Source organism: Isoptericola luteus, assembly GCF_020297055.1.
Lineage (GTDB): Bacteria > Actinomycetota > Actinomycetes > Actinomycetales > Cellulomonadaceae > Isoptericola > Isoptericola luteus.
Genome location: NZ_JAIXCQ010000008.1, coordinates 1 through 206,837, shown reverse-complemented (window position 1 = coordinate 206,837; position 206,837 = coordinate 1). Strand labels below are relative to the sequence as shown.

The following is a 206,837-nucleotide window of genomic DNA, read 5'->3' as shown; positions in this document are numbered from 1 at the left end:
CGGCCAGCTTGTCCAGGGCGGTGTTCGCGCCCGTGACGTAGGCGGCGTGGTGCTTGTCGTGGTGCAGCTCCATGATCTTGCCGCTGATGTGCGGCTCGAGCGCGGAGTAGTCGTACGGCAGGTCAGGCAGGGTGTAGACCGTCATCACAGGTCCTCTCGTCGGGTGTCCTGACCGTAAGACCTCAACGGTGGTCCAGGTCAAAGGACTCCGCTCCGGGCGAACACCCGAGCCGCCACCCGGGCCGCCACCCGGGCGAGCCCCCGGCTGCGTATCCTCGCCAGCAGAGGGCCGACCGGCCCGGCGGGAGGGCGGCACAGATGGGTGCGGGGCACGACCACGCGCACGGGGCCACGGACCACCGCGGCCGCCTGGCCGCCGCGTTCGGGATCACGGTGGTGGTGCTGCTCGCGCAGGCCGTGGGCGCCGTCGTCACCGGCAGCCTCGCGCTCCTGGTCGACACCGCGCACATGCTCACCGACGCCGGTGGCCTCGCCCTCGCCCTGTTCGCCGCGCACCTGTCCCTGCGGCCGCCGTCGGCGCAGCGCACCTGGGGGTTCCGCCGGGCGGAGGTGCTGGCCGCGCTCGCCCAGGCGGCGGTGCTGCTCGTCGTCGGCGTGTACGTGCTGGTCGAGGCCGTGCTGCGGCTGCTCGAGCCGCCCGAGATCCCAGCGACCGAGCTCGTCGTCTTCGGCATCGTCGGGCTGGTCGGCAACCTCACCGCGATGGCGGTGCTCGCGAGCCGCCGCGACGCCAACCTCAACCTGCGCGCCGCGTTCCTCGAGGTGGCGAACGACGCGCTCGGTTCGGTGGCGGTCATCGTCGCGGCGGTCGTCATCAGCACCACCGGCTGGCAGGGCGCCGACGCCGTCGCCGCCCTCGTCATCGGGGCACTCATCCTGCCGCGGGCCGTGCGCCTGCTGCGCGCCGCCACGTCCGTGCTGCTGGAGTCGACTCCCCCGGGCCTCGACCTCGACGAGGTCCGTGAGCACCTGCTGCGCGTGGACCACGTCCGTGGCGTGCACGACGTCCACGCCTCCCTCATCGCCACCGGGCTGCCCACCCTGTCGGCGCACGTCGTCGTCGACTCCGCCTGTTTCAACGACGGCCACGCCGGGCGCATCCTCGACGAGCTGCAGGAGTGCGTCGCCACCCACTTCGACGTCTCCGTGGAGCACTCCACGTTCCAGGTGGAGCCCGACACCCACCCGGAGCACGAGCACCCCACCCATCCCTGACCACCGACGCCGGCCCGGACTGTGAGATTGGCCGGGTGGGACGTGCGTCACACCGGCACAGGTTGACGACGACCTATGCTCCGGACGTCATCTCGTGAAAGGCGTCGGCGTGCCCCGGACCCAGCTTCCCCTCGTCGCGACCTCACGGCCGGAGACCCGCACCAAGCGGTTCCGGCCCTGGCGCGACCTACCCGTCGTCGTGTGGCTGCTGCTCGTGGTCGTGGCCACGCTGGTGCACCCCTGGCTGCCCGCACCTCGTTGGCTGATGCTGCACCTGCTGTTCCTCGGTGCGATCAGCCAGGCGATCCTCGTGTGGTCCGAGCACTTCGCCCTCGCGCTGCTGCACGCGCGCGCCACCGAGTCCGACGTCCGGCGCCAGAACGCACGGCTCATCACCCTCAACGCCGGGACGGCCCTCGTCGTCGTGGGGGTGCTCACCGCCTGGTGGCCCGTGACCGTGGCGGGCGCCGCCGGTGTCGCGACAGCCGCCGCCTGGCACGGCATCGCCCTCTACCGTCGCCTGCGCCGCGCGCTCGGCACGCGGTTCGCGACCACGGTCCACTACTACGTGGCCGCGGCCGCGATGCTCCCGCTCGGCGCGGTGCTCGGCACCCTGCTGGCGCACGGCCTCGGCTCGACGACGGCCGTGCAGGTGCGCCTCTCCCACGCCCTGCTCAACGTGCTCGGCTGGATGGGCCTGACGATCCTCGGCACGCTCGTGACCCTGTGGCCCACGCTGCTGCGCACCCGCATGGACGACGCCTCCCTGCCCGCCGCCCGGCGGGCGCTGCCGGTGCTCGTCGTGGGGCTGCTCGCCGCCGCGGCCGGCGCCGTCGTCGACGTGCTGTGGCTGACGGCGGGCGGGCTGGCCGCCTACCTCGCCGGCACCGTCGTGCTGTTCGTTCCCCTGGTGCGCACCGTTCGCAAGCGCCCGCCGCGCACGTTCGCCGCCGCCTCCGTGGGGCTGGGCATGGTGTGGTTCGTGGTGCTCCTGGCGGTGCTCCTGGTGGGCACGACGCGCGCGGCCGCCGGGGGCGGCTGGGCCGTGGCCGCCGCCACGCTCGACGGCGTCGCCCCCTACCTCGCGGCGGGCGTCGCCGCCCCGGTGCTGCTCGGTGCACTGTCGCACCTGGTGCCCGTGTCGGTGTCCCGCGGGCCGGCCGCTGCCAAGGCCGGGCACGCCGTCATGGACCGCGGCGGCTGGTTCCGCGTCGTGGCGGCGCACGGCGCCCTGGTCGTGACGGCGCTGCCCGTCGCCTCGCTCGTGCGCGTGCTGACGTCCACGCTCTACCTCGGGGCGATGGCGGCGTTCCTGCCGCTCATGGTGCTGGCGATGCGCACGGCCCGGCGGGCGGCGACCTCACCGCCGCCCGACGACGCCCCTGCCCCCCGCCGGACGCTGCAGGCCGTGACGGGCCTGGTCGCGGTGGTCGCCGTCGTCGCGCTCGGTGCCGGACTGGACCAGACGGCCGTCGGCGGAGCCCTCGCCTCCGCGGCAGGACGGACGAGCGGCGGCGCGTCGACCGCGGTGGCACCGACCGGCGAGACGCGCACCGTCGAGGTAGAGGCCCGCGACATGCGGTTCTTCCCCGCCGGCGTCACCGTGCCCGCCGGCACCCACCTGGTCCTCGAGGTGACGAACACCGACCCTGCCGAGGTGCACGACCTCGTGCTCGACGGCGGGGCGAGCTCGGGCCGTCTCGCGCCCGGCGAGTCCGCCACCGTCGACGTCGGCGTCGTCGACGGCCCGCAGGACGGCTGGTGCTCGATCGTCGGGCACCGGGCGATGGGCATGACGTTCGCGGTCGGCGTCGAGGGCGAGCCCGCCGCCGGCGACACGTCCGCCGAGACGTCGGGCGACGCAGCCGGCCACGACATGTCCGCACACGGTGGCACCGCAGACCCGAGCAGGTCCGCGGCCGACGACGTCGTGCGCGGCGCCGAGCCGCCGGCCGGGTTCGAGGCGCACGACGCCGTCCTGCCGGACCTGCCCGCCGCGCCCGCCGACGGCGAGCCCACGGTGCACCGCCGGACCCTGGAGGTCGTGGAGCAGGAGGTCGAGGTCGCCCCAGGCGTCACGCAGACCCTGTGGACGTTCGACGGCGCGGCCCCCGGCCCGACGCTGCACGGCCGGGTGGGCGACGTCTTCGAGATCACGCTCGTCAACCACGGCAGCATGGGCCACTCCGTCGACTTCCACGCGTCGTCCCTGGCGCCCGACGAGCCGATGCGGACCATCGCCCCCGGGGAGTCGCTGGTCTACCGGTTCACGGCCGAGCGGGCCGGGGTGTGGATGTACCACTGCTCGACCATGCCCATGACGGCGCACATCGCGAACGGCATGGCGGGCGCCGTCGTCATCGAGCCCGACGACCTGCCCGAGGTGGACCGCTCCTACCTGATGGTCCAGTCCGAGCTGTACCTGGGGCCGCAGGGCGGCACGGTCGACGTCGACGAGGCGCTGGCCGCCCAGGGCGAGGACCTCGTCGTCTTCAACGGGTACGCGGACCAGTACGCCGCGCAACCCCTGGCCGCGACCGTCGGCGAGCGGGTGCGCGTGTGGGTGCTCGACGCCGGGCCCAACCGGGCGTCGTCGTTCCACGTGATCGGCTCGCAGTTCGACCGCACGTGGGCCGAGGGGGCCTACCTGCTCGGTTCCGCCGACGCCCCGGCCGACGGCGCACTCGGTGGCTCGCAGGCCCTCTCCCTGGCACCGGCGCAGGGCGGGTTCGTCGAGACCGTGTTCCCCGAGGCTGGGCACTACCCGTTCGTCACGCACGTCATGGCCGACGCCGAGCGCGGCGCCCGCGGCGTCTTCGAGGCGACCGCACCGTGACGCCCCTCGGCGCTGCGCACGCGCGACCGTCTGGCGGCTCGGCCGCGCCGGTGGTGTGCTGAGCGCATGTCGGTCAGCGAGGAGGAGCACCGTCGGACGGGCCACGCCGACGAGCCACACGTCGGCAGCCTGGCGCAACGGCTCAACTGGCTGCGCGCGGGAGTGCTGGGAGCCAACGACGGCATCGTGTCGGTCGCGGCCGTCGTCGTGGGCGTGGCCGCCGCCACCCCGTCGCGCAGCGCGGTGCTCACCGCCGGGCTCGCCGCGCTGCTGGGTGGCGCGATCTCGATGGCGCTCGGCGAGTACGTGTCCGTCTCCAGCCAGTCGGACAGCGAGAAGGCGCTCATCGCCAAGGAGAAGCACGAGCTCGCGACCATGCCCGACGAGGAGTTCGACGAGCTCGTCGGCCTGTACCGCGAGCGCGGGCTGAGCGAGGCCACGGCCCGGCAGGTCGCCACCGAGCTCACCCGCCACGACGCGCTCGGCGCCCACCTGTCCGCGGAGCTCAACATCGACCCGGACGACGTCGTCAGCCCGTGGCACGCCGCGTGGGCGTCCCTCCTCGCGTTCCTGTGCGGCGGCATCCTGCCGATGGCCGCCGTGCTGCTCGTCCCGGAACCGTGGAAGATCGCGGCCACGTTCGGCGTCGTGCTCCTCGCCCTCGGCGTGGCCGGATCGATCGCGGCCTGGATCGGGGGGTCGTCGCGCGCCCGGTCGATGGCGCGCGTCGTCGTCGGCGGCGCGCTGGCGCTCGGCGCGACCTTCGGCCTCGGCTCGCTGCTGGGCACCACCGGCGTCGTCTAGGCACGCACCTCGGCGCCGGGCACACTGTGCGCATGGAGCTCGAGGTGCGCGGCGAGGTGTTCCAGTGGCGCGGGCCGGCCCCGTACTACTACGTGGCCGTGCCCGACGCCGAGGCGGAGCAGATCGCGGCCGTCGCGTCGCTGGTCTCCTACGGCTGGGGCGTCATTCCCGTGCACGGCAGGATCGGGGCGACGTCGTTCACCACGTCCCTCTTCCCCAAGGACGGCGGCTACCTCGTGCCGCTCAAGGACGCCGTGCGCCGCCCCGAGGGCGTGCAGGACGGCGACGACGTCGTCATCCTTCTCACGCTCGACGGCGTCTAGCGTGCCGGCACGGTGGCGCACCCGTCACCGGGGTCGCAGGTCCAGCCGGCGCAGCAGCTGGGCGTTGAGCGCCACCACCACGGTGGACGCCGACATGAGCAGCGCCCCGACCGACATCGGCAGCACGAACCCGACCGGCGCGAGCACGCCCGCCGCCAGCGGCACGGACAGCAGGTTGTAGCCCGCCGCCCACCACAGGTTCTGCGTCATCTTGCGGTAGCCGGCGCGCGACAGGTCGATCACCGACAGCACCGAACGCGGGTCGTCGCTGGCGAGGACGACGCCCGCCGACGCGATGGCGACGTCGGTGCCCGCACCGATCGCGATGCCGACGTCGGCCTGCGCGAGGGCCGGCGCGTCGTTGACACCGTCGCCGACCATCGCGACCTTGCGCCCCTCGGCCTGGAGCTCCGCCACGCGCGCGGCCTTGTCCTCGGGCCGGACGCCCGCGAAGTACCGGTCGACGCCGAGCTCGCCCGCCACGGAGCGGGCCACGGACTCCGCGTCGCCGGTGATCATCACGACCTGGACGCCGCGCCGGTGCAGCTCCGTGACTGCCGCCGCGGACTCCGGCCGCACCTCGTCCGCCAGCCTCAGCTCGCCGACGACGACGCCGTCGCGCAGCACGTGCAGCACCGTCGTGCCGTCCTCGTCCCCCGCCCCGGCGCGTCGGGCCACGGCGGGCTCGGCAGGCTCGGCAGGCCCGGCAGGCCCGGTGGACGCGTCGAGGAGCCGCGGCCCGCCGACGCGGACCTCGTGCCCGTCGACCGTCGCGGTGACGCCGACGGCCGGGGACGACGAGAACCCGGACGCAGGCGGCACGCGCAGGCCACGCTCGGCGGCGGCGCGGACGATCGCCCGCGCGAGCGGGTGCTCGCTGTCCGCCTCGGCGGCCGCCGCGAGCGCCAGCACGCCGTCGCCGTCCAGCGCGCCCGGCTCGGACCCCGCCGCGACGACACCGGTCACGACCGGCTCGCCCTTGGTGAGGGTGCCGGTCTTGTCGAACAGGACGGTGTCGACCGTGCGCATGCTCTCCAGGGCCAGGCGGTCCTTGATCAGGACGCCGCCGCGGGCGGCCCGCTCGGTCGCGATGGACACGACCAGCGGGATCGCCAGGCCCAGCGCGTGCGGGCAGGCGATGACGAGCACGGTGACGGTCCGCACCACGGCGTCGTCCGGCATCCCGAGCGCTGACCAGACGACCGCGGTGACCACGGCCGCCCCGAGCGCGAACCAGAACAGCCAGCCCGCCGCGCGGTCCGCGAGACGCTGCGCGCGGGACGACGACGCCTGCGCGTCGGCGACGAGGCGCCGGATGCCCGCGAGCGCCGTGTCGTCACCGGTCGCGGTGACCTCGACCCGCAGGGCGGAGTCCGTCGCGACCGTGCCGGCGGTGACCGCGTCGCCGACACCCCGCGACACGGTGCGCGACTCGCCGGTGACCATCGACTCGTCCAGCTCCGCGCGGCCGTCCACGACCTGGCCGTCGGCCGGCACGCTCGCGCCGGGGCGGACCAGGACGACGTCGCCCACCACCAGGTCCGACGGTGCGACGGGCACGACCCGGTCGCCGTCGACCCGCTCCGCCTCGTCGGGCAGCAGCGCCGCCAGGGAGTCCAGCGCCGACGTCGTCTGCGCGAGCGAGCGCATCTCCACCCAGTGGCCGAGCAGCATGATCACGACCAGCAGCGCGAGCTCCCACCAGAAGTCGAGCTGCGGGTCGAGCAGGCCCAGGCTCGCGCCCATGGACGCGGCGAACGCGACCGTGATCGCCAGGCCGATGAGCAGCATCATCCCGGGCGCGCGGGCGCGCAGCTCGTCCACCGCGCCGGTGAGGAACGGGCGACCGCCCCAGACGAAGATCACCGTGCCGAGCAGCGGGGAGACCCACGGCACCCACGCTGCGTCCGGCAGGTCGTAGCCGAGCACCATCGCGAACCCGTCGGACAGCGCCACCGTCGGCAGGGCGAGCGCGAGCATGACCCAGAACAGCCGGCGGAACTGTGCGACGTGCCCGGCGTGTCCGCCGTGGCCCGCGTGACTCCCGTGAGCTCCATGGCCCGCGTGGTCCCCGTGGTGCCCGTGCTCGTCGTGGACCGTGCGGGTGTCGTGGTTCCCGTGCTCGTGGTGCTCGTGGTGCTCTGTCGCCGTCATCGCCGCTCCTCGCCTACCAGTCTCCGGGGTACACACGTCCGCCAACCGCATACCCCACCAGGGTATTCCACCCGGGCCGCGGACGCACCCTTGCAGCCGCCCGGCCCGGATAGCCTGGGCGCGTGCCACGCCCCTCCCACCCCACCGTCGCCATGGCCGGCATGGCCGGCATGGCCTGCGTGGTCGCAGCGGGCGGCATGGTGGGCGTGCTCGGCCGGGCCGGGATCGAGCACGCCCTCCCCTCGCCCCCGGGCGGATGGCCGTGGACCACGTTCTGGATCAACCTCGCCGGGTCGTTGGCGCTCGGCGCGCTGCTGGAGACGCTGGCCCGCTGGGGCCCGGACCGCGGCTGGCGGCGCGTCGTGCGCCTCGGCTGCGGCACCGGCGTGCTCGGTGGCTTCACCACGTACAGCACGTTCGCCGTCCAGGCGGTGCGCCTGGCCGACGGCGGCGCGGCCGGCGCAGCGCTCACGTACACGCTGGTCAGCGTCGCAACCGGCGTGGCAGCCGCCGCCGCCGGGATCGTCCTGGCCTCCCGAGCCCACCGCCGCTGGTCGGCGCGCCGGGACGGGGCGGCGACGTGACCGTCCTCCTGCTCTCGCTGGCGGGCGGCCTCGGGGCGGCGTCCCGCTTCCTCGTCGACTCCGCCGTCACGCACCGCCAGCGGCTCTCGACACCGATGGGCACGTTCGTCGTGAACGCCTCGGCCTGCCTCCTGCTCGGCCTGCTGACCGGGTGGACCGTGACCCGCTCCGGGTACGACGGCGTGGTCACGGTGGTCGGCGTCGGGTTCCTGGGCGGCTACTCCACCTTCAGCACCGCGAGCGTCGAGGCGGCACGCCTGCTGCTCGCCGGACGCGGCGTGGCGGCGGTCCTGCACCCGCTCGCGATGCTGGTCGTGTGCCTGGCCGCGGCGGCGGCAGGCCTCGCCCTCACCGGCTGACCACCGGGTGGAAGGCGCTTGCTCGACGCGGTCCGACGACGGAGACTCGGGCTGCACGACCGCGGCGGTCCGCAGCGTGCCAGCGACACGATGAACCAGCGACACGACAGCCAGCGACACGACAGCCAGCGACACGACAGCCAGCGACACGACAAGGACGTCCCATGCCCGAGCGCCCCCACCACCTCGCCCTCGACGCCGTCGTCGACCTCGACGTCCCGGGCCCCACGATCAGCCGCCACCTGTACGGCCAGTTCGCGGAGCACCTGGGCCGCTGCATCTACGAGGGCTTCTGGGTGGGCGAGGACTCCGACATCCCGAACACCGCCGGCATCCGGGCCGACGTCGTCGAGGCGCTGCGCGAGCTGAGCGTGCCGAACCTGCGCTGGCCCGGCGGCTGCTTCGCCGACGAGTACCACTGGCAGGACGGTGTCGGACCGCGGGACCACCGTCCGCGTATGGTCAACACGCACTGGGGCGACGTCGTCGAGGACAACTCGTTCGGCACCCACGAGTTCATGGCGCTGTGCGAGCTGCTCGGCACGGAGCCGTACGTCTCCGCGAACGTCGGGTCGGGCACGGTGCAGGAGACGAGCGACTGGGTCGAGTACCTGACCCGCGGAGACGACGCCCCCATGGCGCGCCTGCGCCGCCGCAACGGCCGCGACGAGCCGTGGAAGGTCACGTTCTTCGGCATCGGCAACGAGCCGTGGGGCTGCGGCGGCAACCTGCGCGCCGACCAGTTCGCCTCCCTCGCCCGCGCCCACGCCACCTACGCGCGCAACCACGGGGACAACCGGCTGGTGCGCGTCGCCGCGGGCGCGTCCGACGACGACTACTCCTGGACCGAGACGCTGATGCAGCAGGTCGCGACGCTCGGCGACGCGGAGCCGCGCGACCTGTTCCAGGCCGTCTCGTTCCACTTCTACACGTTCGCCGGCACGTGGGGGGCCAAGGGTTCGGCCACCGAGTTCGGCCGTGACGAGTACTGGGCCACGATGCGCAAGGCGCTCGACGTGCGCCGCCTCATCGCCGGGCACGCAGCGGTCATGGACGCCTACGACCCGCAGGCGAGGATCGCGCTCGCGCTCGACGAGTGGGGCACCTGGTGGGACGTGGAGCGCGGCACGAACCCGGGCTTCCTGTACCAGCAGAACGCGATGCGCGACGCCCTCGTCGCGGCCGTGCACTTCGACGCCTTCCACGACAACGCCCGCCGCCTGCGGCTCGCGAACATCGCCCAGACGGTGAACGTGCTGCAGTCCATGCTGCTCACCGACGGCGCCCGGCTGATCAGGACGCCGACGTTCCACGCCTTCGCGATGAGCACCGGGCACCAGGACGCCACGGCCCTGCCGGTCCGCGAGCGCAGTCCGCGCGCCCACCACGTCGTGGGGGGCACCCCTGTCGCGACCGTCTCGGCGTCGGCCTCCACGAAGGACGGCGCGGTGCTGGTGTCGCTGACGAACCTCGACCCCGACGCCGCGGCCACCGTGCGCCTCGACCTGCGCGGCGCCGTCGTCGCGGACCCCGTCGGCACCGTCCTCGCCGCCGACGACCCGGCCGCGCACAACACCGTCGACGCGCCGGACACCGTCGCGCCGCGCCCGCTCGACGGGGTGCGCCTCGACGACGGCGTGCTGGTCGCCGAGCTCCCGGCGGCGGCGTTCGCGACGGTGCGCCTCACCCTGACCTGAGCGGCCCGGGAACAATCCCGTGCGGCGCGGCGTTGGGTGCGAGGCTCCCGTACACCGTACGAATCGAGGTTTCGTGCCCCAGCCCGTCGTCCCGGTCCCCACTGCGAACACCACCAATCCGACCGCGACCACTTCGACCACCACCACCCCGACCGCAGCCACTGACGCGGCCCGCGACGCCGTCGAGGAGGAGCAGGCGACGCTCGACGCCGCGTGGCGTCGGCGCGCGGAGCTGCTCGACACGCTCGAGGCCACGCTCGCAGACGCCCGGCCGGCCGACGCCACCGCCCACGCCCGGGCCGCGCGCCTGCGCGGACGACGCGCGGAGCTCCTGCACGCCGACCAGGGACTGGTCTTCGGGCGCGTCGACGGCGACGACGGCAGCGTCCGGCACCTCGGCCGCGCCGGCCTGCCCGGTGCCACCGAGGACGACGAGCCCTTGGTGGTGGACTGGCGCGCCCCGGTCGCCCGCCCCTTCTACACGGCGACGCCGGTGGACCCGCAAGGGCTGCGCCGTCGGCGGCACGTGCGCACCCGCGGCCGCGAGGTGGTGGGCGTCGACGACGAGCCCCTGGACGCCGGGCTGGACGACTCGTCCCTCGTGGGGGAGGGCGCGCTGCTCGCCGCGCTCGACGAGCGCCGCACCGGACGGATGGGCACCGCCGTCGCGACCCTGCAGCGGGAGCAGGACGACGTGGTGCGCGCGGACGCCCGCACGCCGCTCGTCGTGCAGGGCGGGCCCGGCACCGGCAAGACGGTCGTGGCGCTGCACCGGGTCGCCTACCTGCTGTTCGCCCACCCGCACCTGGCGGAGCGCGGCGTGCTGGTGCTGGGCCCGTCCCGGCGGTTCCTCGACTACATCGCCCAGGTGCTGCCCGCGCTCGGCGAGACCGCCGTGGTCTCCGCAACCTGCGACACGCTCGTCCCCGGCGTCCGGCCCACGCGCGGCGAGGAGCGCGACGTCGCCGAGATCAAGGGGCGCTCGCTCTGGCTGCCCGTGCTGCGGCGCTTCGTGGCGTCGCTCGAGCCGGCCGGCAGCCCGCTCGACCTGGTGCTCGACGGCGAGGAGTACGAGCTCGGGCCCGCCCAGGTCGCCGCCGCCCGGCGCGCCGCCGAGGGCGCCGGCGCGTACCACCGCGCCCGGGAGCGCGTCGTGGAGCGGGTGCACGACCTTCTCACCGACGCGGTCGCCGACCGCCAGGCCGAGCTGCTCGCCAGGGCGGAGGACGGGTTCGAGGACGTGCTCGGGCGCCTCGACGCCACGCTCGCCGCCGCGGACGACCGCGCCCTCCCGACCGGAGCCACCGGGTCCGACGTCGACGGCGTGCTCTCGGAGGCCGACCTCGAGGCGCTGCGCGCGCGCATCGCCGCCGACCCCGGCGTCGCCGCGGCGGTCGACGCGTGGTGGCCCCGCCGCGACGCCGCCACGGAGCTCGCCCGCCTGCTGCGCGACGGCGGCCTGCTGCGCACCCACGCGCCCGAGCTCACCGGGGAGGAGATCGCGCGTGTCGTCGCCGAACCGGTCCTCGACGGCTGGTCGAGCAGCGACGTGCCGCTGCTCGACGCCCTCGCCGACCTGCTCGGAGCACCCGGCGCGAGGCACGCCGCCCACGCCGACGCGCACGCCGACGCGAACGACGACGCGAACGACCACGCGCACGGTGCGGAGCTGGCCGAGCGCGCAGCCCGCACGCGGGACTGGGCGTACGGGCATGTCGTGGTGGACGAGGCGCAGGAGCTCTCGGGCATGCAGTGGCACATGGTGGTGCGCCGCTGCCCCACCCGGTCGGTGACGGCCGTGGGCGACATCGACCAGGCGTCGTCGGCGCACCGGCAGACCGACTGGGGCGAGGCGGTGAGCGACGCGCTCGGCGACCGTTGGCGCCGCCGCGACCTGACCCTGTGCTACCGCACGCCGCGCGAGGTCATGGAGCTGACCGGCCCGGTGCTGCGGCGTGCGGGGAGCCGCAACGACCCCCCGCGGGCGGTCCGGTCCGCGGCTGTCGCGCCGTGGCGACGCAGCACCGACGAGGCCGGCTGCCCGGCCCTGGTGGCGGCCGCGGTCGCCGAGCTGGTCGAGCGGTACGACGGCGGCACGGTGGGCGTCGTGGCGCCCGTCGCCCGCGTCGCCACCCTGCGCGAGGCACTTCCCACCGGCGTGCCGGCGATGTCCGCGACGGAGGCGAAGGGGCTGGAGTGGGACGCGGCCGTCGTCGTCGACCCCGACGGCATCGCCGCGGAGCCGCGCGGCTGGAACGGGCTGTACGTGGCGCTCACCCGTTGCACGCAGGAGCTGGGCCAGGTCGTCGTCGCCTGACCTCCGCCGAGGTCGTGCGACAGCCGCACGACCTCGGCGGGGCCCCCGGCGGTCAGGACTCCGTGGGGCCGAGGTCGGGGGCGGGGACGCACCGGGCGCGCGGTGCCGCGGCGCCGGTCAGCTCGAGGACCACCAGCTCGTTGCGCTCGGCGCGCACCAGCGGCCCCGGCACGTAGAGGGTGCCGGTGGGCCCCTCGGCCGAGTAGCGGCCAAGCAGCTCGCCGTTGACCCAGACCAGGCCGCGGGTCCAGCCGTCCAGACGCAGGAAGTGGTCGGCGCCGGCGACGGAGTCGAACGTGCCGCGGTGGAACGACGGGCCCGCGACGGGCGCCTCCGGGTCCGCGGCGGTCCACGCCACGTCCCCGAGCAGGCGCGGCGCGGCGGTGAGGTGCAGGGGCGCCGCCTCCCAGTCCGTGAGCAGGCGGGTGGCCGTGCGCACCGGCCCCACGAGCCCCTTCGGCTCGCCGATCCGCGGTCCGTAGTTGACCCTGCCGCGGTCCTCGACGAGGAACGTCAGCGTGCCGGCCCGGCGCGGGAGCGGGAGCACGTTCACGTGGGTCGTCCGGTCGAGCACGCCCACCGGGTCGCCGTCGAGCGCCACGTACGCCCGGTCGCGCACCTCGTCGACGACCAGCACACCGTCGTCGGCCCGCACGGTCGTGGAGCACAGGGCGAACCCCGACCACTGCCGCAGGGCGTCCATCGTGGGCGCGCCGTCCGACGACGCGACGACGTCGGGGGCGAGCAGGTGCACCACGTCGGCCAGGGCGGCGCGCCGGCCGAGCTCCACGTCCACCACCGGGGCGGGCGCGGGGTCGCCGGGCAGCTCGTCGGGCACGGGCGCGTGCTTGGCGATCACCGCCCGCAGGGCGTGGAACTTCGCCGTCGGCGCGCCGTGCTCGGAGAGCGGGGCGTCGTAGTCGTACGACGTGGTGATGGGCAGGTAGGTGCCCTTGTCGTTCGCTCCACTGGTCAGCCCGAGGTTGGTGCCGCCGTGGAACATGTAGAGGTTGACCGACGCCCCCGCGGCGAGGAGGTCGTCGAGGTCCTGCGCCGTCGTCTCCGGGGCGGTGACGTGGTGGACCTGACCCCACGAGTCGAACCAGCCGTCCCAGAACTCCATGCACATCAGCGGGCCGGTGGGCTGGTGACGTCGCAGCGTGGTCAGCCGCTCCGGCGAGCGCGACCCGAAGTTCGCCGTCTTGTGGAGCTCGGGCAGCCCGCCGCGCGACAGGTGCTCGTCGTCCGCCTGGTCGCTCGTGAACAGCGGGACGTCGATGCCCTGCTCGCGCGTGCGGCGCACCAGCTCGCGCAGGTACGCGACGCGCTCGTCGTCGGGCACGCCGGGGTATGCGCCGTACTCGTTCTCGACCTGCACCATGAGCACGGGGCCGCCGCGCGTCACCTGCCGTGCGGCGACCACGGGCAGCAGCCGCGCGTAGTACGTGCCGATCGCGTCGAGGAACGCCGGGTCGTGCCGCCGCACCCCGGTCGCGCCCCCCGCGGACCCGCCGGCCGGGCCGGCAGTCCCACCGGCCGGGTCGGCAGCGAAGAGCCACGCGGGCAGTCCCCCGCCGTCCCACTCCGCGCAGATGTACGGGCCGGGGCGCACGATGGCGTGCAGACCCTCGGCGGCCACCAGGTCGAGGAAGCGTCCCAGGTCACGACGCCCACCGAGGTCGAACTGGTCCGGCTCGGGCGCGTGGAAGTTCCACGCGACATAGGTCTCGATCGTGTTGAGCCCCATGAGCCGCGCGGCCCGGATCCGCTCGGCCCACTGGTCGGGGTGCACCCGGAAGTAGTGCAGGGCACCGCTGATCACCTGGAAGGGGCGGCCGTCGAGCAGGAAGTCGCGCTCGCCGATCTCGAACGTGGGCATGAGGGGCCTTTCAGGCAGGTCGGACGACGGCGCGGCAGGCGGGCCGAGCACGCGCATGGGCGACGGCGGGTCACGGGCGGCGGCGGCGAGGGCGAGTGAGCGGCGGGGCACCGCACCCGCCCCGCCGCCGTCAGGCACGGGCCGTCAGGGGTTGACGGTGAAGCCCTGGTCGTTGCCGAAGGTGGCCGACTGCTCCTGCCAGGCGGCGAGGCCCTCGGTCAGCGTGGTGTCGCCCACGTACGCCTGGCCCACGGTGTCGTTGAAGATCGAGTTCGCGTAGACCTGGAACGGCAGGTACTGCCAGCCCTCGACGACGTTCGCCGCGGAGTCGGCGAGCACCTCGTTGACCTTCTGCCCGCCGAAGTAGTCGAACTCCTGCTCGCGGAACGCGGGGTCCTCGAGCTCGGCCGTGGTCGCGGGGAAGGCGCCCTCGTCGACGCGGGTCGCGACGCCGTCGCCGGCCGTCGCGTACTCCAGGAACGCCCACGCCAGGTCCGCGTTCTCGCTGGCCGCGGGGACGGCGAGCGAGCTGCCCCCGTTCTCGGCGGTCGCCTGCTGACCGGCCTCCCACTGCGGCATCGGGGCCACGGCCCAGTCCCCCGCGGCGTCCGGCACGGACGACTCCAGGTTGCCGCGCATCCACGCACCGATGACGAGCGAGGCGATCGACCCGTCGGACAGGCCCTGGTACCACTCGTCGCTCCACGACACGACGGGGGCCACGAGGTCGTCGTCGATCATGGTCTGCCAGGTGTCGGCGAACTGTGCCGACCCGGCGTCGGCGAGGTCGATCGTCACGTCCGTGCCGTCGACCCGGTACGGCTGGCCGCCTGCCTGCCAGATCATGCTCGTGGTGAAGCCGGCGTCACCGACGTCGTTGGTGAGGTAAGCCTTGGGGTCGGCCTCGTGCAGCGTCCGGGCCGCCTCGACGTACTCGTCCCACGTGCTGGGCACCTCGATGCCGTGCTCGTCGAAGACCCGCTTGTTGTAGAAGAGCGCCATCGGGCCGGAGTCGGTGGGCAGCGCCCAGACGCCCCCGCCCTGCGTGACGGCGCCCCACGGCCCCGGGGTGAAGGTGCCGTCGAGCTGGTCGGCGCCGTAGGGGGTGAGGTCCGTGAGCGCGTCGGAGAGCGCGAACTGCGGCAGCGCGTAGAACTCGACCTGCGCGACGTCGGGGACGCCGTCGCCGGCGGCGATCGCGTTCTGCAGGGCGGTGTACTGGTCGTTGCCGGTGCCGACGTTCTCCAGGGTGACGGTGACGTTCGGGTGCTCGGCCTCGAAGTCCCGCGCGACGGACTCGAGCGTCGGGTCCCACGCCCAGACGGTGAGCTCGCCGCCCTTCTCGAGGGCGGACGCGGCGTCGGCGCTCGCCTCGCCGGATCCGGCGGGTTCGTCGCCGGCGCCGGAGCAGGCGGCGAGCGGGACGGCGAGCGCGCCGGCGGCGAGCAGGGCGGTGAGCGCGCGGCGGCGGGGGACGGTGGTGTGTGCCATGGGGGTCCTCACTTCATCGACAAGGGACGGGACGGCGGTCGGGTGGTGCGGTCGGCGGGTCATTCCTTGACGCTCCCGGCGGCGAGGCCGGACTGCCAGTAGCGCTGCAGCAGCAGGAACGCGGCCACGAGCGGCAGGATCGTCAGCAGCGAGCCGGTGATGACCAGGTTGAAGATCGCCTCGCCGCCGGCGGTGGCGGCCTGCGCGTTCCACGCGTTGAGGCCGAGGGTCAGCGGGTACCAGTCGGAGTCCCGCAGCATGATCAGCGGCAGGAAGTAGTTGTTCCAGGTGGCGACCATCGTGAACAGCAGGACGGTGACGGTGCCGGGCGCGAGCAGCGGGAGGCTCACGCGGAAGAACGTGCGGAGCTCCCCGGCGCCGTCGATCCGTGCCGCCTCGAGCAGCTCGCGGGGCACGGCCTCGGTGGCGAACGTCCACATGAGGTAGAGCCCGAACGGCGAGATCAGGGACGGGATGATCACGGCCCACGGCGTGTTGGTCAGGCCCAGCTCGCTGAACATCAGGAACGTCGGGACCGCGAGCGCCGTGCCGGGCACCGCGACCGCCCCGATGACGACGGCGAACACGCCGCGCTTGCCGGGGAAGTCGAACTTGGCGAGCGCGTACCCGCCGAGGACGGCGAGGAACGTGGCCCCGCCCGCGCCGACCACGACGTACAGGACGGTGTTGGCGAACCAGCGCACGAACACGCCGTCGTCGTAGGTCAGCGTCGCGACGACGTTGTCCCACAGCGCGATGCTGTCGCCGAACCAGAGCCCGAACGAGGAGAACAGGTCCGCCTGGGTCTTCGTGGCGTTGACGAGCAGCCACGCGAGCGGCACCAGCGAGTACACCAGCACGACGGCGGTGAGCACGGTGAGCAGGGAGCTGCGGCGCGGGCGGGCCACGGACGGGCGGCGAGGGGTGCGCAGGCGTGGTGCCCGGTGAGGGTCCCGGTGCGTCGTGGCGAGCGTGGTCGTCGTCATCGTCACGGCTCCTTGCGCATGCCGCGCAGCTGCACCGCATAGGCGATCACCATGGTGATCACGCCCATGATGATGGCGACCGTCGCGGAGTAGTTGTACTGCTGACCGGAGAACGACAGCGAGTAGGCATATAGGTTGGGCGTGTACGACGTCGTGATCGCGTTCGGGGCCAGCGCCTGCAGGATGCTGGGCTCGTTGAAGAGCTGGAAGCTGCCGATGATCGAGAAGATCGTGGCGATGACGAGCGCGCCGCGGATCGCGGGCAGCTTGATGGCCCCGATCACCCGCCACTGGCCGGCGCCGTCGATCTCCGCGGCCTCGTACAGGGCGTGCGGCACGACGCGCAGCGCCGAGTAGAAGATCAGCATGTTGTAGCCGACGAACTCCCAGGTGACGATGTTGCCGATCGACGCCAGCACGAGGTCGGGCGACAGGGGGTTCGGAAGGGTGATGCCGAGGGCCTCGTTGATGTTGCCCACCAGGCCGAACCGCGTGCCGTACATGAAGCCCCACATGAGCGAGGCGACGACCGCCGGCACCGCGTAGGGCATGAAGATCGAGATGCGGAAAAAGCTCTTGCCGTAGAGCCGACCGCTGTCGATGGCGAGCGCCACGAGGAGCGCGATGCCGAGCATGATCGGCACCTGGACCACCAGGAACAGCGCGACCCGGCCGAGCCCTTCCCAGAACTGCGGGTCCTGCATCGCCCGGGCGTAGTTCTCGAGGCCGACGAACGTCGTCCCGCCCACCATCTGCGTGCGGAACACGGAGAGGTAGAGCGCGTAGACGATCGGGGCCAGGAACACGAGCGCGAACACGAGCATGAAGGGGCCGACGAACATCCACCCGGTCCATCGCCGCCGGCTGCGGCGTGGGACGGCAGGGGCGGCGCTCGCCGGGTGCAGCGCTGACGTCGTCGTCATGGATCTTCCTTGGATCTCCGGGATGTTGACGTCAACATCGACGACCGCACGGTCAGGATGTTGACGTCAACATGGACTAGGGTGATGGTGCACCGCGACCGCCACGGCGTCAACCCAGGCCGCTCGGCGACGTCAGGCTCACGAGGAGGACAGGGTGACAGCACCGGCACCGGGGCGGCGCGTGTCGATGGCCGACGTCGCCCGGCTCGCCGGCGTGTCGACCCAGACGGTGTCCCGGGTCTCGAACGGCCAGCCCAACGTCGTGGACTCCACGCGCCGCCAGGTGCTCGACGCGATGCGCACGCTCGGCTACCGACCCAACAGCGCCGCCCGCGCCCTGCGCTCGGGACGGTTCCGCACCATCGGCGTCATCCTGTTCACGCTCTCCACCACCGGGAACATGCGCACGCTGGACGCCATCGCCACGTCCGCGGCCGCGGAGGGCTACGCGATCACGGTGATCCCCGTCGAGGCCCCCACGCAGGACGGCGTCAACGGCGCGTTCACGCGCCTGGGCGAGCTCGCCGTCGACGCCGTCATCCTGCTGATGGAGGTGCACCTGCTCGACGCGGCCAGCGTCTCCCTGCCGACCGGCGTGCCCGTCGTCGTCGCCGACTCCGACGCCGGCGACCGCTACTCCGTGGTCGACACCGACCAGGCCGCAGGGTCCCGCGCGGCCGTGCAGCACCTGCTCGGCCTCGGCCACGACACCGTGGTGCACCTGGCCGGGCCGTCCGGGTCGTTCGCGAGCCAGCGGCGCGAGCAGGCCTGGCGGCAGGCGCTGCTCGACGCCGGGCGGCCGCTCCCGGCCGTCCACCGCGGCGACTGGTCGGCGACGTCGGGGTACGAGGCGGGGCGCGCGGTCGCGCGCACGGACGCCACGGCCGTCTTCGCCGCCAACGACCAGATGGCCCTCGGCCTGCTGCGGGCGCTGGCCGAGGCCGGGCGGCGGGTGCCCCACGACGTCAGCGTCATCGGCTTCGACGACGTCCCGGACGCCGTCGCGTACCTGCCTCCCCTGACGACCGTGCACCAGGACTTCGCGGAGGTCGGACGGCGCTGCGTCGCGGGCGTGCTGCGGCAGATGGCGGAGCACTCCGCCGAGCACGGCACCACCCTCGTCCCGACGCGGCTCGTCGAGCGGGCGAGCACCGCGCCGCCGCCGGCTGCGGCTGCGGCTGCGGCGAGCGCTCAGAGCCAGCCCACGCGCCGGAACACCCGGTAGAGCACCACGCACCCCACCACCATGAGCGCGAGCGAGAACGGGTAGCCGAGCACCCAGTGCAGCTCGGGCAGGTGCCGGAAGTTCATGCCGTAGACGCCCGCAATCACCGTCGGGTACACGAGGATCGCCGCCCACGCGGAGATCTTGCGCATGTCCTCGTTCTGCCGCACGGACACCTGCGCGAGGTGCACCTGCAGCATGTCGGAGAGCAGGTCGTCGTGGGCGTCGAGGTGCCGGTCGACCCGCTCCACCGCGGCGACCAGGCGCTCGAGCGTGCGGCGCTCCACCAGGGGGTGCTCCTCGTCGGCCTCGGACAGCTCGGGCAGCTCCGCCGACACGGGCACCAGGGCGCGCCGCGCCTCGGCGATCTCGCGCTTGAGATCGTAGACCTGCTGCACCGGCGCGGTGGTCCCGGTGTCGAAGACGAGACGCTCGGCGTCGGCGACGGCGTCCCCGAGCGCCACCTCCACCTTCGCCGCGACACCCACGAGGGACAGCACGACGGCGAGCACCACCCGGTGCGGCGCGGTGCCGTGATGCCCACCAGGACCGCCGAGGCGCTCGAGAGCGTGCTCCTGCACCCTCGCGTCGCCCTCCTCGAAGGTCAGCACCCGGTCCGGGCCCACCAGGCAGCCCAGCTCGCCCGTGTGCACCTGCCGGTCGTCCTCCGTGAACCACGCCGTCGGGGTGAGGAGCAGCACCCAGTCGTCGTCGATCCATCGCACCGCCGCGACCGGCCGGTGCGCCGGCCCGCGGAGATCGTGGACGACGACGGCGATGCGGTCCCGCAGCGCCGGGGCCAGGTCCTGTGCGGCGCGGGCGAACGCCACCCGGTCCTCGACGAGCGTCCAGCGGGTGCGATGCTCGGCGTCGGGCTGCGCGACCACCCCGCCGCGCGCCCCCACGAACCCCACCGTCGGCGCCGCCGGAACCTCGTCGTCCGTCACCCCTGCATTCTGGGGTGCCGGTGCCCGGCGGCGCAGCGCGAGCCGTCCGGGCGTCCGCCGCGCCTCGCCGCTCCCCGTCGCGTGACCGTCGCGTCCCCGCCGTGCCCCCGTCGTGACCCCAAGGGCGGCGAGGTCAGCGGGACGTGGAAGCGATCGGGGAGAGTCCGGCGTCGACCGGGTCGGCCCGGTCCGCGGCACGACGGGCCACGGCGGCCGCGCCGACACCTGCCGCGACGAAGATCGCCCCGAGCACCAGCCAGCCCGGCGCGCCGTACCGGATCGGCAGCGCGGTGACGACCACCGGGGCCACCATGCCCGAGAGCGCGTAGCCCGTCTGCGACAGGCCCTGGTACTCGCCCGCCCGCCGCGGGTCGGCGAGCTCGAACGCCATCCCCCACCCGCCGGCCTCGGAGAGCACCTCGCCGAGGGAGTGCGTGGCGGCGGCCAGCACCAGCAGCACCGTCGCGACCACCAGGCTGCCGTGGCCCGCGGCCGCGTACACCACGCACGCCACGGCGAGCAGCACCGCGCCGCGTCGCACCGCCCGGCCGGCCCCGCGCACGTCGTGGGTCCCGCGCGACGCGCGCACCTGCAGCAGCGCCACCAGCACGGTGTTGACCACCAGCAGCGCGGAGACGACGGCGGTGGGCGCGTCGGTCGTCGCCACCCACAGGGGCACGCCCACCGTCATCACCCCGAACTGCATGGCGACCACGGCGTTGAGCGCCACGCTGGCGAGGTACGTGCGGTCACGCCAGGGCGACGGCGCCGCGGTGCCGGCCGGGACACCGACCGGCGCACCGGCCGAGCCCGCGGCGGGCGCCGCGCCCCCGTCCGCGGCGCCCTGAGCGGCGAGCGCGCCCGCGCGCAGCCGTTCGGCCAGCCCGGGCACGGTGCGCGGGAGGGCGACCAGCGGCACGACGGCGACCAGCAGCAGCACCGCCGTACCCACCATCGCGGTGCGGTAAGCGACGGCGGTGTCGAGCAGCAGGGCGACCGCCGCGGCCAGCGTGCCCAGCCCGATGAACACGTTCGTCACGACGCGCAGCCGGGCGCGCACCTCGACCCGCTCGGCCCCGGTGAACCACCGTGCGAGCAACGTCTGCCGCGCGGTGCCCTGCACGCCGCGCCCGGCGCTGACCAGGACGGCGACCACGGTGAAGCTCACGACGTCGGCGACGAACGCGTAGGCGGCGAGCGCCGACGCCTGGACCACCAGGCCCCAGACCTGCACGCGATGCGCGCCCCACCGGTCCGACCAGCGGCCGGCGAGGAACGACCCCAGCACCCCCGCGCCGCCCGCGACGCCCAGTCCGAGCCCGACGGCACCGGCGGACAGGCCGACGACACGCGTGAAGTAGAGGACGGACACGGAGTAGAAGACTCCGGTCGACATGGCGAAGGCCATGGTCGAGACGGTGAGGGCGCGGGCCACCCGGTCACGGGGGAAGAGCGTCTGGATCACGGGAACCAGTAGGCGACAGACCTGGCGAAGCGCGGAACGATCAAGGAATACGCTTCATCCGTGGGATGGATGCGCTACGAGCTCGCGGGCATGGACCTGGCCGACGTCCGGTTCGCCGTCTCGCCGTTGAACGAGCTCGTCCTGTCGCTGCGCACCTGGCGCGAACCGGGCCGGTACCCGCTGCACCTGCCGTGGCTGCGCCGCACGCAGGAGGCCCGGTCCCGTCTCGACGGCGAGATGCTGCTGGCCCTGACCAACGAGACGCTGTGGACGCCGGACCATCTCACCCCGCGCCCTCGCGGCCCGCTCACGCGGATCGACGACGAGCTGGCCGTCGTGGCCCGGACCGGGGCAGACGTCGTCGGCCGCGAGCTCGCCGCGCTCCACCCCGCAGGCCCGCCGCCGGCGCTGCGCGGGCCGACGTCCCAGGTGCGGCAACGCGTCCTGGACGCCCTGGCCGCTTACTGGGACGCCTGCTTCGCCCCCTACTGGCCGCGGATGCGCGCCGTGCTCCAGGCCGACGTCGTGCACCGCGGCACCGTGATCTCCGCTCGTGGGGCGGGCGCGATGTTCGCCGACCTCGCCGAGCGCGTGTCGTTCGCGGACGGCGTCGTGAGCGTGCAGCTCGCGACCCAGCCCCGGGACCAGCTGCGGGCCACCACCGGGGAGGGCCTCACGCTGGTGCCGACGCTGTTCACCCGCGGGGCGTCCTGCCCCATCTCCCCCGCCGAGCCGCCGACCATCATGTACGGCGCACGGGGCACCGGGACGCTGTGGCAGGCGGAGCGGCCGGTCGCGGGCGCCGCGCTCGTCGCCGTCGTCGGGCGCGTGCGGGCCGGGCTGCTGACGACGCTCGAGCACCCGGCGTCGTCCACGGAGCTCGCGCGTCGCCTCGACGTCACAACCAGTGCCGTCAACCAGCACCTGCGCGCGCTGCACGACGCCGGCCTGCTCACGTCCGCGCGGTCCGGCCGGTCCGTGCTGTACCTGCGCTCCGAGGTGGGCGACGCCCTGGTCGGCACCCCGGCACGATGACGCACCAGCGCGACGACCGACGGGAGCGGCCTGTGGAAAGCTGCCCGCCGTGATCTCGACCCTGCTCGTCGCCCACCCCTGGCTCACGCCGGCCGCGTTCGCTCTGCTCGTCCTGGTGGGCCCACGGCTCGGGCGGTGGCTGGCCGGGCGCCCCCGGGTCGCGTGGGCCCTGTGCGGCGTCTCGCTGCTGCCCGTCCTCGCACTGACGCTCGTCCCCGTCGACCGCGAGCTCTTCGAACGGTGCGCGGTCCAGTGGGCGTTCCCGACGTTCGGGCGGGTCGAGATGTTCGCCAACGTCGTGCTGTTCGTGCCCCCGGTCCTGCTCGCCGCGGTCGCGCTGCGCCGGCCCTGGGCGGCCTTCCTCGCCGGGTCCGCGGCATCCGCCCTCGTCGAGCTGGTGCAGGCGCTCGTGCCTGCCATCGGCAGGTCGTGCGACACCGGCGACTGGCTCTCCAACACCACCGGGGCCCTCGTGGGCGCCGCGCTCGCCTGGGTGGCGCTGCGCCTGGCCGTCAGGACTCGCGACGGTGCAGGACCTGCGCCGCAGCCTGGTCACGCGGCATCAGCAGGATCTGGTCGACGTTGACGTGCGACGGGCGGGTGGCCACCCACGCCACGGTCTCGGCGACGTCCTCGGCCGTAAGCGCCTCGACCCCCGCGTAGACGGCGTCGGCCTTGGCCTGGTCGCCCTTGAACCGCACGAGCGAGAAGTCGGTCTCCACCATGCCGGGGTCGATCTCGCTGACGCGCACCGGCTGGCCGAGCAGCTCCAGGCGCAGCACGCGGGTGAGCGCCGCCTCGGCGTGCTTGGCCGCGTTGTACCCGGCACCGCCCTTGTAGGGCTCACGGCCCGCGATGGAGCCGATCGTGATGACCTGCCCGTCGCCGGACGCCAGGAGGGCCGGCAGCAGCGCCTTGGTGACACGCACCGTGCCGAGCACGTTGATGTCGTACATGCGCTGCCAGTCGGCGAGGTCGGCCTGCGCCACGGGGTCCGCGCCGAGCGCGCCGCCCGCGTTGTTGACGAGCAGGTCGCAGCGCCCGAGCCGCTCGTCGACGGCCTTCGCGAACGCCTCGACCGACGCGTCCTGCGTGACGTCGAGCGGGATCGCCGTGCCACCCGTCTCGGCCGCGACCTGCTCCAGCCGGTCCAGGCGGCGGGCGCCGAGGACGACGTGGAACCCGGCGGCCGCGAGCGCCCGCGCGCTGGCCGCGCCGATCCCGCTGCTGGCTCCGGTGACGACCGCGACGGGCTGGGTGTGCGACATGCTGCCTCCTCAGGCTCCCCGCGCTCTCGCGGGTCGGTATGACGTGGGGGCGGGCCGGGGCCCGCGTGCCGACCCTAGTGCGGTCCACGACGCGCGCGGGGGTCAGGGGGCGCGCTCCGCGTGATGCCGGCGGTCGCGAGCAGGTCCTCGTGCAGCTCCATCCACACCCCGTGCACGGAGGCGGCGCCGACGCCCGCCACCCGCGCGCCGTCGCCGGCCCGCGCGGCGGCCAGCGCGTCGTCCAGCCGGGCGTCGTAACCGTCGAACCTGCGCAGCTCGGCCGCGAGCGCGGCGAGCAGCGGGTGGGCCGCGTGGACGACGGCGGCGAGCTCGTCGAGCACGTGGGCGTCCCACGCGGCGTCGGCGTGGTCGTTGACGTCGAGCCGGCCGGCGTCGGCGGGCCGCAGCTGCCAGTCCGTGCACGCCCGCAGCAGCCGGGCGTTGAGCGGCGCGAAGGCGTGGAGCACGTCGCCCACGACGGCGGCCGCGCGCCCGTCGGGGTCGCCGGCCAGCTCCGCGGCGAGCAGGCGCTCGTCCTCCGCGCGACCGCGCTCGGTGAGCGACCACCCGCCCGTGCCGCCGAACGCCGCCCACCTCACCTGGCCGAGGGCCTCCAGGTCGAGCAGCAGCTCCTGGACGACCTCGACGTCGAGCCCGTACCGCGCGGCGACGGCGTCCGGGTCCGCGGTGCCCCGCACTCGCACGGCGTGCAGCACGAGCAGCCCGGGCTCGGAAAGGCGGCTCACGCGCCGTCCCGTGGGGACGCCGAGCCCGACCGAGCGACGAGGCGGTCCAGGCGCTGCTGCACCGCCTGCGGCGAGCCGAGCCCGAGCGCGCCCGCCATCCGCCCCCAGGTGTGGCCCGCGGAGCGGGCGGAGAACAGCGCGGCGGTCTCGAGCTGTCCGGCCTCCGCGCGCGCGGCGGGCACCAGCGTGAGGGCGGCGAGCGCCCCCGCGGCGTCCTGGTCGGCGGTGAGGTCGCCGCGCGCCGAGCGCCACAGGTAGTACCGCACGAGGTCGGTGGCCGACGGCGGCACCGACGCGGGCTGCCACGGCCGCGGCGTCAGCTCGTCGGCGCCGAGTGCCAGCAGCGTGCGGCGGGCCTGGGTCTCGGCGTCGGCGGCGGCCTGGTCGTCCGGCTGTGCGTCGAACGGTGCGTCGAACGGCGCTGCGGCCTCGGGCTTGCGGTCCATCCCGCGACCGTGCACCATCAACACACCGTTGTCAACGTTCCATTGATGTCGGAACCTTCGTCCGTGGGCGTCACTCACGGACGCACCTTGGACGACGCGCAGGGACGGAGGTGGTGCGAGTGCTCCCGGTGGTTCCCCTGCACGCCACGACGGCGGCACACGGCGGCAAGGCGGCGACGCTGGGCCGCCTGCACCGGCTCGGGCTCCCCGTGCCGGACGGCTTCGTCGTGCCCGCCGAGGTCGCCGTCGAGCACCTGCCCGCGGCGGTCGGCACCGGGCTCGGTGAGCTGACGGGCACCGAGAGGGCCGACGCCGCGGTGGCCGTGCGCTCGTCCGCATCCGACGAGGACGGCGCGCGCACCTCCGCCGCGGGCCAGTACGAGACCACGCTCGGCGTCGTGGGGGTGGACGACGTCGTCGCGGCGGTCGTCGCCTGCCGCGCGTCGTCACACGGCGTGCGGGCCACCGCGTACCACGCCGCCATGTCGTACGACGCCGGCCGGCCCGCTGACGGCGCTCAGACCGGGGTGGAGGTCGCCGTCGTCGTGCAGCGCCTGGTCGACGCCCGCGTGGCCGGCGTGCTGTTCACCGCGGGCTTCGACGGCGGGCGCACGGTGATCGAGGCGTCGTGGGGTCTGGGCGAGAGTGTGGTGCAGGGGGCGGTCGACCCCGACCGGTGGACCGTCGTGGCGGGGCGCGTCGTCGACCACCGCACGGGGTCCAAGCGCACCCGCGTCGACCGTCCGCCCGCCGGGGCGGGCACCGTCGTCCGCGACGTCCGGCCCGCCGACAGGGACCGGCCCTGCCTGGAGGACGCCACCGTGCTCGCCGTCGCGGCGCTCGGCGAGCGGGTGGCGGACCTGCTCGGCGGCCCGCAGGACGTGGAGTGGGCGGTGGACGACGACGGCACCCTCTGGCTGCTCCAGGCCCGTCCCGTCACGGCCACCCTCCCCCCTGACCGCTGTGAGCGGGCGATGCGCCCTGTCCCGGGCGCCATACCGGGCCCATCGCCCGCTCACAGCGAGAGCCGGGACCGCCCGGGAGCGGTGCTGACGGGCGTGGCGGGCAGCAGCGGCTGGGCGACCGGCCCGGCCCGGGTGGTGCGCGGGCCCGACGACTTCGCCGCCGTCCGCCCCGGCGACGTGCTGGTGTGCCGCGAGACGGACCCCGCGTGGACGCCGCTGTTCGGCGTCGCCGCCGCCGTGGTCACCGAGACGGGCGGGCTGCTCTCCCACGCCGCCATCGTCGCGCGCGAGCTGCGGCTGCCCGCCGTGCTCGGCGTCCCGGGGGCGGTCCGTGCCCTCCACGGCGCGGGGACGGTCGACGTCGACGGCGACGCGGGCACCGTGACCCTCGAACCACCGGGCGCTAAGCCCTTCTGACCTGCGCGGACACGCCTTGGCGCTGCGGCAGCACCGTGGAACGATCCGGACATGACGACCACCGTCCCCGCACCGAGCCGACCCTCTGCTCGTGGCGGGGACCGGGCCGGCGGGGGCCGGCCGGCGGCGTGGGGCAGACGCGTCCTCGCCACTCTCCTCGACTCCGCCGTCGTGTCGTCCGCCACCTTCCTCGCCGTGGGCGGGGGCCCCGGCCTGGTCGTCGCTCCCGGCCTGCCGTTCGACGTCGGGGACGGCCGGGAGGCCGGGTGGGCGGGGGCTACGCTGCTGCTCCTGCTGGCCATCCAGGCGTACACGGGGATGACGCCGGGCAAGCGGGTCGTGGGCATCTCGGTCGTCGACGACGAGTCCGGACGCCCGGTCGGGCTGTGGCGCACGCTGGTGCGCTGGGTCGCGCACCTGCTCGACGCGCTCCTGCTGATCGGCTACCTGCGCCCGCTGTGGCACCGCGAGCGGCGCACGTTCGCCGACTCGATGCTCCACACCGTCGTGCGGTCCACGACGACGCCCAGGCCGCACTCCTGGGTGACGAACCTGCGCCGGTCTCGCGACGCGCGGGCGCCCCGGCTGCGCTGGCCGCGGTGGGTCGCTCGCTACGCCGCGATCTCGCTGTGCACGGTGGCCGTCGCCATGAGCCTCACGCAGGGTCAGGGCCGGGCGACCTGGGGCCCGGTGAAGTCCGTCCTGTGCACCGTCGAGCAGGACGGCGGTGCCGGCGAGCTCCGCGCCGAGCTCGTCGTCCGGCGGACGGACGCCTGGTACTCCCGGCTCGGCGTCCGCCGCGGCGGCGAGACGACGTGGGACGTCGGCGTCCGGTGGTCGCACTCCGACGAGGACCTGTCGCCCGGCGGCACCTGGTCCAGCTCGTCGTCCGTGCGGTTCACGGACCTGGAGAACGTGGGACCGGACGCGGAGAGCGGGTTCGCCGACGTCCGGGACGGCGGCGAGCCGCTGTTCACGACGCCCCCGGTCGGCACGCTCCTCGCCGAGGAGTCGGCCACCACCGACGACGACGTCACGAGCCGGATGCTCACGACGTCGCTCCGGGACGCAGGTGGCGACGACGCCCCGGCCCTCGCCACCTGCGCGGGCCCGGTGCCCGACCCGCGCGCGCCCTCGTCCGGCGCCCGCTGGCCCTTCTAGCGCCCCCCGGACCCGCTGTGAGCGGGCGTTTGGCCCCCTTGCCGATGCTCGACAGGGCCAAACGCCCGCTCACAACACCCGGGGCCGGGGCGGGTGCGGCTACTTGATCGCGCCCATCGACAGGCCGCGCACCAGCTGCTTCTGCGCGATCCAGCCCGCCAGGATCACCGGGAGCGACGCGAGCAGGGCCGCCGCGCACAGCCGCGCGAGGAACAGGCCCTCGCTCGTCATCGTCGAGACGATGAAGATCGGCACCGTCGCGGCCTGCGAGGCCGTCAGGTTGAGCGCGAAGAAGAACTCGTTCCACGCGAAGATCACGCAGATGAGAGCGGTGGCGGCGATGCCGGGCGCGACCATCGGGATCAGCACGGAACGCAGCGTCTTGAGCAGCCCCGCGCCGTCGACGGCCGCGGCCTCCAGCACCTCGGCCGGGATCTCCTGGAAGAACGACCGCATCATCCACACCGCGATGGGCAGGTTCATCGCCGTGTACAGCACGACGAGCGTCCAGATGTTGTCGAGCACCTTGAGCTGCCCGGCGATGACGTAGATCGGCACGATGACGGCCACGACGGGCAGCATCTTGGTGGAGATGAAGAAGAACAGCACGTCGCTGACCTTCTCCACCGGCCGGATCGACAGGGCGTACGCGGCGGGGATGCCGAGCAGCAGCACGAGGACCGTCGAGACGCCGGTGGCGATCGCGGAGTTCGCGACGTACGTCCCGGACTCGCCGACGACGGCGCGGAACTGGTCGAGCGTCGGGGTGAAGAACCAGGTGGGCGGGCTCGACGACGCCTCGTTCTCCTGCTTGAAGGCCGTCATCGCCATCCAGAGGACGGGGAAGAAGAACCCGAGCGACAGGATCCAGGTGAGCGTGGTCAGCAGGCCCCCGGTGACGCGCCCGCGCGCGGCGGGACGACGCGGTGCCCGAGCGCTCGAGCCGGCGGGCGTGCCCGTGGGAGGTGTGGTGGTTGCGGTGGCAGTGCTCATGACCTGCTCACTCCTTGACGTCGAAGCTGCGGAAGATGAGTCGCAGCGCGGCGGAGGCGACGATGATCGTGGCGATGACGACGACGACGCCCATCGCGGCGGCCTGCCCGACGTCGAAGCCGAGGAAGGCGCGCTGGTAGATGTAGAACGGCAGGTTCGCGCTCGCCGTCCCGGGACCGCCTGCGGTCATGAGGTAGATCTGGTCGAACGTGTTGACCACGTAGATGATCCCCAGCAGGACCCCCAGCTCGATGTACCGGCGCAGCTGCGGCAGCGTGATCGACCCGAAGGTGCGCCACCACCCGGCGCCGTCCATCGCGGCGGCCTCGAGCACATCCTTCGGCTGCGCCTGGAGCCCGGCCAGGACCAGCAGCATCATGAACGGCGTCCACTGCCACACGAGGGCCATGAGGATGGCGACGATCGGGTACGTCGACGTCCAGTCGACGGGGTCGATGCCGACCAGCCCGAGCGTCCAGTTGAACAACCCGTACGTGGGGTTCAGCATCGCCATCGACCACAGCACGGACGTGGCCACGGGCATGATGAGGAACGGCGTGATGAGGAGCGTCCGGGCCACCCCGCGGCCGCGGAACGGGCGGTCCAGCAGGATCGCCAGCACGATCCCCAGCAGCATCGCCACGAGCACGCAGCCCAGGGTGATGACCACGGAGTTCACAGCCGTCTGGCGGAACACGGAGTCGCGGGCGATGTCGCCGTAGTTCGCGAGCCCGACGAACACGTCGGACTCGGGGCGCAGCAGGTTCCGCGAGCGCAGCGAGTACCAGATCGTCACGAGGAACGGGATCTGCGTGACGACGATCGTGAAGACGAGCGCGGGCAGCAGCGGTGCCCGACGGCGCCAGCGCTCGGCGGGCGGGTAGTCGTGCTTGTCGGCGCGGCGGGCCGCGCGCTGCGCCTCGGCACGACGGGCGCTGCCGGCGTGCGCGGTGACGGCGGTCATCGCTCGGCTCCCTCTCGGTAGGTTTCGGCCACGGTCTCGGCGTACTGCTGGGACTGCTCGAGCGCCTCGTCCACCGTCTTCTGCCCGGCGACGGCGGCGGAGATCTGCTGGCCGACGCGGGTGCCGAGGTCCTGGAACTCGGGGATGCCCACGAACTGGATGCCCGGGTAGGGCACGGGCGCCACCATCGTGGCCTCCTGGGTGGCCTCGCTCATCGCGGTGAGGGTCGCGTCGGCGTACGCCTCGGAGACCTCGGCGTACTCGGGGATCTCGTAGGTGGACAGCCGGCTGCCGGGTGGCACCCGCTCCCAGGAGAGCTTCTCGCCCACGAGCTCGATGTAGTCCTTGTCGGTCATCCAGGAGACGAAGTCCCAGGCGGCGTCCTTGTGCTCGCTCGTCGACGGGATCGCCAGCGACCACGAGTACAGCCAGCCGGCGGCGTCCGTCTTCTCGACGGGCGCGGGGACGTAGCCCGTCTTGCCCGCGACGGTGGACGACGCCGGGTCCTCGATGGACGAGACCATCGACGTCGCGTCGTACCACATGGCCGCGTTGCCCTGCGCGAACCGGGTGAGGCAGTCGCCGAAGCCCGACGTCGCGGCGCCCGGTTGCCCGTACTGCTGCACGGTGTCGACGTACGTCTGCACCGCCTCCTTGACCTCGGGCGAGTCGAGCCGGGCGTTCCAGTCCTCGTCGAACCACTGCCCGCCGAACGTGTTCATCACGGTGGTGAGCGGGGCCATGACCTCGCCCCAGCCCGCCAGGCCGCGCAGGCAGATGCCCGAGAAGTCCTGCTCGGGGTCGTGCAGCTCGGCCGCGAGCTCCCGCACGTCGTCCCAGGTCGGCCGGTCGGGCATCTGGAGCCCGGCCTCGGCGAACAGGTCCTCGCGGTAGGCCAGGAACGACGACTCGCCGTAGAACGGCACGGAGTAGAGGTCGCCGTCGACCGAGAGCGCCTCGCGCACGCTGGGCACGAAGTCCTCGGGGTCGTACCCCGGCGTCGCCTCCGCGTACGGCTGCAGGTTCTCGATCCAGCCGTTCTCGGCCCACATCGGCGTCTCGTAGTTGGAGATCATCACGACGTCGAACTCGCCGCCGCCCGTGGCGACCGACGCGGTGATCTTCGCGCGGGCCTCGTTCTCGGGCAGGGACACGAACCGCACGTCGATGCCGGGGTGGGCGGCGCGGAACTCGTCCTGGAGGGAGATCGCGTCCTGCATCTGCGGGTTGGACACGATGGCGACGACGATCTGCTCGCCGTCTCCCCCGCCGACGGCGCCCGCTCCGGCGCAGGCGGTGACGCCCAGGCTCAGGAGCGCGGCCCCGGCCGCGGCGGCGAGCGAGCGGTGTGGTGTGCGGGGTCGGCGGGCGGGGCGGGCTGGTGCGCCGGGTGGTCGGAACATCGCTGTCCTCACGTGTGCTGGTGCGTCGAGCGTGCCGGGCCGCGCACAAATGAGAGGCGGCGCTGCGCTCATCTGTCACGACAGTAGTTCGATATGCTCACCTGAGCAAGACCATCCGCTCACGTGCCGCGGTATCGACGCTCGCCTCTGCCGCAGAATCGAGGAACCGTGTCCGATCCCGAGCACGCGCGGCTCCTCGTCGACGTGAGCCGCGACTACTACCTCGACGGATCGTCGAAGGTGGACATCGCGCAGCGCTACGGCGTGTCCCGGTTCCAGGTCGCCCGGTTGCTCGCGGAGGCCCGGGACTCCGGGATCGTGCGCATCGAGATCACCCCGCCCGCCCACCTGGACGGCGAACGGTCCCGGCGTCTCGCCGACGCCCTCGGCGCGGAGCAGGTGGTCGTCGTGCCGTCCGGCTCGGACGCGGAGGGCACCCGCACCTCCGTCGCGCACGCCCTCGCCCGCGTGCTCGCCGAGCGGGCGCCCGCCGGCACCACGATCGGCATCTCCTGGTCGCGCACGGTCGAGGCGGCCGTGCACCACCTCGGCACGCTGCCCCCGTGCGACGTCGTCCAGCTCGTCGGGGCGCTGCCCGTCAGCGGCGCCGGCGACTCGCTCGGGCTGACCCAGACCTTCCGCTCGATGTCGGGCGTGCGCACGTGGCCCGTATGGTCGCCGCTGCTCGTCGGTGACCCGTCCACCGCCGCCGGCATGCGCCGTCAGACCGAGATCGCCGCCGCCCTCGACCGTGCGGACAGCCTCGACCTGGCCGTCGTCGCCGTCGGCGCCTGGACCGACACCGGCTCCACCGTCTACCCGCAGGTCACCGGTGACGAGCGTCGCGCCGCGGCCGCCGGCGGGGCGATCGCCGAGTGCTCGGGGCGGCTGTTCGACGCCGCGGGGCGGCGCGTCGTCACGCCGCTCGACGCCCGCGTCGTCGGCGTGACCCTCGACCAGCTCGTGCGCACCCCCGAGGTCGTGGCCGTGGGCTACGGCGCCCAGGCCGGAGCCGGGCTGCGCGCCGCCGTGCTGGGCGGCGTCGCCACCGTCCTCGTGTGCGACGAGGCCGCCGCGCTCGAGATGGAGCACCTGCTCGAGGCGCCCTCGGCCTGAGCCTCGACGTGCGGAACACCGCGACCCGGCCGAACCTGGGGGTCACCAGGGAGGTACGCATGACCGAGACCGGCGAGCATCGCACCGAACCCGCCCCCGACGACCCGCGCAAGCCAGACTCCCCGCCCGACCTGCGCAAGCCGTCGTGGAAGCTGGCGTTCAAGGGGGCCGTCCGCGAGTTCATGGACGACCAGTGCACCGACCTGGCCGCCGCACTGACCTACTACGCCGTCCTGGCCGCGGCACCCGCCACGCTGGCGCTGGTGTCCCTGCTCGGCTTCGTCGGCGACCCCAAGGCGGCGATCGACTCGATCCTGACGACGCTCAGCGACTTCCTGCCGGAAGAGACGCTGGCGATCATCCAGCCCCTCGTCGAGCAGCTGGTGGGCTCGACGGGCGCCGGGCTCGCCCTCGTCGTCGGCCTCGTCATCGCCCTGTGGTCGGCCTCCGGCTACGTGAACGCGTTCGGGCGGGCCATGAACCGGGTGTACGAGGTCGAGGAGGGGCGCCCCATCTGGAAGCTGCGCCCGATCATGCTCCTCGTCACGCTCGTCGTCGTCCTCCTCGCGGCCCTCGTCGTCGCGAGCCTGGTGCTGTCCGGACCCGTGGCGCGCGCGGTCGGCTCGGCAGTGGGGCTGGGCGACGTCGCGATCACCGTGTGGAACATCGCGAAGTGGCCGTTCGCGCTGCTGCTCGTCGTCATCGTCGTCGCCCTGCTCTACCACCTGACGCCGAACGTGCGGCAGCCCAAGTTCCGCTGGATCAGCATCGGCGCCCTCGTGGCGATCGTCGTCTGGGCGATCGCGTCGGCCGCCTTCGGCTTCTACGTGGCGAACTTCGGCAACTACGGGTCCTACGGGCTCCTCGGCACCGTGATCGTGTTCCTGCTGTGGCTGTGGATCACCAACCTCGCGCTCCTGTTCGGAGCCGAGCTCGACGCCGAGCTGGAGCGCAGCCGCGAGCTGCAGGGCGGTATCGCCGCCGAGGAGTCCATCCAGCTCCCGCCACGCGACACGCGCGCCAGCGACAAGAAGGAAGCTAAGCGGCGCGACGCTATCGCTGAAGCGCGCGCGGTCCGCGAGTCCGCCGCCCGCGACGACGGTCCGCCGCGGTCATGAGGCCGCCCGCCGCGACCGCGACGCCCGTCATGACCAGCGCGATCACCGTGTAGAGCGTGATCCATGCCGGCGTGTAGCGCGTGACCTCGGGCCCCGTCCCGAAGAACGAGGCGAGAAGGCCGCAGACGAAGCTCACCGGGATCGTCGCCGCAATCGGTATGAGGAGCGTCCACCGGCCGACACGTGCCGACTCTGCTGGCTCGAGTCCGATGAGTACCAGGCGCCGGGTGTCACGGTGCACCTCGCGCGCGTGCTCGATCAGCTCGCGGAGGACGGCGGCGCCCAGGGTGAGGACCGATATCGCCCACACTGCGGCGATCCATCCCGCGATCACTCCCCAGGACATGCGGGTGCTCATAAGGTCGGCCGGGTTGAACCCGGGCAGTGGTGCGCCGGCGTGATGCACGCTCGCCGCGGACACGGAGTGGTCCGCCAACAGCAGGGCAGCACTGATCACCTGCGAGTCGCCGGATCCGCTCCCGCCCACGAGCCCAGAGGTCTCGACGATCTCAAGGTCGAGAGCCTCGCGGAACGTGTCGCGCACCTGGCTCGTCGGCGCCCCAGAGGAGTCGCACGGCGCGCCGCCCAGGAATCCGGCCAACGGCTCGAGCGTGGCGCAGTCGTCGAGCCCGACGGCTGGAACACGGTAGTCGTCAGCGGACGCCTCGTGACCCACGGGCAGGACGAGCACCGCGTCGTCGATGTCAGCCATCCGTTGCGTGAGCGTCATGAGATCGCCGTCACGGCCGTCCAACCAATCCACGGAGTAAGCAGCCGCCGCACCCGACGACGAGCTCGACCCCGAGGTCATCCCGCCCATCGGCCCCAGATACATGGACACGCTCGTCGCCCCGAGGAAGACGGAAAGGCCGAGAAGGGCCGCGACCCGGGCGGCCCGCTGAGGGTCGTGGACGATTCTCGCCGACGCCATCCACACGGCCGGGTCAGGCCTTCTCCCCCAGACCCGAGCCGCCTGCTGGGCGAACCAAGCCGCGGAGACCGGCAAGCCCAACGCGACGAACAGCACACCCACGACGAACAGGGCGGTGCCGTCGATCTTCAGCAGTGCCGTGCTCGCGACGGCCAAGGTGCCCAGGAGCACCGGCACGGCCCGCCAGCCGCTCACCCGACGCATCGGCCGCAGCCGTAGGGACGGCTCGAGCCTGCCCGCAGCACAGGCGAACGCGGCGGTCGCGACGACCAGGGCCGAGCCGTCGAGCAGGGCGAAGGGCTGCGCCTGCAGCGCCCCAGGCAGAAAATTTGTCCCCGTCAACGGAACGGTGGTGAACGTCGGCCCGATCAGCACGTGGACGAACGCTCCTGCCAGGGCGCCGACGCCTGCGAGGACGGCGCCCTCGAGCGCGAGAATCCCCCGCACCAAGGTGCGTGAGACCCCGAGAAGCAGGAGGAACTCCGAGCGCTCCGTCCGCACCTCGGACCTGGCCCTTGTGGACAGCACGAGCATCAGCAGCGCGGGGATGACGAAGAACGTGAGCACCAGCGTGGATGCCTCGGTGAGACGGAGCATCGGATAGTCGGCGAGGACGTCTTCATGATCCTCCATCGCCGCGACCTCGGTCGACGAGGGGAAGCGCACGACCGCGATCCCCTCACCCTCGAGGCTCCGACCCTCTTCGGGACGCACCCAGACGACAAGCTCGTCCTGAGTCCCGACACCCTCGGGTCCGATCGTCCCGTCGACACCCGTGCCGGCTCCGGACGACACGAGGCCGAGATCGGCGGCGTCGTAACCGAGCTGGACGAGGCCCGGGGACAGGACCGCTTCGCCTGGTTCCGGAAGTCGCGCAAGGCCCGGCGGCACGACATCGGGATCATCCTCGTGCCCCGGCAACGGCTCGATCCACCGGAGGAACACTTCCTGATCTTCGATGACGAACCCTCGCGGCGTCAGCGTCAGCAGGCTCTCGCCGATGTCGTCCGTCGGCGAGATCGGCATCCGCGCAGAGAGCTTCGCCTCGACCTCTGCGGACGCCGCCACGACCACAACACCGAGGACGAGGACGAACGCAGCGAGCGCCGCTGACCCGATGATGCTCACCTGACGCCACCGCTGACGAGCATCACGGCTCAGAGCGAGCCTCAGGGCGAGCCTGACGGCCGTGATCACGAGGGAGTCATGAGGCTGCCGTGCCGGAGCATCTGGACGCGGTCACATCGGGCCGCGACCGCGCGGTCGTGGGTCGCGACGACGACTGACACGCCTCGAGTCCTGGCCGTCCCGACGAGCAGGTCGGTCGTGGCGATGACTGATGCCTCGTCAAGGGCGGCCGTCGGCTCGTCCGCCACGAGGAGCCTGACGTCGTCCTGCGCCAACGCACGGGCCAGCGCGACCCGCTGTGCCTCTCCACCGGAGAGGTGGCCCGGTCTCTTGGTCATCGCGTCCGAAAGCCCGACCTCCTCGAGCACCGCCTGCCCGCGCGCTAGCGCCCGCCGGCGCGGCACTCCGTTGAACAGGAGGGCGACGGCGACGTTCTCGACCACGGAGAGCTCAGGCAGCAGCTGAGGGTTCTGCGCGACGATTCCGATGGAACGTCGTCGCAGTCGACTGACCTCGGAAGGAGACCGACCGCCGAGGTCGACCCCGAGCACGGTCACCCTGCCCGACGTCGGAAGCCGGGTGCCGAGCACACAGTCGAGCAGCGTCGTCTTGCCACTGCCAGACGGACCCATCAATGCGAGGATCTCGCCCTCCGCCAGACACAGGTCCGTCGCTGGGAGCGCCACCGCGTGGCCGACGACGACTTCGACTTCGTCGAGGACGACCGCCGGCGTCCCGGAAAGCATCAGCTCGGGTACCGCCAGGCCCCGTGCCGGTCGGGGAGCAACTGGATATCGACGGATCCCCGGTGCTTGACCACCTTGTGGTTCGTGTAACCACCGACCGTGGCCGTCGAGCCGTATCCACCGTGGTTGTTCCTCCGCGCCTCGGCCTCGGTCCTGCCGACCGCTAGATCCCGGAGGGTGTAGGTGGAGTAGACCGCGTGGTTGTCGGCAGCCGTGTCCTTGACCTTGACTCCCGCCTTGAAGAACTGCGTCGCGGTGTTGCCCTGATCAAAATTCCACGAGTCGACACCCGTCGCTGTCGAGTGCAGCGTGGCCTGGATCCCGTGCGCTGCGGTCGGTGTTGCGAGCAGAGCCGCCAGCACGATCGAACCCACCATTGTGCGAGCCTTCACGACACCTCCACGTCGAGGGCGTGGCCACAAGGGCTGGCCACAAGGGCGTGGCCACAGGGTGCTCCTCCTCGCAGGAACCTAGGGCGACTCACCGCTAATGTCAACGCCGTTCGGTTGCGGGTCTCGACTTGAGGTCAAGTCGCTGTTGTGCCTGGTCATAGGGGTGCGGCCCTTGTAGAAGTGGTCTTGTCCGCCAAGACGTGCCCACCTCCACAAAGGCTGCTGTGTCCGATTCTGTCATCCGTCATGCTCCGGGCGTGTCGGCTCCTGGGCACCTGGGCGAGCTGACTCGCCTCGTGCCGTTCGAGATGGTCGACGCGGTCCTGGCCGCGGCCGTCGGCGTGCAGCGGCGGGTGCGGTTGCTGCCGTCACGGGTGGTGGTCTACCTGCTGCTCGCCGGGGGCCTGTTCGAGCATCTGGGATGGGGGCAGGTCTGGGCGAGGCTGACCGCCTCTTTGCCCGGTGAGCAGCCCGCGCCCGCGCCCGCGTCGGTGACCGAGGCGATGCGGCGGGTCGGTCCCGGATCGCTCAAGGCGCTGTTCGACCTGCTCAAGGGTGGTGCCGCGACCACCGCTAGGCAGGCGGCGCGGTTCGCCGAGAGGCTGGTCGTCGCGATCGACGGCACCCAGATCGCCGTGGCGCACAGCCCGGCGAACCTGGCGGTGTTCCCCAAGCCGTCGCCCGGGCCGAACGGCGCTGCGGGGTATCCGATGCTGCGCCTGGTCGCGGTCGTGGCCTGCGGCACCCGGTCGGTGATCGAGGCGGTGTTCGGCACCGACAAGGTCGGGGAACTGACCTATGCCGCCCAGCTGGCCGCCACCGGTGGTCTACGGGCCGGGATGCTGCTGCTCGCCGACCGGAACTTCGCGACCTACCGGTTCCTGGCCCAGGTCTCCCAGACCGGCGCGGACCTGCTGATCCGCGCCAAGACGGGCACGAACGCGATGAAACTGCCCGTCGGGGAACGGCTGGCCGACGGATCGTTCCTGACCAGGGCCGGGGACGTGTCCGTGCGGGTCATCGACGCGCAGATCATCTCCAGGGCCCCGGACGGCACCACCCAGTCCGGGACCTACCGGCTACTGGCCACGCTCACCGACCCCCGCGAGGCACCCGCGATCACACTGGTGCGGCTCTACCACCAGCGGTGGGAGATCGAGACGTCCTACCTCGAGCCGAAGTCCACGATCCTGGGCGGGCGGGTCCTACGCGCTCGTCACCCCGCCGCCGTCGTCCAGGAGACCTGGGCACTACTGGCCACCTACCAGATCCTGCGGACCGCCATGGCCGACGCCGTTCTGGCCCGGCCCGACATCGACCCGGACCGGGCCTCGTTCACATCGCGCCGAAAACCGCCCGCGACCAGGTCATCCGCGCCACCGGGATCATCAACGACACCACGATCGACCTCGTGGGCCGTATCGGCACCGCCGTCCTGGAGGCCCTGATGCCCGCACGCCGCCCACGAATCCGCGCCCGCATCATCAAACGCGCGATCTCCATGTACCGCGCCAAGGAACGCAACGCCGACCGCCGCACCCGCCCCGTCACGATCCAGACCACCGTCTTGACGCACGCACCCGACGGCTCACCGAATGGCGTTGCCGCTAATGTCCGGCACATGCGCTCTTGTCCTCAGGCGCCGGCCAGTTTCACCACCGTCGCCCGGGCACCGAGCGCGTGCAGCGAGTCGAGTGCCGCGGTGTACGCCTCGACGAAGCGCGGCTGGGAGGCCAGGTCCCCGAAGAGCTCCTCGTCGCGCACGAAGGCCAGCGGGTCCTCGCGGTTCCTCGCCGCGGCGGCCTTGAGCCGGTCTGCGTACCGGTCCACGATCTCGATGGGCTCGCCCTGCTCGTCGACGCCCTCGTCGTAGCGCGCCCAGGAGGCGACGACGGCGGCCGACCGGTGGATCTCGCCCCCGGACGCGAGGTTCGCCCGGATCACGGGGACCAGCCACTTGGGGATGCGGTCGGACGACTCGGCGCACAGCCGTGCGAGGGTGTCGCGCACGTGGGGGTTGGCGAACCGCTCGATGAGCGTGTCCTGGTACGCGGCGAGGTCGATGCCGGGCACGGGCAGCATCGTCGGCTCGCCCTCGCGAGCCATGTAGTCGCGCAGGAACTGCACGAACGCCGGGTCCGAGCAGACCTCGTGCGCGTACCGGTACCCGGCGAGGTAGCCGAGGTAGCACAGCGCCTGGTGGCTGGAGTTGAGGAGCCGGAGCTTCATGAGCTCGTACGGCTCGACGTCGTCCACGAGCTGCGCTCCGACGTCCTCGTAAGGCGGGCGACCGTCCGCGAACCGGTCCTCGATCACCCACTGCGTGAACGGCTCCGCCACCACGGGCCAGGCGTCGTCGATGCCGAACCGGTCCGCGACCATGGCCCGGTCGTCGTCCGTGGTCACGGGCGTGATGCGGTCGACCATCGAGTTCGGGAAGGGCACGTTCGCCTCGATCCAGCCGGCGAGCTCGGCGTCCTTGAGGCGCGCGAACGCGGTGAACATCCGGTGCGCGACGTCGCCGTTGCCCTGGATGTTGTCGCAGCTGGCCACGGTGAACGGCGTGACGCCGCGGTCCCGACGACGGCGCAGCGCCTCCGTGACCAGCCCGAACGTGGTCGCAGGAACGGCGCCCGGCGCGAGGTCGGCCACGACCGCCGGGTCCTGGGCGTCGAACTCCCCCGTCACCGGGTGGACGTTGTAGCCGCCCTCGGTGACGGTCAGGGAGACGATCCTGATCTGGGGCGAGGCCATCTTCTCGATGACCGCCTCCGGATCGTCCGGCGCGAGCAGGAAGTCCACGATCGACCCGATGACGCGGCCCTCGAGCGTGCCGTCCGGGTGCTTGAGCACCAGCGTGTACAGCCCGTCCTGGCTCATCAGGGCGTCGCGCATCCGGGCGTCGTGGGGCAGGACGCCGACGCCGCAGATCGCCCAGTCGAGCGCCTTGCCCTCGGTCATCAGCCGGTCGAGGTACATCGCCTGGTGCGCGCGGTGGAACCCCCCGACACCGAGGTGGACGATGCCGGCGCGCAGCGCCGACCGGTCGTACGTCGGTACGGCGACCGGGAGGTCCCCGCCGGTCAGGTCTCCCACGGTCTCGTCGCGCAGTGCGGTCATGGTGCGTCCTCGCTCCTTCGTCTGGCCCGACGGCCAACGTAGCAAACGAGCGCGGTGCACGACACATATGAGCACGCTCGTTTGTCGGGAGGAAGTTGGCTATGGTGGCCAGTTCCTCGACACAGCTGGAGGCGAGTGGAGGTGAACTCACGTGACCAAGAGCTCGAAGAAGCAGCCTGCGCTCACCCTGAAGGAGAAGCGCGCGCAGAAGCGCGAGAGGGGCGCCGAGACCCTCGTCAAGGCGCGTAAGCGCTGACCCTGCACACGGATGCACACGCATGCACACGGAGCGGTCGGGGCGTCGAAGGACGCTCTGACCGCTCCGTGCTTCCACCGTCACCCGTGGGTCGTCCACCCACCGGATCGTCGGCCGGAGGGCGTCGGGCGGGGCGCGGCGCGGTCAGCCACGGTCGTAGGTGAGCACGGCATTGCCGCCCTCGAACGTCACGACGTCGGTCAGGTCGTACCTCGTCGGCCGGAACCTGACGGACCCGAACGCACTGCGGCCCGCTCCTGCCACCACCGGGTAGAGCTTGACGACGAGCCGGTCGATCTCGTCGAGGAGCGCACCCGCGAGGATCCCGCCGCCCGCGAGATAGATGTCGAGCGGGGAGTCCTCGGCCTTGAGCGCGCGGACGAGCCCGACCGGGTCGTCCCGCACGATCGTCACGTCCGCGTCGAGCTCCGGCTGTGACGTCGACACGACGTACTGGCGCAGGTGCTTGTACGGGCTGGTGATCCCGAGATCGAGAGCCGGCTGGTAGGTCCGCCGGCCCATGACGACCGTGTCGAACGTTCGTTGGGGCTCGTCGTCGACACCGAGCTGACTGCGGACATGGGTGGGCAGGACGTCCGGGAGGGTCTCGATCATCCGCGCGCTGTACGCGTCGCTGGAGGGGTAGAAGTCGACCTCGTCGTCCGGCCCCGAGAGGAAGCCGTCGATAGACAGGGCCACGAAATAGGTGAGTCGTCTCATGGCTCCAGCCTCGGATTCCGCCGATGCACGATCAATGACGCATCCTGGGGCGATCGTTCACGGGGCGTGAACGATCGAGGACGACGGAGAGGGTGACCGCGTGGACCTGAGGGACATCGAGATCTTCCTGACGCTCGCCGACGAGCTGCACTTCGGGCGCACCGCCGAGCGGCTCCACGTGTCCCCTGCGCGCGTGAGCCAGGCGATCAGCCGTCAGGAGCGCCGCATGGGGACAACGCTGTTCGAGCGCACGAGCCGGCGCGTCGAGCTCACCGCCGTCGGCGCCCGCCTGCGCGACGACCTGCGCCAGGGCTACGAGCTGATCCAGTCCGGCATCGCGGCGGCCAGCCGGTCCGACGAACGCCCCGAGGGCACGCTGCGCCTCGCGGCGATGGGGGTGATCGGGCACGAGCTCCGGCCCGTGATCGACGCGTTCACGGAGCGACACCCGGGATGCGCAGTCGAGCGGCGCGAGTTCCACTTCTCCGACCCCTTCGGCGCGCTGCGCGACGACGAGTCGGACGTCCAGGTGACGTGGTCACCCGTGCGCGAGCCCGACATCGTCGTGGGGCCGCGGGTGCTCACCGAGGGCCGGGTCCTCGCCGTGCCGGCGGAGCACGCGCTCGCCGGCGAGAAGGCGGTGTCGATCGAGGTCCTCGGGGACCACACGGTCCTCGATCTCGGGCCCGCGGTCCCGGGGTACTGGGAGGAGGCGATGGCACCTCGCCGGACGCCGTCCGGCCGCCCCGTCCTGCGTGGCCCGGTGGCGCGCACGTTCCACGAGGTGCTGACCGTCGTCGCGTCGGGCGAGGCCGTCACGCCGCTCAACGCGCACGTGTCGCGCTACTACACACATCCCGGCGTGGTCTACGTTCCGATCCTCGACGTCCCCGACACGGAGTGGGTGCTCGTCTGGCTGCGGGAGCGGGAGACCCCCGAGATCCGCGCGTTCGTCGACGCCGCCCGCGAGCTCGGTTCGCGAGCGATCTGACGACCGGCGACGGATGATCACAGGTAGCGGCGGACAGGATCGTCCGGCCGCGTGAGGAGGTCCGCCATGGCCCGCTCGGTGCCGCAGCCCGCGGTCGACCGCATGGTCCACTTCGGCGGCCGCCCCGTGGTCGTCGGGATCGTGCCGGGCCAACCCGACCTCGTGGTCCTCACCGCGCTGTCCCTCGCCCGGGCGATCCGTGCGCCCGCACTGCACCTCGCCTACGTCGACGCCGCCGTGGTCGGCACCCGTGCCCACGGCGCGACGGCGCGTCTGCGCGGGCTCTTCGAGGGGTCCGTCGCGGCCCACCTGTCGCACCATCAGCACCGTCCGGTCCTGACCGTCACGCTCAGCGTCGTCGACTGGAACGAGCTCCCCGCCCCGTGGGGACACTGAGCACCGGATCTCCGCCGGAGGCCCCTGCGAGTGGCGTCCACCGGCTCCTTGCGCACCGCTCGACATGTCGGGAATCCTGGGGCCCGTCCGAGCGTTATGTCCATGCGTTATGTCAGCGACACCGAGGACCCGAGGAGCAAGGAGCAACGTGCGACGCATTCCCCGCAAGGTCGAGGTCGAGCACGAGCCCGGCAAGATCACGCGGTATGTCCGGCACGACAACGGTGACGGCTACGTCTCCCCGCAGGCGAAGGTGCATCCCGACGCGACGGTCGAGCGCGGGGCGTACGTCGAGGCGGGCGCGCGCGTGGCCGACCACGCGCGCGTCGGCCGGTTCAGCTGGGTGGACACCGACGCCGTCGTCGGCCCGAACGCCCGGGTGGCCAGCAACGTGCACGTCGGCGTCCGCGGGATCGTCGGCGACGGCGCCCTGGTCGGCGACGGCGCCCGCCTGGGCGTCGACGTCACGGTGGAGCCTGGCGCCGTCGTCCTGCCCGACGAGCTCGTCCCGGCCGGCACCGTCGTGCGCTCGGAGCGCCGGCGCGGAGACTACGGCACCGCCGCCTGAGCCTTCCGAGCCGAGCGCGACGCCCTGCTCGTTCCGCAGGTCGGCACTGTTCGAGCCTTCCCGTCGGGAGGATCGCTATCAGGCGAGTTAACCTACGCCACATGTAGCATGCGCCCCATGAATGATACGACGCGTGCCGAGTACGTTCAACGGCCGGTGGTGGCCAGGGCGTTGCAGATGCACCTGGACGCCGTCGTGCAGCAGCGGTCCGGACGAATCGTCGCCATCCGCGGCCGACGACAAGTGGGAAAGTCGACCGTGGTGGAACGGTTCGTCGCGTCCACCAGCGTCCCCTCGGTGTTCGTCCCCGGCGTCTACGGGTCCCCTCTGCAGCGCCAGCTCGACGACGCCACCAGGGCGATCGTCGACTCTCAGCGCCCTCTGCCGGACGCCGAGCTGCTGACCGAGACTCCCGCGGTGACCTGGCGGGACTGGTTCGCTCGCCTCGCCGTGGCAGCCCGTTCGGGGCCCGTGATCGCCGTCCTGGACGAGTTCCCCTGGATGGTGCACGGGGACCCGACCCTTGAGGGCGAGCTCCAGGCGCAGTGGGACCGGCTGCTGGAACGCCTCCCCGTGCTGATGATCCTCATCGGCTCGGACGTCGCGATGATGGAACGCCTGGCAACGCACGGCCGCCCGCTCTTCGGACGGCTGCGTCCGTGCGTCGTGCCGCCGCTCGACCCTGCCGAGATGGCGGGAGCGCTTCCCGGCCGCGCCGCGTTCGAGGTCTTCGACGCCTACCTGGTCACGGGCGGGTACCCGCGGCTCGTCACCGACCTGGCGCGGCACGGTGCCGGCACCGAGGACTACGTCCGCGCATCCCTGAGCGACCGGTACAGCCCGCTCGTCACGACTGCCCGGATCACCCTGGACGCCGAGTTCCCCGATGCGCCCGCGGCGTACCGCGTCCTGGCGGCCATCGGCGCCGACGACACGGCGAGCCCCGGTTTCAACGACGTGACCTCCGCGATCAAGGACGCGTCGGAGCGAAAGGCGCTTGAGACCGCGGCGACGCGCGCGCTGAAGACGCTCACCGAGACGAAGTCGCTCGTCGAGCGGGAGACTCCCGCCTGGGCGGCCGCCTCGGGCAGGCTGCGCCGTTACCGCGTCACGGACCCCTACCTGCGCTTCTGGTTCCGCTACGTGGAACGGCGGGTCGAGCAGATCGCGCGCGGTCGTGACGACCTCGCGGTGGCCGCGTTCGAGCGTGACTGGTCGAGCTGGCGCGGTCGCAGCGTCGAGCCCGTGGTCCGCGAGGCGCTGGCCCGGCTCGCGCGCACCGACACCCGTCTCTCGGGCGTCGAGGCCGTGCACCCCTGGTGGACACGTGACGGCCAGGTGGAGGTGGACGTCGTCGCGACGACCCCCGAGCGTTCGGCCCTGCTCGGCTCCATCAAGTGGCGCCCGACGGGCGGCCTGACGGATCGCGACGTCGACGCGCTCCGCCGAGCTCGCGACCGGGTCCCCCGCAGCGACGCGGCCCTGCTCGCCGCGATCAGCCCGTCCGGGCGTCTTCCAGCGGGCGCCGACGTGGCCTTCGGCGCCGAGGAACTGCTCGGCGCCTGGGCCTCGTCTTCCGGTTGAGCACCCACGTCGACGAGGCGCGGGTCAGGAGGCGCGACGGCGCACGGTCAGCAGAACCACTCCCGCGGCCGTCACCAGCACCGCGAGACCGATGAGCCATCTGACGTCGCCACCGGTGCGGGGAAGCCAGGCCGGCGACGCAGCGTCGGTGCCGGGGTCGGGCCCCGGTGCCGGCGCCGGCGGCGGCGGCGACGGGCCGAAGGTGTTGGTCACAGCAACCGACGCCGGGTCGGCTGCCACCGTCACCGCTCCGGGCTCGCCGTCGTCGACGCCCGACACCTCCACCACGGCCGCGCCACCGTCGTCCGTCTCGGTCAGCACGCAGTCGGCGCCGACGGGAAGCCCGTCGTAGGTGACGGTGTCCCCGGCGGCGATCTCCCGCGCCGCCCCGCCCGGGACGTCGATGCCCGCACCCTGGAAGGTGCACTCGAGCGCGACCTCGAACGGCCCGACGTCGTACGGCGCGCCCTCGAACTCCACCACCTTGTCCACCACGATCGCCCCCGTGTCGTAGGTGTTCGTCACCAGCACCTCGACAGGCTCCTCGAACGTCGCCTCCCCGTCGACCACGACCGGGTCCGGGCTGATGGCCATCGACGTCGCCCCGCCGTCGTCCGTCTCCGTCACCGTGCACGTGTCGCCGTCCTGGAGCCCGAAGTAGAGCGCCGGGAAGCCGGGTCCGAACCGGCGGTCGGGCCCGCCGGGGACGACCTCGACCACATCACCCTGGCTGTCGGTGCACTCCAGGGTGACCGCGTACGGGAGCTCCTCGAACGGGATCGAGCCGAAGTCGAAGTCGGCAAGCTCCTCGAGCGTCGTCGGCAGGTCGGGCACGTCGGGCATCGCCGGGGCGAAGGCCACGCCGTCGCCGTCCACCACCTTGCGCACCACCAGCGGGCTCGTCTCGAACGTGTTCGTCATGTCGACGGTCACGGTCGTCGGGTCGCCGTCGGTCGCGTCCGGCACGACGACGTCCACCGTCGTGCCGTCCAGCGGCTCGCCGTCATCCACCGTGATGGTGGTGGACCACGCACCGAAGGTGTCCGTCTCGGTGACGGTGCACTCGGCACCGACCGGCAGACCGTCGTAGACGGCGGGATCACCCTGGGTGAACTCCCGGGTGGCACCGCCGGGCACCGTGAGCTCGACTCCGTCGTAGGTGCAGGCCAGCTCCACCTCGAACGGTCCCGGACCGTACAGCGCCCCGAGGCCGGCGAGCTCCTTGACCACCTCGACGGTGCCGACGTCGAACGTGTTCGTGACGACGACCTCCGCGGTCTCGTCGGCGCCGACGGTCACCGTGTCCGGGACGACGACCGCCCCGGTGGCGCCGGCGTCGTCGACCTCGGCGACCTCGCACACCGCGCCCGCGGGCAGGTTGGCGATCTCCGCGTCGAGCGGCCCGGCACCACCCAGCACCACGGTGCCGTCGTAGACCGGGCGCGGTGCGAGCGGCCCGTCGCCGTCGTCGTCGTAGGTGCACGTGACGGTGATCCTGAACGGACCCGTTCCGTACGCCTGCGCACCCTCGCCGTCGACCACCTTCTGCAGGTCGATCGCACCGACGTCGTACGTGTTGGTCACGCCGACCTGCGTCCCGATGGTCACGACGCCGTCCGGGACGATCGTCACGTCGACGGACGTGCCGCCGGTGGTGACGGGGTCCTCGCCAGGCTGCGCGACGGTCATCGACGTCGCGGCGGCACCGGCGGTGACCGTCTCGGTCACCGTGCACGCGGAGTTCACCGGCAGTCCGGTGAGCGCCACGGGTGCGCCGTCCCCGGAGAGCTCGACGACCATCGGGCTGCCGGGCACGTACCCGTCCGCGACGACCTCCTCGTCGAGGAACGTGCACTCCACCGCGGCCTCGAACGGCCCGTACGACACGGGGTCGCCGTCCTGGTCGACGGCGTCGCTCTCGACGGCCTTCGACAGCTCGAGGCTCGCGAGGTCGTACGAGTTGGTGATGGTGATCCCCGCGGCCGCGGTCTCCTGGATCGTCACCGACGCGGGGTCGACGGTGAAGTCCGTCTGCCCGGCGCCGTCGTCCTCCGTGAGCGTGCACTCGGCGCCGTACGGCAGGTTGGGCACGGTCACCGAGACACCCGGTGTCACCGTCACGGTGATCGGGTCCAGCTCGGTCTCGACCCACGTCCCCACCGCCGACGTGCATTGCACGATCACGTCGAAGGTGCCCGGCGCGTACCCCGCGCCGTCACCCGTGACGGCCTTGTTCACCTCGAGGGAGCCCGTCGCCGTGGCGACGCCGACCTTGACGCCCTCGGCCGGCACCTGGTTGAACCGGTCGCCCGACTGCGCGATGACGATGCCGCCCGCCGCGGCGGAGTTCCAGGCGATCGACTCGTCCCCCGCCTCGGGAGCCTCGGACGGGGTCGTGGTGGTGCCGTCGAGGGCGACGAAGTCGCCCGGCTCGAAGAGGCTGGCCTCGTCGAAGGTCACGACCGCCTTGAACGCGGTGACCTGGGAGTAGACGTCCTCGCTCACGTCCGCCGTGAGCTCCGCCCAGCCCGTCGCGGGATCGGTCGGGCACGTCGGGTCGAGCGGCGTGTCGATGTCGTCCTCGCAGAGGACGTCCGAGGTGGTGTAGTAGAACGTCGCCTCCGCCCCCTCCGGCGCCTCGGCCAGCACCGGCGGCGGATCGTTGGTGAGAACCGGCGTCCACTGGGAACCGCGCGGGGGGTCGGTGATGGTCCCGGTGTCACCGGGCGTCGGGAGCCGGTCGTAGAGCACGAGCGTGTCCATCGGCAGGTTGCCGACGTTGTCCACCCGGATGCGCCAGGTCTCGTTCTGGCCGGGCGGGACGACGGGAGTGCAGGGGTAGGCGTAGAAACCGTCCGCGTCCGCCTCGCACTCCTCGGGGGTCACGTCTCCCGACTGGCCGGGGTCGACGATGATCCCCAGCGGGTACTCGTCGCTCGTCGCCCGGACGAGCTTGCGCTGCTGGAGCGTGGCCGCGGCGGTCGGCGTGACGTCGGCGCTCGCCAGGCACTGCCCGGTCTCGGCGTCGAGGGTGCCGTCGATCGGCTCCCCCGCCGCGTTCTCGTTCTGGCAGACGTCCCAGGGACGGTCGCCGGTGACGCCGGCCGTGTTCTCCACGAGGGTCTGCGGCTCGATCCCGACCCGGAACTGCACCATGACCGTGATGGTGTACGTCTGGCCGACCTCGAGCACCGTCCCCTCCGGGAACGTGAACTCCAGGGCCTCCAGGTCGCCCTCGACGTCGGCGGTCACCTGGTCGCCGGTCCCCGCCTCCGTCGTGGGCAACGGGTCGCCGTTGGCCGGGTCGGGCGCCGCGCCCTCGAGCGCATAGGTGATCTGCGGGTCCACGTCTTCGGCGAGCCGCAGCTGAGGACCCTCGGCATCGACGGGCATCTGGGCGTCGACGACGTCGAGGTCGTAGACCGGCCGGTTCCCGGAGTTGGTGACGCTGAGGGTCATGGGGAACACGTCAGCCGGAGCCTCGATGCCGCCGCTGATCACGCCGTCGAAGGCCTTGACGATCTCGACGCCGTTCGTCGTGTGCTGGTAGGTGATGGTCGACGTCGCCTCGGCGTCGCCGCTCACGGGGACCAGCGGGCCTGTCGGGTCGTCCGGGTCGGGCACGAGGTCGGCACCTGTCACCGTCGAGGTGACGTCGTTGGTCGCGATCCCGGGCGCGTCCTCGCCGGGGGCCGGGTCGTTCTGCGCCAGGTCGCTCGGCACCGGGGTACCAGGGTCGGACCGGAGGGTGTCGCGCACCTGGACCTCGAGGTCCACCGCCTGCACCGGGTTGGCCGGGTTCTCCCAGATGGCGCCGTCAGCACGGGTGAAGGTGAGGCGCAGGCCGGTGACTGTCGCCGGGTCGACGCCCGCGGGCAGCGCAAAGGCGCCGGACGGCGTGCCGTTGGTCCAGGTGCAGTCGGCGAACGTGTCGCTCGTCTCGTCGTACGTCCCGCTGACGCAGGCGTCGACCTGGACCTGGTCGATGGGCGCGGTCAGGGTGGAGCCGCCGAAGCCGACCAGGTCGTACTGGTTCCAGAAGCTGCCGTCGACGTCGGTGAGCGTCATCTCGACGGCGCGCGACGGGCCCGTGGGCTGCCCGGTGATCGTCAGGACCGACGTCGGGTTGGGCTCGGCGTCCGACCCCGGTTCGACGATCGTGGTCGGGTCGAACGACTTGGTCTGCACCATCGAGATCGCGGCGTCCTGCAGCTCCATGTCCGCGGTGTCCCAGGCCTGGGGCTGCTGATCGGCCGTGCCGCCCGGCTCGATCAGCTCCGTCCCGGCGCTGTTCGGCACCGGGGAGTAGCCGTCCACGGTGATCCGTTCGCCCGTGTAGCGGTCGAGCTCGCGCAGCTGGAGCGTCAGGTCCAGCACGCCTTGCGCCTCCGAGACGATGCGGCCGTCGAACTCGACGGCCACGCCGACGACGTCGGCGAGGTCCGCGGCCGTCAGCGCCTCCGCCTCGGCCTCCGTGTAGTCGGCCGTCCCCCCGCCCACCGACGTCAGCGTGACCGTCGTGGTGCCGGTCCCCTCCGGTGCGGTGACCGCGAGGGCGATCAGGGTGAACGCGTCGAACGGCTGCGTGCCTGGAGCGGTCTCCGGGTCGACGACCAGCTCGTCGTTCGCCGTGCTCGGTTCCGCGATCCGCAGGGTGTCGACCCGTTGGACGGAGTCGTTGGTCGACGTGATGACGGCATGCGTCGACGGGTAGGCCTCGTCCGGGGTGCCGTCCGGCGGCACGGAGAGCGGGCCACCGGTCCAGTCCTTGGTGATCGAGACGTTCACCGGCTGGTCGAGGACGAGGACGTCGTCGAGGTCCGAGTCGGTGTAGTCCGTGCCGTCGAACGTGGCGGTGCCGCTCGCGGTGTCGCGGACCGTGCCAGGATCGTCCGGCAGGTTGTAGATGGTGCCCTCGGTGGAGCCGAGCACCGGCTCCCCGTCGCTGCGCCGTACGTCCCGGAGCTGGAAGGTCAGGTCCAGGTGGCGCCCGTCCGCCTGGGTGGAGCGGGCCACGCCCTCGCCGGGGTGCGGCACCGTGGGATCGTCGTCCGCCGACCGGGTCGGCGACTCGACGTACGTGATCCGCACCGAGACGGTCGAGGCCTGCTCCGCGCCGGTGAGCGGCACGGCCGGCATCCCGCCGTCACAGGGTGTCGCCGTCGTGCACGTGGAGTTCGCCGCCTGGGTCCACGTGGACCCGTCGTACAGCTCCACGCCCACGATCGCGTCGTACTCGATGAGCGGGTCGACCCCGGCGTCGATCTCCCCGATGCTCACGAGGTCGAAGGCGTCGTAGAACGACTGGTCGACGGCCGTTCCCTCGGGGTCGGCGATGTCACTCACCACCATCGGGTCGACGCCGGAGAACCCGTTGGTGGACCAGGTGATCTCGGCGGTCACCTGGTCCTGGGTCCGCGCCCGCACAGTAGGCGGGTCCTCTCCCAGGAAGTTCTTGCTGATGAAGTCCAGCTCGCCCGGGTCCGTGGGCACCGGGAACGGGTCCACCGTGTCGCAGCCCACCGCCGGCTCCGTCGGCGGCACCGCGCCCGACGATGCGCTCGAGGCGCCGCAGTTCTCGATCGGGGCGTCCCGGTCGGTCGGGCCGGTGTAGGAGGCGGTGAAGTTCGGCTGGAAGCTCGTTCCCGGGGGGAACCCGTCCCCGGTGGAGTCGTAGACGAACTGGACACCCTGTGCGTCGTCCGGCAGGTCGCAGCTCGCCGTCGTCGGCCCGACGAAGGTGCATCCGGGGGCGGGCTCCCAGGAGTCGCCGTCCCAGTAGTTGACCGTCAACGTCGACTCCGTCGGCACGTCCGTGGACCGCACGCTCGTCGGCACGAAGTTCTGGGACCACTCGTCGGGGCTCGTCGGGTCGGTCGGGTCCTGGACGATCACCTGGTCCGCGTTCGTCGTCGACCCGTCCTCGCCGAACGGCAGGAGCTGCGACGGGAGCTGGACGACGACAGTCTGGCCCGGCAGGGCGGGGAACGTCGACGGGGAGATCTGCTTTGTCGTCTCCGTCGCGAGCCGGTCTGTGAGCGTCTCCACGGTCGCCGCGTCGGTGTCCTCGGCGTTGGGGATGATCGCGGTGATCTCGTTGGGATGGAGGACGTCGTCCTCCGCCTGGTCCGGGTCGGTGTCCGCGGTGAACGGGAGCGAGGCGGTCGCGCCGGTGACGATCTCGCCCGTGAACTCGACCTCGAACCCGACGACGGTGCATCCCGCCGGCGGGTCGGGCAGCGTGTCCGGAGCCGTCGCGTCCACGACCTCGGTGCCGCCCTCGGCGCAGGAGTACGTCACGGTCGCGGCGTCCGCGCCCGTGGGCCACTGCACCGTGCCGTCGCCGACGCCGTCCCCGTCGTCGTCCGTGCCCCACCCGGTGAACGTCAGCGGGTCGTCGCCCTCGAAGGGGCTGTCGGTGCCCGGCGACGGCTCGGTGATCGTCATCGACGTGATCGGGTCCCCGTCGTTCGTGGCGCCGATCGTGACCGTCGTCGGGTCGCCGGCGCTCACCACTTCCGGGTCGAAGGACTTGGCCGCCGTCACCGCGTTGTTCGGCGGCGTGATGACGTACGTGTCGCTCGCCGTCGTCGGCTCGGACGCGCCGCCCTCGGCGTCGGTGACGTTCGAGGACACGGTGTTCGCCACCGTCGTCGAGGCGGTGAGCCCGGTGACGGCCTCGGTCTGCTCGACCACCACGGGCACGGACGCGGCGGCACCCTGCTCGATCTCGCCGGTGAACTCGACGGTGAAGCCCTCGACCACGCACCCGGCGGGCGGGCCGGGGAGCGTGTCGACGTCGGTCGTGGTCTCCGCCGGCGTCGACCCGTCCGCGCAGGCGAACGTCACCTCCGCGGAGGTCGCGCCGGCGGGCCACGAGACGTCGCCGAACCCGGTGAAGCCGAGGTACGTGAAGGGGTTCGGGACCGTCCCCGGCGCCGGCTCCTGGAGGACCAGCGTGTCCACCGGGTCGTTGGAGCCGTTGCTGCCCCCGAGGGTCATGGTCGCCGTCGTGCCGGGGCTCGCGATCGCCCCCTCGGGGTCGATCGACTTGCTGGTCTCCGAGTCGAGAACCAGCGGCACCGTCAGCGGGACGTCGGCCTCCACCGGGAGTTCGGGAGCGTTGTCCGACACGATCGTCGCGCTGTTCGTGACGTCGGTGCCGTCGAAGCTGCGTGGTGTGTCGGGCGGCACCGTCGCGATGACGCTGATCTGCACCTGGTCGCCCGTGGGGATCTCGCCGGGGTTGGTGTAGACGGCGGTGTTCGTGCCGGGGTCCGCCACCACCTCGCCGTCCCCGCTGATGACGTCCGCGCTGACGATCTCGAGCGGCGCGGGCAGCGGGTCCGTCATGGTCGTGTCGGCGCACGGGTCGTCGTTGGGGTCCGAGCACGAGAACGTCAGGACAAACGTGACGTTCTCGCCCGGCTCGTACGGGCCCGGCCCGCTGGTGACGGTCTTGCTGCCGCCCCATTCCGCCGCGGACGCCGTGGTCGCGGGCACCAGCAGCATCGGCAGCGCGATCGCGGCGGCCCCGAGCGCCGACCATCCCCTGCTGAAGCGGCGCCTGCCGCGACGCCTCCTGCGGCGCCGCGCCGACCGGCGCGCCGTCCCGTGACCCTCCACCATCGGTGCCCTCCCGCACTCCGGTGACTGGCTCCGTCCCGCGCCTTCGCGGACGACCGCCACCTACGACGGTGTCAGACGTAGCGCGATCGCGCGCGGCGAACGGACGCCCCGGGCACGGGGCTCGGCGCCGAGGTCAGCAGGGAACGTCGAGCAGGTCCGCCGGCACGCCCCACTCGTCCGCGAGCGCCACCAGCCCCGCCTCGGTGACGGCCAGGCCCCGCGTGCTCCCACGCCGCGCGACCCAGCCGGCGGCGAGGAACCGCCCGGCGACGGCGGCACCCAGCGCTCCGGCGAGGTGCTCACGCCGCTCGGTCCAGTCCGGGCAGGCGCGGGTGAGCGGGCGACGACCGCTCCCGGCCGCGTCGACGTCGACCCCCCTGTCCACGAGGCCAGTCCTCCCGGCGGAGGTGACGACGAGCCCGTCGCCCAGCCAGCCACGGCCGACCATGGCGTCGGTGACCGCCACGCCGAGCCGCCCTGCCAGGTGGTCGTAGCAGAGCCGGGCGCGGGCGAGCCGCGCCTGCTCCCGCGACTGCCGCAGGCTGACGACGGGCGCGGGCGGGCACAGCTCCCCCAGCGTCTCCAGCGCGTCGGCGACGCGGGCGTCCGCGAGCCGGAAGAACCGCTGCCGCCCGCGCGGCTCCGCCACCACGAAGCCGGCGTCCACCAGGGCGGCGAGGTGCTCGCTGGCCGTCGACGGCCGCACGCCCGCGGCGCGCGCGAGCTCGCCCGCGGGCCTGCTGCTGCCGTCGATCAGCAGGTTCAGCACGGTGGACCGCACCGGCGCCGCCAGGGCGCGTCCGACCGCCGTGAAGTCCCTGCCGCTCACGTCCTTGCCCGCCCGGTGGCCCACCCTCACGCTCATCGGGCCACGGTACGGCGACGACGTTTCGGCCGCCGCCGAAGCGTTTCCGCCGTACGGTGCCGACATGACCACCACGATGCAGGACCTCGAGATCGTCCTTGCCCACCACCCCGGCACGCTGGCCGCGCTGGGCCGAGCTCTCGGCGAGGCGGGGGTGAGCCTCGAAGGCGGGGGCGTGTTCGCGACCGGCTCGACCGCCGTCGCGCACTACCTCGTCCTCGACGGCCCGGCTGCCCGCGACGCCGTCGAGCACGCCGGCCTGGGGCCCGCCTGCCTGCACGACGTCGTGATGTTGCGTCTGGACCAGGAGACGCCGGGCCAGCTCGGCACCGTGGCCGCGCTGCTCGCCGACGCCGGCGTGAACGTCGAGGCGCAGTACAGCGACCACGCCGGCAACCTCGTCCTCGTCGTCGACCCGGCCCACCACGCCGCGTGCGCCGAGGTCGCCCGCGCGTGGGGTGAGCGCCAGGTCGCGGCTCGGCCCTGATCCGTGCGGAGCCGGCCAGGCAGGCATCAGTGGAATGGAAGTTATATAACTCGTTCCGCCTCTTGCTCCAAGTTATATAACTCCCCATACTGAGCGGCATGGACGCTCAGCAGGCGGCACACCTCATCGCTCAGGGCGAGACTCTCGAGGTCGAGTTCAAGAGCGAGCAGCGGCACGCCTACGCGGATCGGGAACTCACCGAAGCGGTGGCTTGCCTGGCCAACGGCACCGGTGGGGTGCTGTTCCTCGGGGTCGAGGACGACGGGACCGTCACAGGTGCTCGACCGCGGCACGGAGGTCGGACGGACCCGTTCCGAGTGCAAGCCGCGATCGCCAACGCGACGATTCCACCACTCTCCACCCGTGTGTCCCTGCTCTCGATCGCATCCCAGGACGTCACCGCGATCGAGGTGGATGAAGCGACGACGCCCATCGGCACCACGACTGGCCGTTACACACGGCGCGCGCTCCGCAACGACGGGATGCCTGAGTGCACGCCATACCCCCTGCACGAGATGTTGAGCAGGACCACGAGCACAGGCGAGTCCGACTACGCGACGCTTCGCGTACACGGTGCGACCTGGGCCGACCTGGACCCGGCCGAGTTCGACCGGTTCCGACGCCTCGCAGCCAGCCAGCCAGGCGACGGCACGCTCGCCGTGCTCTCGGACGTCGAGATCGCGCGGTCGCTCGGCGTCACTGAGCCCGGAACGGCCGGGCCGACACCGCTCATGGGCGCGCTGCTCCTCTTCGGCACGGCCGACGCGCTCGCGCGTTTCGCGCCGACCCACGAGACGTTCTTCCAGGTCATGCACGGCTCGGACGTCAAGGTCAATGAACAGGTCGTCGGAGGACTGCTCAAGTCTGCGGAAGAGCTGTTCAACCGCTTCTCGCCCTACAACACGGAGGAGGAGGTCGACGCCGGACTGGTACGCATCGCGCTCCCCCGCGTGCCGGAACTCGCCCTGCGGGAGGCGATCGCCAACGCGCTGGTGCACCGCGACTACACGATGACAGGTGCGGTGCGGCTCCAGGTCGGAGACGACGCGGTCGTGATCTCGAGCCCTGGTTCGTTCCCCCGCGGCATCACGCTGGACAACATCCTCGACCACAGCCGACCGCGAAGCCGAACCCTGGCCGACGCGTTCAAGCGAGTCGGGATCGTCGAGCGCACAGGCCGTGGCATCCCTCGGATGTTCGAGAGCACGTTGCGCATCGGCCGCGACGCGCCCGACTACTCTCGCAGCACGTCGGACGCCGTCGTGGCGTCGTTCGCGACGTCCGACGCCGACGCTGCCTTGGCCAGGTTCGTCTTCGAGAAGGAGTCGGTGCAGGGCGGCCCGATGCCGCTCTCCGTCCTCCAGGTACTGCACGAACTGCGGCGCGAAGGCGATCTCAGCGTGGCCGAGGCGGCTCGGCTCCTGCAGAGGACCGAGGGCGAGGCTCGCGCCTCGTTGACGAAGATGGTCGAGGCAGGTCTTGTCGAACCACGAGGATCCGGACGAGGACGCCGGTATCACCTCTCGGCGGCCACCTACCGCGCGCTGCACTCCGATCCGGGCTACGTCCGTGTCCGCGGACTCGACCGCATCCAGCAGCGCCCGATGGTGCTCACCTACGTGCGAGCGCACGGCAGCATCACACGGGCCACGGCGGCGGAGCTATGCGCGATCGCTCCACCAGCCGCTACGACGCTGCTACGGTCGATGGTCGACGACGGCGACCTCGAGCTGCGGGGCGAGCGACGAGGAGCGCACTACGTGCTCGCCGATCCCCCGCCTACCGAGGCTTGAACGCTCGCCGTGCGCGGCGTCGTCGAGCGGGGCCCGTTCGAGGCCGTCGAAGGCGTCTACCAGGTGAGGCATCGGCCTGCCCTCCGTGACCTTCATCGAGGGCGGACGTCGAGATGTCACGCCGTGAGCCCGGACCTCCTGGCACCACCGAGGAGAGGGCGGGCCGGAAGCAGCCGGTCGAGGCCGACCACCACGAGCCCGAGCACGTAGAAGGCTCCGCCGTAGACGGCCAGGTTGATCCCCAGCCCGCCCCAGCCGAGCGCGTCCAGGTCGACGAAGCCGTACGGGTACTCGCTGCCCGGGCTGAGCTGCCCGCGCACCAGGACGAAGCCGAAGTAGAGCACCGGGAACGCCATCCACACCGCGGCGTCGCGCAGGCGCATGCGGCGGTGCTCGTCGAGCAGCAGGAAGTCTGCGGCGACGGCGATCGGCACCAGCTCGTGCTCGATCTGCCCGTCGGTCAGGCCGAGGAACACCGCGGGCGCGTCCGGGTCCTCGGGCGCGAGGACGAGCCAGGCCACCAGCCCCGTGATCGACGCCGCCAGCGTCACCACGCCCTTGGCCCACACCGGTGGCTGGGTGCGGCGGAGCAGCGAGGCGACGCCCGCCCACCCGAACACCGCCACGACGAGGAAACCCGTGAGGTTGGTGAAGTAGACGAGGCCCTCCACGTCGCCGTCGCGCCAGATGACGCGGTTGCCCACGAGCGCGAGGACCACGAGGAAGAGCCGAAACAGACCCACGATGACGTGCATGGGCGTCAGTGAACCAGCATTTTCACAGGACGAGGATCGCGACCAGGCCGGCGATAGCGAGCAGCGCCGTGCCCCCGCACATGACCACGATCCGCCGACCGTGCCGCAGCCGCGGCTCGGCCGCGCCGAGATGCTGTTGCGTGTGCCGGGCGTGCCGCCCGGCGAACCACCACAGCGGGGGTGTCAGGGCGAGCGCGGCCGCGAGGACGAGCACCGAGGCCCCCTCCACGGCCGGGAGGGTCTGCCACGCCACCCCGCAGGCCGCGGTGAACGAGAGCAGCGTGCGCCGCCAGGCGAGTGCCGTGCGCTCGGCCTGCAGCCCGCGGTCCCGCTCGGGGCCGACGAGCGACGGGGCGTGCTCTGGTGCCATGCAGCACGCCTCAGTACAGCAGCAGCGCGAGCAGCACGAGGACGCCGACCAGGCTCACGGTCAGGACGAGGACGAGACCCGTGAGCCCGCCGGGCAGCGGCGCGTGCTCACGCATGGCGCGCTCCGTCCGCGCCCACTCGACGGCCGCGACGACGGGCACGACCACCCCGGCGACGAGCAGCACGACCGACGCCACCAGGCGCAGCGTCGGCTCCATGGGCAGGTCGAGGGCCTCCAGCGCCGTGCCGCCCGCGATGAGCCCGAGCGAGGTGCGGATCCACGCGAGGACGGTCCGCTCGTTGGCGAGGGAGAAGCGTGCGTCCGGCTCGGTGCCCTTCTCGTAGACCCAGCGGGGAAAGCGTTCGCGGCTCACGGGGCCCGAGCCTAGTCAGCGCCGGGCCACAGGGCGCGGGCGCGTCGGTGGCGGTGGCTAGCGTCGACGTCATGGCCCTCACCGATCGCGCTGCCTTCCTCGCCCTGCACCGCCCCGGCGACCCGTTGCTGCTGCCCAACGCCTGGGACGCCGGGTCCGCGCGGATCCTCGCCGCGCTCGGGTTCGCGGCCCTCGCCACCACGAGCAGCGGGTTCGCGGCGACGCTCGGGCGCGCCGACGGCGCAGTGACGCGCGACGAGGCGCTCGCCCACGCGGCTGTGCTCGCGGCCGCCGTCGACGTCCCGGTGAGCGCCGATCTGGAGAACGGCTTCGGGGACTCCCCCGACGACGTCGCGCGGACCGTGGCGGACGCCCGCGGCACCGGGGTCGCCGGGTGCTCGATCGAGGACCACACCGGCCGCGACGACGACCCGATCTACGACCGGACGCTCGCCGTCGAACGGATCGCGGCGGCGGCGGAGGCCTCCGGCGACGTCGTGCTCACGGCCCGCGCCGAGAACCACCTGCACGGCCGCGACGACCTCGCCGACACGATCGCCCGGCTCCAGGCCTACCAGGAGGCGGGCGCCGACGTGCTGTACGCGCCGGGGCTGCGCGACGCCGGGCAGGTCGCCACGCTGTGCCGCGAGGTGGACCGGCCGGTCAACGTGCTCCTCGTGCCCGGCGGCCCCGACCCGGCGGCGCTCGCCGAGGCGGGCGTCGCACGGATCTCCGTCGGCGGCGCGTTCGCGTGGAACGCCCTGTCTGGACTGATCGACGCGGCGCGCGAGCTGCAGGCCGGGAGCACGGCGTTCCTCGACCGCACCGCCCCGGCCCGCGAGCTCATGCCGCGCGCGTTCCAGCGCTGACGCGCGGCGCCCGCCACAGCAGCACGACGGCGATGCCGCCGGCCACGCACGGGGCCAGACCGGCCCAGCCCAGGGCGGGCGCCAACCCTGCCTCACCCGAGGTGTCCGGGGTGAGCAGCGCGGTCAGCGCGACGACGACGGCGAGCGCGAAGGCACCCACCGCGGCGCCTCGTGACCACCGCCGGCGCGCCCGGACGGCACGCATCGTCCAGAACCAGGCGGCGACGCCGAGCACGCCGACACCCGCCAGCAGGTACTGGTACGTGGTGACGGCGGCGTCGACCTGTGCCTGGCCGTAGGACGGGTAGCCCGTGCGCACGTGGTCGGCGAGCAGCCGGGTGCCTCCGTCGAGGAACGGCACGAGCGTCATGAGCACGGTGAGCGCGAGGCCCACGGACATCGCCACGAGGGCGCGGCGCTCCTGCGGGGTGCTCGTCATGGGAAGCCTCCCTGTCGGTGGACGAACTGGCGAAACCTACGCTGTAGGTCTTCGTGGCACGGTATGTTCTACGACGTAGGTTTGGCAAGCGAGCTCAAGGGGGCAGCGGCGGATGGCCGGACGCGCACGAGGTACCTCAGCAGGTCTCGACCGCGCAAGGATCGCGGCCGCCGCGGTCGCCCTGATCGACCGGGACGGGCTGGAACGGTTCGGCGTACGCCCGCTCGCCGGTGCGCTCGGCGTCGACCCGATGTCGATCTACCACCACGTCAAGGGCAAGGCGGCGCTGCTGGACGCCGCCTCGGAGGCCGTGCTCGGCGAGGTCGCCGAGCTCGCGGTCACCACAACCACCACGGCGCAGCACGACCCGAGCGGATGGCAGGAGCTCGCCCGCAACATCGCGCACGCGTACCGCGACATGGCCTACCGGCATCCCCGCGTGTTCCCGCTGCTGGTCACGCGCGCGCAGACGTCGCCTGTCGCGGTCTCCGCGCTCGAGTCCCTGGTGGCCGCGATGCGGCGCGACGGCCTGCCGGACCGCGTGGTGGCCGACGCACCGATGGTGCTGTTCGGCTTCCTCAACGGCCACCTGCTGGCCCGCACGGCCGAGGGGCAGACCGCCGTGCCCGCGTTCGACCCGCAGACCCATCCGGCGATGGCCGCCCTCGCGCCGGGCTGGTCCGACTTCGGCTCGGACGCCGAGCTCGACCGGATGCTCGACATCGTGCTCGCGGGGCTCGCGGGCTCGTAGGGCCCGCAGGGCCCGCAGGGCCGGCCCGGCAGGCGGCTACGGCACGAGACGCTGGGTGATCACCGACTCGTCCGGCCCGTGCTGCACGCGCGCGAGCGCGCCGTTGACCAGCGCGAGGTACGGCGGGACGTGCCCGCACTCGACGTCGCCGAGCACCGGGATCCCCAGGTCGCCGAGGGCGTCGCGGACGGCGTCGTGCTGGGTGAAGCCCCCGACGGCGGGAGCGTGCGTGCGGCTCACGAGGACGGCGTTCGCGGCGTCGAACCAGCCGGCGTACCGCATCGCCCACAGCGCGCGGCCGATGTCGGTGGCGCCCCACTCGCACACGTCGAGGTAGACGACCAGGCCCTCCGGTGCGTGCTCGGCGGCGAACGCCGGCACGTCGCCGTAGGGCGTGCCCGCGAGGACGCCGACGGTCTCCACGCAGCCGCCGATCAGGCGGCCGCCGACGTCGACGGCCGCGTCGTCACCCTCGGCCGCAGCCCCGGCGTCGAGCCGCACCCACGCGCCGGCCGCGTCCAGCGTCCAGGTCGAGACCTCCGGGTGCTTCTCGTAGTCGTCCCACCCGGACGAGCGGTACCGGCGCGGCGAGCGCTGCACCAGCACGTCACCGGGCCCGGCGGCGGCGACGTCCCACCAGCCCAGCAGGCCGTCGGGCACGTCGTACGGGGTGTCCATGAGGTTCTGACCGTGCAGCGTCGCGACGCCGGTGCGCAGGGTGAGCGGCAGCATCACGGAGGAGATGTCGGAGAAGCCGACGAGCCACGTCGGGTCGGCCGCGAGCGCTTCCCAGTCGAGGCGGCCGAGCAGGTCGACGGCGAGCTCGCCGCCCCACGGCGGCACGACGGCGCGCACCACGGGGTCCGTGAGCATCGCGGTGAGCTCGGCGGCGCGGTCCGCGGCCGGGGCGCTGACGACGCCCGACCCCGTGGGCGTCGCGCCGACCCGCACGTCGTAGCCCCGTGCGCGCACGACGTCGGCGGCGTGGTGCAGACGAGCGTGCAGCGGGGGCTCGACGCCGGCCGACGGCGCGGTGACACCGATCGTGTCGCCGGGACGCAGGGGGCGCGGGTAGCGGATCGTCATCCCCGGACTCTCCCCGGTGGACCAGTCCCGGGGCAACCGGATTGCCGCCCGGCGGTCAGTCCAGCGGGTCCCGGACGATCGGGCACGTCATGCAGTGCCCGCCACCGCGACCGCGGCCGAGCTCGGCGCCGACGATCGTGATCACCTCGACCCCGGCCTGCCGCAGCGCGGCGTTGGTCAGGGTGTTGCGGTCGTAGGTGAAGACGACGCCGGGCTCCAGCGCCACGGCGTTGTTGCCCGAGTCCCACTGCTGGCGCTCGGAGGCGTACACGTCCCCGGCGGTCTCGACGACGCGCAGCCGGGGCAGCCCCATCGCCTCGGCGACGACGTCGACGAACGGGGTGTCCCCCTCGTCGGTCACCTCGATGCCGGGTGCCGCGTCGGACGGCCGCAGCGAGACCGCCCGGATGCCGTCCACGAAGGCGGGGTGCACGGTGACGAGGTCGCGGTCGGCGAAGGTGAACACGGTGTCGAGGTGCATCGCGGCACGCAGCTGGGGCATGGCGGCGACGACGACCCGCTCCGCGGCGCCGGCGTCGAACAGCGACTTGGCCAGGCTGGTGATGCCCTGACGCGACGTCCGCTCGCTCATGCCGATCAGGACGACGCCGTTCCCGACGGGCATGACGTCGCCGCCCTCGACGGTGGCGCGAGCCCAGTCCTGCTCGGCGTCACCCCACCACACGCGCGACGGCGCGTAGTCCGGGTGGAAGCCGTAGATCGTCTGCATCAGCATCGTCTCGTCGTGCCGGGCCGGCCAGAACAGCGGGTTGAGCGTCACGCCGCCGTAGATCCAGCAGGTCGTGTCGCGGGTGTACAGCGTGTTGGGCAGCGGCGGGAGCAGGTAGTCGCCGGCGCCAAGCGACTCGCGGGCCAGGGACAGGTAGCCGGTGCGGAAGTCGGCGGGCAGGTCCGCCGTCGAGAGACCGCCGATGAGCAGGCGCGACAGCTCGCGCGACGGCAGCGAATCCAAGTAGGCGCGGGCGCCCTCGACGAGCCCGAGACCGACCCGGTTGGGCACCACCCTGCGGTCCAGCAGCCAGGCGCGCGCCTCGGCGATGTCCATCGTCTGTGCGAGCAGGTCGTGGAGCTCGACGACCTCGACCCCACGGTTCGTCAGCTTGTTGACGAAGTCGAGGTGGTCGCGCTGTGCCGCCTCCACCCACATGACGTCGTCGAACAGCAGGTCGTCGGAGTTGCTGGGCGTGAGCCGCTCGTGCGCGAGCCCGGGCGAGCAGACGAGCACCTTGCGCAGCCGCCCGACCTCCGAGTGGACGCCGTGCGGGGGGACGGGGGGCGTGGACGATACGGAGGTCATCGGGGTCCTTTCGGTGGAACGGTACGACGGTGCCTAGATCGAGATCCAGCCGGCGGCGAGCCCGGTCGCGGCGAGCGCCGCGAGGGCGAGGACCACCACGAACCCGACCAGCTCGGCGGGTGCGAAGACCCGGCGCCCCTGCTCGCGGCGGGTCATGACGAACAGGATCGTCACCGGGGCGTAGAAGAGGAACGAGACCACCACCAGGCTGAAACCCGCCGCGAAGACCAGGAACGCCGTGTAGACGGTGGCAAGAGCGGTGATGACCAGGTCGGCGCGCAGGGTCGAGGGCCGTGCGCCGTCGTAGGTCTCGCGGGTCGTGCGGAGCTTGACGGCGTAGAGCGCGGCGAGCAGGAACGGGATCAGCGTCATGACGGCGGTCATGTCGAGCGCGAAGTCGAACGCGTCCTCGGAGAAATAGGTGACGATCAGCACCACCTGCGACAGCGACGTGCTGAGCAGCAGGGCGTTCACGGGCACGTCGCGCTGGGTGCGGGCGAGGAACCGGGGCATGTCGCGGTCCTTGGCGCTGACCAGCAGCACCTCGGCCGCCATCAGCGTCCACGCCAGGTAGGCACCCAGCACGGAGACGATCAGCCCGATGCCGACGAAGACGCTGCCCCAGTCGCCGACCGCCGCCTCGAGCACCCCCGCCATCGAGGGCTGGCGCAGCTCGGCGATCTCGGCCATCGGCAGGATGCCGTAGGACACGATCGACACCGAGGCGAAGATCGCGAGCACGCTCAGGAAGCCCAGGATCGTGGCGCGCCCGACGTCCTCGCGGCGCTTGGCGTGCCGGGAGTAGACGCTCGCGCCCTCGACGCCGAGGAACACGAAGACGGTGATGAGCATCGTGCCCCGCACCTGGTCGAACAGGGAGCCGGCGTAGTCCGCCCCGCCGAAGTTCTCGGCGAAGACCCCCGGGTCGAACAGGAACAGCGCGAGCAGGACGAAGACGATGATGGGGATGACCTTGGCGACCGTGACGATCCGGTTGATCGCCGTCGCCTCCTTGATGCCGCGGCGCACGAGCAGGAAGAACAACCACAGCCCGGCGGTGGAGCACACGATCGCCAGCACGGTGTCCCCCGCACCGAGCGCCGGGATCCACTGGCCCAGTGTCGAGGTGATGAGCACCCAGTAGGTGACGTTGCCGACGCAGGCGCTGGCCCAGTACCCGGCGGCGGAGAAGAAGCCCGTGAACTCCCCGAAGCCTGCCTTGGCGTAGGCGTAGACCCCGGCGTCGAGCTCGGGCTTGCGCACGGCGAGACGCTGGAAGACGAACGCGAGCATCAGCATGCCCGTCCCGGCCACGGCCCAGGCGATGAGGGCGCCCAGGACGCCCGTCTCCTGCGCGAACCTGCTCGGCAGGGAGAAGACGCCAGCGCCCACCATGGACCCGACGACCATGGCGGTGAGTGTGAGGAGCGAGACCTTGGTCGCACCCTTGGCGGGTGTGACGGTGTCCTCGTGTGCCATGTTCGATGCCCCCGGAGTGCGGTCGGCTGAGACGATCATCGGCAGTGCTGCGCTCGATGCTCCCACCATCAGGGCAGGTCCGCACGGCGATCCGTGTCAGCGCCGCCGGGCACCCAGCCGCTTGACGACCTCGACGAGCAGGAACACCACGACGGACAGGCCGAGGGTCTTGCCCCACTCCTCGAGGCCGATCGGGGCGGACCCGAACCAGCCGTGCATGAACGGCGCATACACGAACACGGCCTGCAGCGCCACGAGCGACGCCGCCGAGATCCAGATGACGCGGTTCCCGCGCAGCACGTCGAGGGTCAGGCTCGACCGGTCCAGGAACCGGCAGTTGAAGAGGTAGGCGAGCTGCCCCAGGGCCAGCATCGTCACGGCGGTCGTCTGCGCCTCGGCGTGGGTCGCGCCCTGCGCCCGCTCCGCGTAGAAGACGACCATGGTGGCGCCGCCGATCAGCAGCGACACGACGAGGATCCGCCGCAGGAAGACGCCGTCGATGATCTGGGCCGCGGGGTCGCGCGGCCGCCGGTGCATGACGTCGGGCTCCGCCTGCTCGTACGCGAGGCCGAGGGACAGCGTGACCGCGGTGATCATGTTGATCCACAGCACCTGCACCGGCGAGAGCGGCAGGACGAGGCCGAACAGCACCGCGAGGAGGATGACCAGCGACTGCGCGCCGTTCGTCGGCAGCAGGAACAGCACGGACTTGCGGATGTTGTCGTAGATCCGCCGCCCCTCCTCGACCGCCCGCTCGATGGTGGCGAAATTGTCGTCGGCGAGCACCACCTCGGCGGCCTCCTTGGTCGCCTCCGTGCCCTTGATCCCCATCGCGACGCCGACGTCGGCCTGCGTGAGGGCGGGGGCGTCGTTGACGCCGTCACCGGTCATGGCCACGACCTCGCCGTGCGCCTGCAGCGCCGAGACGATGCGGATCTTGTGCTCGGGGCTGGTGCGGGCGTACACGTCCACGTCCCGGACGACGGCGCGCAGCTCCTCGGCGCTCATCGCCTCGAGCTCGGGGCCCGTGAGGACGGCGGGCCCGTCCCCGGACCGGCCGTCGACGATCCCCATCTCGCGGCCGATCGCCAGCGCCGTCCCGGCGTGGTCGCCCGTGATCATCTTGACGCGGATGCCCGCCGTGCGGCACTGCGCGATCGCGCCGACCGCCTCCGGGCGCGGCGGGTCGACGATGCCGACCAGCCCGCACAGCTCCAGGTCCTCGTCGACGTCGGACAGCTCGAGCGCCGTCGTGCCCGCGCCCGCCGTGGCGCGGGCGGCGGCCAGCACCCGCAGGCCCTGGCCGCCGAGGGCGTCGATCTGCTCGGTCCAGAAGCCGCGGTCCAGGGGCTCCGGGGCCCCGTCGGCGCCGGTCTGCGTGGCGCAGCGGACGAGCACCCGGTCGGGCGCCCCCTTGACGTGCACGTGCAGGCCGCCCGCCGGGTCCCGGTCGAGCGTGGCCATGAGCTTGTGCTCCGACTCGAACGGCACGACGGCGACGCGCGCCCAGTCGTGCGTCTCGACGCCGGCCTTCATGCCCATCGAGCGCAACGCACCCTCCGTGGGCTCCCCCACCAGGCGCCACCCGTCGTCGTCGGCGGCGTCCTGGGCGGGCACGATCCGCGCGTCGTTGCAGAACGTCATCGTCGTCGCGACGCCCGCGAGGTCGGGGCGCTCCGAGAGCGTCACCTCGGCGCCGTCGTCGGGCCCGTCCTTCACGGCGACGGTCCCGTGCGGTGCGTACCCGGCGCCCGACAGGGCGAACGCCCCGGCCGCGGTGCGCACCACTCGGGCGGTCATCTCGTTCTTGGTGAGGGTGCCGGTCTTGTCCGAGCAGATGGTCGTGACCGACCCGAGCGTCTCGACGGCGGGCAGCTTGCGCGTGATGGCGCGGCGCCGCGCCATCTGCTGCACCCCGAGCGCGAGGGTGATGGTCACGAGGGCGGGCAGACCCTCCGGCACGGCCGCGACCGCGAACCCGATGGACGCCGACACCAGGTCGGGCACGCTGAAGTCGTGCACGACGCGGCCGATGACGACCATGACGACCGCCATGCCCAGGATGAGCACGGCGAGGATCTTGCCGAAGTGGTCGAGCTGGCGCGTCAGGGGCGTCTGGAGGCTCTCGACCTCGGAGATCATCGTCTGGATGCGGCCGATCTCCGTGGCCTGCCCTGTCGCAGTGACGACCCCGACGCCCTGGCCCGCGGCGACGAGCGTGCCCGAGAAGAGCATGCTCGTGCGGTCCCCCACGCCGGCGTCGGCGGCGACCGCTGCCGCCCGCTTCGAGGCCGCGACCGACTCCCCCGTCAGCGCCGACTCCTCGACGCGCAGGTTCGTGGCCTCCAGGAGCCGGACGTCGGCCGGGACCTTGTCGCCCGACCGCACGCGCACGACGTCGCCGGGCACGAGGTCGTCCGCCTCGACACGCTCCCAGGCGCCGTCGCGCCGCACCTCGGCGTGCAGCGACAGCATCTGCCGGATGCCGTCGAGCGCGCTCTCGGCGCGACCCTCCTGGATGAAGCCGATCGCGGCGTTGATGATCGCGACGGCGAGGATGACGGTGAAGTCGACCCAGTCGCCGAGGATCGCCTTGAGCACCGCGGCGACGAGAAGGATGTAGATGAGCACGTCGTCGAAGTGCACCGCGACCCGCTTCCACAGCGGGTCGCGCTCCGGCGGTGGCAGCCGGTTCGGGCCGACGCGGGCGAGCCGGGCGGCCGCGTCCTCGCGGTCGAGGCCGGTCGGGGTGGTGCCGAGCTCGGCGAGGACGTCCTGGGGCGCGCGAGACCAGGGCGCCGTGGGCGCCTCGCCGAGCTGGTCGGTCACGGAGTCTTGCGCCCCATCGTCCCGGCGACGATCGCCACGCCCACGGCGGCGAGGCCGATCTGGAACGCGAGCTCGATCCAGTCGATCCCACCGGTGTCCTTGACCCCGACGAGGTCCGCGAGCCAGGTCCCGAGGAGGGCCGCGACGATGCCGACGAGGATCGTCACGAGGATCGAGATGTTCTGCTTGCCTCGCACCAGGAGCCGGCCCAACGCTCCGATGATCGCGCCGATGATGATCGCCGTGATGATTCCACCTGCAGTCATGATCGCTCCATCCTTCGCCGTGGCTGGTCAGACCCCTTGAATGTAGGACCGCGAGCCCCTGGGCGCACGACAGACGCGGGGCCTGGGTCCGTGAGACCGCCCACCATCGTCACGGCGGGTCGTTGACAAAGCGGAACCGCACGCGCACGTCCTCACGGTCGAGCACGAACGTCGACCCCCGGTCCGACCATCGCTGCGGCACCAGGTACAGCACGCCCTCCCCCTCGACGAGGAGCCGCAGCCCGCGGTACCGGTAGCGCTCCACGCCGGAGGCGTCGGCCGGGAGCACCGACTCCTCGACGGCCGGGTCGCCGCCGTGCAGCCGCTGCGTCGTGTCGACGACGACGGCGGGCAGCACGGTGAGGTTGCTCGCCAGGCCCTTCGCGCGGGTGGTGCCCGACCACTCGGCGACCGTCGCCGTGGCCCAGAACAGCGCGGCGACCACGGTCAGCACCAGCAGCACCACCGCCGTCCGGCCGGGATCGGGGCCGGTGCCCGCCGCCCGCCCGGGGCGCGGGTGCCGGCGCGCCCACGCCAGGCCGTACGCGAGCAGCGCGGCGCCCGCCCCGAGGACGACGGGCGTGACCAGCGGGAACAGGGCCCAGCCCGTGAGCGCGGGGTACGCGAGCAGCAGCGTCACCCCCAGCAGGAGCAGCGCCGTCCCCGCGGCGACCAGGCCGCGCGCCCAGCGCCGCGCGGTCGCCCCGGCCGCCGTCGCGAGCCGGCGCCGCAGCGCGGCGTCCACCAGCACCAGCCCGACCCCCACCAGCAGGACCAGGAGCATCGGCACGAGCAACGGCTGCGGGCTGCGCATGACGAACTCCTGGGTGCTGAACCCGAGCAGGTCCACGTCGATGCCGAAGTACAGGTACTGGGACCGCGAGGACACGTAGCCGAAGTAGAACAGCACCGCTGTCACCAGCGTGGCCGGCGCGACGACCGACCCGACGAGCGTCCACAGGCGACCCAGTGCGCCCGCGCGCTCGGCCTCGTCGGGCCGGACCGTGCCGGACGGCGTCGTCACGCGCCGTCCTCCTCGGCGGGCGGCGCAGGGCTCGGCATGACCCAGCGCGTCCCCGTGGTCACCCGGGCGCGGTAGTCCTCGCACAGCTCCTCGCTGTCGCACGAGATCCGCACGTTCAGGGCGGTGCTGACGCTCTCCGTCCCGGGGGTCGGGGGAACGACGGCGATCGCGCAGGCGGGCGTTGCGTGGGTCAGCGTCGCGCCGACGCACGAGGCCGCGCCCCCGCAGGTGACCTCGACCGCGCGTCCGGGGTCGGACTCGACCTCGTAGACCTCGACCCACACGCCGGGGTCCGGGGTGGCCGCGGGCTGGACGACCGCGCACCACGCCTCGTCGACGGCGACGACGGACGACGGGTCGCCGCCCGCGTCCAGCTCGGCCAGCGGCGGCAGTGCCGGGCGGCCGTCGGCGCGGGGCGCGGCGGGTTCTTCGCCGTCGTCGGCCTCGGGCTCCGGCGCGGCGTCCGGGTCGACGGCGATCCCGTCCGACGTGCCCGGTGAGGGCTCTGCCGCCGCCGTGCCCGGGTCGGCGTCGTCGGGCGCGGCCGGCGGGCCGAGGGAGCACGCCGCGACGCTCGCCGCCACCATCGCTCCCAGCAGGAGCCTTCTGCCCTGACTCATCCCGCCACCCCGGGCGCACCCGAGCGGCCGCATCGCGGTCGTCCCACGTCCCGGCGCGCCCGTCGCGCGCCGGCTCTACCGAAGGGGAACGCGCGTGCCGGCGGCTGATACCTCAGCGCGGACGCGAGAGCAGCACCGCCTGCTGCCGAGGGATCAGCGCGGCTTGCTCGACGAGAGGTACGACACCGAGACGTAGCCGGTCTTCGAGCCGACCTTCACCTTCTGCCAGCCCTTGGACACCGACCCGACGTGCTTCACCGCCGTGCCCTTCTTCAGTCTCGCGAGCACCTTGGAGGACGTCGTCGCCTTCGCCCGCAGGTTCAGCGAGGTGACGCGCACGTACGACGTCTTGGCCTTCGTGGACTTGGGCGGCTTCGACGCCGACGTCGCGGCCGGCTTGCTCGACGAGAGGTACGACACCGAGACGTAGCCGGTCTTCGAGCCGACCTTCACCTTCTGCCAGCCCTTCGACACCGACCCGACGTGCTTCACCGCCGTGCCCTTCTTCAGGCTCGCGAGCACCTTGGAGGACGTGGACGCCTTCGCCCGCAGGTTCAGCGAGGACACCCGCACGTACGACGTCTTCGCCTTCGGTGCCGCGGGGGCCTTCGCCGCCGACGTCGTGGCGGGCTTGCTCGACGAGAGGTACGACGCCGAGACGTAGCCCGTCCTGGAGCCGGCCTTGACCTTCTGCCAGCCCTTCGACGCCGACCCCACGCGCGTCACCGCCGTGCCCTTCTTCAGCGTCGTCAGCACGCTCGACGACGTCGACGCCTTCGAGCGCAGGTTGAGCGCCGAGACCCGCACGTACGCCTTCGACGTCGTGGCGGTCTTCTTCGAGACGGTGGCCGCCGAGGACACCGCCGGCTTGCGCGGGGTGACGTACGAGGCGCTCACCCACCCGGTCCTGGAGCCGTACTTCACCTTGCGCCAGGTCCCCGAGGCGTCGCCCGGCTTCGCGGTGAGCTTGCCGGCCTTCGGGACGACGGCGCGCACGGACGTGCCGGTCGACGGGCCGGACCGCAGGTTGACCTTGCTCGCCGCGTAGTAGGTGCACGACGACGGCACCTTGCGGGCCGCGGCCCACGTTGCGGAGCGGACCAGGTCGACGCCCTGCCCCTTGAGGTAGGCGATCGGGTCGGTGTTGGTGGCGCCGGAGCCGTAGGTGCCCTTGAAGATCTCCAGGTGCAGGTGCGGCCCGGTCGACGTGCCGGTCGAGCCGACGTCGGCGATCCGCTGCCCGGCCTTGACCTTCTGCCCGACGCGCACGTAGCGGTCGCCGTCGATGACGTGCCCGTAGAGCGACGACATCGTGCGCCCGCCGATCGAGTGCTTGATGACGACCCACTGGCCGAACCCCGAGATCGACCCCGCCCGCAGCACCGTCCCGGAGGCGATGGCGTTGATGCGGCGGCCGGACGCGGCCCCCATGTCCTGCCCCTTGTGCCACGCCGAGGCCCGGGCGACCGGCATGCACCGCGGCCCGTAGTACGACGAGATCGAGTACGTCTTCGCGGCCAGCGGCGCGACCACGCCCGACGCCGCGCCCGCCGGCGGGGCCACGAGGACCGACCCCACCCCGAGCCCCAGCGAGAGCGCCCCTGCGACCAGCAGCGCTCCGACGCGCTGCTTCACCCGTGCTGTTGTCAACCTGTGCCCCCCGGCGACGATCCGATCTCGAACGACGTGTCCGCTTGACACTGTCGGACAAGAGATAGGTCATGTGGCCGGGTTTCGCGCGGCAAGCATCCGGGTTGTCCGCGGAGGGGGTGGTACGGCCGGGGCCGCCGGAGGGGATCCGCTACCTCGTCGCGAGGAACAGCACGAGCACGCCGGCGAGCACGATGCTCGCCGCTGCCCCGAGGTGCACCGCCCGGCGCCGCCGCACGACGGCCACGAACTCACGCAGGTAGGCGCTGGGGAAGTAGTACCCGGCCGTGGGGGCGCCGACGGCGTGCACCTCGAGCCCGAGATCCATCGCCTCGAGCGCCGCGCGGGGCGCGTGGTAGTCGTTCGTCGCCAGGAGGTACGGCTCGGCGACGCCCGCGGCGCGCAGCAGCGCCACGCTGTTCGCGAGGTTCTCCCGGGTCGTGCGCGCGCGGTCCTCGACGAGGATGCGCTCGGCCGGCACGCCCTGGTCGGACAGCCACTCGGCCATGGCCACCCCCTCGGGCCGGTCCTCGTCGGCTCCCTGCCCGCCCGACGGCACGACGGGGACCGGGCCGTCCGCTCCGCCGAGCCGCGTGGCCGCCTCGAGGGCCGTCGTCAGCCGGGCCGCGAGCAAGGGTGGCACGCGGCCGCCCACCACCCGGGAACCCAGCACGACAACCGCGTGCGCGGGCACCCGGGCGGCGTACCGGCGGTACAGCAGCGTCTGGGCGACGAAGCCCAGGAACGAGAACCCGAGCCAGGCGGTCGCCAGCAGCACCACGGTCGTGAGCGCCAGGGCCCACGGCGCCCCGAGGGCCGCCGGCACCAGCGCGACCACCGGCGCCGCGAGCATCGCGAGCCCGGCCAGGAGGGACAGCATGTTCGGGAGGCTGCGGCGCTCGCGCCGCACCATGGTGACCCCGTTGAGCACGAGGAACACCGGCAGCGCCAGCAGCCCGAGGGCCAGGACGGCGAGCAGCGCCAGGGTGACCCACGACAGGGCCTCCGCGCCCCCGGGGACCAGGGAGACCAGCGCGCTCACGAGGCCGGCGCCCGTGTAGACGACGGCCATCAGCAGGAACCCGTTGCGCAGGCGCCGCCGGTCCTGGCGCAACGACCAGGCGAGCCAGCACCCCCAGAAACCTGTCGCCGTGGCGGCCGACACCACCGTGCCGAGACCTGCGCTGAGCTCGGGAATCACTCGGCCCTCCCGGGTGTTGGACGACGCGCTGGTGGACGGACTGCCAGGCAGGATAGGCAGACATCCGGCGCGTCCGTGCGAACGCCACCCGGGGATCCGTCACCGGATCACGCCGAGGCTCACGCGCGAACTGACCGCAGGCGGACGGAGACGTGTGATGGCAGGCCTGGCGCTGCGTGAGCGCCTCCGCACCGAGTCCGGCGCTGCCCTGCTGCTGGTCGCCGTCACCCTCCTGGCGCTCGTGTGGGCGAACTCGCCGCTGTCCCCCTGGTACACAGACCTGTGGGCGACGCCGGTCCGGATCGACGTCGGCGACCTGAGGTTCGACATGGACCTGCACCACTGGGTCAACGACGGCCTCATGGTGCTGTTCTTCTTCGTCGTGGGGCTCGAGGTGCGTCAAGACCTCTCCGTCGGGTCGCTGCGTCAGCGCAGCCACCGCCTGGTGCCGCTCGTGGCCGGGACGCTCGGCGTCCTCGGGCCCGCGCTGGTGTACCTCGCCGTCGCAGGTCGTGCCGCACCCCAGGGCTGGGGGGTCGTCGTCGGCACGGACACCGCGTTCCTGCTCGGCGTCCTCGCCCTCGTGGGCCCGGCGATGTCGAGCCAGCTCCGCGTCTTCCTGCTGACCCTGACCGTGGTGGACGACTTCCTCGCCGTCCTGATCATCGGCGTCTTCTACACCGATGACGTACGGGTCGGCCCGCTGGTGGTGGCCGCCGCCAGCCTCGCCGCGCTGTGGCTGCTGGGGCGGATGCGCCAGTGGCGCAGCTCGCCGTACGTGCTGGTCGTGGTGGTGCTCTGGGGCGCGACCGTGCAGGCCGGGGTGCACCCCTCGATCTCCGGCATGCTGGCGGGGCTGCTCGTGCCCGCCGCCGTCACGCAGCGCGCCGACGTGCTGCAGGCGAAGCACCTGTTCCGCGCCTACTGGCAGTCGCCCGGCGCGGCCGTCGCCCGCACCGTGCAGGTGGGCCTGGCACGGTCCATCTCCGTGAACCACCGCCTGCACGAGGTGCTGCGCGGGCCCGTCTCGCTCGTCGTCGTGCCCGTCTTCGCCCTCGCCAACGCCGGCATCGACCTGCGCGGCGGCGCACTCGGCCACGCGCTCACGTCGACCATCACCTGGGGCGTGGTGGCCGGGCTCGTGGTGGGCAAGCTCGTGGGCGTCACGCTCGGCACGTGGGCGGCGCTGCGCCTGCGGCTCGGCACGCTGCCCGACGGCGTAGGGCCGGGCAGCGTGGTGGGCGGGGCCGCGCTCTCCGGCATCGGGTTCACCGTCGCCCTGCTCGTGGTGAACCTCGCGTTCCCCGACCGCGTCGACGCGCAGGCCGCGACGGTGGGCGTGCTGCTCGCCATGGTGATCTCCTCGCTGCTGGGGCGGCTGGTCTTCACCGTGGCCCGGGTGCGATGGGGCGAGACGAGCGCCGACCTGCCCGTCACGCTCGAGCCGCCCGTCGAGCCCGAGCGGGACCACGTGCTCGGGTCCGACGACGCCGCCCACACCGTCGTCGAGTATCTCGACTTCCAGTGCCCGTTCTGCGCCCGCGCCACGGGCATGGGCCACGAGGTGCGGGAGCACTTCGGCGACCGGGTCCGCTACGTCGTGCGGCACCTGCCCCTCGACGACGCCCACCCGCAGGCCTACCTCGCGGCCGTGGCGGCCGAGGCCGCGGCGCGACAGGGCCGGTTCTGGGAGATGCACGACGAGCTGTTCGCGCACCAGTCCCGCCTCGAGCCCGACGACCTGCGGGAGCACGCCGCACGGATCGACCTCGACCTCGACCGGTTCGACGCCGACCTGGGCGACGACGCCGTGCACGCGCGCGTGCAGGCCGACCTGGCGAGCGCCCGGGCGAGCGGCGCGCGCGGCACGCCCACCTTCTTCCTCGACGGCGTCCGTCACCGCGGCCCGCACGACGCACGCACGCTCATCGCGGCGCTCGAGGCGAACGAGGTGGCCGCGGCGCAGGACCCGGCCCGGCGCCGCCGCTCCTGAGCCGTCGGCGCGGCCCCGCTCGAGACCACGGCCCGCGGGTCACCTGCCGAGGCGGTCACGAAAAGCGTGGCCCCGGCGGGACCGCCGTGGTCCGATGGCGCCATGACCTCTCGCATCTCGCACACGACGTTCGACGCCCGCGACGCCTACGCGCAGTCCGTCTTCTGGGCCGACGTGCTCGGCTACACGGACGTGCCCGGCGACCCCAACCTGCCAGGTCATGTCGAGTGCATGATCGTGCCCCGCACGGACGTGGACGCACGGCCCGAGAGCCGGGGGCGCGTCCTGTTCATCGAGGTGCCCGAGGCCAAGGAGATCAAGAACCGCGTCCACCTCGACCTGCGGCCCACGGACCGCACCCGCGACGAGGAGGTCGAGCGTCTGCTCGCCCTCGGCGCCACCCAGGTGGCGGACCGGCGCAGGCCTGACGGTGGCTGGGTCGTGCTCGCCGACCCCGAGGGCAACGAGTTCTGCATCCTGCGCAGCGACGCCGAGGTGGAGTCGAGCGGCGCGAGCTGAGTCTCAGAGCCGGCGGACCGGGATCCGGGTCTCCCTGGCGCCGCTGCCGTCGGCCGCACGCTCGACCCGGAACGCGGGCCGGTCCGGCCGTTCGGCGACCGCCTCGACGAGCTCGCCGTCGCGGAAGTGCAGTGCGGCGAACTCGTCGACGGCGTACCCGTCGTGCAGGGCTCCGTCGCCCACCCAGCCGAGGTACTTCTCGCGGCGGTCGGGCTCGCCGAGGTAGTGCGGGCAGGCGCTGCCGGCGAGGATCCCGAGGCCGTCGTCGAGCGCGGCGAGCGGACCGAACGAGTCCGTGGACGAGCTCTCGAACCAGCAGTTCATGCCCGCGCTGATCCCTGCCAGGACGGTGCCGCGCGCCGCCGCCTCGGCGAGCAGCTCGGGCACGCCGTGCAGCCGCCAGACGGCGAGCAGGTTCGCCGTCGATCCTCCGCCGACGTAGACCACGTCCTGCTCGAGCAGCATCTTCGGGTCCCGGTATCCCCAGGGGTCCCGGCAGAACAGCGACAGCACCGACGTGCGCGCGCGGCCCGCGAACGCGGACTCGAACCGCTCGACGTAGGAGTCCGCGTCGCCGCTGGCCGTGGGCACGAAGCACACCCTCGGAGTGGCGGCGCCCGTGAGGTCGAGCAGGTGGTCGTCGATGGCCGACGAGCCGTCGTCCGACATGGAGAAGCCGCCACCGCCGAGAGTCAGCACCGTTCCGATCACGGTGAGACCCTACGACTGACGACGACCGACGAACAGGGAGTTTCGACGTGGCACAGCACCCCACGAACGCCGACGGACTGACGCTGCCCGCGGTGGGGCTCGGCACCTACCGGCTGCGCGGCCGGGACGGCACGCGGGCCGTCGCCCAGGCCCTGGACCTCGGGTACCGGCTGCTCGACTCCGCCGTCAGCTACCAGAACGAGGGCACCGTGGGGGCCGGTGTGCGCGCGAGCGCCGTCCCGCGCGAGGACGTCGTCGTGACGTCCAAGCTTCCCGGCCGGTACTACGCGCGCGCCGACGCCCTGGCGACCGTCGAGGAGAGCGTCGCCCGCACCGGGCTCGACCACCTCGACCTGTACCTGCTGCACTGGCCCAACCCGGCGCGCGACCAGTACGTCGAGGCGTGGACGGCGCTGATCGAGGCGCGCGAGCGCGGGCTCGTGCGGGCGATCGGCGTGTCCAACTTCCTGCCCGAGCACCTCGACCGGCTCGCGGCGGAGACCGGTGTCGTCCCGGCCGTCAACCAGATCGAGATGCACCCGTACTTCCCGCAGCCGGAGCAGCGTGCCTACGACGCCGCCCACGGCATCGTGACCCAGGCGTGGAGCCCGCTCGGGCGCGCGAACGAGATGCTCGAGGACCCGGTCCTGGCGGGCATCGCCCGCGACCACGACGCGACCGTCCCCGAGATCATCCTCGCGTGGCACACCCGCCTCGGCGTCGTCCCGCTGCCCAAGGCCTCGTCCGCCGACCGGCAGCGCCAGAACCTCGAGGCGGGCCGCGTCGCGCTCACCGAAACCGACCTGGACACGATCGCGGGCCTGGCCCGGCCCGACGGGCGCATCGCCGACCAGGACCCGGCCCGCTACGAGGAGCTCTGACCTACGACTCCGCCGCCTGGCCGAGCTGGGCGCGGGCGAGCGTGACGACGCGACCCAGGTTGAGCGTCCATCCGACGCCGAACACGTGGGGACTGACGATGTGCTCGCCCTCCGGGTCCCACATCCGCTCGCGGATCCGGTCGACGGTCGGCACACGGAAGTCGTAGGGGACGAAGCCCGCGACCGTGCCGTTCCAGGTCCGGTCGTCCTCGTCCTTCTGCAGCTCCTTGGCCACGGCGGCGACGACCAGGCCGATCGTCACCAGGCGGACCACGGACTTCAGGCCGCTCTTCTTCTTCGTGCGCTGACCCATCTCGGCTCCCATCGTCGACGACGTCCTGGTCCATCGTGCGGGAACGACCCCGGTCGCGTCGAGCGGGCCGACGAGCCCCGGGTCGTGTCGAGCGGGCCGACGGCGCGCGGGGCGGCAGGCCGCCCTGGCAGGATGGCGGTCTCCCCCACCGACGAGGACGGTTCATGGCCTACTTCCGCCGCACCGGCGCGACGACGTTCCAGCCGACACCCCTGGTGGGAGGTGCCTGGAAGACCGACGAGCAGCACGTGGCCCCCACCCTGGGCCTGCTCGCCCACCTGGTCGAGGCGGACCGGCAGGCCCGGGGGCGCGACGATCTCGCTCCCCTCCGGCTCTCCTACGACATCTGGGGCCCGTACCGCCTCGAGGAGATGGAGACGGCGGTCCGTGTGGTCCGGCCGGGGCGCGGCGTGGAGCTGGTGGAGGCCGAGGTGAGCTGCTCCGGCCGCAAGGTCGTGACGCTGCGCGCCTGGCTCGGGCAGGTCGGGGACACCACCGCGCTGGCCGGCGGCGGGCCCGCGCCGCTGCCCGGACCGGACGAGACGCCGGCGTGGGACCCCACCACGGACTGGCCCGGCGGGCTCGTCGCGTCGATCGAGGTGCGCCGCACCCTGGAGGCTCCCGGCCGGGGCGTGGTCTGGGTGCGCACCGCCCACCCGCTCGTCGAGGACGAGGAGGTGGGTGCCCTCGCCCGGTTCGCCGGGCTGCTCGACGTCGCCAACGGCATGTCCGTCCGCTCGGACCCGCGGGACGTCGCGTTCCCGAACCTCGACCTCACCGCGCACCTGCACCGGCTGCCCGCCGGGGAGTGGCTCGGACTGGACACCACCGTGACCTTCGGGTCTGCCGGGGCGGGTCTGACGAGCGCCGTCCTGCACGACGTCGACGGGGCGTTCGGCACGAACGCCCAGTCGCTGGTCGTCCGGCCGCTGCGCTGACGGCGTGGTCCCGCGGCACGGGGCTCGTCCATCGCACCGTGCACGTCTATACCTGACGTATATACGTAGGAGGCGTCATGCGCACCACCGTGTTCCGCAACGCTGCTGCGGGGCAGGGCCGACGTCGCACGACCACGGTCCCAAGCGGCCGAGGGGCGCGTCGCCGTGTCGTCGATCAGCGAGATGGAGCTCGAGTACGGCATCGAACGGTCGAACGACCCGGCTCGGAGCCGCAGGGCCGTGGGCGAGCTGCTGTCACTGGTCGAGGCCCTTCCGTTCAACACCGCCGCAGCGATGCACGCGGGCCGGATCCGCGCGATCCTCGCCGGTCGGGGAGAACCGATCGGCCCGTTCGACACCCTGTTGGCAGGCCATGCCCGGTCGCTCGGCCTCGTCGTCGCGACCAACAACGTCCGCGAGTTCACCGGCGTCCCCGGGCTCGAGGTCGAGGACTGGCTGGCGACACCGGGCGACGCGCTCGGCGCGACGCCGGGGTCATGAGCCCTCGCACGTCCCGGATACGGTAGAAAAGGGACAATCCGGTTGCTCGGACACATCAGTCCGGTTGATCGAGCCCGCCCGATCCGAGTGAGGTCCCATGCCCGCAGTGCAGTCCGTCCTGATCGTCGGCGGTGGTAGCGCCGGCTGCGCCACCGCGACCCAGCTGGCCCGCGCAGGGGTCCGGGTGGAGATCGCCGAGGCGCGGTCCGCCGTCCCCGTCGAGGGGTCCGGCATCACGCTGCAGGGCAACGCGTTGCGAGTCCTGCGCGACGTCGGCGTCTGGGACCGGTTGCAGGCCCACGGGTACGCCTTCGACTCGGTCGGGATGCGCGCCCCCGACCCGGCAGGGACGCTCGTCGCCGAGATCCCCGACGTCCGCACCGGAGGGGACGACCTGCCCGCGACCCTCGGCATCCCCCGCCCCACGCTCGCCCGCATCCTGCTGGAGCACGCCGCCGAGGCGGGCGCCGACGTGCGGTTCGGCACCTTCCCCACACGGCTGCGCCAGGACGACGACGGCGTCGACGTGACGTTCGGCGACGGCAGCGAGCGCCGGTACGACCTCGTCGTCGGTGCCGACGGTGTCGGATCCTGGACCCGGCGCGCGCTCCGCATCGACAGCGAACCGCGCGGCACCGGCATGGGCATCTGGCGGGTGGACGTCGCGCGTCCCGCCGACGTGTTCCGCACCGACCTCACGCACGGCGGGCGGTGCTACATCGCCGGCTACTGCCCCACCGGCCCCGACACCATGTACGCCTACCTCGTCGAGGACGTCCAGGACCGGCGGCACCTGAGCCCCGCCGAGCAGATCGCCGTCGTGCGGGACCTGGCGAGCAGCTACCACGGGCCGTGGGACGACGTCCGTGCGCAGCTCACCGACACCACCGGTGTGAACTACTCGCTGTTCGAGTGGCACGTGGTCGACGGGCCGTGGCACCGCGGTCGCGTCGTCCTCGCCGGCGACGCCGCCCACTCCTGCCCGCCCACCCTCGCCCAGGGCGCCGCCCAGGCGCTGGAGGACGCCGCGGTGCTGAGCGAGCTCCTCGTCGGTGCGGACCGGTTCGACGCCGACCTCCTCGCCCGCTACACCGCGCGGCGGCTGCCCCGCGCGCGCCAGGTCGTGGAGGCGTCCGTGCAGATCGTGCAGTGGATGCTCGACGGCGTCCGGCCGCCCGTCGCCGACGTGCCCGCGCTCATGCACCGCATCCAGACCATGGTCCGCGAGCCCGCCTGAGCCGTCAGAGACGGTCGGCGACGTACTCGTGCCATGCCAGGCCGGACTCCTCGACGTCGTGGAGGGTTAGGACGTCCAGACGAAGGATGCGAGAGGTGGCACCCGTGCCGGCGACGTCGGAGCCGCCCGGCACCACCGCGGCGACGACCACCGGCTCCAGGAGCTCCGTGACGACGCCGTCCGCCGCGGTCGTGCCCGCCGGGACCCCGGTGACGTGGACGCAGGTCCGTACCAGCATCTCGCCGTTCTCGATGTCGAACCACGCCTCGTCGGGCAGGTCGCCGAGGCCGTCGTCGCGGCACGGCGCGACGTCGACCGACGCGAACTCGCCGCCGGCGACGGTCTCAGAGATCAGGGCCTCGAGCTGCCGCGCGGCGTCGTCGGTGAGCACTTCCGAGTAGTCGCCGGTGGTGTAGTCGACGACGATCGCGGCCGGCGACGTGCCGCGGTGGTCCAGCCGACGGGTCTGCCCGGAGCTGCGGAGCGTGGTCGGGGCGCTCGCGGCGTACGCGGTCGCAAGGAGCTCGGCGGCGTAGTCCGGTGCCGACGCGACCCATCCGGGCTGGTCGGCGTCGACCGGGTTGAAGCGGTCGCGCGGGCCTACCGGGGCGCCGGGAGCCGCACACGCCGCCAGCGTCAGGACGACGGCCGCGACCGCCGGGCCGAGCCCCCGGCGGGGGTCGTCGTTCATCGGTCGCTCCCTCGCGTCTCCACGGCCCCAAGGTAGCGGGGCGCGAACGCGAACGGACGAGATTCGTCCGAGATCACCTGTAGGGATCACCCCCCTGCCGGCGACATGAGAGGTGTCGGCACTGTGCCGTCGACGGTGAGGAGGCACGTATGGACCGGGCGCGGCCCACCTACCGCGGGCACGTCGTGCTGCTCGTGGTGCTCGTCGTACTGGGGTGCGGCGTGGGGTGGGGCGTCGGGATCGCGGTGCTCTCCTTGATGGGCCGGCCGGTCGCCGACGGCATCGGGCGCTGGAGCCTGGTGCTGATCGGCGCGGTCGTGCTCGTCGGCCTCCTGCTCGGAGTGGTCTCGCTGCTCCGAGGGCCGCGGGTGATCGTGGTGCGGGACCCGGCGGCGGGCGAGTGGTCGCTCCGCAGCCGGCCCGTGCCGTTCCGGTTCGCCGACTCGTCGATGCTGGACCCGGGGTCGCCGGGGTTCGTCCTCGCCCGGCAGGTAGCCCGCGCGGCCGCCGGAGCGCCGGGGGACGCCGCCTGTACCGTGCGCGCCGTCCACCTGCTGCGACGCGTCGTCGAGCTCTCGCGGCGCTCGCACGCCTCGTCACCCGTGGTGGGCGACGTCGAGTGGGCGCGCCTGCGCATCGACGTCGTGAACTTCGTCCACCTCGCCGGCGGCGGGCACCAGTCGCCCGGGCTCCGCGACGCCGCCTGAGGCGACGCGCCGGCGACGGCCGTCAGTCCCCCGGCCACTCCCCCGTCCAGCGCTCGAACGCCCGGGCGCCACCGCGGTCGACGAGCGCCTTCACGGCGGCGAAGATCGCGCCCTGTAACAGCGACGCGAGCACGATCTCCCGCAGCGGGTACTCCGACTGCAGCGGCGTGGGCGGGTCGTCCGGGTGGCCCGGAGCCACGCGCTTGTACACCTGCTTGAACACCTGCCCGGCGACGAGGCCGCCCACGAGCGATCCCACGATGCCGACCGGCCGGTACAGGATCTTGGCCGACGTGCTGCCCTTGGCCTCGGCGCGTCCCCCGCTGCTCTGCTGCTTGCCCATACGCCGACCGTAGGTCGACCTGGGCGAGCCCGCAGATCAGCGCACGGTGAAGTAGTTGGTGTTCTTCGAATCGGAACGCCCCGTCGTCGTCGAGCCCTTGTAGAAGACCTCGAAGTAGTGCTGTCCTCGCTCGACACAGGGCATCGTGATCGTCTTCTTGCCCTTGTCGCTCCGGCGGAGCGTCACCGTCCTGACCACGGACGCCGCGGCCCTCGCATCCGGGGATGGAACGACCACCAAGGTCACCACCACGAGAAGGAACGCCATGACCGCGGCGACGAGCCGGGTCGTCCCACTCCCTCGCCGTCGATCGGAACCGTTGCTGCGTGCACGCTGGACCCGCTGTTCATCTCGCATCCCGTCACTGTCCTTGGTGACCGAAATCGTAGTGTTGGACGATTCGTCCCGCCGAGAGCGTTCGCCGGCTCCGGTCGCACCGTCATCCGCCTTCCCGTGCGCACATCAGAATGTGGGCATGGCACATCCTCGATCCCGGTCCGACTTCTTCCGTGCCTGGGTCAGCAGCCTCGTCGCCGCCGTCGTCGCGGTCGGCGGCGTCACGTTCGTCGGCAGCGCCACCTCCGTACCGATCGCCACCACCGCGGACACCGTCATCACGACGTTCGTCTTCCTCTTCCCGGTCTACGCGGTCGTCTACGTGGGCTGGGGCGCGCGGACCTACTCCCGGCTGGAGCCGGCCCGACTGCGCGAGGTCGCGTCCGCCGAGCTGCGGGACCAGAGCCGACGACTCCACCGCGCGCTCGGCCTGACCGGAACCGCGAACACGACCATCAGCGCGGCGGTCATCGCCGTGGTCGCCACGGTGGGCATCGCTCAGAGCCCTCAGTTCCGGGGCGAGACCATCTACCTGGTCGCGGGGCTGCTGACCGTCGCCAGCGCGTGGATCCTCATGGTCTTCTCGTACGCACAGGCCTACCTGCGTCTCGATGCACAGGCGGGCTCGAGCGCGCCCGTGCGATTCCCGTCCCCGACGAACCTCGCTTCGACGACTACCTCACGCTCGCCGTCCTCGTGTCGACCATGGCCGCGACCGTCTCCGCGGAGATCACCACCCGGCCGGGTTGGCGCCTGGTGCGTGCCAACGTCCTCGTGGCGTTCGCCTTCAACACCGTGATCATCGCGATGACGGTGTCCCTGCTGTTCGGCAGCCTCACCTCGTGAGCGGGCCCGGCCTGCCGCCCCGCCGGGAGGTTGTGGGCACCACCGAGGGGACGCCGACCGACGCCTTCGCGACGGCGGCCGGGACCGAGCTCGCGAACGAGACCCGTCGACGATTCTGGGGGCGTCGCGCCAAGAAGGCGTAGGCGCGCCCCGGGAGGTCACCGCTGGAGCCGTGGGTCGTGCGACGCGTCGGGGTACATGGCCGGGCAGCCGTGGTCGGCCGCGTCGGGGCGCAGCTCGTAGTGCCACGGCTCGTTGCCGTAGATCTGGCACAGACCGTACGCGGCGCCGCGCTCCGCCAGCCAGGCGGTCGCGTCCCAGAGCCCGACGTCGATCGCGTCCCCGTGCACGTGCGGGGACGTCTCCGCGGTGGCCACCCAGCGGGCCGCCTCCTCGACCGAGCCGTACTCGGCGATGGCGTCCCGGAACAGCTCGTCCTGGTACTCGGGTGAGCGCCAGCCACTGTTGACCCAGAACGTCACGCCGTCGGCCTCGGCGGCCGACGCGGCCCGGCGGACGGCGCCGAGCAGCTGCGGGTCGAGGCGGGCCACGGCCGGCGCCTCGCCGTCGAAGACCGTCACGTCGCCGTGGACCTCGCCGTCGGAGCCGAGCTGCCGGACGGGCAGGACGCCGGCGGCCATGGCCGCCACGACGGACGCGCCGACGACAGACGCGGCGAGGACGGCGCCGGCAAGGGCGGCGGAGCGGCGCCGTCGGGGGCTCCGGGAATGCCTGGGGGGCATGCCTCCAGCCCACTCGACGGCCTGTTGCCCGCTCGTATCCCGTTTCCCATATCCCCGCGATATGTGGCGGCTCGTAGCATCGGCAGGGTGCGCGTGCTGATCGTCGAGGACGAGCCCTACCTGGCCGAGGCCGTCCGCACGGGCCTGCGCCTCGAGGCGATCACGGCCGACGTCGCCGGCGACGGCGACACCGCCCTGGAGCTGCTGAGCGTCAACACGTACGACCTCGCCGTTCTGGACCGCGACATCCCCGGGCCTTCCGGCGACGAGATCGCCGCGAGCATCGTCGCGTCCGGGAGCGGCATGCCGATCCTCATGCTCACCGCGGCCGACCGGCTCGACGACAAGGCGTCCGGGTTCGAGCTGGGGGCCGACGACTACCTCACCAAGCCGTTCGAGCTGCGCGAGCTGGTGCTCCGGCTGCGCGCCCTCGACCGCCGGCGCGCGCACCACCGGCCGCCGGTGCGTGAGCTCGCCGGGCTCCGGCTGGACCCGTTCCGCCGAGAGGTCTACCGCGACGGCCGCTACGTGGCGCTCACCCGCAAGCAGTTCGCCGTGCTCGAGGTGCTCCTGACCGCCGACGGTGGTGTGGTGAGCGCCGAGGAGCTGCTGGAGCGCGCGTGGGACGAGAACGCCGACCCCTTCACCAACGCGGTGCGCATCACGGTCTCGGCGCTGCGCAAGCGGCTCGGCGAGCCCTGGGTGATCGCCACGGTGCCCGGCGTCGGCTATCGGATCGACACCGGCACCCCGGAGGACGGCGAGGGCGAGGGCGACCATGGCTAGGCCTCGTGGACTGAGCGTCCGTCTCCGGCTCACCCTCAGCTACGCCGGGCTCGTCATGGTCGCCGGCGCCCTGCTGCTCGCGGTGGTGTGGCTGTTCCTGCTGCGGTACGTGCCCGACGGGCCCATCCGGAACAGGGGCCCGTTCGTGCCGAACCGCTCCGACCTGGAGAGCGCCTTCGTCCCGCGGGCGGCGTGGGCGCTGGCCTTCCTGCTGGTGCTGGGCCTGCTGGGCGGGTGGCTCCTCGCGGGCCGCATGCTCGCCCCGCTGACCCGCATCACCGACGCGGCACGCCAGGCCGGGGCCGGCTCGCTCTCTCACCGCATCCACCTGCCGGGCCGCGACGACGAGTTCCGGGAGCTCGCCGACGCCTTCGACGTCATGCTCGCCCGGCTCGAGGCGCAGGTCGCCGAGCAGCAGCGGTTCGCGGCCAACGCCTCCCACGAGCTACGCACCCCGCTCGCGATCACCCAGACGATCCTCGACGTCGCCGCCAAGGACCCGGACTGCGACACCGGCGAGCTGCTCGAACGCCTCCGCGCCGTCAACACCCGCGCGATCGACCTCACGGAGGCCCTGCTCCTGCTCAGCCGCGCCGACCAGGGGTCGTTCGTCCGCGAGCGCGTCGACCTGTCCCTCGCGGCGGAGGAGGCCGCCGAGACGCTCCTTCCCCTCGCCGAGCGGCGCGACATCGTCGTCCGGGTCGACGGCGAGAGCGCGCCCGTCGTCGGGTCGCGGGCGCTCCTGCTGCAGCTCACCACGAACCTCGTGCACAACGCGATCGTCCACAACCTGCCCGGCGGCGGCACCGTGCGGGTCAGCACGACGACCGAGCCCGGGGGGCAGACGCTGCTCACCGTCGAGAACACCGGCGAGCGCCTCGAGCCCGGGCTCGTCGCGACGCTGACCGAACCGTTCCAGCGCGGCACCTCGCGGGTCCGGCGCGATCACGCGGGCACCGGCCTCGGACTGGCGATCGTCCAGAGCATCACCCGGGCGCACGCCGGGGAGCTCACGCTCTCCGGCCGGGTGGACGGCGGGCTCCGGGTGGTGGTGCGGCTGCCCGCTGCGCCACCGCCGCTCGGCGGCTGAGGATCAGTCGGTGCCGAACTCCATGGCGGCGCGGTCGAGCGCGTCGTCCTGCTCGTCGACGTCAGCGACGTCCGGGTTCGCGGAGATCGCCGCCGCACCGCCTGGGGCCAGCTCGCCCACGAGCTCGTGGGCACCAGCCCCGAGCAGGCCCTGCGCCGCGTACTGCTCGAGCTTGGCGCGCGAGTCCGCGATGTCGAGGTTGCGCATGGTGAGCTGCCCGATGCGGTCCACGGGGCCGAACGCCGCGTCCTCGGTCCGCTCCATCGACAGCTTCTCCGGATGGTACGAGAACGCCGGGCCGGAGGTGTTGACGATCGACCAGTCGTCGCCGCGGCGCAGCCGGACGGTGACCTCGCCGGTGATCGCCGAGGCGATCCAGCGCTGCATCGACTCGCGGATCATGAGGGACTGCGGGTCCAGCCAGCGGCCCTCGTAGAGCAGGCGGCCGAGCCGGCGTCCCTCGTTGTGGTAGTTCGCGAGCGTGTCCTCGTTGTGGATGGCGTTGACGAGGCGCTCGTAGGTGATGTGCAGCAGCGCGAGCGCGGGTGCCTCGTAGATCCCGCGGGACTTCGCCTCGATGATCCGGTTCTCGATCTGGTCGCTCATGCCGAGGCCGTGGCGGCCCCCGACGGCGTTGGCCTCGTTCACGAGGGCCACCGGGTCGGTGAACTCCTGGCCGTTGATGGCCACGGGGCGCCCACGCTCCCAGCGGACCGTGACGTCCTCGGTCTCGATCGCCACCGACGGGTCCCAGAAGCGCACGCCCATGATCGGGTCGACGACCTCCATCGACTCGTCGAGGAACTCGAGCGTCTTGGCCTCGTGCGTCGCGCCCCAGATGTTCGCGTCGGTCGAGTAGGCCTTCTCCGCGGACGCGCGGTAGGGCAGGTCGCGCGCGGTGAGCCACTCGGACATCTCGTGGCGGCCACCGAGCTCGGCCACGAAGTCGGCGTCGAGCCACGGCTTGTAGATCCGCAGGTGCGGGTTCGCCATGAGGCCGTAGCGGTAGAACCGCTCGATGTCGTTGCCCTTGAACGTCGAGCCGTCGCCCCAGATGGAGACTCCGTCGGCCTGCATGGCGCGCACGAGCAGCGTGCCGGTGACGACGCGACCCAGCGGCGTGGTGTTGAAGTACGTCTTGCCGCCGCTGCGGATGTGGAAAGCGCCGCACGCGATGGCCGACAAGCCCTCCTCGACGAGCGCCGTCCGGCAGTCCACCAGGCGCGACACCTCGGCACCGTACTGACCGGCGCGTCCCGGGACGGACTCGATGTCGGGCTCGTCGTACTGGCCCAGGTCGGCGGTGTAGGTGCAGGGCACCGCGCCCTTCTCGCGCATCCACGCGACCGCCACCGAGGTGTCGAGGCCGCCGGAGAAGGCGATACCGACACGTTCACCGACAGGGAGCGACGTCAAGACTTTGGACATGGCTGCAAGTATATGCATAGCCATGCATACATATCCAACCGGGTGGATGGTGAGGCCCGATCGCCTTCGGCGGCGGCGCTCGCCCGCGCGGCCCGGCCGCCCGTGCACGCTAGGTTCGAGGTCATGACCGCACCCCGTTCCTGGCAGTCCGAGACGGCCCGCCTCGGCAACGCCGAGACCACCGATCCGACCGCGTGGTTCGAACGCCTCTGGGCGTCCGCGAAGGTCGGCGACATCACGACCCCCTGGGACCGGCACGAGCCGCACCCGGTCCTCGCGTCGTGGCTCGAGGCACGCGATGCGCGCGGCCCGGCGGCGGGTGGCACCGCCGTCGCCGTCGGGTGCGGGCTCGGCGCGGACGCCGAGCACCTGTCCAGGCTCGGCTACGAGACGACGGCGTTCGACATCTCCCCCACCGCCGTCGCGGCCGCACGCGACCGGAACCCCGGGTCGTCCGTGAACTACGCCGTCGGGAACCTGCTCGACCTGGCCGCCGAGTGGACCGGGGCGTTCGACCTGGTCGTCGAGATCTTCACCGTCCAGGCCGTGCGCCGGAGCGTCCGGGACGGGTTGACGGCGGGCGTCCGGTCGCTGGTGGCGCCGGGCGGGACGCTCCTGGCGGTCCAGGCCGTCGCCGAGCGGGCCGGCGACGACGGGCCGCCGTGGCCGCTGACTCGTACGGAGATCGAGGCGTTCGGTCAGGACGGCCTGTCGGCGACGTCGATCGAGGTGCTGCGCGACGTCCCCGCGCCCGGCGGACTCGGCGTCTGGCGCGCGGAGTTCCGCCGGGCCTGAGCGCCCTACTCGGGTCGGGTCCGCAGGTGCCGCTCGAAGAACCGGGCGGCATCGTCGCCCGCGAACTGCGGCACGCCGGTGTGGCCTCCCAGGTTGGCCTGCAGGGTCTTCTCCCGGGAGCCGAGGGCGTCGAACAGCTCCAGCGCGGCGTTCCGGTCGTTCCACTCGTCGTCCCACTGCAGCAGCACGTGCACCGGGATCGTGACCTGTCGCGCCTCGTCGAGGATGGTGCGCGGGACGAAGCTCCCGGCGTAGAGGCCCGCGGCGACGATGCGTGGCTCGACCGCCGCCAGCCGTACGCCGACCGAGATCACCCCGCCCGAGTACCCGACGGGGCCGTCGATCCCCGGCAGCGAGACGAGCTCGTCGAGGAGGGCCTGCCACTCCGGGACCGCCAGGTCGACGAGCGGGAGCACGAGCCGGTCCACGATCTCGTCGACCGGCTCGCGGGCGGCGAGCGCACCGCGGAGGTCGGTGCGGGCCCGCTCGAGCTCGGGCAGCCGGGGCCGTTCACCGGCCCCCGGGAGCTCGATCGTTGCGGCGGCGAACCCGTCCGCCACGGCCCGCCGGGCGCGTGCCAACAGCCGCGGGTACATCGGGGAGAGTCCCCCGGGGTGACCGACGAGGACCAGGGGCGTCGGCGAGGATGCGGCGACGGGCGTCCACAGGATGCCCGGGACCCCGTCGGCCGTGAACCGGCGCTCGAGGACGACGTCGTCGAGGCGTTGGTCAGAGGTGAAGTGCATGGTCGTGCCTTTCAGGAGTGCGCTGAGGTGGCACTCCCGGACGACCTATCGCCCGACCATGACCCCGGAGGGGAGCACCCACGTCGATACTGCGTTCACGGGTACCACCTCCTCCAGGTCTCGCACGGCCTCCCGGAAAACGTAGCAGGAGGGGCTCGCGCGCTGCCCGGGATTTCTCGGGCCTCCCTCCGGATCGCTGCGTGGCGGGCTGTCTGCGGCGGTGCTCAGGTGGCCGGCCCGCGGGCGGCGGTCTCCAGGTGTGCCCGCGCGGCGGCGAGCCACCCGGTCGTGTCGTGCGCGGGGTCGGCCGGGACCATCGCGAGCGAGTACCAGCCGACGAGGGCGTCCCACCATCGTGCTTCCGCGGCGTCGAGACGTCGTACCGACTCGTACCCGGCCAAGAACTCCGTGCGCACCTGTGCGGACACCGGCCCCCAGTCGTGGAAGAGCGTCCCCAGCAGGACGGCGGACCGCGCCAGCTCCGTGACGGGGTGGTCGAACGTCGCCTCGTCGAAGTCGATGACGGCCAGCACATCGGTGCCGGAACAGAGGACGTTCGCCGCCCGGAAGTCGCCGTGCAGCAGCTGGGTCGGCATCGGCGCGGTCGGCGCGTCGCTCACCAGACCGCGCACGGTGGCCAGGAGGGGTGCGGGGACGTGCGGCGGTTCGGAGTCGAGCCACCTCGTGACCCGTTCCCGCAGCGAGCCGCCCGTCGGCGACACCCGACGCAGGCGGTCGAGCGCCGGGTACCGGGCGAGGTCGTCGTGCAGCCGAGCCAGGACTGCGCCTGCCGCCGCGACCTGCCCGGGGTGCGCGACGTCGAGCGGATCTCCCTCGATGACGCGCTGAAGCACGAGCAACGCTCCGCTGCCCTCGAGGGACGAGCTGCCGTCGAGGGTCGGGACCAGAGCCGACACCGGCGACCCACGACCGGCGAGCCACTGCGTGAGGTCGGCAAGCTCGGACAGGCGAGCGAAGCGCCCCCGCGCCACCGACCACTTCGCCACGAGCTCGCCGTCGGACGTCGTGAGCCACGCAAGAGCGTTGTGGTCGCTCATCACGATGCGCCGACAGGCCGAGACGTCGATCCCCCAGTGCTCGCTCACCACTGTGGACAGCCAGTCCTGGGCCGTGCCGCCGTCGGCAAACCCGAAGCGACGTGCGAGGGCCTCGGCGGAGTCGCAGCTCTCCCAGAGCATCTCCACCGTGGGCGACCCGGTCCTCGGCATGGCGCACATCTCACCACGACCACGGAGCATGCGTCGGCATCGACACCACCGGGCCGCGTGGGCGACGCCGGTTGCGGATACCCAGGAGATTTCACGCCGTCAGCAGATTCAGTCCCTTGACCACGCCCGGATCCGTAGTGTCACGGATGTGAAGAGCTCAGATGCCCCCGTAGAGCTGATCTTCGTTCATGGCGCCCTGGTGCGAGACGGGGACTGGTGGTGGCGGCGAGCCGCGGACCTGCTCCGGGAACGTACGGGAATCCGCAGCCGAGCCCTCGCGCTGCCGTCCTGCGGCGAGGGCACGCCCGAGCAGGTTGCGGGCGGGCTCGTCGCCGACGCGGCAGCACTTCGTCGTGAGCTCGACGACGTGAACTCCGCGATCGTCGTCGGTCACTCCTACGGAGGAACCGTCATCGCGGAAGCGGGCCCACACCCCGCCGTCGCGCACCTGCTCTACGTGTCGTCGTACCTGCCCGAGATCGGGCAGGCGCAGGCCGCCATCATGAGCGATGAGCCCGACCCGGTCTCGATCGGCGACAACGGGGACGGCACGCTGGGCGTCGCCGGCTACGACGCGGCCTCGTTCGGAGCCCGATTCCTCCAGGACGCGGACGAGACGACGCAACGCCAGGGATGGGAGCGGGTGGCCCCGCAGGCGGCGGCCGCGTTCATGACGCCGACCAGTGCCGCTGGCTGGCGCGGGGTCGATTCCACGTACATCGTCTGCGCGGACGACCGCAGCACCTCTGTCGAGCTGCAGCGCGCCCACGCGGCGCGGGCCACGCGCTCCGTCGAGCTGCGCACCGGGCACCACCCGTTCGTCTCCCGCCCCGACCTGGTGGTCGATCAGGTCCAGGCCTTGCTGTAGCAGGAGCGGCCCGGCGCCTTCGCAGGGTGCGCGTCAGCTCCACGCGGGAGATCTCGAAGCACAGGCACACCACCTTGGGGCGCCCGATGCCCACCACGGTATGGTCCCGAGTCATGAGCAACGACAGCTGGAACCGCATCTTCCGCTTGGTGCACGACGGCGATTCCGGCCCGTGGCTGTGCCCGGTGTGCGACTTCGACGATCCGACGGTTGAACTGGGTCAGCGTTTCATGGGTGCCGGCGTGGTCAGGTCGACCGTGTACTGCAACGCCTGCACGGCGCACGCGCAGGTGCCCGACAGGCACGGCGTCGACCGCGTGAAGTAGTCAGCGGCGGATGCTGACCACATTCGTGTTCAGCTTGATGTTCATGGTGCACTTCTTGACCATCTGATCCCAGACGTCCTCCCAGCCCTTCTGCCAGGCAGTGACGCCGCTCGACGCGCCGAAGGGCCACGCCATGTCCGGCATCACCCACACGAGACCGTAGTACGCGGGAATCTTGTCGAGATCGCCATACCCCTGCACCTGGTACGCGTACATCAGATAGCCCTTCAACGCGCCCATCATGTTGTCGTCGAGAAACTGCGCGAAGGTCTTCGAAAAGACGCCGTACGGGTCGCCCACCGGCCTGGAGATCGGCATGGCGCCGTCGACGGTGCCGAAGATCTCGGTGCGTAGCCGGACGTAGTTCGCGGCGGCGAGGAAGAGGTCAGCGTAGGCCAGATCCTGGTCCACCTTGCTGCACGGCCACCCGTACCCCAGGTACTGGCAGGCGATCATGAGTCCGTAGTAGTTGAAATCCATGACGGTCTCGTTCGGCGGGCTGCCGACGACGATGCCTCGTTGAGAGCCGTGCGCGACGGCCACGCGCGCATTGCCGACGATGTACTTGGAGAGCGACTGCACCATGTCGTCGTACGCCGGCGACAGGTAGCACGTGCCGAGCTCGGCGATCGAGATACCGATCTGATCCGGCACCTGCAACGAATGCGTCTTTCCGGCGAAGCGATTCGTGCTCTCCAGCAACGTGACGTCGGTGTAGCCCAGGTCGATGAAGCGCTGCGCGAAGAGCAGCCCGCTCACTCCCGCACCGATGACCACGATGGCGGCGTCCTTGGGCGTCGACAGCAGCGCCGGCTTCACGTCGAGCAGGATGTTCAGGTACGACCAGCAGTGCAGGACGGACTCGAAGCACGTCGACGCGTGGACGTACACCGTGTCGTGCGCGCCCTGGATGTCGAGCCACTTCCACGGAGCTCCGCCATCGAGTGCGCCGGACGGGAACTGGTTGAAGTACGGCGTCAGCAACGGGTTCACGGCCGGGCGGATCGCACCGTTCTGGTTCTCCTTGACCTCCACGATCTCGTACCGGCCGGGCTGGAACGGCCACCATGAAGGGGGGTTGTCCAGGAACGCCTTGCGCTGGGCGGCGAGGGTGCCGGGATCAGAGGCACCATCGATCCCGACCATCTGATACGTCGTGACGACGTTGGTCGTGGCGTCGTTCGCGGCGGTAATGCCCCACTGCTTCGCTGTCTCGTTGCGATACCCCTGCACGAGACCCGACTGAGACTCGACGATGTCAGGCGCGAGGATGACGACACGATCCTGGGCCTTGCGCGGATAGACGCGCAGGCATGTCGTGTAGAAGGTGAAGTTTCGGAGCGAGCTCAGCAGTGCTCGCTCTTGGGGTGTGAATTCCATGACCGGCCCGAGCGCGCGCGGATCACACGCGATCACGAGAAGTGCCGGATTGACGACAACACGGTTTCCGCCGGTCTGATATACCACTTCCATGGCTGAGACCTCCGCGCCCACCGTAGCACCGGGTCGAATCCTTGACGCGGGAATGCGCGGGTGAAGTCATGACGGGCGATACGGCCCTTCGAGATGTCGTCATTGTCTTTGAGCAATCCGAAGCGCGCACCATCGCTACCCGCGCGCTCGGCGGTTCTCGCGGACGACCTCGAGCGGCCCCTCCTCAGGGCTCGGCGGCTCGAAGCGAGCGAAGTACTCGGCCGCAGTCGTCTCGGTCAAGGGCCAATCGTCAGCACCCTTGCCTTGGCGGTCGCCGATCCGGCTCAGGATCGTCGCGAGATCTGTCGCGACGTAGACGGTCTCGGGCACGACGCCATGCGGTGCCAGCAGCGCACGATATTCGTCACGCTGGCGTCGGAACCAGAACCCGAAGTCGAGCACCACGTCCGATCCCGCGGTGAGGTGACGCAGCAGTCGCGCCTTGAGCTCGGCCGCGACCTCCGCGACGACGGCGGCATCCGGCATCGTCGTGATGCCCCGGTCCCAGAATTCCACCTCGAACGACAGCCGGATCCATCCTGCTCTCTCGAGCCGCTTGGCGTACGTGGTCTTGCCGGCACCGCCAGGACCGCACATCATCACGACCCGGGGCCGCCGAGTCTGGTCCGCCGACACCTGCCCGACGCTACACAGTTCACCGGCTTCCCAACCACCCCGTGCTGGGGGGCACTTCGCGAACAGCTCGTCGGGGCGTGGCCCGCTGTCGACCACCGTGCTCTCACCGGCCGACAAAGACCTCGGCCCGGCGACCGCTCCCGTGCGAGCATCGAGCGATGAGCGCGGGGGACGAGACAGGTGGCGACTTCACCGGCGGGAACGTCAACGAGGTGGCGCGGGTCGGGGACACCGTCCGCCGCACCTCCGGGCCGTGGACGCCGACCATTCACGCGCTGCTCGCCTGGGTCCGCGCCCAAGGAGTCCAGCGACTCCCGACGCCGCTGGGAGTGGACGATCGCGGACGAGAGGTGCTCAGTTACCTGGCCGGCGAGACAGCGGGGTGGCCGGTGCCCGCCTGGGTATGGGAACCCGGGACCGCCAAGGACGCCGGAGCTCTGCTGCGCTCCTGGCACGACGCGACCCGGACCTTCTCTCTCACCAGTGCGGTGTGGCGGATGCCGGCCCACGAGCCGGCCGAGGTGATCTGCCTCAACGACGTCGCGCCCTACAACATGGTCCACGACGGCGAGCAGCTGGTCGGCTTCATCGACGTGGACATGGCCTCCCCCGGGCCGCGGGCGTGGGACCTCGCCTACCTCGCCTACCGGATCTGCGGCTGGTGCCAGGACATGCCGGCACCCCCCGCGGGATCGTCACGGGACGCACGGCTGGCCCACCTGCTGGACAGCTACGGCCGCGACGCCGCACCCTCCGTCCCCGACCTGATGCGCACGATGCGCCACAGGCTTCACGACCTCGCCGACTGGACCGAGGAGCACGCCCGCACCACCGGGGCCCACCACCTGCTCGATCATGCGGCCATGTACCGGCGCGACGCGGCACGCCTGACGTAGCGGAACCAGGTCGATGTCGCGGCAACCGACAGGAACCTTGCTGCCGTTGGCCGACCGCGCTCAGTCGGGGCGTCGGAGGTGCGCGGGCCTTTCGGTCTGAGCGAGGGCTTCCAGCCGGCCGACGGTGGTCGAGGGCTTCGGGAGCGCGAGAGTCAGCACCCCCCCCCCGCGGTGCGGCGATCCCTGGGTCCTGCTCGGTGAACGAGGCGACCCCGCAGCCCGGGTCCGCACAGACCCAGCGACGCTTGCGCCACCGCAGCCGCACCGGGTGCCCGAACGCCGGGACGTCAATCATCTCGGCCATCCGGCGGCCCTTCGAAGCCGCCACGACCCCGCAGGACGGGCAACCCATCAGCCCGGGCGCCGACTCCACCGCCACGACGAGCCCTTCGTCATCACGGTCGATGTCGATCACATGCAGCGACACACTGCTAGACCTGCATGTCGACAAACCGCGAGTAGTGTCCCTGGAACGCAACGACGATGGTGTCCGTCGGTCCATTACGGTGCTTGGCAACGATCAGGTCCGCCTCACCAGCGCGCGGCGATTCCTTCTCATATGCGTCTTCACGATGGAGAAGGATCACCATGTCGGCATCCTGCTCGATGCTGTTGTGGACGGCAATACCATTGGCAATGAAGTTGTGGGTGTCGAGCACCGTGGCATCGAAGACCTGCTTCTCCCCCACCAACTCAATGGCTACGACCTCGTCCCACAGCAGGTCATTAACCGCCATGATCTCGAGTTCTTTACTCTCGAGAACTTGAGCGATCTTTCCCAGCCTCTGCCGTGATGGGTTGCGCTTCCACATCGCACTACCGGAGAACTCCGTGCCGATCTCCTGAGCAAACTGGCGGTGAGTCATCCCCCGTTCGGCAAGCAGATCACGCACGTCGTCCCATACCTGGCGGGGCACGGTGTCGATGTTCGTGTTCGCCTTGGTGTCACGGATGACCTCGAGAAGCCGAGCGGCACTCTCACCACGGATTCCGTGCACGCCAACCTCTTGCAGGAAGCGCCGCTGGTCATCTACCCCGGAGATGTCCAGCGTGTATCCCTGACGGTACGCGCTCTTGAGCGTCGCTCGGTGCACCCGCGTCGAGATTCCGAAACGAAGCAACAACCGCGACAGCCCATCGACGAGCTCACGCGACGTCGAAGCGTAATAGATCCGCCCGCTGCGCCCATTCTTGTCGACGGTGACCGAGCCATCGGTCGCCCATAGGTGCTTGATGAAGAGCGCAATCTGCTGCTTGGGAAGGTTAAAGACGCTCGTCGGGATGAATTTCTCGTGACTCCTGGCCCCGAAAAGACCCATCCCGTCCAGCCACTCGGCGATCGGGTTGCGCTTGCCGTGCGCCAGGCGGAACGGAGCGGGCAGGCGCAGCGTCGTGACTCGCGCGGCAGCATGCTCGTCACGAATCGGCGTGATCCCGAAGGCCTCCGCGGCAGTCGCGACAGCCGTCAGATTGTGCTCGTCGACAGACGCGTACCTTATCGGCTGCCGCTTCACGAATGATCCGTCACCGAGGAGGTGTGCCAGCATCACGACCTTGCGGTCGTCCCACTCGGCGTGCTTCTCCGGCCCCGGCACGTGTCGCGGCACGCCGATGCGCGAACCGACCTCCAGCTCACCCAGCGGCGTCCAGCCCTCGTAGGTGAGGAACGGGTGGTTCGCCGTCGCCTCGATCTCCTTGCCCGACGAGAGCCTGAGCCGGTAGACCGGCTTCACCCCGGTGGGGAACACGTGCGTCAGGTGCCGGCGCACGTACTGCAGCCGCTCGTTCAGCGCCCAGACCGGGACGTCCTTGGCGTTGAGCGCGAACAGTTCGCCCATCGTCGTCTCGGCGCCGGTGTCGGCACGCAGGATCTTCGTGTCCTCGGTGAGGCACCCGGACTCTCGAAGGTCCGACATCGCAGGCTTCTTGTCCTGCCGCTGCTCGGGACCACGGTTCAGCTGCGAGAGCGCGATGACCGGAACCTGAAGCTCTTTCGCGAGGAGCTTCAGCGCACGCGAGAACTCGGAGACTTCCTGCTGGCGCGACTCGACGCGCTTGCCGGACGACATCAGCTGCAGGTAGTCGATGACCACGAGCTTGAGGTCGTGCCGCTGCTTGAGCCGCCGGCACTTGGCGCGGATCTCCATGAGCGACATGTTCGGCGAGTCGTCGATGAACAGCGGCGCCTCGGAGATCTTTCCCATCACCTTGGCGAGCTTCTGCCAGTCGTCCTCGCCCATGGAGCCGTTGCGCAGCTTCTGCAGGTGCACGCGCGCCTCGGCCGAGAGCAGTCGCATGGTGATCTCGTTGCGGCTCATCTCGAGCGAGAACACGACCGACGTCTGACCGTTCTTGATCGACGCCGCACGAGCGATGTCGATGGCCAACGTGGAGTTGTGCGTCGGCACCATCCCGCGGCTCGCCAGGTAGAGGTGCGAGGGGTGCGCGATCTCCACGCACCGCACCGGAACACTGTCGATCCGACGAACGTCCACGATGAACCGAGAGGTCAGCTTCGCAGTTGGCTTCCTGCGACGCTCCTTGTGAACCAGGCGCTTCCGCTCGAGCGCGAAGACGTCATCCTCGGTCGTGAACGTGATCGTGTAGGCAACCGACGACGCCGACGTCCGGCCGTCAACCTGCTTCTCCCACCATCCCGAGCGGTACCCGAGGCTGTGCACCAGCTCACGGAAGTCCTCGGCGAGGCGACGGTTGGTCACGCTGAACTGCAGGCTCCCGGTCCGATTGACCGTGCCGTCCGTATCCATGAGTCCCCACAGCAGCTCCCGCCGCTGCGCCTCACTCGCGCGAAGGTATTCGGCCGGAATGTGCTTGTCACCGTGCACACCGAGAGTTCTCAGGACCCCAGCGACCGAGCCGTGCGAGCGGTGACACTCCAGGCACCTGCGGTGGCCACTGCTCGGACGTCCGCAATCAGGACACGTCGGCGCCGCGCTCGGCGCGGAAACCGTCGTGGCCTTGCCACCGCACGAACGCCCGCAGGTCTTGACCTGCGACATCTTCGGCACAAGATCCGCGCCACACACGACACAGCGTCGTGCAGCTATCGGCTCGCCCTCGGGAAGCTGCAACTGGTAGAGCCTGGCCGGCCCGTCGGACGAGCCGTGTGCCGTGACTCGGTACCCGAGCCCTTCAAGACGCATACCGATCTCAGGATCGGCCGAGGTGAATCTCGCCGAGATCGAGTGTCCATCTCCGAGCCAGACTCCCAGCGCGTAGGGGTGGAGTGGCAGGACAGCGTCCGGCAGGTCCAGGGCTGGTGCCGTCACGACGGAGTGGTTGGCACGCTGGTCGGCAGTCTCGCAACGCAAAGTGCGAGCGATGTCCACAGTGGTGCTGATCGATGACTCAGGCGTCGAGCCGAACTGGACCTTGCGCCGCTGGGCCCTGGTGCTCGTCGACCACTCGTGCATGGCGTCCGCGACGATGGTGGTGCCGTCGTCGAACACCACCTCGTAGCAGGGGCGCCCGGTCATGACCTCGGTCGCGCGGACCACGCGGGTGGGCGTCCCGTCGGCAGCGATCAGCTCGTCACCCACGGCGACGTCGCCCATGGTGGTCCAGCCGGTCGGGGTGGGCAGCGGCGTGTCGAGCGCCAGGGCCTTGCCCATGGCCGGTCGGGCGGCGATGACGATCATCTGACCGGGGTGCAGGCCGTTGGTCAGGCGGTCGAGGTCGGCGAACCCTGTGGGCACGCCCGTCATGCCCTCGCCACGGTGGCCGGCGGCCTCGATCTCGTCCATGGTGCCGCCGATGATCTCGGACAGCGGCAGGTAGTCCTCGGTGGTGCGGCGCTCGGTGACGGCGTAGATCTCCGCCTGCGCGTTGTTGACGACGGTGTCCACCTCGCCGCCGTCGGTGGCGTACCCGAGCTGGACGATCTTGGTGCCCGCCTCCACCAGGCGGCGCAGCACGGACCGCTCGCGCACGATGCGCGCGTAGTACCCGGCGTTGGCGGCCGTGGGCACGCCCGCCATGAGGTCGTGGATGTAGGGGGCGCCGCCGATGCGCACGAGCTCGCCGCGCTTGGTCAGCTCGGCGACAACGGTGATCGCGTCCGCGGGCTCGCCCCGCCCGTACAGGTCGATGATGGCGTCGTAGATCGCCTCGTGCGCGGGGCGGTAGAAGTCGTTGCCGCGGATCTGCTCCACGACGTCCGCGATGGCGTCCTTCGACAGCAGCATGCCGCCGAGCACGCTCATCTCGGCGGCGAGGTCCTGCGGAGGGGTGCGATCGAACCCGGCGCCCGACGATGAACCGGAGTACCCGGCCTCGAGCTCGTCGATCGACATGCCCACCTCGCTCCCCCGGCGATGCCGGCACTGCGGCCCGCCGACCGGACCGTCCCTGCTGTCAGGTCCTCGTTCTACTCTGAGGCACCGACACCGCGCCCGACGCTAGGCTCGCCCGACGCCATGCGCAACGGGCCCTGTGGACGGTCGTGTGGACGGACCTGTGGACCGACCCCCGCCGCCTGTGCACAGGCAGTGGACAGGCATGTGCACAACTGGGGATATCTGCTGTGTACAACTCTCCGCAGGCCGCTGACCTGCTGGAACACTACGCTCAGGCTGTGGAGGAAGGAAAGTTGGGTGAGGTGCGACGCATTCCCGCGGAGCGACGCCGCATCGACCGCGACATCCTCGCGCTCGCGCTCCCCGCCCTCGGCGCGCTCGTCGCGGAGCCGCTCTTCGTCCTGGTCGACAGCGCCGTCGTCGGCCACCTCGGCACCGCCCAGCTTGCCGGCCTCTCCCTCGCCTCGACCCTGCTGCTGACCCTGGTGGGCCTCTGCGTCTTCCTCGCCTATGCCACGACGGCGGCGGTCGCCCGCCTCGTCGGCGCCGGGCGCACCCGCGACGCCCTCCAGTCCGGCGTCGACGGCATGTGGCTCGCCCTCGGCCTCGGCGTCGTGCTCGCCGGGATCCTCGCCGCGAGCGCCCCCTGGGCGGTCGGCGCCATGGGCGCCACGCACGACGTCGCCGACCATGCCGTCACCTATCTCCGCTGGTCCGTGGTGGGCCTGCCGGGCATGCTCGTCGTCCTCGCGTCCACGGGCGTGCTGCGCGGCCTGCAGGACACCCGCACGCCGCTGTGGGTGGCCTCCACCGGCGCGGTCGTCAACGCGGTCCTGTCCGTCGCGCTGGTCTACGGCGCCGGGCTCGGCATCGCGGGCTCCGCCATCGGGACGGCGGCCACCCAGCTCGGCATGGCCGCGTGGCTCACCGTCGTCGTCGTGCGGGGCGCCCGCCGCCACCACGCCTCCCTGCGGCCGCACCGTGCCGGCATCTGGGCGAACGCCGTCGCGGGCGCACCCCTGTTCGTGCGCACGGTGTCGCTGCGCCTCGCGATCCTGGTTACGGTCGCCGTCGCCACGAGGCTCGGTGCCACGAGCCTGGCCGGCCACCAGATCGTCAACAGCCTCTGGGGTCTGGCCGCGTTCGCCCTGGACGCCCTCGCGATCGCCGGCCAGGCGCTCGTGGGCCACGGCCTCGGCGCGGGAGACACGGCGCGGGTGCGCGCCGTCCTGCGTCGCTCGTTGCAGTGGGGCGTGGGGGCGGGCGTCGTCGTCGGGGTCGTGTTCGCTGTGGGCGGCTGGTGGATCGCCCCGCTCTTCACTCCCGACCCGGACGTGCGCGCGGCCGCGGCCTGGGGCCTCGCCGTCTGCGGCGTCCTCATGCCGATGGCGGGCTGGGTGTTCGTGCTGGACGGCGTCCTCATCGGCGCCGGCGACGGCCGCTACCTCGCGTGGGCGGGCATGCTCACCCTGGTGGTCTACGCCCCGTGCGCGGTCGCGGTCGGCGCGTGGGCGCCCGAGGGCGCCGTCGGCCTCGCCTGGCTGTGGGGTGCGTTCGCCGGGGTGTTCATGCTGGCGCGCGCCCTGACGACGGGACTGCGCGCCCGCGGCGACCGCTGGATGGTGACGGGGGCGTGACCCGCCCGGCCGGGCAGGTCACCAGCGTGTGAACGCGGCACCTCACGCGGGCACGAGCAGCCGGTACCCGACTCCGCGCACCGACGACAACCGCAGCTCCGGCACGGAGTGGAGCCGCTTGCGCAGCCGCTTGACCGCCGAGACCACCGGGTCGGGGTCGCCCAGGTAGACGGTGCGCCAGACGGTGCGCGTCAGGTCGGCGAACGACCACACCCGGTCCGTGTCCGACGCGAGCGCCGCCAGCAGGTCGAACTCGCGCATCGACAGGTGGATCCGGTCGCCCCGGGCGGTGACCTCCCGCGCCGCCAGGTCCACCTGCAGCGGCCCCCGCACGATCCGCACCGCCTGCTCGTCGTCGGTGACCAGCTCGTCGAGCCCGCCGTCCAGGACCGCCGGCGGCACCACGGCGCCCGCGGGCCCGCCGGCCGGCGGACCCAGGAGCATCCTCGCCCCGTCGACGTCCGCCGTCGCGATCACCGGCGCTCGGCCACGCAGCAGCCGGGCGACCTCCCCCACCCGTTGCAGGGGAATTCCGACGCACAGCACGTACCCGCCCAGGTGCTCGGCGGAAGGACTCTGGGGCATCGCTGACCTCCGTACCTTCCCGCAACGTTTACTCAGGTATCTATCAGATGAATCGTTCCTCGGCGCGGCGAACGGACCGGCGCACGACCGCCCGGCGACCGGTTGTTGACCCCGAACTGACCGGCGGGCGCCCTTGTTCCGCCTTGACCGTCACGGTGGGCTGGCACCGGGGGACCCGACCGGGTTCCCCGCGTCGACGTCACCGCCGACCGGCGGTGACGCTGCCCACGGGAGGTACCGTGCACGCTCCGCACCTCAGGAGAAGGCGATGGGTCGCGACCAGTGCGACACTCGCCCTTCTTGCCGCACCCGCAGCAGTCATGATCCCGGCCGCAGCAGCGACCGACCTGTCCACCGCTCCGTCACCCGGCTCCGAGCTGCTTCCGGCCGAGCCCGTCCCCGCGCCGGGGGACAAGATCAGCGACGATGCTGAGAAGTCCCTCACCGGAGGCCCCGACAACTTCTGGCTGGAGCTGACCGACACCGCGGACCTGTCCGCGGCGAAGGACATCGCCGACTGGGACGAGCGCGGCCAGTACGTCTACGACGCGCTCACCCGCGTCGCCGACAAGTCCCAGGCCGGGCTCGTCGAACGGCTCGAGGCCGCCGGCGTCGAGTACGAGCAGTTCTGGATCACCAACCGGATCCTCGTCACCGACGGCACCCTCGGGCTCGCGAACGAGCTCGCGGGCTCGCCCGAGGTGGCCGCCATCAGCGCGCCGGTCGTCGTCGAGCTCCCCGAGCCCGTCAAGCGCGTCAAGGCCGCCGACAAGGGCACCCAGGCCGTCGAGTGGGGCATTGAAGCCGTCAACGCCGACGACGTCTGGGCCCAGGGCATCACCGGCCAGGGCATCACGGTGTCCAACATCGACAGCGGCGTCCAGGTCGACCACCCGGCACTCGCCGCGCAGTACCGCGGCATGCAGGACGACGGCACGGTGACCAACGACTACGCCTGGTTCGACTCCTCGAACGCGTGCAGCGGCGCACCGTGCGACGGCAACGGCCACGGCACGCACACGATGGGCACCATGGTCGGCGACGACGGCGCCGGCAACCAGATCGGCGTCGCACCCGACGCGGAGTGGATCGCGGCCAACGGCTGCGCCACCTGCTCCGACGCGGACCTCATCGAGTCCGGTCAGTGGATCCTCGCACCGACCAAGGCCGACGGCTCCGACCCCGACCCGGCCCAGCGGCCCCACGTCGTCAACAACTCCTGGGGCTTCGACGCCCCCGGGGTCATCGACGACTTCATGGCCGAGGAGATCGCCGCGTGGGAGGCCGCCGGCATCTTCGGCAGCTGGTCCGCGGGCAACGAGGGACCCGCCTGCTCGACGACGTCGTCCCCGGGCGCGAACACCGCGACCTACGCGGTCGGCGCGTTCAACTCCGCGGGCGACATCGCGTCCTTCTCGTCCCGCGGGCCGGGCGAGGACGGCACCGTCCAGCCGAACATCGCCGCACCGGGCCAGAGCGTGCGCTCGTCGGTACCCGGCAGCAGCTACGCCACCTACTCGGGCACGTCGATGGCGGCCCCGCACCTCGCGGGCGCGGTCGCGCTGCTGTGGAGCGCGGCACCGACCCTCGTCGGCCAGATCGAGGAGACCGAGGCCCTCCTGGACGCCTCGGCCGTCGACGTCGACGACACCACCTGCGGTGGCACCGCCGACGACAACAACACCTGGGGCGAGGGCAAGCTCGACGTCGCCGCCCTGATCGCCGCCGCACCCGTCGGCGACACGGGGACCGTCGCGGGCGCCGTCACCGACGCCGACGGCGCCCCCGTCGCCGGCGCCACCGTGACGTTCGACGGTGCGGACGACCGCACCGCCACCACCGACGAGACCGGCGCCTACGAGGCCGTCGTCCCCGTCGGCGACTACGCGGTCTCCGCGTCGGCCTTCGGGTTCCTCGCCTCGCCCGCGGTCGACGTCACCGTCACGCAGGACGAGACGGTCACGGTGCCGATCGTCCTGACCGCTGCACCGACCCACACCGTCAGCGGCACCGTCACCGACGCGGGCAGCGGCGACCCCGCCGCGGGCGCCACCGTCACGCTGTCGGCACCGCTCGACGACGTCACGACCGACGCCGACGGCGACTACGCCTTCGCCGACGTCCCCGAGGGCACCTACACGCTGACGGTCTCGGCCGGCACCTGCGCCGAGCCCTTCAACACCGAGGTCACGGTGGACGGCGACGAGGACGTCGACGCGGCGCTCAAGCGGTTCACCGACGAGTTCGGGTACTACTGCACCGTCGGCACGGCCGGCGCGGCCACGGGCGACACCCTGCTCGACCTCACCGGCGACGACGTCGCCACCCAGGTCGCCCTGCCGTTCTCCTTCCCGTTCTACGGCGAGGAGTACGACGCGGCCTACGTGTCGTCCAACGGGTTCCTCAACTTCCTGGGGTCTGTGACCGCGTTCAGCAACGTGTCCATCCCGAACGCCGCCACGCCGAACGCCGGCGTGTTCCCGTTCTGGGACGACCTGCGGATCGACGAGGAGGCGGCCGTGTACACGGGCGCGACCACCGTCGACGGCACGGACGGGTTCGTCGTCGAGTGGCGGAACGTGCGCAAGTACACGCCCGCCACCGACCGGCTGAACTTCTCGGTCACGCTGCTCGAGGACGGTCGGGTCCTGCTCGGCTACGGGGACCTCACCGACACGGCGACCGCCACCGGAAGCTCGGCGACCGTCGGGATCGAGGACGCCGCGGGCTCCGTCGCGTCCCAGTTCTCGTACAACACCGCGACCCTGTCCGACGGGCTGTCGATCACGTACGACCTGGCGGACATGGGCGTGCTGAACGGCACCGTCCGGGACGCCAACACCAACGAGCCCCTCGAGGGCGCCACCGTAACGATCACGTCGAAGGACGACGGGGACGTCAAGGTCGCGACCACGGGCGCCGACGGCGCCTACGCGGCGATGCTCCCGCTCGAGCGGTACGGCATCGTCATCGAGGCGCCGGGCTACGTGAGCGCCACGCGCAACGCGGCGTTCAGCGAGGACGGCCAGGTCCTGACCCGCAACGCCAGGCTCGCCGCCGGGCAGGTCGAGGTGAGCAAGGAGTCCATCACGGCGGCACCCGCCATGGGGGCCACCGCGAACCGGTACTTCCGCGTGACGAACACCGGCACCGCGCCGGTGAACGTCGACCTCGGCGTCGGCGACGGGGGGTTCTCGGTGCTCGGCGCCAAGACGACCGGCGGGGCGATCTCGCACGTCGTCGGCGACGCCACGGTGCCGGACAGCGGCGGCCCGTCTCTCGGGACGACCGGTGCGGGACTCGGCACGGCCGACGGGGACAAGAAGGCTCCCGAAGGCCTGGCCACCTCGGGCGCGAAGGCGGGCACCGTCACGCCCGACCTCTCGGCCGTCCCGCTGGCGGACAAGACCATCACGCACTCCGCGTCGCAGAACATCGTGGCGAACAACTCGGTGGCCTGCACCAACCAGGTGGTCACCCAGGACAACGCCTACCTGCGGACGTTCACGCTGAGCGACTTCGACATCTCGGGGAGCTTCGACGTCACGAACGTGTCCTTCGGTGTCGAGGCGGCCAGGGTGGCGCAGCCGCTCACGGTGAACCTCTACACGCTCGACGGCGACGACCTCACCTACGCCAACCTGACGCTGATCGGCAGCGCCGAGGCGACGGTGGGCACCGACGCGGGCGGCACGGTCGTGTCCGTCCCGGTCACGGGCGAGGTGCCCTCGGGCGGCACGCTCGTGGTCGAGGTGGACGTCCCCGCCGGCGGCTGGTTCTTCCCCGGGTCCAACCCGGACGGCCAGACGGCGCCCTCGTACCTCCGGTCCGAGGCGTGCAGCATCCCGGAGCCGACCGACACCGCCGAGATCGGCTACCCCGACATGCACCTGGTGATGAACGTGTCGGGTGAGACCGCGGGCGGCGGAGGGATCTCGTGGCTGGACGTCCAGCCGCCGAGCTTCACGCTGGCTCCCGGGGCGTCCGTGCAGGCTGCCGCGACGTTCACCGCGAACGTCGCCCAGCCGGGCGCCTACACGGCGACGGTCACCGTGGGCAACGACAGCCCGTACGCCGCTCCCTCGGTCGCCGCGACGATGAACGTCAAGGCACCCCGCGGATGGGGCAAGATCGCCGGCACCGTGACCGGTGAAGGGTCCGCTCTCGACGGCGCGGTCGTCCACCTCGACGGCCTCGCGTCCGACATGACCCTCGTCACCGGTGCCGACGGCACCTACGGCTACTGGATGCCGCGGGCCAACGGCCCGCTGCAGATGATCGTGGCGGCGAACGGGTTCATCCCCACCACCCGGCAGGCGTCGATCGTCGCCGGGCAGACCTCGGTGTACGACTTCGACCTGAAGCCGCTGCCGTGATCTGACGGGAACGACGAAGGCCCCGGCCTCCTCGCGGAGGTCGGGGCCTTCGTGCGTGGTCTCGACGAGCTCGACCACCGGTGACCGATGTCAGCCGGCGACGACCTTGACGTCGATCTTCGCCGACACCTCAGGGTGCAGGCGGATCGACACGGTGTACTCGCCGGTCGACTTGATCGGCTGCCCGATCTCGATCTTGCGCTTGTCGAGCTTCGGGCCGTCCGCGGCCTCGACCGCAGCGACGATGTCACCGGTGGTGACGGCGCCGAACAGGCGGCCGGACTCGCCGGCGTGGGCCGAGACGACGACCTGCTTGGCCGAGACCTTGTCGGCCAGAGCCTTCGCCTCGTCGAGCGAGGCGACCTCGCGGGACTTGCGAGCCTTGCGGATCGCAGAGACCTGCGACTCCGCACCCTTGGTCCACGGGGTGGCCAGGCGGCGCGGGATGAGGAAGTTCCGGGCGTACCCGTCCTTCACGTCGACGACGTCCCCGGGCTCACCGAGGCCGGTGACCTCGTGGGTCAGGATCAGCTTTGCCATGATCTGTGATCCTTTCCGGTCAGCGGGCCGACGACGAGTACGGCAGCAGGGCCATCTCGCGCGCGTTCTTGACGGCACGGGCGATCTGGCGCTGCTCCTGGACGGAGACGCCGGTCACGCGACGCGCACGGATCTTGCCGCGGTCGGAGATGAACTTGCGCAGCAGCGCCGTGTCCTTGTAGTCGACGGTCTCGATCTTGGCCGTCTTGAGCGGGTTCGCCTTCTTCTTGGGCTTGCGCACCACAGGCTTGGCCATGGTGTTGCTCCTTCTCAGGTGCGGTCCCGGGCGCGTGCACGACCCACCGCGAGGGGGGTCACGCCGTCACCGGGACGAGATGATCTGGGGAATGGGTGCCGATCAGAACGGGGGCTCGTCCGAGAACCCGCCACCCGACGACGCGGGGCCAGCCGTGGCCCACGGGTCGTTGCTCTGACCGCCACCGGAAGAACCGAAGCCTCCTGCGTTGCCGCCACCGGAGTTGCCGCCGAAGCCGCCACCGGAGTTGCCGCCACCGCCGAAGCCGCCACCGCCACCGGACCGCTGGGCACGGGTGACCTTCGCCGAGGCACTCCTCAGCGACGGACCGACCTCGTCCACCTGCAGCTCCACGACGGTGCGCTTCTCCCCCTCGCGAGTCTCGTACGAGCGCTGCGTCAGGCGTCCCTGCGCGATGACGCGCATGCCCTTCGTCAGCGACTCGGCCACGTTCTCGGCCGCGTCCCGCCAGATCGAGCAGCGCAGGAACAGCGTGTCGCCGTCCTTCCACTCGTTGGTCTGGCGGTCGAACAGGCGCGGCGTGGACGCGATCGTGAAGTTCGCGACCGCAGCACCGGACGGCGTGAACCGCAGCTCCGGGTCTGCCGTCAGGTTTCCGATCACCGTGATGACGGTGTCACCAGCCATTGCCTAGCTCCTTCGTTCGATCCGCGTGAGTTCGTGTGCGACTGCTGGGGGGATCCCATCACGGGGCACCGACAGGCGCCCAGCGGGGAGAGAAGTCGGTTCGGGAGACTCAGCGCGCGTCGGCGCGGAGGATCTTGGTGCGCAGGACGGCCTCGTTGAGGCCGAGCTGGCGGTCCAGCTCCTTCGCGGTGTCCGGCGTGGACGTGAAGTCCACGACGGCGTAGATGCCCTCGGCCCGCTTGTTGATCTCGTAGGCCATCCGGCGGCGTCCCCAGATGTCGACCTTGTCGACGGAGCCACCCTCGGTCGAGATGACCGACAGGTACTTCTCCAGCGACGGGGCCACGGTGCGCTCCTCGACCTCCGGGTCCAGGATCACCATCAGCTCGTACTGACGCATGTGTTCAACCCACCTCCTCTGGTCTTGACGGTCACGGTCGTTCCGTGACAGGAGGGTCTTGCGTGCGTCGGCTGCGCCACGACCCTCGGAACGGTCCGAGGCTCGAGAGCACAGCCAGTCCACCAGGGTACCCGGGTCCGGGCCCCTGGAGGAAATCGGGTGGGTCAGTCCCCGCCGAGTATCCCGCCGCCGTTCCCGCCGCCATTGCCGTTGCCGTCGCCGGGCGGCTCGGTACTCGGCTCCTCGGTCTCCGGCGGCTCCGTCTCCTCCGGGCCCTTGGAGACGACGATCGTCACCGTGGACCCGACCTCGACGCTGCTCCCGACACCCGGGTTCGTCGCGATGACGTTCCCCACCGGCTCGTCGCTGAACTCCTCGACGACGTTCGCCCGGAGCGTGTCGCCCTGGAGGATCTGCTCGGCGGTGGTCCGCGGCATGCCTCGGACCTCCGGCACGACCACCTGCTCGGGCTGCTCCGGCTGCCCCGTCGAGACCACCAGCGTGATGGTCGACTCCGGTGGCACCATCTCGCCGGCCGCCATGGACATCTCCACGACCCTGCCCTTGGGCTCGTCGCCGTTCTGCGGTCGGGTGCGGACCTGCAGACCCAGCGCCTGGAGCTCCTGGGTGGCGCGGGCGACGTCCATGCCCACCACGTTCGGCAGCTCGACCGCCTCCGGCGTCTCCGGCGTCGGGGACGGCGTGAACGTCGGCTCCGGGGCCACGTACTCGGGGAACTCCTCGATGTCGACGCCGTCCAGGGCGACCTTCATGAAGTCCGTCCACGCCCGTGCCGGCCACGAACCACCGGTGATCTCGCGGTAGCCACCGAACGTGTCGATCTGGTCCTGCCCGCCCATCTTCCCAGCCTCGAGGTCGAGGGTCTCGTACTGCCGCAGGCCCACGACGGTGGCGAGCTGCGGCACGAAGCCCGCGAACCAGGCCGACCGGTTGTCGTTGGAGGTGCCGGTCTTGCCGGCCACGGGGCGGGGCGCGAGCTCCTGGGCCGTGCGTCCCGAACCCTCTTCGACGACCTGGGTCATCGCGTACGTCGCGGCCGTGATCGCCTCGGCGTCGAACACCTTCTCCTGGGCCGTCGGGCCCTCGTACACCACGGTGCCGTCCAGGTTCTCGACCTTCTGCACGATGTGGGTCGTGGTGCGGTATCCGCCGGAGGCCATCGTTGCGTAGGCACCGGCCAGGTCGATCGGGTACACCGACGCCGTCCCGAGCACGTTGGACAGCCCGTTGGGGATGTCGGAGCTCTCACGGATGCCCGCGCGGTGCGCCACGTCCGTCGTCTTCTCGGGGCCGATCTTCTGGTTGAGCTCGACGTAGGCGGTGTTCACCGAGTGAGCGGTCGCCGTGACGAGGTCGATGCTGCTGCCGAGGTCCTCGCCGCCGAAGTTGGGCACCGACCAGTCCTCGCCGTTGTTCGCCTTCGGAAAGACCTTGGGCGAGTTGCCGTCGAAGCGCTCATCGAGCGTGACGCCCTCCTCGAGCGCCCCGATGAGCGTGAACGGCTTGAAGGTGGACCCAGCCTGCACCACGTCCTGCGTGGCGGTGTTCAGCGATTGCTTGACGTAGTCCGGTCCGCCGTACATCGCCTTGACGGCGCCGGTCTCCGGGTCGATCGACACCAGCGACATCCGCACCTTCTTGTCGGCGTCGTCGGGCAGGGACTTCGCGATGTCCACCGCGGCGCGCTGCAGCTTCGGCTCGATCGTCGTCGTGATGCGCAGCCCGCGGGTCTCGAGCTCCTCCGCCGAGTACTTCCCGTCCGGGTTGGACTCGGTCCGGGTGAGCTCCTTCTTCACCGCGGCGAGCAGGTAGCCCTTCTGCCCGCCCTGGCTGTTGGTGGCTTCCTTCTTCTCCTTGAACTCGGGGAAGGCCGCCTCCTTGTGCTCGGCGGCGGTGATGTACCCCTGCTCGTACATGTGGTCGATGCTGCGCTTCCAGCGCCGCTCCGCCTGCTCGAGGTTGACCGAGGGGTCCCAGTTCGTGGGGGACGGGATGATGCCGGACAGCATGGCTGCCTCCGACGGCGTGAGGTCCTTGGCGTCCTTGCCGAAGTACTCCTGCGACGCGGTCTGGATCCCGTACATGCCGCGGCCCCAGTAGATGGTGTTGAGGTAGCCCTCGAGCACCTCTTCCTTGGGGACGGTCTGCGCGATCTTCATCGCGATGATCGCCTCGCGGGCCTTGCCCGCGTACGACTTGGTGGTGTCGAGGCGGGTGCGCTCCACGTACTGCTGCGTGAGCGTCGAGGCACCCTGCGTGGAGTCGCTCGTGAGGTTGTGCAGCACGGCGCGTCCCATGCCGAAGAAGTCCACGCCGCTGTTCGTCCAGAAGGTGTCGTCCTCGGAGGCGACGACGGCGTTGCCCACGTACTCGGGGAGATTCTCGATGTCGATCTTCTCCCGCTTCTGCTCGGCGAACGTGCCCATGACCTTGCCGTTCGCCCAGTAGACGGTCGTCGCCTCCTGGTTGATGCTGTCCATGTTGTCGGGGATCGTCGTCGTGCTCCACGCCGCCACGAACAGGCCTGCCGCCAGGGACACGCCAGTGAGGCCGGTGCCCACGACGATGCGCCAGGAGGGCAGCCAGCGCTGCACCGGGCCCTTGTTCGGGCGCGGGTAGTTCCAGAAGCGACGTCTCCTCGCCACCGTCCAGCCTTTCGTCGTGGGTAACCGTGCGCACGACGGCGCGCACCGACCTGCGATCTCAGGGAACCCTAGGCGATGCACCCGCGCCGACGTCACCCTGAGGGGTGTCAGCACAGCGGTTTACGCCGAGCATCCGCAGCCCCCTGGCCCAGGCTTTGCGGAACCTTCACAACTCGCCTCATCAGGCGGGTCCGCTGCTCCCGTTGCGCGGACATGACGTCGCGTCCTATTCTCCCGATGTATCGACTCGATAGGTCGAGTCGTCAGGACGAGGGAGGAACGCCGTGCGCAGCAGGTCTGCCGTGCTCGAGACCGCCATCCTCGGCCTGCTCAATTCCGCCCCCCTGCACGGGTACGAGCTGCGCAAGCGGCTCAACCTGCTGCTCGGCTCGTTCCGCGCGTTCTCCTACGGCACGCTCTACCCGGCGCTGAAGTCGCTGGTGGCGCGTGGCCTCATCGAGGCCACCGACCCCGAGCCGGCACCGGCCGGGAGGGCTGCGGCACGTCCGGCGCGCGCGAACGCCCGGGCGAGCTCGAAGGCGCCCCTGACCGGGCGGCGCGGGCGGATCGTCTACCGCCTCACGGCCGAGGGCAAGGAGTACCTCCAGACCGTCCTCGCCTCATCGGGGCCGGCCGCCTGGGAGGACGAGAACTTCGACGTCCGGTTCGCGCTCTTCGCGCAGACCGACGCCGAGACCCGAATCCGCATCCTCGAGGGCCGGCGCACCCGGCTCACCGAGAGGTTGGAGGCGGTCCGGGAGTCCGCCGCGCGCACCCGCGAGCGGCTCGACGAGTACACGCTCGAGCTGCAGCGTCACGGGCTCGAACAGGTCGAGCGCGAGGTGCGCTGGCTCGACGGACTCATCACCACGGAACGCGACCGGGCTCTCGGCCGCGACCGCGACCATGACGCCGGGGCGCCCAAGCCCCCGGCCCCAAGTAGCAAGGAGCGAGGATGACCTCCGTCCGCGTTGCCATCGTCGGTGTCGGAAACTGTGCATCTTCCCTGGTCCAGGGTGTGCACTTCTACCGTGACGCCGACCCGTCCGACACCGTCCCCGGCCTCATGCACGTGCAGCTCGGTGACTACCACGTCCGTGACCTGGAGTTCGTGGCGGCGTTCGACGTCGACGCGAAGAAGGTCGGCTTCGACCTGGCCGAGGCCATCCACGCCTCCGAGAACAACACCATCAAGTTCGCGGACGTGCCGCCCACCGGCGTCACCGTCCAGCGCGGCCACACGCTCGACGGCCTCGGCGACTACTACTCCGCGACGATCGACGAGTCCGACGCGGCCCCGGTCGACGTCGTGCAGGCCCTGAAGGACGCGAAGGTCGACGTCCTCGTCTCCTACCTGCCGGTGGGCTCCGAGGCGGCCGACAAGTTCTACGCACAGTGCGCCATCGACGCCAAGGTCGCGTTCGTCAACGCCCTGCCGGTCTTCATCGCCTCCGACCCCGAGTGGGCCAAGAAGTTCGAGGACGCAGGCGTCCCGATCGTCGGCGACGACATCAAGTCGCAGGTGGGTGCCACCATCACGCACCGCGTGCTGGCCAAGCTGTTCGAGGACCGCGGCGTCATCCTCGACCGGACGTACCAGCTCAACGTCGGCGGCAACATGGACTTCAAGAACATGCTGCAGCGCGACCGCCTGGAGTCGAAGAAGGTCTCCAAGACCCAGGCCGTCACCTCCAACCTCACCGGCCCCCTGGGCGGCAAGAAGGAGGACCGCAACGTCCACATCGGCCCGTCGGACTACGTCGCGTGGCTCGACGACCGCAAGTGGGCGTACGTGCGCCTCGAGGGCCGCGCCTTCGGCGAGGTGCCCCTGAACATGGAGTACAAGCTCGAGGTGTGGGACTCCCCGAACTCCGCGGGCATCATCATCGACGCCGTCCGGGCGGCGAAGATCGCGCTGGACCGCGGCGTCGGCGGCCCCATCCTGTCCGCGTCGACGTACTTCATGAAGTCGCCGCCGGAGCAGATGGAGGACACCCACGGGCGTGCGCAGCTGGAGGCCTTCATCCGCGGGGACATCGAGCGCTGATCTCCAGCGAAGTGCAAGACCAGCGCGACCATCAGATCGAGCGCTGATCTGGAGCGCAGCGCAGGGTGCGGGCTCACCCCGCCGAGATCGAGGGGACCCTCTCTATCTCGGCGGGGTCCCCTCTCTATCTCGGCGGGGGTGCTCGCCGTCGGGCGGACGGGGCGTGGGAGGGTTGAGGCTGTGGAGAAAGGTGCACGGGTGAGCGTGATCTCGGAGCTGCGGGCGCTGCTGCGCCTGGACGGCTTTCGCAAGCTGTTCGCCGTGCGCCTCGTCTCGCAGGCCGGGGACGGCATGTTCCAGGTCGGGCTGGCGTCGCTGCTGTTCTTCTCCCCCGAGTCGCAGGGCACGGCGGCGGCGATCGCCGGTGCGTTCGCGGTGATGCTGGCGCCGTTCACGATCGTCGGGCCGTTCGCGGGCGTGTTTCTCGACCGCTGGCAGCGCCGGCAGGTCCTGGCCTGGGGCAACGCGGTGCGGGTCGTGATCACGGTCGGGATGGCGGTGCTCATGCTGTCCGGCGGTGTGTCCGGCTGGATCTACGCCTTCGGCCTGGCCGCGCTGTCGGTCAACCGGTTCCTCCTCGCGGGGCTCTCGGCCGGTCTGCCGCGCGTGGTCGACGGCCCGCTGCTGCTCACGGCCAACTCCCTCACGCCCACCCTGGGTGCGGGCGCGGCGTTCGTCGGCGGCGGGATCGGCGTCGTCCTCGGTCTCATGTTCGAGCCGGGCCGCGTCAAGGATTCCTCGGCCCTCGTGTGCGCGGCGGTCGTGTTCGGCATCGCGTCGCTGCTCGCGCTGCGGCTGGGACGCACCCAGCTCGGGCCGGAGCGGCCGGCGGAGGCCGCGATCCGCGGCGAGATCGTCAAGGTCGCCCGCGGCCTGGCGGACGGCGCCCGCTACCTCGTCACGCGGCGCACCCCGGGCCAGGCCCTCCTCGTGATGGCGGCGCACCGCTTCCTGTACGGCGTGGTGTTCATCGCCTCCATCCTCATCGCGCGCAACCTGCTCTCCCCCGGCGACCAGGACGCCGGCATGGGCACGTTCGCCGTCGTCATCGGGCTCACGGGCCTGGGCGGTGCGGGCGCGATGGTGCTGACGCCCACCCTGTCGCGGCTGACCGGCCCGCAGGGGTGGATCGCGATCATGCTGCTGCTCGCCGCGGCCAGCCAGCTCCTGCTGACGACGACGCCGTCCCGGGCCGTCGTCTACACCGGCGCGGCGCTGCTCGGGCTGGCCGCACAGGGCACCAAGATCGCGGTCGACACGATCGTGCAGCGCGACACGCAGGACGCGTACCGCGGGCGGGCGTTCGCCTTCTACGACGTGCTCTACAACGCGGCGTTCGTGGGCGCGGCGGCGCTGGCCGCCTTCACGCTCCCGGACACCGGCTGGTCGCGCGGCGTGTTCGTGGGCCTCGCCGTCGCGTACGTGCTGGTCGCGCTGCTCCTGTGGCTCCGCGGCGCACGCGAGGCGGCTCCGGCCGCGCCACGCGCCGACGCCGGCGCGCCCGACGAGGTCGCCACCACGGCCTGACCCGGCGGAACGCGGCCCGGCGCCGTCCGGTCCGTCCGGCACCGATGAGTCGCGCCCGGAAAAGGGGTCGTCAATCTCGCGGGAATAACGCAGGCTGGTCGATGGTCGTACACAGTACGGTCATGCCTCCCCGGCGACCGCGCGGGGGCGTCCGTCCCCGGTCCGGAACCACACCGCGCGCCGTCCCGCACGTGGAACGACCCTGCCCTGAACACGCCCGCACGCCGGGCATCGACGTGAAGCGGAGACCCCCGTGCCAGCTCCCCGGACCACCAAGACGACGCCCGCGCCCACGGCGCCGGCAAGGGCCCCTGAAGCGCCGCCGCCCGCCGCCGCCGCCCGCCTGTCCCGCCAGAACGTCAAGGTCATCGGGCTCCTGCTGGCCTCCAGCTTCGTCGTCATCCTCAACGAGACCACCATGGGCGTCGCCCTGCCCGCGATCATGGCCGAGATGGATGTCACGGAGGCCACCGGCCAGTGGCTCACCACGGCGTTCATGCTCACGATGGCGGTCGTCATCCCCGCGACCGGCTGGATCGTGCAGCGGCTGGGCACGCGTGGCGCGTTCATCCTCGCCATGGCGGCGTTCAGCACCGGCACGCTGCTCGCGGCGATCGCCCCGGCCTTCGGCATCCTCGTCGTCGCGCGCGTCGTCCAGGCGACGGGCACCGCGATCATGATGCCGCTGCTCATGACGACCGTGATGATGCTGGTCCCGCCGGCGCACCGCGGCCGGGTGATGGGCAACGTGTCGATGGTCATCTCCGTGGCGCCCGCGCTCGGCCCCACCATGTCGGGCCTGGTCGTGACGTCCCTCGGCTGGCGCGCCGTGTTCTGGGTGGTGCTCCCGATCGCGCTGGTGTCCCTCACCGTCGGCGCGGTCCTCGTGCGCGACGTCGCCGACCGCGCTCGTCAGCGACTCGACCCCCTCTCGCTGCTGCTCGCCGTCGGCGGGTTCGGCGGCCTGGTCTACGGGCTGTCCAGCTTCGGCGAGGCCGCGCAGCACGCCGTGGCGGTGCCGCCGAGCGCCCTGGTCGGTGCGGGTGCCGCGTTCCTCGCGGTGTTCGTCTGGCGCCAGATCGTGCTCCAGCGCACCGACGCCGCGCTGCTGGACCTGCGCGTCTTCCGGGCGCCCGGCTTCGGCCTGGGTCTCGGGCTGATGGCGCTGAGCTTCGGGTCGATGCTCGGCACGTTCATGCTGCTGCCGATCGTGACCCAGAAGGCCATGGGCATCTCGGCCGTGACGACCGGGCTCGTCATGCTGCCCGGCGGCATCGCGATGGGTCTGCTGGGGCCCGTGGTGGGCAACCTCTACGACCGGCACGGCCCTCGCGTGCTGGTGCTGCCCGGCCTCGGCGCCGTGACGGCGGGGATGCTCGTCTTCGCGAGCCTGTCGTCCACCTCGCCCGTCTGGCTGGTGCTGGCGGGGCACCTCGTCATCAGCCTCGGCCTGGCGCTCGTCTTCACGCCGTCGTTCACGTTCACGCTCGCCGGCCTGCGGCCGTCCCTGTACTCCCACGGTTCCGCCGTGATGGGCACGGTCCAGCAGCTCGCGGGGGCGGCCGGCACCGCCCTGTTCATCACGCTCCTGACCGTGCGGTCCGTCTCGATGGTCGACGACGGCGCCACCGCCGCCGCCGCGATGTCCGGTGGCGCGCGGGTGGCGTTCCTGGCCGGAGCCGCGCTGTCTCTCGTCACGCTCGTGCTCGCGACGCGGCTGCGTCGTCCCGCGCCCGTGCCGGGTGCGGAGGCGCACGTCGGCGCCCACTGAGCCACCCGCACGGGTCCGTCGAGAACGACCTGGGGGCCGCCGTCCGATCGGACTGCGGCCCCCGGGTCGTTCCTCGGCGGTGCGGGGTGTCTCGACGGTGGGTGACGGCGCTCAGGTCGTGGTCGACGTCCCGACGCCCTGGGCCGAGGCCGGCCGGCGAGCGGCCGCCGGCCGGAACGCGGGCGCGAGCGCGGCGACCGCGAGCGCCAGGACCGCGGGGACGGCGAACGCCCAGCGCAGCCCCGCCAGCTCGGCGACGCCGCCGATGAGCCCGGCGCCGAGCACGAATCCGACGTAGTTGAACAGGTTCACGCGCGCGACGGCTCCGCCGGTGCCGTCCGGGTCGAGGTGCCCGGCCACGGAGAAGGCCAGCGGCACGACGACGCTCAGCCCCAGCCCTGTCGCGGCGAACCCCACGACGGCGGCCCACGGTGCGGGGGCGAGCGTGACGAGCGCCAGGCCGGCCGCCCCGAACAGGCCGCCCGCGACGACGAGCCGCACGGGCCCGAACCGGTTGACCTGCCCGTCTGCGGCGAGCCTGCCCACCATCTGGCTCCCGAGGTAGGCGGCCAGCCCCAGCGGCGCGACGTTCGACGCGCCGTCCAGCACGTCCTCGACGTACTTGGTGGACCAGTTCGACGCCGCCGAGTCCGCCAGGAAGACGATCGTCACCGCGACGCCCACGAGCACCAGGGGGCGCCAGGGCACGTTGGCCGCGGCCTCGCCGCCCACGGCTGCGGGCGTCGTCCGGCCCGACTCGTCCGCGCGCGTCAGCAGCAGGGGGGCGGCGGCGAGGTCGACGACGATCCCCACCCCGGCCACCAGCCCCAGCCCGGCAACGAGGGACCATCCGAGCGAGTGGGCGAGCACGGCCGCCAGCGCACCCAGGATGCCGCCCACGCTCCACGCGCCGTGGAAGGAGTTGAGCAGGCTCCGGCCGTAGCGGCGCTCCACCGCCACGCCCTGCAGGTTCATCGCCGCGTCGACGATGCCGAGCAGCAGCCCCACCACGGTGACGACGCCGAAGAGGACGCCCACGGACGGCGCCAGGCCGGTCCCCACGATCGCGACCGCGACGAGCGGGCCACCGAGCCGCAGCAGCGCCGCGCTGCCGACGCGCGGCGCCAGGGCCCCGGCCAGCACGCTGCCCACGCCCGCCACCACGGGGACGAGCAGCAGCACCAGCGTGAGCGTGCCGTCGGAGACGCCGAGCGCGTCCTGGAGGGTAGGCACCTGCGCGAGCAGGCCCGCGAAGCACATGCCCTGGACCAGGTAGAAGGCGCTCGCGCCCAGCCTGGCCCTGCGGTCGGTTCCCATGCGGCCTCCGAGTCGGGTCCGCGCCGGTGCGGACCCTCGGCGCACACCCTACTCAGGGGGACGTCAGGACTGCCGCGACTCCCACCAGGTGCGCAGCTCCGCGGTGGCGCGCTCGGTGCCGAGCGGCCCGTGCTCCATCCGCAGCGCCAGCAGGTGCTTGTACGCGGCGCCGACGTCGCGGCTCGGCCCGATGTCGAGGATCGCCATGATCTGGGTGCCGTCGAGGTCCGGTCGGATGGCGTCGATCTCCTCCTGCTCGCGCAGGTGGTCGATGCGCTCCTCCAGCGCCGTGTACGCGTCGGCCAGCCGCTGCGCGCGCCGCTTGTTGCGGGTCGTCGAGTCGGCGCGCGTCAGGCGGTGCAGGCGCTCCAGGAGCGGCCCCGCGTCGGTGACGTACCGCCGGACGGCGGAGTCGGTCCAGGCTCCGTCGCCGTAGCCGTGGAACCGCAGGTGCAGCTCGACGAGGCGCGCGACGTCCTTGACGACCTGCTTCTCGAACTTGAGCGCGCGCAGCCGCTTGGCCACCAGCTTGGCGCCCACCACCTCGTGGTGGTGGAAGCTCACACCGCCGCCGTCCTCGAACCGCCGCGTCGCGGGCTTGCCGACGTCGTGCAGCAGGGAGGCGAGCCGCAGCACCAGGTCCGGGGCGGGCACGGGCCCGTCGGGTCCGGTCTCCTGCGCGATGGCCTGCTCCAGCACGATCAGGGAGTGCTGGTAGACGTCCTTGTGCCGGTGGTGCTCGTCGATCTCGAGCCGCAGCGCCGGCAGCTCGGGCAGCACCTGGTCGGCCAGGCCCGTGTCGACGAGCACCTCGAGCCCGGGCCGGGGCCGGGGCGCGAGCAGCAGCTTGGTGATCTCGGCCTGCACGCGCTCCGCCGAGACGATGTCGATGCGGCCCGCCATCTCGACGATCGCCGCCCGGGTCGCCGGCTCGATCCCGAAGCCGAGCTGGGCGGCGAACCGGGCCGCCCGCAGCATCCGCAGCGGGTCGTCGTCGAACGACCGCTCGGGGGCGATCGGCGTACGCAGGACGCCGCGCGCCAGGTCGGTGAGACCGTCGAACGGGTCGACGAAGGTGAGGTCCGGCAGGCGCACCGCCATGGCGTTCACGGTGAAGTCACGACGGGACAGGTCGCCGTCCAGGGTGTCCCCGAACGCGACCACGGGCTTGCGTGACGCCGGGTCGTACTCGTCCGTGCGGTACGTCGTGACCTCGACGACGACGTCCTGTCCGTCGACACCCCCCGCGCGGCGGCCCTTCGCGAACCGGCGTGCGCCGATCGTGCCGAACTCCTTGCCGATGTCCCAGTGCGCGTCGCCCCATCGCGCCAGCAGGGCCTGTGTCTCGTCGGGGGTGGCCGAGGTCGCGAAGTCGAGGTCGCTGCTCGGTCGGCCCAGGAACGCGTCGCGGACCGGTCCGCCGACGAGGGCCAGCTCGTGCCCGGCGTCGCGGAACACCTCGCCCAGCTCGACCGCCGCGGGGGCCATCTCGGTCAGCGTGGTGAGGGCGCGGCGCAGCAGCGCTGCGGGGGTGGAGGATTCAGGGGTCGGCACGACGTCCCATCCTCCCAGATCCCGCGGGCTGGTGCCCACGGGCCGTCGGTGCGGTCCAGGGCCCCGCACCCGTTCCACCCCACGTGGCGCCGCACGGAGGCGGTGCTGTACTCGGTAGGGTGGGCATATGTCCTCCCCGGCACCGGTTCCCGGCCCCCGCAGCGGGCGCTCGACCGTGCCGGCGGTACCCGTTCCGCCGGGCGGCCACCCGCTGCGCGTGGACCCTGCCCTCCTCACGGGGCACGCGGGCGTCGGCGTCCCAGGCGTCGTGGGGTCCGCGGCCACCGGGTCGACGGCGCACCTGCCCGTCGTGGAAGAGACGTCCGCGGGAGGTCTCGTCGTCGAACGAACCCCGGGCGGTCACCAGGCCGCCGTCATCGTGCGGCGCAACCGCGCGGGCCGGCTCGAGTGGTGCCTGCCCAAGGGGCACCTCGAGGGGGACGAGACGCCCGAGCAGGCCGCGGTCCGCGAGATCCGCGAGGAGACCGGGATCCTCGGCACCGTCCGCACGGAGCTCGGCATCATCGACTACTGGTTCTCCGGTGAGGACCGCCGGGTGCACAAGGTCGTGCACCACTTCCTGCTGCGTGCGGAGGGCGGGATCATCACCGCGGAGGGCGACCCCGACCAAGAGGCGGAGGACGCCCTCTGGGTGCCCGTCGCCGACCTGGGTCACCGCCTGTCGTACCCGAACGAGCAGCGCCTCGCCGGCGTCGCGCAGCAGGTCCTGGCGCGCACCCCCGGCGTGGTCGAGTGAGGCCTACCGCGTGACCGTCTCCCGGACCGCGGGCGCCCTCGCCGGCCTCGCGACCCTCATCACCGTCCTGCTCGTGACCCTCCTGGCGTCCGGGGTCACGCTCCTGCCCTCCGCCGGCACCGCCGTCGGCGAGGGCGGACGCGCCGAGGCCGTGGTCGCCGAGACCGGCACCACCGGGCTCGACGCGCCAGCCACCGCCACCGCCCTCGCCGCCCCGGCGGGAGCCGAGGGCACGGCGGGCGGCGTCGCCGCCGTCCGCGACGGCGAGGTCACGATCGACCTCGTCGGGGACCTGCCCGACGTCGCGCAGCCGGGCGACACGGTCACGCTCACCCTGCGGGTCACCAACGGTCGCGACACGGCGCTCGACGGCGCGCAGATCGACCTCGGCGCCTCCTGGCAGGTCGTGTCCTCGCGGGCCGCGCTCGCGGCCTGGGCCCTGGACGACACCACGACCACCGCCCTCCGGCAGAAGTCGGAGCCGCTCGGCCGGGTCGAGCCGGGTGCGTCGACGCAGACCGACCTCGCGCTCCCGGTCGACATCCTCGGCCTCGGGGCGGACGCGCCGTGGGGACCGCGGGCGATCTCCCTCGCGGTCGTCTCGGGCGGCGAGCCCCTCGACGTGCTGCACACGTTCCTCCTGTTCGCCCCGGACGGGCAGGAGCCCTCCCCCGTCTCGCTGAGCGTCGTCGCGCCCGTGACCGGCCCCGCCATCGACCCGAGGGATCCCGCGGGCTACGACGCCGAGCTGGCCGGTCTCACCGCGCCGGACGGTCGCCTCACGGCTCTCGCCGCCGCCGGCACGCCCGCGTCGGCCGCGCCGGGCGTCGCGCTCGCCGTCGACCCGGCGCTCGTCGCGGCCGCCCAGGAGTCCGACGAGCCCACGACGGTCGCCTGGGCCGAACAGCTGACCGACGGCACGGTCCAGGAGGTCGTGACCCTGTCCGCCTTCGACCCGGACGTCGCGGCACTCGCGCACTCCGGCCTGTCGCCCTCGGAGGCCGCGACCGGCCTGCGCGCCCGCGCCTGGCTGCCGAGCGACTGGCAGGCCCCGGCGGCGTGGGGTCCGGAGCTCGTCTGGCCTGCGGGCCGTCCTGACGTCACCACCATGGCCACCGCCCGTCAGGCGAACGCGGACCACGTCCTCGTGTCCCAGGGCCTCGCCCCCCGCGGCGACCAGGTCGCGTCCGCACGGACCGCCGTCGGCACCAGCACCGGGAAGGTCTCCGCCCTGGTCGCCGACGAGCACCTCTCCGTCGTCCTGGCCCGGATCACGGGGCAGGACGACGCGCCGACCCCCGCGGAGGCGGCCCAGCAGCTCCGGGCGGACACCGCGCTGCTCGCGGCCGGGCAGCGGGAGCAGGCGCGGTCGGAGGGCGTCGCAACGGCGCCGAGCCTGCTCGCGGCCCTCCCCCGCGGCTGGTCGCCGGACGCCGAGGCCCTCCACCAGGTGCTCGGCGCCCTGGACGCCGCCGAGTGGGCCGACGTCGTCACCCTGGGCCAGACGATCGCCACCCCGGCCTCCGACACCCCCCGCCACGGCCTCCCGCGCTCCGACGCCGACCCCGCCGAGCTGGCACCCGAGACCGTCGTCGACCTCGCCGAGACCCACCGCGCGGTGGCCGAGTTCGCCTCCGTCGCGGACGACCCCGACGAGCTCTCGGCCGGCGTCGACCGCATGCTCGTGTTCCCCCTCGCCCACGCCTTCCGCGACGACACCGAGACCCGGGCGGCCGCCGTCTCGACCGCCCTCGAACGCGCGGGCGAGCTCCGGCAGGGCATCTCGGTGGCCGACCGCTCCGCCATCAACCTCGTGGCCGACACGGGAGCGCTGCCCGTCCTCGTGCGCAACGACCTCCCCGCGGACGCGACGGTGACGGTCGTGCTCCGCCCCGACGACCCCCGGCTGAAGGTCGAGTCCCGGCCCACCGTCGTGGTGCCTGCCGGGTCGTCCACGCAGGTACCCGTCGAGGTCCGCGCGATCGGCTCCGGCGACGTCGACATCGCCGTCGAGGTGCTGGCCCCGAGCGGTGCCGTCGTCGCCGAACCCACCACGTTCTCCGTCACCGTGCGCGCCGGGTGGGAGACCGTCGGCACCGGCGTGGTCGCCGCGGCCGTCGGCCTCCTCTTCGTCGCGGGGATCTGGCGTACCGTGCGACGCGGGCGGTCGACGCGCCGCACCACGGGCGACGATGTCTCCGCGGTCGCGGACCCCCCGTCCGCGGACGCCCCGTCCGCTCCCACGCCGGCCGTCCCCCCGTCGGACCAGCAGCACGCACCCTCGGAGATCGACCGCACATGACCGCCGACCGTCCTGCCGAGCACGACGCCAAGCGCCCGCCCCGGCACGCCCGTGGCGGGAACGCGCACGCGTCGGGCGGTGCCTCAGGCCGCGCCCACCGCCCCGAGGCCGGCGAGAACGCCCCCGAACAGCCCGCCGGAGCCGTTCCCGAGGTGGTCCCCGAGAGCGACGCCGTGGCGGCACCCGGCACCGACGGCGTGCGCCGGGCGAGCCTGGGCAAGAACTCCATCGCGATGACGGTCGGTACCGTCGCGTCGCGCGCGTCGGGGCTGGTCCGCGGCATGCTCCTGGTGGCCTGCGTCGGCGCGACCGGAACCGTCGCGGACGCGTTCGACGTCGCGAACAAGCTGCCCAACATGCTGTTCGCGCTCATCTCCGCGGGCGTGCTCCAGGCGGTGCTGATCCCGCAGATCCTCCGGGCCATGAACGCGCCCAACGCACGCGAGCGGCTCGACAAGCTCATCACCATCTCGGGCCTGGGCCTCCTGCTGCTCACCGCCGTCCTCGTCGTCGCCGCACCGCTCATCGTGTGGCTGTACACCCTCAAGGTCGACGACCCGGACGCCCGTCAGCTCGCCGTGGTCTTCGCGTACTGGTGCATCCCCCAGGTCTTCTTCTACGGCCTGTACATGCTGCTCGGGCAGGTGCTCAACGCGCGCGGGCGGTTCGCCGCCTACGGCATGGCGCCGGTGGCCAACAACGTGGTGTCGCTGCTGGGCTTCGGCGCGTTCATCCTCGTCTGGGGCACCGCGCAGGCCGGCGGCATCTCCGACCTGTCCACGTGGACGACGTCGCAGACCGTGGTGCTCGGTGCCACAGCCACGCTCGGTATCGCGGCGCAAGCGCTGGTGCTGGTCGTCGCGCTGCGGCGCTCCGGGTTCCGGTGGCGGTTCCGCGTCGGGTTCCGCGGTATCGGCCTGCGCTCGGCCGGCGTGGTCGTGGGCTGGACCATCGGCGCGGTGGCTCTGGAACAGCTCGGCGTGCTCTACCTGTCGAACGTGCTCATCGCCGCCGGGACCACCGCCGGGCCCGACGAGGTCATCGCGGGCAACGCGGCCTACACGAACGCGATGACGATCTACCTGCTGCCGCACTCGCTCGTGATCGTCTCCATCGTCACCGTGATGTTCCCGCGCATGACGGCGGCCGTGCAGGCCGGGGACCTCCCCGCCGTGCGGGCCGACATGTCGCTCGGGCTGCGCTCCGCCGGGGTGTTCTCCGTGTTCTCCGCGGCCGCGCTCCTCGTGCTCGCCGTCCCGCTCACGTCGACCGTGCTCCCGTCGCTCGTCGCCGAGGAGGTCACCGCCGTCGCGCGGATCATCCAGGCCATGGCACCGGGTCTCGTCGCCCTGGGCGCCACCGTGCTCGTGCGCCGGATGTACTTCGCGTTCGAGGACGGGCGCAGCCTCTTCGTCATCCAGATCATCGCGACCGTCTCCATGGTGCTCGCGCTCTGGGGGGCCGTGTCCGTGCTCCCGTCCGCGTGGTGGGCGGTGTCCGCCGGCGGCGCCTACGCCCTGTCCACGTGGATCTCGCTCCTCCTGCGCGTCCGCGGCATGCACCGCAAGCTCGACGGGATGGACGGCCCCCGCGTGATGCGGCTGTACGTCCGGGCGGCCGTCGGCGCCGTCGTCGCGAGCGGGATGGGCTGGCTCACGGTCCGCCTCCTGGGCGGCTACGAGATCACGTCCTGGGGCAGGTCGGCACTGGTGACCGTCGTGGCGGGCGTCGTCATGCTGCTCGCGTACGTCCTGTCGCTCAAGGTCCTGCGGGTGCGCGAGCTCGACGACGCCCTCGCTCCCGTGCTCCGGCGGCTGGGTCGGTGACCCGATGCCGACACCCTCGAACAACCTGCACAAAACCCCTCTGACGTGCGGGGCCATTCCCTGTGGCCCTCGCCCGTACCATGGTCCGATGGACCGGAGGAAGTCACCCTCCACCCGCACCCCCACCGAGGAGCACAGGTGAGCACCGCCCTTCCCGGCACCGTCATGGTCGATCGCTACCGGCTGTCGCAGCCCGCTGCGTCCGACCTCGCCGCAGCCGACGCCTGGGAGGCGCACGACCAGATCCTGGACCGTCCGGTCCGGGTGACGTTCGTGGACGGACAGCACGCGACCGCGGCGCTCGACGCCGCCCGTCGCGCCGCGCTCGTCACCGACCCCCGCCTGAGCCGCGTGCTCGACGTCGGCTCCACCGACCTCGGCTCCGGGTCCCGCCACTACATCATCAGCGAGCCCTACCGCGGCTCGTCGCTCACCGAGATCATCTCCGGTGGACTGGTCGACGCCCAGCAGGCTCGCGCCGTCGTCGGCGAGGCAGCTGCTGCGCTCGAGGCCGCCGCGCAGCGCGGGGTCCACCACCGTGCGCTGCGGCCCGACGCGGTCCGGGTCGACGGCCATCGCGTGTCGGTCACCGGTCTCGGGATCGACGCGGCGCTCGCCGGGATGGACACCGGTGACAGCGGGAACACCCAGGCTGCGGGCGACGCCGCCGCTGCCTCGGACGCTCGCAACCTCGTCGCGCTCGTCTACTACGCCCTCACCGCGCGCTGGGCCGGCGACAGCCTCGAGGACTCCTGGATCTCCCCCGACGCCGTGCGTCCGTTGCCCGCGCAGACCGACGCCACCGGGGTGGTGCCCGTCTCGACCCTCGTGCCGCACGTCGACGAGAGCCTCGACGCGCTCGTCCGCCGGACGTTCGGCGCCGGCGCCGGCGCCGCGCCGGCGACCCCTGGTGACGTGGCCGCCGCGCTCGCCCCGTGGGGCGAGGTGTCGGTCGTCGACTCGTTGCCGCAGTTCGTCCAGCCCGCGGCCGGCCCGCCCTCGCGCTCCTCGGTGCTCGGCGCCGGCGCGCCGGGCGTGGCGCGCCCCGGCACGCCGCCCCCCGCGCAGCCCGTCCGGCGGCCGTCGACGGGGCGCATCGCCCGCGTGGCGACCGCTGGTGCCGCAGGCGCTGTCGCAGGCGGCGCCATGGGCGCGACCCAGGCGTACGCCGCCGCCCGGCCGATGGACCCGCAGGCCACGACGGCGCTGCCGCCGCAGGCCGGCCAGTACCCGCAGCCCACCTACGGGCAGCAGGCGTACGGCTACCCCGCGCAAGGGCAGCCGGCCGCCGGGTCCCCGGCCGGCGGCGGCTACCCGCCAGCCGGTGCCCCCGTCGCGGGATACGCCGCACAGCAGTCGACCGCGCACGCCCCGGTCCCGCCGCCTCCGCCCGGTGGCGGGGAGCCGAACACCAGCACCGGCAGCTTCGCGTCCAGCCCGGCGCCGCGACGTCGCGGGGTCAACCCGACACCGATCGTCATGGCGCTCGTCATCGTCCTCGTGATCGCCGGTGCCATCTGGGCGATCAGCCTCGCGGGCAAGCCGTTCGCCCCGCCGCTGGCCGAAGCCTCGTCGTCACCGTCGGCGCCGGCGGACGGCGGTGACGAGGGCACCGAGACCGAGTCCGAGGAGCCGACGCCGGACGAGCCCGAGGTCCGGCCCGTCATCGCGTCGGGTGACCAGCTCGACCCGGAGGGCGACGGCCAGCACCCTGAGGCCGTCGACCTCGCGTTCGACTCCGATCCGTCCACCTTCTGGTTCACGCAGTGGTTCGCCGACCCCAAGTTCGCCGGCCTCCGTTCCGGCATCGGCTACGTGATCAAGCTCGAGGAGCCTGCGCCGGTCACGTCGATCGCGCTCAACACGAACTCCGAGGGCGGGCACGTCGAGGTCCGTGCCACCACTGCCGACGCACCGACCGACGGCCCCGTGCTCGCCGAGGGCGCGTTCGCGAGCGACACCCAGCTGACGCTGAGCGAGGACACCGTCTCCGACTCGTTCGTCCTGTGGATCACCGAGCTCCCGATGACGAGCGGCAAGTACTACCTGGAGCTGAACGAGATCGTCATCTCCTGACAGTCGCGTGGCGGCGGGTCGGACGCGCCGCACCCGCGACGGTGAGGGAACATCGACACCACGGGTGGTGTTGACGCCGCTGGCGACCTTCACCACCCCGGACATCGCCCACCCGCACCACCCGCAGCCCACCCCGCAGGAGAGAACGTGACCGACCAGTCGACCGCACCCGCCGGTGAGTCCACCGTGCACGACATCGTCATCGTCGGCTCCGGCCCGGCCGGATACACCGCGGCGGTCTACGCCGCGCGTGCCGGCCTGGCACCCGTCGTGGTCGCAGGCTCGGTGACGGCCGGCGGTGCGCTGATGAACACCACCGAGGTGGAGAACTTCCCCGGGTTCCCGACCGGTGTCCAGGGCCCGGACCTCATGGAGTCCATGCGCGAGCAGGCGGAGAAGTTCGGTGCCCGCGTGCTGTGGGACGACGCCGAGACCCTCGAGCTCACCGGCGACATCAAGACGGTCGTGACCGGTGGCGGGGAGACTTTCCGCGCCCGCGCAGTGATCCTGGCGACCGGGTCCGCCTACCGGGAGCTCGGCCTGGCCGACGAGAAGCGCCTGTCGGGACGCGGCGTGTCCTGGTGTGCGACCTGCGACGGGTTCTTCTTCCGCGACCAGCACATCGCAGTCGTCGGTGGCGGGGACTCCGCGATGGAGGAGGCCACCTTCCTGACGCGGTTCGCGTCCAAGGTCACCGTGGTGCACCGCCGTGACGGGCTGCGTGCCTCCAAGATCATGGCGGACCGCGCCCAGAGCGACCCGAAGATCGAGTTCGCCTGGAACAGCGAGGTCGCGGCGATCAGCGGCCAGGACAAGGTCGCCGGCATCACCCTGCGCGACACCGTCACCGGTGCCGAGCGCGAGCTCGACGTCACCGGCCTGTTCGTCGCCATCGGGCACGACCCGCGCAGCGAGCTGCTCGCCGGCCAGATCGACCTCGACGACGAGGGCTACGTGCGCGTCGAAGGGCGCTCCACCCGCACCAACCAGCCCGGCGTCTTCGCCTGCGGGGACCTCGTCGACCACACCTACCGTCAGGCCATCACCGCCGCCGGGTCCGGCTGCTCCGCCGCGCTGGACGCCCAGGCATACCTCGCGGAGATCGCGGACGTCGACGCCGACCCGGAGGCCCTGCCCGCCGCGCTCGACGCCGTCGCCGGCTGAGCCTCACCACCCCTACCGCAAGACAGAAGGAGTCAGCATGCCGACCGTTGCCGTCACCGACGACACCTTCAAGGACGAGGTCCTGGGATCCGACATCCCCGTGCTCGTCGACTTCTGGGCGACCTGGTGCGGCCCGTGCCGCATGGTCGCCCCGATCCTCGAGGAGCTCGCCGAGGAGTACGACGGAAAGATCAAGATCGCCAAGCTCGACACCGACGCCAACCAGGCCACCACCATGGCCTACGGCGTCGTGTCCATCCCGACCCTGAACGTCTATTCCGGCGGCGAGCTGGTCAAGTCGATCATCGGCGCCCGTCCCAAGCGGGCCATCCAGGAAGAGATCGATGCAGTCCTCGTGAGCTGACCCCAGCATTCACCGTCGCGGCCGCCGTGTTTCACGTGAAACACGGCGGCCGTCGTCGTCCCTGGCCGGGGCGCGTGCTCAGGTGCCCGCTACTCGGCCGAGCCGCACTCGCCGAGCAGTCGATGGCGTTTCTCCCGCGTGCCGTTCACCAGCACCGGGGCGGCCGCCCGGTACGGCCCAGCTCCGCATCGGACCGGAGCCGGAGGCGCGGCTGGCACAACGGGCACGACGGGCACGACGGGCACGACGGGCACGACGGGCACGACGGGCACAACGGAGCGCCGGCCCGGCAGAGTCCGGTACGAGCTCACGGGCGGAACGCGCATGCGGCCCTCAACGGCGCATGTGGCCCTCCGGCACCGTCAGTGCGGGCCGCTCTCGGCGGGGGACCCACGTCCCGGACAGCTCACCCAACCTGCTGGAGCGGTCCGCGAACGCGACACGCGAACGTCGCCGCACGTGCCTGCCCTGACCTGGGCGCCGACCGTGCGACCTCAGCCGTGAACTGCCCTCGTCGGCGCATTCGCAGATCCCTCCGATGCCGACGGCGCACCCTGCGCGGCGTTCCCCAACGAGCATGCGCGTGCCGGCGCCTCTCGCCGTCCCGTTGGTTGGTACGCCGTCCCGTCAGTCGACGAGCCGCTCGAGGGGCACGCTTCCCCCACAGGTCGGCGTCGCGGGCGAAGCCACGGTGAGCGACCACACGAGTGCATTAGCAAGCGGCTCACCTACGTTCGACTGTCGCGGATTCTGGAACGGCACGAGGCGAGCACGGACCCTCGGACCGAGCCGTCGGACGCGCTCGTCCCCAGCGGTGCCCACGTCTGCGTCGTGCATCAGGCCGAAGATCTCGCGCGCCAGGTCCAGGTGCCCGACCCGCGAGCTAGCCAGCACGGACCCCGTCGCTGCGCCGAGCAGACGACGTACTCGGCCCCGCGAAGCGTTCTGACCGGATCGCGGTCTCCCGCGACCAAGGACACTCGCCCTCGCGCGCCGCATGGGTCGTCGGCCCCGGCCGCCGGTATATGCCGCTCTGTCCGACATGGGAAGTCCTCCGTGCCCCGAGCGCTCCGACTGAAATGAACGATCAGACTGAAATGCGCGCCGCCATGCGCGCTACCGCCCCCACCACAGCGCGCGAGATGGCTCGGCCTCCACGGCGACCAGCCGCGGCGCGACCGCCACGACACCCTCGGTCCAAGCGTGATCGCCGCTGGCACTCGCTGTCGGCCGTCAGACATGCCGACGGGCAATCCAGGTCTTGCGCCTCAGACCGAGTTCGGACCTCCCAAGACGCAGGCGTCTCCCCTGACCACTCCCCCACGGCTGTACCGAATGCGCTCCCGACTGGGAGTTCAGCCGCTTCCGACGCCCACGACGGGGACGGTCGTCGTTTCACGTGAAACACGTCATCATGCTCCCGCGCTGAACGACGGCGCGGGCGCACCGGCCCGTGCGAAACGAGTGTCGTGGCTTCCTCGCACCGCGGACGTCCCTGGCTACGGCTCCGGCTCCCGCTCCCGCCCCCGCTGCCGCTCCCGCTGCCGGCCTACTTTCGCTCTCGTGCCCACGCCAACGCTGATCAGGTGATGTCGTCCGCCGCGCCCATCGCGGATCGCGACGTTCCACGTGAAACAGCGAAGGGCCGTACTCTTTCCCCTTCACAGGCCAAAACGACTGACGACGTCAGGAGCTCAGCGCTTGCCGCTACCGACCGCATGAGGAATCGGCCTGGGTACCGGATCTTGTGCGTAGGTCCCAGAGACCAGACCGGCCCTCCCGCCGGTGGCGCCGGCTCGGGGACGGCGAAGCGACGACATAGGTCGCCGCTGTTTCACGTGAAACAGCGGCGACCAAGATGCTCGTGCTCGGTCCGACGGAAGGTCTCGGCGTGCGCCGTGAGCGTCGGTCAGGACCGCAGCAGGCCCGGATCCTCCGGAGCCATCACTCCCAGGATGCGGTTGAGGTCCTCCACCGACGCGAACTCCACAGTCACCCGGCCCTTCGTCTTGCCGAGGTCTACCTTCACGCGCGTCTCGAAGCGGTCAGAGAGCCGCGTCGCGAGCTCGGTCATGGCCTCGCTCCGCTGCCCCGCCCGGGGTGCTCGGCGCGTCGCTCGCTCCGCGTCGCCGCTGGTCAAAAGGGTGACGATCTCCTCCGTCGCACGCACCGACAACCCCTCGGACACGATGCGCTGAGCAAGGCGTTCGATCTCCGCGCCGTCGGTGAGGCCGAGAAGGGCGCGAGCATGGCCGGCAGAAAGGACCCCCGCGGCCACCCGTCGCTGGACCAAGGGCGGCAGCTTGAGCAGGCGCAGAGTGTTCGAGATCTGCGGGCGCGACCGCGCGATCCGGGTCGCCAGCTCCTCGTGCGTGCACCCGAAGTCGTCGAGCAGCTGACGGTACGCCGCAGCCTCCTCAAGAGGGTTGAGCGCGGCACGGTGCAGGTTCTCCAGCAGCGCGTCTCGGAGCATGTCCGAGTCCTCGGTCTCGCGGACGATCGCGGGAATGGTCTCCATCCCCGCTGCCTGCGACGCGCGCCACCGGCGCTCACCCATGATCAGCTCGAACTGACCCTCTGTCTCCGGGTCCGGCCGAACGACGATCGGCTGGAGCACGCCGATCTGCGAGATCGAGTCGACAAGCTCGTCGAGCTCACCGTCGTCGAACACTGCCCGTGGCTGCCAGGTGTTCGGCCGAATGGCACCGACCGCGATCTCGGCGAACCGCGCACCCGGAACCGGGACAAGGTCCGTTTCACGTGAAACGCCGCGGCGGCTCTCGCCGACAGACGCACTCGAATCGCCCTCGTCCAGCTCTGTCGCTCCTGCGGTCCCCGGCCCATCCGCCGGGGCCTCCTCCACAGGCTCTGAAGGGACGGACACCGCAGCGTCTCCGTCGTCCGTCTCCGTGGCAGTGATCCGAGTGATCAAGCCCAACGACGTCGTCGTCTCGTCCTCGATCTCACCCGCGCTCTCGGTCAGGCGCGCGCCACCAGCCTGAGTGATGTCGTCAAGGAGGCTCGTCGCTGCCTGACCTCGCCCGCTCTCGCCACCGGCCAGCATCCCGAGTCGTCCACCGGCGATCGCGTTGTCCCAGGACGCCGACCGACGCCCCGGACGCCCGGGGGAGTCCAGGGTCTCCGACTGCTCCGGAGCGAGAGCCTCCGATCCCGCCTTCGTCGACGTGCTCCCCTCTGCGGCGGCGGCGGAGGCCTTCGCGTCGTTCGAGGCGAAGAACACGTCGACCGGCCGTTCGGTCTCAGGACCTGACGGGATCAGGGCGCCCAAGCCACGGCCCAGGCCCCGCTTCTTCTGACTCATCCTCGTGCCTCCTGAACCGTGGGGCGCACCCGCCCCGTCGTCATGTCCATGCCTCTGCCGTACGCCGACGTACCCATGATCCGCGAGAATCCGCGCGGCGCACGTCGGAAACGGACTGCGTCACTGCAGGTGAGAGCGTCGCGGAGCCCGCTCCGAGAGTTCGCGCGCCGCTTCGAGATACGCCAGGGCACCAGTCGACCCCGGGTCGTACGTCATCACGGTCTGGGCGTGACTCGGCGCCTCGGAGACCCGCACCGATCGCGGGACTGTCGTATGCAGGGTCTGCGCCGGGAAGTGCTCACGCACCTCCGCAGCCACCTGCTGCGCGAGGTTCGTGCGCCCGTCGTACATCGTGAGAAGGATCGTCGAGACCGTCAGCTCGGGATTGAGGTGCGCCTTGATGAGCTCGATCGTCTTCAGAAGCTGGCTCAGCCCTTCGAGCGCGTAGTACTCGCACTGGATGGGGATCAGCACCTCACGGCCCACCACGAACGCATTCACGGTGAGCAGCCCGAGGCTCGGCGGGCAGTCGACGAAGACGTAGTCGATCTGCTCCTCTCCGTTCGCTGCCCGCTGTTCGAGGTAGTAGTCCAGCGCACGGCGGAGTCGTGTTTCACGTGAAACAAGGGAGACCAGCTCGATCTCGGCACCCGACAGGTCGATGGTCGCCGGGACGCCGTAGAGCCCCGGGACGTCCGGGCACTCTTGGATCGAGTCCGCCAGGGCGTCTCCGTCGACCAAGACCTCATAGATCGAGGGGGTCCCCGCGCGGTGTTCGATCCCCAGCGCGGTCGATGCATTGCCCTGAGGATCGTTGTCGATCACGAGCACCTTGAGGCCCGCCTGCGCCAGGCCGGCCGCCAGGTTCACCGTCGTGGTCGTCTTGCCGACGCCACCCTTCTGGTTTGCCACTGTGATGATGCGGGTCCGCTCCGGCTTCGGGAAGCGCCGACCGTGCAGCTCGATCCTTCGACGAGAGTCGATCGCGAGCTGCGCAGCAAGTGGTGTCGACTCGTCAGCGTCGGGGACCGACGCCACGAGAGCCGCGCGATGGGTGTCGACATGTGCGGGAATCCCGCCAGAAGCCCAGTCGAGGTTCGGTCCCGTTTCACGTGAAACATCCGCGTTGCTCATCGGCGACTCGTCATCGCGAGGCACTCCGTCGACGTGCTCCGTACTGGTGCTCACGCGCCACTCCTCCGGTTCGTCACCCACTCCGCCGGAAGCAGCGCGCTCGGTCGTTGCGCGTCGGCCGCCTCGGCTCCGCGCTCACTCTACGGCGTCAGGGCCGCGGGGCGCTCCTGAAACTCCGGGCCGTCGATCGACTCGCGCGGATGCCCGCCAGACCTCCGCGGACCGCCCGTTCACCTGTGTGAGGCGGAACGGTATCGGCCCTGATCAGGCGCCCTTGCGCACCTTCAGGATCGTCGTCGGCTCGACTCCCTCGACCGTCGTGCCCTCGAGGATCTCCGGCTCACCACACCTGAACGAACGGAGCACCTTCCGTGCCGGGTCGATCTCCTGCGCAACGTTGCGTCCCTTCAGCACCACCATCTCGCCGCCGCGCCGGACGAGCGGCAGGCTCATCCGAGCAAGCTTGGACAGCGCGGCCACCGCGCGCGAGGTCACCGCGTCGACCTCGAATGCGTCGTGGTACTCCTCTGCCCGCCCACGCTTGACCTGTACGTTCGTCAGACCGAGATCTTCGCTCACCTCCGTGAGCCAGGCCGTCCGGCGCTCCATCGGCTCGATGAGGACGACCTCAACGTCGGGTCGCATGACAGCGATCACGATGCCCGGCAACCCCGCTCCCGAGCCCACGTCCGCCACGCTGCCTGCCTGGGCGAGGTGCGGGACGACCGCCGCCGAGTTCAGGATGTGCCGCTCCCACAGGCGCGGAACCTCGCGGGGACCGATCAGCCCGCGGAGCTCCCCCTCGGCGCGAAGCTTGTCCGCGAACGCAGCGACCTGGTCGTAGCGCGTACCGAAGTACTCCCGGACGGGCGCGCTCGTGCCCAGCGCACGGTCGCCCGATTCCTCCGCCTGTGCCTGCGTGCCGTTTTCCGTCATGACCGATCTCCTCGCGCCGTACTCATGAAATGCCGGGTGGCCGCCGGCCCGCGGGCCCTGGGCAACACGTGCCTGGGTCAAACGCAAGGGCCCGTCGTTTCACGTGAAACGACGGGCCCTCCACGCGCTGTTCAGTCGTCCGAGGCCGCCGGCTGGACCACGACGTACCGCTCGGGCTCCACGCCGCGCGAGTCGCTGAGCAGGCCAGACGCCGCCACGACGTCGTGCACGACCTTGCGCTCGAACGCGTTGAGCGGGGACATCTCGATCTCCTCGCCAGACTCCTTCACCTGTGCGACGGTCTCCTCCGCCAGCACGGTGAGCTCCTGCCGACGCGCGGCACGGAAGCCGCCGACGTCCAGCATCAGGCGGCTGCGCTCCCCTGTCTTCGCCTGCACGGCGAGCCGGGTCAGCTCCTGCAGCGCCTCGAGAACCTCGCCGTCACGCCCGACGAGGGCCGACAACGATCCCTCCTCGTCCGCCACCACCTCGACGGCGGCGCGGTCGTGGCGGATGTCCAGGTCGATGTCGCCGTCCAGGTCGGCGATGTCCAGAAGCTCCTCCAGGTAGTCGGCCGCGATCTCCCCCTCCTCCTCGAGGCGGCTGGTGCGGTCAGGGCCCTGGTCCACGGTGTCGGTGCTCATGTCGATCCTGATCCTCTCGATGCCCGGCTCAGCCGCGCTTCTGGCGGTTCTTGCGCTTGGGCTGCTGACGCTGCCCGCGGGGCTGCTCCGGCTCCGGCTCGGGCTCGGCCTCGATGGCCCCCTTCGCGGCGGCCTTGCGGGCCTGCCTCTCCTTGAGCAGGCGCTCGGCCTCGGAACCCGGCGCGGGCATCCGCTTGATCGTGTAGAACTGCTGGCCCATCGACCAGAGGTTGGAGATCACCCAGTAGATCAGCACACCCACGGGGAAGTTGATGCCCGAGATCAGGAAGATGACCGGCAGGATGTACAGCATCATCTTCTGCGTGCTGGCCATCGGGCCCTCGAGGGCCGCCTTCGGCATGTTCTTCATGGTCAGCTGACGCTGCGTGAAGAACATCGTGGCGCTCATGATCACGATGAGCACGATGACGACGATCCGTGACGCCGTGTCGTCCGTCGTCCGGAAGATGTCCGAGAGCTGTGCGCCGAAGAGGCTCGACGACTCGATGTCGCCCGCGATGCGGCTGTCGATCGGGCCGATCGCGTCCTTGTTCCCGTTGGCGATGCTCTGCAGGTTGTTGAGCACCCGGAACAGGGCGAAGAAGATCGGGGACTGCAGCAGCAGCGGCAGGCACGACGCCATGGGGTTGGTGCCGTGCTTGCGGTAGAGCTCCATCGTCTCGCGGCCCATGGCCTCGCGAGAGGCGGGGTCGGTCTTGCCCTTGTACTTCTTCTGGACGGCCTGCAGCTCCGGCTGCATCATCTGCATGCCGCGCGACGCCTTGATCTGCTTGAAGAACAGCGGGATCAGCGCGACGCGGATCACGATCGTCAGGGCGACGATCGACAGCACCCACGCGAGGCCTACCCCGTCCTGCATCCCCAGGGTCGTGAACAGGGCGTGAGCCCCGTACATGATCCAGGCCACGACCCATTCGATGGGGTAAAGGATGGTATCGATCATCCCGAAATGTCTCCTTGGTCGGAAAGTCTGCGATCCCGGAGGCGCGGCCGGGGAGGGTCAGGGGCGTTCAGGCGCCGCGGTGCCCGTGATCGCGCACGTCGTCGTGCGTGTGTCGCGAGCGAGCCGGCGGAACGTCGTCCACGCCGCCGAGGCTCCAGGGGTTGCACCGCAGGATGCGCCAGAGCGCGAGCCCGGTCCCCCGCAGCGTCCCGTGCGTGCGCACGGCGATGATCGCGTACTGGGAGCAGGACGGGTAGTACTTGCACGTGGGCCCGGTCAGCGGGGAGACCACCGCCTGGTAGACGCGGATCATCCCGATCAGAACGGTCGTCGGGAGGTTCCGCAAGGCCTCACGGCCGAGAGTCGCAGCACTCATCGGGCGCCCTTGGCGGCCTCAGAGGCGCGGATGACCGCGCGGTCGAAACATCGTCCGAGGTCGCGGTCGAGCTCGGCGTAGCTGGCGTCCGCCGAGGCGGGCAGAGCCCGCACCACGGCAAGCGCGCCGGCGGGAAGCCCGTCGAGGTGCGCGCGCGACGCATGGCGCAACCTGCGCTTCACCTGGTTCCGGTGCACGGCGTTCCCCACAGCCTTGGATACGACAAGACCGACCTGTGGGGCCCGCTCACTCTCAGGGTCGAGAGCGAGATGGACCACCACGGTCGATCGTCCTGCACGCGTGCCGCGGCGCACCGCCCGTTCGAAGTCGACGGAACGGCGCAGTCGGTGCGCCGCGGGCAGCACGGCTCAGGCAGAGAGCTCGGCGCGGCCCTTGCGACGGCGGTTCGCCAGGATGGCGCGACCGGCGCGGGTGCGCATGCGCAGCCGGAAACCGTGGGTCTTCGCACGACGACGGGTGTTCGGCTGGAAAGTCCGCTTGCTCACGAGTTACTCCAAGAAACGTCGGGGAGGCACACCGTCAGTTCCTCGACGATGCTGGTCATCACAGGTCGACATGCGTACGGACGCCGGCGCCGACCGGGCCGGCCCGAGGTACCCGCAAGCGGGCGCGCAAAAAGACCTGGAACGGCTGTCTGACGTTACGCTGCCCAGCCCTCGCGGGTCAAACCGGCGAGGGCCGCGCTCGGCATTCCCTCCCTGCCGGTGCCTCGCTACGATGACGAGACCTGAAACCGGACTGGCACCGGCCTGGCACGACGACGCGCAGCGCGGCGCGGAAGGTCGCCGCCCGGCTCCCTCGTCCACAGCGTTGTCCACAGCATCCACAGGATGTGGACAACTATGTGGATGGTGGCCCGGCGTGACAGACTCACGGCACTTCCCACCCATCGAGAACGACGAAGGACGACACCCGTGGCCCAGCCGGACGAGAACATCACCGACGTCTGGGCACACACCCTGGCCACGCTCGAGGCCCGTCCCGACATGACGGCGCGCCAGCTCGCCTTCATCAAGCTCGCGAAGCCGATGGCGATCCTCGACGACACCGTCTTCATCGCAGTGCCGCACGAGCAGACCCGGACGTACCTCGAGACGAGCGTGCGCGACCAGCTCGTGTCCGCGATGGCCTCGACGCTGGGCCGCGACATCCGCTTCGGGATTACCGTCGACCCCGAGCTCAGCAGCGACACGCTGACCGGTCCTTCGCAGGACTACAGCGCACCCGCGCCCGCCGACGCCCCCGGGGTCGTCACCGACGAGGCCGACGCTCCTGTGCTCCCGCCCACCCCCAAGCCGTCCGCGGAGCCCACCCGGCTGAACCCGAAGTACATCTTCGAGACGTTCGTCATCGGCTCCTCCAACCGCTTCGCCCACGCGGCGGCCGTCGCCGTCGCCGAGGCCCCGGCCAAGGCCTACAACCCCTTGTTCATCTACGGGGACTCCGGCCTGGGCAAGACGCACCTGCTGCATGCCATCGGGCACTACGCCCACAACCTCTACCCCCATGTGCGGGTGCGGTACGTGAACTCCGAGGAGTTCACCAACGACTTCATCAACAGCATCGGCGAGGGGCGTGCGGGGGCGTTCCAGCGCCGGTACCGCGACGTCGACGTGCTCCTCATCGACGACATCCAGTTCCTGCAGGGCAAGGAGCAGACGATGGAGGAGTTCTTCCACACCTTCAACGCGCTGCACAACGCGAACAAGCAGGTCGTGATCACCTCCGACGTTCCGCCCAAGCAGCTCAACGGCTTCGAGGACCGGCTCCGCTCACGGTTCGAGTGGGGCCTCATCACCGACGTCCAGCCGCCGGACCTCGAGACCCGGATCGCCATCCTCCGCAAGAAGGCGGCGAGCGAGCGCCTCGACGTGCCGGCGGAGGTGCTCAGCTACATCGGCTCGCGGATCTCGACGAACATCCGTGAGCTCGAGGGCGCGCTGATCCGGGTCACGGCGTTCGCGAACCTCAACCGGCAGCAGGTCGACCTCGCGCTGGCGGAGATCGTGCTGAAGGATCTCATCACCGACGACGACTCCACCGAGATCACGCCCTCGATGGTGATCGCCCAGACCGCCGCGTACTTCGGCCTGACGATCGACGACCTGTGCGGGTCGTCCCGATCCCGTGTGCTAGTCACCGCACGCCAGATCGCCATGTACCTGTGCCGGGAGCTCACGGACCTCTCGCTGCCCAAGATCGGCCAGCAGTTCGGCGGCCGGGACCACACCACCGTCATGCACGCGAACCGCAAGATCGCCGGCCAGATGGCGGAGCGTCGTTCCACCTACAACCAGGTGACCGAGCTGACCAGCCGCATCAAGCAGCAGCACCGCGGCTGAACTGCCCCGAGCCCACTCCGCCGATGCCCCTCTCCCGACACCTGGGACGCGGGGCATCGGCGTGTCCGGCCCTGTCCCGGACCACCGGTGGACACTCGCGAGGCCGCTCCGAACGCCTCGTCCACATCCTCGCCCACAGGATGTGGGGCTCTGTGGCGCGCCGCCGACCGCTTCATCCCCAGGGTTGTGGAGGACATATGTGGACAAGTCGCCGGATCGTTCGGCCGGCCCGATTCACACCTGTGGATAACTTTGTGGACGAGTGTGGACCGAGGCCTCGAACCGGTGGACGACGACCCCCAGATCGGTGGACACCTGTGGGTACAGCTTTCGTCACCCACAGGCGCCCACAGTTCTCCACAACATCACCCCCACTGTGTCCACAGCCGAGAACGCCATCTGACCTGCGAAGACACACGATCTCCCCAGATTCCACAGCCCCTATGACGATGACGAATCCTTGATCTAGGGGGAATTCACCGCGCCTTCATCTGCCCGGGCCGGCCGCCCTGTCCACGCCCGCACCGGCTGGGGAGAGCACGTGCCGAAGAAGCCCCGACTCGCGTAGGGTTTGGCTCGGACGACGACCCGCCACCCGCTGCACCGCTCCTGGTCATCCCGGGCAGGTGGGATCCCCGCCGTCCGCATCGACGACTGCTCGAGGAGTGGGATGAAGTTCCGGGTTGAGCGCGACGTCCTGGCCGAGGCCGTGACCTGGACGGCACGCACGCTTCCCACGCGGCCGCCTGCACCGGTGCTCGCGGGCGTGCGCATCGAGGTCGACAGCGCGGGCACCATCGGCCTGTCGAGCTTCGACTACGAGGTCTCGGCCCGCTCGGAGATCCCGGCCGAGGTCTCGGAGCCCGGAACGGTGCTCGTCTCCGGCCGCCTCCTCGCAGAGATCTCCCGCGCACTCCCCCACAAGCCTGTGGACGTCACGCTCGAGGGCACCAAGGTCGTGCTGACCTGCGGCGCCTCGCGGTTCACGCTCCTCACGATGCCGGTCGAGGACTACCCGGCCCTCCCCTCGATGCCCGAGCTCAGCGGCACGGTGTCGGGCGACGCCCTGACCCACGCCGTCGCCCAGGTGAGCGTCGCGGCGAGCCGCGACGACACGCTGCCCCTGCTCACGGGCGTGCGCATGGAGATCGAGGAGGAGCGCATCACCCTCCTCGCCACGGACCGCTACCGTCTGGCGCTGCGGGAGCTGACCTGGACGCCGGCCACGCCGGGCTACTCCGCCGTGGCGCTCGTGCGCGCCCGCACCCTCACCGACGTCGCCAAGTCGCTCGGCAGCGGCGGGGGGACGGTCGACATCGGCCTGTCCACAGGCCAGGGCGTGGACCTCATCGGGTTCGAGGCCGCCGGCCGGCGGACCACCTCCCAGCTCGTCGACGGGGACTACCCCCCGGTGCGTCGGCTGTTCCCCGACGCGACGCCCATCCACGCCGTCGTCGCGACCGGGCCGCTCATCGACGCCGCCAAGCGCGTCTCCCTCGTAGCCGAGCGCAACACCCCGATCCGCCTGTCGTTCACCGAAGGCCAGGTCGTGCTCGACGCCGGCCAGGGCGACGACGCGCAGGCGTCCGAGGCGCTCGAGGCGGTGCTGGTCGGTGAGGACATCCAGGTGGCGTTCAACCCGCAGTTCCTGCTCGACGGGCTCGGCGCCCTGGGCACGGACTTCGTCCGCCTGTCGTTCACGCACCCCAACAAGCCGGTGGAGTTCACCGGGCAGGGCTCGCTCGACGGCGAGGACTCGTCCGAGTACCGCTACCTGCTCGTGCCCATCCGCTTCGCGGGCTGACCGCCCGCCGCGCCACGTCGGGGCGGCCGCCGTACGCTCGGCGTGTCGTCCGCCAGCCGTCCCCATCCGCCTCGGGAGGATCCACCCATGGTCAGTCACATCGGTCTCGTCGGCCTGGGCAAGATGGGCCACAACATGCGCGAGCGGCTGCGCAACGGTGGCATCGAGGTCACGGGGTACGACCCTCGACCGGAGGTGACCGACGTCCCGGACCTGGCAGGGCTGGTCGCGGCGCTCCCCGAGGGCCGGCGCGTGGTGTGGGTCATGGTCCCGGCCGGCGCGCCCACGCGCGGTGTCGTGGACGAGCTGGGCACCCTGCTCTCCGAGGGCGACATCGTCATCGAGGGCGGCAACTCGCACTACCCGGAGGACCAGGCGCGGGCGGCCGAGCTGGCCGAGCGTGGCGTCGGCTACGTCGACGTGGGCGTCTCCGGTGGCGTGTGGGGCCTGGAGAACGGTTACGGCCTCATGGTGGGCGGCGAACGGGACCTGGTCGAGCACCTGATGCCCGTGTTCGACGCGCTGCGGCCCGAGGGCCCGCGCGAGGAGGGCTTCGTGCACGCCGGTGAGGTCGGGGCAGGACACTTCGCGAAGATGGTCCACAACGGCATCGAGTACGGCCTCATGCAGGCGTACGCGGAGGGCTACGAGCTCCTCGCCGCCAAGGACATCGTCACCGACGTGCACGGGACGATGAAGGCGTGGACGCGAGGCACCGTGGTCCGTTCGTGGCTGCTCGACCTCATGGTGAAGGCGCTCGAGGAGGACCCGAGCCTCACCGCGATCGACGACTGGGTCGACGACTCCGGCGAGGGCCGGTGGACGGTCGACGAGGCGATCGACAACGCGGTGCCGCTGCCGGTCATCTCGGCCGCGCTGTTCGCGCGGTTCTCGTCGCGCCAGACCGAGTCCCCCGCGATGAAGGCCGTCGCGGCGCTCCGCCAGCAGTTCGGTGGGCACGCGGTGCGTCCGGCAGGCCCTGCGTCGCCGGGCGCCGGCCCTCTCGAGCCTCCGGCCTGACGGCCCCGCAGGGGGACCATGTACGTCTCGCACCTCTCCCTCCTCGACTTCCGCTCCTACGCCGCGGCCGACGTCGAGCTCGAGCCCGGTCCCACCGCGTTCGTGGGGCGCAACGGCCAGGGCAAGACCAACCTGGTCGAGGCCATCGGGTACGTGGCCACCCTCGGCAGCCACCGTGTCGCGAACGACACCCCGCTCATCCGCGCCGGGGCCGAACGAGCCGTCGTGCGCACCCGCATCGTGCGGGGTGACCGCGCGTCCACCGTCGAGCTGGAGATCACGGCCGGCAAGGCGAACCGCGCACGCGTCAACCGCGGGCAGGCGGGCCGCGCGCGGGACGTGCTGGGGATCCTGCGCACGGTCCTCTTCGCGCCGGAGGACCTGGCGCTCGTCAAGGGCGACCCGGACGGGCGTCGCCGCTTCCTCGACCAGCTCGTGGTCCAGCTGCGGCCCCGCGCCGCCGGCCTCCTGAGCGACTACGAGCGAGTGGTGCGCCAGCGGTCCGCGCTGTTGAAGTCCCTGCGCGGTGTCCAGCGCGGCGGGCGGACGCCGGATCTGTCGACCCTCGAGGTGTGGGACGCCAAGGCGGCACAGCTCGGGGCGCAGATCCTTGCCATGCGGCTGGCCCTCACCGCCGCGCTCCAGCCGGAGGTGGAGGCCGCGTACGCGCAGGTGAGCGACGCGGACGGGCGGGCCGAGCTCACCTACCGCTCGAGCGTGCCCGAGGCCGACGGCGGGGCGCCGTCAGGGCTGACCGGGGCGGGAGCCATGACGCCGACGGCCGCGGAGCTGGAGCCGGCGATGCTCGAGGCGATCTCCCGGGTGCGCGGGCAGGAGGTGGAACGCGGCGTGAGCCTCGTGGGCCCGCACCGCGACGACCTGGTCCTGACGCTGGGGGACCTGCCGGCCAAGGGGTACGCGAGCCACGGCGAGTCGTGGTCGATCGCGCTCGCGCTGCGGCTCGCGTCCTACCGGCTGCTGGGTGGCGGCGCCGACCAGGCCTCCCCCGCTGTGGACGGCCTGGGCACGGGCGGCCTGGGCACGGACGGCGAGACCGCGGGCGCCCCACCCGCCGAGGCCACCGTCGTCGTGCCCGAGGGCGCGTTCTGGGACCCCGACCTGGGGACGGACGCCGACCCCGTCCTCATCCTCGACGACGTCTTCGCCGAGCTCGACGTGCGTCGGCGGTCCCGGCTCGCCGACCTCGTCGCTCCGGCCCGGCAGGTGCTGGTCACGGCCGCCGTCCCGGGCGACGTCCCCGAGAGCCTGCTGGGCGCCCGGTTCGAGGTCACGCCCGGGCAGGTGCGGCGTGCCTGACGACGACCTCGGTGTCGAGGGGCCCGAGCGCCGCGGCCCCGGTAGCACGCCGGACGACGGGCACGACGACGGCACCGACGGCACCGACGGCACCGGCGTCCCCGGAGGGGCGAGGAGGGCCGCGGGCGACCTGCGACCTGTCGGCGACCGCACCGATCTCACGCCCGCCGTCGAGGTGGCGCGCGAGGCGTTGAACCGCGCGAAGGCAGCGGCGCGCGCGAAAGGGTTGCGGCCCGGGTCCCCGGCGCGCCGCTCGCCGCTGGTGGAGCCGCGCTACTCCGGCAAGGGACCCGGCGCACGGGACCCGCAGCTCCTGTCCGACGTCATCGGCCGGTTGCTGCGGGACAAGGGCTGGACGTCCGATGTCTCCGTCGGGGGCGTGATCGGGCGCTGGCGCGAGGTCGTGGGCGACCAGGTCGCGGACCACTGCGAGCCCGAGACGTTCGAGGACAAGGTGCTCGTGGTGCGTGCCGACTCGACGGCGTGGGCGACGCAGGTACGCCTGCTGGTCCCCACGTTGCTCCGGCGCCTGTCGGAGGAGGTCGGGGAGGGCGTCGTCGAGCAGGTCACCGTGCTCGGCCCTGCCGGACCAGGGTTCCGCAAGGGCCGGCGGAGCGTGCGCGGCCCCGGGCCGCGCGACACCTACGGCTGACCGGTTCGGACCGCCGCAGCTGCCGCGACGGCGGCGCGAGGCGGCGCGAGGCGGCGCGACGGCCCGCGCCGCGGGCGCTGGGACGACGAAGGGCCCGACCGGAGATCCGGTCGGGCCCTTCGGTGCTTACCGCGGGCTCAGGGTGAGCTCGCGGTCAGCGTCCTCTGCTCAGTCCTGCTGCAGACGGCGTCGCACGAGGAACAGCGTCACGCCACCGGCCACGAGGAGGGCCGCGAAGCCGGCCACCCAGCCGACGGTGGCACCGGTCATGGCGAGCTCGCCCTCACCCTCGGCCTCGACGGCCGGGGCGTCGTCCAGCTCGACGTCGACGACGGCCCCGTCGGGGCCGCCCATCCCCTGCGGGTTGGCGCACTCGGACGACGCCGGCGGGTAGTCCACGACGGCCGCGAACGAGGGGTTGACCTCGAACAGGACCTGGACTCCGTCACGGGTCCACGCGAAGTTGCCCTCGGTCTCGACGTACGAGCCGTCCTCCTGGAGCTCCCAGCCCGGCCACTGCAGCGGCTCGGTGTCCGAGGCGCCCGGCCACAGCAGGCTGCCCTCGAGCGGGAGTCCGGTGGTGACGTGGTTCTCGCCGTCCGGGTTGAGGAACGTGATCGTCAGCGGGGTCTCGTCGTCGATCTCGACGCCCTCGGGCAGGCTCATCGAGTAGCCGAGGTACGGGGAGGCGCCCTCACAGACGGCGGCCACGTCACCGGGGACGAGCGCGCACTCCTCGGCGGACGGGAGGAGGTTCTCCAGCGGGAAGATCACGTCACCGTCGTCGGTGCGGGTGTACCCGCCGAGGTCCTCGCCGAACGCGTACCCGTCGGCCGGGACCGCGAGAACACCCTGCTCGGTGCTGAGGTAGTTGATCCCGGTGGTCACGGGGAGCTCGATGTCGGAGGACGTCGAGCCGCAGACGGTGACCGCGGCGGGCGGGACGGGCGCGACGACCTCGTCGGGCGTGTCGACCGGCGGCTCCGGGGTCTCCGGGACGTTGGGCGTGCCGTCGCAGTTCTCACCGGTGGGCAGACTGATGCCGAGCTCGGCCAGCTCCTGGTGGGTCCAGTCCATGAGGTGGGCGTCGTGCAGCGTCCCGTCGGGGAACTGGATGTTCTTCGGCACCTCGTACTCGTCCGGGCCGCCGCGCAGCAGGTCCTGCTGGATGCCCCAGTCGGTGCAGAGGTCGATCTCGTCGAGGATCGACGTCTCGGGGAGCTCGGTGTACCAGTAGGTGCCGTCGCGCTTCGAGTCCTTGGTCCACTCGACCGTCGTGGTCCCGACGAGCGTCTGGAGGCCGGAGTTCTCCCACGCTGCGGGACGGTCCTTGTGGATCTTCGGGTACAGGTAGATGGCGACCTGTGCCTCGGACTTCTTCGGCTGCTCCGGCGTGGTGGGCAGGCACGGCTCGGTCGTTCCCGAGTCCTGCCAGTCGTAGCTCGAGCTGTCGTGGGCGTCGACGTCGATCGACCAGGTGTGCGACGTGGAACCGTCGAGCGGGAACGACTTGCTCCAGTTGCGGTCGAACTGCTCCGTGGCGACGGCCGATCCGTCGACCGTCACCGTGACCGTGGCGCCGCGGTAGGCACCGAGGTTCACGGAGAGGGTGGTGCAGGTAGCTGATGCGTCAGGGGTGTGCGCGGAGGCCGGTGCCGCGGTGGCGACGAGCATTCCTCCGAGGGCGAGCGCGGTCGTGGCGACGCCCGCCAGGATCCTCTTCACGTGGGATTGGTCCCTTCGTTGGGTCCGGGCACGTCACGTGCCCGACATGCGAAACAGGGAGACAGGGTGTATTAGAGCACTTGAAGGAGGAAAAAGGGAGATAGAGGGTGAAAATCGGTGAGAATACGCTGTTCGGACCCGAAGTTTCACCCGCTCCGGGCACCTGTGGACAACGGTGTGGAGAAGTGATGGCGAGGTCACACCTCCACGGGTGCTTCCTGGTGGCCGGCAAGGGCGTCAATCCGCCAGTTCGTCGCCCTCGGCAGGTAGACTGGGAAGGTCATTCCGGGTCGTGTACCGACCATCCGTGAGGCGCCGTGCACCAGGTGCGGCGAGTAGGCGCGGGCGAGGCGTCCGTCGTCCTGTCCGCCGGCCCCGCGGCAGGTCGGGTGCACACCCGGAACCTGTGAGCCGCACCAGCGCCACGCCATGCGTGGGGCCGGAGTCCTGCGCGACGATCGAGGAGAAGCCCAGCCCGTGGCAGACCGTATCGACACCACCCGTCCCAGCACTGCTGCCTCCGATGGCGTCGTCGGGCCGGGGGGCGGTTACGACGCCGGGAACATCACCGTCCTGGAGGGCCTGGAGGCCGTCCGCAAGCGTCCGGGCATGTACATCGGCTCGACCGGTGAGCGCGGTCTGCACCACCTCGTGTATGAGATTGTGGACAACTCTGTGGACGAGGCCCTCGCGGGCCACGCGGACACGATCGAGGTGACCCTGCTCGCCGACGGCGGTGTCCGGGTCCAGGACAACGGCCGCGGGATCCCGGTCGCGATGCACCCCACCGAGGGCAAGCCGACGCTCGAGGTCGTGATGACGATCCTGCACGCCGGCGGCAAGTTCGGCGGCGGGGGCTACGCGGTGTCGGGCGGCCTGCACGGCGTGGGCATGTCCGTGGTCAACGCGCTGTCCACGCGCTTCCTCTCCGAGGTCCGGCGCGACGGGTTCCACTGGAGCCAGGAGTACCGCGACGGCGGTGAGCCCGTCGCCCCGGTGCAGAAGCTCAGGCCGCTCGGCCCGGACGAGATCACCGGGACCACGCAGACGTTCTGGGCGGACGACTCGATCTTCGAGACGACCGACTACGACTACGAGACGCTGCGCTCGCGCTTCCAGCAGTACGCGTTCCTCAACAAGGGCCTGACGATCATGCTCACCGACGAGCGCGCCGGGCACACCGTCATCGACGACGAGGTCACGGGCAGCACAGACGCCCCCGCCGAGGGCGACGCCGCGGCCACGTCGCCGGAGGACGAGGCGCCCGCCGCACGCTCGGTGACGTACCGGTACGAGAAGGGCCTGACCGACTACGTCGCCCACATCAACGCCGCGAAGAAGTCGGAGCTGGTGCACCCGGAGATCATCGACGTCGAGGCGGAGGACACCGAGCGGCTGATCTCGGTGGAGATCGCGATGCAGTGGACCACGGCGTACAGCGAGTCGGTGCACACGTTCGCGAACACCATCTCCACCACCGAGGGCGGCACCCACGAGGAGGGCTTCCGCGCGGCGCTGACGACCCTCATCAACAGCTACGCGCGCGACAAGGCCATCATCAAGGAGAAGGACGAGAACCTCACGGGTGACGACATCCGCGAGGGCCTCACCGCCGTCATCTCCGTGAAGCTCGGCGAGCCGCAGTTCGAGGGCCAGACCAAGACGAAGCTCGGCAACACGATGGCCAAGACGTTCGTCCAGCGGGTCGTGCGCGAGAAGCTCACCGACTGGTTCGACGCGCACCCCTCGGAGGCGCGCGACATCATCCGCAAGGCGATCCAGGCGTCGCAAGCGCGGATCGCGGCGCGCAAGGCGCGCGAGGCCACCCGCCGCAAGGGGGTCCTGAGCTCGGGCGGGATGCCCGGCAAGCTCAAGGACTGCCAGTCGAACCGGCCCGAGGACTGCGAGATCTACATCGTGGAGGGCGACTCCGCCGGCGGCTCCGCCGTCCGCGGGCGCAACCCGCACAACCAGGCGATCCTTCCGCTGCGCGGCAAGATCCTCAACGTGGAGCGCGCGCGGCTCGACCGTGCGCTCTCCAACACCGAGGTCCAGGCGCTCATCACGGCGTTCGGCACGGGCATCGGCGAGGACTTCGACATCGCCAAGCTGCGGTACCACAAGATCGTGCTCATGGCCGATGCCGACGTCGACGGCCAGCACATCTGCACCCTGCTGCTCACGCTGCTGTTCCGCTACATGCGCCCGCTCATCGAGCACGGTCACGTGTACCTGGCGCAGCCGCCGCTGTACCGGCTCAAGTGGTCGAACTCCCCGCACGACTACGTGTACTCCGACCGGGAGCGCGACGCGTTCCTCAAGGAGGGCATCGCGGCGGGGAAGCGGATCCCGAAGGACAACGGCATCCAGCGGTACAAGGGCCTCGGCGAGATGGACTACACCGAGCTGTGGGACACCACGATGGACCCCGAGAACCGCACGCTGCTGCAGGTCACCATGGACGACGCGGCCGCCGCGGACGAGATCTTCTCCGTGCTCATGGGCGAGGACGTCGAGTCCCGCCGCAGCTTCATCCAGCGCAACGCCAAGGACGTCCGCTTCCTCGACATCTAGCGGGGTACGTCGGTGTACAGACCACCTGTGCGCCGTTGTACCGGTAGTTCGAGGACGACAGGACCCGCGCCCCGGCGGCGCAGGAAGAGAAAGAGGTAGATGGTGACCGACGAGACTCCCGGCCCAGACATGACGGACGGCGCACCCGGCGAGGAGATCCCCGCGCAGGCGGACGGTGCCGTCGCGGTGCACCACGGGCGCATCGAGCAGGTCGACCTGCAGCTGGAGATGCAGCGCAGCTACCTCGACTACGCGATGAGCGTCATCGTCGGCCGCGCGCTGCCGGACGTGCGGGACGGGCTCAAGCCGGTGCACCGGCGCGTGCTGTACGCGATGTACGACGGCGGCTACCGCCCCGACCGGGCGTACTCCAAGTGCTCCCGCGTGGTCGGCGACGTCATGGGCAAGTTCCACCCGCACGGTGACACGGCGATCTACGACACGCTCGTGCGCCTGGTCCAGGACTGGGTGCTGCGCTACCCGCTGGTCGCGGGGCAGGGCAACTTCGGCTCCCCCGGCGACGACCCTGCCGCGGCGCCGCGGTACACCGAGTGCCGGATGGCGCCGCTGGCGCTCGAGATGGTCCGGGACATCGAGAAGAACACGGTCGACTTCCAGGACAACTACGACGGCCGCACCCAGGAGCCCGTCGTCCTGCCGGCCCGGTTCCCCAACCTGCTGGTGAACGGGTCGGCCGGCATCGCCGTCGGCATGGCCACGAACATCCCGCCGCACAACCTGCGCGAGGTCGCGGAGGGCGTGCGCTGGCACCTCGCCCACCCGGAGGCCACCAGGGAGGAGCTCCTGGCCGCGCTCATGCAGCGCATCAAGGGGCCGGACTTCCCCACCGGCGCGCAGATCCTCGGCACCAAGGGCATCGAGGAGGCGTACCGCACGGGGCGCGGCTCCATCACGATGCGGGCCGTCGTGAACGTCGAGGAGATCCAGAACCGCATCTGCCTGGTCATCACCGAGCTGCCCTACCAGGTCAACCCGGACAGCCTGGCCAGCAAGATCGCCGACCTGGTCAACGACGGCAAGATCGCCGGCATCGCCGACATCCGCGACGAGACCTCGGGCCGCACGGGCCAGCGCCTCGTCATCGTGCTCAAGCGCGACGCCGTCGCCAAGGTCGTCCTCAACAACCTGTACAAGCACACGCAGCTCCAGCACTCGTTCGGCGCGAACATGCTGGCCCTGGTCGACGAGGTGCCGCGCACGCTCAGCCTCGACGCCTTCATCCGGCACTGGACGACGCACCAGATCGACGTCGTCCGACGCCGCACGGAGTACCTGCTCTCCGAGGCCGAGCGCGAGATCCACATCCTGCGCGGGTACCTCAAGGCGCTGGACGCGCTCGACGAGGTCATCGCGCTGATCCGCCGCTCCCCCGACGCCGAGCAGGCCCGCACCGGGCTGATGGAGCTCCTCGACGTCGACGAGCAGCAGGCCAACGCGATCCTCGCGCTCCAGCTGCGCCGTCTGGCCGCCCTCGAGCGGCAGAAGATCATCGACCAGCACGCCGAGCTCGAGCGCCAGATCAAGGACTACGAGGACATCCTGGCCAAGCCGGAGCGGCAGCGCACGATCGTCGGCGACGAGATGGACACCGTCGTCGACCGCTTCGGCGACGAGCGCCGCACGACGGTGCTCCCGTACGACGGCGACATGTCGATCGAGGACCTCATCCCCGAGGAAGAGGTCGTCGTCACGATCACCCGCGGCGGGTACGCGAAGCGCACCCGCTCGGACAGCTACCGTGCCCAGCGGCGCGGCGGCAAGGGCGTCCGCGGGGCGGCGCTGCGCGAGGACGACATCGTCGAGCACTTCTTCGTCACGACGACGCACCACTGGCTGCTGTTCTTCACGAACCTCGGCCGCGTCTACCGTGCCAAGGGGTACGAGCTGCCCGAGGGCGGGCGCGACGCCAAGGGCCAGCACGTGGCGAACATGCTCGCGTTCCAGCCGGGCGAGCGCATCGCTCAGGTGCTCGACCTGCCCGACTACGAGGCGGCCGACTACCTCGTCCTCGCCACCCGCCGCGGCGTCGTGAAGAAGACGCGCCTCGGGGAGTACAACTCGCCGCGCTCGGGCGGCCTCATCGCCATCAACCTGCGCGAGGACGAGGACGGGACGCCCGACGAGCTCGTGGCGGCTCGCCTGGTCAACGCCGACGACCACCTCATCCTCGTGTCCCGCAAGGGGCAGTCGATCCGGTTCCCCGCCGACGACGACACCCTGCGCCCGCTCGGTCGTGCGACGTCCGGCGTCACCGGCATGAAGTTCCGCGACGACGACGAGCTGCTCAACGCGGACGTCGTGACGCCCGGCACCGAGCTGTTCGTGGTCACCGAGGGCGGCTTCGCCAAGCGCACGCGGATCACCGAGTACCGGGTGCAGGGCAGGGCCGGGTTCGGCATCAAGGTGGCGAACCTTGTGGAGGCTCGTGGAGACCTCGTGGGGGCCCTGGTCACGGAGTCTGATGACGAGGTGCTCGTGATCATGGAGCGTGGCAAGATCGTGCGGTCCGCTGTGGCAGGGGTGAACCTCACCGGCCGCACCACGCAGGGCGTCACCTTCGCCAAGCCCGACAAGGGGGACCGCATCATCGCCGTGGCCCGCAACGTCGAGCGACGCGCCGACGAGGAGTCGGAGAACGAGGAGTCGGTTAGCGTGGACGGACAGGCCGCCGACGAGCAGAAGAGCAGCGGGGACGAGGACTGATGACGGAGAACACCGCGTCGGGCGGGTCGACGAGCGCCACGTCGGTGCCGGCGGCGCACCACGGCTCCGAGATCGACGAGCAGACGCACCGCAAGAGCCCGGTGCCGATGAGCGCGCCGATGAAGGTGAGCGCGCCGGCCAAGGTCGACCCGCCGCCCCCGCCGCCCGGCAGCACGACGGGCTCGTCGCCGGTGAAGGAGGGGGCCGTCAAGGCGGCCGCCGCCGCGCTGGCCGCTGCGCGTTCCGCGGCCAAGAAGGTGCAGTCGGCCATCCCGGACGGGTCGTCACGCGCCGCGGGCACCACGGACCAGCCCGCCCCCGCCGCGAAGGCGAAGCCCACGACCGGCACCAAGCGCCCGCAGGCCTCGGCCGAGCCGAGGCCCCAGATGCACTACTCCGCGGGTGGCGTCGGCGGCACGACAGCGCCGCTCGGCACCGCGGAGGTCTCGGCCGCCGCGGCGCGCGAGGCCGGGCCGCGACGGGTGCGGCTCTCCGTCTCCCGCGTGGACCCGTGGTCCGTCATGAAGCTCGCGTTCCTGCTCTCGGTCGCGATCGGCCTCATCACGGTCGTCGCGACGATGGTCGTCTGGTACGTGCTGAACGACATGGGCACGTTCGCCACGATCCAGGACTTCCTGCAGCAGACCATCGGCAACGGCACGCTGAACATCGTCCAGTTCATCGCGTTCGACCGGATCGTGTCGGTCGCTGTCCTCATCGCCATCGTGGACATCGTCCTGCTCACCGCGATCGCCACGATCATGGCCATCCTGTACAACGTCACGGCGGCGCTCGTGGGCGGTGTGCACCTCACGCTCACCGACGAGTGAGCGGGACCGACGTCACACCCGCGGACGCCCGCCCCGGTTTGGGAGCGGGCGTCCGCGTACGGTAATGTTCCGTGCTGCACGCGTTCCCCGGAGCACGTGCATGGGGCTATAGCTCAGACGGTTAGAGCGCTTCCCTGATAAGGAAGAGGTCGGAGGTTCAAGTCCTCCTAGCCCCACTCCAGGTCGCACCGGCCCGGGCCACGACAGGCACGGCCCGAAGGGCCGTGACGAGGAGGTTCTCGTGAAGAAGCTGTTCGTCCTCCTGCTCGCGCTCGGCGCGGGCTACCTCGTCTGGCGCCGGCTCAACGAGGATGCCGCCGACCGTGACCTGTGGTCCGAGGTCACCGACACGATCGACTGACACCTCGCTCGCCGGGGGCCATGGCGCAATTGGTAGCGCACCTGCTTTGCAAGCAGGGGGTTAGGGGTTCGAGTCCCCTTGGCTCCACCAGAACGGACGAAGGCCCTGCCGCACCTCGGGTGCGGCAGGGCCTTCGTCGTCCCGCCCGGTGCGGAGGCGTGGTCAGCTCTTCGTGCCCCCGCCGGACGTGTCGTCCTTCGGAGCCCCGGGCTTGGGCGCGGTGCTCTTCGGCGTCACCGGCTTGGGCGCGGCGTCCTTCCCGGCGGTGTCGGCCGAGCTGGCCCCGCTCGAGGTGGCCCCGCTCGGGGTGGTCCCGGTCGAGGTGGTCGGCGTCGGGGTGGGCGCGCCGTCCTCCTTGCGGGCGGTGCCGGCGCGGCCGCGGGACGTGGCCTTCTTCGCGGCGTCCGTGGCCTTGTCCACGGCGCCGGTCGCCCGGTCCTTGGCCTTGTCCACGGCCTCGGTGACCTTCTCGGTCACGTCCTCCGCGGCCTCGCGGCCCTTGTCCGCCACCTCGCGCCCGCGGGCGACGGCGTGGCCCGCGGCCTCGCCCACGGCCTCTGCGGCGTCAGCGGCCGCGTGCCGCGCGTCGCGTGCCGCGCCGTCGTAGTCGGGCTTGGCAGCCTGCTCCCACGGCTCGGCCCAGGGGTCGTTCTGCGGCTGGGCGCGGCGCCAGAACGTGTAGCCGGCCGCGGCGGCACCGAGCAGCGCGAGGAACCAGAAGAGTCCCTTGCCCTTGCCCGAGCCCTTCTCGGCCTCCTTGGCGGCCTTCGCGGCCGCCTTGTCGGCGGCCTTGGCCGCCTCGTGCGCCCGCTTCGCGGCCCGCTTGCCGGCCTTCTTGCCCGCGTCCTGCGCGGCGTCGGCCGCTGCGACCGCAGCCGCCCCCGCGACGGCGCCCGCCCGCGCGGCGGCGTCGTTGAACGCCGACACGACGCGAGGCAGGTAGTCGTCCACGATCTTGTCATGCGCGGTGTCGACCATCGGACCGGCCGCCTCGGCCGCCTTCTCGACGCGCGGCGCCGCGGCCCGCACGCTGTCCTGCCATGCCTTCTCGGCACGCGGCGTGAGCCACTCGAGGAACGATTCCATGCGCGGTTCCGCCCATTCCTTGGCCTGACCGGCCTTGTCCTTCGCGCCGCCGGCAGCTCGTGCGCCGACGTCGACCAGGACGGCCGCGGCCTCTGTCGCGGAGTCCCTGATCTTCTCGGTGTCGACCTTCTCGGTCACCGAGGCGAGCTTCGAGTTGAGGTCCTTGCTGATGTCCTTGGCACTGTCGCCGACGCTCTTTCGCACCATGGGCCCACTCTGCCACCAGGTCGCACGGCCTGCAGGGGCACGCTGCGGCGGGTCCGTGGAGGAGGTGCGCAGACGCGGCCGAGGGGTGATCGGTGAGAGGATGACGTCATGTTCGCAACCCTCCACACCACGGCCGGTGACATCCGGATCGAGCTGCTGCCGAACCACGCGCCCAAGACCGTCGACAACTTCGTCGGTCTCGCGAAGGGCACCAAGACGTGGACGGACCCGAGCACGGGCGCCGAGCGGAACGACCCCCTGTACGACGGCGTGATCTTCCACCGTGTCATCGACAACTTCATGATCCAGGGCGGGGACCCGCTGGGCACCGGGACGGGCGGCCCCGGGTTCACCTTCGACGACGAGATCCACCCGGAGCTCGCCTTCACGGAGAAGTACATCCTCGCGATGGCGAACGCGGGCAAGCGCCGCAACCCCGTGACGGGCGCGGTCGAGGGCACCAACGGCTCGCAGTTCTTCATCACCACGGCCGCGACCCCGTGGCTCACCGGCAAGCACTCGATCTTCGGCAAGGTCGCGGACGACGAGTCCCGCGCCGTCGTCGACGCGATCGGCAACACGCCGACGCGCCCCGGTGACCGCCCGAAGACGGACATCGTCATCAACAGCGTCACCATCGAGGACTGACACCCCGTTCACGCTGTGGGGGGCGTCGGGCCTGCTTCCGGGATCGGAAGCGGGCCCGACGCCCGCTCACCACGGGATCGACCCGGAGGGCCGAGCCATCTCGACACCGCCACCCGCCGCGCAGCCCGGCCGGGCCGGGGCGCCGCCGGTCTGCCCGCGGCACCCCGACCGGGTCTCCTACGTGCGCTGCCAGCGCTGCGGCCGGCCGACGTGCCCCGAGTGCCAGCGGCCCGCGGCCGTGGGGATCCAGTGCGTGGACTGCGTGGCGCAGGCCGCGCGCCAGATGCCGGCCACGCGGACGATCTTCGGCGGGACCGTCCGGGGCGGTCGCCCGGTCGTCACCCTGACGATCATCGGGATCTGCGTCGTGAGCTGGGTGCTGCAGCTCGTGACCGCCGGCCTGTGGACATCCCAGTGGGCCTACAGCCCGTACGCGGGGTCGGTGGAGCCGTGGCGGTTCCTCACCGCGGCGTTCCTGCACTCGACCAGCATCATGCACATCCTGTTCAACATGTATGCGCTCTGGCTCCTCGGGCCGTTCCTCGAGCAGGCCTTCGGGAGGGCGCGCTTCGTGGCGCTCTACGTCCTGGCCGCCGTCGGCGGCTCGGTGGGCGTGCTGCTGCTGACCCCGCCGACCTACGAGGGCTGGACCACGGAGGTGGTCGGGGCCTCGGGCGCCGTCTTCGGCCTGTTCGGCGCGATCATCCCGGTGCTGCGGCGCACGGGGCGCAGTGCGACGCAGATCGTCGTGCTCATCGCCATCAACATGGCGATCCCGTTCTTCGTCCCCGGGATCGCCTGGGAGGCGCACGTGGGCGGGCTCGTCGTCGGGCTCGCCATCGGCGCCGCCTACGCCTGGGCGCCCCGCGAACGCCAGCGGCTCGTGGGGTGGGCGGTGCCCGCTCTGGTCGGCGTCGTCCTCGTCGCCGCCACGGTCTGGAAGTACACGTCCATCGGCCTGCTCTGACCGTCGTCCACAGGGTTGCTCACAGCTGTGGAACTACACCCGTGGAACTCTCGACGGTAGACCGGGGCGCGTCAGCGCCAGCGTGTGGTGAGACCGAACCCGGCGATGATGAGCACGAAGCCGACCGCCAGGTTCCATCCGCCGAGCGCCGGGATGGGTAGGCCCATGCCGGGTGCGGTGAGGTAGTACGTGACGATCCACGCGAGACCGGCCAGCATGAGGCCGAGCATGGTGGGCACGAGCCAGCGCGGGTTGCCCTGCGGCTTGGCCGAGGCCGTCTCCGCCGGACCGGCGGGAACGACCTTCTTCTTGCGGGACTTCGACTCGGGCACGGGAAGGCTCCTGTCCGGGCGTGCGGGGCGACGGTCGGAGGGCGGTCGCCCGCCGACGTCTACGGTTCCGTCGACTAGCGTAGTCGTCGACAGGACCCTGCGGGACCGGTGGTCCGGTCCGGAACAACCGGCGAGCGTGGCAGAAAGGGGCCCACATGAACCGACGACTGCGGTCGACCCTGTCGGTCACGTGCGTCCTGGCCTCTGCCGGGCTGCTCTTCAGCACGAGCGCGCGGCTTGCCGACGCCGGTGACAGCCGCGCCCCGCAGGACCTCGCGGAGGTCGTGAGTTCCGAGTCCGAGCGGGTCAGCGAGCTCGCGGACCGGATGAACTCTCTCGAGGCCGAGATCGAGGACCTCGGCGAGCAGGCGAACGCCGACCTGCCCGAGCGGGCCGCGAACCTCGTCGCACGCGAGTCGGTGGTCTCCGGGGCGCTGCCCGTCGACGGCCCCGGCCTGACGGTCTCGCTCGACGACGCCCCGGCGTCGAGCCGGTCCATCTCCGGCGTGCGCGTCGACGACCTCGTCGTCCACCAGCAGGACATCCAGCACGTCATCAACGCCCTGTGGGCCGGCGGCGCCGAGGCGATGACGCTCCAGGGCGAACGGGTCACCTCCACCTCGGCGTTCCGGTGCTCCGGCAACATCCTGCTGCTGCACGGCAAGGTCTTCTCCCCGCCGTACGTCATCGAGGCCGTCGGCGACCCGGACCAGCTCCAGGCCGCCCTCGACGCCTCCCCCGGTGTGGACATCTACCGGCAGTACGTGGACTGGGTCGCCCTCGGCTGGTCGGTCGCGTCGTCGACTGACCTCGAGCTCCCGGCGTACACCGGGAGCTCCGAGCTGCAGTACGCGACGGCCCCCGACGACACGGACGTGTTCTCGTGAGCGACGGCCGGCGCGCCCCCGCCCACGCGCGCGGCCCGAGCCCGCGCGCCAGCTCAGCCCTGCACGGGCGCCCGGCGCCGCGGCGCGGCGCGGTGAGCACCGTCGTCGGCGTGATCGGCGAGCTGTTCATCACGGCGGGCGTGGTGCTGGGCCTGTTCGTCGTCTGGCAGCTGTGGTGGACGGACGTCCAGGCCGACCGCGTGCACCAGCAGGTCCTGGCCGAGCTCGAGTGGCCCGAGCCTCCCGTGATCGTGGAGGACGACGCCGGTCCTGCCGTCGCGTCCGAGCACCGCGAGGACCCGCCGGTGATGGACGAGCCGGAGACCGGTGAGGTCTTCGCCAAGCTCTACGTGCCGCGGTTCGGCGAGGACTATGTCGAGCCCATCGCCCAGGGGGTGGACAAGGCGAGCATCCTCGACCGCCTCGGCATCGGGCACTACCCCGAGACCGCCATGCCCGGGGACGTGGGCAACTTCGCCTCCGCGGGGCACCGCACCACGTACGGCAAGCCGTACCACCAGGTCGCGGACCTCACCGAGGGGGACCCGCTCGTGGTCCGGACCGCAGACACCTGGTACGTCTACCGGGTCACGAGCCACCAGATCGTCAACCCGTCCCAGATCGAGGTGATCTCCCCGGTGCCCGGCCTCATGCCCGGCGAGGAGATCCCGGAGCTCACCCAGCGGTTCATGACCATGACCGCGTGCCACCCGATGTACTCGGCGGCCCAGCGCTACATCGTGCACGGCGAGCTCGACTACTGGGCGCCCGTGGAGGAGGGCACGCCGGCCGAGCTGCTCGACGCCGGGATCGAGCCGTCCGGCACGGCCGCGGCCACCACGCCCCTCCAGGAGGTGTCCTAGGTGTACGGAGCACTCTGGCGTGTACTCCCCGGTCCCGTGTGGCTGCGGGTGGTCATCCTGCTCGTGCTGGTGGTCGCGCTCGTGGCGGCCTGCTTCGAGTGGGTGTTCCCGTGGGCCTCCGAGTACGTCCCCATGAACGACAACACCGTCGAGGCGAGCACATCATGACCGAAGCCCCCGTCACCGGACCGCGGATCCTCGTGGTCGACAACTACGACTCGTTCGTCTACACGATCGTCGGCTACCTCGACCAGCTCGGGGCACGCACGGTCGTCGTGCGCAACGACGCCGTGCCCGAGCCCGACGCGGACGGCGTCTTCCACGACGAGGACGGGACGGCGTTCGACGGCGTGCTCGTCTCGCCCGGTCCGGGTACGCCCAAGGAGGCCGGCGCGTCGGAGGACGTCATCCGCGCCTGCGCGCGGTCGCGCACGCCGATGCTCGGGGTCTGCCTGGGGCACCAGGCGCTCGCCGAGGTCTACGGGGCCACCGTCGCGCACGCGCCCGAGCTCATGCACGGCAAGACGAGCCTCGTGGAGCACGACGGCGACGGGGTGCTCGACGGTCTTGCCACGCCGTTCACCGCGACCCGCTACCACTCGCTCGCCGTGCTCCCGGAGACGGTGCCGGCCGAGCTCGAGGTCACCGGCACCACGGCGTCGGGAGTCGTCATGGGCGTGCAGCACCGGGAGCTGCCGCTCCACGGGGTGCAGTTCCACCCGGAGTCGGTGCTCACCGAGGGCGGCCACCGGCTGCTCGCCAACTGGCTCGCCGTGTGCGGGGACGATGGCGCGGTGGAGCGGTCGCGCGGCATGGCCCCCCTCGTCCACCAGAGCTGACCGCTCGCCGCCCGGCCACGACGCAGCACGGAACGACGCAGCACGGAACGACGCAGCACGGAACGACGCGGCGCCCGGACCTCAGGATCCGGGCGCCGCGTCGTTCCGGTCGTTCGTGCTAGCCCTGGTCCTCCGTGCCGGAACCGAGCAGACCGCCGTCGTCGCCGCCGTCGTCCGGGGGGCCGGACGGGTCGGTCCCGCCGCCGTCGTCACCGCAGTTCTCGCCCGGGCCGGTCGAGACGACGTAACTCACCCGGCTGCTCAGCTCGAGCTCCGTGCCGGGTTCCGGGTCCTGGCTGATGACGATGTTGGGGCAGACGGTGTCGGACGGTGCCGTCGACGGGAAGGGGCTCAGGGCGCTCCCCCCGATGGACTCGACGGCCTCCTCGTTCGTCATCCCGACCACGTTGGGGACCTGGCTGGTCTCCGGGGCGGCCTCCTTGGCGATGATGAGCCGGACGCTGGAGTTCTGCGGTACCGACCCGGCGCTGGGCTCCTGCCGGATGACGGTGCCCGGCTCCTCGTCGCTCTCCTCGGTGCTGGTCTGTGCGTCGAGGTCGAGCTCGTCGAGCGCCGCCGTGGCGCTGGACTCCGACTTGCCGACGAGGTTCGGCAGGGTGACCTGACCGGTCGACACGAAGAGGTCGATCGAGTCGCCCGCGGTGACTGCCTTGCCCTCCTCGGGCTCCGTCCGGATGACGTCGTCCTCCTCGACGGACCTGCTGTCCTCACGCTCCACGTCGCCGACGACGAGGTTGGCCTCCTCGATCGCCTCCCGGGCGTCGTCCTCGGAGAGTCCGGCGACCTCGGGGACGGCGACGGTGTTGGGGCCCGCGGAGAAGGTCACGGTGACGGTGGAGCCCTTCTCGGCGGTCGCGCCGCCCTCGGGGCTCTGGCCGAGGAAGGTGTCCTCCTTCTCGGTGGAGTCCGTGTCGCGGGCCTCGTCGTAGACGAGTCCGGCCCCCTCGATCCGCTCCTTGGCCTCCGCCGGCGTGATCGTCTGCTCGAGCACCGGGACGGCGACGGTCTCGGGCGTGTCGTCACCGCCGTTGATGACGAGAATCGTGATGAGCGTGGCGATGGCGATCACGCCGATCGCGATCAGCGCCCACATGAGCCCCTTGCGGCTCTTCTCCTCCTCCGGCTCGCCAGGGGCGCCGTCCGGCGTCACCCCGAGCGCGCCCGTGGATCCCCACGGGGAGGCGGGGTCCATGACCTGGGTGCCCGCCCCCTGCTGGCCCATGAGCTGGGTGGTCGCGGCGCCGGCCGCGGCAGCGCCGATGAGCGGCGCCGTCACCGCCCCGCCCCGCACCGCGGACTCGAGGTCGGCGCGGAACTCCGCCGCGGTGGAGTAGCGCGCCTCACGGTCCTTCGTCAGCGCTTTGAGGGTGACGCGGTCGAGCACCTCCGGCACGTCGGAGGCGATCTCGCTCGGCCGCTGCGGGGCCTGCCCCACGTGCTGGTACGCCACGGCGACGGGCGAGTCGCCGATGAACGGCGGTCGGCCGGTGAGCAGCTCGAAGAGCACGCAGCCGGTGGAGTACAGGTCGCTGCGGGTGTCGACCTGCTCGCCGCGAGCCTGCTCCGGCGAGAGGTACTGCGCGGTGCCGATGACGGCGTGCGTCTGCGTCATGGTCGCGGCCGAGTCGGCCATGGCACGCGCGATGCCGAAGTCCATCACCTTGACCGCGCCGGTGGGCGTGATCATGACGTTCGCGGGCTTGATGTCGCGGTGGACGATGCCGGCATGGTGCGAGTACTCGAGCGCGCTGAGGATGCCCGCCGTGATCTCCACGGCCTCCTCGATCGGCACGGCCGCGCCGTCCTGCAGGATGTCGCGGACGGTGTGGCCCTCGACGTACTCCATGACGATGAACGGCACGTGCACGGACGCGCCCTGCGTGTCCGTGTGCGTGTCCTCGCCGGTGTCGTAGACCGCGACGATGGCCGGGTGGTTGAGCGCGGCCGCGGACTGCGCCTCGCGCCGGAAGCGGGCGAGGAACGACGGGTCCCGCGCGAGGTCGGACCGCAGGACCTTGATCGCGACGGTGCGACCGAGGCGGGTGTCGTGCCCGATGTGCACCTCGGCCATGCCACCGCGGCCGATGAGCTCACCGACCTCGTACCGGCCCGCGAGTACCCGGGGCGTGTTGTCCACCACTCAGATGTCCTTCTCGGTCATGGTCGCGCGCGGGGCGCGCGACGGCTCTCGGAGCATCATCCCAGAGTCGGGACCGACGCTCGCGTGCACGGTCGTGTGGTCACGGCCGGACATCGTCGTACCGGCCGCCGTCGAACCGGTCGTGAGGGAGCCGGCCGGGTGCGGGCCGGTGTCGTGCGGGCCCGACGGCGGGCCTGCCTCCGCAGCATAGGGGGTATGCAGGCGTCGGCGGGCCGAGGCCAGGGGCAGCGCGAGGATCACGGCCGCGGCCGAGCCGTCCCCGGACGTGAGGCTCTGCACCAGGGTGGCGAGGAGCAGCACCGCGAGCAGGCCGATGAGGGCGAGCAGTGGCCAGGACATGCGGCCCAGCGGCCCGAACCGCTGGCCGGTCGTGGTGGACGTGCGCTTGGGCGGGGCGGCGGCCGACGGCGCGCTCCGGGGAGTCTGGGGCCGGCGCTGATCGTGGGCCCCGGCGCGCACGTCGCGACGCAGCGGGTACGCCCGTGCGCGCGGCTCCGGGGCGGCGTCCACGGCGTCATCGAGGTCCGGGTCCGTCGTCGAGGGCGCGTCCGACGGCGCCTTGGACGGGGCGCCCGAGCGCGCGGCGGGGGCGAAGGGCGCCCCGCGGGGACGCTCCACGGCGGGTGTGGGCGACACGGGGGTGGGCGGCCCCGCCTGCCCGCCGGACGGGGCCGCGTGCGCCGGGACCGGCCGCGGGGCGCGGGCGCCCGGGCTGCGGGTGGACGCGGCACGCCGTGCCGCGCGGGACCTGGCGCCGAGCGGGTCCTGCGCGATGTCCCGGGCGAGCTCCTCGAGCTCGTCGGCGAGCTTCGCGGCGGACGTGGGACGGCGGGACGGGTCCTTCTCCAGCATGCGCTCGATGACGGACGACAGACCCGGGTGCACGTGCGTCGGCAGGGGCGGGACCTGCGCGTTGACGTGCGCGACGGCGATGTCCACGGGCGTGGAGCCGGTGAACGGCCGCTTCCCGGCCGTCGCCTCGTACGCGACGATCCCGAGGGCGTACAGGTCGGAGGCGGCGGTGGCCGCCTGGCCCACCGCCTGCTCCGGCGAGAGGTATTGGGCCGTGCCCATCACCATGCCAGTCGCGGTCATCGGTGCCTGGTTCGCGGCGAGGGAGACACCGAAGTCCGTGATCTTCACGTTCCCGCCGTGCTCCAGCAGGATGTTGCCCGGCTTGACGTCGCGGTGCACCACCTTCGCCAGGTGCGCGTGGTGCAGGCCGCGGGCCGTGGCCGCGAGGATCGGCAGCAGCTTGCGCGGGGAGACCACCGGCTCGCGCTCGAGCAGGTCCGCGAGCGGCTCGCCGAGCACAAGCTCCATGACGAGGAACCCGGCGCCGTCCTGCTCGCCGTAGTCGTACATCTGCGCGATGTTCGGGTGGCTGAGCGCCGCGCTGTTGCGGGCCTCGGTGCGCAGCCGGCGCAGGAAGTCCTCGTTGCCCGTGTACTCCTCGCGCAGCACCTTCACGGCGACCTCGCGACCGAGGTAGCCGTCGTCGGCGACCCACACCTCGCCCATGCCGCCGACGGCGATCCGGCGCGTGAGCCGGTACCGGTCGCCGAGCGCGAGCCCCACCGTCGGCCTCATCCGTTCAGCACCGCATCCATGACGGCCTTGGCGATGGGGGCCGCGACGGACCCGCCGGTGGCCTGCCCGCCGAGGTCGCCGCCACTCTCCACGACGACGGCGACGGCGACCTTCGGGTCGTCCGCGGGGGCGAAGGAGGTGAACCAGACGTGCGGGTCGGTCTTGGACGTGTCGGCACCGTGCTGTGCCGTGCCGGTCTTGCCCGCCACCGAGACGCCGGACATCTGCGCCGTCGTCCCGGAGCCGTCCTCGACGACGCTGACCATCATGTCGGTGAGCTGCTCGGCCGTCTTCTCCGAGACCGCCTGGCCGAGGCTCGTCGGAGACGTCTCCTCGACGACCTCGAGCTGCGCGTCACGGATCTTGTCCACGCTGTACGGCTCCATGAGCTCGCCGCCGTTGGCGATGGCGGCGGAGACCATCGCCATCTGCAGCGGGGTCGCCTTGACGCTTCCCTGCCCGATGCCGCTGAGCTCGAGCGCCGCGGTGTCGGGCGGCGTGGGGTAGCCGCTGGCCGCTGCCGGGAACGGGACGTAGAACGGCTCGTTGAACCCGAACTTCTCCGCCTGCTCCTGCATCGCCTCGTCGCCGAGGTCGCCGGCGAGGCCGAGGAACGTCGTGTTGCAGGAGATCCGCACGGCGTCCGCGAGCGACATCTCGCCCGAGCCTGAGCACGAGGTACCGGCGTAGTTGCCCACCTTGGTCGACGTCCCCGTGAGGGTGTACGTCGACGGGGCGTCGACGACGGTGCTCGGCGTGAAGTCGCCGCTCTCGAGCGCGGCGGCGGTGGTGACCAGCTTGAACGTGGATCCGGGCGGGTACGACTCCGCGGTCGCGCGGCTGATCAGCGGCCTGCTGTCGTCGTTCAGGAGCTCGGTGTACCGGTCGCTCGCAGCCTTCGTGTCGTGCGTCGCGAGCTCGTTGGGGTCGAACGACGGCTTGGACACCATCGCGAGGATGGCGCCCGTCGACGGGTCGAGCGCGACGACGGCACCGCGCTGGTCGCCGAGCGCGTCCCAGGCGGCCTTCTGCGCCGCGGGGTCGATCGTGAGCTCCACGGAGGAACCCTGCGGGGTGGCGCCCGTGAGCAGGTTCTGCAGACGGTCCACCCAGAGCGCGTCCGCCTGCCCGTTGAGGAAGTCGTTCTTCGCGTCCTCGATACCGGTGGTGCCGTTGACCAGGGAGAAGAACCCGGTCAGCGGCGAGTAGAGCTTGCCGTCCGTGTACTCGCGCTGGTAGCCGAACTCGTCGTCCACAGGGGTGGAGAGCGCGATGGCGTCCCCGCCCACGACGATGGGCCCGCGGTCCGTGCCGAACTGCGCGTGGAGCTTGCGGATGTTGCGGTTGTCGTCGTTGAGCTCGTCGGCCTGGAAGAACTGGATCCACGTGGTCGAGACCATCAGAGCCAGGAACATGACCATGACGACGCTCGCGAGCCGGCGCGTGGTGGTGTTCACGAGCGCTCACCCGGCCGGGTGTCGGGCTGCGCCGGCGTGATCATCTCGGTGGGGTGCGACGACGGCGCCGCTCCGGTCACCTCGCCGGCCGAGCGGCGGACGGGGGTGCCGGCGACCGGCGTGCCGGTGCCGGGCGTGCCCCCGGCGGCGCCGACGACGATCGGGTCGTGCATGGCACCGCCGGCGGCGACCGTGCCGCGCACGGGCAGCGACGACGGACGGCGGGCGATGTCTGAGACGCGCAGGAGCAGGGCGATCACGATCCAGTTCGCGAGCAGCGACGAGCCACCCTGCGCCATGAACGGCAGGGTCAGGCCCGTCAGGGGGATGATGCGGGTGATGCCACCGACGACGGTGAAGATCTGCAGCGCCATCACGAAGGCGAGACCGCCGGCCAGCAGCTTGCCGAACCCGTCGCGGACCGCGATCGCGGTCCGCAGGCCGCGGTGCACGATGAGCAGGTAGGCCAGCAGGATCGCGAGCAGGCCCGTGAGGCCGAGCTCCTCGCCCAGCGACGAGTAGATGAAGTCGGAGTACGCGAAGGGCACGCGGTACGGCTCGCCCTCGCCCCAGCCGGTGCCGAACATGCCGCCGGCGGCGAGGGCGAACGTGCCCTGCACGATCTGGAAGGACCCGCCCGGCGCGTTGTACAGGGCCGCGTCGAAGGGGTGCAGCCAGACCTCCATGCGCGCCGCGACGTGCGTGAAGATGCTCGACGCCGCGATGGCGCCGGCCCCGAACAGCAGCAGACCGATGAGCACCCAGCTGAACCGTTCGGTGGCGAGGTACAGCATGGCGACGAAGAGCCCGAAGAACAGCAGCGAGGTGCCCAGGTCGTGCTCGAAGATCAGCACCCCGAGCGACGCCGCCCACACGATGAGGATCGGTCCCAGGTCGCGGATGCGCGGTAGCTGCAGCCCCATGACCTTGGGCCCGGCGAGCGCGAGAGTGTCCCGGTTGGCCACGAGGTACCCGGCGAAGAAGACGGCGAACGCGATCTTGGCGAACTCCGCCGGCTGCATGGACATGCCGCCGAGGTGGACCCAGATGCGCGCCCCGTTGATCTCCTGCCCGATGACGGGGAACAGCGGCAGCACCACGAGCACGAGCCCCACCAGCATGGCCGTGTAGGTGAACCGGCGGATCCACCGGTGGTCGCGCAGGAACCAGATGAGCACGGCGGCGACCGCCGCGCCGAGCGCCGTGTACATCAGGCCGGACCAGGCGTTCGCACCCCGCATGTTCGACGCGCCGGACATCTCGAGGCGCAGGATCATCGCCAGCCCGATGCCGTTCAGGAACACGACCGAGGGCAGGATCACCTGGTCGGCCCAGGGTGCGCGCAGGCGCAGCACCACGTGCATGCCCAGGCCTGCGGCGGCGAGCAGGAAGCTCTTCAGCCAGAAGTCCTCCGGCAGCTCGCCCGTGAGGGCGTTGCCCACCGTGGCGAACGCGGTGATCCCCGCCGCGAGAGCCAGGACCAGCAGGAACAGCTCCGCCACCCGGGCGGGACGACGCTCCGTCGGTGCGACCGTCCGGGCGGCCTGCGAATCCTCGACCGTGCTCACTCGCTCGATCCCTCGTTGTTGCGGCCCTTGCCGGTCGGTCCGGGCGACGTCTCGTCCGCCGCGGGCTGCTCGTCCGCCGTCTTCGGGGACGACTTCGGCGACGGGCTGGTGGCGGGCGTGGGGCTCACGCTGGGCGTGACCTCGGGTTCCGGCTGCGCCTCGGCGATGAGCCGCTCGGCGCGCTCGCGGGCGTCGGCCTCCGAGGAGGCGCGGATCGAGCCGTCGAGCTGGTTGGCCCAGTAGTCCGGCAGCTCGTCGACCGGCGTCCCCGTCAGCTCGATCGCGGTGGACAGGGTGAGGGGGCCGGCGCTGGCCGGGATGCCCTGGAAGACGGCGACCTCGCCGTCCGCGACACCCACGTAGTACTGCTGCTGCGTCCACCCGTACGCCGCCCAGACGCCGTATGCGGCGCCGCCGAGCAGCGCGAGGACGACGAGCGTGGTGAGCCACGGGCGTCCGCGGCGCCGCGGGCGGACGTCGTCGTCCTCCGCGTCCTCGTCGTCGAGGTCGTCGTCGTCCGGGTCCATGGCCGTCGCGGCCGGGTCGGCGTCGTCCGGGTGCGGGTCGGCCAGCGGGGGCAGCTCGCCCGTCGCCGCGGCGCCCACGACCTGGACCTCGGAGTCGGCCGCCGGGACGGCCTCCTCGCCGGAGTCCACCACGTCGGCGACGACGACGGTGATGTTGTCGGTGCTGCTCGCCGTCATGGCGAGCGTGATGAGCAGGTCGGCGGCCTCGTCGGCCGTCTCCGAGTCGGCGAGCACCTCGGTGAGCTGCTCCGGGGTGACGAAGCCGGACAGGCCGTCGGAGCACAGGAGCCAGCGGTCGCCCGCCCGGGCCTCGCGCACGGACATGTCGGGGGTGAGGTCGACGTCGAAGTCGCCCAGCACCCGCATGACCACGTTGCGCTGCGGGTGGTGCTCCGCCTCGTCGGGCGAGATGCGACCCGTGTCGACCAGGTGCTGCACGAACGTGTGGTCGACGGTGACCTGCGAGAGCCGGCCGTCGCGCAGCAGGTAGGCGCGCGAGTCGCCGAGGTGCGCCATCGCGAGCGTGGAACCGGTGTGCAGCAACGCCGTGACGGTGGTGCCCATGCCGACGAGGTCCGGGTCGGCCTCGCTCGCGCGCACGAGGTCCTGGCGCGCCCGCTCGACGGTGTGCTCGAGGTCGGCCAGTGCCTGCTCGGGGCCGTGCTCCGAGCGGTCCAGGGGGGCGAGTGCGTTGATGGCGAGCCGCGAGGCGACGTCGCCGCCCGCGTGCCCGCCCATGCCGTCCGCGACCACCAGCAGGTGCGGGCCGGCGTACGCGGAGTCCTGGTTGCTGGACCGCACGAGCCCGACGTCGGACCGGGCGGCGTAGCGCAGGGTGAGTGTCACGGGGCGCTCATCCCTGGAGCTCGACGACGGACCGGCCGATCTGGACGCCGACCCCCGGGGCGAGCGGGATGGGGCCGGTGACCGGGGTGTCCCCGATGAACGTGCCGTTCGTGGAGCCCAGGTCCTCGACGAACCACTGGTCCCCCTGCGGGAAGATGCGCGCGTGCCGCGACGACGAGTAGTCGTCGTCGAGCACCAGCGTGCAGCCCGGGGCGCGACCGATGAGGATCGACGCCGTCGACAGCGGCAGCGTCGTGCCGAGCAGCGGCCCGGCCGTCACGACGAGTCGCGTGGGGGCGCCCCGCTTCGGCTTGGCGGGGGCGGCGGGGCTCGCCGCCGCACCCGGGGTGGGAGCCGCCTCCCGGCGCCGGTCCGACCGCGTGCCGCGCGGTGCGCCGCGTGGCGCCAGGTCACGACGCAGCACCGCGATGGCGGTGAGCACGAACACCCACAGCAGCACGAGATAGCCCAGCCGCAGCAGGGTGAACGTCAGCTCGCTCATCCTCGGGAGATCACCAGTCCTCGTTCGGCTGGCCGGCACCGCTGCCGGTCCAGAACATGATGCGGGTGCGACCGATGGTCAGGGTGTTGCCGTCCAGGAGGGTCGCGGCGGGGACCTGGTGGCCCTCGACGAACAGACCGTTCGTGGACCCCATGTCGGTGGCCACCACGCCGTCGGGCGTCACGCGGATCTCCAGGTGACGACGGGAGACACCCGGGTCGTCGACGACGATGTCCGCCTCCGCGTCGCGGCCGATGACCGTGACGGGGCCGGTGAGCAGGTAGCGCTGCCCGTCGATATCGATCAGCGGGTGCCGGGTGGAAGGAGCGGCCGACGTGGCAGGCGCGACGTTGCCGCGCACCGTGGCGGAGCGGAGCTGGAAGCGTCCGCCCGCGAGGTCCTCGTGCTCCTCGAACGAGACGCTCACCGGCCCCACGAACGCGTAGTGCTGCGAGACCGCGTACTCGGTGAGGTTGGTGGCGAGCTCGTCGGCCAGCGTCTCCGCACCCCAGGCGTCGATCTGCTCGAAGTCTGCCGGTGACAGCTCGATGGTGAACTCGTTGGGCACGACCGTTCGGTCGCGCCCCACGACCGCCGCACGGTCGTCGATCTCGCGGCGCAGCCGGCTCGCCAGCTCCACCGCCTTGATCTCGCTGTTGCGACCGATCTTCGCGAACGCGTTGTTCATCATGCGCTCGACGCTGCTCTCGAAGCGCTCCAAGGCACCCATGCCACCTCCTCCCGCCGCCCGAACATCCGCGGGCAGACTATCTAGATCGTAGGCAGCAGCGCAGCAGGACCTCCCAGTGCGGTGTGGATTTCCTGCGAACGGTCGGCGCAGACCCCGTCCCGGACGGTCACGACGGGGTCACGGAGCGCCTCCCGACGGGACGCCGTGTGACGTGCGCCCCTGTGCCCCCAGGGATTGGGGAGCGCCCCCGTCGCCGTGTTAATGTTCTGCAGCACGCGCGAGTGGCGGAATAGGCAGACGCGCACGGTTCAGGTCCGTGTGCCCGAAAGGGCGTGGGGGTTCAACTCCCCCCTCGCGCACGTGGGGGCCGTTTCCTTGGAACGGCTCAGGTGTGAACGAATCTCCCGTCCGGAGTGATCCGGGCGGGAGATTTGTCGTTTCTGGGTGGTTCGTGGCTGGCCGCGAGGCGCTCGTGGCACGTCGCTAGTGCTGGTTCTGGCTGCCAAGGGCGGGCGTCGGCGTCAACTGGGCAGTTCGGGACGTGCGGGGTCCCGATGGTCTTTCGTGGTGGTGACGGCGGGTGCGCCGTGGGCTGTGGTGCTCGGTGCGGTCAGGGTCCGCGGGTGCGGTAGATCGGATCGGGGGTGATCGCCTCAGGTTCTTCGCCGAGCTCGACCTGCCAGGGGTCGGGGCGATCTCGCTCGAGGTACCACTGGTGGAGGCGCTTGGCGTTGTAGCCCCAGCATCGCCAGGGCCAGAAGGAAGGCCGTGCCGAAGAAGCCGCGGACGCGTAGGTAGCCGCGGTTGATGTTGCTGGCGTTGTAGCGCACGTTGCCGAAGAGGCCCTCGACGAGAGTGCGGCGGTCGTAGGAGCGCCCCCACTCGCTGGTCTGCCACAGGTGGCGCTGGCGGTCGCGCTCGAGATCGGTGTTAGCGATGGTGACCGTCAGGCCGCAGCCGCAGAGCACCTCCGGGGTGCAAGTGGTGGGATCTATCCACGTGGTTCCCGATCGAGCGCCTCGGGGCGTGAGGCGCTTCCCGCATCGGACCGCTAGGGGTGTGCCTAGAAGGTCATTCGGGATGTGCCTGGCATCGGCACTATCGCAGCGAATTGACTGGTCAGCGGGTTCCCGGAACCACCCACGTGGAGGTAGTTCCCGAATCAGGGAGCCACCCGTTCCCGAAACCCCCGACCGGTTCATCTGGTCGGGGTTTCGTCGTTCCCGGCGGCGTGGTCGGTGGCGTTCAGTCCTCCTCGACCGCGACCAGGTCGACCAGGTCTGTGAGCTCGCTGGGGTCGCGAGCCTGGTCGAACCGGCGCAGTGCCGGGATGTAGAGCGACTTGTCCAGGTCCCAGTCGAGCACGACCGCTGGCTCGTCGTCGGGCGTCGCCGCGAGGAGGACGAGGTCGGCCAGGAGGCGGGTGGACCTGCCGTTGCCGTCGACGAACGGGTGGATCCGCACGGCCTCAGCGTGTGTTGCCATCGCCAGCTGTTTGGCGGTCCAATCCGAGGTGTGCTCCCAGCGGTACAGCAGGTTCTCGAGCGTGGACCGCAGTTCGACGGCGATCATCACGGGGTCGATGCCGATGCTGAGCTCGCGTTGACGGTACAGGCCCGCCCAGGTCCAGACGTTCTCGTAAAGGCGAGCATGCAGGTCTCGAAGCGCTCGGTCGGTGAGCAGGTCGGCCAGAAGCAGCTCACCCGCCGCGGCGCGTAGCGGCGCGTAGCGTGAAGGCACTGCGCACGGCGTCCTCGTAAGCCTGCTCCAGCTCGTAGACCGAGGCCTTGGTCAGCGGGTCGCCGATCGCTTCGGCGACATCCGGCAGGAGGGCGTCCAGCTCCTCGAAGTCGAGCGGCGTGCTGCCGTAGTCCGGGTCGAGGCCGGTCACTTCGTGCGTGCGGGGCGCGCGGCGACGTAGCGGTCCGTGACCGTGGAGCGCTTCGTGGACTTGACGACGCGACCTTCGAGCGCCGCCGACGCTCTCGTCGAGCGGACGGCTGCCCGTGCGGCGCCGCTCGCACTGATCTTCTTGGCCACCTGGCCCACCTCCATCACGGTCATCTCCAAGATAGCGCCGATCCCAGTGCCTTTGACCCCGACACCTCCTTGGCATGGACGTCGCGTCGTACGAGGAGGTCAAATCGCTGAGCATCCTGCGGGAGCCCGACGGCGACGTCTCTGACTGGGCTCCAGAGGAGAGGCTCTGGAACGTCGATTCTGGCTCGAAGATCTTCGCCGTGAGGCCCGGTGTCGGCGGGCCGGTCACATGCGAGGTTTGGCAGGGCCTGCCGGGTCTCGTCCTGCCACACCTCGTCTTCGAGGCGCCGCTGCACATCGAGGATCCGGCGGGTGTGATCGACAGTCGGCTCGGCTGGTTGCATGGTGACAGGCTTCTGGCGGTGTTCGCCGATGAGGCCGAGTTCGCAGCCCGCGTCCAGATCGTCGTTACCCCGGGTCAGATGGCCGATGCCGGAGGTGTGCCTGGGAGGGCCTCGGAGGTGTGCCTGGCGTGCAGTTCTTGGTGGTTGACGTGCTGGTCAGGGACTTTCGGGAACCACCCACGTGGGGAGGGTTTCGGCTTCAGAGCCGGAACCCTTCAGAAAGTCCCGGTCAGGTCCTCCTGGCCGGGACTTTCTGCGTTTCCGGGCGGCGCGATGCCGGTGGTGTGAGTTGTCGCCGGGTGTCTGGTGTCGCTGGGGCGGGCCTCGGCGATCTTCGTTGGTTCTGAGGTCTGCGGCTGGTCACGACGTGGAGCGGACTTCCCGTTCCCTCAGCCGCCCTCAGTCCGAGTCAGCTCCTCCCGGTGGGCCGGGAACCGGCCCTCAGCGCAGCCTGCGGAAGAAGCCGCGGATGTCGTCGACCAGCAGGTCGGGCGCGTCGTGCGCCGCGAAGTGGGAACCGGTGTCGTAGACGTTCCACGACACGATGTTCTTGTGGTCCCGCTCGGCGAACGCGCGGATCGAGTGGAAGTCCCAGGCGAAGTTGGCCAGCCCCAGCGGCACGGTGGTCGGCTCGGTCGGCTTGTCCGTGGCGTGGAAGTCCTCGTAGTAGAGACGCGCGGACGACGCCGCCGTGTTGGTGAGCCAGTAGATCATCGTGTTGGTGAGCACATAGTCGGGGTCGAGGTTCGGGCCGAGCAGCTGCGCGTTCCAGCCGAGCTGTCCCACCGGCGAGTCCGCGAGCGCGTGCGAGAGCGTCTGCGGGGCGGTCGACTGCAGCTTGTCGTACGCACCGCCGTTCTCCAGCCACCACGCCAGGAACTCGACATTCTTCCGGTCTTCCGGCGACAGGTTCTCCAGCTCGGCGGGATCGCCGGAGGGGAACGAGAAGACCTGGGTCACGTGCACCCCGAGGACGTGCTCGGGGTCGCAGCGCCGACCTCGGGCGAGATGAGGGAGCCACCGTCGTTGCCGTGAGCGCCGTACTGCTCGTACCCGAGGCGGTGCATCAGCTCGGCCCACGCCTTCGCGATCCGGTACCGGCTCCAGCCCCGGTCGGTGGTGTGGCCCGAGAATCCGAAGCCGGGCACCGACGGGATCACCAGGTGGAAGGCGTCGGCCGGGTCGCCGCCGTGGGCTCGCGGGTCGCTCAGGCGGTCGATCACGTCCAGGTACTCGACGACCGTCGTCGGCCAGCCGTGCGTCAGCAGCAGGGGAGTCGCATCCGCCTCGGGAGAGCGGACGTGCATGAAGTGCACGTTCTGCCCGTCGATGGTCGTGGTGAACTGCGGGTATCGGTTGAGCCGCGCCTCCCAGCGGCGCCAGTCGTACTCCTCGCGCCAGCGCCGGACCAGACCCTGCAGGTACTCGAGCGACACGCCGTAGTCGGCGCCGCCGTCGGGCAGCTCGTTGGTCCAGCGCACGCGGGAGAGGCGCTGGTCGAGGTCATCGAGGTCGGCCTGGGGGATGTCGATGCGGTACTCGTTGATGTCCATGGATCCCACTCTGGCGGCCCATCAGGAGGACTTGCTTCCTCATAGAATGCGAATCTTGGGCCATGCTGGAAACCTCTGCGCGGCTCCTGCGCCTGCTCTCGCTCCTCCAGCTCCCGCGCGACTGGGCCGGTCCCGAGCTGGCCCAGCGGCTCGGGGTGAGCGGGCGGACCGTGCGCGCCGACGTCCAGCGTCTGCGGGACCTCGGCTATCCGGTCGTGGCCACACGCGGGAACGTGGGCGGCTACCGCCTCGGCGCGGGTGCGAACCTGCCGCCGCTGCTGCTCGACGACGACGAGGCGGTAGCGGTCACCGTCGGACTCCGCACGGCCACGGGTGGCGCCATCGCGGGGATCGAGGAGGCGTCGCTCCGGGCGCTGGCCAAGCTTGAGAAGGTGCTGCCATCCCGGCTGCGCCGCCGGGTCAGCACGCTGCAGACCTATACGGTGCCTGTGCCCCGCGACGACACGGGACCGACCGTCGACACGGAGGTCCTGATGGCGATTGCCGCCGTCTGCCGCGACCGCGAGCGGCTCCGGTTCGACTACGCGGACAACTCCGGCGCGGCCACCGTCCGCGCCGTCGAGCCGTACCGGCTGGTGAACTGGGGCCGCCGCTGGTACCTCTTCGCGTGGGACCTGGACCGGGACGACTGGCGGACCTTCCGTGTCGACCGGATGCGGCCGCGCATCCCTACCGGTCCGCGGTTCGCCCCGCGGGAGCTGCCCGACGACGTCGCGGCGTACGTGTCGAGCCGGGTCTCCGCCGCCGCCTGGCGATACCGGACGCGAGTCACCGTGCACGCCCCTGCCGAGGTGGTGGGGATGCGGATCAGCCCGGCGGCCGGCGTCGTCGAACGCATCGACGAGCAGACGTGCGTGCTGGACACCGGAGCCGACACCGTGGAGACGCTCGGCGTGTACCTGGGACTGCTCGACGCGGACTTCGACATCACCGGACCGCCGGAGCTCGTCGCATACCTCCGCCGTCTGACCGCGCGCTACGCGCGCTCGACCCCACCCACCCCCGACCGGTAAGTGCTGGACATTTGCCCTCACGCTTCGCGTACGCCGTTCTCGTGCGCCCGCTCCGGCTCGTCGACCGAGGCTACGGTCATCGGGTCGCCGACTACCTCGGCGACCTGGGGCAGGAGGCATCCATCTCCTAGAAGTCGAGCGGAGTGTGCCTAGACGGCCGATCTGGGTGTGCCTGGCACCGGTGCCCTAGCCGCGGACGTGCTGGTCAGCGAGTTTCCGGAACCACGCACGATGCGATCCGGCCGCGTGCGGCGGCGCGAGCCCTGTTTCCTGGCGTCGAACCTGGTGAAGCCGCGTCCTGGAGGCCGCGGAGTCGTTCGCGGGCGCGACGGTGCGCGGCGCGGGCGGGCTGCGTGATGCTGGTGGTCTTGGTTGTCGCCGGGTGTCTGGTGCCGCAGCGGTGGTCCTCGGCGGTGTCGGCGTGCTGACCGGGTGGCCCGGCCCAGGGGTCGGGTGTCGGGTGGTTCGCCGAGCTGCTCGGCCCAGGGCTCGTGGCACTGCTCGGACCCTAGACGTACCTGTCGATGACGTTGCTCACCTGCTGTCCAGGACGGCGTCGTACGGAGCCCACGGGGGCTCGCGGAGGGCCGGGCAGTGCTCGGGGGTCGGGTCGTTCGCGATGGCGATCAGGTGGTCGAGCGCGTCGCGCGCGGCGGCGAGGTCGGACATGGTCGCGGTGATGCGGTCACGCTCGGCGGCGAGCAGCTCGAAGACCTCGGGAGACGCCTGCCCGGAGTCGACGCAGGGCAGCACCTGCAGGATCGTCCGGCTGGGCAGGCCCGCGGTGAAGAACTGCTGGATCAGCCGAACCCGTTCGACGGCCGACGCGGGGTAGCTGCGCTGGCCGCTCGGGGTGCGTTCCGACGCGAGCAGTCCCTGCTCCTCGTAGTACCGCAGAGCCCTGGTGCTGACTCCCGCGCGGCGTGCGATCTCACCGATCCGCATGTGCGTGCTCCTGGTGTGTCGCAATGCCGGGGCATCACGACTTGACCTTGACGTCAACGTGAGGTTTTAGCGTACCCGTTGCCGGGCCGGAGGCGGCCCGTGCCATCCGCAACGACCGACGCAGCACCCAAGGAGCACCATGAACGTCACCGACCAGATCGCCCTCGTCACAGGAGCCAACCGTGGGATCGGCCACCAGTTCGTGCTCGAGCTGCTCGAGCGCGGTGCCGCCAAGGTGTACGCGACGGCACGGCGTCCTGAGAGCCTCGACTTCGACGACCCCCGGGTGGTGCCGCTGCGGCTGGACCTGCTGGACCACGACTCCGTCGTCGCGGCCGCCGCCGCCGCGCCCGACGTGACCCTCCTCGTCAACAACGCCGGCATCGCCACCGGCGCCGCCCTCGTCACGGGCGACCTCGCCGAGGTGCGCCGCGAGATGGACACCCACTTCTGGGGCACGCTCGACGTCATCCGTGAGCTCGCCCCCGTCCTCGCGGCGAACGGCGGGGGCGCGATCGTGAACGTCCTGTCGGCGCTGTCGTGGTTCGTCGCCCCCGGTACGGGTTCGTACGCGGTGGCGAAGGCCGCCGAGTGGAACATGACCAACGGCGTGCGCCTCGAGCTCGAGGCGCAGGGCACCCACGTGCAGGGCGTCCTCCTCGGCGCCGCCGACACGGACATCTCCGCGGGCTACGACGGGCCCAAGATCGATCCCCGCGACGTGCCGCGCCGCTCGCTCGACGGGCTGTCCCGCGGCTCGATCGAGGTCGTCGTCGACGACTGGACCGCCATGGTGAAGGCGTCGCTCGCCGGGGAGCCCGCGGAGTTCTACGCGAAGATCACCGGGCTCCTGGCCGGGACCCGCGCGGCCTGACGGCGACGGCCCCGGCTCGTTATGCCTGGGCCGTCGCGCCCAGGCGCAACGGACTGGTCGAGCGCACCGTGCACCCGGTCGTGCCGCCGCGGGCCGAGTACACGCTGACCGAACCCGGGCGAGGGCTGCGCGCCACGGTGGACCTGATGTGCGAGTGGACCCGGCACCACATCGAGCACATCGAGTCCGCGCGCCGCCCGTTCGACGCCTGAGCACACGAGCGAGCATGTCTCCTGGCGAACTCGCTGGTGGGCGAGACGGCCGCGGGCGACGATGGTCGCACCATGGACGCCGTCGTCGAGACCGTCGAGATCGCCTGCGACGAGTCGGGCTTCTCCGGGAGGAACCTCCTGGACCCGCGCTCGCCGGTGATCGTGCACGCGAGCGTCGACCTCGCGGAGCCGGAGGCGCAGGACGTGCTCGGCACGCTCCGGTCGCGCTTCGGCCACCGCCGGGCGGCGGAGCACAAGGCGTCGGCGCTGCTGCGCGGCGAGGGGGACGCCGTCGCGTGGTTCCTGGCCGCGCTGGAGGGGCGATCGCACGTGCACGTCGTGGACAAGCGGGCGTTCGTGGCCACGCGGGTGCTGGAGCTGTTCGTCGGCGAGCCGTCGTACAGGGACGGGACGCGGCTGGGTGACGACCACGCCGGCGCCGTCGCGGCGCTGCGGCAGCGGGCCGACGTGCTGGCGGCGTTCGTCGCGATGACCCACCTCAAGCACCGGCGGGCGGTCGACCCGGAGGCCGTCGAGCGGTTCCTCGCCGCCGTGCCCGACGACGTCCCGGGGCTGCGGGCCCTGACGAGGGCGCGCGTCGAAGGCGTCCTGCGGCGCCTGGTCGACGGGGACCCGTCGATCCCGCCGCCGCTCGAGCCTCTGGTGCCCGCCGTCGCGGAGACCGCGCTGGCGTGGAGCGCGGGACGACGGTCCGTCGCCGTCGTGCACGACGAGCAGAGCGCCCTCACGCCGCAGCGCATGGCCCGGTTGGCGGCGGAGCTCGCCCGCGCCGTCTCCCCCGCCCCGCCGCCGTTGGTCGACGTCCGCCAGGTCGACTCGCGGCAGGACGCGAGGGTCCAGGTGGCGGACCTCCTCGCGGGGGCCGCCCGCCGGGACGCGGAGGCGCCCGTCGCGCCCGCCGTGCCCGTCAAGCCCGTCGTGCCCGTCAAGCCCGTCGTGCCCGTCAAGCCGGCCGCGCCCGCCACGCCTGCTGCGCTCGCTGCGCCACGGCGAGGCGCGGCGGAGGCCGGGTCGCTGTCGTAGCGGCGCGCCCGCCGCCGGGCAGGAACGTCGTGTGATCCGGGCACATGTCCGCGCGGCAAACAGGGGGTTGCGCACCGGAAAGCGGTCTCCTAGAGTCGAGAAACCGGTTGCTGTGATCAACCTGTGACCCGTCGCCGGGTCGACGTCGTCCCGACGGGAGGAGCGGACCGGCTCCTCAGCACCGGTGCAATGCCCCGATTCGATGACGAAGGTGAGGCAATGATGAGACGAACAGTCACCAAGAGACTGCTCGCGGCCGGTACGACCACGGCACTGGCGGCCGCGATCGGCGTGACCGCCCTGACGCTCCCGACGGCCCAGGCCGTGACGGGCAGCCCGACCGGCTACGCGACCCAGAACGGCGGGACCACCGGCGGTGCCGGCGGCGCGACGGTCCAGGCGAGCACCGGGACGCAGATCCACGCGGCCCTGTGCAACCGGGCCAGCAGCGACACCCCGATCACGATCGAGGTCTCCGGCACCATCAACCACGGCAACACGAGCAAGGTCTCGGGCGACAGCTGCAACACGGCTGACGACAAGATCGAGCTCAAGGAGGTCAGCAACGTCACGATCGTGGGCGTCGGCAGCGGCGCCACGTTCGACCAGCTCGGCATCCACCTGCGCAGCGCCAGCAACATCATCATCCAGAACGTGACGGTCAAGAACGTCAAGAAGTCGGGCTCGCCGACCTCCAACGGTGGCGACGCCATCGGCATGGAGAGCGGGGTCAGCAACGTCTGGGTGGACCACGTGACGCTCGAGGCCTCGGGCGGCGAGTCGGAGGGCTACGACGGCCTCTTCGACATGAAGGGCGGCACGAACTACGTGACGCTCTCCTACAGCATCTTGCGCAACTCCGGCCGCGGCGGCCTCGTCGGCTCGGGTGACAGCGACCTCGACAACGGGCCGGTCACGTACCACCACAACCTCTACGAGAACCTCGACTCGCGCGTCCCCCTGCTGCGCGGCGCGACGGCGCACATCTACAACAACCACTACGTCGGCATCGTGAAGTCGGGCATCAACGCGCGCGCCGGCGGCGAGGCCAAGGTCGACAACAACTACTTCGAGAACTCCCGGGACGTCCTCGGCACCTTCTACACGGACCTGCCCGGCTACTGGCAGGTCAGCGGGAACGTGTTCGACGACGTGACCTGGTCCGAGCCCGGCGAGGACAACGACCCGGCCGGCCCGAACCCGACGTCGACGACGTCGATCAACGTGCCCTACGGCTACTCGCTCGACGACGCGAGCTGCGTGCCCGACGTCGTCGCCCAGACCGCCGGCGCGAACACGGGCCTGCAGGTCTCGGACGGTTCGTGCGAGGCGCAGACGCCGGACCCGACCGAGGAGCCGACGCCGGACCCCACGGACGAGCCCACCCCCGACCCCACGGACGAGCCGACCGAGGAGCCCCAGCCCAGCGCCGAGACGATCTACGTGGCGCCGGGCGGCAGCGACGGCGCCTCCGGCACAGAGTCCGACCCGACGACGCTCACCGCCGCCATCTCGCGGGTGACCCCGGGCGGGGAGATCTTCCTGCGCGGCGGTCAGTACGACATCGCCGACACGGTGACGATCCAGCCGGGCAACGACGGGCTCTCCGGGAACCGGACCCTGCTCTCCGCCTACCCGGGTGAGACGCCGGTGCTCGACTTCTCCGCCCAGGCGGAGGACTCCTCGAACCGCGGCCTCGCCATCGGCGGCGACTACTGGCACGTCTACGGCATCGTCGTGCAGCACGCCGGCGACAACGGCATCCTGCTGGGCGGCAACAACAACGTCATCGAGCGCACCGTCACGCGCTACAACCACGACACGGGCCTGCAGCTCTCCCGGCTCGTGGCCGGTGCGCCGTCGAGCGAGTGGCCCTCGAACAACCTCATCCTGTCCGCGGAGTCGCACGACAACGCCGACTCCGACGGGGAGGACGCGGACGGCTTCGCCGCCAAGCTCACCTCGGGCCCCGGCAACGTGTTCCGGTACGCCGTGTCCCACCACAACATCGACGACGGCTGGGACCTGTACACCAAGGACGACACCGGCCCCATCGGCGCCGTGACGATCGAGAGCTCGCTCGCCTACGGCAACGGCACGCTCAGCGACGGCTCGCAGGCCGGGGCGGGCGACCGCAACGGCTACAAGCTGGGCGGCGAGGACATCGAGGTCGACCACGTGGTGCGCAACAGCATCGCGTTCGACAACGGCAAGCACGGGTTCACGTACAACAGCAACCCGGGCTCGATGACGATCTCGGGCAACGTGAGCATCGGCAACGAGGAGCGCAACTTCAACTTCGACGCCGGCAGCTCCGTGTTCACCGGGAACACGTCGTGCGACAGCGGCTCCAACGACCGCATCGTCGGCAACGACGCCGGTGACAACCAGTTCTGGTCGGGCTCGAACGGCTCGCGCTGTGCGGACCTCGACGGCGACCTCGACTGGTCGTTCGCCTCCGACGGCGCGCTCCGCGTGAGCTTCGGCGGCACCCCCGTCGACCCGACGGACCCGACCGACCCGACCGACCCGACGGACCCTCCCACCGACCCGACCGACCCCCCCACGGACCCGACGGACCCCCCGACGGGCACCAACCTCAGCATCGGGGCGGGCTCGGACGGCTCGAGCAAGGCGAGCGGCACCAGCTACGGCAACGTCCGTGACGGTGACACCGGCACCTTCTGGGCACCGTCGGGTTCCACGGGCACCATCTCCATCAAGTGGGACTCGGCCACGACGGTCTCCACGATCCGCATCGTCGAGCCGTCCGACACGGCCGGCAACATCGGCTCGTGGCAGGTCGTCGACAACGACGAGGGCACGGTCCTGGCGAGCGGCAGCGGGGCGGGCGTCATCTCGTTCTCCTCGACGTCGCTGCGCAAGCTCAACTTCGTGATCACCAGCTCCTCCGGGACGCCGAAGGTCGCGGAGTTCGAGACCTACGCCGGCTGAGCCTCGGCTCCCCGGCAGCGACGGGCGGGTTGCCGGTGGTCCCTCACGACCACCGGCGGCCCGCTCGTCGTCCCCGCCCCGCGTGTCAGAGTGGGCCCATGACGACTCCTGACGAGCCGATCGACCACGTCGTCCTCGTGGACGACGCCGGGAACCGCCTGCGCACCTGGCCGCGGTCGAGCGTGCACACCACCGAGACGCCGCTGCACCTGGCGTTCTCCTGCTACGTGCTCGACGACGACGGGCGGCTGCTCATGACGCGCCGCGCGCTGTCGAAGCGCACCTGGCCGGGGGTGTGGACGAACTCGTTCTGCGGGCACGTGCGCTGGGAGGAGACCTCGCTGGACGCCCTCCACCGGCACGCGGGGCACGAGCTCGCCCTGCGGGTGCGCGACGTCGAGGTGGTCCTTCCCGGCTTCCGGTACCGCGCGGTCGACGCGTCCGGCGTCGTCGAGCACGAGATCTGCCCCGTGTCCGTGGCGCGGGCCGCGGGCCCGGTCACGCCGAACCCCGACGAGGTCGCCGAGCTGGCGTGGGCGCGCCCCGAGGACGTCGTCACGGCCGCCGAGGCCACCCCGTGGGCGTTCAGCCCGTGGATGGTGGCGCAGCTGCGGGCGCTGCGGGCCGCCGGCCGGGAGCTCAGCCCGGCGTCGTGACTCTGTCACCCCGGCCGGGACGGACCCCTCGCGAGGCGAGGAGCACCAGGACCGGACCCCGGGACCTCGCCCCGCGTACCCGGCGGTGAACGCCGGCGGAATCCTGGGCGAACATCGGCCCTCTTCACCCCCTGCGGTGCCTCGGGTCGACACATACTGCGGCTGTGCACGACGAGATCGCCTCCATGGCCAGGAACATCGGACCGCGCGGCGGAGCCCGGCTCGCCGAGGTGGTGGCGGAGCTGGCGAACCCCGTGATGGTCGTGAGCTCGGCGCTGCCCGTGGGCGAGCTCGAGGTGATGTTCCGCCATCCCGACGTCGGCTGCGTCGCCGTCCAGGACGACGCCGACGCCGCCCGCATGGGGATCATCACCCGGGCGGGCCTCGCGACCGTGCTCACCGGCCGCCTCGGCTACGGCCGCGCGGTGCTGGAGCGGCGTCCGACGTCGACGGTCGCGCACTGGGACCCGCTGGTCGTCGCGCCGACGACGCCGGTCTCCGAGGTCGCGACGCGCGCGATGTCCCGCGGCGGGGAGCACCGGTACGACGACGTGCTCGTCGCCGGACCGTCGTGGGCGGCGGCCGGCACCTCCGACGTCATGCGGGCGCTCGTGGCGGCGCTCGCGGACCGGACCACCCACGACCCGCTGACCCGGCTCCCCACGCGGGCCGCGACATGGCACTCCCTGACCCACCGCTGCGGCATGGTCCGCGGCGGCGGCACGCGCGTCGTGCTGGTGCTGCTCGACGTGCGCGGGATGGCGGGAGTCAACGCCCGCCTCGGGCACGCGCGGGGCGACGTCCTGCTGACGGAGCTCGCGGCCAGGCTCGTCGGCGCCCTGCCCCGGGGCTGCGAGGCCGGCCGGGTCGACGGCGACCGGTTCGCCGTCCTGGCGACGCTTCCCGCGATGGACGACATCCGGGCCGCGGCGTCCGCGGAGGCCGTGCGCCAGCACCTGCTCACCCACCTGGCCGAGCCGTCCGGCGGCTTCAACGGCGGGTCGTGGCCAGGGCTGCACTCGGCCGCGGCGTGGTCGGTGCCCGGTGCCGCCGACGCGGAGGAGCTCATCGGCATCGCCGAGGCACGCCTGGCCATGGAGGCCCGTGGCGCCGAGCTCGGGGGCGCGGGCGGCGTCGGTCCGGGCACGAAAGAGCCCGCGGGCTGGAGGACCGAACCTCCCACCGCGCTGGACGAGACGCGGCACCCGCGGGCTCCGGTGGTCGCGAGGAACTCGCTACCCGCCCGACGTTCTAGCGCGCGCGACTAGCGCGCGACCACCTCATGGGTCCGAAGAGTCTTCACGTCTTCGATCACCTCCCTTCTCATGTGCCCACGACGCTACGCCCGGGCCGCCGGGGGTGCCAACGGTTTTTCAGCGCCGCAGGTGCGCCCACTCCGCGGGGTAGTCGTCCAGCCACTGCGCCAGCGACCGCGCCGGTCGCCCCACCAGCCGCCCGACGTCCGCCGAGACGTGCGCCAGCTGCCCCGCCGCGATCGCGGTGTACGACGTGACCCACCCCGCGAGCTCGAACGGCTCGGCCCCCGACGTGGCCCGGGAGGCGTACGCCTCCTCCTCCGTCTCGGCGTGGTAGGTGATGCGGCGCCCGGTGGCGGTCGTGAGCGTCTGGGCCACCTCCGCGAGGGTCAGGGCCTGCGGCCCCGAGACCTCGTACGTGGCGGCGTCGTGCCGCTGCGGCCGCTCGTCCAGGATGACGGCGGTCGCGACGTCCGCCACGTCGTCGTGGGACACCGACGCCACCCGTCCCGTCCCGGCGGGACCGCGGATGACGCCGTCGTCCCCCACGAACGTGGTCAGGGCGTGGTGGTAGAGGTTGTCGCGCAGCACCGTCCAGCGCAGGCCGGAGCGCTCCCCTGCCCGCGCGAGGTGCTGCTCCGTGTGCCAGTGGTCGCGTGCGAACGTGAAGACGGCGTCGGGCGCCGCCCCCGTGAACGACGTGTACACGAGCCGCTCGACACCGGCCGCGACGGCGGCGTCGATGGTCGCGGCGTGCAGGTCGACGCGGTCGACGGACTCCCTGGCGCTCACGAGGAACACGGTGCGGACGCCGTCGAAGGCGGCACGCATGCCGGCCGTGTCGTCATAGCCGTCCGCGATCACGACCTCGCACTCCGGCAGCCGGCGACCGTCCGCGAGCCGCGGCTCGTGGCGCGGGTCGCGGACGACGAGCCGCTGCCGCGCGCCCTCCGCGGCCAGCCGGAACGCGAGCCGCGACCCCAGCCGCCCGCTCGCTCCCGTGACCGCGACCAACCCGTCCGCCGACCACCTCACCATGACCCACCGTAGGCACGACAGCGCCGGTTGAGCCCGTCGAGACCTGCACGGCCGACGCCGACCGCGGCCAGGGCGAGAATGGAGGCGTGACGAACCCCTACCGCGTGATGACCGTGTGCACCGGAAACATCTGCCGCTCCCCCATGGCCGAGATCGTGCTGCGCGACCGCCTCGAGGCCGCCGGCCTGGGCGGCGACGTCGTCGTCGACTCCACGGGGGTGAGCGACGAGGAGCAGGGCAACGGGATCGACGCCCGGGCCCGCCGCGTGCTCGTCGAGCACGGATACGCCGCGGGAGACGGCCACCGCGCCCGCCAGGTGACCCGGGACGGCCTCGCGGAGGCCGACCTCGTGCTCGTCATGACCGCGCAGCACGCCCGCCGGCTGCGCCGGCTCGCGGCAGGGTCAGACGGCGCCGCCGCGGCCGGACGGCCCGAGATCCGCCTGTTCCGGTCCTTCGACCCGGCCGCGCCGCTGGTCGCGCGCGACACCGACGAGCACCTGCTCGACGTCGACGACCCCTGGTACGGCGACCAGGACGGCTTCACCACGACGCTCGACGAGATCGAGGCCGCGGCCCACGGCGTCGTCGAGCACGTGCGCACCCGCCTGGCCGCGCGAGCGGGGGACCCGGCGTGAGCGCCGACGGGTACGTCGTGCGGCGCATGCGCGCCGACGAGTGGCGCCAGGCCAAGGAGCTGCGGCTCGCGGCCCTGCTCGACCCGGCCGCGCCCGTCGCGTTCCTCGAGACGCACGACGACGCGGCAGCCCGCCCGGACCTGTTCTGGCAGGACCGCGCCCTCGGCAACGCCACGAGCGACGCCGTGTGCGGCGTCGTCGCCCTCGACCCGGACGGCCGCTGGGTGGGCACCGCGACGGGGCTCGTCGAGGAGCCGGGCACCACCGACTTCGCGGGCCTGCCGGTCGAGCGGCGCCAGGTGCACCTCGTCGGGGTGTTCGTGCGCCCCGAGCACCGCGGGACCGGGCTGCTGGCCAGGATGTTCGACGAGGTCCAGGACTGGGCGCGCGGGCTCGGGGTCTCCACCGCGCGGCTGTGCGTGCACGTCCGGAACCCGCGCGCGCAGGCCGCCTACCGCAGGTACGGCTTCACGCCGTCGGGCGAACGGTTCGTGCTCGACGCGGGCGAGGAGCTGGAGATGGTCAGGCCGCTCTGAGGCGGCGTGCGGCGCTTTCCGCGCCGGCGGAAGAACGGCCGGGACCGGGCGCGCGTACGGAGGTACCGGAGCACCCGGTGCCAGAGGGTCGGCTCGGGCGCTGCCGGCGCGGCGGGGCGCGGCGGCACGTACGCGTCCAGCCAGCGGGTGGTCTCCCGCCACACCACGTCGCGCACCTCGGGGGCGGACAGCGTCACGTCGTGCAGGGCGCCCTCGACGCGCACGATGGTGACGTGGTTCCCCAGGTCGGCGCTGCGCCGTGCCACCCCGACCACGTCGATCACGGTGTCGGTGCGCGTCATGTCGTCGTTCCACCGCACGGGCGGCGTGAACCGGGTGGAGAGCAGCACCAGCACGGGAACCTCCAGGCCGAGGCCGCGCGCCACCCGCTCGTGTCCGCGGAAGATCGCGGACAACCACGCGGGTGTCGCACGCCAGCCCGCGTCGGGACGCCACGCCGGGTCGATGTCCCACGCGCCGTCGTACCGCGACGACACCGACCGCACGTAGAAGCCCTGGTCCAGGTTGATCAGGCGGCTCAGCGGCGCCAGCGCCGCCTGCACGCGCACGCCCGGCTCGAGCATCCGCCGTCCGACGTGGCGGGTCTGGAACTCCAGCCACGGGCTGTTGAGCACGAGCCCGTGGGCACGGCCCGGGCGGGCGGCGGCCCACAGGCTCAGCACCAGCCCGCCCGTGGAGTGGCCCATGAGCACGAGCCGGCGGGTGGTGCGCGAGTCGGGCGCGTGGCCGATGACGGCCAGCGCCGCCTCGATGTCCTCGTCGTAGGTGCGCAGCCGGGTGACGAACCCGGGCGTCTGCCAGCCGCGGATGCTGCGGCCGTACTTGCGCAGGTCGAGCGCCACGAACCGGGCGCCGCGTCGCTCCCAGTAGTCCGCGAGCTGGGTCTGGAAGAAGTAGTCCGTCCAGCCGTGCACGTACAGCACGTCGATGCCGGCGTCCGGCACCCGAAGCGGCTCGCCCACCGCGTGGGCGCGGCGCACCAGCGTCGCCACGACCGGGCCCTCGAAGTCCGGCTCCAGCACGAGCGTGTGCCGCTCGAACCCGGGCAGGACGTCGGGCAGCCAGCCGACACGCTCGGCCGGCGCGTCCGGCGCATCACCCGGGACGGGGTCCGGGACGGGGCCGATGGTGGGCTCGCTCACGCACCGAACGTACGAAACCTCCCGTGCGGGCGCGACTCCGGTGCCGGCGGGCGCGGCCCGTCGCGGTACGGGTGGACGGCGCGCGCTCAGCGTGCCGTGCCGTCGGCGGTCCGGCGCACCGACCGGCCGGGCAGCGCGGCGGTGCGCACGCCACCGTCGACGACGGCGATGCCGGCCACGAGCACCAGGTCGATCCCGGCCGCCTGCTGCCGCGGGTCGTCGAACGTGGCCGTGTCCTGCACGGTGTCGGGGTCCAGCAGCACCAGGTCGGCCACGTACCCCGGGCGGACCAGTCCGCGGTCGGCCAGGCGCAGCCGGCGGGCGGGACGTCCGGTGAGATGGTGCACGCAGTCGGCGAGGCCGAGCACCCCCTCCTCGCGCACGTACCGCGCCAGGTAGCGCGGGAACGTGCCCCAGGACCGGGGGTGCGGGCGACCGCCGACGAGGATGCCGTCCGACCCGCCGCAGTGCGTGCGGTGCATCATGATCGCGCGGACGTTCTCCTCATGGCCCACGTGCTGCAGCACCGTGGTGCCGAGGCGGTCCGCCACGAGCAGGTCGACGAACACGTCGCCCGGCGGGCGGCCCTCGTCCCGGGCGATCTGCGCGATCGTGCGCCCGACCCGGTCGCCCAGGCCCGGATGCTGGACGCCGCTGACCTCCAGGGTGTCCCACTCGGCGACGCACCCGTGGCAGCCGTCCGTGCCGACGTGCTCCACCTCGTGCAGGATGCGCTCCCGCTGCGCCGGGTCGGCCAGGCGCGCGAGCAGGGCGTCCGGACCGCCGGAGAACGCCCAGCTCGGCAGGACCGCGCTCAGCGTCGTGGAGCCGGGCAGGTAGGGGTAGGAGTCCAGGGTCACGTCGACGCCGTCGTCCAGCGCGTCGTCGAGCAGGGCGAGCAGGTCGCCCGCGCGGCCCGCGTTCGGGGCGAAGTTCATCGTGGCGTGCGTCAGGTGCAGGGCGCAGCCCGTGCGGCGTGCCAGGTCGATCATCTCCGCGTACGCCGCCAGCGCGCCCCGCCCGTACGAGCGGTGGTGCGGGCTGTAGTACCCGCCGTGCGCGGCGACCACGCGCAGCAGGGCGGCGAGCTCGTCGTCGTCGGCGTACATACCGGGCGGGTAGGTGAGGCCACTGCTCATCCCGAGGGCGCCGTCGCGCAGCCCCTGGGCGAGCAGGTCCGCCATGCGGGCCTGCTCCGCGGCGGTCGCCGGGCGGTCGTCGGGCCCGACGACGAGGTGGCGCAGCGTCCCCTGCGGCACCAGGTAGGCGGCGTGGCAGGCGATCCCGCGGTCCAGGCGGTCGAGGTAGCCGGCGACGTCGTCCCAGTCGTAGTCGAAGCCCGGCGGGTCGTCGTTCCAGCCGGCGATCTGGGCCCGCAGCGCCGTGCGGGTGCGGTCGTCGACCGGGGCGAAGGAGAGCCCGTCCTGGCCCAGCACCTCGAGCGTGACGCCCTGGCCGACTTTCGCCGTGTGGTCCGGGTTCGCGAGGATCTGCACGTCGGAGTGCGCGTGCATGTCGATGAAGCCGGGGGTCAGGACCCGGCCCCCGGCGTCCACCGTCCGCCGGGCGGCGCCGCTCGTGCCCGCCGCCCGGGCGTCGCGGCGACCAGGGTCGACGGCGGTGACGCGGCCGTCGCTGACCGTGACGTCCGCGAGCACGCCCGGCGCGCCGGTGCCGTCGACCACCAGCGCGTCGCGGATCAGCCAGTCGGTGCCCATCGCCTGTCGGTCCATCGCCTGTCGGTGCCCGTCGCCTAGAAGAACGTGCGCACGAGGTCGACGACGACGGGGTCCGCGGCGTCCGCGTCGTCGATCACCGGCACCATCGTCCACTTGTCCATCGCCGTGCACGGGTGGGACAGGCCCAGTCGCAGCACGTCGCCGATCCGCAGGTCGGCGGCCGCGGTGTCCGGGCGGGTCCCGGTGGCGGGATCGTCGGAAGTCGCTGGGCCGAGGTGGGGCGCTGGGCCGAGGTGGGCCGCTGGACCGAGGTCGGAGCCCGCGGGGGCGAGACGGACGAAACCGTGCTGGTCGTTCAGGGCGGTGACGGTGGCGCCGGTGACGGTCGCGAGCGGCTCCCCCGAGGTTCGCGGCCGGCGGCGCTGCACCTCGGGCAGGCCTTCGTCGAACGGCAGGTCGCGCTTGCCGCCGTCGACCAGCGCGAGCCCGGCCTCCGGGCGCGAGCTCACCCGGACCCAGCCGTGCATCGCGGGGCGGAGCGCGGGGCCGTCGGTGCGCGGCTCGTCGCCGAGCGGGGAGACGTGCCGGTAGAAGCCGTCGTCGTGCACCTGGTACGCCCCGCTGCGCAGGACGACGCGCACGTCCGGGCCGGTCAGCGGGCCCAGCACCTCCGCGACGACGTCGAAGTACGCGCTGCCGCCGGCGGAGACGATGGGGACCGCGACGTCGTACAGACCATCGTCAGTGATATGTACATGGAGGTCGACCAGGTCGCGCAGCCAGGCGCGCACCACGCCGCGGCTGCGCTCGTCCGAGTCGTGCGCCAGGGCGCCCTCGTAGCCCGCGACGCCCGCCAGCCGCAGGTGCGGCGACGCGGAGACGGCGCGTGCGACGTCGAGCGCCGTGGCACCGGTACGCGCGCCGGTGCGGCCGCCCGCTCCCCCGCGCTCGACCAGCACGTCCAGCGGCGGGCGGGGCCCGACGTCGTCACGGTGCGCGGCCAGCACGTCGTCCATGAGACGCACGGTGTCCGTGGAGTCGGCCCAGACGAGCACGCGCAGGTCGTCGTGGGCGGCGAGCTCGTCCGCGACCCAGCGCAGCGCGTGCGGGGAGACGAGGGAGTTGGCCACCATCACCCGCGTGACCCCGAACGCGCGCGCCACCCCGAGCTGGGACGCGTTCGCCACGGTGATCGCCCACGCGCCGGCGTCGATCTGCTCGGTCCACAGCTGCGGCGCCATCGTCGTCTTGCCGTGCGGGGCGAGGTCGAGCCCGCGTGCCGCGCACCAGTCGGCCATGACCCGCACGTTGTGGGTGAGCGCGGGCCGGGACAGCGTGAGCACCGGGGTCCCCAGCTCCGCCAGGCGCGGGCGGCGCTCGCGCACCTCGGTCACGGTGAGACCGTGCAGGGCGGGCGGCACGGCCTTGTGCTGCCAGCCGGTGCGCTCCTCGGCGAGCGCGGCCACCAGGGTGCGGTCGATGCCGCACCGGGCGTCGTGGTCCATCGTCAGTGATCCCCTCGTGCGCTCGGGCCTGTCGTGCGTTCGGGCATGCTGGGACGGTACGTCAGTACACCGAACGAACTCCAGGAGGACTGTCGAATGACCAGGACCGCCGTGCGCACCGACTCCGCGCCCGCCCCGGCGCACACCTTCTCCCAGGGGGTGCGCGTGGGCAACCTGCTGCAGGTCTCCGGCCAGGGGCCCGTGGACCCGGCGACGAACGAGTACCTATACCCCGGCGACGTCGCCGCGCAGACGACCCGCACCCTGGAGAACGTCGCGGCGATCGTCAGCGCCGGCGGGGGCAGCCTCGCCGACGTCGTGATGCTGCGCGTCTACCTCACGACCCGCGCCAACTTCGCCGCCATGAACGACGCCTACGGGGCGTTCCTGGCCGAGCGGCTCGGTCCGGACGCCGTCCTTCCCGCGCGCACCACGGTCATGGTCGAGCTGCCGCGCGAGGAGATGCTGGTCGAGATCGACGCGCTCGCCGTCCTCGAGTGACCGTGTGAGCGGGGGGGGGGGGGCGGGGGGGGCGCGGGGGGCAGGCCCAAACCCCCCCCCCCACCGGCGGGCGGGGGGGGGGGGGTGGGGCCCGGGGCCCCGCCGCCCCCCCCCCCCCCCCCCCCCGCTCACAACAGGTCGCCGGGGGCGGGGCGGGACGGTCAGCGGATGCCGCGGGCGCGACGGCGCTCGCGCCAGCGTCGTACCTCGCGCTCGACCTCGCGGGTGGGCGTCACGACCGGCGGGCCGCCCAGGAGCTGGCGGCGGGCGTCGACCACCCTGGCGTTGAACTCCTCGACGACCGCGCGGACGCGCTCCTCCTCGTGCTCGCGGTCGAGCGTCTCGTCGAGCTCCGCGTCGTCCTGGCGCAGCTGCGCGGACGGCAGCACACCGGTGATCTTCTCGCGCTCCACCAGGTTCTTCAGCCACCAGTCCGGGTCGTGCGTGCCGCCCAGCCCGGGGATCGGCTTGCCCGCCAGCGGCAGGTCGTCGAACTCGCCGCGGCGGATCGCCTGGTCGACGACGGTGTCCACCCACAGCGCGCGGTCGTCCATGCGTCGGTGCGGCTGCCGCGCGCCGGCCGCGCCCGACCCGGCATCCTCGCCCGTGACGGCTCCGTCCGCGTCGTCCGCGGCGTTCTCACGGTCGACCCGGTACTGTGCGGCGCGGCGGGCGGGGTCGTTCTCGGCACGACGGCGGCGTGGCCACATGGGCGTCTCCCTCGACTCGGCTCCCGACCACCCTATGACGCGAGCCCGTGTGAGCGGGCGTCTGGCCCTGTCGCGCGACCGCACCAGGGCCGATCGCCCGCTCACAGCAACCGGTCGAGGGGCGCAGCCCGGGTGGTGCCCCGGCATGATGGGCGGATGAAGGTCTCGCGCCGCAGCCACGTGCCCCCGTTCGCCGTCATGCAGGTGCTCGCGGCGGCGAACGCCCGGAGGGCCGCCGGCAACGACGTCCTCAACCTGTGCGCGGGCGAGCCGTCCACCGGGGCGTCCGACGTCGTGCGGGAGCGTGCCGCGGAGCTGCTGCGGCACGCGGACCTCGGGTACACCGAGGCGATGGGGGTGCCGGCCCTGCGCGCGGAGATCGCCGCGCACTACCGGCGCTGGTACGACGTCGAGGTGGACCCTGCCCGGGTCGCCGTGACGACGGGATCCAGCGGCGGGTTCCTCCTGGCCTTCCTCGCGGCGTTCGACGTGGGTGACCGGGTCGCGCTGGCCCGGCCGGGATACCCGGCGTACAAGAACATCCTGTCGTCGTTGGGGTGCGAGGTGGTCGAGCTCGACTGCGGCCCCGCCACGCGCTATCAGCCCACGGTCTCCCAGCTCATGGAGGCGTACTACGGCGGCGGGCTCGACGGCGTCGTCGTCGCTTCGCCGGCGAACCCCACGGGCACGATGATCACGCCCGCCGAGCTGGACGCGATCGCCGCCTGGTGCGCGGACCACGACGTGCGACTGATCAGCGACGAGATCTACCACGGCATCAGCTTCGGAGACGACGTACAACAAGCGACGGCTGCCATGTACACGGACCGGGGCGCCGTCGTCGTGAACTCGTTCTCGAAGTACTGGGCGATGACGGGGTGGCGGCTGGGGTGGCTGGTGCTGCCCGACGAGCTGGTGGGGCCGGTCGACGCACTCGCCGGCAATGTCGCCCTCTCGCCGCCCGCCCTGGCCCAGCACGCCGGGATCGCGGCCTTCTCCTCCGCCGGGTACGCGGCCGCGGCCGAGAACGTCGCCCGGTACGCGGCGTCCCGGGCGGCGCTGCTCGACCGCGTCGACGAGCTCGGGTGGCGCCCCGTCGCGCCCGCCGACGGCGCGTTCTACCTGTACGGGAACGTCGCACGCTTCCGGGACGCGGTCGGCGGGGACTCGATCACCTACTGCTCGCGGCTGCTCGCCGAGGCGGACGTCGCCATCACCCCGGGCACCGACTTCGACGGCGTGGCGGGCGGGGACTGGGTGCGGCTGTCGTTCGCGGCCGCCCCCGACGTCGTCGCTCGCGCCGTCGACCGGATCGTGGCCTGGCACGCGACCCTCTGACGACCGCGACGAGCTGTCAGGCCCAGGTGCACGGCAACGTGCACGTCGTCCTGACAACTCGCAGGCGGGTGGGGCACGGCACGCCCGGGCGGAAGCGGCGCGAGGTGGGCAGGATGGGGCGAGGAACACCGGCACACCGGGAGGAACCGCATGATCCGGCTCGTCACGTCGAACGTGCAGCACGCCGCCGTCGGGGGTGAGCACGTGGACCTGGAGCGGCTCGCCCACGCGCTGGCAGGGCTGGACGGCGACGTGGTCGCGCTGCAGGAGGTGGACCGCGGGCAGGACCGGTCCGGTGGTGCGGACCAGGCGCGCGTCCTGGCCGGGGCGCTGGGCATGACGGAGCACCGGTTCGTGCCCACGCTGCGCGGGCAGACGGACGACTGGCTCCGGCGACGGCGCGCGCGCGGGGACGAGCCCGCGGCGACGCCCGGCTACGGGATCGCGCTGATGACGAGGCTCCCGGTACGGCGGTGGCACCAGGTCCGCCTGCCGGCCTTCGCGCTGCCCGGAGCGCCGCCGCCGGGGGTGGACGAGCCGCGGGCGGCGCTCGCGGCCGTCGTCGAGACGCCGGACGGGCCGTTGACGGTCGTGACGACGCACCTGACGAAGCTGCGCGCGCTGAAGTGGTACCAGCTCGCGGCGCTGCGGCGCCGCCTGCGCGGGGCCCCGCGGCCCCTCGTGGTGCTCGGCGACCTCAACCAGCGCGACGACGTCCCGGCGCACCGCACCGGGTGGACGGAGCTCGTCCGGGTGCCGACCTACCCGGCGGAGCGACCGAGGCTGCGCCTCGACCACGTGCTCACCGACGGGCCGGTGGAAGCCGTGGGGACGGCACGGGCGGTCGACCTCGGGGTCAGCGACCACCGCGCCGTCGTCGTGGACGTCGGCCTGACGGCGGGCACGCCCCGCGCGGGGGCACCCTCGGCGAGGGCAGGACGATGAACGTCCCGATCGACACGCCAGGAGCGGTGGCCGGCGGCGGTGGCCGGACTCCGGGCCGACCGGAGACGCCCGAGCAGCGGTCGGACCGCAACTGGGTCGAGCTCCTCCAGGAGCTGCGGGTCATGCAGACCGGCGTCCAGATCCTCACCGGGTTCCTGCTGATCCTGCCGTTCCAGTCGCGGTTCGGTGACCTCGACGCGTACCAGCGCACCGTCTACCTGGTGCTGGTCCTGGTGTGCGTCGTGACGACGGGGCTGCTCGTCGCGCCGGTCGCGCTGCACCGGGCACTGTTCCGGCACCACCTGAAGGAGTCCGTCGTGACCGGCGGTGACCGGTTGACGCGTGCGGCCCTGGTGCTTCTCGCGGTCGCGCTGGCCGGGACGGCGCTGTTGATCTTCGACGTCGTGGTGGGCCGTACGGCCGGGATCGTGGTCGGTGCGGTCGCGGCCGTGTTCCTGCTGGGGCTGTGGGCCGTGATCCCGGCGATCGTGCGCCTGCGGTCCTGACCACGCGGGCCGGCCGCGCGCTCAGGCGGCGAGGCCGACGCGTTCCACGGTCTCGGGCTCGCCGCCGAACGGGGCGTCGGTGACGATCGGGGCTCCGGTGAGGACCGGGGCTCCGGTGAGGATCGGGGTGTCGGTGACGATCAGGTCCGCCGCGAGCGGCGAGGCCTGCGCCACGGCGGGCTCCGCGCCACCGGCGACCGGGTCCTGCGAGCCGTCGACGACGGCTGCGACGACGCCCGGGCTCGCGCTCCGGGCGAGCGCGGCCTTCTCGGCGCGCCGGGCGCGGGCGATCGTGCGCATGGCGAACGCGCCGATGATGACGGCGGCGATGTTGGCGAGCGCGGACGGCCAGATGCCGTTCGCGACCGCGATGAGCAGCATCACGAACGCGCCGGCGAAGTTGGACAGCTGGAACGCGAGCGAGTCGGCGGTCCAACGGCCCTTGCTCACCATGCCGTAGGCGAGGACGACGGCGATGGCGCCGACCCAGCCGAGGGCAGTAATCACGGTCAGAAGGGAGATCGTCATGACGGGCACCTCCGGGGGGTCGGCGTGGCACAGCGGTGCCACGGGAAGGGGGACGACGGGGCACCGTAGGTGCCACGCTCGATGTGGGGAGACGCCGGTCCCGAGAGCCGGGGAGCCGGTCGGGCCGGCTGGCGTCGTGATCATTCTGAGACATGATCTGGCTTCAGCGCAATCAAATCTTTCTCGGAACGCCATGTAGCATTGCTACATGGCTGCCGACCCACGAAGACTTGCCTTCCTCCTTGCCGTCCACAGGGCTGGAGGGGTCCTTGCGGCAGCAGATCTCCTGCATGTCACCCCGTCCGCGGTGTCCCAGCAGATCGCCAGGCTCGAGGCGGAGGAGGGCATCTCCGTCCTCGACCGCGGCCCTCGTGGCGTAAGTCTCACCCCAGCCGGTCGGGTGCTCGCCGAGGCGGCCGAGCGGATCGAGGCAGAGCTCATCGAGGCGCGGCAGGCGATCGCGGCGCTCGGCGAAGAGGTCTCGGGCAAGGTCGTGCTCGGCGGGTTCCAGTCCGCGATCCGCGCCGTCGTGGCGCCCATGCTGGTGGGGCTGGCCGAGCAGTTCCCCGGCGTCGTGGTCGACGTGCGCGAGCACGAGCCCGCGGACTCGATGCGGATGCTGCGGGCCGGCGACCTCGACGTGATCCTGCTGGAGCAGGACGCCGACGTGGACGCCCCTCCGCCGCGCGGGTCCCACGACGTTCCCCTGCTCGACGAACCGTGGCTCGTCGTCGTCCCCGCCGCGATGCCGACCCCGGAGCGCCTGGACGACCTGCGCGACCTGCAGTGGATCGGCGCGGAGCCGGGGACGGCGTCGGACCGCGCCCTGCGCCGTCTCGCCCGGTCCATCGGCGTCCCCATGGCCACGCGGCACGCGTTCTTCGACTTCGACACGGCGCTCGCGCTCGTGGTGGCGAACCAGGGGGTCGCGATGCTGCCCGCGCTCGCGCTGCAGCGCGGCGACGTCCCGGAAGGGGTCGAGGCGGTGAGCCTCGCCGGGCTCGGCACGCGGCGCATCGTCGCCCGGCACCGTGCGACGCGGCACGAGCCCGGGCCGGCCGTGCGGGCCGTCGTCGACGCGATGGTGGCCGTCACCCGGGACCTCGAGCTGGTGTGACGCCCGGCCGGCGGCGCGACCCGCGCGACCCGCGGGGCGCTCGCCGCGCGACGCGCGACCAGGGCTCCTAGCATCGGCAGCAGGGCGGCGCGGCAGCCGCCACGAGGAGGCCTGGATGCCCGACGACGCGACCGCGACCCCCCTGTCCCAGCGCACCGTCGGCAGTGCACGGCGGCTGTGGGGGCTGGTCTACGTCCGGGCGGTGGCCTATCTGGCTGCGGGCGTCGTCCTGTTCATCAATCCTGACGAGGGGCTGGTGTGGCTCCGCTGGCTCATCGGGCTCGTGATCTTCGCCCAGGGCGTGCTGCTGATCGTCGAGGGCCGCCCGACCAGGGCCGACACCACCGCGGCCGCCACCGGCGACGAGGTGAGCTGGCGGTTCGTCGTGGGCATCGTGAGCGTGGCGGCGGCCCTGGTCATCGTGCTGTGGCCCTCGATGAGCGCCCGGGTGCTCTATCTCGTGGTCGGGATCTGGGCGTGCGCGGCGGGGGTCAGCGGCGTGATCGGCGCGCTGAGGGCCCGGGCGCTGCGCGCGCTCGCCTGGGACTGGCAGCTGGTCAACGCGGTGCTGTGGCTCGTGCTCGGCGTGGTCATCCTGACCCGGCCCACCGACGACACCCCCACGATCGCGCTGCTCCTGGCGCTCTACCTGCTGCTGGCCGGGGCGGTGATCCTCGTCGGGGGGTTCGCCGGCTCGACACGCGTGCGGGACGAGCGGACGGGCCGCACGGGCCGCACGGCGACGGCCGCGTCCCCGCGGTCGCAGCCCGCGCCGTCGCGGGGCACTGCGTCCGGGGTCTCGACGACGAGACCTGCTGCCGAGCGCCCGTCGACGGAACCGCCGTCGGGCGAGCCGCCGTCACCCACGCGCGGGGACGACACGCGGCCCGGGTAGGATCGACGTCACAACGCAACATGCCGCTCGAGCCGCGTCGGGAGAGCCCGCGCCGGGAGCACGGACCGCACGGTCCCACGCCCGGCCGGCGCCGAAGGAGCAATCCCTCCCCGGGAATCTCTCAGGCCCCCGTACCGTCGCGGTGAGGCAACTCTGGAAAACGGTCCGCCATCGCCGTCCTGCCCCTGGCCGGGCGACGACGACGGACCTACCGACGGTGCAAGTCGGCGCGCCCCGTCGTCGGCCCTGGTCTGCTGTGACGCAGGCGGGCCGGTGTGAGGCGGACCGGCAAAACTCTCAGGTCGACGTGCGCGACCGGGCCCGGCCCGGCGCGCGGTTCCGATGACAGAGCGGGGAGGGACGGCTTGTCCCTGCCCGCCATCCGGCCCGACCCTCGGAGCGACCGACGTGACCACCTCTCCCCAGGGCTCCCCCGCCCCTGCGCCCGGCTTCGACCCGGACGTGTTCGCCGACCGGCACCTCGGCCCGCGCGGCCGCGAGGTGCGGGTGATGCTCGACCAGCTCGGGTACGACACCCTCGACGCCCTGGTGGACGCCGCCGTCCCGAAGACGATCCGCACGGACCGTCCGCTCGCGCTGCCCGCCGCGCGGTCCGAGGCCGAGGTGCTCGCCCACCTGCGTGACCTGGCCGGACGCAACGAGGTCAAGCGCCAGATGATCGGCCAGGGGTACTACGGCACCGCCACTCCCCCGGTGATCCGCCGCAACGTGCTCGAGTCCCCCGCCTGGTACACGGCGTACACCCCGTACCAGCCGGAGATCTCGCAGGGCCGCCTGGAGGCGCTGCTCAACTTCCAGCAGGTCGTCGAAGACCTCACCGGCCTCGAGGTGGCGGGTGCGTCGCTGCTCGACGAGGCGACCGCCGTCGCGGAGGCCGTCGCGCTCATGTGGCGGGCGTCGCGGGCGAGGTCCGGATACGTCGTCCTGGACGCCGACCTGTTCCCGCAGAGCCTCACCGTGACGCGTGGGCGCGCCGAGGCGATCGGCCTGCCGGTCGTCGTGGCGTCCCTGGAGGGCGGTCTGGCGGCGGGCCTGGACGCGGTCCTCGCCGGTGGCGGGACGCTGCCCGACGGCGACCTGGTGGGCGTCGTCGTGCAGCAGACGGGCGCGTCGGGACGGGTGCTGGACGCGCGCGGGGTCGTCGCGGAGGCCAAGGAACGGAAGGCCCTGGTGACGATGGCGACCGACCTGCTGGCGCTCACCCTGCTCGTCTCCCCCGGCGAGCTCGGCGCGGACATCTCGGTCGGATCGGCCCAGCGCCTGGGCGTCCCGATGTTCTACGGCGGCCCGCACGCGGCGTACATGGCGGTGCGCAAGGGTCTGGAGCGGCAGCTGCCTGGCCGGCTCGTGGGCGTGTCCACCGACGCCGACGGCGCTCCCGGCTACCGCCTCGCCCTGGCCACGCGCGAGCAGCACATCCGCCGCGAGAAGGCCACGAGCAACATCTGCACCGCGCAGGCGCTGCTCGCCATCGTGGCGTCGATGTATGCCGTGTACCACGGCCCGCAGGGCCTGCGGGCGATCGCCGAGCGCACGCACGCCCGTGCGGTCGCCCTCGCCGACGGGCTGCGCGCCGCGGGGACCGAGGTGGAGCACGACGTCTTCTTCGACACGGTCCGCGCCGTCGTCCCGGGCCGGGCCGACCGCGTCGTGACGGCCGCCGCTGACGCCGGCTACAACCTGTACAAGGCTGATGCCGATCATGTACAGATCGCCTGCGACGAGACCACCACGGCCGACGACGTCGCCGCCGTCCTCGCCGCCATCACCACCGCTCCCGGTGCTGAGGCGGCGAGCGGAGCCGACCGGAGCAGCGGAGCGGCGGGGGAGGGAAGCCCGCGCGCGGATGTAGACCTTCCCGAAGTGGAGGGCGCCCTGGCGCCCGTGAACGCATCCGCGCGCGGGCTTCCCTCCCCCGCCGCGGCCCTCCCCGACGAACTCCGGCGGACCACGCCGTACCTGCAGCACCCCACCTTCCACGCGCACCGCAGCGAGACCGCGATGCTGCGCTACCTGCGCGGCCTCAGCGACAAGGACCTGGCGCTGGACCGCACGATGATCCCGCTGGGCTCGTGCACGATGAAGCTCAACGCGACGGCGGAGATGGAGGCCATCAGCTACCCGGGCTTCGCGGACATCCACCCGTACGTGCCCGCTGACCAGGCCCGGGGCTACGCCGAGCTGATCGACGCGCTGGAGTCGCAGCTCGCCGAGATCACGGGCTACGCCGCGGTGTCGGTGCAGCCGAACGCGGGGTCGCAGGGCGAGTTCGCGGGCCTGCTGGCGATCAAGGGCTACCACCGCTCGCGGGGTGAGGAGCACCGCGACCTCGTGCTGATCCCGGCGTCCGCGCACGGCACGAACGCGGCGTCGGCGGCCCTCGCGGGGCTGCGCGTGGCGGTGGTCGCGACGGCTGAGGACGGTGAGATCCTGCTCGACGACCTGCGGGCCAAGCTCGAGGCGCACGGCGAGCAGGTGGCCGGGATCATGATCACCTACCCTTCGACGCACGGCGTCTACGAGGAGCACGTCCGCGAGGTCTGCGATCTTGTCCACAACGCCGGTGGCCAGGTGTACATCGACGGCGCGAACCTCAACGCGCTCGTCGGGCTGGCCCGGCCGGGAGAGTTCGGCGGCGACGTCTCGCACCTCAACCTGCACAAGACCTTCTGCATCCCGCACGGCGGTGGCGGTCCGGGCGTCGGGCCGGTCGCCGTCGCGGAGCACCTGGTGCCGTTCCTGCCGGGTGCGCCCGTGGGCGCGGACGCCGAGCACGCGGGCGTCCCCGTGAGCGCGGCCCCGCACGGCTCCGCCGGGATCCTCCCGATCTCCTACGCCTACCTCGCGCTCATGGGCCCCGACGGACTGACCGAGGCGTCGAAGACGGCGGTGCTGACGGCCAACTACGTCGCCGCCCGCCTGCACGAGCACTTCCCGGTGCTGTACACGGGGCCCGGCGGCCTGGTCGCGCACGAGTGCATCCTCGACCTGCGCGACCTCACCGCGGCCACCGGCGTCACGGCCGAGGACGTCGCCAAGCGCCTCATCGACTACGGCTTCCACGCGCCCACGCTGTCGTTCCCGGTGGCGGGCACCCTCATGGTCGAGCCGACGGAGAGCGAGGACCTCGCGGAGCTCGACCGGTTCGTCGACGCGATGATCGCCATCCGTGGCGAGATCGACCGCGTCGCGGCGGGGGAGTGGGCCGTGGCGGACTCCGTGCTGCGCCAGGCCCCCCACACGGCGGCGAGCGTCACCGCCGACGCGTGGGACAAGCCGTACTCGCGCGAGCTGGCCGCGTTCCCCGTGCCCAGCCTGCGCGCCACGAAGTACTGGCCGCCGGTGCGCCGCATCGACGGAGCCAAGGGCGACCGCAACCTCGTCTGCTCGTGCCCGCCGCCCGAGGCGTTCGCCGCCGTCTGACCCCACCACCCTGCTGTGAGCGGGGGGGGGGGGGGGGGGCGGGCGCGCGGGCCCGGGCCGGCCCCCCGGCCCCCCCCCCCACAGCGAGCCCCCCCCCCCCCCCCGCCCCGGGGGCGCCCCCCCCCCCCGGCGCCCCCCCCCCCCCCCCCCCCCCCCCCCCCCCCCGCTCACACCATCGAAAGGACGCCTCGTGACCGAGGATCGCAAGACACCGCTGCACGACGAGCACGTCGCGCTGGGCGCGACGCTCACCGGGTTCGGCGGCTGGCTGATGCCCCTGCGCTACACCTCCGACCTGGCCGAGCACCGCGCCGTGCGGTCGGCGGCCGGCCTGTTCGACCTGTCCCACATGGGCGAGATCCACCTGACCGGGCCGCAGGCCGGGGCCGCGCTCGACCGCGCGCTCGTCGGCAGGGCGAGCGCGATCGGGGTGGGCCGCGCACGCTACTCGATGATCTGCGCGCCCGACGGCGCCGTCCTGGACGACCTCATCGTCTATCGCCTCGCCGACGAGCACTTCCTCGTGGTCGCGAACGCGGGCAACGCCGTGCGGGTGTCGGCCGCGCTGATCGAGCGGGCCGAGGGCTTCGACGCCGTCGTGGACGACCGGTCGGACGCGACGGCACTCATCGCCGTCCAGGGCCCGCGCGCGGAGGACGTCCTGGCCTCGCTCACTGCGCCCGACGACGTCGGGACGGTCCGAGCGATGAAGTACTACGCGTGGGCGTCGGCCACCGTCACCGGCATCGAGGCGCTCGTCGCCCGCACCGGGTACACGGGCGAGGACGGCTTCGAGCTGTTCGTCCCGGCGGAGCGTGCGGTCGAGCTGTGGCGCGCCCTGCTCGCGGCGGGTCAGGACGACGGTCTGGTGCCCGCCGGCCTGTCCGCGCGCGACTCCCTGCGCCTCGAGGCGGGGATGCCGCTGTACGGGCACGAGCTCGACGAGACGACGACGCCGTTCGAGGCCGGGCTGGGCCGGGTGGTCAAGCTCGACAAGACCGCGGACGACGGCGCCCCGCTGCCGTTCGTGGGGCGCGAGGCGCTCGAGGCGCGCGCGCACAGCGCCCCGGCGCGCGTGCTCGTCGGGCTGCGCGGCGAGGGCCGCCGCCCGGCGCGTGCCGGGCACGACGTCGTCCGGCGCGGCCTGGAGGGCGGCGTCGGCGCTGTCGTCGGCGCCGTCACGTCGGGTCTGCCGTCGCCGACGCTCGGGTACCCGGTCGCGATGGCGTACGTGACCCCGGAGGTGTCCGCGCCGGGCACCGAGCTCGCCGTGGACGTGCGCGGCCGGGCCGAGCCGTTCGTCGTCGTCGACCTCCCCTTCTACCAGCGCGCGTAGCACAATCGCCCCAGCGACCCCTGTCCCGGAACGAATCAAGGAGCACCCCGATGGCCGACTTCCCCGCCGCCCTGCACTACTCCGCCGAGCACGAGTGGGTGGACGACGCGTCGCCCGCCACGGTCGGCGTGACCTCCGTCGCCGCCGACGCTCTCGGCGACGTCGTCTACCTCGAGCTCCCGGAGGTGGGCGCGACGATCGAGGCCGGCTCCGTCGTCGGCGAGATCGAGTCCACGAAGTCGGTGTCCGAGCTCTACTCCCCGGTGAGCGGCACGGTGGTCGAGGTGAACGACGCGGCGGTCGAGGACCCGGCGCTGGTGAACTCGGACCCGTTCGGTGCCGGCTGGCTGTTCAAGGTCGACGTGACGTCCCGCGGGGCGCTGCTGTCGGCCGAGGAGTACGCCGCCGAGGCAGGCTGACGACGGATCCGAAGGTCGTGACCATATTGTGACCTTCTTGCCCGGGTGACCGTTGTGTCGCCCGGGCAACTTTTTGACCTGGGGCGGGAGTGATTTGAGCGCTTTCCCCAGTGCTCAATCGTTCACAGGACTCTGAGGTTTCCTGGAGGAAATGTTCGACAGTGGCGTCATGAATCGAGGTTTCGGCACTCCACATCCATGACGGCTTCCCCAGGTCGACCGAAGGTCGGCAGCCGTCACCGGAGGAACCGACGATGAGCACCATCGAACTTGAACCCATGACCGCGACGTTCCCGAGCCTGTCGCTCACGCGCCGGGAGCGGGTGATCCTGTCCAACCTGTCCGAGGACGTCACCCTCGAGCAGATCGCGACGAAGCTGTTCGTCACGCGCAACACCGTGAAGTCCCAGGTGCGCAGCGTGTACCGCAAGCTGGGCGTGTCCAGCCGCGCCGAGGCCGTCGCGTGGGCACAGCGGGCGGGAATGCGGGCCAGCTGATCGCGCACGGGAGAGCCCTGTGGTGGTGTCGGGGGGGCGCTACCGCAGGGCTCTGGCGTGTCCGGATGAAAGAATCGCGGCATGAGCTCCCGCCGCCTGGTCGTGGCCGCCGCGCTGGTCGATGACCTCGAGCGCCCGACGCGCCTGCTCGCCGCGCGCCGCAGCCGCCCGGTGCGGATCGCCGGTCGGTGGGAGTTCCCGGGCGGCAAGGTCGACCCGGGCGAGTCGGCCACCGAGGCCTTGCACCGCGAGCTGCACGAGGAGCTCGGCGTGCGCGTCTACCTCGGCGACGAGCTCGTCGGGCCGGACGACGGCTCGTGGATCATCACCGACCGGCACGTCATGCGGCTGTGGCGCGCGGTCGTCGTCCACGGGGACCCACAGCCGCTCGTGGAGCACGACGAGCTCCGCTGGCTCGGCGCCGACACGCTGCACGACGTCGACTGGCTCGACGGCGACGTCCGGATCGTGCGGGCGCTGGCGGCGTCGTTCAGCGCGAGCTGAGGTCCGCCTGCTCGGCGAGCTCCGTGACCCAGCGGTCCACCTCGCGCCGGCTCCGCAGCCGCACGACCCGCACGTGGGGCGCCTGCGCGGCGAGGTACTCGTCCAGGCCGCGGTTCTTGTACCTGGTCTTCCATGCCCACCGCAGGATGTGGTCGTCGGCGGTGAGCACCGTCCACAGCGGCGGCTCGATGTTCCCGTTCCACAGCTCGACGCGCCGCCACCGGCGGTACAGCGTGCGGCACAGCACCTGCCACAGCACCACCGGTACCGGCAGGTCGAGCCACACCAGCACCTCCGCGCGCTCGAGGAGGAGCGGGCGCACCACCGCGTACTGCCACTCGCTCACCCAGGCCTCCTGCGCGGCGACCGCCCGCACGTCCTCCTCGAACTCCGGCCGCGGCGTCCAGCCCGGCCCGTGGAACAGCGAGTCCAGCTCGGTGTACGGCAGACCGAGGACGGCGGAGACCCGCCCCGCGAGCGTCGTCTTGCCCGCACCGGAGGTTCCTGCGACGAGGATGCGTTGGGGGAGCGGCGGCACCGGCCGATCCTAGGCGGCCGAGCCCGGTGGGGCGGCTCGCGCCCGGCGCGCGGTGTTGGTGGACTGAGCCGCATGACCGTGACGTCCGGCTTCGAGCTGCGCACCGACCTGCTGACCCGGGTGTCGCACGCCCACGACGCGTCCCACTACCTGCTCCGGCCGGACGTCGTGGTGCGCGCGCACGACGTCGCGGGGGTCGTCGCGGCGATGCGCGAGGCCCGGCGCCGCGGCCTGCCGGTGACGTTCCGCTCCGGCGGCACGAGCCTGTCGGGGCAGGCGTCGGGTGCGGGGATGCTCCTGGACACGCGCACGCGCTTCACGCGCGTCGACGTGCTCGACGGCGGTGCGCGCGTGCGCTGCGAACCGGGCGCCACGCTCCGGCTCGTCAACGCGCACCTGCTGCGCCACGGCCGCCGCCTGGGGCCGGACCCGGCGAGCGAGATCGCCTGCACGGTCGGGGGAGTGGTGGCGAACAACTCGAGCGGGATGTCCGCCGGCACCACGCGCACGGCCTACCGCACGGTGGAGTCGATGACGGTCGTGCTGCCGAGCGGCACCGTCGTCGACACCGGGGCGCCTGACGCCGACGCGCGGCTGGCCGCCGTCGAGCCCGCGCTGCACCGCGGACTGGCCGCCCTGCGCGACCGGGTGCGGGGTGACGTCACGATGCGCGCCGAGGTCGAGCGGCAGTTCGCGATGAAGAACACCATGGGCTACTCCCTCAACGCCCTGCTCGACCACGACGCGCCCGTGAAGATCCTCGAGCACCTCCTGGTGGGTTCGGAGGGCACCCTGGGCTGGGTCGCCGACGTGACCTTCCGGACCGTCCCGCTGCTGGCGCACGCCGGGACGACGCTGCTGGTCTTCGACGCGCTGGAGCGCGCCACCGACGCCCTGGTGCCCCTGGCCGGCACGGGCGCGGAGGCGGTCGAGCTCATGGACGCCGCGTCCCTGCGCGTCGCGGCGGCCGACCCGAAGGCGGACCCGTCGATGCGGGCCCTCGCGCGGGGCGCCGGGATCGAGGGCCAGACGGCGCTGCTGGTGGAGTACCGCGCTGCCACCGCCGAGGAGCTCTGCCCCCGGCTCGACGCCGCCCGCGCCGTCGTCGACGGGCTGCGGCTCGAGCTGCCGGCCGCCCTCACCACCGACCCCGCGACGCGCGAACGTCTGTGGCGCGTGCGCAAGGGCCTGTACACGGCGGTGGCCGGCACACGGCCGGCGGGCGCGACGGCCCTGCTGGAGGACGTCGTCGTGCCCGTCGCCGACCTCACCGCGACCGTGCGCGACCTGGGCGCCCTGTTCGCCCGGCACGGCTACGACGGCGGGCGGGGCACCGAGGCCGTGACGTTCGGCCACGCCAAGGACGGCAACCTGCACTTCATGATCACGCCCCGCCTGGGCGAGGCTGCGGAGCTGGACCGGTACGCGGCGTTCAGCGACGACCTCGTCGACCTCGTCCTGGGCCGCGGAGGCTCGCTCAAGGCCGAGCACGGCACCGGCCGCATCATGGCACCGTTCGTGCGCCGCCAGTTCGGGGACGACCTGTACACCGTCCTGCGCGAGATCAAGCGGCTGTGCGACCCCGACGGCCTGCTCAGCCCGGGGGTGGTCCTCACGGACGACCCGCGCGCGCACCTGCGCGACCTCAAGGTCGAGGCCTCCGCGGGAGGCGCCGACGCACCGCTCGTGGACCGGTGCGTCGAGTGCGGGTACTGCGAGCCGGGCTGCCCGTCGCGCACGGTGACGACGACGCCGCGCCAGCGGATCGTGCTGCTCAAGGAGCTGGCGGTGGCCGCGCCGGCCGAGCGCGCGGAGCTCGAGCGCGCCTACCGGTACTGGGGCGAGCAGACGTGCGCCGCCGACTCGATGTGCGTCGAGGCCTGCCCCGTGGGCATCGACACCGGGGTCGCGATGAAGGGCCACCGGGCCCGGGCGAACCCGCCGGCCGTCCAGCGCGGGGGAGCGGCCCTCGCCGGGGCGTGGGAGCCCGCGGTGGCCGCCCTGCGCGGGGTGCTCGGCGTCGCGCAGGCCGTGCCCGCCCCCCTCGTGCGCGTCGCGTCCGAGGTGGCGCGCGGGGTGGTGGGCACCGACGTCGTCCCGCGGGCCGACGACGACCTGCCCGGCCCAGGCCCGCGCCGTCGCCAGGAAGGGACGGCGGGGGAGCCGCGGGCGGTGCTGTTCGCCTCCTGCACGGGCGAGCTGTTCGCGCCGTCGGACGGCGCGCCCGGGGCGGAGGCCGCGCTGCGTGCCCTGTGCGAGCGGGCGGGCATCGGGCTGGTCGTGCCGCCCGGGATCGGCGGGCTGTGCTGCGGCACGCCGTGGGCGAGCAAGGGGCTGCCCGACGGCGCGGCCCGGATGGCGCGCAGGGTCGCGGACGCCCTGTGGACGGCGACGCGCGGCGGCGAGCTGCCGGTCGTGGGCGACGCGTCGAGCTGCACGCACGGCCTCGCCGCGGCCGCGGAGCACCTGGGGGCCGCGGACCGGGAGCGGTTCGCGCGCCTGCGGATCGTCGACGCCGTGACCTTCGTGCGCACCGACGTGCTGCCGGCGCTCGCGGACCGGGGGGTCGGCGTCGCGCGGACCGGGAGCGTCGTCGTGCACCCGACGTGCGCCACCGTGCACCTGGGCGCGGTCGACGACCTGCGCGCGGTGGCCGCCGCCGTCGCGGACGACGTCGAGGTGCCGCTCGCGTGGGGCTGTTGCGGGTTCGCCGGGGACCGCGGGATGCTGCACCCCGAGCTCACGGCCGCCGCGACCGACGCGGAGGCTGCGGAGGTCGCGGCCGGCGAGCGCCGTCGCCCGGGCGGCCGGTTCGACGCCTACGTCTCCAGCAACCGCACGTGCGAGATGGGCATGACCCGTGCAACCAGCAGAGACTATGTGCACGTGCTGGAGCTGCTGGAGGCCGCGACGCGGCCCGGCCCGGCCGGACCGACCCAGGAAGGGATGTGACGGCGCTCGTGCTCGCCGAGATCTCGCTGCTCGAGCTGCCCGATCTCCCCGAGCTCCCTGAGCTGTCGGTGGCCGGGGTGAGCGAGGCGACCCGGTGGCTCGACCTCACCGGCGTGCTGGGCTGCGCGATCCTGGGCGGCGCCGTCGCCCGGAAGATGAACCTGGACCTGGTGGGCTACCTCATCGTCGGGATCATCTCCGGCCTGGGCGGCGGCATCCTGCGCGACGTCCTGCTGCAGAACGGCCCGCCCGTCGCGTTCACCGACTACGCCTACCTGCCGACGGCGGCCGCCGGCTCGCTGCTCGCGTTCCTCGTGAACTTCTCCGAGGAGGCGTGGAACCGGATCTTCGTGGTCATGGACGCGGCGGTCATCGGGCTCTGGTCGGTCACCGGCGTGCAGAAGACGTTCGAGGCGGGGCTGGGCTGGCTGCCGGCGATCATCCTGGGCACCGTCACCGCGGTGGGCGGCGGCACGACGCGCGACATCATCCTGCGGCGCATCCCCGCCATCTTCGGCGGGAACGGCCTGTACGCGTCCGTGGCGGCGGCGTCGTCGACCGTCATGGTCGTCTGCGCGGTGCTGGGGCGGCCGGTCGCGGGCATCGTCGGCGGGATCCTGCTGTCCCTGGCGCTGCGGCTGCTCGCCGTCCGGTACGGGTGGGGGTTGCCGAACGGGCTGGGCTGGCAGCCGCACTCGCGCCTGGCGAGCGTCTGGCGCGACAAGCGCCCCAAGCTGCGCTCTGCGAGCGAGGAGGCGGGCGGGCGTCGCCGCGGGCCGCGGCTGCGCGCGTCGCACCGGATCCGCACCCGGCCCCGCAAGAACGCCGGCGACACCACGGGGAGCGCGCCGTGAGCCGCCTCGCTGCCAGGGCGCCGAAGGGAGCGCCGCGGGTGCCGGGGGCGCCGCCGGCGGTGACGCAGGGCGGTGCTACGGCCGCACCGGCCGTACGACCAGCGCCGCGCCACCACCGCGCCGGCGCGGCTCGGAGACGGCGGTGAGCAGTCCGTCGTCGCCGATCTGGACGGCGGTGGCGGCGCCGATCTCGGCGGCGCTGGTGAACGCGTCGCCCGCGGGCACGAGCCGGTGTCCCAGCGCTTCCAGACCCGGCCCGTAGGCCGCGATGAACTCCGGCTCGGCGGTGACGGACGCGGTGTTGCGCTGCGCGGCGCGGGGTGCGGCGAGGGCGTCCGCGATCTGCATGCCGCGGTCCAGGTGGTTCGTCAGGGTCTGCAGCACGGTGGTGATGATCGTGGATCCACCGGGGGAGCCGAGTGCGAGCACGGGCTCGCCGCCGCGCAGCACGATGGTGGGCGACATCGAGGACCGCGGCCGCTTTCCGGGGGCGATGCGGTTCGGGTCGTCGGCACGCCAGACGGTCGAGAAGTCCGTGAGCTCGTTGTTGAGCAGGAATCCACGGTCCGGCACGACCATGCCCGACCCGCCCGTCTGCTCGATCGTCAGCGTGTACTCGACGACGTTGCCGCGCTTGTCCACGACGGTGAGGTTCGTCGTCGAGACGTTCTCGGTGTCCGCGTCGACCGGCGCGATCGTCTCGCCGCACTGCCCGGAGCTCGCGTTCACGTCGCCGGGCGGCACGGGCTTGGCGGCGGCCGCCGCCGGGTCCACGAGGCATGCGCGCTCGGCGGCGAAGCCGTCGGACAGCAGCGTGTCGAGCGGCACGTCGACGAACGCCGGGTCGCCCAGGTACGCGCCGCGGTCGGCGAACGCGAGGGCGCTCGCCTCCAGGTAGTGGTGCAGGTAGTCGGTGTCGGACATGCCGGCGAGGTCGAACGTCTCCAGGATGTTCAGCGCCTCGCCGACGGTCGACCCGCCGCTCGACGACGGCGCCATGCCGTACACGTCGAAGTCGCGGTAGTCGGAGTGCGTCGCGTCCTGGAGGATCGTCTCGTAGCCGGCCAGGTCCTCGAGCTCCAGGTAGCCCGCGGGGACGGGCAGGTCGGTGTCCGGGTCGGTCACTGGGTCCTGCACGACGTCGACCATCTCGCGGGCCAGGCGTCCGCCGTAGAAGGCGTCCGTGCCGTGCCGCCCGAGCATCGTGTAGGTGCGCGCCAGGTCGGGGTTGCGGAACCGGGTGCCGACCCGCGGCGCCTCGCCGCGGGGCAGGAACAGCTCGGCCGTGTCGGGAAAGGCCGCGAACCGTTCGGCGTTGTCCGCCGTCTGGTCGTGGAAGGTCTGGTCGACGACGAACCCGCGCCGGGCGAGCCTCGTCGCGGGCGCGAGCGCCTTGCGCAACGAGTAGGTGCCCCACTCGTCGAGGGCCGTCTCCCACGTCGCGGGCGTGCCCGGCGTCCCGACGGCGACGCCGCTCGTCACGAGCTCGGGCGTGAACGGGTACGGCTCCCCCGTGGCGGGGTCGATGAACGCGTCGCGCGGCATCGCGGCGGGCGCCGTCTCGCGCCCGTCGACGGTGTGGACCTCACCGCTGCGCGCGTCGTAGTACACGAAGTACCCGCCGCCGCCCAGCCCGGCGCTGTACGGCTCGGTGACGCCGAGCGCGGCGGCTGCCGCCACCGCGGCGTCCACGGCGTTGCCGCCGCGCCGCAGCACGTCCAGGCCGATCCGGCTCGCGTCCGGGTCGACGGTGCTGATCGCCCCGCCGTAGCCGACGGCGGTCGGGACCTTGTCGGCCCACGGCGGCCGGGGGTGGGCGCTCGCGCTGGTGGCGGCCGTGCCCGCGACGGCACCGGTGGCCGTCAGGGCGAGGGCGGCCAGGACGGCGGCGGAGCGGCGCGCACGGGAACGGCGGTGGTCCATGGCTCTCTCCTGGTGGGGGGTGGAGGTGGCGCAGGCGCGGTGCCTCAGCCACCACACTGGCGGACATCGCCGCGGGTCGCGCGTCGAAACGGCGCGGTGCGGAGCGCCTGTCGTCACCGCCGGGCGCGCAGGGGCAAGAAGTTCCCCTAGAGGTTGCATTCATGAAAGTTCCTGGCAACCTTGGCGCGGGAGGGTGTGACCGAAGCGCACCACCCGGCCGATCGAGCGGACGACCCCGACGAGCCGAGCACCTCCGCCGGCCCGGCGGGCCACGAGCACCGCCGGGCCGGTGGGGCCCACCGCGCGGAGGCCGTTGGCGACGCCCGCCGTCCGCGGCCTATCCTCGGACCATGAGCGACTTCCAGGTCAACCCGCGCACCAAGTCCGAGCCCTCGGGCATCGTCTTCGGTCGTTTCCTCTTGGCGTTCGTCCTTTTCGTCGCGGGCCTGGTCCTCATCGGGTCCGGCAGCTCCGGCGGCAACGAGACCCTCGACCCGTACCTCTTCGTCGGCGGCCTCGTCGCGATCGGCCTCGCCTTCGGCCTGCCGATGATCGGCGCCCACGAGCGCGGCTGAGGCTCGCGCCGAGGTCTTCTCGAGCAGATCGCGTCTCGGCAGGTCATTGCACGTTCTTGACGCTATGTTGGGCGCGGCGGCGGCATCGTTGACGATGTCGTGAGGCAACTACGCCCCGCCCTGTGCGAGATCGAGGTGACCTGTGGGTGCGTTCACGTTCCTGCTCGGCGGTGCCGCCGCGGCCCTGAGCTTCGCCCTGCTCCGCGCCGGCGGGGGCTGGACGACGGCTGGCCGCGCCGCCGTCCTGTTCCTCGCCGGGTACGGCGTGTTCCGGGGCGACACCATCGGACCCTGGTACTTCCCCGTCCTCGTCGGCGCGATGGTCGCGTTCGTGCTCGACGCCGGCTATGACCTCTGGCGTGACGCGCGCCGCAGGACGTCGTCCGCCTGAGCGCCTCTGCCGCCCCGCGCGCCCGCCCGTCCGTCCGCCCTCCTGCCCGCCCGTCGAACAAGTGGTTGCTCGGGGACTGCCGAGGTCCGTCCCGGAGCAACCACCCGTCCGGCACCGAGGGAGCGCATGTCCGGCGTCAGGTGGTGCTGCGCACCTCGTCGAGGAACCGGCGTGAACGCCGGCGCAGGCTCGCGACGCGACGCTCGACGATCAGGGCGCGCACGCCGTCGTCGTCGGAGCCCGCCTCGGCCAGCGTCGGACGACGGCGCACGTTGCGCGAGCACCGGAAGTCGCTGCAGACCAGCGTCCCGAGGGTGTCGCCCTTGCGGCCCGCGGCGCCGCCGCGCCGTGCGACGTAGAGCTGGACGTCGCGCGTCTCGACGACGTCCTCGCACCAGGCGCACATGACGGCGCGGCGCGGGCCGGTGCGCTCGGCGGCGCGCAGCAGCATGCCGACCGGGACGTCGTCGACCCACATGACGACGTACGCGGACAGAGGCTGCTTGCGGTCGCGCCAGCCCAGGTAGTCGAGCCGGTCCCAGCCCAGGGTGTCCAGGTCGGGGAGGATCATCCGCTGCCGCTCGCTGCGGGTGGCGTTGACGAGGCTGTCGCGGATCTGCTTGTCGGTCAGGGGGGACATGGGTGTCCTTCGGTCGCGAGGGGTGCTGTGGGCATGACGAAGCCCCGCACCGTGCGACCTGCCGACGGAACCTGGCTGTGAGGTCGGTCCGCGTCAGAGCGCGACGGCGCCGGGGCGCGCGGGATTGCCCGAGCAGGCCTGGTGGCCCACCCCGCTCCCTGCGGCGATGCCGTGCATCCGTCGCTCCTCGATCCTGGCGAAAGTGGGTGGTCCGCTCGCGCCCGAGGCGCGACCGGCCCGTCCAGGGTGGCACGGGCCGGTCGCTTCGAGCAACGAGAATTCCGTCACCCCGGGCGAAGGTCAGAGGGTCGCGCGGACCTCCCGGGCGGCGGCGACGAGGTGCGTCAGCGCCGGCTCGATCTCGGCGTACCGACGCGTCTTGAGACCGCAGTCGGGGTTCACCCACACCAGCGCCGGGTCGATCGACTTCACCGCGAGCTGCAACAGCTCGGTGACCTCCGCCGCCGACGGCACGCGGGGCGAGTGGATGTCGTACACCCCCGGCCCGATGCCGCGCGAGTAGCCGGCGTCGCGCAGCTCGGGCACGACCTCCATCCGCGACCGGGCGGCCTCGACCGAGGTGACGTCGGCGTCGAGGCCGTCGATCGCGCCGATGACCTCGCCGAACTCGGAGTAGCACAGGTGCGTGTGGACCTGCGTGGCGGCGTCGACGCCCGACGTCGCGAGCCGGAACGACCCGACGGACCAGCGCAGGTACTCGTCCTGGTCCGCGCGTCGCAGGGGCAGCAGCTCGCGCAGGGCGGGCTCGTCCACCTGCACCACGGCGATGCCCGCGGCCTCGAGGTCGGCGATCTCGTCGCGCAGGGCGAGGCCGACCTGGTTGGCGGTGTCGCCGAGGGGCTGGTCGTCGCGCACGAACGACCACGCCAGGATGGTCACCGGGCCGGTGAGCATCCCCTTGACCGGCTTGTCCGTGCGCGACGCCGTGTACGCGGACCACTCGACGGTGATGGGCGCCGGGCGCTGCACGTCGCCCCACAGGATCGGCGGGCGCACGCAGCGCGACCCGTACGACTGCACCCAGCCGTTCGCGGTGACGGCGAAGCCGTCGAGGTGCTCGGCGAAGTACTGCACCATGTCGTTGCGCTCGGGCTCGCCGTGCACGAGGACGTCGAGGCCGAGGGCGGTCTGCAGCTCGACCACGCGGTCGATCTCCGCGCGCATCGCGGCCGTGTAGTCGGCATCGGCCAGCTCCCCCCGGGTCCACGCCGCGCGGGCCCGGCGGATCTCGGGGGTCTGGGGGAACGACCCGATGGTCGTCGTGGGCAGCGGGGGCAGACCGAGCCGTGCGGCCTGGGCGGCAGCGCGCTCGGCGTACGGTCCGCGGGCGAAGTCGGCGTCCGTCAGCGCCGCCGCGCGCTCCCGCACCGCGGGCACGACGACGCCCGCCGCCGTCACGCGCGACGCCACGGCCTGCGACGACGCCGTGAGCTCGGCCGCGACGGCGTCCCGCCCCTGCGTGACCGCACGGGCGAGCACCGTCACCTCGCCCACCTTCTGGTCGGCGAACGCCAGCCACTCGCGCAGGCGGGGGTCGAGGGTAGTGCCGCCGGTCCGCCCGGGGGCGGCGTCGGCGAACACCTCGTCGTCGACGTCGTGGGGCACGTGCAGCAGCGACGTCGACGTGCCGACGGCGACGGCGCCCGCGCCGAGCGGGCGCAGCGCGTCGACGACGTCGAGCCTGGCGGTGAGGTCGGAGCGCCAGACGTTGTGCCCGTCGACGACCCCCGCGACCAGGGTCTTGGTCGCCAGGCCCGGCACGGGACCGGTCGCCGGGACCGAGCCCTTGACCAGGTCGACGGCGATCGCCTCGACGTCGGTGGCGGCGAGCAGGGCGAGGCCGTCGGGTTCGAGCCCGCCGAACGGCGCCGCGACGAGGATCGCCGGGCGCTCGCCCGCCTCGTCGTCGGTGGCCGCTGCGAGACCGCTGGCCAGCGTGCGGTACGCGGCGTTGACCGCGGCGTGCAGGCGGTCGGCGGGCACGTCGAGCGAGTCGGTGACCAGCGCGGGCTCGTCGAGCTGCACCCACGGCGCGCCCACGGCCGCCAGCGCGCGCAGCAGGTCGGCGTACGCGGCGACGACGTCGTCGAGGCGGTCGAGCGGGTGGAAGCCCTCGCCCGCGTCGTCGGCGGCCTTCGACAGCGCGAGGAACGTGACGGGGCCTACGAGCACGGGCCGCGTGGTCACGCCCGCCTCCTTGGCCTCCGCGTACTCGCGCACCACGCGGTGGTCGGCGAACGAGATCGGCGTGGACTCGCTGATCTCCGGGACGAGGTAGTGGTAGTTGGTGTCGAACCACTTGGTCATCTCGAGCGGCGCGTCCTCGCCGCGCCCACGGGCCACGGTGAAGTAGCCCTCGGGCTCGAGCGAGCCGTCGTCCGGGTCGATCAGGTCGCGGAACCGTGCCGGTACGGCGCCCAGCGTGGCGACGACGTCGAGCACCTGGTCGTAGTACGAGAACGAGCCGGGCACGGAGCCGTCGTCGGGGTCCAGGCCGAGCGCGACGAGGCGGCGGACGGTGTCACGGCGCAGGGTGCCGGCCGCGATCTCGAGGTCGACGGCGTCGGTGCGGCCGGCCCAGAAGGACTCGACGGCCTTCTTCAGCTCGCGGCGGCGCCCGATGCGCGGGTAGCCGAGGATCGTGCCGCCGGGGAATGCCGGGCGGGCGGTGGTGGTGGGGTCGGTGGTCATGAGCACTCCTGGGTGGGCGGTGTCGTCGTCCGGGTACGCCGAGCACGGGATCGCGATCGCCATGAACACCTCAGAGCGAACGGGAGCCCGTGTCCGGCAGTCGGGTCAGACGACGGGGGCCTTTGTCGGGATGCCCGGTACCAGCGGCCTTCTGGCCAGGTCGACGTCGTCCAGCGGGCTGCCGGACGGCACGTGACCGCCGAGGTGAACACCCTCGAGCAGGTCCAGAGCGGGTCGGTACTTGTTGAACGTGTACACGTGGATGCCGGGGGCACCGGCATCGAGCACGCGTTGGGCGAGCTCGATGCCGCGCGCGGTCCCGTAGGCGTGCTGTGCCTCCGGGTCCCCGGCGGCGTCGAGGGCGTCCAGCAGGTGCTGGGGCGCCCGGACGCCGGTGAGCTCCTCGACGCGACGAAGCCGGCGAGGCTCGGTCGTGGGCAGCTGCCCCGCGAGGATCGGGATCGTCACGCCGGCCGCGCGGGCCTCGGCGACGAAGTCGGTGTACGAGTCGGCCTCGTAGAAGAGCTGTGTGATGGCGAACCCGGCCCCGGCCTGCTGCTTCTCCAGCAGGCGCCGGACCTCCTGGCCGCGGGTGGTCCCCGCCTGGACGTTGCCGTCGACGAACGTCGCGACGGCGATCGTCATCGGGCGGGCCGCGCCGCGCAGGGCGGCGCCGGGGTCGGCGGCGCACCGCCGTGCCTCGACCTCGCGGAGCAGCTGCACCAGCTCGATGGAGCTGTGCACGCCGTCGCCGGGCGGGCGCCAGTCCGGCTGGTCCTTCGGCGGGTCGCCGCGCAGCGCGAGGAAGGCGCGCGTGCCCGCGTCGAGGAAGTCGTCGATGACGGCGCTCACGTCCTCGCGCGACGCCCCCACGCAGGTCAGGTGGGCGACGGGGAGCACCGGGGTGCCTTCCAGCAGCCGCGCGACGACCTGCCGGGCCGTGGCGCGGTCGCTGCCGCCGGCCCCGTACGTCACGGAGACGAAGTCGGGGTGGGTGGCGACGAGCCGACGCGCCGTCTCCCAGAACTTGGGGGCGGCGTCGGGGTGGCGCGGCGGCATGAGCTCGAACGAGACCGTCGGGCGTGCCGGCAGCACCGGGGTGGGCGAAAGGGATGCCTCTGCGACCATGCGTCACTCCATCGATCCTGGCGTGAGCACCTTCGTCCTCGGGAGGCTTCCGTCGGAGAACGGGTTGCTGCGGCGTCGTCGAGCCAGGACTCTCGGCCGCTCTGGATGGCTTGGACCCCGATCGTAAGCAATGTCCGTGATACGGGCCAATATTGTTCCGCCCGCTGAGACAGTGAGGTCTGAACGCGCCTTCGGGCGTCTGAACACTGTGCACCGCGGCGCTCGTCGTCGCACCCGGCGGTGCGGATCAGGGCACCAGCACGACCTTGCCGCCCGGGTGCCCGGCCTCGACGAGCTCGTGGGCGCGCGACGCCTCGGTCAGGGGCAGCACCGCGGCGACGGACGTCGAGAGCCGGCCCTGGGCGAGCGCGTCGACCGCCTCGGCGAGGTCGCCGGCGTCGCGCTCGGACCGGTAGCTGGCTGCGACGCCGAGCTCGCCGGCGGCGTCGTCCGCGATGGTGACGATCCGGTCGGTACCGCCGCGCAGCTCGATCGAGTCGGGCAGCACGCCCGCCCCGGTTGCGTCGAGGACGGCGTCCACGCCGTCGGGGGCGAGGGCCCGCACGCGCGCGACGAGGCCGGCGCCGTAGGGCGTCGGGGTCGCGCCGAGGGCGGCGACCCGGTCCTGGTTCCGTGCCGACGCCGTCCCGACGACGCGCGCGCCGCGCCGCACGGCGAGCTGGGTCGCCAGCGCGCCCACGGATCCCGACGCCCCGTGCACGAGGAGCGTCTCGCCAGGCCGCACGGCCAGGAGCCGCAGCACCCGGGTGGCCGTCTCCGCCGCGACGGGGAGCGTCACGGCATCAGTCGCGGCCAGGCCCTCCGGGAGCACGGCCCAGACCGACACGAGCGCGTGCTCGGCGTACCCACCGGTGGCCGCGAAGCCCACCACGCGGTCGCCCGGGCCGACGCCGGTCACACCCTCGCCCAGCGCGTCGACGACGCCCGCCACCTCCAGCCCCGGCACGACGGCGGACGACGGCGCGGGGGCGTCGGAGCCGGACCCGCCGCGGACCTTCGTGTCCCAGACGTTGACCGCCGCAGCCTCCACCCGGACGCGAACCTGGCCCGGGCGCGGCTCGGGCACCGGCACGTCGGCCGGGTGCAGCACCTGCGGGCCGCCGAACGTCTCGAACACCATCGCCAGCATGTCGGCCCCCTTGTCTTCGTGCTTGTCTTCGCGTGCGAGCTCTCAGCGAAGCGCCGCGAGCACGGAACCGAACCCGGCTCGGGACGTCACGACGCGGACTCCGCCAAGGTGCTGAACCCTGCCACCGGGGAGTCGACGGTCCAGCGTCCGCCGCGGTCTGCCGCGGACGCTGACAGGGGGTGGCCCAGGACCAGCAGGTCCGGTACGGCCGGGACAGCAGCACCCGGACCCGCGAAAAAGGCGTCCCAATCGACGTCTGCGGTCTTCCCTCGGCGGTCGACGACCAGACCTCTGACGCTCATGGCGGAAGGGGACTCGAGCACCTCCTGTGCCGCCCTGATCACGGCGTCGACGTCGTCGGGCTCCAAGCCGTCCAGGTAGCAGGTCACGCTCGTGAACCCCTCTCCGGCGTTCTCGCCGGCACAGTGCCGTCGCGTGGTGACGATCATGTCGTCCGATCCGGAGAACCACGACTGGAAGGTCACGGTGACGACCTCGGAGAGAAGCCGCAGGAACTCATCGCGGTCGACGAGATGACGGTCCCCTTCCAGGTCGAGAACTGCCACCCGACCGTCGGTGCCGGACGCAGTCAGGCGGGCACCCGTCCCCATGACCCAGTCGGTGATCCGCGTGCCGTCCGCGGTGGACACGTAGAGCGTGAGGAAGCCATCTGACATGCGCTACTCCTTGGGGAAGGTGAAGACGTTGTCGACGCCGAGCTTTCGACCGGCCTGGTCGATGGCGCTCGTGGGAGTGCCGTCCTCGAGGTAGTACATGGCGCGCACGCCGTCCCGGTCGGCTGCGGCCTTGCTGACGTTCAGAGCGTGGCCGAACTTGGCCGGGTCCTTTGCCTTGGCGGGCCCGCCGACGAAGATGTACTCCCCGTTTGGCCCGATGACGTCGATCCCGGTCGACCCCACACCGTCGACCTTGAGCTTGATGTCCTGACCGTCAGGGCCCTTGGCCACCTTGCCACCGACGATCTTGGCGACCCGCTCCTCGCGCGCAAGGCCCACCGAGTTGGCCGCCTTGCCGTGTCCGCCGGCGTTGTGGACCAGGACGGCGGTGTCGCCGGCCAGGACGTAGTAGTCGTGGTGGGTGGCGACGTGGATGTTGTAGACCGTGACGGGGTCGTTCGGGTCGCGGTGCTCGACCTCGATCCGGTCGAG

General features: G+C 72.3%; 183 protein-coding genes, 3 tRNA genes, 2 pseudogenes and 2 riboswitches. Of the genes and pseudogenes, 95 read left to right on the top strand and 93 right to left on the bottom strand.

The annotated features are described in order from the left end of the window. Nucleotides 1-145, bottom strand: a pseudogene (locus LEP48_RS12920) (superoxide dismutase); the annotation flags it as partial. Nucleotides 146-318: 173 nt separating this feature from the next. Here LEP48_RS12920 and LEP48_RS12915 point away from each other — a divergent pair. From LEP48_RS12915 to LEP48_RS12900, 4 genes are all read left to right on the top strand, one after another. Then, nucleotides 319-1,236: a cation diffusion facilitator family transporter gene (locus LEP48_RS12915; protein ID WP_225566004.1), complete on the top strand. Its 918-nt coding sequence runs from the start codon at nucleotides 319-321 to the stop codon at nucleotides 1,234-1,236. Between the two features lie 109 nt (nucleotides 1,237-1,345). Beyond that, nucleotides 1,346-4,072 carry a multicopper oxidase domain-containing protein gene (locus LEP48_RS12910; RefSeq protein WP_225566003.1) on the top strand — a complete coding sequence of 909 codons (2,727 nt, stop codon included), beginning with the start codon at nucleotides 1,346-1,348 and terminating at the stop codon, nucleotides 4,070-4,072. A 66-nt stretch (nucleotides 4,073-4,138) separates the two neighbouring features. Further along, entirely contained in the window at nucleotides 4,139-4,876 is a 738-nt protein-coding gene (locus tag LEP48_RS12905) for a VIT1/CCC1 transporter family protein (protein ID WP_225566002.1), read from the top strand. 32 nt (nucleotides 4,877-4,908) lie between these two features. Continuing rightward, nucleotides 4,909-5,199, top strand: a complete 291-nt coding sequence (locus LEP48_RS12900) for a DUF1905 domain-containing protein (protein WP_225566001.1) — start codon at nucleotides 4,909-4,911, stop codon at nucleotides 5,197-5,199. 24 nt (nucleotides 5,200-5,223) lie between these two features. On the opposite strand, the gene LEP48_RS12895 is transcribed toward LEP48_RS12900, so the two are convergent. Further along, entirely contained in the window at nucleotides 5,224-7,353 is a 2,130-nt protein-coding gene (locus tag LEP48_RS12895; protein ID WP_225566000.1) for a heavy metal translocating P-type ATPase, read from the bottom strand. 122 nt (nucleotides 7,354-7,475) lie between these two features. Between LEP48_RS12895 and LEP48_RS12890 the strand changes: the two genes are divergently transcribed. From LEP48_RS12890 to LEP48_RS12875, 4 genes are all read left to right on the top strand, one after another. Then, nucleotides 7,476-7,937, top strand: a complete 462-nt coding sequence (locus LEP48_RS12890) for a FluC/FEX family fluoride channel (protein ID WP_225565999.1) — start codon at nucleotides 7,476-7,478, stop codon at nucleotides 7,935-7,937. Next, complete coding sequence (locus LEP48_RS12885; protein ID WP_225565998.1) at nucleotides 7,934-8,296, top strand: CrcB family protein; 363 nt, start codon at nucleotides 7,934-7,936, stop codon at nucleotides 8,294-8,296. The genes LEP48_RS12890 and LEP48_RS12885 overlap by 4 nt, the downstream gene beginning before the upstream one ends. A gap of 164 nt (nucleotides 8,297-8,460) precedes the next feature. Then, entirely contained in the window at nucleotides 8,461-9,993 is a 1,533-nt protein-coding gene (locus tag LEP48_RS12880) for an alpha-N-arabinofuranosidase (RefSeq protein WP_225565997.1), read from the top strand. Nucleotides 9,994-10,066: 73 nt separating this feature from the next. After that, complete coding sequence (locus LEP48_RS12875; protein ID WP_225565996.1) at nucleotides 10,067-12,310, top strand: HelD family protein; 2,244 nt, start codon at nucleotides 10,067-10,069, stop codon at nucleotides 12,308-12,310. A gap of 52 nt (nucleotides 12,311-12,362) precedes the next feature. Here LEP48_RS12875 and LEP48_RS12870 read toward each other — a convergent pair whose 3' ends face one another. The 4 genes from LEP48_RS12870 to LEP48_RS12855 form a co-directional block, all read right to left on the bottom strand. Beyond that, nucleotides 12,363-14,189, bottom strand: a complete 1,827-nt coding sequence (locus tag LEP48_RS12870; RefSeq protein WP_225565995.1) for a glycoside hydrolase family 35 protein — start codon at nucleotides 14,187-14,189, stop codon at nucleotides 12,363-12,365. Nucleotides 14,190-14,333: 144 nt separating this feature from the next. Beyond that, nucleotides 14,334-15,680, bottom strand: coding sequence for an ABC transporter substrate-binding protein (locus LEP48_RS12865; RefSeq protein WP_225565994.1), 1,347 nt, complete (start codon nucleotides 15,678-15,680; stop codon nucleotides 14,334-14,336). A gap of 59 nt (nucleotides 15,681-15,739) precedes the next feature. Next, entirely contained in the window at nucleotides 15,740-16,666 is a 927-nt protein-coding gene (locus tag LEP48_RS12860) for a carbohydrate ABC transporter permease (RefSeq protein WP_225565993.1), read from the bottom strand. Nucleotides 16,667-16,668: 2 nt separating this feature from the next. Continuing rightward, nucleotides 16,669-17,589, bottom strand: a complete 921-nt coding sequence (locus LEP48_RS12855; protein ID WP_225565992.1) for a carbohydrate ABC transporter permease — start codon at nucleotides 17,587-17,589, stop codon at nucleotides 16,669-16,671. Between the two features lie 154 nt (nucleotides 17,590-17,743). Between LEP48_RS12855 and LEP48_RS12850 the strand changes: the two genes are divergently transcribed. Then, nucleotides 17,744-18,814, top strand: a complete 1,071-nt coding sequence (locus LEP48_RS12850) for a LacI family DNA-binding transcriptional regulator (protein ID WP_308010027.1) — start codon at nucleotides 17,744-17,746, stop codon at nucleotides 18,812-18,814. On the opposite strand, the gene LEP48_RS12845 is transcribed toward LEP48_RS12850, so the two are convergent. Beyond that, on the bottom strand, nucleotides 18,781-19,761 hold the full coding sequence (locus LEP48_RS12845; protein WP_308010026.1) for a CorA family divalent cation transporter: 981 nt from the start codon (nucleotides 19,759-19,761) through the stop codon (nucleotides 18,781-18,783). The two genes, LEP48_RS12850 and LEP48_RS12845, sit on opposite strands and share 34 nt — an antisense overlap. 133 nt (nucleotides 19,762-19,894) lie before the next feature. Continuing rightward, nucleotides 19,895-21,226: an MFS transporter gene (locus tag LEP48_RS12840; protein ID WP_225565991.1), complete on the bottom strand. Its 1,332-nt coding sequence runs from the start codon at nucleotides 21,224-21,226 to the stop codon at nucleotides 19,895-19,897. 69 nt (nucleotides 21,227-21,295) lie between these two features. Between LEP48_RS12840 and LEP48_RS12835 the strand changes: the two genes are divergently transcribed. Together LEP48_RS12835 and LEP48_RS18840 are read left to right on the top strand one after the other, a co-directional pair. Next, nucleotides 21,296-22,261, top strand: coding sequence for an ArsR/SmtB family transcription factor (locus LEP48_RS12835; RefSeq protein ID WP_225566011.1), 966 nt, complete (start codon nucleotides 21,296-21,298; stop codon nucleotides 22,259-22,261). Nucleotides 22,262-22,310: 49 nt separating this feature from the next. Next, nucleotides 22,311-22,847, top strand: coding sequence for a VanZ family protein (locus LEP48_RS18840; RefSeq protein ID WP_225565990.1), 537 nt, complete (start codon nucleotides 22,311-22,313; stop codon nucleotides 22,845-22,847). Here LEP48_RS18840 and LEP48_RS12825 read toward each other — a convergent pair. The 3 genes from LEP48_RS12825 to LEP48_RS12815 all read right to left on the bottom strand — a co-directional run bounded on the left by LEP48_RS12825 (nucleotide 22,774) and on the right by LEP48_RS12815 (nucleotide 24,721). Then, nucleotides 22,774-23,529 (bottom strand): SDR family NAD(P)-dependent oxidoreductase, encoded by a 756-nt coding sequence (locus LEP48_RS12825; protein ID WP_225565989.1) that lies wholly within the window; start codon nucleotides 23,527-23,529, stop codon nucleotides 22,774-22,776. The two genes, LEP48_RS18840 and LEP48_RS12825, sit on opposite strands and share 74 nt — an antisense overlap. A 74-nt stretch (nucleotides 23,530-23,603) precedes the next feature. After that, nucleotides 23,604-24,275: a transcriptional regulator gene (locus LEP48_RS12820; protein WP_225565988.1), complete on the bottom strand. Its 672-nt coding sequence runs from the start codon at nucleotides 24,273-24,275 to the stop codon at nucleotides 23,604-23,606. After that, nucleotides 24,272-24,721 (bottom strand): DNA-binding protein, encoded by a 450-nt coding sequence (locus tag LEP48_RS12815; protein WP_225565987.1) that lies wholly within the window; start codon nucleotides 24,719-24,721, stop codon nucleotides 24,272-24,274. The genes LEP48_RS12820 and LEP48_RS12815 overlap by 4 nt, the downstream gene beginning before the upstream one ends. A 113-nt stretch (nucleotides 24,722-24,834) precedes the next feature. Here LEP48_RS12815 and LEP48_RS12810 point away from each other — a divergent pair, with 113 nt between their 5' ends. Beyond that, complete coding sequence (locus tag LEP48_RS12810) at nucleotides 24,835-26,103, top strand: PEP/pyruvate-binding domain-containing protein (protein ID WP_225565986.1); 1,269 nt, start codon at nucleotides 24,835-24,837, stop codon at nucleotides 26,101-26,103. 51 nt (nucleotides 26,104-26,154) lie between these two features. Further along, complete coding sequence (locus tag LEP48_RS12805; RefSeq protein WP_225565985.1) at nucleotides 26,155-27,264, top strand: RDD family protein; 1,110 nt, start codon at nucleotides 26,155-26,157, stop codon at nucleotides 27,262-27,264. A gap of 99 nt (nucleotides 27,265-27,363) precedes the next feature. On the opposite strand, the gene LEP48_RS12800 is transcribed toward LEP48_RS12805, so the two are convergent. The 3 genes from LEP48_RS12800 to LEP48_RS12790 are packed head-to-tail and all read right to left on the bottom strand — an operon-like array spanning nucleotide 27,364 to nucleotide 30,624. Continuing rightward, nucleotides 27,364-28,257 carry a carbohydrate ABC transporter permease gene (locus LEP48_RS12800; RefSeq protein ID WP_225565984.1) on the bottom strand — a complete coding sequence of 298 codons (894 nt, stop codon included), beginning with the start codon at nucleotides 28,255-28,257 and terminating at the stop codon, nucleotides 27,364-27,366. A gap of 7 nt (nucleotides 28,258-28,264) precedes the next feature. Further along, on the bottom strand, nucleotides 28,265-29,221 hold the full coding sequence (locus LEP48_RS12795; protein WP_225565983.1) for a carbohydrate ABC transporter permease: 957 nt from the start codon (nucleotides 29,219-29,221) through the stop codon (nucleotides 28,265-28,267). Further along, complete coding sequence (locus LEP48_RS12790) at nucleotides 29,218-30,624, bottom strand: ABC transporter substrate-binding protein (RefSeq protein WP_225565982.1); 1,407 nt, start codon at nucleotides 30,622-30,624, stop codon at nucleotides 29,218-29,220. The genes LEP48_RS12795 and LEP48_RS12790 overlap by 4 nt, the downstream gene beginning before the upstream one ends. Nucleotides 30,625-30,792: 168 nt before the next feature. Here LEP48_RS12790 and LEP48_RS12785 point away from each other — a divergent pair, with 168 nt between their 5' ends. Both LEP48_RS12785 and LEP48_RS12780 read left to right on the top strand, forming a co-directional pair. Beyond that, nucleotides 30,793-31,740: a sugar-binding transcriptional regulator gene (locus LEP48_RS12785; protein ID WP_225565981.1), complete on the top strand. Its 948-nt coding sequence runs from the start codon at nucleotides 30,793-30,795 to the stop codon at nucleotides 31,738-31,740. A 59-nt stretch (nucleotides 31,741-31,799) separates the two neighbouring features. Then, the gene (locus LEP48_RS12780) at nucleotides 31,800-32,858 is read left to right on the top strand and encodes a YihY/virulence factor BrkB family protein (protein WP_225565980.1); all 1,059 of its coding nucleotides are present in this window, start codon (nucleotides 31,800-31,802) and stop codon (nucleotides 32,856-32,858) included. Here the strand turns inward: LEP48_RS12780 and LEP48_RS12775 are convergent. Continuing rightward, nucleotides 32,794-34,422: an ABC transporter permease family protein gene (locus LEP48_RS12775; RefSeq protein ID WP_225565979.1), complete on the bottom strand. Its 1,629-nt coding sequence runs from the start codon at nucleotides 34,420-34,422 to the stop codon at nucleotides 32,794-32,796. The genes LEP48_RS12780 and LEP48_RS12775 overlap by 65 nt on opposite strands. On the opposite strand from LEP48_RS12775, the gene LEP48_RS12770 reads away from it, so the two are divergent. Then, a complete protein-coding gene (locus tag LEP48_RS12770) occupies nucleotides 34,411-34,902 on the top strand; it encodes a hypothetical protein (RefSeq protein WP_225565978.1) in 492 nt (163 codons plus the stop codon). The two genes, LEP48_RS12775 and LEP48_RS12770, sit on opposite strands and share 12 nt — an antisense overlap. A gap of 80 nt (nucleotides 34,903-34,982) precedes the next feature. Here the strand turns inward: LEP48_RS12770 and LEP48_RS12765 are convergent, their stop codons facing one another. Both LEP48_RS12765 and LEP48_RS12760 read right to left on the bottom strand, forming a co-directional pair. After that, nucleotides 34,983-35,603 (bottom strand): ABC transporter ATP-binding protein, encoded by a 621-nt coding sequence (locus LEP48_RS12765; protein ID WP_225566010.1) that lies wholly within the window; start codon nucleotides 35,601-35,603, stop codon nucleotides 34,983-34,985. A gap of 59 nt (nucleotides 35,604-35,662) precedes the next feature. Beyond that, nucleotides 35,663-36,055 carry a hypothetical protein gene (locus LEP48_RS12760; protein ID WP_225565977.1) on the bottom strand — a complete coding sequence of 131 codons (393 nt, stop codon included), beginning with the start codon at nucleotides 36,053-36,055 and terminating at the stop codon, nucleotides 35,663-35,665. 257 nt (nucleotides 36,056-36,312) lie between these two features. On the opposite strand from LEP48_RS12760, the gene LEP48_RS12755 reads away from it, so the two are divergent. Further along, complete coding sequence (locus LEP48_RS12755; protein WP_225565976.1) at nucleotides 36,313-37,503, top strand: IS4 family transposase; 1,191 nt, start codon at nucleotides 36,313-36,315, stop codon at nucleotides 37,501-37,503. Nucleotides 37,504-37,690: 187 nt separating this feature from the next. Here the strand turns inward: LEP48_RS12755 and LEP48_RS12750 are convergent, their stop codons facing one another. Beyond that, nucleotides 37,691-39,175, bottom strand: coding sequence for a mannitol dehydrogenase family protein (locus LEP48_RS12750; RefSeq protein ID WP_225565975.1), 1,485 nt, complete (start codon nucleotides 39,173-39,175; stop codon nucleotides 37,691-37,693). Nucleotides 39,176-39,575: 400 nt separating this feature from the next. Next, on the bottom strand, nucleotides 39,576-40,151 hold the full coding sequence (locus LEP48_RS12745) for a dihydrofolate reductase family protein (RefSeq protein ID WP_225565974.1): 576 nt from the start codon (nucleotides 40,149-40,151) through the stop codon (nucleotides 39,576-39,578). Between the two features lie 100 nt (nucleotides 40,152-40,251). On the opposite strand from LEP48_RS12745, the gene LEP48_RS12740 reads away from it, so the two are divergent. From LEP48_RS12740 to LEP48_RS12725, 4 genes are all read left to right on the top strand, one after another. After that, entirely contained in the window at nucleotides 40,252-41,142 is an 891-nt protein-coding gene (locus tag LEP48_RS12740; RefSeq protein WP_225565973.1) for a LysR family transcriptional regulator, read from the top strand. A gap of 66 nt (nucleotides 41,143-41,208) precedes the next feature. Further along, entirely contained in the window at nucleotides 41,209-41,538 is a 330-nt protein-coding gene (locus LEP48_RS12735) for an adenine nucleotide alpha hydrolase family protein (protein WP_225565972.1), read from the top strand. Nucleotides 41,539-41,686: 148 nt separating this feature from the next. Further along, complete coding sequence (locus tag LEP48_RS12730) at nucleotides 41,687-42,106, top strand: transferase (RefSeq protein ID WP_225565971.1); 420 nt, start codon at nucleotides 41,687-41,689, stop codon at nucleotides 42,104-42,106. Nucleotides 42,107-42,223: 117 nt separating this feature from the next. Next, nucleotides 42,224-43,690 (top strand): ATP-binding protein, encoded by a 1,467-nt coding sequence (locus LEP48_RS12725; RefSeq protein ID WP_225565970.1) that lies wholly within the window; start codon nucleotides 42,224-42,226, stop codon nucleotides 43,688-43,690. A gap of 24 nt (nucleotides 43,691-43,714) precedes the next feature. Here the strand turns inward: LEP48_RS12725 and LEP48_RS12720 are convergent, their stop codons facing one another. Both LEP48_RS12720 and LEP48_RS12715 read right to left on the bottom strand, forming a co-directional pair. Further along, a complete protein-coding gene (locus tag LEP48_RS12720; RefSeq protein ID WP_225565969.1) occupies nucleotides 43,715-51,319 on the bottom strand; it encodes a DUF5979 domain-containing protein in 7,605 nt (2,534 codons plus the stop codon). Between the two features lie 133 nt (nucleotides 51,320-51,452). After that, nucleotides 51,453-52,184 (bottom strand): ArsR/SmtB family transcription factor, encoded by a 732-nt coding sequence (locus LEP48_RS12715; RefSeq protein ID WP_225565968.1) that lies wholly within the window; start codon nucleotides 52,182-52,184, stop codon nucleotides 51,453-51,455. Between the two features lie 64 nt (nucleotides 52,185-52,248). Here LEP48_RS12715 and LEP48_RS12710 point away from each other — a divergent pair, with 64 nt between their 5' ends. Both LEP48_RS12710 and LEP48_RS12705 read left to right on the top strand, forming a co-directional pair. Then, entirely contained in the window at nucleotides 52,249-52,671 is a 423-nt protein-coding gene (locus tag LEP48_RS12710) for a hypothetical protein (RefSeq protein WP_225565967.1), read from the top strand. Between the two features lie 98 nt (nucleotides 52,672-52,769). Further along, nucleotides 52,770-54,464 (top strand): ATP-binding protein, encoded by a 1,695-nt coding sequence (locus LEP48_RS12705; protein WP_225565966.1) that lies wholly within the window; start codon nucleotides 52,770-52,772, stop codon nucleotides 54,462-54,464. A gap of 116 nt (nucleotides 54,465-54,580) precedes the next feature. Here LEP48_RS12705 and LEP48_RS12700 read toward each other — a convergent pair whose 3' ends face one another. Genes LEP48_RS12700 through LEP48_RS12690 form a run of 3 tightly spaced genes read right to left on the bottom strand, consistent with a single transcriptional unit; the run spans nucleotide 54,581 to nucleotide 55,962 of the window. Then, complete coding sequence (locus LEP48_RS12700; protein ID WP_225565965.1) at nucleotides 54,581-55,219, bottom strand: Pr6Pr family membrane protein; 639 nt, start codon at nucleotides 55,217-55,219, stop codon at nucleotides 54,581-54,583. A gap of 22 nt (nucleotides 55,220-55,241) precedes the next feature. Then, nucleotides 55,242-55,589, bottom strand: coding sequence for a YidH family protein (locus LEP48_RS12695; protein ID WP_225565964.1), 348 nt, complete (start codon nucleotides 55,587-55,589; stop codon nucleotides 55,242-55,244). A 10-nt stretch (nucleotides 55,590-55,599) separates the two neighbouring features. Then, entirely contained in the window at nucleotides 55,600-55,962 is a 363-nt protein-coding gene (locus tag LEP48_RS12690; protein ID WP_225565963.1) for a YidH family protein, read from the bottom strand. 71 nt (nucleotides 55,963-56,033) lie between these two features. On the opposite strand from LEP48_RS12690, the gene LEP48_RS12685 reads away from it, so the two are divergent. Further along, nucleotides 56,034-56,831: an isocitrate lyase/PEP mutase family protein gene (locus LEP48_RS12685; RefSeq protein ID WP_225565962.1), complete on the top strand. Its 798-nt coding sequence runs from the start codon at nucleotides 56,034-56,036 to the stop codon at nucleotides 56,829-56,831. Here the strand turns inward: LEP48_RS12685 and LEP48_RS12680 are convergent. Then, nucleotides 56,806-57,270 (bottom strand): hypothetical protein, encoded by a 465-nt coding sequence (locus LEP48_RS12680; RefSeq protein WP_225565961.1) that lies wholly within the window; start codon nucleotides 57,268-57,270, stop codon nucleotides 56,806-56,808. The two genes, LEP48_RS12685 and LEP48_RS12680, sit on opposite strands and share 26 nt — an antisense overlap. 112 nt (nucleotides 57,271-57,382) lie before the next feature. Here LEP48_RS12680 and LEP48_RS12675 point away from each other — a divergent pair, with 112 nt between their 5' ends. After that, a complete protein-coding gene (locus LEP48_RS12675; RefSeq protein ID WP_225565960.1) occupies nucleotides 57,383-58,021 on the top strand; it encodes a TetR/AcrR family transcriptional regulator in 639 nt (212 codons plus the stop codon). 36 nt (nucleotides 58,022-58,057) lie between these two features. Here the strand turns inward: LEP48_RS12675 and LEP48_RS12670 are convergent, their stop codons facing one another. From LEP48_RS12670 to LEP48_RS12630, 9 genes are all read right to left on the bottom strand, one after another. Next, a complete protein-coding gene (locus tag LEP48_RS12670) occupies nucleotides 58,058-59,107 on the bottom strand; it encodes a S66 family peptidase (protein WP_225565959.1) in 1,050 nt (349 codons plus the stop codon). 55 nt (nucleotides 59,108-59,162) lie between these two features. Beyond that, nucleotides 59,163-60,425 carry an arginine deiminase gene (locus tag LEP48_RS12665; RefSeq protein WP_225565958.1) on the bottom strand — a complete coding sequence of 421 codons (1,263 nt, stop codon included), beginning with the start codon at nucleotides 60,423-60,425 and terminating at the stop codon, nucleotides 59,163-59,165. A gap of 33 nt (nucleotides 60,426-60,458) precedes the next feature. Further along, the gene (locus tag LEP48_RS12660; protein WP_225565957.1) at nucleotides 60,459-61,904 is read right to left on the bottom strand and encodes a basic amino acid/polyamine antiporter; all 1,446 of its coding nucleotides are present in this window, start codon (nucleotides 61,902-61,904) and stop codon (nucleotides 60,459-60,461) included. Nucleotides 61,905-62,000: 96 nt separating this feature from the next. Then, nucleotides 62,001-64,733, bottom strand: a complete 2,733-nt coding sequence (locus LEP48_RS12655) for an HAD-IC family P-type ATPase (RefSeq protein ID WP_225565956.1) — start codon at nucleotides 64,731-64,733, stop codon at nucleotides 62,001-62,003. Beyond that, nucleotides 64,730-64,999, bottom strand: coding sequence for a GlsB/YeaQ/YmgE family stress response membrane protein (locus LEP48_RS12650; protein ID WP_225565955.1), 270 nt, complete (start codon nucleotides 64,997-64,999; stop codon nucleotides 64,730-64,732). The genes LEP48_RS12655 and LEP48_RS12650 overlap by 4 nt, the downstream gene beginning before the upstream one ends. 109 nt (nucleotides 65,000-65,108) lie before the next feature. Continuing rightward, nucleotides 65,109-66,023 carry a hypothetical protein gene (locus LEP48_RS12645; protein ID WP_225565954.1) on the bottom strand — a complete coding sequence of 305 codons (915 nt, stop codon included), beginning with the start codon at nucleotides 66,021-66,023 and terminating at the stop codon, nucleotides 65,109-65,111. Beyond that, on the bottom strand, nucleotides 66,020-66,643 hold the full coding sequence (locus LEP48_RS12640) for a hypothetical protein (RefSeq protein ID WP_225565953.1): 624 nt from the start codon (nucleotides 66,641-66,643) through the stop codon (nucleotides 66,020-66,022). The genes LEP48_RS12645 and LEP48_RS12640 overlap by 4 nt, the downstream gene beginning before the upstream one ends. Nucleotides 66,644-66,796: 153 nt before the next feature. After that, complete coding sequence (locus LEP48_RS12635; protein ID WP_225565952.1) at nucleotides 66,797-68,278, bottom strand: SH3 domain-containing protein; 1,482 nt, start codon at nucleotides 68,276-68,278, stop codon at nucleotides 66,797-66,799. 166 nt (nucleotides 68,279-68,444) lie between these two features. Next, complete coding sequence (locus LEP48_RS12630) at nucleotides 68,445-69,494, bottom strand: YdcF family protein (protein WP_225565951.1); 1,050 nt, start codon at nucleotides 69,492-69,494, stop codon at nucleotides 68,445-68,447. Between the two features lie 157 nt (nucleotides 69,495-69,651). On the opposite strand from LEP48_RS12630, the gene nhaA reads away from it, so the two are divergent. Next, complete coding sequence (nhaA, locus tag LEP48_RS12625; RefSeq protein WP_225565950.1) at nucleotides 69,652-71,487, top strand: Na+/H+ antiporter NhaA; 1,836 nt, start codon at nucleotides 69,652-69,654, stop codon at nucleotides 71,485-71,487. 102 nt (nucleotides 71,488-71,589) lie between these two features. Continuing rightward, nucleotides 71,590-72,006 (top strand): VOC family protein, encoded by a 417-nt coding sequence (locus tag LEP48_RS12620; RefSeq protein ID WP_225565949.1) that lies wholly within the window; start codon nucleotides 71,590-71,592, stop codon nucleotides 72,004-72,006. Nucleotides 72,007-72,009: 3 nt separating this feature from the next. Here LEP48_RS12620 and LEP48_RS12615 read toward each other — a convergent pair whose 3' ends face one another. Continuing rightward, nucleotides 72,010-72,717 carry a Type 1 glutamine amidotransferase-like domain-containing protein gene (locus LEP48_RS12615; RefSeq protein ID WP_225565948.1) on the bottom strand — a complete coding sequence of 236 codons (708 nt, stop codon included), beginning with the start codon at nucleotides 72,715-72,717 and terminating at the stop codon, nucleotides 72,010-72,012. A gap of 47 nt (nucleotides 72,718-72,764) precedes the next feature. Between LEP48_RS12615 and LEP48_RS12610 the strand changes: the two genes are divergently transcribed. Next, the gene (locus LEP48_RS12610) at nucleotides 72,765-73,598 is read left to right on the top strand and encodes an aldo/keto reductase (protein ID WP_225565947.1); all 834 of its coding nucleotides are present in this window, start codon (nucleotides 72,765-72,767) and stop codon (nucleotides 73,596-73,598) included. A gap of 1 nt (nucleotide 73,599) precedes the next feature. On the opposite strand, the gene LEP48_RS12605 is transcribed toward LEP48_RS12610, so the two are convergent. Further along, nucleotides 73,600-73,911: a DUF5808 domain-containing protein gene (locus LEP48_RS12605; RefSeq protein ID WP_225565946.1), complete on the bottom strand. Its 312-nt coding sequence runs from the start codon at nucleotides 73,909-73,911 to the stop codon at nucleotides 73,600-73,602. A gap of 164 nt (nucleotides 73,912-74,075) precedes the next feature. On the opposite strand from LEP48_RS12605, the gene LEP48_RS12600 reads away from it, so the two are divergent. The 3 genes from LEP48_RS12600 (at nucleotide 74,076) to LEP48_RS12590 (ending at nucleotide 76,587) form a co-directional block, all read left to right on the top strand. Next, the gene (locus LEP48_RS12600; RefSeq protein ID WP_225565945.1) at nucleotides 74,076-74,849 is read left to right on the top strand and encodes a thioesterase family protein; all 774 of its coding nucleotides are present in this window, start codon (nucleotides 74,076-74,078) and stop codon (nucleotides 74,847-74,849) included. A gap of 102 nt (nucleotides 74,850-74,951) precedes the next feature. Then, complete coding sequence (locus LEP48_RS12595; RefSeq protein WP_308010028.1) at nucleotides 74,952-75,350, top strand: PIN domain-containing protein; 399 nt, start codon at nucleotides 74,952-74,954, stop codon at nucleotides 75,348-75,350. A gap of 97 nt (nucleotides 75,351-75,447) precedes the next feature. Further along, complete coding sequence (locus LEP48_RS12590) at nucleotides 75,448-76,587, top strand: FAD-dependent monooxygenase (protein WP_225565944.1); 1,140 nt, start codon at nucleotides 75,448-75,450, stop codon at nucleotides 76,585-76,587. Nucleotides 76,588-76,591: 4 nt separating this feature from the next. Here the strand turns inward: LEP48_RS12590 and LEP48_RS12585 are convergent, their stop codons facing one another. Further along, a complete protein-coding gene (locus LEP48_RS12585) occupies nucleotides 76,592-77,278 on the bottom strand; it encodes a hypothetical protein (RefSeq protein WP_225565943.1) in 687 nt (228 codons plus the stop codon). A 149-nt stretch (nucleotides 77,279-77,427) separates the two neighbouring features. Between LEP48_RS12585 and LEP48_RS12580 the strand changes: the two genes are divergently transcribed. Continuing rightward, the gene (locus LEP48_RS12580) at nucleotides 77,428-77,985 is read left to right on the top strand and encodes a hypothetical protein (RefSeq protein ID WP_225565942.1); all 558 of its coding nucleotides are present in this window, start codon (nucleotides 77,428-77,430) and stop codon (nucleotides 77,983-77,985) included. 22 nt (nucleotides 77,986-78,007) lie between these two features. Here LEP48_RS12580 and LEP48_RS12575 read toward each other — a convergent pair whose 3' ends face one another. Together LEP48_RS12575 and LEP48_RS12570 are read right to left on the bottom strand one after the other, a co-directional pair. Beyond that, a complete protein-coding gene (locus LEP48_RS12575) occupies nucleotides 78,008-78,328 on the bottom strand; it encodes a DUF4235 domain-containing protein (RefSeq protein ID WP_225565941.1) in 321 nt (106 codons plus the stop codon). Between the two features lie 36 nt (nucleotides 78,329-78,364). Beyond that, nucleotides 78,365-78,514, bottom strand: coding sequence for a hypothetical protein (locus LEP48_RS12570; protein ID WP_225565940.1), 150 nt, complete (start codon nucleotides 78,512-78,514; stop codon nucleotides 78,365-78,367). Nucleotides 78,515-78,803: 289 nt separating this feature from the next. On the opposite strand from LEP48_RS12570, the gene LEP48_RS12565 reads away from it, so the two are divergent. After that, on the top strand, nucleotides 78,804-79,463 hold the full coding sequence (locus tag LEP48_RS12565) for a DUF1345 domain-containing protein (RefSeq protein ID WP_225565939.1): 660 nt from the start codon (nucleotides 78,804-78,806) through the stop codon (nucleotides 79,461-79,463). A gap of 43 nt (nucleotides 79,464-79,506) precedes the next feature. Beyond that, the gene (locus tag LEP48_RS12560) at nucleotides 79,507-79,653 is read left to right on the top strand and encodes a hypothetical protein (RefSeq protein WP_225565938.1); all 147 of its coding nucleotides are present in this window, start codon (nucleotides 79,507-79,509) and stop codon (nucleotides 79,651-79,653) included. A gap of 15 nt (nucleotides 79,654-79,668) precedes the next feature. Here the strand turns inward: LEP48_RS12560 and LEP48_RS12555 are convergent, their stop codons facing one another. Continuing rightward, a complete protein-coding gene (locus tag LEP48_RS12555; protein WP_225565937.1) occupies nucleotides 79,669-80,253 on the bottom strand; it encodes a M15 family metallopeptidase in 585 nt (194 codons plus the stop codon). A gap of 87 nt (nucleotides 80,254-80,340) precedes the next feature. Here LEP48_RS12555 and LEP48_RS12550 point away from each other — a divergent pair, with 87 nt between their 5' ends. Together LEP48_RS12550 and LEP48_RS12545 are read left to right on the top strand one after the other, a co-directional pair. Next, the gene (locus LEP48_RS12550; RefSeq protein ID WP_225565936.1) at nucleotides 80,341-81,039 is read left to right on the top strand and encodes a response regulator transcription factor; all 699 of its coding nucleotides are present in this window, start codon (nucleotides 80,341-80,343) and stop codon (nucleotides 81,037-81,039) included. Then, nucleotides 81,032-82,129 (top strand): sensor histidine kinase, encoded by a 1,098-nt coding sequence (locus LEP48_RS12545; protein WP_225565935.1) that lies wholly within the window; start codon nucleotides 81,032-81,034, stop codon nucleotides 82,127-82,129. The genes LEP48_RS12550 and LEP48_RS12545 overlap by 8 nt, the downstream gene beginning before the upstream one ends. Nucleotides 82,130-82,132: 3 nt before the next feature. On the opposite strand, the gene argG is transcribed toward LEP48_RS12545, so the two are convergent. Next, nucleotides 82,133-83,557: an argininosuccinate synthase gene (gene argG / locus LEP48_RS12540; RefSeq protein WP_225565934.1), complete on the bottom strand. Its 1,425-nt coding sequence runs from the start codon at nucleotides 83,555-83,557 to the stop codon at nucleotides 82,133-82,135. Between the two features lie 123 nt (nucleotides 83,558-83,680). Between argG and LEP48_RS12535 the strand changes: the two genes are divergently transcribed. Then, nucleotides 83,681-84,352 carry a class I SAM-dependent methyltransferase gene (locus LEP48_RS12535; protein WP_225565933.1) on the top strand — a complete coding sequence of 224 codons (672 nt, stop codon included), beginning with the start codon at nucleotides 83,681-83,683 and terminating at the stop codon, nucleotides 84,350-84,352. Between the two features lie 5 nt (nucleotides 84,353-84,357). Here LEP48_RS12535 and LEP48_RS12530 read toward each other — a convergent pair whose 3' ends face one another. Together LEP48_RS12530 and LEP48_RS12525 are read right to left on the bottom strand one after the other, a co-directional pair. Further along, nucleotides 84,358-85,098, bottom strand: a complete 741-nt coding sequence (locus LEP48_RS12530; protein WP_225565932.1) for a dienelactone hydrolase family protein — start codon at nucleotides 85,096-85,098, stop codon at nucleotides 84,358-84,360. A gap of 224 nt (nucleotides 85,099-85,322) precedes the next feature. Next, a complete protein-coding gene (locus LEP48_RS12525; protein WP_225565931.1) occupies nucleotides 85,323-86,327 on the bottom strand; it encodes a phosphotransferase enzyme family protein in 1,005 nt (334 codons plus the stop codon). Here LEP48_RS12525 and LEP48_RS12520 point away from each other — a divergent pair. Then, nucleotides 86,305-87,195, top strand: coding sequence for an alpha/beta hydrolase (locus LEP48_RS12520; protein WP_225565930.1), 891 nt, complete (start codon nucleotides 86,305-86,307; stop codon nucleotides 87,193-87,195). The two genes, LEP48_RS12525 and LEP48_RS12520, sit on opposite strands and share 23 nt — an antisense overlap. A gap of 113 nt (nucleotides 87,196-87,308) precedes the next feature. Next, entirely contained in the window at nucleotides 87,309-87,521 is a 213-nt protein-coding gene (locus tag LEP48_RS12515) for a hypothetical protein (protein WP_225565929.1), read from the top strand. On the opposite strand, the gene LEP48_RS12510 is transcribed toward LEP48_RS12515, so the two are convergent. Continuing rightward, nucleotides 87,522-88,994 carry an NAD(P)-binding protein gene (locus LEP48_RS12510; protein WP_225565928.1) on the bottom strand — a complete coding sequence of 491 codons (1,473 nt, stop codon included), beginning with the start codon at nucleotides 88,992-88,994 and terminating at the stop codon, nucleotides 87,522-87,524. A 135-nt stretch (nucleotides 88,995-89,129) separates the two neighbouring features. Next, nucleotides 89,130-89,726, bottom strand: a complete 597-nt coding sequence (locus tag LEP48_RS12505; protein ID WP_225565927.1) for a P-loop nucleotide/nucleoside kinase family protein — start codon at nucleotides 89,724-89,726, stop codon at nucleotides 89,130-89,132. Nucleotides 89,727-89,788: 62 nt separating this feature from the next. Here LEP48_RS12505 and LEP48_RS12500 point away from each other — a divergent pair, with 62 nt between their 5' ends. Next, the gene (locus tag LEP48_RS12500; RefSeq protein WP_225565926.1) at nucleotides 89,789-90,526 is read left to right on the top strand and encodes a phosphotransferase; all 738 of its coding nucleotides are present in this window, start codon (nucleotides 89,789-89,791) and stop codon (nucleotides 90,524-90,526) included. A gap of 235 nt (nucleotides 90,527-90,761) precedes the next feature. Here LEP48_RS12500 and LEP48_RS12495 read toward each other — a convergent pair. Continuing rightward, nucleotides 90,762-90,878: pseudogene (locus LEP48_RS12495) on the bottom strand (transposase family protein); the annotation flags it as partial. Between the two features lie 79 nt (nucleotides 90,879-90,957). Continuing rightward, nucleotides 90,958-94,839, bottom strand: a complete 3,882-nt coding sequence (locus LEP48_RS12490) for a replicative DNA helicase (RefSeq protein ID WP_225565925.1) — start codon at nucleotides 94,837-94,839, stop codon at nucleotides 90,958-90,960. Between the two features lie 296 nt (nucleotides 94,840-95,135). Here LEP48_RS12490 and LEP48_RS12485 point away from each other — a divergent pair, with 296 nt between their 5' ends. Continuing rightward, on the top strand, nucleotides 95,136-96,479 hold the full coding sequence (locus LEP48_RS12485) for an MATE family efflux transporter (RefSeq protein ID WP_225565924.1): 1,344 nt from the start codon (nucleotides 95,136-95,138) through the stop codon (nucleotides 96,477-96,479). 42 nt (nucleotides 96,480-96,521) lie between these two features. Here the strand turns inward: LEP48_RS12485 and LEP48_RS12480 are convergent, their stop codons facing one another. After that, nucleotides 96,522-97,064, bottom strand: coding sequence for a winged helix-turn-helix domain-containing protein (locus LEP48_RS12480; protein WP_225565923.1), 543 nt, complete (start codon nucleotides 97,062-97,064; stop codon nucleotides 96,522-96,524). A 320-nt stretch (nucleotides 97,065-97,384) separates the two neighbouring features. Between LEP48_RS12480 and LEP48_RS12475 the strand changes: the two genes are divergently transcribed. Next, nucleotides 97,385-101,440 (top strand): carboxypeptidase regulatory-like domain-containing protein, encoded by a 4,056-nt coding sequence (locus tag LEP48_RS12475; protein WP_225565922.1) that lies wholly within the window; start codon nucleotides 97,385-97,387, stop codon nucleotides 101,438-101,440. Nucleotides 101,441-101,530: 90 nt separating this feature from the next. On the opposite strand, the gene rplI is transcribed toward LEP48_RS12475, so the two are convergent. From rplI to LEP48_RS12450, 5 genes are all read right to left on the bottom strand, one after another. Beyond that, nucleotides 101,531-101,980 carry a 50S ribosomal protein L9 gene (gene rplI, locus LEP48_RS12470; protein ID WP_225565921.1) on the bottom strand — a complete coding sequence of 150 codons (450 nt, stop codon included), beginning with the start codon at nucleotides 101,978-101,980 and terminating at the stop codon, nucleotides 101,531-101,533. Between the two features lie 19 nt (nucleotides 101,981-101,999). Continuing rightward, nucleotides 102,000-102,236: a 30S ribosomal protein S18 gene (gene rpsR / locus LEP48_RS12465; RefSeq protein WP_013840065.1), complete on the bottom strand. Its 237-nt coding sequence runs from the start codon at nucleotides 102,234-102,236 to the stop codon at nucleotides 102,000-102,002. A gap of 102 nt (nucleotides 102,237-102,338) precedes the next feature. After that, nucleotides 102,339-102,884, bottom strand: coding sequence for a single-stranded DNA-binding protein (locus LEP48_RS12460; protein ID WP_225565920.1), 546 nt, complete (start codon nucleotides 102,882-102,884; stop codon nucleotides 102,339-102,341). Nucleotides 102,885-102,993: 109 nt separating this feature from the next. After that, nucleotides 102,994-103,284 carry a 30S ribosomal protein S6 gene (gene rpsF / locus LEP48_RS12455; protein ID WP_225565919.1) on the bottom strand — a complete coding sequence of 97 codons (291 nt, stop codon included), beginning with the start codon at nucleotides 103,282-103,284 and terminating at the stop codon, nucleotides 102,994-102,996. 164 nt (nucleotides 103,285-103,448) lie between these two features. Next, complete coding sequence (locus LEP48_RS12450) at nucleotides 103,449-105,950, bottom strand: transglycosylase domain-containing protein (protein ID WP_225565918.1); 2,502 nt, start codon at nucleotides 105,948-105,950, stop codon at nucleotides 103,449-103,451. A gap of 284 nt (nucleotides 105,951-106,234) precedes the next feature. On the opposite strand from LEP48_RS12450, the gene LEP48_RS12445 reads away from it, so the two are divergent. The 4 genes from LEP48_RS12445 (at nucleotide 106,235) to LEP48_RS12430 (ending at nucleotide 111,295) form a co-directional block, all read left to right on the top strand. Then, nucleotides 106,235-106,909, top strand: a complete 675-nt coding sequence (locus LEP48_RS12445; protein WP_225565917.1) for a PadR family transcriptional regulator — start codon at nucleotides 106,235-106,237, stop codon at nucleotides 106,907-106,909. Further along, complete coding sequence (locus LEP48_RS12440; protein WP_225565916.1) at nucleotides 106,906-107,997, top strand: inositol-3-phosphate synthase; 1,092 nt, start codon at nucleotides 106,906-106,908, stop codon at nucleotides 107,995-107,997. The genes LEP48_RS12445 and LEP48_RS12440 overlap by 4 nt, the downstream gene beginning before the upstream one ends. A 198-nt stretch (nucleotides 107,998-108,195) precedes the next feature. Continuing rightward, nucleotides 108,196-109,524 carry an MFS transporter gene (locus tag LEP48_RS12435; RefSeq protein WP_225565915.1) on the top strand — a complete coding sequence of 443 codons (1,329 nt, stop codon included), beginning with the start codon at nucleotides 108,196-108,198 and terminating at the stop codon, nucleotides 109,522-109,524. A gap of 253 nt (nucleotides 109,525-109,777) precedes the next feature. Continuing rightward, entirely contained in the window at nucleotides 109,778-111,295 is a 1,518-nt protein-coding gene (locus LEP48_RS12430; protein WP_225565914.1) for an MDR family MFS transporter, read from the top strand. A 111-nt stretch (nucleotides 111,296-111,406) separates the two neighbouring features. Here LEP48_RS12430 and LEP48_RS12425 read toward each other — a convergent pair whose 3' ends face one another. Both LEP48_RS12425 and LEP48_RS12420 read right to left on the bottom strand, forming a co-directional pair. Beyond that, nucleotides 111,407-112,612 (bottom strand): MFS transporter, encoded by a 1,206-nt coding sequence (locus LEP48_RS12425; RefSeq protein WP_225565913.1) that lies wholly within the window; start codon nucleotides 112,610-112,612, stop codon nucleotides 111,407-111,409. 63 nt (nucleotides 112,613-112,675) lie between these two features. Next, nucleotides 112,676-114,166: a CCA tRNA nucleotidyltransferase gene (locus tag LEP48_RS12420; protein WP_225565912.1), complete on the bottom strand. Its 1,491-nt coding sequence runs from the start codon at nucleotides 114,164-114,166 to the stop codon at nucleotides 112,676-112,678. 127 nt (nucleotides 114,167-114,293) lie between these two features. Between LEP48_RS12420 and LEP48_RS12415 the strand changes: the two genes are divergently transcribed. From LEP48_RS12415 to trxA, 6 genes are all read left to right on the top strand, one after another. Further along, complete coding sequence (locus LEP48_RS12415) at nucleotides 114,294-114,923, top strand: NUDIX hydrolase (protein WP_225565911.1); 630 nt, start codon at nucleotides 114,294-114,296, stop codon at nucleotides 114,921-114,923. 10 nt (nucleotides 114,924-114,933) lie between these two features. Then, nucleotides 114,934-117,225: a DUF6049 family protein gene (locus tag LEP48_RS12410; protein WP_225565910.1), complete on the top strand. Its 2,292-nt coding sequence runs from the start codon at nucleotides 114,934-114,936 to the stop codon at nucleotides 117,223-117,225. Next, on the top strand, nucleotides 117,222-119,051 hold the full coding sequence (gene murJ, locus LEP48_RS12405) for a murein biosynthesis integral membrane protein MurJ (protein WP_225565909.1): 1,830 nt from the start codon (nucleotides 117,222-117,224) through the stop codon (nucleotides 119,049-119,051). The genes LEP48_RS12410 and murJ overlap by 4 nt, the downstream gene beginning before the upstream one ends. A 138-nt stretch (nucleotides 119,052-119,189) precedes the next feature. Then, a complete protein-coding gene (locus tag LEP48_RS12400; RefSeq protein ID WP_225565908.1) occupies nucleotides 119,190-121,127 on the top strand; it encodes a protein kinase family protein in 1,938 nt (645 codons plus the stop codon). 147 nt (nucleotides 121,128-121,274) lie between these two features. Next, nucleotides 121,275-122,291, top strand: coding sequence for a thioredoxin-disulfide reductase (gene trxB / locus LEP48_RS12395; protein WP_225565907.1), 1,017 nt, complete (start codon nucleotides 121,275-121,277; stop codon nucleotides 122,289-122,291). 37 nt (nucleotides 122,292-122,328) lie between these two features. Then, entirely contained in the window at nucleotides 122,329-122,655 is a 327-nt protein-coding gene (gene trxA / locus LEP48_RS12390; RefSeq protein WP_225565906.1) for a thioredoxin, read from the top strand. Between the two features lie 1,909 nt (nucleotides 122,656-124,564). On the opposite strand, the gene LEP48_RS12385 is transcribed toward trxA, so the two are convergent. The 8 genes from LEP48_RS12385 to rpmH all read right to left on the bottom strand — a co-directional run bounded on the left by LEP48_RS12385 (nucleotide 124,565) and on the right by rpmH (nucleotide 130,537). After that, nucleotides 124,565-125,977, bottom strand: coding sequence for a ParB/RepB/Spo0J family partition protein (locus LEP48_RS12385; RefSeq protein ID WP_225565905.1), 1,413 nt, complete (start codon nucleotides 125,975-125,977; stop codon nucleotides 124,565-124,567). A gap of 120 nt (nucleotides 125,978-126,097) precedes the next feature. Beyond that, nucleotides 126,098-127,165 carry a ParA family protein gene (locus LEP48_RS12380; protein WP_225565904.1) on the bottom strand — a complete coding sequence of 356 codons (1,068 nt, stop codon included), beginning with the start codon at nucleotides 127,163-127,165 and terminating at the stop codon, nucleotides 126,098-126,100. A gap of 210 nt (nucleotides 127,166-127,375) precedes the next feature. Next, on the bottom strand, nucleotides 127,376-128,047 hold the full coding sequence (gene rsmG / locus LEP48_RS12375) for a 16S rRNA (guanine(527)-N(7))-methyltransferase RsmG (protein ID WP_225565903.1): 672 nt from the start codon (nucleotides 128,045-128,047) through the stop codon (nucleotides 127,376-127,378). Nucleotides 128,048-128,178: 131 nt separating this feature from the next. Further along, on the bottom strand, nucleotides 128,179-128,691 hold the full coding sequence (locus tag LEP48_RS12370) for a Jag family protein (RefSeq protein ID WP_225565902.1): 513 nt from the start codon (nucleotides 128,689-128,691) through the stop codon (nucleotides 128,179-128,181). A 28-nt stretch (nucleotides 128,692-128,719) separates the two neighbouring features. Then, complete coding sequence (yidC, locus tag LEP48_RS12365; RefSeq protein WP_225565901.1) at nucleotides 128,720-129,655, bottom strand: membrane protein insertase YidC; 936 nt, start codon at nucleotides 129,653-129,655, stop codon at nucleotides 128,720-128,722. Between the two features lie 67 nt (nucleotides 129,656-129,722). After that, entirely contained in the window at nucleotides 129,723-130,031 is a 309-nt protein-coding gene (yidD, locus tag LEP48_RS12360) for a membrane protein insertion efficiency factor YidD (protein ID WP_225565900.1), read from the bottom strand. Next, nucleotides 130,028-130,396 carry a ribonuclease P protein component gene (gene rnpA, locus LEP48_RS12355; RefSeq protein WP_225565899.1) on the bottom strand — a complete coding sequence of 123 codons (369 nt, stop codon included), beginning with the start codon at nucleotides 130,394-130,396 and terminating at the stop codon, nucleotides 130,028-130,030. The genes yidD and rnpA overlap by 4 nt, the downstream gene beginning before the upstream one ends. Nucleotides 130,397-130,399: 3 nt before the next feature. Next, nucleotides 130,400-130,537, bottom strand: coding sequence for a 50S ribosomal protein L34 (gene rpmH / locus LEP48_RS12350; protein WP_153942278.1), 138 nt, complete (start codon nucleotides 130,535-130,537; stop codon nucleotides 130,400-130,402). Between the two features lie 429 nt (nucleotides 130,538-130,966). On the opposite strand from rpmH, the gene dnaA reads away from it, so the two are divergent. The 5 genes from dnaA to LEP48_RS12325 all read left to right on the top strand — a co-directional run bounded on the left by dnaA (nucleotide 130,967) and on the right by LEP48_RS12325 (nucleotide 137,187). Further along, complete coding sequence (dnaA, locus tag LEP48_RS12345; protein ID WP_308010025.1) at nucleotides 130,967-132,394, top strand: chromosomal replication initiator protein DnaA; 1,428 nt, start codon at nucleotides 130,967-130,969, stop codon at nucleotides 132,392-132,394. Nucleotides 132,395-133,064: 670 nt separating this feature from the next. Further along, a complete protein-coding gene (dnaN, locus tag LEP48_RS12340; RefSeq protein ID WP_225565898.1) occupies nucleotides 133,065-134,198 on the top strand; it encodes a DNA polymerase III subunit beta in 1,134 nt (377 codons plus the stop codon). 87 nt (nucleotides 134,199-134,285) lie between these two features. Further along, nucleotides 134,286-135,218 (top strand): phosphogluconate dehydrogenase (NAD(+)-dependent, decarboxylating), encoded by a 933-nt coding sequence (gene gnd, locus LEP48_RS12335; protein WP_225565897.1) that lies wholly within the window; start codon nucleotides 134,286-134,288, stop codon nucleotides 135,216-135,218. 18 nt (nucleotides 135,219-135,236) lie between these two features. Further along, nucleotides 135,237-136,535, top strand: coding sequence for a DNA replication/repair protein RecF (gene recF, locus LEP48_RS12330; RefSeq protein WP_225565896.1), 1,299 nt, complete (start codon nucleotides 135,237-135,239; stop codon nucleotides 136,533-136,535). Continuing rightward, nucleotides 136,528-137,187, top strand: coding sequence for a DciA family protein (locus LEP48_RS12325; RefSeq protein ID WP_225565895.1), 660 nt, complete (start codon nucleotides 136,528-136,530; stop codon nucleotides 137,185-137,187). The genes recF and LEP48_RS12325 overlap by 8 nt, the downstream gene beginning before the upstream one ends. A 168-nt stretch (nucleotides 137,188-137,355) precedes the next feature. Here LEP48_RS12325 and LEP48_RS12320 read toward each other — a convergent pair whose 3' ends face one another. Next, a complete protein-coding gene (locus LEP48_RS12320) occupies nucleotides 137,356-138,912 on the bottom strand; it encodes a hypothetical protein (RefSeq protein WP_225565894.1) in 1,557 nt (518 codons plus the stop codon). A 477-nt stretch (nucleotides 138,913-139,389) separates the two neighbouring features. On the opposite strand from LEP48_RS12320, the gene gyrB reads away from it, so the two are divergent. The 6 genes from gyrB (at nucleotide 139,390) to LEP48_RS12290 (ending at nucleotide 145,491) form a co-directional block, all read left to right on the top strand. Continuing rightward, nucleotides 139,390-141,486 carry a DNA topoisomerase (ATP-hydrolyzing) subunit B gene (gyrB, locus tag LEP48_RS12315; protein ID WP_422723838.1) on the top strand — a complete coding sequence of 699 codons (2,097 nt, stop codon included), beginning with the start codon at nucleotides 139,390-139,392 and terminating at the stop codon, nucleotides 141,484-141,486. A 129-nt stretch (nucleotides 141,487-141,615) separates the two neighbouring features. Further along, nucleotides 141,616-144,210 carry a DNA gyrase subunit A gene (gyrA, locus tag LEP48_RS12310; RefSeq protein ID WP_422723839.1) on the top strand — a complete coding sequence of 865 codons (2,595 nt, stop codon included), beginning with the start codon at nucleotides 141,616-141,618 and terminating at the stop codon, nucleotides 144,208-144,210. Beyond that, a complete protein-coding gene (locus tag LEP48_RS12305; RefSeq protein ID WP_225565892.1) occupies nucleotides 144,210-145,040 on the top strand; it encodes a DUF3566 domain-containing protein in 831 nt (276 codons plus the stop codon). Before gyrA ends, LEP48_RS12305 begins: the two co-directional genes overlap by 1 nt. Nucleotides 145,041-145,142: 102 nt before the next feature. Beyond that, nucleotides 145,143-145,216, top strand: a tRNA-Ile gene (locus LEP48_RS12300). Nucleotides 145,217-145,281: 65 nt separating this feature from the next. Further along, on the top strand, nucleotides 145,282-145,401 hold the full coding sequence (locus tag LEP48_RS12295) for a DLW-39 family protein (protein ID WP_225565891.1): 120 nt from the start codon (nucleotides 145,282-145,284) through the stop codon (nucleotides 145,399-145,401). A 14-nt stretch (nucleotides 145,402-145,415) separates the two neighbouring features. Further along, nucleotides 145,416-145,491, top strand: a tRNA-Ala gene (locus LEP48_RS12290). 72 nt (nucleotides 145,492-145,563) lie between these two features. On the opposite strand, the gene LEP48_RS12285 is transcribed toward LEP48_RS12290, so the two are convergent. Then, nucleotides 145,564-146,694 carry a hypothetical protein gene (locus LEP48_RS12285; protein WP_225565890.1) on the bottom strand — a complete coding sequence of 377 codons (1,131 nt, stop codon included), beginning with the start codon at nucleotides 146,692-146,694 and terminating at the stop codon, nucleotides 145,564-145,566. 108 nt (nucleotides 146,695-146,802) lie between these two features. On the opposite strand from LEP48_RS12285, the gene LEP48_RS12280 reads away from it, so the two are divergent. Together LEP48_RS12280 and LEP48_RS12275 are read left to right on the top strand one after the other, a co-directional pair. Continuing rightward, on the top strand, nucleotides 146,803-147,342 hold the full coding sequence (locus LEP48_RS12280; protein ID WP_225565889.1) for a peptidylprolyl isomerase: 540 nt from the start codon (nucleotides 146,803-146,805) through the stop codon (nucleotides 147,340-147,342). 283 nt (nucleotides 147,343-147,625) lie between these two features. Beyond that, complete coding sequence (locus LEP48_RS12275; RefSeq protein ID WP_225565888.1) at nucleotides 147,626-148,309, top strand: rhomboid family intramembrane serine protease; 684 nt, start codon at nucleotides 147,626-147,628, stop codon at nucleotides 148,307-148,309. Nucleotides 148,310-148,380: 71 nt separating this feature from the next. On the opposite strand, the gene LEP48_RS12270 is transcribed toward LEP48_RS12275, so the two are convergent. Next, the gene (locus tag LEP48_RS12270; RefSeq protein ID WP_225565887.1) at nucleotides 148,381-148,641 is read right to left on the bottom strand and encodes a cell division protein CrgA; all 261 of its coding nucleotides are present in this window, start codon (nucleotides 148,639-148,641) and stop codon (nucleotides 148,381-148,383) included. A gap of 155 nt (nucleotides 148,642-148,796) precedes the next feature. On the opposite strand from LEP48_RS12270, the gene LEP48_RS12265 reads away from it, so the two are divergent. The 4 genes from LEP48_RS12265 to LEP48_RS12250 are packed head-to-tail and all read left to right on the top strand — an operon-like array spanning nucleotide 148,797 to nucleotide 151,230. Then, on the top strand, nucleotides 148,797-149,528 hold the full coding sequence (locus tag LEP48_RS12265; protein WP_225565886.1) for a DUF881 domain-containing protein: 732 nt from the start codon (nucleotides 148,797-148,799) through the stop codon (nucleotides 149,526-149,528). Beyond that, nucleotides 149,525-150,391, top strand: a complete 867-nt coding sequence (locus LEP48_RS12260; RefSeq protein ID WP_225565885.1) for a class E sortase — start codon at nucleotides 149,525-149,527, stop codon at nucleotides 150,389-150,391. Before LEP48_RS12265 ends, LEP48_RS12260 begins: the two co-directional genes overlap by 4 nt. Beyond that, nucleotides 150,392-150,559: a hypothetical protein gene (locus LEP48_RS12255; protein WP_225565884.1), complete on the top strand. Its 168-nt coding sequence runs from the start codon at nucleotides 150,392-150,394 to the stop codon at nucleotides 150,557-150,559. Next, nucleotides 150,556-151,230, top strand: a complete 675-nt coding sequence (locus LEP48_RS12250; RefSeq protein ID WP_225565883.1) for an aminodeoxychorismate/anthranilate synthase component II — start codon at nucleotides 150,556-150,558, stop codon at nucleotides 151,228-151,230. The genes LEP48_RS12255 and LEP48_RS12250 overlap by 4 nt, the downstream gene beginning before the upstream one ends. 118 nt (nucleotides 151,231-151,348) lie before the next feature. On the opposite strand, the gene pknB is transcribed toward LEP48_RS12250, so the two are convergent. The 7 genes from pknB to LEP48_RS12215 are packed head-to-tail and all read right to left on the bottom strand — an operon-like array spanning nucleotide 151,349 to nucleotide 160,632. After that, on the bottom strand, nucleotides 151,349-153,391 hold the full coding sequence (gene pknB / locus LEP48_RS12245; RefSeq protein ID WP_225565882.1) for a Stk1 family PASTA domain-containing Ser/Thr kinase: 2,043 nt from the start codon (nucleotides 153,389-153,391) through the stop codon (nucleotides 151,349-151,351). Then, entirely contained in the window at nucleotides 153,392-155,002 is a 1,611-nt protein-coding gene (locus LEP48_RS12240) for a serine/threonine-protein kinase (protein ID WP_225565881.1), read from the bottom strand. Continuing rightward, nucleotides 154,999-156,459: a peptidoglycan D,D-transpeptidase FtsI family protein gene (locus LEP48_RS12235; protein ID WP_225565880.1), complete on the bottom strand. Its 1,461-nt coding sequence runs from the start codon at nucleotides 156,457-156,459 to the stop codon at nucleotides 154,999-155,001. The genes LEP48_RS12240 and LEP48_RS12235 overlap by 4 nt, the downstream gene beginning before the upstream one ends. Continuing rightward, on the bottom strand, nucleotides 156,456-158,027 hold the full coding sequence (locus LEP48_RS12230; RefSeq protein WP_225565879.1) for an FtsW/RodA/SpoVE family cell cycle protein: 1,572 nt from the start codon (nucleotides 158,025-158,027) through the stop codon (nucleotides 156,456-156,458). The genes LEP48_RS12235 and LEP48_RS12230 overlap by 4 nt, the downstream gene beginning before the upstream one ends. Then, nucleotides 158,024-159,400 carry a PP2C family protein-serine/threonine phosphatase gene (locus LEP48_RS12225; protein ID WP_225565878.1) on the bottom strand — a complete coding sequence of 459 codons (1,377 nt, stop codon included), beginning with the start codon at nucleotides 159,398-159,400 and terminating at the stop codon, nucleotides 158,024-158,026. Before LEP48_RS12225 ends, LEP48_RS12230 begins: the two co-directional genes overlap by 4 nt. Nucleotides 159,401-159,407: 7 nt before the next feature. After that, on the bottom strand, nucleotides 159,408-159,902 hold the full coding sequence (locus LEP48_RS12220; RefSeq protein WP_225565877.1) for an FHA domain-containing protein FhaB/FipA: 495 nt from the start codon (nucleotides 159,900-159,902) through the stop codon (nucleotides 159,408-159,410). Between the two features lie 10 nt (nucleotides 159,903-159,912). Then, entirely contained in the window at nucleotides 159,913-160,632 is a 720-nt protein-coding gene (locus LEP48_RS12215) for an FhaA domain-containing protein (RefSeq protein WP_225565876.1), read from the bottom strand. Nucleotides 160,633-160,868: 236 nt separating this feature from the next. Here LEP48_RS12215 and LEP48_RS12210 point away from each other — a divergent pair. Then, nucleotides 160,869-160,952, top strand: a tRNA-Leu gene (locus LEP48_RS12210). A gap of 886 nt (nucleotides 160,953-161,838) precedes the next feature. Here LEP48_RS12210 and LEP48_RS12205 read toward each other — a convergent pair. Genes LEP48_RS12205 through LEP48_RS12195 form a run of 3 tightly spaced genes read right to left on the bottom strand, consistent with a single transcriptional unit; the run spans nucleotide 161,839 to nucleotide 162,657 of the window. After that, on the bottom strand, nucleotides 161,839-162,333 hold the full coding sequence (locus LEP48_RS12205) for a Fic family protein (RefSeq protein ID WP_225565875.1): 495 nt from the start codon (nucleotides 162,331-162,333) through the stop codon (nucleotides 161,839-161,841). Then, nucleotides 162,293-162,484: a hypothetical protein gene (locus LEP48_RS12200; protein ID WP_225565874.1), complete on the bottom strand. Its 192-nt coding sequence runs from the start codon at nucleotides 162,482-162,484 to the stop codon at nucleotides 162,293-162,295. The genes LEP48_RS12205 and LEP48_RS12200 overlap by 41 nt, the downstream gene beginning before the upstream one ends. Further along, a complete protein-coding gene (locus LEP48_RS12195; protein ID WP_225565873.1) occupies nucleotides 162,481-162,657 on the bottom strand; it encodes a hypothetical protein in 177 nt (58 codons plus the stop codon). The genes LEP48_RS12200 and LEP48_RS12195 overlap by 4 nt, the downstream gene beginning before the upstream one ends. A gap of 50 nt (nucleotides 162,658-162,707) precedes the next feature. Between LEP48_RS12195 and LEP48_RS12190 the strand changes: the two genes are divergently transcribed. Next, entirely contained in the window at nucleotides 162,708-163,265 is a 558-nt protein-coding gene (locus LEP48_RS12190) for a hypothetical protein (protein WP_225565872.1), read from the top strand. 153 nt (nucleotides 163,266-163,418) lie between these two features. Here the strand turns inward: LEP48_RS12190 and LEP48_RS12185 are convergent, their stop codons facing one another. Together LEP48_RS12185 and LEP48_RS12180 are read right to left on the bottom strand one after the other, a co-directional pair. Beyond that, nucleotides 163,419-163,937 (bottom strand): hypothetical protein, encoded by a 519-nt coding sequence (locus LEP48_RS12185; protein ID WP_225565871.1) that lies wholly within the window; start codon nucleotides 163,935-163,937, stop codon nucleotides 163,419-163,421. Continuing rightward, entirely contained in the window at nucleotides 163,934-164,530 is a 597-nt protein-coding gene (locus tag LEP48_RS12180) for an epoxide hydrolase family protein (protein ID WP_225565870.1), read from the bottom strand. The genes LEP48_RS12185 and LEP48_RS12180 overlap by 4 nt, the downstream gene beginning before the upstream one ends. 62 nt (nucleotides 164,531-164,592) lie before the next feature. Between LEP48_RS12180 and LEP48_RS12175 the strand changes: the two genes are divergently transcribed. After that, nucleotides 164,593-165,564: a helix-turn-helix transcriptional regulator gene (locus LEP48_RS12175; RefSeq protein WP_225565869.1), complete on the top strand. Its 972-nt coding sequence runs from the start codon at nucleotides 164,593-164,595 to the stop codon at nucleotides 165,562-165,564. Between the two features lie 534 nt (nucleotides 165,565-166,098). Here the strand turns inward: LEP48_RS12175 and LEP48_RS12170 are convergent. Next, nucleotides 166,099-166,509 (bottom strand): MerR family transcriptional regulator, encoded by a 411-nt coding sequence (locus tag LEP48_RS12170; RefSeq protein ID WP_225565868.1) that lies wholly within the window; start codon nucleotides 166,507-166,509, stop codon nucleotides 166,099-166,101. A 139-nt stretch (nucleotides 166,510-166,648) separates the two neighbouring features. Between LEP48_RS12170 and LEP48_RS12165 the strand changes: the two genes are divergently transcribed. From LEP48_RS12165 to LEP48_RS18830, 6 genes are all read left to right on the top strand, one after another. After that, entirely contained in the window at nucleotides 166,649-167,383 is a 735-nt protein-coding gene (locus tag LEP48_RS12165; RefSeq protein WP_225565867.1) for an SDR family oxidoreductase, read from the top strand. After that, nucleotides 167,290-167,595, top strand: coding sequence for a winged helix-turn-helix transcriptional regulator (locus LEP48_RS18835; protein WP_225566006.1), 306 nt, complete (start codon nucleotides 167,290-167,292; stop codon nucleotides 167,593-167,595). Before LEP48_RS12165 ends, LEP48_RS18835 begins: the two co-directional genes overlap by 94 nt. A gap of 72 nt (nucleotides 167,596-167,667) precedes the next feature. Continuing rightward, nucleotides 167,668-168,639, top strand: coding sequence for a DUF3800 domain-containing protein (locus LEP48_RS12155; RefSeq protein WP_225565866.1), 972 nt, complete (start codon nucleotides 167,668-167,670; stop codon nucleotides 168,637-168,639). Between the two features lie 222 nt (nucleotides 168,640-168,861). Then, nucleotides 168,862-171,594 (top strand): pectate lyase family protein, encoded by a 2,733-nt coding sequence (locus LEP48_RS12150; protein WP_225565865.1) that lies wholly within the window; start codon nucleotides 168,862-168,864, stop codon nucleotides 171,592-171,594. A 98-nt stretch (nucleotides 171,595-171,692) separates the two neighbouring features. Continuing rightward, entirely contained in the window at nucleotides 171,693-172,250 is a 558-nt protein-coding gene (gene idi / locus LEP48_RS12145) for an isopentenyl-diphosphate Delta-isomerase (RefSeq protein WP_225565864.1), read from the top strand. A gap of 164 nt (nucleotides 172,251-172,414) precedes the next feature. Continuing rightward, nucleotides 172,415-173,518: a sensor domain-containing diguanylate cyclase gene (locus tag LEP48_RS18830; RefSeq protein WP_225565863.1), complete on the top strand. Its 1,104-nt coding sequence runs from the start codon at nucleotides 172,415-172,417 to the stop codon at nucleotides 173,516-173,518. A gap of 105 nt (nucleotides 173,519-173,623) precedes the next feature. Here LEP48_RS18830 and LEP48_RS12135 read toward each other — a convergent pair whose 3' ends face one another. Then, the gene (locus LEP48_RS12135; RefSeq protein WP_225565862.1) at nucleotides 173,624-174,544 is read right to left on the bottom strand and encodes an NmrA family NAD(P)-binding protein; all 921 of its coding nucleotides are present in this window, start codon (nucleotides 174,542-174,544) and stop codon (nucleotides 173,624-173,626) included. Between the two features lie 86 nt (nucleotides 174,545-174,630). Here LEP48_RS12135 and LEP48_RS12130 point away from each other — a divergent pair, with 86 nt between their 5' ends. Next, on the top strand, nucleotides 174,631-175,182 hold the full coding sequence (locus tag LEP48_RS12130) for a low molecular weight protein-tyrosine-phosphatase (RefSeq protein ID WP_225565861.1): 552 nt from the start codon (nucleotides 174,631-174,633) through the stop codon (nucleotides 175,180-175,182). Further along, nucleotides 175,179-175,718, top strand: a complete 540-nt coding sequence (locus LEP48_RS12125; RefSeq protein WP_225565860.1) for a GNAT family N-acetyltransferase — start codon at nucleotides 175,179-175,181, stop codon at nucleotides 175,716-175,718. The genes LEP48_RS12130 and LEP48_RS12125 overlap by 4 nt, the downstream gene beginning before the upstream one ends. Here the strand turns inward: LEP48_RS12125 and LEP48_RS12120 are convergent. From LEP48_RS12120 to LEP48_RS12110, 3 genes are all read right to left on the bottom strand, one after another. After that, entirely contained in the window at nucleotides 175,634-176,881 is a 1,248-nt protein-coding gene (locus LEP48_RS12120) for an alpha/beta hydrolase (RefSeq protein WP_308010024.1), read from the bottom strand. The genes LEP48_RS12125 and LEP48_RS12120 overlap by 85 nt on opposite strands. A gap of 86 nt (nucleotides 176,882-176,967) precedes the next feature. Continuing rightward, nucleotides 176,968-178,614, bottom strand: a complete 1,647-nt coding sequence (locus LEP48_RS12115) for an N-acyl-D-amino-acid deacylase family protein (protein WP_225565859.1) — start codon at nucleotides 178,612-178,614, stop codon at nucleotides 176,968-176,970. A 20-nt stretch (nucleotides 178,615-178,634) separates the two neighbouring features. Beyond that, nucleotides 178,635-180,065 (bottom strand): type III PLP-dependent enzyme domain-containing protein, encoded by a 1,431-nt coding sequence (locus LEP48_RS12110; protein ID WP_225565858.1) that lies wholly within the window; start codon nucleotides 180,063-180,065, stop codon nucleotides 178,635-178,637. Nucleotides 180,066-180,161: 96 nt separating this feature from the next. Here LEP48_RS12110 and LEP48_RS12105 point away from each other — a divergent pair, with 96 nt between their 5' ends. Beyond that, nucleotides 180,162-180,566 (top strand): RidA family protein, encoded by a 405-nt coding sequence (locus LEP48_RS12105; RefSeq protein WP_225565857.1) that lies wholly within the window; start codon nucleotides 180,162-180,164, stop codon nucleotides 180,564-180,566. Between the two features lie 161 nt (nucleotides 180,567-180,727). Here the strand turns inward: LEP48_RS12105 and LEP48_RS12100 are convergent, their stop codons facing one another. Continuing rightward, nucleotides 180,728-181,276, bottom strand: a complete 549-nt coding sequence (locus LEP48_RS12100) for a DnaJ family domain-containing protein (RefSeq protein ID WP_225565856.1) — start codon at nucleotides 181,274-181,276, stop codon at nucleotides 180,728-180,730. A gap of 156 nt (nucleotides 181,277-181,432) precedes the next feature. Here LEP48_RS12100 and LEP48_RS12095 point away from each other — a divergent pair, with 156 nt between their 5' ends. From LEP48_RS12095 to LEP48_RS12085, 3 genes are all read left to right on the top strand, one after another. Beyond that, nucleotides 181,433-182,614: a pyridoxal phosphate-dependent aminotransferase gene (locus LEP48_RS12095; protein ID WP_225565855.1), complete on the top strand. Its 1,182-nt coding sequence runs from the start codon at nucleotides 181,433-181,435 to the stop codon at nucleotides 182,612-182,614. Between the two features lie 150 nt (nucleotides 182,615-182,764). Beyond that, nucleotides 182,765-183,559: an endonuclease/exonuclease/phosphatase family protein gene (locus LEP48_RS12090; RefSeq protein WP_225565854.1), complete on the top strand. Its 795-nt coding sequence runs from the start codon at nucleotides 182,765-182,767 to the stop codon at nucleotides 183,557-183,559. Then, nucleotides 183,556-184,065, top strand: coding sequence for a DUF6328 family protein (locus LEP48_RS12085; RefSeq protein ID WP_225565853.1), 510 nt, complete (start codon nucleotides 183,556-183,558; stop codon nucleotides 184,063-184,065). The genes LEP48_RS12090 and LEP48_RS12085 overlap by 4 nt, the downstream gene beginning before the upstream one ends. Before the next feature lie 21 nt (nucleotides 184,066-184,086). Here LEP48_RS12085 and LEP48_RS12080 read toward each other — a convergent pair whose 3' ends face one another. Then, a complete protein-coding gene (locus LEP48_RS12080; protein WP_225565852.1) occupies nucleotides 184,087-184,593 on the bottom strand; it encodes a CBU_0592 family membrane protein in 507 nt (168 codons plus the stop codon). 208 nt (nucleotides 184,594-184,801) lie between these two features. On the opposite strand from LEP48_RS12080, the gene LEP48_RS12075 reads away from it, so the two are divergent. The 7 genes from LEP48_RS12075 (at nucleotide 184,802) to LEP48_RS12045 (ending at nucleotide 192,805) form a co-directional block, all read left to right on the top strand. Then, nucleotides 184,802-185,710: a LysR family transcriptional regulator gene (locus LEP48_RS12075; protein WP_225565851.1), complete on the top strand. Its 909-nt coding sequence runs from the start codon at nucleotides 184,802-184,804 to the stop codon at nucleotides 185,708-185,710. Between the two features lie 115 nt (nucleotides 185,711-185,825). After that, the gene (locus LEP48_RS12070; protein WP_225565850.1) at nucleotides 185,826-186,605 is read left to right on the top strand and encodes an HdeD family acid-resistance protein; all 780 of its coding nucleotides are present in this window, start codon (nucleotides 185,826-185,828) and stop codon (nucleotides 186,603-186,605) included. 28 nt (nucleotides 186,606-186,633) lie between these two features. Then, a riboswitch (glycine riboswitch) is annotated at nucleotides 186,634-186,752 on the top strand. A gap of 261 nt (nucleotides 186,753-187,013) precedes the next feature. Next, complete coding sequence (gene gcvPB / locus LEP48_RS12065) at nucleotides 187,014-190,049, top strand: aminomethyl-transferring glycine dehydrogenase subunit GcvPB (protein ID WP_225565849.1); 3,036 nt, start codon at nucleotides 187,014-187,016, stop codon at nucleotides 190,047-190,049. A 190-nt stretch (nucleotides 190,050-190,239) separates the two neighbouring features. Then, on the top strand, nucleotides 190,240-191,385 hold the full coding sequence (gcvT, locus tag LEP48_RS12060) for a glycine cleavage system aminomethyltransferase GcvT (protein WP_225565848.1): 1,146 nt from the start codon (nucleotides 190,240-190,242) through the stop codon (nucleotides 191,383-191,385). Nucleotides 191,386-191,435: 50 nt separating this feature from the next. After that, entirely contained in the window at nucleotides 191,436-191,804 is a 369-nt protein-coding gene (gene gcvH / locus LEP48_RS12055) for a glycine cleavage system protein GcvH (RefSeq protein WP_225565847.1), read from the top strand. A gap of 254 nt (nucleotides 191,805-192,058) precedes the next feature. Further along, nucleotides 192,059-192,301: a helix-turn-helix domain-containing protein gene (locus LEP48_RS12050; RefSeq protein WP_225565846.1), complete on the top strand. Its 243-nt coding sequence runs from the start codon at nucleotides 192,059-192,061 to the stop codon at nucleotides 192,299-192,301. Between the two features lie 81 nt (nucleotides 192,302-192,382). Continuing rightward, entirely contained in the window at nucleotides 192,383-192,805 is a 423-nt protein-coding gene (locus LEP48_RS12045; protein ID WP_225565845.1) for a (deoxy)nucleoside triphosphate pyrophosphohydrolase, read from the top strand. On the opposite strand, the gene LEP48_RS12040 is transcribed toward LEP48_RS12045, so the two are convergent. Continuing rightward, nucleotides 192,792-193,343 carry an AAA family ATPase gene (locus LEP48_RS12040; RefSeq protein ID WP_225565844.1) on the bottom strand — a complete coding sequence of 184 codons (552 nt, stop codon included), beginning with the start codon at nucleotides 193,341-193,343 and terminating at the stop codon, nucleotides 192,792-192,794. The genes LEP48_RS12045 and LEP48_RS12040 overlap by 14 nt on opposite strands. Before the next feature lie 72 nt (nucleotides 193,344-193,415). Here LEP48_RS12040 and LEP48_RS12035 point away from each other — a divergent pair, with 72 nt between their 5' ends. Both LEP48_RS12035 and LEP48_RS12030 read left to right on the top strand, forming a co-directional pair. After that, nucleotides 193,416-196,295, top strand: coding sequence for an FAD-binding and (Fe-S)-binding domain-containing protein (locus tag LEP48_RS12035; RefSeq protein WP_225565843.1), 2,880 nt, complete (start codon nucleotides 193,416-193,418; stop codon nucleotides 196,293-196,295). Next, on the top strand, nucleotides 196,292-197,149 hold the full coding sequence (locus LEP48_RS12030; protein WP_225565842.1) for a trimeric intracellular cation channel family protein: 858 nt from the start codon (nucleotides 196,292-196,294) through the stop codon (nucleotides 197,147-197,149). The genes LEP48_RS12035 and LEP48_RS12030 overlap by 4 nt, the downstream gene beginning before the upstream one ends. A gap of 75 nt (nucleotides 197,150-197,224) precedes the next feature. On the opposite strand, the gene ggt is transcribed toward LEP48_RS12030, so the two are convergent. Further along, the gene (gene ggt, locus LEP48_RS12025; RefSeq protein WP_225565841.1) at nucleotides 197,225-199,072 is read right to left on the bottom strand and encodes a gamma-glutamyltransferase; all 1,848 of its coding nucleotides are present in this window, start codon (nucleotides 199,070-199,072) and stop codon (nucleotides 197,225-197,227) included. 350 nt (nucleotides 199,073-199,422) lie between these two features. Between ggt and LEP48_RS12020 the strand changes: the two genes are divergently transcribed. Further along, nucleotides 199,423-199,647 carry a hypothetical protein gene (locus LEP48_RS12020; RefSeq protein WP_225565840.1) on the top strand — a complete coding sequence of 75 codons (225 nt, stop codon included), beginning with the start codon at nucleotides 199,423-199,425 and terminating at the stop codon, nucleotides 199,645-199,647. Between the two features lie 142 nt (nucleotides 199,648-199,789). After that, nucleotides 199,790-200,038 carry a hypothetical protein gene (locus LEP48_RS12015; RefSeq protein ID WP_225565839.1) on the top strand — a complete coding sequence of 83 codons (249 nt, stop codon included), beginning with the start codon at nucleotides 199,790-199,792 and terminating at the stop codon, nucleotides 200,036-200,038. Between the two features lie 136 nt (nucleotides 200,039-200,174). Here the strand turns inward: LEP48_RS12015 and LEP48_RS12010 are convergent, their stop codons facing one another. From LEP48_RS12010 to LEP48_RS11985, 6 genes are all read right to left on the bottom strand, one after another. Further along, entirely contained in the window at nucleotides 200,175-200,678 is a 504-nt protein-coding gene (locus tag LEP48_RS12010; RefSeq protein ID WP_225565838.1) for an FBP domain-containing protein, read from the bottom strand. Between the two features lie 300 nt (nucleotides 200,679-200,978). Next, nucleotides 200,979-203,390, bottom strand: coding sequence for a 5-methyltetrahydropteroyltriglutamate--homocysteine S-methyltransferase (gene metE, locus LEP48_RS12005; RefSeq protein ID WP_225566005.1), 2,412 nt, complete (start codon nucleotides 203,388-203,390; stop codon nucleotides 200,979-200,981). 105 nt (nucleotides 203,391-203,495) lie between these two features. Then, nucleotides 203,496-204,518 (bottom strand): methylenetetrahydrofolate reductase, encoded by a 1,023-nt coding sequence (locus tag LEP48_RS12000; RefSeq protein ID WP_225565837.1) that lies wholly within the window; start codon nucleotides 204,516-204,518, stop codon nucleotides 203,496-203,498. A gap of 5 nt (nucleotides 204,519-204,523) precedes the next feature. Next, nucleotides 204,524-204,630: riboswitch (SAM riboswitch) on the bottom strand. Nucleotides 204,631-204,765: 135 nt separating this feature from the next. Then, on the bottom strand, nucleotides 204,766-205,668 hold the full coding sequence (locus tag LEP48_RS11995; RefSeq protein WP_225565836.1) for an NADP-dependent oxidoreductase: 903 nt from the start codon (nucleotides 205,666-205,668) through the stop codon (nucleotides 204,766-204,768). Between the two features lie 86 nt (nucleotides 205,669-205,754). Beyond that, a complete protein-coding gene (locus LEP48_RS11990; RefSeq protein ID WP_225565835.1) occupies nucleotides 205,755-206,345 on the bottom strand; it encodes a hypothetical protein in 591 nt (196 codons plus the stop codon). Between the two features lie 3 nt (nucleotides 206,346-206,348). Next, on the bottom strand, nucleotides 206,349-206,837 hold a 489-nt coding region (locus LEP48_RS11985), incomplete at its 5' end, for a hypothetical protein (protein WP_225565834.1).

Bases quoted from the DNA above. Each gene is read 5' to 3' on its own strand.
- LEP48_RS12865 (WP_225565994.1), bottom strand. From the start codon at position 15,680: ATGGCACACACCACCGTCCCCCGCCGCCGCGCGCTCACCGCCCTGCTC.
- LEP48_RS12600 (WP_225565945.1), top strand. From the start codon at position 74,076: ATGGCCTACTTCCGCCGCACCGGCGCGACGACGTTCCAGCCGACACCC.
- LEP48_RS12790 (WP_225565982.1), bottom strand. From the start codon at position 30,624: ATGTTCCGACCACCCGGCGCACCAGCCCGCCCCGCCCGCCGACCCCGC.
- LEP48_RS12805 (WP_225565985.1), top strand. From the start codon at position 26,155: ATGACGACCACCGTCCCCGCACCGAGCCGACCCTCTGCTCGTGGCGGG.
- LEP48_RS12110 (WP_225565858.1), bottom strand. From the start codon at position 180,065: ATGGACCACGACGCCCGGTGCGGCATCGACCGCACCCTGGTGGCCGCG.
- LEP48_RS12640 (WP_225565953.1), bottom strand. From the start codon at position 66,643: ATGAGTCAGGGCAGAAGGCTCCTGCTGGGAGCGATGGTGGCGGCGAGC.
- LEP48_RS12480 (WP_225565923.1), bottom strand. From the start codon at position 97,064: ATGCCCCAGAGTCCTTCCGCCGAGCACCTGGGCGGGTACGTGCTGTGC.
- LEP48_RS12475 (WP_225565922.1), top strand. From the start codon at position 97,385: ATGATCCCGGCCGCAGCAGCGACCGACCTGTCCACCGCTCCGTCACCC.
- gyrA (WP_422723839.1), top strand. From the start codon at position 141,616: ATGACGGACGGCGCACCCGGCGAGGAGATCCCCGCGCAGGCGGACGGT.
- rpsF (WP_225565919.1), bottom strand. From the start codon at position 103,284: ATGCGTCAGTACGAGCTGATGGTGATCCTGGACCCGGAGGTCGAGGAG.
- LEP48_RS12665 (WP_225565958.1), bottom strand. From the start codon at position 60,425: ATGACCTCCGTATCGTCCACGCCCCCCGTCCCCCCGCACGGCGTCCAC.
- gnd (WP_225565897.1), top strand. From the start codon at position 134,286: ATGGTCAGTCACATCGGTCTCGTCGGCCTGGGCAAGATGGGCCACAAC.
- LEP48_RS12115 (WP_225565859.1), bottom strand. From the start codon at position 178,614: ATGGACCGACAGGCGATGGGCACCGACTGGCTGATCCGCGACGCGCTG.
- LEP48_RS12580 (WP_225565942.1), top strand. From the start codon at position 77,428: ATGGACCGGGCGCGGCCCACCTACCGCGGGCACGTCGTGCTGCTCGTG.
- LEP48_RS12100 (WP_225565856.1), bottom strand. From the start codon at position 181,276: ATGTGGCCACGCCGCCGTCGTGCCGAGAACGACCCCGCCCGCCGCGCC.
- LEP48_RS12530 (WP_225565932.1), bottom strand. From the start codon at position 85,098: ATGCACTTCACCTCTGACCAACGCCTCGACGACGTCGTCCTCGAGCGC.
- LEP48_RS12220 (WP_225565877.1), bottom strand. From the start codon at position 159,902: ATGAGCGAGCTGACGTTCACCCTGCTGCGGCTGGGCTATCTCGTGCTG.
- LEP48_RS12240 (WP_225565881.1), bottom strand. From the start codon at position 155,002: ATGAGGCCGACGGTGGGGCTCGCGCTCGGCGACCGGTACCGGCTCACG.
- LEP48_RS12095 (WP_225565855.1), top strand. From the start codon at position 181,433: ATGAAGGTCTCGCGCCGCAGCCACGTGCCCCCGTTCGCCGTCATGCAG.
- LEP48_RS12605 (WP_225565946.1), bottom strand. From the start codon at position 73,911: ATGGGTCAGCGCACGAAGAAGAAGAGCGGCCTGAAGTCCGTGGTCCGC.
- yidD (WP_225565900.1), bottom strand. From the start codon at position 130,031: ATGAGTGCTGCGACTCTCGGCCGTGAGGCCTTGCGGAACCTCCCGACG.
- LEP48_RS12880 (WP_225565997.1), top strand. From the start codon at position 8,461: ATGCCCGAGCGCCCCCACCACCTCGCCCTCGACGCCGTCGTCGACCTC.
- LEP48_RS12800 (WP_225565984.1), bottom strand. From the start codon at position 28,257: ATGAGCACTGCCACCGCAACCACCACACCTCCCACGGGCACGCCCGCC.
- LEP48_RS11995 (WP_225565836.1), bottom strand. From the start codon at position 205,668: ATGCTGGCGATGGTGTTCGAGACGTTCGGCGGCCCGCAGGTGCTGCAC.
- LEP48_RS12735 (WP_225565972.1), top strand. From the start codon at position 41,209: ATGGCCCGCTCGGTGCCGCAGCCCGCGGTCGACCGCATGGTCCACTTC.
- LEP48_RS12590 (WP_225565944.1), top strand. From the start codon at position 75,448: ATGCCCGCAGTGCAGTCCGTCCTGATCGTCGGCGGTGGTAGCGCCGGC.
- LEP48_RS12440 (WP_225565916.1), top strand. From the start codon at position 106,906: ATGACCTCCGTCCGCGTTGCCATCGTCGGTGTCGGAAACTGTGCATCT.
- recF (WP_225565896.1), top strand. From the start codon at position 135,237: ATGTACGTCTCGCACCTCTCCCTCCTCGACTTCCGCTCCTACGCCGCG.
- LEP48_RS12660 (WP_225565957.1), bottom strand. From the start codon at position 61,904: ATGGCACACGAGGACACCGTCACACCCGCCAAGGGTGCGACCAAGGTC.
- LEP48_RS12105 (WP_225565857.1), top strand. From the start codon at position 180,162: ATGACCAGGACCGCCGTGCGCACCGACTCCGCGCCCGCCCCGGCGCAC.
- LEP48_RS12090 (WP_225565854.1), top strand. From the start codon at position 182,765: ATGATCCGGCTCGTCACGTCGAACGTGCAGCACGCCGCCGTCGGGGGT.
- metE (WP_225566005.1), bottom strand. From the start codon at position 203,390: ATGACCACCGACCCCACCACCACCGCCCGCCCGGCATTCCCCGGCGGC.
- LEP48_RS12895 (WP_225566000.1), bottom strand. From the start codon at position 7,353: ATGACGGCGACAGAGCACCACGAGCACCACGAGCACGGGAACCACGAC.
- LEP48_RS11990 (WP_225565835.1), bottom strand. From the start codon at position 206,345: ATGTCAGATGGCTTCCTCACGCTCTACGTGTCCACCGCGGACGGCACG.
- LEP48_RS12745 (WP_225565974.1), bottom strand. From the start codon at position 40,151: ATGAGACGACTCACCTATTTCGTGGCCCTGTCTATCGACGGCTTCCTC.
- LEP48_RS12000 (WP_225565837.1), bottom strand. From the start codon at position 204,518: ATGGTCGCAGAGGCATCCCTTTCGCCCACCCCGGTGCTGCCGGCACGC.
- rpsR (WP_013840065.1), bottom strand. From the start codon at position 102,236: ATGGCCAAGCCTGTGGTGCGCAAGCCCAAGAAGAAGGCGAACCCGCTC.
- LEP48_RS12555 (WP_225565937.1), bottom strand. From the start codon at position 80,253: ATGCCCCCCAGGCATTCCCGGAGCCCCCGACGGCGCCGCTCCGCCGCC.
- LEP48_RS12155 (WP_225565866.1), top strand. From the start codon at position 167,668: ATGGACGCCGTCGTCGAGACCGTCGAGATCGCCTGCGACGAGTCGGGC.
- LEP48_RS12370 (WP_225565902.1), bottom strand. From the start codon at position 128,691: ATGAGCACCGACACCGTGGACCAGGGCCCTGACCGCACCAGCCGCCTC.
- rsmG (WP_225565903.1), bottom strand. From the start codon at position 128,047: ATGACGGAAAACGGCACGCAGGCACAGGCGGAGGAATCGGGCGACCGT.
- LEP48_RS12855 (WP_225565992.1), bottom strand. From the start codon at position 17,589: ATGACGACGACGTCAGCGCTGCACCCGGCGAGCGCCGCCCCTGCCGTC.
- LEP48_RS12490 (WP_225565925.1), bottom strand. From the start codon at position 94,839: ATGTCGATCGACGAGCTCGAGGCCGGGTACTCCGGTTCATCGTCGGGC.
- LEP48_RS12725 (WP_225565970.1), top strand. From the start codon at position 42,224: ATGAATGATACGACGCGTGCCGAGTACGTTCAACGGCCGGTGGTGGCC.
- LEP48_RS12150 (WP_225565865.1), top strand. From the start codon at position 168,862: ATGAGACGAACAGTCACCAAGAGACTGCTCGCGGCCGGTACGACCACG.
- LEP48_RS12515 (WP_225565929.1), top strand. From the start codon at position 87,309: ATGAGCAACGACAGCTGGAACCGCATCTTCCGCTTGGTGCACGACGGC.
- LEP48_RS12275 (WP_225565888.1), top strand. From the start codon at position 147,626: ATGCCGGCCACGCGGACGATCTTCGGCGGGACCGTCCGGGGCGGTCGC.
- LEP48_RS12180 (WP_225565870.1), bottom strand. From the start codon at position 164,530: ATGGACATCAACGAGTACCGCATCGACATCCCCCAGGCCGACCTCGAT.
- LEP48_RS12135 (WP_225565862.1), bottom strand. From the start codon at position 174,544: ATGGTGAGGTGGTCGGCGGACGGGTTGGTCGCGGTCACGGGAGCGAGC.
- LEP48_RS12080 (WP_225565852.1), bottom strand. From the start codon at position 184,593: ATGACGATCTCCCTTCTGACCGTGATTACTGCCCTCGGCTGGGTCGGC.
- LEP48_RS12705 (WP_225565966.1), top strand. From the start codon at position 52,770: ATGGACGCTCAGCAGGCGGCACACCTCATCGCTCAGGGCGAGACTCTC.
- LEP48_RS12070 (WP_225565850.1), top strand. From the start codon at position 185,826: ATGCCCGACGACGCGACCGCGACCCCCCTGTCCCAGCGCACCGTCGGC.
- LEP48_RS12720 (WP_225565969.1), bottom strand. From the start codon at position 51,319: ATGGTGGAGGGTCACGGGACGGCGCGCCGGTCGGCGCGGCGCCGCAGG.
- gcvH (WP_225565847.1), top strand. From the start codon at position 191,436: ATGGCCGACTTCCCCGCCGCCCTGCACTACTCCGCCGAGCACGAGTGG.
- LEP48_RS12770 (WP_225565978.1), top strand. From the start codon at position 34,411: ATGATCCTCCATCGCCGCGACCTCGGTCGACGAGGGGAAGCGCACGAC.
- idi (WP_225565864.1), top strand. From the start codon at position 171,693: ATGACGACTCCTGACGAGCCGATCGACCACGTCGTCCTCGTGGACGAC.
- LEP48_RS12425 (WP_225565913.1), bottom strand. From the start codon at position 112,612: ATGGGAACCGACCGCAGGGCCAGGCTGGGCGCGAGCGCCTTCTACCTG.
- LEP48_RS12545 (WP_225565935.1), top strand. From the start codon at position 81,032: ATGGCTAGGCCTCGTGGACTGAGCGTCCGTCTCCGGCTCACCCTCAGC.
- LEP48_RS12460 (WP_225565920.1), bottom strand. From the start codon at position 102,884: ATGGCTGGTGACACCGTCATCACGGTGATCGGAAACCTGACGGCAGAC.
- nhaA (WP_225565950.1), top strand. From the start codon at position 69,652: ATGGCAGGCCTGGCGCTGCGTGAGCGCCTCCGCACCGAGTCCGGCGCT.
- LEP48_RS12915 (WP_225566004.1), top strand. From the start codon at position 319: ATGGGTGCGGGGCACGACCACGCGCACGGGGCCACGGACCACCGCGGC.
- ggt (WP_225565841.1), bottom strand. From the start codon at position 199,072: ATGGACCACCGCCGTTCCCGTGCGCGCCGCTCCGCCGCCGTCCTGGCC.
- rplI (WP_225565921.1), bottom strand. From the start codon at position 101,980: ATGGCAAAGCTGATCCTGACCCACGAGGTCACCGGCCTCGGTGAGCCC.
- LEP48_RS12075 (WP_225565851.1), top strand. From the start codon at position 184,802: ATGGCTGCCGACCCACGAAGACTTGCCTTCCTCCTTGCCGTCCACAGG.
- LEP48_RS12710 (WP_225565967.1), top strand. From the start codon at position 52,249: ATGACCACCACGATGCAGGACCTCGAGATCGTCCTTGCCCACCACCCC.
- trxA (WP_225565906.1), top strand. From the start codon at position 122,329: ATGCCGACCGTTGCCGTCACCGACGACACCTTCAAGGACGAGGTCCTG.
- LEP48_RS12585 (WP_225565943.1), bottom strand. From the start codon at position 77,278: ATGAACGACGACCCCCGCCGGGGGCTCGGCCCGGCGGTCGCGGCCGTC.
- LEP48_RS12020 (WP_225565840.1), top strand. From the start codon at position 199,423: ATGAGCGACTTCCAGGTCAACCCGCGCACCAAGTCCGAGCCCTCGGGC.
- LEP48_RS12035 (WP_225565843.1), top strand. From the start codon at position 193,416: ATGACCGTGACGTCCGGCTTCGAGCTGCGCACCGACCTGCTGACCCGG.
- LEP48_RS12050 (WP_225565846.1), top strand. From the start codon at position 192,059: ATGAGCACCATCGAACTTGAACCCATGACCGCGACGTTCCCGAGCCTG.
- LEP48_RS12900 (WP_225566001.1), top strand. From the start codon at position 4,909: ATGGAGCTCGAGGTGCGCGGCGAGGTGTTCCAGTGGCGCGGGCCGGCC.
- LEP48_RS12815 (WP_225565987.1), bottom strand. From the start codon at position 24,721: ATGGACCGCAAGCCCGAGGCCGCAGCGCCGTTCGACGCACCGTTCGAC.
- LEP48_RS12385 (WP_225565905.1), bottom strand. From the start codon at position 125,977: ATGAGTCAGAAGAAGCGGGGCCTGGGCCGTGGCTTGGGCGCCCTGATC.
- murJ (WP_225565909.1), top strand. From the start codon at position 117,222: ATGACCGCCGACCGTCCTGCCGAGCACGACGCCAAGCGCCCGCCCCGG.
- LEP48_RS12795 (WP_225565983.1), bottom strand. From the start codon at position 29,221: ATGACCGCCGTCACCGCGCACGCCGGCAGCGCCCGTCGTGCCGAGGCG.
- LEP48_RS12715 (WP_225565968.1), bottom strand. From the start codon at position 52,184: ATGAGCGTGAGGGTGGGCCACCGGGCGGGCAAGGACGTGAGCGGCAGG.
- LEP48_RS12190 (WP_225565872.1), top strand. From the start codon at position 162,708: ATGGACGTCGCGTCGTACGAGGAGGTCAAATCGCTGAGCATCCTGCGG.
- LEP48_RS12835 (WP_225566011.1), top strand. From the start codon at position 21,296: ATGCGCTACGAGCTCGCGGGCATGGACCTGGCCGACGTCCGGTTCGCC.
- LEP48_RS12700 (WP_225565965.1), bottom strand. From the start codon at position 55,219: ATGCACGTCATCGTGGGTCTGTTTCGGCTCTTCCTCGTGGTCCTCGCG.
- LEP48_RS12780 (WP_225565980.1), top strand. From the start codon at position 31,800: ATGACCGAGACCGGCGAGCATCGCACCGAACCCGCCCCCGACGACCCG.
- LEP48_RS12695 (WP_225565964.1), bottom strand. From the start codon at position 55,589: ATGGCACCAGAGCACGCCCCGTCGCTCGTCGGCCCCGAGCGGGACCGC.
- LEP48_RS12620 (WP_225565949.1), top strand. From the start codon at position 71,590: ATGACCTCTCGCATCTCGCACACGACGTTCGACGCCCGCGACGCCTAC.
- LEP48_RS12500 (WP_225565926.1), top strand. From the start codon at position 89,789: ATGAGCGCGGGGGACGAGACAGGTGGCGACTTCACCGGCGGGAACGTC.
- LEP48_RS12280 (WP_225565889.1), top strand. From the start codon at position 146,803: ATGTTCGCAACCCTCCACACCACGGCCGGTGACATCCGGATCGAGCTG.
- LEP48_RS12525 (WP_225565931.1), bottom strand. From the start codon at position 86,327: ATGCCGAGGACCGGGTCGCCCACGGTGGAGATGCTCTGGGAGAGCTGC.
- LEP48_RS12685 (WP_225565962.1), top strand. From the start codon at position 56,034: ATGGCCCTCACCGATCGCGCTGCCTTCCTCGCCCTGCACCGCCCCGGC.
- LEP48_RS12750 (WP_225565975.1), bottom strand. From the start codon at position 39,175: ATGACCGCACTGCGCGACGAGACCGTGGGAGACCTGACCGGCGGGGAC.
- LEP48_RS12010 (WP_225565838.1), bottom strand. From the start codon at position 200,678: ATGTCCCCCCTGACCGACAAGCAGATCCGCGACAGCCTCGTCAACGCC.
- LEP48_RS12195 (WP_225565873.1), bottom strand. From the start codon at position 162,657: ATGACCGTGATGGAGGTGGGCCAGGTGGCCAAGAAGATCAGTGCGAGC.
- LEP48_RS12170 (WP_225565868.1), bottom strand. From the start codon at position 166,509: ATGCGGATCGGTGAGATCGCACGCCGCGCGGGAGTCAGCACCAGGGCT.
- LEP48_RS12305 (WP_225565892.1), top strand. From the start codon at position 144,210: ATGACGGAGAACACCGCGTCGGGCGGGTCGACGAGCGCCACGTCGGTG.
- argG (WP_225565934.1), bottom strand. From the start codon at position 83,557: ATGTCCAAAGTCTTGACGTCGCTCCCTGTCGGTGAACGTGTCGGTATC.
- LEP48_RS12510 (WP_225565928.1), bottom strand. From the start codon at position 88,994: ATGGAAGTGGTATATCAGACCGGCGGAAACCGTGTTGTCGTCAATCCG.
- LEP48_RS12675 (WP_225565960.1), top strand. From the start codon at position 57,383: ATGGCCGGACGCGCACGAGGTACCTCAGCAGGTCTCGACCGCGCAAGG.
- LEP48_RS12870 (WP_225565995.1), bottom strand. From the start codon at position 14,189: ATGCCCACGTTCGAGATCGGCGAGCGCGACTTCCTGCTCGACGGCCGC.
- LEP48_RS12285 (WP_225565890.1), bottom strand. From the start codon at position 146,694: ATGGTGCGAAAGAGCGTCGGCGACAGTGCCAAGGACATCAGCAAGGAC.
- LEP48_RS12825 (WP_225565989.1), bottom strand. From the start codon at position 23,529: ATGTCGCACACCCAGCCCGTCGCGGTCGTCACCGGAGCCAGCAGCGGG.
- LEP48_RS12650 (WP_225565955.1), bottom strand. From the start codon at position 64,999: ATGACTGCAGGTGGAATCATCACGGCGATCATCATCGGCGCGATCATC.
- LEP48_RS12535 (WP_225565933.1), top strand. From the start codon at position 83,681: ATGACCGCACCCCGTTCCTGGCAGTCCGAGACGGCCCGCCTCGGCAAC.
- LEP48_RS12775 (WP_225565979.1), bottom strand. From the start codon at position 34,422: ATGGAGGATCATGAAGACGTCCTCGCCGACTATCCGATGCTCCGTCTC.
- LEP48_RS12215 (WP_225565876.1), bottom strand. From the start codon at position 160,632: ATGGGTGCCTTGGAGCGCTTCGAGAGCAGCGTCGAGCGCATGATGAAC.
- LEP48_RS12680 (WP_225565961.1), bottom strand. From the start codon at position 57,270: ATGACGAGCACCCCGCAGGAGCGCCGCGCCCTCGTGGCGATGTCCGTG.
- yidC (WP_225565901.1), bottom strand. From the start codon at position 129,655: ATGATCGATACCATCCTTTACCCCATCGAATGGGTCGTGGCCTGGATC.
- LEP48_RS12575 (WP_225565941.1), bottom strand. From the start codon at position 78,328: ATGGGCAAGCAGCAGAGCAGCGGGGGACGCGCCGAGGCCAAGGGCAGC.
- LEP48_RS12085 (WP_225565853.1), top strand. From the start codon at position 183,556: ATGAACGTCCCGATCGACACGCCAGGAGCGGTGGCCGGCGGCGGTGGC.
- LEP48_RS12905 (WP_225566002.1), top strand. From the start codon at position 4,139: ATGTCGGTCAGCGAGGAGGAGCACCGTCGGACGGGCCACGCCGACGAG.
- LEP48_RS12670 (WP_225565959.1), bottom strand. From the start codon at position 59,107: ATGACGATCCGCTACCCGCGCCCCCTGCGTCCCGGCGACACGATCGGT.
- LEP48_RS12265 (WP_225565886.1), top strand. From the start codon at position 148,797: ATGAACCGACGACTGCGGTCGACCCTGTCGGTCACGTGCGTCCTGGCC.
- LEP48_RS12415 (WP_225565911.1), top strand. From the start codon at position 114,294: ATGTCCTCCCCGGCACCGGTTCCCGGCCCCCGCAGCGGGCGCTCGACC.
- dnaN (WP_225565898.1), top strand. From the start codon at position 133,065: ATGAAGTTCCGGGTTGAGCGCGACGTCCTGGCCGAGGCCGTGACCTGG.
- LEP48_RS12175 (WP_225565869.1), top strand. From the start codon at position 164,593: ATGCTGGAAACCTCTGCGCGGCTCCTGCGCCTGCTCTCGCTCCTCCAG.
- LEP48_RS12165 (WP_225565867.1), top strand. From the start codon at position 166,649: ATGAACGTCACCGACCAGATCGCCCTCGTCACAGGAGCCAACCGTGGG.
- LEP48_RS12045 (WP_225565845.1), top strand. From the start codon at position 192,383: ATGAGCTCCCGCCGCCTGGTCGTGGCCGCCGCGCTGGTCGATGACCTC.
- LEP48_RS12565 (WP_225565939.1), top strand. From the start codon at position 78,804: ATGGCACATCCTCGATCCCGGTCCGACTTCTTCCGTGCCTGGGTCAGC.
- LEP48_RS12250 (WP_225565883.1), top strand. From the start codon at position 150,556: ATGACCGAAGCCCCCGTCACCGGACCGCGGATCCTCGTGGTCGACAAC.
- LEP48_RS12860 (WP_225565993.1), bottom strand. From the start codon at position 16,666: ATGACGACGACCACGCTCGCCACGACGCACCGGGACCCTCACCGGGCA.